The organism is Mycobacterium sp. pUA109 (assembly GCF_041287095.1).
Classification (GTDB): domain Bacteria; phylum Actinomycetota; class Actinomycetes; order Mycobacteriales; family Mycobacteriaceae; genus Mycobacterium.
The window spans coordinates 55,551-246,289 of sequence record NZ_JBGGKS010000007.1 but is presented as its reverse complement, the minus strand read 5'-3'; the positions used below and the strand labels follow the sequence as shown (position 1 = coordinate 246,289).

Below are 190,739 nucleotides of genomic sequence, written 5' to 3'. Positions count from 1 at the left end.
CGTGGCAGGCGCAGTGGAACCAGGCGATGGAGGAGTTGGTGCGTGCGTATGCGGCGATGGCCGGTACGCATGAGTCCAACACGTTGGCCATGCTGGCTCGCGATAACGCCGAAGCCGCCAAATGGGGCTAATGCCGTGACCTGTAGTTCATCGAGATCGACGCTGGCGCGAGGAAAGTCGACAGACCCTCGCGCTGGCGTCGATCTCGGCGCCGCAGCCGGGGAGCGTCCCGATGGGTCGTGAACCTAACGCTGCGGAACTGACCGTCGAGCAAGCCTGGTTCATCGCGGAAACCATTGGGGCCGGGATGTTTCCGTGGGTGCTGGCGATCACCATGCCCTACACCGACACCGCGCAGCGCGCCGCGTTCGTCGAAGAGCAGACCGCCGAGCTGACCCGGATGGGGGTGATGTCGCCGGACGGCGTCGTCAACCCGGCCGTGGCCGACTGGATTCGGGTGGTGTGCTTCCCGGAGCGCTGGCTGGACCTGCGCTACGTGGGACCCGGCGCGTCCGGGGAGTCCAGCGACCTGCTGCGCGGCATCGTGGCGCGGCGCGGCCGCAGCACCGTGGTGGCGCTGCGCAACGCCCAACTGGTCACGTTCACCGCGATGGAGATCGACGACCCGCGCGCGCTGGTCCCGGTGCTCGCCGCGGGCCTGGCCCACCGGGCGCCCGCCCACTTCAGCGAGTTCACCTTGCCGGCCCGGGTTGGAGTCCGGGCCGACGAACGGCTACGCGCGGGTGCCCCGCTAGCCGAAGTTCTGGAATACCTGGGCATCCCATCCTCGGCGCGGGCAGTGGTGGAATCGGTGTTCACCGGCCCGCGCAGCTACGTCGAGGTTGTCGCGGGCTGCGACCACGACGGTCAGCACACCACCACCGAAGTCGGGATGAGCATCGTCGACACCACGGCGGGCCGGATCCTGGTCAGCCCGTCGCGGGCCTTCGACGGCGAGTGGATCTCCACCTTCAGCCCCGGCACCGAGTTCGCGATCGCCACCGCGATCGACCAGTTGACCGCCGACCTGCCGGGCGGCCACTGGTTCCCCGGCCAACGGCTGGCCCGAGATTTCACCACCCAGCGGTCCTAGCACAGAAACAAGAAGAGAGCACTCATGTCTGAAGCCCCGGTGATGTCCGGCGCCGTCATGCCCATCGTCCGCGTCGCCATACTCGCGGAAAGCCGGCTGAGCGAAATCGCGCTGCCCGCGGAGCTGCCGCTCCGCGAAATCCTGCCCGCGGTGCAGCGTTTGGTCGCGCCCGACACCGACGAGGCCGAGCCCGGCAGCGACCCGGTCGGCGCCGCCCGGTTGAGCCTCGGACCGATCGGCGGTGCCCCGTTCAGCCTGGACGCCAGCCTGGACACCGTCGGCGTCGTCGACGGCGACCTGCTGGCGCTGCGGCCGGTCCCGGTCGGCCCGGCCGCTCCCGGCATCGTCGAAGACATCGCCGACGCCGCCGTCATCTTCTCGGCGTCCCGGCTCAAGCCGTGGGGCGCCGCCCACATCCAGCGCGGCGCGCTGGCCGCGGTGATCGGCTGCCTGCTGGCCGGCACCGGGCTGGCGGTCACCCACCGGGCGGTCAGCGGCGGCCCGGTCGGTCTGGTCGCGGTCGCCGCGATCGCCGTGCTGGCCGTGCTGGCCAGCCTGGTCAGTCGCGCCCGCTCCCCGCGGACCGCGGTGGCGCTGTCGATCGCGGCGCTGGCTCCGGTCGCCGCCGCGCTGGCCCTGGTGGTGCCCGGCAATTTCGGGCCCGCCAACGTGATGCTCGGCGCCGCCGGGGTGACCGCGTGGTCGCTGGTCAGCATGATCCTGCCGGACCGCGAGGACAACCGCGCCGTCGCATTCTTCACCGCCACCATGGTGGTCGGGGGCGGGGTGCTGCTGGCCGCCGGGGCGGCCACCCTGTGGCACCTGTCGTACCTCAGCCTGGGTTGCGGGCTGCTGGCCGCGGCACTGCTGATCACCATCTCCGCCGCGCAACTGTCGGCGCTGTGGGCCCGGTTCCCGTTGCCGGTGATCCCGGCCCCCGGCGACCCGACCCCGTCGGCCCCGTCGGTGCGGGTGCTGGAGGATCTGCCGCGCCGGGTCCGGCTGTCCGACGCCCACCAAAACGGCTTCATCGCCGGCGGGGTGCTGCTGAGCGTGCTGGGCACGGTGGCGGTCGCGGCGCGGCCCGAGACGGTCGCCGTCGTCGGCTGGTATCTGGTCGGCGCCGTCGGTCTGGCGTCCATTCTGCGTGCCCGGGTGTGGGATTCGGCCGCCTGCAAGGCGTGGCTGTTGGCCCAACCGTTCCTGGCCGCGGCGGTGCTGCTGGTCTGCTACGCCGCGACCGGACGGTACCTCGCTGCCGGCGCCGCGCTGCTGGTGCTGGCGGTGCTGGTGCTGGTGTGGGCGGTGGCCGCGCTGAACCCCACGATCGCCTCACCGGACAGCTACTCGCTGCCGATGCGCCGGCTGGTGGGTTTCCTGGCGTCCACCCTGGACGCCTCGCTGATCCCGGTGATGGCCTACCTGGTTGGCCTGTTCAGCTTGGTGCTCAATCGATGAAACGTGCCGTATTAGCTTGGCTGGCAGTCGGTGTGACCGCACTGCTGGCCAGCGCGCCGGCGCTGGCGATCAGCCCGCCGCAGGTCGACCAGGCGGTGCCACCGCCGGACGGCGCCCCGGGGCCGGTGGCGCCGATGGATCAACGCGGCGACTGCGTCGCCTCCGCGGTGCTGCCCGGCACCCAACCCGGGACGGCCACCGCCGCCCAGCAACTGATGAATCTTCCTGCGGCGTTTCAGTTCTCCCGCGGCGAAGGCCAGACCGTGGCGATCCTGGACACCGGGGTGCGGCCGGGCCCCCGGCTGCCGGCCGTCGACGCCGGCGGTGACTACCTGGCCACGACCGACGGGCTCACCGACTGCGACGGGCACGGCACCCTGATCGCCGGGATCGTCGCCGGGCAGCCCGGCGACGACGGGTTCAGCGGAGTGGCGCCGGCGGCGCGACTGCTGTCGATGCGGGTGACCTCGGCGACACTGTCGCCGAAGGGCGGCGGCGGGGAGGACCCGGCGCTGGCCCGGGCGGCCGTCGACCTGGACGCTTTGAGCCGGGCGATTGTGCACGCCGCCGACATGGGTGCCCGGGTGATCACCATTCCGACCGTGACCTGCCTGCCCACCGACCGCCCCGTCGACCAGACCGCGCTGGGCGCCGCGCTGCGCTATGCGGCGGTGGACAAGGACGCGGTGATCGTGGCCGCGGCCGGTGACGTGGGCCGCGCCGGGGCGGCCGGTGCTGGCACCGCCTGCGACTCCAACCCCCCGGCCGACCTGAGCCGTCCGGACGACCCGCACAACTGGGCCGGAGTCACCTCGGTGTCGGTGCCGTCCTGGTGGCAGCCCTACGTGCTGTCGGTGGCGTCGCTGGGGGCCGCGGGCCATCCGTCGCCGTTCACCATGGCCGGGCCCTGGGTCGGTATCGCCGCGCCCGGCGAGAACGTCGTCTCGGTGAGCAACCGCGACGACGGCGGGCTGGCCAACGCGCTGCCAGGCGACAAGCGAAAGCTGGTACCGCTCAGCGGAACCGGTTACGCGACCGGCTATGTGGCCGGGGTCGCGACGCTGGTGCGCAGTAAGTACCCGGGGCTGAGCGCGACCCAGGTGGTGGACCGCCTGACCCGCACCGCGCACAACGCGGCGCACCGGCCCTCCACCCTGGTCGGAGCCGGCACCGTCGACCCGGTCGCCGCGCTGACCTGGGAGCTGCCCGCCGCCACCCACGACACCGCGCCGGCACGGCAGCTGGACCCGCCGCCGCCCCCGCCCGTGCAGGACCCCACGCCGCGGATCGTGGCCTATGCCGGCACCGCGGCGCTGGCACTGGCCGTAGGGGCCGCGGCCGTGATCGCCGCGCGCCGACGAAAGGAACCCACCTCGTGAGCCGACCCAACATTGCCTGGCCGGGTCCCGCCCGGATCACCCTGGTCGCCTTGGCCGTGGTGCCCGCGGCGATGGCCTACCCGTGGCAGTCGACCCGAGACCGCTGGGTGCTCGGCGTCGGCATCGGCGTGGCGCTGCTGCTGCTGGCCTGGTGGCGCGGGCTGCACCTGACCAGCATCGTGCGCCGCCGGGCGGCGATGCTGATGGGCCGCCGCGGTGCCCGGTCCGAACCGTCGACCGGCACCGATGTGCGGGCCACCGCGGTGCTGCGGGTCACCCCGCCGCTCGATGACGTCGACGTGCTGCCGCTGCCGCTGATCGCGCGATACCTGAACCGGTACGGGATCCGGGCCGACGCGGTCCGGGTCACCAGCCGCGACACCGCGTCTGGCGGCAGTGCGCCGCAGCGGGAGACCTGGGTTGGGCTGACCCTGTCGGCGGCGGGGAACCTGGCGGCGCTGCAAGCCCGCTCGTCGCGGATCCCGTTGTATGAGACCGCCGAGGTGGCGGTGCGCCGGCTCGGCGACCATTTGCGGGAAAGTGGCTGGGAGGTCACCGGCGCCGACGCCGAGGACGTTCCGGAGCTGTTCGCCCCGAGCGCCCGGGAAACCTGGCACGCCGTGTGGGAAGGCACCACCGGCTACGTGGCGGCCTACCGGCTCAGCCCGGACGCCGGCCTGCCGGACACCTTGGCGGCGATCTGGGCGCATCCGGCGCGGGAGACCTGGACCGCGGTCGAAATCGCGGAGACCGCGGCCGGTCCCACGGTGGCCGCGGCGTGCGCGTTCCACACCGAGGCGGAGCCCGGCGGTGCGCCGCCGCTGGCCGGTCTGACCCCGCAGCGCGGTAATCAGCGCGCGGCGCTGCGGGCGCTGCACCCGCTGTCGGTGCGCCGGCTCGACGGCCACGCCCCGATGCCGGCCGGCCTGCTGTCGCAGCTGCAGTGGCGCAGTGCGGTGATGCGGGTGCCGACGCGGGCCCGCCACGCCGCGGTGTAAGGCTTCAGGCTTCTGCCCCACCTCGCCGTTGATTTTGCGTGTAGGGTCGTGGATTTCACGGATCCACGACCCTACACGCAAAATCAACACCGGTCTGGCCAGGAATTGCCCATTTCCGGCGAGCGTGCGCAGTTGTACGCCAAAACCCGCTCGGGACTGGCATTCTGCGCACGCTCGCGGTCACTCGACGCCCATGAACGGGCGCAGGAAGCGGAGGGTGCGGCGCAGATACTCCGGCTGGCTGACGTGCAGAATATGGTTGCCCGGAAACCAGTGCAACGCGCAGCGGTCCCAATGCTCCCACAGCATTTCGGCCTGCTCGGGCGGCGCCAACCGGTCACCCAGGCCGGTGATGATCAGCCGGCGCTCCTTGGCGATCACCGGCGCGTAGTTCAGTGGGGAGTGATACGCCGAGGCGGCCGCAAACTCCTCGCGGCTGATCCGGCCGAGCCAATGCCCCAGGGCGAACAGTTTATTGGCGGGGAACCAGTCGTCGACCTCTGATTCCACCGACACCACCGGCACGTTGGGGATCACCGCCTCCAGGCGGTCCTCCATGGCCGCCAGCAGCGCCGCGGTGTAGCCGCCCAGCGACATCCCGGTCAACGCGATCCGCTCGACACCGGTATAGCGCAGATAGTCGACCACCGACCGGAAGTCGTGCACGGCCTGCGCCATCGCCTCGGCAAACCCGGACATGCCCAGCGAGAAGTATCCGTAACCGCTGAACGGCGAACACTTTTCCGCGCGGCGGCCGTGAAACGGCAAGGTGTAGAGCAACACGTCGTACCCGGACCGGTAAAACGCGGGCAGCGAGAAAAACAGGCCGTTGAACAGGTACGGCGAGCCCAGGAAGCCGTGGATGACGCACAACGTCGGCCGCGGCCCGTCGTCGTGCCGCCAATGCTGGGCGCGCACGATGTTGTTGCGCGACAACGTGCGCCACCTCTCGCGCATCGCCGGGTTGACCGCCTCGAAGCTGCTGGTGAACGCGATATTGCTGACGTTGCCGTGAGCGATCCACTCGGCCACCGGATTGGCCGGCCGCGACGACACCCGCGGCGGCGCGGTCGGTGCCGGAAACGACTGCGTCGCATCCTGGTCGGCGGCCAACTCGGCGTAGAAGCCCAGACTTGCCCGCTCCGCGCGGGACTCGTCGCGGCGCACCGCGGCGGCCAGCACCGGGGGCACCATCGCCACCCCGACCAGCGAGGCGATCGCGGTGCGCAACCCCAGGTCGGCGACGGCCGACGCATCGACGATCACGCGTTGACCGGCCGACAACGCCGATCGCGGGGGCAGGCCCTCGGCGCCCGCCTCGGCGCCGGGAACGTCGGGGACCGGAATCGGTGGTTCGACTACGGAGGCGTCGGACGGCATTGTCGCGGCCTTTCTCGGTAGAGGTGAACCCACCGTAACCGGGGTCACGCCGGCGGCGCGGCGCTTCGCGGTGCACGGCGATCCACCGGGCTCCATCACCACGCTATTTACTGCGACCGCCGGTCCCGGTAAATTGCGGACCCAAGGCGCCGACCGACCGGTTGGTGCAAGTTCGGCCAAATGGCAGCAGAAAGGCCCGTAAATGCCCGATTCAGCATGGATGGACGACGACCTGGCGGCCCTGCGCGACCTTGCCCGCGCCTTCATCGACAAGGAACTGGCCCCCAACATCGACAAGTTCATCGAGCAACACCACGTCGACCGCGACCTGTGGACCAAGGCCGGCGAGCTGGGCCTGTTGTGCCTGTCGATCCCCGAGGAATACGGCGGCGGTGGCGGCACCTTTGCACACGAGGCGGTGCTCATCGAGGAACAGGCCCGCTGCGGCGATACGTCGTGGGGGGTCACGCTGCACAACGGCATCGTGGCGCACTATCTGCTGACCTACGGCAGCGAAGAGCAAAAACGGCAGTGGCTGCCGAAGATGGCCAGTGGTGAAGTGGTGGGCGCCATCGCGATGACCGAACCCGGCACCGGATCCGACCTGCAGAACGTGAAGACCAAGGCCGTCCGCGAGGGCGACGAGTACGTCGTCAACGGCTCGAAAACCTTCATCACCAACGGGCAGCAGGCCGACCTGATCATTGTGGTGGCCAAGACCGACGCCTCCGCGGGCGCCGGCGGGATCTCGCTGGTGCTGGTGGAGGCCGACCGCGCGGGTTTCCGGCGCGGCCGGGTGCTGGAGAAGGTGGGCCAGAAGGGCCAAGACACCTCCGAGCTGTTCTTCGAAGACGTCCGCATCCCGGTGTCGAACCTGCTCGGTGACAGCGAAGGGCAGGGTTTCATCCAACTCATGCAGCAGCTGCCGCAGGAGCGGTTGATCATTGCGCTGGCATCGGTGGCGGGCATGGAGGTCGCCCTGGAACACACCCTGCGCTACACCAAGGAACGCCAGGCCTTCGGCAAGCCGATCTTCGCGTTCCAGAACACCAAGTTCAAACTCGCCGAGATCGCCACCGAGGCCAAGATCGGTCGGGTCTTCATCGACGACTGCATCGCCCGGCATATCCGCGGCGAACTCGACATCCCGACGGTCGCGATGGCGAAGTGGTGGACCACCGAGCGGGCGATGGTCGCCGCCGACGAGTGTCTGCAGCTGTTCGGGGGCTACGGCTACATGGTCGAATACCCGATCGCGCGGATGTGGACCGACCAGCGGGTGCAGAAGATCTACGCCGGCACCAACGAGATCATGAAGGAAATCATCGCCCGCACCCTGTAACCGCCGGGTGCTATTTACTGGGACGCATGGTCCCGGTAAATTGAGGCCCATGACGTCAGCAACCAGTCGGAAGACGCCGGGGTCGGTTAGCAGCGGGGAACTCGGCGCGGACTACGACGATCTGTTGGCCGTGCTGTCGGAGGGGTCAGTGCGGCGGCGGTTCGATCCCTATCTGGACATCGCCTGGGATGCCCCGGAGATGGCGCTTGACCCCGACGATCCGCGCTGGGTGCTGTCCCCGGAGGTCGATCCGCTGGGCGCCACTTGGTGGTACCAGCACCAGCCGCTGGACCGGCAGATCGAGATCGGTAAATGGCGGACGTTGAACACGGTCAAGGTGGGGGCGGCGTTCGAGAGCATCCTGATCCGTGGGCTGATGGCGTTCATCATGAAGTTGCCCAACAACTCCCCGGAGTTCCGGTACGCGCTGCACGAGATGACCGAAGAGTGCAACCACATCCAGATGTTCCAGGAGTTGGTGAACCGGTCGGGGGCCGACGTTCCGGGGATGCGGCCGTTGTTCCGTCGGCTCTCCCCGTATATCGGCCTGGTCGGCCAGTACTCGCCGACCGCGTTTATGGCCGGGATCCTGGCCGGGGAGGAGCCGATCGACCACTTCCAGAAGGCGCTGATCCGCGAAGGGGCCAACATCCCGCCGGCGGTGTTGCGGACGATGCAGATCCACATCGCCGAAGAGGCGCGGCACATCTCGTGGGCCAACGAATTCCTCAGGGTCCACATGCCGCGGCGGTCGTGGCGGATGCGGGCGTTTGGCAGCGTGGCGTTTCCGCTGGCGCTGCGGTGGCTGGCGCACGAAATCATGGCACCGCCGAAATCGTTCGCCGCGCGGTTCGACATCCCCGACGCGGTGATCAAGGAGGCGTTCTGGCGCGGCCCGCAGTCGCGCAAGATCCTGTCCGGCTACTTCGGTGAGATGCGCGCGCTGACCGAGGAACTCGGGTTGATGAACCGGGTGGGCCGCTGGGTGTGGAAGCGGTGCGGCATCGCTGGCGAGCCGGCGCGTTACCGCAGCGCCCCGGATCGATCCGCGCGCGTGATCTGCTGATGCCGCACGTCATCACGCAGTCCTGCTGCGGCGACGCGTCTTGCGTCTACGCCTGCCCGGTCAACTGCATTCACCCCACCCCCGACGAGCCGGACTTCGGTACCGCGGAGATGCTCTACGTCGACCCGGCCGCGTGCGTCGACTGCGGTGCATGTGTGTCGGCGTGCCCGGTCGACGCCATCAAGCACGACAGCAAGCTCGCCGCGCACGAGAACGTGTTCGTCGCCCTCAACGCCGACTTCTACGCGACCCCGCGGCCGCGGCCCATTCTCGCGCCCGTCGTGCCGCCGCTGGCGGTGCGCGACGACGGCGAGTTGCGGGTCGCGATCGTGGGATCGGGGCCCGCCGCGATGTACGCCGCCGACGAGCTGCTCACCATTCCCGGTGCGCGGGTATGGATTTATGAACGGCTGAGCCGGCCGTACGGATTGGCGCGCTTCGGGGTGGCGCCCGATCACCGCCGCACCCGGGGCGTGGTCGACCACTTCGACCGCATCCGCGCCGACCCGCGGGTGGAGCTGGTGCTCGGCGCCGAGGTCGGCACCCAGATCGGCCACGACGAGCTGCGCGCGGAGCACCACGCCGTCATCTACGCGGTCGGGGCGGCCGCGGACCGTCGGCTCGACATTCCGGGCATCCAGCTGCCCGGCGTCGCCTCGGCGACGGAGTTCGTCGCCTGGTACAACGGGCATCCGGACTTCGCCGCGCGGTCCTTCGACCTGTCGCATCCCCGCGCGGTGATCATCGGCAACGGCAACGTCGCCTTGGACGTCGCGAGGATCCTGACCATGGACCCGGCGTTGCTAGCCGACAGCGCTATCGCACCGCACGCGCTGGAAGCGCTGCGCCGCAGCAATATTGAGGAGGTCGTGGTCGTCGGCCGGCGCGGGCCGGCGCAGTCGGCGTTCACCGTCCCCGAGCTGGCCGGGCTGTGCGCGACGCCGGGCGTGGCCGTCGTCGCCGACCACGATCTCCCGGACACCGATCCCCGCGCGGCACTGTTGCGCGGCAGCTCCATCGGTGACCGGCGCATCGTGCTCGACTACCGGCTGTCGCCCACCGAGGTGGTGGGCGACGACGCCGTGCGCGGGGTGCGGTTCGTCCGCAACGAGGTCAGCGACGGGTCGACCCGGGTGACTGCCACGGCGGAGCACCGCCTTATCGAGGCGGGTCTGGTGCTCACATCGATCGGCTACCGGGGCCAACCGGTGCCCGGGCTGCCCTTCGATGACGCCACCGCCACGGTGCCCCACGACGCCGGCCGGGTGCACGCGGGGGTGTACGTCACCGGCTGGATCAAACGGGGCCCGACCGGGTTTATCGGGACCAACAAATCCTGCGCCCAGGAAACCGTCCGCAGCCTGGTCGCCGACTACAACGCCGGACTATTGCAGCTCAGCGGTTTGTCAGTGCGGTGATCACCGCCATCAGCGGGTCGTCCCGGCTGACCTCGAGCCCGGCCGAGCGGGCCGCCCCGTCCAACACGTACCAGGCGAAGTCGGCCAGGTGCGCGATCATTTCCTCCCGGGACCGGGTGGGTGCGGCCCCGCGCCGCCAGGCCGACAAGGTGGCCTCGACCATGGTCACCACCGCGAACGGCACCGAGGTGAACGCGGCGTCGTCGACGCCGATCGTCGCCGCAATCTCGGCGATGATGTCCTCGGCCTGCCGTGTCATCCGCAGCTTCAGCTCGCCCACCGCGTCCAACGAGCCGTCCCCCTCGAAAGTCGGGCCGCGGCGGGCGAATTCGTCGAGTCGGGGATGGTCGATCATCCAGTCGGCGACCGCCTCGACGGTGCGGGTCAAAATCTCGCGCAACGAACCGTTGGTCACATCGAGTTTGGTGTCCAGCACCGCGGCGAACTCGTCGAACACGTAGGAGCGCACCCGGCACTCCAGCTCTTCCTTGCTGCTGAACTGCCGGTACACCACCGATTTCGCGACGCCAGCGCGTTTGGCGATGCTCAACACCGACACGGCGCCACCGGCCGGGCTCTCTTCGATGAGCTCCACCGCGGCCCGCAGAATCTGCGCACGCCGCTCGACGTTGTGCTGTTCCCAGCGCGCCTCGTAGCCACTTGCCGCAACGGGGCCCGCAGCAAACGCCATGGTGCCCACCCTACCGGCGCGCAAAGCTCGGCCCCGCGAAACCAGCCATTGACCATTTACGTTACGACATGTAATGGTTTAGCGCATGGCTGGCGACGCTGCGGCGAACGAGTCGGTGTCCCCGGACCCGAGCGAGTCGGTCCGGGGACGCCCGCGGGATCCGCGCACCGACCGGGCCATCGTGGCGGCGGCCCGTCGACTGCTGGTCCGGGACGGCTACGACCAGGTGTCGATCGAGGCGGTCGCGCGGGAGGCAAACGTGAGCCGCCCCACCGTGTATCGGCGCTGGCCGTCGAAAACCCACCTGGTGTTCGACGCGGTCTTCGACGCCGCCGACGTCGGCGACGTGCTGGACAGCTCGGGGAAATTCGACACCGACCTGCGCCGGTTTGTGCGCGGGGTCTTCGAATTCTGGCGCCAACCGGTGGTGGCCGCCGCGACGCTGGGCATCCTGGCCGACCGGCACCGTGACCCGCAGCTGTATATCCGCACCCAGCAGCTGCTCGATCAACAGACCCGCACCGCGTTCGGGACGTTGATTCGCGATGGCATTGCCCAAGGTGCGGTGCACCCGGAACTCGACATCGAGATGACCTACGACATGTTGGTGGGCACCACCTTCTACATCGCCCACGTCCTGGAACACGACGGCATCGACGATGCGGTCGACCGGCTCTGCTGGCTGCTGCTGCGGGGAGCCTCGGTAAGAAAGAAGGAACCGCGATGACCGACACCCCAACGGATTCCGACCTGTCGCGCGCCTTCGGCGACTTGCTCGACGAGGTTCGTGCGGTCGAGCAGCGGCTGCTGGGCGCCGACCCTCCGCTCGATGAGGCCGACCTGCTCGACGGCTACCGGCTGGCGTTTAGCCTGCTGCGGGTGGCCGTCGACGCCTACGTGTGGGGCGAGGCCGACAAACCGATCCTGGTCGACGTGATCGGCCCCTACCTGAAGTGGGGCGGGGACAACTCCGACGCCTTCTACCAACTGGCTCCCATCGACCCGCAGCGCAGCTATCAGGTCACCGGTAACCGCGGTGACGCCGTCTATTTGTCGATGACCGTCTACGGCGGACCCGACGACGGGCGCTACAGCGACCGGATCATCGCGACGATCAACGACCGCGACCTCGAGTTCGACGACGACGGCAACTTCGCGTTCACCATCAGCGCCAGCCCCCAGCCGGGCGGGTGGCTCAAGCTGGAACCCGACGCCGTGTTCATCCTCACCCGCGACTACCTGACCTCCCCCGAGTCGGATCGACGCACCCAGTGGACGATCGAAGCGCTCGACCCGCCGACCCGGCGCCAGGACAGCCGCGCGGATCTGTCCCGGCGCCTGCGGGCGGCGCGGACCTGGGTGCGGGAACAGTGCGCGATGGTGCCGATCCGCCTCGAGCCGCCCAACGAAATCCAGGAACCCTACCCGGTGCCCGAGCGCACCGTCGGGTGGGCGGCCGGCGACGCGGCCTATGCGATGGGCTCCTATCGGCTGGAACCGCAGCAGGCGCTGATCATCGAGGGCAGCTCGCCGCCGTGCGTGTTCTGGAACCTGTGTCTGTGGAACCCGTTCCTGCACACCTACGACTACACCCGGGAACGGGTCACGATCAACGGCGCGCAGGTCAGCTACGAACCGGACGGCTCGTGGCAGATCGTGGTCAGCGACACCGATCCCGGCCACCCCAACTGGGTGTCGACGGCGGGCCGGTCCACCGGGCTGGTCTGGCTGCGCTGGTTTTTGCCCGAGGCCACCCCGCAACGCCCCCGCTGCCGCGTGGTGGACGTGGCGGAGCTGGCCCGGTGAGCAGCACCACTGCCCGTCCGGCACCGGTCCGGCTCGATGACCTTGCCGCACCGGTGTTTCCGGCCGCCGCGGCGCCGATGCGCGAGGCGTTGGCCGGCTACGGCGCCACCCTGGAGCTGACCCCGGCGGCGTTGCTGGCCGCCGCGGTCGAACGCACCGGCCTGGACCGCTGGGGCGACGACGCGTTCCGGGAACGGCTCGACGTGCTGTGCGCCGCGCTGCGCGCCGAGGCCGGTCTGTCCGATGCCGGCACCGCGATCGTGTTCGAGCAGCTGGTGGCAAACCTGGTCAATCGGCTTCGGTTGGAGGAGTTGATCACCCGGAATCCGGAGATCGAAGACGTTGCGGTGCAGCGGCCCATCATCATCTGCGGGCTGCCTCGCACCGGGACCACCCATCTGCACAACCTCATCGCCGCGGACCCAGCGATTCGGTACCTGCCGTACTGGGAGAGCCTGGAGCCGATCGCCACCCCGGGGGAGCCCGATCCGCAGGCCCGGCGGGACCGGTGCGCCACCGGTCTGGAGCTGGTTCATACCTCGATGCCGGAGTTCAAGCGCATGCACGACATGACCGTCGACCATGCGCACGAAGAGATCCAGCTGCTGGCCAACGATATCTCCGGCATGCTGTTCGAAACCACCTACTACCTACCGACGTTCGCCGCCCACTACAAGGCGCACGATCAGGCCGCGTCCTACGCCTACCTGAAACGGACCCTACAGGCGTTGCAATGGTTGCGCGGCGGCACCCGCTGGGTGCTCAAGTCGCCGCAGCATCTCGAACAGTTCCCCACCCTGCTGGCCACCTTCCCGGACGCCACCTTTGTTGTCACCCACCGGGATCCGGTCGAGGTGACCCAGTCGATGGCCACCATGATCAGCTACGCGGCCCGGATGGCTCGCGCCCGGCCGGACCCGGTCACGATCTCGCAGTATTGGCTGGACCGCGCCGACGACCTGCTCACCGGCTGCCTGCGGGACCGCGACGTGCTGCCCGCCGACCAGTCCATCGACGTACGGTTCGACGACTTCATGGCCGATGAGGAAGCCACCGTCGCGCGCATCTACGAGCTGGCCGGCCAACCTTTCGATACCCGTGCCCGCCAGGCGATGACCGCCTTCCGCACCGAGCATCCCCGGGGCCGCCACGGCGGTGTGCTGTACCAGCCGGCCGATCTGGGACTGGACCCCGACACGGTCGCGACCCGGCTGCGCGGCTACCGCACCCGATTCGTCGCCGATGCCCCGGAGGACGCATGAACCCGCCGAACACCGTGCAGGCCTGGGCGGCCACCGGCGCGCCGAGCTAGTCCAGCCCGAACAGCCGCGCGGCGTTGTCGTGGAACACGCCGCGCAACCAGTCGTCGTCGATACCGGGCAACTCGGTGATCGCGGTCAGCGCATGGCGGTACCCGTAGGGGATGTTGGGAAAGTCGCTGCCGAACAGGATGCGGTCACCGAGATCCCGCAACCGGCGGTGCTGGTCGGGCGGAAACGGCATGGTCTCCTCGGAGAACGCCGTGAAGGCCATGGTGGTGTCCAGCCGCACCTGGGCGGCGGACGCGCAGATGTCGAGGAACTCGGTGTATTCCGGCATGCCCATGTGCGCGACGATCAACGGCAGCCGGGGAAATCGGTGCAGCAGCTGACGGACCGGTTCGGGTCCGGTGTGCTCGCCGGGCACCGGGCCGGAGCCGCAATGGATGACGACCGGCACGCCGGCGTCCTCGATGACGCCCCACACCGGGTCCAGCAGCGGATCGTTCGGGTCGAAGCGGCCCACCTGCAGGTGCGCCTTGAACACCCGGGTGCCGCCGTCGATGGCCGCCGCGACGTAGGATCCGGCGTCCGGCTCGGGGTAAAACGTCGCGGTGGCCAGGCAATCCGGGGTGGTGCGGGCGAACTCGGCGGCCCACTGGTTCAGCCACGCCGCCATCTGCGGCTTGTGCGGGTACACCAGCGAGGTGAACCCCCGCACCCCGAACGCGCGCAGCGTCTCGATGCGCGCGATCTCGTCGGTCCGGTAGGCGATCGGCCAGGACCGCCCGATCAGCGGACCGTTGGAGTCGAAATAGTTCCACACCTTGTCCATCACCGACTTCGGCATGAAATGGGTGTGTACGTCGACGATTCCGGGCAGGCCCAGCTGCGACCAGATCCGCCGGACCCCGTCGGCCTCGGCGGCGGTCATCCCGCTCTCCGTCCGCGACTGTGCGGATCGATACGCCGTGTGCGGGGTGTCGCGTATGAAACCGCACAATCACCGGGTGCTGTCATACCGGCAGCCCGTGCTGTTCGGCCTCGGCGCGGTAACGGTCCACCCACTCGTCGGAGCGCCGATTAGCCTGGCGTTCCAGCACCGGCTCGGGAGCCAATCCGGGATCGAGGCCCAGCGCTTCGAGCACCTGGGCCACGAACGAGGTCAGGTTGCGCCACAGCACCGGGTAGGCGATGTCGATCGGGGTGATGTTCTCCGCGGCGAACCAGTTGCGCCAGCCCAGCTCCTGATCGCGCAGATTCTGCACGATGTGGGCGATGGCGTCGGCGTGGTACTGGGCCTGCGAATCCCGTTCGGGGTCCGGGCGTCCCCGCCACACCTGGGTTTGCACGGCCCGCCAAAACGACACCGCCTGGGACACCACGTCGGGCCGGTAGACGTGCACGTACACCGGTTCGCTGCCGATCACGTCGCGGATCGCCGCACGCAGCCCGTCACCGGTGCGGTCCGGCAGCCCCGCCGCCCGCTGTTGCAGCAGCTCGGTCTGGTTCCACATCAGCTTTCCGCCCCAGATGCCGTTGGGGGTGCGGCCGGAACTGCGGATGTGTTCGCGCCAGGCGACCGGGGTGGCGGTGTCGGGCACCCCGGGCTCCAGCGGGTCGAGCAGCCGCAGAATCGACTCGTCGGTCACCCCGGCGAACCATTCCCGCGGTTGCGGCGCCATCCCGGTGGTGGGCAGATACTGAAAGAACTCCTGCGGCTCGCCCGCACTTCCGGTGGCGCGCAACGATTCCACCAGCAGGGTGCTGCCGCTGCGCTGGGTGGCCAACACCAGATACGACGACGGGGTAGCGGACATCACGGAAACCTACTGTTGGACTTCGTCTTCGATGCCGCGGTCGGCGGCGATAGCCGAGCGGCTGGTCGGTGTCTTGTGATGGATCTGCAGATACGTCTCGGTGTAGCGTTCCGAGATCCGGGTGCCGGCGAACTCCGACGGGATGACGTCGCCGGTGCGCTGGCGCCACTCGTTGAGCTGCACCGCCAGATCGTCGGCGACGGCGGCGGCGTGGTCGACGTCGGCCGTGTCGCCGTCGAGCAGGTTTTTGGACTCGGTGGGGTCGGTGCGCAGGTCGTAGAGTTCACGCTGCGGCCGCGGTGACGCCACCGACGGCGCCACCACCTGCCCCGACGGGCTTTCCTCGATATCCCACGGCAGGTCCAGCAACGGGCGCCGCGCGTAGTTCTCGATATAGCTGTAGTCCTTGGTGCGGATCGCGCGAATCGGGTCGAACGAGTCGTGATACGTCTTGGCGGTGTACACGTGATCGCGCACCGGCGCGGTGCCCGGCTCGGGTGCCAGCAGGTCGCCCGCATGCGAGAGGCCCTCGATCTCGGCGGGTTTGGCGACGCCGAGGAAATCCAGCAGCGTCGGCAACAGATCGACCCCGCTGAACAGGTCGTCATACACCCGGGGTGCGATCGCGTGCCGGGTGGGTGGCCGGATGATCAGCGCGACGCCGGTACCGGCGTCGTACAGCGTGGATTTCGCCCGCGGGAACGCCGGCCCGTGGTCGGTGACGAACACCACCCAGGTGGTGGCGTCCAAACCGGTTTCGGCCAACGTGTCCAGCAGCTCGCCCACCGCCGCGTCGGCGGTGGTGATCGACCCGTAGAACTCGGCGAGGTCTTGGCGCACCTCGTCGGTGTCGGGCAGGTAGTCGGGCACATCCACGGCGGCCGAATCGGCGGGGCGATAACGGTCGGCGGGATAGGGCCGGTGTGTTTCAAAAAAGCCCGCGGTCAACAGGAATGGTCGCCCCGTGTCGGCGTGCGCGCGCAGCCAGTTTTGGGTGTGCTCCACCACGTATTCGCAGTAGGAGTTGGACACGTCGAATTCGTCGAAGCCCAGCCGCGCCGGAAACGACGTCTCGTGTTGCATGCCGAACAGCGCCGAATGCCAGCCGGATTGGGCCAAAATGTGCGGCAGCGTGCGCACCCCGGGCCGGTACTCCCAGCCGTGGTGGGCCAGGCCGACCAGCCCGTTGCTGTGCGGGTAGCGGCCGGTGAACAACGACCCGCGGGCCGGTGAGCACAGCGGCGCGGTGGCGTGGGCGCGGGTGAACAGGATGCCCTCGGCGGCCAGCGCATCCAGCCGCGGGCTGCGCACGTCCGGGTGCCCGTAGACGCCGAGGTAGCGGCCCAGGTCGTGCCAGTGCACCAGCAGCACATTGTCTCGGTCTTGGTTGGGGTGGTTGTTCTCGCTGATCGCGGTCACCTTCTCAGCTTGTGTTGTTGCGCTCCGCCGGTTGAGAGTATCGGTAGTGATGATTTTTTCTCCACGCTCGACCTCGCCGGCCGGCGGCACGACCCCGATGTGGGGCACGTCTGCGCAGGTCAGCGTGGTATTGCCGCGCTGAAGGCGCCGCCGCCGCCGGGCCACCGCCGCTGGGCCGCCGTCCCCAGCCATCGAGCGGAACTGTGGCCCGCCTCATAGCCTGATCCCCAGTCCACAGGGAGGAGTTCGGTCGGTGTCCTGGTTCTCCATCCGCATGGCCAGCGGAGATTCGATCATTGTCGACGGCGAGTTCACCATCGCCGATAACGGTGTGCTCACCGTGGTCCGCACGCAGCACCCGCCGCAGCCCGCCAACACCACCCATTTCTCGCCGGCGGCGTGGGTGTCGGTGGAGGTCCTGGTGCAGCGGCCGCTCGGCATCCCGGTCGGCACCGCCCAACTGGTGGGGAGCGCCTCCGGGTCTTAGTCGGGCGGCTCGGGTGCCAACTCCCAGCCGTTTTCGGAGACGAACTCGGCCAGGGGCCGCGCGAAGGCCCAGTTGTCCAACTCCAGCGCGGGCCGGTCCGGGAACTCCGGAACCGGTCCCAGGCACAGGATCGCCACCGGTTCGGCGTCGGCGGGCATCGTCAGCAGCTGCGCCAGGCGATGCGGATCGAACAGCGACACCCAGCCCATGCCAAGGCCCTCGGCGCGCGCGGCGAGCCATAGATTTTGGATCGCGCAGGACACCGACGCCAGATCCATCTGGGGCAGGGTGCGTCGCCCGAACACGTGCGCCTGCCGGCCGTCGCGCAGCGCGACGACCAGCAGTTCGGCGCATTCCCGGATGCCCTCGACCTTCAACGCCAGAAATTCCTGGTCGCGGGGGCCGAGTGCTTGCGCGGTGAGGTGGCGTTCCTCGTCGACCAGGGCGTGGATGCGACGACGCAGCGCCGCATCGGTGATCCGGATGAACCGCCACGGCTGCATCAACCCGACGCTGGGGGCGGCGTGCGCGGCCTGCAGCACCCGGGCCAACACCTCGTCGTCGACGGTGCTGTCCGGCACGAAGCGGCGCATGTCGCGACGTTCGGCGATCACCCGATACACCGCTCGGCGCTCCGACAGACTGAACGCGTGATCGGTCACCTGGCCATCGTGCCCGGTGCGCCGAGATCGACGGCAACGAGGCCCGCACTCGAGGTTTTGCGCGCTAGCGTCGACCTCGGCGACGAAGGGAGCCGATCGTGAAGATTCCCGAGGTGCTCGACCACCTGCCCGCCGCGGATGCGGCCCGGCGCGCCTACGGCGAGCCGTACCAGACGCCCGATGGGGCCACCGTCATCACCGTCACCCGGGTGCGCGATGGTGGCGCCCTCGGGGTGTACGTCATCCGCGGCGGCGACGTGTCCTGGGTACCAGCCATCGATCACAACCGGATCGCGCTGATCGGTGTGATCACCGGCCTGCTGGCGGCGGTCTTCGGCACCCTGGCCATGCTGCGCCGGCCGCCCTGGCCGGATCTGCACGGGTGGATCGAGCTGCCGCGGCGCACGGCTCAGGGGTTGTAGGCCACACCCACCGCGCGGTAGACGTACTCCGGGGGCACGTCGAATGCCAGTGACCGCAGCGGCAGCTGGGTGAGCACATCACCGGGAATCGGCTGCTTGTAGTGCAACGACAGTTCCCCGCTGAACCGGGGATCCACGGCGGCGAGGTTTATCTCGACCTGCAGGCCGCTCGCCGAGATTTCCACCCCGGCGGCGCCGGTTTGCGCTGCGTCCCAACGCACGTCGACGGTGCGCCCGGCCAGTTTCGGCAGCGATGACAGGGTGGCCAGCACCCGCTGGGAGGTCAGCACCAGCGACCCGACGTAGCTGGCGAGGCTGTGCGGTGACCGCAGGCCCGGCACCGCGCCGCTGAACCGTCGGGTCACCGCAACGTAGTCGGCCAGGTAGAGCACACCTTCGGCATCGACCTCGGCCCGCAGGTCGGCGGGCAGCTTGCCGATGCCGAATAGCCGGCGGATAAAGACGGCCACCAGCCCAGTATGCCTACGCCCGAGGTGGTGTGGCGGTGCCCGTTGCGGCGCCTCGTGATAGGGGTCTTTTGGGTTGGTCACCGGTGCACGACGGATGCTGGTGAGCCTCGTTCATATCGGGCGGTGGGCCCCGGCCGCCCGGATTGGAGGGCCAGGGGTAGATGGTGATGGGCCCGGCCCCGAGAACGGACGGATGTTCCATCGCTGCCTTGACGAATGATAAAATTTGCTGGCATTCTTTGCTGAGGACAGTGTGATCGGGGGTGGTTGAATGTCGAGGCGTTTGCTGGTTGAGTTGCCGGTGTTGAGTGGGTCGGCGCAGGATTTTTCGGGGGCGGCTGAGCGGTTGCGGTCGGGGTTTGTTGCACTGGATGAGTCTGTGCGTGGCCTGGTTGGCGGGTCGTGGTCGGGGGATGCGTCGGCCGAGTACCACAAGGTGTGGCAGCAGTGGCATGAGGGCGCTGATGCGGTGGTGTCGGGCTTTGCACGGTTCGCCGAAGCGATGGGCAAGACGGCCAAGGCATTTCAGGAGGCCGAGGGGGCCGGTGACCGGTCGAGGGATATGTGATGAGCAAGTTCGCGGTGGATCCGGAAAAGTTGGCGGCTGCGGTGACGCAGATGGGCGATTTCCACAAGGTGGTGGCGGCTTCGGTGGCTGATGCGCAGTCGCTGATGGCCCGGTTGTCGCACTCGTGGGAGGGTGAGGCGGCTGCGGCGGGCCAAGACGCGCATCGGCGGTTGCATGCCGGTGCCGAGCAGATGGGCGAGGCGTTGGGGCAGTTGCAGCGTTTTTTGGATAACGCCCATGACGGTTATAAGCGGGCGATTACCGGGAATTCGCAGATGTGGGGTGTGGGGTAGGGCACCTGTGCGCCCACACAACGCGGTAAGGGCGCCGGGGGTGAGCGATGGCGCCCATTGAGGTTGACCCGGTGCCGTTGGCCGCCGCGGGTGTGGCGCTGGCTGGCGATGGTGAGGCGCTGGCTGCGGCGTTGACGACGTTTTCGGGGTCGCTGAAGGGGTTTAACGCCGGGGAAGACACCGCGGGAACGGTGTTCGCGAATACGTATCGGACAAATGCTGACGAGGTGGTCAAGGCCGCGTTGTCGGCGTTGAAAGCGTGCGGGCAGGTCGGGTTCGGGGTTCAGATGTCGGCGGCCAATTACGCTGCGGCCGAGGCGGGCGCGACGGTGGGCTGCCCGGCGCCGTCGGTGCCGGTGCCGGCCCAGCCCGCGGCGCCCCAGGTGACGGTGACGATTCCCAGCCCGTTCGGCGGCGGGATCGCCAAACCGATGCTGTGGGCGGTGGTGGAGTTTTTTGTGGGCGACGTGTGGCCCAACGGTGATCCCGGCGCGATGCGCGAGGCCGCGGGGACGTGGAAAACCCTCGGACAGGCACTGAGCCGGATCGGGGCCCAGGTGCCGACCGTCAAACCGTCGATCACCGCCCAGACCATCCCCGAACAGCAGACCATGGGCGCCGCCGTCGATGACATCGCCGACTCGCTGACCAAGCTGGCCGGCATGTGCAGCACCATCGCAACCGAGCTCGAAGGGTTCGCCGGTGAGGTGGAGAAGGCGCAAAACGCGATCCGTGATCTGCTGAAACGGCTTTCCCCGTCCGGGCTGCTGGACAGCATCGGCCATCTGTTTTCCGGTGAGAATCCGCTGGAGGAGATTAAGGCTGTGGCCCGCGACATCATGGCGGTGCTGCGCAACTTGGGGCGTGAGGGTAAAGCAAGGGTCGATGCCATCAAAGGGCTCGCGTCGGCGCTGGAGAGTCTGGCCGATACGGTGGAGAGCTGGATCAGCAAAGAATTTCCGGCGATCGCACCGATAGCCAATGCGCTGATCGATCTCGACGTGGGGGCGTGGACGAACGTTATCGGTGTGCTGGGGTCGGTGGCTGCGCTGAACCCGTCCCGGTTTTTCTACGACCCGAAGGAAGCCCTGCAAACCTGGAAGGGCACCGCCGAGGGATTGTTGATGCTGACCAATCCCGCCGCCTTATTCACCAAGATCGTCACCGACCCGCATGGCGCGCTGGAGATGGGCAAAGCCCTCATCGACTGGGATGACCTGAGCGGGGAGCACCCGATGCGCGGGGTGGGATCGGATATGGTCACCCTCGCCTCGTTCTTCCTACCCGGGGCCGAAGCAGCCAAACCCGCTACCGCCGCCGCAGAAGCGGGCGCGCGCGCCGCCGAAACCGCCACCGCGGTCGAAACCAGGGCCGGGTCGGCGCTGACCCGCGACGCCGCGGCCGCCGCGCGCCTGCCGGTCGCCGATATCGCCCCCCAAGCCGCGAAAATCACCGAAAAACTCGACAGCCTGCCCCAGGTCAGAAACACCGAACTACCCAAACCGGGCCCCCTCGACCAGCCCCGACCCGGCGCCACGGTCACCGACCAACCCCGCCCCACCAACACCGGCCAACCCGCCGCCGAACCCAAACCCGAAGCCGTAACACCGACCGCCGAACCCAAATCCACACCCGTCGAGGCACCGGCCGGTCATGCGCCAGCGGCACCGGTCGAAGCGCCGCCTGGACACGCACCCTCGCCGGCAGGCGAACCGGCCGGCCCGACACCGGCGCCCCAGGCGCCTGCGCCGCCTGGTGACGCGCCTCCAGCACCTATAGGCACACCGGTCGCTGAGAAACCGCCAGCATCCGTGCCCGCGCCTGCCGACCACACACCACCTGCGCCGGCAGGCGCGCCAGCCGGTGAGGCACCATCGGCTCCGCGAGGTGCGCCGATCGGTGAGACGCCTCCGGGACACGTAGAGCCGCCCGCGACTCCCGGCGAGACACCACCGACGCCTCACCAACCGCCGAGCGGGGACGGCCACGGAACCACCGGCGACGGCACAGAACCCACGAACACCGGTACTCCTGGCAACTCAGATGACGCGGGCGCCGGACCGCAAGAACCCGCCCCTCAACCGCACTCGCTACCAGACACATTCGACCCGAATGCAGGAAGTAACTACCCGTCAGGAGACCCGTACCTTCCCGGACGGTGGCCACCCGACACACCGCCGGAAACCTGGATTCCAGGGCAGAGCGAGTCGGGCTGGAAGTACTACAATCGCGGCACCGACGACTGGGTGGACTATCAGCTACAGACAGGCGGCATCGAGCGAGCCGCGGACGGCAGGGTCCCTGAGTTCTTGCAGGTCGATCCCGCCACAGGGAAGCCGGTTGCTTTCGATAGTCACCTGTACCGTGGGGACCAAGAGGTCTTCATAGACGGGAAGATGGGACGCCGGGGATTGTTCTGGCAGCCTGAGAACGGATACTGGGTCAAACGGGCCTTTGGTGATCTTGAGACCGCTGAGCGGCAACTGAGCGCACTTCCACCGGGAGCCAAGCTCGAATGGCATGTCTCTGATCCCTATGGCGCAGCTGCACTTCGTCAGATGCTCGAAGACAACGACATCTACGACATCGACGTGATCTATACGCCGAAGCAGTGACCTAGATGAAAGGTGAATCCAAGGTGACATTGCAGACACGTCCCGCGTGGGCGGCCGACGCATTTGTGCGGGCAATCTGGGTCGCGACGGGAGAGTCTCCTGAATGGATCGCGGCGCGCACCAACTCGCTCATACAGCAGTTGCGACACCTCTTCGACATCGAGCACTGGCGAACCCTTGACGACGAGCCTTGGGAAGGGTCGGAGGGCGAGCTGGTGCGGATAGTGCGAAGCTACGTCAGCGTCAACGATGCCTACGAGCCTCCTCAGCCCGAACCGGAGAGCGGTTATCGGATATGGCTATCCGGCGAGGGCCCGCGAGTCCGTATCCGCGTCGAAATCAACGCCGGTGCAATCTCGCCGGGCGGGCGAATACCGTTACATCATCTGACGGTCCGCATCCACGAGCAAACGCCTGGAGACATCACCAGCGAGGCCGCGGACGCGGTGTGCGCAGCCGTTGCCTCCACATGGAACCCCGCCTACGCCAAATTAACTGACTCCGCGACGAACAGCCTTGCCCGACGTGGTGGTTGGAAGATCGGCGTTGGATACCGGACATGGATCAGCTCCGACGTCGGCACAGTCAGTCATCTCGGGGACCAACTGTCCTCCACCGAACTAGCTGGGGGAACCCTCATCTCGGCTCCCGATGATTGGCCGGCCGCGCGGGTCGTGGAGGCGATGACGGCTACTCTGCGGGAGAATGGCATGGACGAGGTACCCCACTAGGATTCACTTCCTTTCGTGGAGTACCAATCCCGTGGAGAAGGTACGGCTATGGGTTTCGAGGAGTTAGCTGACGATGACCTGGTCCGTTGGCTCGGTAGCTGGATTGCGAATGTAGCCGGGACCGTCGACGTTACGGCGGCAGGAGGCACCGAGAGCGCGGGGAAGATCACCGTGTCGATTCAGGGCGATCTAGTGCGCCTTGAACTCACTCAGGTTGCGAAGGGTATGCAGCCTGATCGGTTGAGCCAGGCGATTGAGCAGGGATATGTGCAGGCGTACCGGGAGGCGCTGCACCAGGTTGGCCTGGTATTTGACCGGATTGAGCAGGATGTCGCGGATAACCCTGTCGTGTTGGGCCGGATCCGTCGAATACGCGAAGAATACGGGGACCGCAGCGGGCTGCGCAGGATGCTCAAACGGCAGGCACAACGGCAAGAACCGTCCTGGGATCCAGCCGAGGATCCGCTACGCCGCCGTATCTAGCCACGCGGGCGATGATTCATCGCCGCCGTTCGGCTACTTCACCCGTATCGCGGTGAGGTATGCACTGCCAGCTGGTTCACGAGGTTGCGGCATGGGTCGTGGGCCGCAGGTAGTACGCGAGCGGATCAACATCTCCAGCGGCCCGGCTTGCACCGCCCTGGGCTCCGGTGCCTCGCAGGCGAGGTTGGTTTGGTAGTCGTTTAGGCATGGTGTCGTATACGGCCTGGCGGAAGGATGTGGTCCCGCCTCACGCGTCGATCGTCGCCGCGGCCGCCGCGCTCGTCTACGCGCTGATGTGGGTGGGCTGGCGGCAGGACTGGGGGTGGCTGGCGGCCGTCGATACCGCGGCACTGACCGCGGCCCACGACATCGGAGTGAAGCACCACGGGTGGGTGCAGTTCTGGCAGCTGCTGTGCACGGTGTTCAGCCCGGCCGCCTTCCGGGTGGTGGGCATGCTGGCGGTGGTGGCCGCTCTGGTGCGCCGCCGGCTGCGGGCGGCGTTGTTCTTGCTGGTTGCGGTGGAACTGTCGGAAGTCGTCACGCACGTGGCCAAGACGCTGGCCGAACGCCCACGGCCGGTGACCGCGCTGGTGGTCGAACCTTCGTGGTCGTTTCCGTCGGGGCACGCGCTGGGGGTGATCGTCGCGGTGCTGGCCCTGCTGACCGTGCTGCTGCCGTTGTTGGGTCCGGCGGCGCGGCCGGCCGCGATGGCGGTGGGGGCGCTGATCGTGGTGGCGGTCGGGGTGGGCCGAGTGGCGCTCAACGTGCACCACCCCTCCGACGTGTTGGCCGGGTGGGCGCTGGGCTACCTGTACTTCCTGCTGTGCCGGCGAGTGCTGCGGCCGCAGGTTGGTTAGGCTTCCGGGTCACCCTGCCTGTGGCCGGCCGCCTTGATGCGGTAGGAGGCCGCAAGCTTGGGCTTCAGGTGTTTGGGGGAGCGGTGCGGATCGCCCGGTGCTCCGCCCGAGACGTAAGTGGTTCTCGAGACGAGCCGGCACGCACCTAGGAGAATGTGGGGCACAATGGCGCATCCGGACGAGGCTCGCCCCAACAGGGGCGACACGGCACAAGACCGGCTCCGCAAGGAGCTGCTCACCAGTGGGCTCTACGACCTGGTGCCGCTGGCCCAGGTCGAATCAGTGATCACCCGAGACGATCTCGCGGAAACCACTGCAGAACAACAAAGCCTGGCGTTGTCCACCATTCGGTCGCTCGTCGCCGATGGACTCATGCAATTTGATGAGTGGGACGACATTCCCCTGGATGAAGCAATGTCCCGCGTGCGCGACCTTTTCGTCAACCACTACGAAGATCCGGCAGCGTGGGCATTCGCGGTTTGGCTCAAGCTCACCGAAGCCGGTACGCGTATCGCGACGGAACTGACTCAGCGGTGACGGTTAGGCCTCCGGACCACCCTGCCTGTCGTCGCCCTTCGGATCGGCCACCAGGATGCGGCGGGTGGCCACCGGCTTGCCCTTGATGTGTTTGGTCACCGGCGGCGCCGGGGGCGGCGTGGTGATTCGGCCCTGCACCGGTGCGCCGTTGCGCACCGACGGCGCGAGGACGCGTTTGGTGGCGGCCTTTGGCTCCTCACCCAGCCCGCCGCCCTGCATGGCGCCCGGCGGCACGAACGGCATCGCACCCATCGGGGCGCGCGGTGTGGCCGACGGTGCCGCGGAACCCGAGGACGGCGGCGGCCCGCTGGGCGCCGAGGCCGGATAGGTGGCGGCCGACGGAATCGGTGGCGGCCCCAGCGGTGAGGCCGGGGCGGTGTCGCCGCCGGCGCCCCCCGCGAAGTCGCCGGCACCGACGCCGGAATCGCCTGCGGTGCCGCCGAAGTCCTCGGGCAACTCGTCGAGAACGTCGTCGCTGAGGTCCGCGTCGGGGTCACCGGCCTGCTCGAGCCCGCCCAGACCGGCCTGCAGCCCTTGCTGGGCGGCCTGGGCGCCCTGCTGGGCAAGCTGACCAAACGGCTGCAGCGCGGCGCCCAACGCGCCGCCGAAGGCGCCGGCTGCCGCCGACAGGGCCTGCGGAAGGGCCTGCATCAGCTGCGCGGACTGTTGCTCGTTGGCGGGGAAATTCGCCTGCGCGTCGGTGACCCCGGCTTCGCGTTCGGCCTGCCCGGTCTGCGCGTCGAGGTTGTCGCCGGGGATGCCGGTGTTGCTGGCGACCCCCAGGGCCGCCAACAGCTGGTCGATCGCCGAGTGCACCATGGCGACCTGCGCGGGGGTGATCGGTGGTGCCGGCCCGTTTTGGGCGCCCGCCGACGCCCACGACGACGCGTCGAACTGCAGGTCACCACCGTCGGTGGTCATGGCAGGGCTCCTCCCGCGGCGGTCCGGCTCAACGCCTGGAACCAGGCGAAGTGATAGTTCGCGACGGCGGTGCTGCCGTTCACCAGCGCCGCGATCGTGGCCAGCAGCTGCCAGTTTTCGATCGCCGCGCCGTCCAGGTCGTCGGGGTAGGCGCGCAGGACCCGCTCGGCGACGGTGGCCAGATGCTCACGCAGCGCCTGGTATTCGGCGGGCGCCACGCCGGTGTCCCGGGTCGCGGCCCTGGCCAGGGTATGGGCGAGACGGGGCAGCCCGTCGCGCCATTTGGTGGCCTGGCCGAGTTCCCACCCGAGTTCGTCGACGACGAGTCCGTGGCGGGCCCGCGGGGAGGTCAGCACCGGGTCGATGTCTTCGGCCTGCGGGAGGTGCTGGCCGGGGATGTAGCTGGCGGTGACGGTGACCTCGCCGAGCAGCGCCTCGACGTCGCCGCGGCGGCGTGCCGGTCCCAGCAGCCGCATGCCGACGGGGATGTCGACATGCGGTGGGATCCAGCCGCAGGCCAGGTCGGTGACCAGGACGGTGGTGTGGTCGGGCCGCTCGCCGGCGGCCCAGTGCAGCCGGGGTTCTTGGCGGGCGACGGTGTCGACCAGGTTCTGCAGCCGGGTGCGGGCGGTGGTTTGTGCCGAGGTGGCTCCCGCGATCGCGCCGCCGGCGGTCACACCCACGGCCTGCTCGGAGACGACCGCCGGCGTCGGGGGTGGCGTGGCCGGGCTGGCGGATTGGCGCACCACCGCGGGCTGACCGACGCTGCTGCTCGGGCTGGCTGGCGCCGACGCGGGCGCCGCCGGGGGAGGGCTGGCCGGTGCGGTTGGGGCCGCCGGGGTGGCGGGCCGGATGTCGGCGCCGTAGGACGGGAGCGGGCCCACGGGTGCGGCCGCGCCGGTGATCGGGGGCGGCGCGGCCGTCGGGCCGGCTAGATAGGCGCCGCCGGCAGCGCTGGGCGGCACGTAGCTGGGTGGCGGCATCTCGGCGGCCGGCGGGTGCGGCGGCACCTCGAACGCCGGGGTGTGCCCACTGGACGGGAACGTTTGCGCCACATGCGGTGTCGGCGCGGGAGGCGGGTCGGACAGCGGTGGCGCCACCGGGCCCGCCGATGCCAGCGCGCTGGCCCCGATCGGGGTGCCCGCCTGCAGTCCCTGGCCGAAGCTCTGCATCAGATTCGTCGGAGCCGGGGCAGGTGTCGCGGTGGGCGATGGGAGGCTAGCCGCCGGTAAGCCAGCGGAGGACACGGGCGGCGCGGAGGCCGGTAAACCAGGCGCTGACACTGGCGCTGGACCGGCGTTGGGAGCTGAGGGGGCTGACGAGCCAGCAGACGGGGGCACGGGGGGTCCGCTCGATGCTGTTTGGGTGTTGTTTTGTCCGAAGTTTTGTGGTGCCGGATTTCCTACTGGTGGTGATGCGGGTGCTGGTCCGATAGATGGTGGCTGGGTGTTGTTCTGTCCGAAGTTTTGTGGCGCTGGATTTCCTGCTAGTGGTGATGGGGGTGTGGGTCCGCTAGCCGGTGCCTGTGTGTTGGCCAGGCCGAAATTGTTTGGTGCAACATTAGTGAGTGGCGGGGCAGGCGAGTCCGGTAGCGGTGTACGAAACCCCAATGCTTCAGTAGTGGTAGATGAGCTGAACTTGTTGAGTGTTGTCTCCACCTGTTGGTGTATCGTGTCAATGCTCGGTGATCCAAACATACGGGTGGTGTCGATGCCCAGTTCTTTAGCGAATTGTTGGGCAGAGAGCTGAACCCCGTGCTTGTTAAGAATGTTCTGGATGTCAGTCAGTACATCTCCTGCGCAAGCCGCCGCTTTGGTGTTGGCCTGAGTCTGAGACTCGACCACGATATCGGTAATCTTGCCGACTTTGATCGGGAAGGGGTCCTTGGAACCTTGGATCTGCTTAATTTTGGAGTTGCCGGTGTCTGCGATCGTTAGAAGCTCGGAACGAAGTTCACTGGCAGAATTATGCGCAGAACGGTTGTATTCTTGTATGCCCTCGTACTTCTCCGCGATCTCACCCGCATGTCGCTGGCCATGCTCGAAGGCATTTCGTCCGCTGTTGGCTGTTGAGCCTTCCTGCTCGGAGAGTGCTGCAAGCCCTTGCCGCAGTCGGTGCTCCACATGGCGAAACCTGGCGGCGACGTTTCCGAAATGACTCGACGCACTACTTACGGCATCCAGGTTTGCATCGGTTGGCAAAACATGGCCGACAAGCAATTCCGTCCAATCTCCGGTGAGCGGGCTAGTCATTGGCACAACCGATCAACTATTGCGATGTCGGTGTCTATAGTGTGACGGAATGGCTCTAGATCTGCATCAGTATCATCGTTGATTGCATGTATCCCCGCTTCTAGGTATGAAGTTGCAAGTGACCGGATCGGTTTTTCCAGGTCGGCAGGGGTTGCGGGTTCTGAAGTCAACCGGTATAGAAGGTAATCCCCGGCAGCGTAAACTGCAAGCCGCGCATTCGCAGCTATTGCGAGAATGGCAGTCTCTTCACTTTCTGCAGGCCGGGGTCGGTGGGTGTTCAGCGCCACCTCACTCTTCACTATCTGAAAAGCGGCGCAGACGTTCGCTTTGGCGTCGCTGATCTGCTGATCGCTATACATCGGCGCGGACGGCGGCGGGGGACTGTTCTCCGGCATCGGCCGCAGCCACGCGGCGACGGCGACACCGACCGCGACCAGTGCGACGACGAGGGAGGCCAGCGCGGTAAAAGTGGGTACCCGCGAGGTCCGCGGTGAAGCCATTCGCGGTGCTGAGGCGTGCGGCACAGGTGGTCCCGGCGGACTCGGTGCGGGCGGCAGTCCGGTCGAGCCCGCCGCGGGCGGCGGTCCTGGCGGCCTTGCTGGAGGAAGCCCCGAAGGGGGCGTATCCGGCATTCGTCGATCGTATCGCTGATCCCAAATTCCGGTATTCAGCTTGGCTTTCTAGCGGCCGCTGCTCAAGGCGACGGCCAGCATGCCGCGTGACGTCTGTGGCGGTTGATCCTGTTGTGCTGGTGGCGGGTTGGTACACCGGATCATCCACGGACCACCGCGTAGACTCGACCCACAATGGCCGATCTATCCGCGACGCCCGATCCCGTCGGGGAGTTCACCTGTTCAAGCAAAGGCTGTCGCACGCAAGCGACGTGGGGCCTGCTGTGGAACAACCCCAAGATCCACACCCCCGAACGCCGCAAGGTCTGGCTCGCCTGCGATGACCACCGCGATCACCTCGACGAGTACCTCTCGCTGCGGGGTTTCCTCAAGAAGGTGGTGCCAGTGACCGAACTAGAACGCGCCGGCGACGGGTAACACCGTCGAGCGGGCCACCGCGGCGTTGAGACTGCGGTGAGGGTCGCGATTTCGGCGGAAGCACAGCCCTGGCCGCAATCTCAGCGAATAGGGCGGGCCACCAGAGCGCCCGCGTGACCCAACCGTAGCTAAACCTTTACTTGACCCTCAGGTCGGATGGCCTTGATCATGAAACGGTGCGTCGTCTGCTGGCTTTGCTATGCGCAGCGGTGTGTGCTGCCGGCGTGACGCTGGAGCTCGCACCGCGCAGCGCGGCCGTCGTCAACCCCTGGTTCGCGGGCTCGGTCGGCGGTGCCAGCCAGGTGGTTTCGGTTGTCGGCGTTGGTGGTTCGGATGCGAAGATGGACGTCTATCAGCGCAACGCGGCGGGCTGGCAGCCGGTCGCTGCCGGTATTCCCACCCACGTCGGGTCCGCCGGCATGGCCGCGAAAGCCAAGAGCGGGTATCCGGCCACCCCGATGGGGGTCTTCACGTTGCCGTTTGCGTTCGGCACCGCACCCAACCCCGGCGGCGGGCTGAAGTACGTCCAGGTGGGACCCAACCACTGGTGGAACGGCGATGACCACAGCCCGACGTTTAACACCATGCAGGTCTGCCAGCAGGCGCAGTGCCCGTTTGACACCTCGGCCAGTGAGAACCTGGAGATCCCGCAGTACAAGCACGCGGTGGTGATGGGCGTCAACAGCGCGCGGACCCCGGGTGACGGGGCGGCGTTCTTCTTCCACACCACCGACGGCGGGCCGACCGCGGGCTGCGTGGCCATCGACGACGCCACCCTGGTCAAGATCATCCAGTGGTTGAAGCCGGGTGCGCTGATCGCGATCGCGAAGTAGACGGACCCAGCGCGGTTAGCAGGACTGGACGCGGCAGGCCGTGTCAAACGCGATCAGCACCGGGTAGATCGCCATCCCGGTCATGAAGAACAGCAGGGCCAATTTCAGTGCCGCGGGGGACTTGCGGGCAAGCAACCCCGACAGGACGGCTACCAGAAGCCAGATTCCGAGCGCCCGGAACGGGGCATGGGCGATCCCGCCGTACGCGTCCACTCCGAGGGCCGCCAGCGCCGCGGGCAACCACAGATACAGGCAGGTCCCGACGAGTGCCCCGGCGGTCAACCCCGCGGCCGCGAGCAAGAATCGCTTCATCGGCGCATCGCCTCCAACCGGTCGGCGACGCGGACCGGTCGAGTTCAGATCCTAAACCCGGGTGATGGGGCAGACCGTGCCAAACGCGGTCAGGCCAGGGCGCGGCCCGGCGTGAGCTTGAAGTCCAGGCCGGCCAACGACATGGTCGCCTCGTAGGTGCGGTCGTAGCCGGTGGCGCTGATCTTCCAGCCGTCGGCGGTGCGCCGGTAGCGGTCGCGGTAGAACGCCGCGCCGATCAGCATGAAGTTCATCTCGGCGACGATGACCCGATCCTGCAGATACCAGGTGGCCGACGCCTCGTCGCCGGTCACACTGATCTCCGGGTGGGTCACCCGGTGCTCGGTGATGATGGCGGGCCCCAGCGACGATCGCATGTACTCCACCAGGTCGGTGCGGTTGCTGAAACGCAACTCCTCGCCGAGCGACGATCCGTAGTCGCCGGCGATGTCCTCGGTCAGGGTGTCGGCGAAGTCATCCCAGTGCTTGGTGTCCAACGCGCGCAGGTAGCGGTACTTGACCTGTTGGATCGCGTCGATGTCGGCGGTGACGTCTCGGGGGCTCATCTGGTCATTGCAGCACACAGGGTGGCTAGTGGCCCGGGTAGCGCGTCTGTACGCGGTGTGAACGCAGTCGATGTCGGTCAACAACGTACACAAATGCTTGCGTTGGCCCAATGTGAGCGCTACAGTTCCCTGCATGAGTTCCGAAGACAACGAGGTAATCACCGGCGCCGCAATCGCGCGCTGGGCCGGCGTTGGTCGGGCGGCGGTATCAAATTGGCGTCGTCGTTACCCGGACTTCCCTCAACCTGCCGGCGGCACTTCGAGGAACCCGAAATTTTCCCGAGCCGAGGTCGAGGCGTGGCTGACCGCGACCGGCAAAGGCGACCAGCTAGCGACTGCCGGACGCACCGACACCGGGACACATCGGCTCGATGACGCAACATCGGTCGAGGTGAGAAACGAGGATTCAGCTCCAGAGACAGCCCTGTCTATGTGGACGACGGGTGAGCTGTTGGCCCGGGTCATGGTGTCCCTGCTGCCTGACTCCGCGATGTTCTGGGATCTGGAAGATGCCGAACTTCCGGTCGTCATGGACCCGGCCTGCGCAAGCGGTACTGTGCTCATGGCGGTCGCCGACCGATTCGGCGAACAGGTCGCCGTCGCCGGGCAGGACATCGACGAATCGTTGGCCGCCGCAGCGTCGCTGAACCTGCGCACTCGAGCTGACAACGTGACATACGAAATCAACCCGGGTGATTCATTGCTGGACAACAGGTTCAGCAAACACATCGGCAACGCTGTCGCGGTACTGTGCGAGCCGCCAGTCGATCAACGCTGGCCAAGAGACGAGCTGGTCACCGATCCGCGGTGGAAGTTCGGTATCCCGGAGGTGCGCGATGCCGAATTGGCTTGGGTGCAACACTGCTACGCCCATCTGCGTCCCGGCGGGATGGCCGTCGTGGCCGTGTCACCGCGCACCTGCATACAGTCGTCAGGGCAGTCGATTCGCGCCGCGCTCGTGCGTTCCGGAGTGCTTCGTGACGTGATTGCGCTGCCCACGGGCATGGGCAGCGACCCGAACACCGATAGGTATCTGTGGGTGTTGGAGCGTCCATCGAGCGCGCAAACCCAATCGCTGATAAGGATGACTGACCTGTCCGGCCTGGGCGAACCTGCTGACGTGCCGCACGAATTCGCCCTCTGGAGACGATTCTTCGCAGACGCCGATCCGGTGGTATGCCGGCTTGTTGATCGAGTCGAGCTGCTTGACGGGAATATCAGCCTTCTCCCGTCTCGCTTTCTCACCGCTCGCATCGACGTCAATGCGACCGACCTGGCCCGCGTTACCGACCGACTCGCGCGCCTCTACGAGCGGATTGGGCAAGGTCTGCCCCGCTTTGTGGCGCCCGAGCGGTCGACGCGGCCGTCTAGTGTGACGATCGGCGAACTCGAACGCGCCAGCGCGTTGACAGTTCGGTCCCGCGATACCGTCCCCCGCGCAGGCGACGTGTTGATACGGACTCTGGGCCGTCCTCCGATCGTCGCCACCGGCACCGACTCCGACGAGAGCGGGCTAGCGCAGGTAATCGAACTCGATTTGACTCTCCTGGATCCGCACTTCGTAGCGACATTCCTTCAGAGGGACGCGAACGCAGTGCCCGTGAGCAATACACTCGGCGCGCTAGGCCGGGACGATCTGCGGCGCTGCCGCATCCCCCGACTCCCGCTGTCCCAGCAACGCTGCTACGGCGACGCGTTTCGATACCTGCATGACCTACACAGCGCGGTCACCGCTCTCACGAATACGACCTCGAACGTCATTGATCAGACCATCCACGCCCTAACAGTCGGCACTGTGTCACCCGGCCCGGACCCGCCGATGCCGGCAGCTCGTTCAGCCAGCCATCACCCTCCGACATTGAGAAGTGAGCACCGTGACCACAGCCCCGACCCACGAAAAGATGGCCAGTGACATCTGGTCGATCGCAGACTTGCTGCGCGGCGACTACAAACGCCATGAGTACGGCCAGGTGATCCTGCCTCTTACGTTGTTGCGCCGGCTCGACTCGGTGATGGCGCCCACCCGGGATGCTGTCCGCAAGCGAGATGCGCAGTTGGATATTCAGAACAAACAACGGTTGCTGGAGAGCGCTGCCAAGCTGCCCTTCTACAACACGTCAGCACAGGACTTCACATCGATTTCCGCCGACCCGAACAGCGTCGCGAAGAATCTTCGCGACTATGTCAACGGGTTCTCCCCGAACGTGCAGGAGATCCTCGGGCGGTTCGATCTGGACAACCAGATCACCCGCCTCGCAAGCGCAAAGCTCCTGTACCAGGTGGTAGGCAAGTTCGCCGGGATGAAGGACCTCGACAAACTGTCCAATCACGACATGGGCTACGTATTCGAGCACCTGATCCGCAAATTCGCGGAAGACTCCAACGAGACCGCCGGTGAGCACTTCACCCCGCGGGAGGTCATCAAGCTGATGGTCAACTTGCTCATCGGGCCCGACGCGGACACCGTCGCGGGCGAGGGGCAGGTCATCAACATCCTCGATCCAGCGTGTGGCACCGGCGGCATGCTCACCGCCGCTGAAGATCACATCAAGTCGATCAACCCCAATGCCGAGGTGTACCTCTTCGGGCAAGAGGTCAACGGCGAGTCGTGGGCCATCTGCCAATCGGACATGCTGATGCGAAACCAGCGTGGCCACATCGAATTTGGCAACACATTCTCCAACCCTGGGCATGGAGACAAGAAGTTCGACTACATGTTGGCCAACCCGCCGTTTGGTGTTGAATGGAGGAAGGTTAAGGACGAAGTGGAGGCGGAGGCCGACCACGGACACGGCGGTCGTTTCGGCGCCGGCACGCCTCGCATTAATGACGGTTCGTTTCTCTTTCTCCAGCACATGATCTCTAAAATGGAGCCGGTCGAGGGCAAAGGCTCGCGGTTGGCGATCGTCTTTAATGGCTCCCCATTGTTTACCGGGGCAGCCGGTTCGGGTGAGTCGGAGATCCGCCGCTGGATCCTCGAGAACGACTGGCTTGAGGGTATCGTCGCACTGCCGGACCAGCTGTTCTACAACACCGGCATCTCCACTTACTTCTGGATCCTGTCCAATCGGAAGCCAGATAAACTGCGAGGCAAGGTGATTCTCCTAGATGCCCGCGACCAGTGGGAAAAGATGCGAAAATCACTGGGCGACAAACGTAAGCTGGTCTCAGATACGCAGATCAAGCACATCACCGAGCTATATGGCGATGCGTTGGCGGTAACTGATAACCCCGATCGCCCTGACCACGACAAGGTTAAGATCTTCGGAACCCGCGACTTCGGATATCGCCGCATCACGGTCGAGCGCCCGCTCAAGCTACGATTCGAGGTCAGCGCGGACACGCTCGCGGCGATTGAAGAAAGTAAGGGCCTCCGTTTCTGGAGCGACCGGCAGACCGCGGTCGCTGCGTTGCAGAAAGTGTTAGGAACCACTTGGTGGACGAAAAAGGAAGCCGCGAAGGCGCTGCGCAAGGTCGTCAATGACGTGGGCGCTCAGTGGCCGAACAAGACACCGTCAATGCTGAAGGCATTTTGGCGAACAGTTTCGGTTAGTGATCCGAAAGGTGAAGTCCAGAAGGACAAGGACGGGAACGTCCTGCCAGACCCGGAATTGCGGGACTACGAGAATGTCCCGCTGGATGAGGACATCGATAAGTACTTCGCGCGCGAGGTCAAACCACATGTCCCCGATGCGTGGATCGACCACAGCAAGACCAAGATCGGATACGAGATCCCACTGACCCGGCACTTCTACGTCTACACGCCACCGCGGCCACTTGCGGAAATCGACGCGGAGCTAGACGAGCTTGAGGCTCAGATCCAGCAACTGCTTGGGGAGGTAACCCGGTGAGTTCACGGCTCGACATCTCGCTGCCAGAGTCCTGGTACTGGAGTCCTCTTAAGCATATGACTACGTTCCTCAACCGCGGCACAGCTCCGGACTATGTGGACGACGGGCCAGTTCGCGTGATCGGTCAGGCTGCAAACCAAGCGGGCGGACTCGATTGGGGCCGTACCCGGTTTCATGCTCACTCGGGCGATACTCGGACGCTCAAGGGACACCTGCACCCGCATGATGTTCTTATCAACTCGACAGGTACCGGAACGCTCGGTCGAGTTGGGTACTTCGAGGCAGGTCCGGATGATCGACCCAGCATGGTTGATGCGCACATCACGATCGCGCGGGCCGATCCCGAGTCTGTCGAACCACGTTTTATGTACTACTGGTTGAACTCAACACCGTTCCAGGACTACCTTTACGCGGCACTGGTCGTCGGTGCCACGAATCAGATTGAACTGAATCGTGATCGTTTCGCTGGTGCGCCGATTGCAGTCCCGCCCATCGACGAGCAACGCCGAATCGGTGAGTTCCTCGATGCCGAAACGGCGCGGACTGACCACCTGGCAAGCGAGTCGACGCGTCAAAAAAAACTGATCGAGGCGAGACTCCTCGAGTCGATGCGGGTGGCAACAACAGGAGAAAGCGACGATGTCATCTCGACATCGATACCATGGATGCCACTAATGAGCAGACGTTGGAAGCTAAGCAAAGTCAGCCGCGTGTTTCTCACATCAAGTGGAACCACTCCGCGAGCCGATGATAATCGGTACTTCGATGGCCCTATTCCGTGGGTGAACAGTTCAGATCTGACAGATGGGGCGATTTCTGGTATCAGCCGTAGTGTGACGCTGCAAGCGCTTGCCGATTATTCGGCCCTCAAAATCCAGCCCGCGGGCGCACTGATCGTTGCAATGTACGGCCAAGGCGATACAAAAGGACGAGTGGGCATATTACGGTCGCCTGCATGCCTCAACCAAGCTTGCTGCGCACTAATTTCGACCGGCCAGGTGCTTCCCGACTATGCAGCCTACTGGTTCCGAGCGCACAAGTACGGCATTGTGTCGCTCGCGGCTGGAGCCGGTCAGCCGAATCTGAGTCAAGAATTGATTCGTCAGCTCAAGATCCCCACGCCGAAAGTGGAGGAGCAGAAGTGCATCATCGAGCTCATCAAGGAGGAAGAAACAGACTGCGGGCAGCAACAGTCTCTTCTTGATCTCCGATCCAGGCTGCTGGGCGAACGCCGCCAAGCCCTCATCACAGCCGCTGTCACTGGCCAGTTCGACGTGACGACTGCCCGCACCATATCGACAAGCGAAGCTGTACCCGCATGAACCGCAACGCATATGCTGAGTACGCGTTCGAATCCCGCGTTGAAGCAGAGCTTCTCGACCGAGGTTGGCAGCGCGCGCAGGGAACCTTCAATTCCGAGCTTTGCCTCGACACCGGTGAGATGTACCGATTTATCGGTGCAACCCAGGTGCAGAAGTGGAACAAATTGGTCGAGCTGTACGGCGGCGACCCGAACGCTGCGCAGCGCCAATTCGCGCAGCGTGTCGCCGCCGAGGTCGACGCGCGTGGTGTACTCGATATACTACGGCAGGGCGTGCGCGACCGCGGAGTGCTCATCGAGCTCGCCTACTTCCGGCCCGGACACACCCTAGCCGCCGATGCGCTCGCCGAATACAACGCAAATGTGCTCACCGTTGCTCGTCAGCTAAAGTACAGCGTCAATCATCCAGGCCGTTCGCTCGACATGGCGTTGTTCGTCAACGGATTGCCGACCGCCACAGTTGAGTTAAAGAACCCTAATACCGGGCAGAACGCGGACGACGCCATTGCTCAATACCGGCGTGATCGTGACCCACGTGAGGTATTCCTCGCTAAGCGCGCTGTCGTTCACTTCGCTGTCGACCCAGACCGCGCCTTCATCACCACACGCCTGAGCGGCGCCAACACCCGCTTCCTGCCGTTCAACGTCGGGTCCAACGGTGCCGGCGTATCCGGTGCTGCGGGCAACCCGCCGGCCGCCCCCGGATCGTATGCTGTGGCCTACCTATGGGAGCAGATCTGGCAGCGTGACAACTGGCTCGAGATCTTGCATCGATTCGTACACATCGAAACTCCCGACAAGAAGGGCGTCAAGACCAATCCGCACACCGCGCCGCGGGTCTTCCCTCGGTACCATCAGTGGGACGCGGTGCAGAAGATGGTTGGGCACGCACGGGAATATGGGGCCGGACGTAACTACCTGATCGAGCACTCTGCGGGCTCGGGCAAGTCCAACACTATCGCGTGGCTAGCGCATCGGCTGTCGAATCTGTTCGGCGCGGACAACCAACCGGTGTTCCACAAGACGATCGTTGTCACCGACCGGGTCGTTCTCGATCGTCAACTGCAGAAGACGGTCTTCCAATTCGACCACACCCCCGGCGTCATCAAGACTATCGACGAAGGATCGGCACAGCTCGCTGACGCCCTTGGTGATGCTACCTCCAAGATCATCGTCAGCACGATGCAGAAGTATCCGTACGTGCTGGAGAAGATCGCGGGGCAAGAGTTCGGCGGAAAGCGTTACGCGGTCATCGTCGACGAGGCGCACTCCTCCCAGAGCGGTGACTCCGCCGCGCGCATCAAACAAGCTCTCGGGGTCAACGCTGTGCGATTGGACGATGAGGACGACGTCGAATACATGACCCGAGTACGCGGACGTCAGCCGAACCTGTCGTACTTTGCGTTCACGGCGACCCCAAAATCGCCAACGCTGAAGCTGTTCGGCACGTTCGACCCGTCCCGCACTAACCCGCACACGGGCGAGCTGGGAATGTATGTGCCCTTCCATGTTTATTCAATGCGCCAAGCAATCGACGAGGGTTACATCCTCGACGTACTCGCAAACTACATCACCTACGACACTAAGTGGCGCTTGCGCGATGCGGCGGCCGACCAAGCTGAATCGGATATCACAAACCCCGAGGTCGACTCAGCGAAGGCCAAGGCCAAGTTCATCCGGTACGCCGAGCTGCACCCGAATTCCATCGAGCAGAAGGCAAAACTCATCGTCGACGACTTCCGGGAGAACATATCGGAGCGTCTGGGCGGCCGCGCCAAGGCGATGGTGGTCACCGACGGTCGTGAACATGCCCTCCGGGTATATCAGGCGATTCGTAGCTACGTCGGAATGCGCGGCTATACCGACTGCGGGACCCTCGTCGCGTTCTCGGGTGACCTCAAGGTTGACGACCTTGAATATACGGAGAAACAGCTCAATGGGTTCCCCGAGAGTCAACTTCCCGAGAAGTTCGGCTATACCAAGGCGGACGACCCGCATGCGGCTGCCCGTAACCAGGACGAGTACCGGATTTTGGTCGTCGCGGACAAATACCAGACGGGCTTCGACCAACCGCTGCTGTGCGGAATGTACGTCGACAGGACGTTGACTGGCGTGACCGCGGTGCAGACCCTCTCACGACTCAACCGCATCCACCCTCTCAAGACGCAAGATGATGTGCGCGTCCTTGACTTCGTCAATAAGGCCACTGACATTCAAGAAGCCTTCAAGCCCTGGTTCGAGACCACGCTTACCCAGCCCGGCGACCCCAATCTGCTCTACAACAAGCAGCGCGAGGTAATGGATTACGAGATCCTCGTCGCTTCCGAGATGGAGTCGTTTGTTCGAGTGATGGCAGCGGCTGCCCCGCAGCGGATGACCGACACCGCCGAACGCAAGCTGCACGCTGAACTGCACGAATACCTCAAGCCGGCAATCGATCGCTTCGTAGCGCTGGATACCGATGACGAGCGGGAGGGCTTCCGAGGCGCGCTTCGCAGCTATGTGGGGGCGTACAGTCTCATTGCGCAGATCGTCGACTGGGGCGATCGCGATCTCGAACGGTTGTACCAGTACGGACGGATCCTGTTGCTACGCCTGCCCGGTCGACCGGCTACATCGGTTGACATTGGCGATGCTGATCTCAGTCACTTCAGGCTCGAATTCACCGGCCGGCATAATGTGTCCCTGTCAGCGGTCGGAGACCATGACGTCCGCGGGCATGCAGCTGACGGCACCAGTTACCGCGAGCCGGATATGCAGCCGCTCTCGGAAGTCATTGCGGAACTCAATGATCGGTTCGGACTTGATCTGGGAACGCAGGATGAAATCCTTGTCTACCAGCAAGTACTCGGACTGGTGGAGGACACTAAGATGCAGCAGATCGCGCTCATGAACGACGAGGCCCGGTTCGGTCAGGTAGTGGACGGTCGGCTCGACGACATCGTTGCCGAGAACGCCGAGCGCAATACCGACTTTGTGAAGCTGTACTTCGACAACAACGAATTCCAGAAGGCGATCAAGGAGGCTGCCCGGCGGCGCGCGTACCGAATTATCACCGAACCGGCGCGCGAAGAGGCGCTCGCACGGTTGCGTGCCGAGATGCTGCGAGAAACTGTCGGTCAGACGCTGGAAGGTTAGTCGTGGATACGGCCGTATCGTGGCATCCTCGTAGCCGATGCCGCAACGGGTTCAAGAGAAAGTGACAGACCAGTCCCCACCGCAGGCGGAGAAGCGGGTGCTAGTCGGACGGTACCGAATTGACGGTTCGCTTGGCCGTGGTGGCATGAGCGAGGTATTCGTCGGCTACGACGAGCGCCTCGACCGGCGAGTAGCGATCAAGCTGTTGCGTCCACCGTCCGTGGGTGCCGATCAGTACGAGCCCAACAGTCCCGAGGCGGTCGCGGTTCTGGATTCGCGCGAACGCGACCGCAAGCGGTTTCTTCGCGAGATCCGAACCACAGCGCGGCTGGAACATCCAGGTGCGCCGGCGGTATACGACAGCGGTGTCGAAGTCGAATCCGATGGCACCTCGACACTTTGGCTGGTCATGCAGCTGCTTCGCGGGTCCACGCTGGAATCGGTGCTCGACGCTGCTGACTTCGAGGTAGCGCCCCCGAGTTTCGGTTGGGCTGCCGCGATAGCTGCTCAAGTGGCCGCGGTCCTAGCGGATGTCCACCGCGTCGACATCGTGCACCGGGACATCAAACCGGCCAATGTGATGATCGTGGACGGCGGCTTGGTGAAGGTCCTTGACTTCGGGATAGCTATCCTGCGCGGTGCCGCGGCGCTGCCGAGGTTGACGCAAGTCGACCGAACGGTCGGCACCCCGGCCTATATGTCGCCGGAGCAGTGTCTTGGGCAGGTAGTCACCGCCACGTCGGACATCTACTCACTGGGCTGCTTGCTGTGCGAACTGCTCACGGGTGACGTGCCGTTTCACGCCACGTACGACACGTCCCTGCGCGCTCACCACTTGCAAACCGCTGCTCCGTCGATGCGGCCCCGCCGCAGTGACATCCCGCTTGCGCTCGATCGCCTGGTCACGTCGATGTTGAACAAGAATCCGCGGTTGCGCCCCTCAGCGGTTGAGGTCTACGAAACGTTATTGCCGTTTGTCTCGGAAAGTGCGTCGAGCGTCGATGACCGGGACCCGACCCGCCCGTTCCGAAAGCCACTGTTGATCACAGCTCCCCGTCGCGACGCCGCCAGTGGTCGTTCGGCTCTCACTTCTGGCGAGTTCGAACAGCTCAAGGCGAATGTGGGCGTGCTGCTGGATAACGACCGGCCCGCGGAGGCGATCAGGCTTCTCGAAGGTGCTATTGAGCGGACCGGGGATGACGCTGTCATGGGGCTCCGATTGCGACATTTCCTTGGGGCAGCGTTGTTCTACGCGGGCGAATACACTCGTGCGGCCTCATTGTTGGACGCGGCCGGTCGCGACTACCGTCGCCACCTTCTGCCGAACGACGCGTACGTGCTCGACTGCGCCTACCACGCCGGACATGCGTACGCGGCAACCGGGAAACCAGAGTCGGCGCTGCCCCACCTCCGGTTCTACGTGCAGAACGCTGACCCGAACTCGAACGTGGACGAGGCACAGAAGATCCTCGAATCTCGATTTGTTATCGCTCAAATGCTCGTAGCAGTGGGCGACCCGGATGATGCTGGTGCAGAACTGAGGGAACTTCGTCCGCTGTTCGTAACAATGTTCGGTACCGAATCAATTCATGTTCGTAACATTGATAAGGAGATTCGGCGACTCGGGCAAGATGGAAGTAGCACCTGAGCGCCGAAGGGTTGTTGCCGCGACGCTTCCGCAGCAACGAAGTTGGGAGGACCAGGATGACGAAGCTGTCGGTGATCTACTACTCGGCGACCGGCCACAACACCACGATGGCGCAACGGGTCGCGACGACGGCCGAAGCCGCCGGCGCCGACGTGCGGTTGCGCCACGTCGCCGAAACCCGGGATCCGGCCTCATTCGCCAAGAACCCGGCGTGGACGGCGAATTACGAAGCCACCAAAGATCTTCCGGCGGCGACCGGCGACGACATCGTGTGGGCGGATGCGGTGATCTTCGGTTCGCCGACCCGGTTCGGCTCGCCGTCGTCGCAGCTGCGCACCTTCATCGATTCCCTGGGCGGGCTGTGGGCGCAGGGCAAACTCGCCGACAAGGTGTACGCCGGGTTCACCTCGTCGCAGACTGCGCACGGCGGGCAAGAGTCCACCCTGCTCAGCCTCTACATCACGCTGATGCACTTCGGCGGCATCCTGGTGCCGCCCGGCTACACCGACCCGATCAAGTTCAACGACGGCAACCCGTACGGGGTCAGCCACGTCACCGGTTCGGACAACAAAACCGCACCGGGTGAGGACACCCTGGCCGCACTCGATCACCTGGCCCGGCGCGTCGTCGCGGTGACCGACCGGCTCACCGCCGCAGGTAATGGGTGACCATCTCGATGAGCGCGCGCCGCTCCAGGGCCCAGTCGATGGCGGTGCCCATGATCATCTGCGCCAGCACCACACCGCGCAGGGCCGCCCAAATCACCTCGGCGACACCGGCATCGGCGGGGTCGTCGGAGATCAGCCGGCCCAGCTCCCCGATGGCGTCGTTCATCTCCAGCAGGTGCCGGTGCGAGCGTTCACCCAGGCTGCCTCGGGTGGCGCGCAGGATCTCGAACGCCGCCAGCGAGGTGGGGCTGGAATAGCAGGACCAGGCGGTGTCGACGACGGCCTCGATGCGCTGCGGCAGCGCCACCTCACCAACGTCGATGGCGGACAAGCTGGACAGCAGCTTGGCCACCCCGTCGTCGACGACGGCCATCAGCAGGCCGTTGCGATCCCCGAAGTGGTACTGGATGACGCCCCAGGTCACGCCGGCGCGTTCGGCGACGTGCTTGGCGGTCGCGGCGGCAAAGCCTTCCTCCACCACGCAGCGGACCGTTTCGTCGATGATCTTGGCGCGGGTGTCGTCCCCGCGTTTGCGCGGCGCGCTGGTCTGCCGGGTGGGAATCGCCGCCCGGCTAGGCGTCTGGCCTGCGCTAATAGACATTGTTGACTTTATAACATAGCCAGCTCTATTTTTGGCGGGTGAGCGAATCCAGGTATGCGTCGCTGTCGCGCGACGAGCTGTCGGTGTTGGTGCCCGAGCTGCTGCTGATCGGGCACATGATCGACCGCTCCGGCATGGCCTGGTGCATCCAGTCCTTCGGCCGCGAAGAGATGCTGCAGATCGCCATCGAGGAGTGGGCCGGCGCCAGCCCGATCTACACCAAGCGGATGCAGCGGGCGCTGAACTTCGAGGGCGACGACGTGCCCACCATCTTCAAGGGGCTGCAGCTCGACATCGGCGCCCCGCCGCAGTTCATGGACTTCCGCTACACCATCCACGACCGCTGGCACGGCGAGTTCCAGCTCGACCACTGCGGCGCGCTGCTCGACGTGGAACCGATGGGCGACGACTACGTGTTCGGCATGTGCCACACCATCGAGGACCCCACCTTCGACGCCACCGCGGTGGCCACCAATCCACGCGCCCAGATGCGGCCCATCCACCGGCCGCCGCGCCAGCCCGCCGACCGGCAGCCGCATTGCGCGTGGACGGTGATCATCGACGAGTCCTACCCGCCGGTGGAGGGGATCCCGGCGCTGGATCAGGTGCGCCAAACCCGCGCCGCCGGCTGGGAACTCGCCGCCATCGACCGCACCGACGAGGGACTGGCCGACTACGCGGGTCCGCTGCTGTCGGACTTCGACTTCGCCGCGTACTCGCATTCGGCGCTGGTGCGGATGGCCGACGAGGTCTGCCTGCAGATGCACCTGCTGTACCTGTCGTTTGCGCTCGCGGTGCGGGCCCGCGCCGGCGACGATGCCGCGCTGGCCCGCGACGTCGGCACCCGCCAGCTGACCGGCCTGGCCGGGCTGGGCGCCGAACGCATCCACCGTGCGCTCAAGCTGCCCGCGGGCATCGCGGGCGCGCTGCGCACCTTCGAGCTGCACCCGCTGCTCAACCCGGCCGGTTATGTGCGGGCCGACGTCGACGGTGCCCGGCTGCAGGTGCACCGCTCCCCGGCCCACGACGACGACGCCTGGCTTGCGCTGTGCACACCGGGCTCCGTGGCGCCGCTGCAGGCGATCGCCGCCGCGGTGGACCCGCACCTCGAGGTGCAGGTCGCCGGCACCGACACCGACTGGACCGTTGAGCTGGTCGAATCCGGCACCGCTGCAAAAGAATTGCCCGAGGTGTCGGTGGCCAAGGTCAGCGCCGGGTCGACGTTCGCCTTCCAGCCGCGCAAGTCGTTGCCGCTCACCGTGGTGTGACCTCGCGGGCGAGACCTCGCTCGTGGCACCCTCGGGCAATGGCCGACAACTGGAAACCGACCGACCCCGCCGAGCATCTGCGGCTGACCCGGGACGCCTACGACCGGCTCGCCCCGGTGTGGAGCGCGACCACCGATACCGGTCCCTTCAACGGGCTATTGGAGCGGCCAGCGCTACGGGCGCTCATCCCGCGCCCGCTAGCCGGGAAGAACATTCTGGACGCCGGCTGCGGATCCGGTGCGCAATGCGAGTGGCTGCTCGACGAAGGTGCCCAGGTGACCGGGATCGACCTGAGTCCCGCGATGGTGGAGCAGGCCGCCCAGCGGTGCAACGGGCGGGGCACCTTCGCGGTGGCGGACTTCTCGCGGCCGCTGCCGCTACCAGCCGGCACATTCGACGGCATCACCTGCTCGCTGGCCCTGCACTACCTGCGTGACTGGGCTGTGCCGCTGCGGTCCTTCGCCGCGCTGCTGCGGCCCCACGGGTGGGTGGTGCTGTCCGTCGACCACCCGTTCGCCCCGCCGCTGCCGACCCAGCACGGGGGCTACTTCACGACCGAACTGGTCAGCGACACCTGGCGCAAAGCCGATGTCGAAGTCACCCAGCATTTCTGGCGGCGGCCACTGGCGGCCGTCGTCGACGCATTCGCCGACGCCGGCTTGGTGGTGGAGCGCGTTGCCGAACCGCAACCGGCCCCGGCGGCGGTCGAGCGGTTCCCCGAGTTGTCGGCGGTGGTCGGGACGCCGAGCTTCATCGTGTACCGCCTACTCTTGCACCCTCAGCACTGACAACGCGCCGAGCGTGCAGCCACGGCGGAAAATCCGCGAAAATTCCGCCACCAGCGCACGTTCGGCGAGAGCGCTCGCTTTGCGTCCAAACGATAACGACCCGGTTTCAACATGGCACGCCCAATGTTGGCGCACCGCCATTCCCGCTATCGTTGACCGCGCCCCAGCCATTGTCGACCCAAGGTGTGCGATATATGTATGACCCGTTGGGGTTGTCGATTGGGAACACCAACCTCGTCGCGGTGCGCGTCGGAGAGTCACCGGTCACGCGCCGATCGATGTTGACTCTGTATCCCCATCGCGCCCCCGAAATCGGTGCACCCGAACAGAATCCGGTCCTGACCGAATCGGGACCGGTGGTCACTGGTTTCGTCGAACGGGTCGGTGACCCAATTCCGTTGGCCGCCTCGGACGGATCCATCCACGATCCCAGCGTGCTGTTGGTGGAGGCCATCGACGCGATGGTCAACGCCACCGGCGCCGACGCCACCTCCGCGCAACTGGCGCTCGCCGTGCCCTCGCATTGGGGACCGGCGGCCCGCGCCAGGCTGCAGGATGCGTTGGCCACCCATGCCGGGCTGTCGACGCTAGGGGGTCCCGCGCAATTGGTGTCGGACGCCACCGCGGCGTTGACCGCGTTGCGCGCTGACTGCGGCCTGCCGGCCCGCGGGGTGATCGCGCTGCTGGACTTCGGGGGCAGCGGCACCAGCATCACGCTGGCCGACGCCGGCGCCGGATTCCAGCCGATCGACGAAACGCGCCGCTACGCCGAGTTTTCCGGTGACCGTATCGACGACGCACTGCTGGCCCACGTGATGAGCAGCATCGGTGACGCCGGTGGGGTCGACCCGAGCGCCACCGCGGCGGTCGGGCAACTCGCCGAACTCCGAGAGGAGTGCACCAAAGCCAAGGAACGGCTGTCGGCGCAGCAGGCCACCGACCTGGTCGCCGACCTGCCCGGCGCCCAGCTCAGCGTTCGGGTGACCCGCAACGAGCTGCAGAAACTGATCGAGGATCCGCTCAGCGGCCTCATCTGCGCGCTGGAAGACCTGCTGGAACGCAACACGATTCGCTGGAGCAAGCTTGCCGCGGTCGCCGCTGTCGGCGGCGGCGCCAGCATTCCGGTGATCGCCCAGCGACTGTCGTCGCGGCGTCGGATGCCGGTGCTGACCTCCCAGCACCCGGCACTCGACATCGCGGTCGGTGCCGCGGTGATGGCCGCGCGCGGGGCCGACGAAGAGGGAACGACGCGGGTTGTGATGGCTGCCGCGGATACCCAGACCCAGACCGCGCTGGCCGCCCCGGCGGGGACCAGCACCGGCCTGGGGGGCCTGCCGCCGGTCGGCGGTCTCGACGAGTTCGCCGAGACGGCGCCGCGCAAGGTGGAGCTGGCCTGGTCGCAGGAGGACGACGCCGACGAACCGGTGCCGTATGTCGGTGAGCCCTACACCGTCGACGTCGACGCCCGGCCGGCGGCTCCCTACGAGGTGCCGTCGCGGCTGCCGGAAGTTCGGCGCGGCTCCGGCCTGCCCCGACTGGTCTTCGCGGTGGGCGCCCTGGCGGCCGCGGCCGCGATCGGCGGGGTGGCCTACACGCTGGCCAACTCCAGCCACACCGAGGCTCCGACCACCCCCACCAACACCACCGTGCCGGCTCCGCCCAGCACCCAGCCGCCGCCACCGAGCACGATCGCGCCACCACCGCCCAGCGAAATGCCGGCCACCAGCGAGGAACCCCCGCCGCCGCCCCCGCCGCCCCCGCCTCCGCCGCCGGCGCCGGTGACGACGACGGCTCGACCGGCGCCGACCACCACGACGACCCAACCGCCCACTACGACAACCACCACGACCACCACACCGCCAACGACGACCACCACGACCACACCGCCGACGACGTCCACCACCACCACGACCACTGGTGTGCCGATGACGACGGACTATCTGACGCTGCCTTTCGTGCCGGTGCCGATCCCGGTACAGGTGCCGCAGAATCAGGCGCCGCAGCAGCAGAATCCGTTCATTAACCCCCCTGGAGGGGGCTCGTACGGCGGATATCCGTGACCACGCGGCCCCGGCACGGTGGGCGCGTAGGGTTGTGGACACCGGGTCAGCGGGGATTCGCGCCGCCTGGTCGGAACGTGATCAACATCAGCACATCTCCTAGGCGGTAACCGGCAGCGGACTCCCCGGCTGTGGGCTCGCCACGCGTGGGAGGTGTTGTGGACATCGTTCTTGGGGTGTCGCTGGCGCCGCCGACCGTCCGGCTGGTGCTGGTGGAGGGCGAGAACGCCAACGGTGTGACCGTCGACCAGGACGACTTCACCGTCGAGGACGCCGCGGCGGCCACCGACCGGGTGGTCTCGGCGGTGCTGGGCACCCGGGAAAGCGCCCGCGCGGGCGGGTATCGGCTGACCTCGGCCGGGGTGACGGTCACCGACCAGGCGCAGGCCACGGCGCTGCGCGATGCGCTAGCCGCGCACAAAGTCGAGAACGTGATGCTGGTGTCGGCGTTTTTGGCCGCCGCCGCGCTGGCCCAAACGGTGGGCGGGGCACTCGGCCAGGAGCGCACCGCGTTGCTGTTCGTCGAACCCAGCGCCGCGACGGTGGCGGTGGTCGATTCCTCGGATGGTTCGATCCTCGAGGCGCATCATCGGGTGCTGCCCGGCGACGACGACGATGCCCTGACCGAGCTCAGCGGGCTGGTCGCCGGCATCGACCGGCTGGATTCGGACCCCGACGGCGTCTTCGTGGTGGGCTCCGGGGTGAACGTCGCGATGATCAAGCCGACCCTGGAGGCGGCGACCTCGCTGGCGGTCAGTGCCCCCGAAGAGCCCGAAATGGCGTTGGCGCGGGGTGCGGCGCTGGCCAGCGCGCAGGCGCCGCTGTTTGCATCGTCGACGCGGGCGGTCGCGTGGGCTCGGGATCCGGGCACCGGCGAAGTCGACAAGAACCTGGCCAACCTCCAGTACGCGTACGTCCCGGCCGGCCGGGACGACTACGACGACGCGCTGGCCTACAGCGCCGTCGGCGACGAGGACGAGGCGCAGACCACCGCCTTCGATGTGGACGAGCAGCGGCGGATACCGCTGCTGCTGGCCGGCAGCGCACTGGTGACGCTGGTCGTGATCGGGGTGGTCGCGTTGGTGGTCGCGCTCGCTTCCGAGATGCGCCCGTCGGCGAACCTGCGGCCCAACGCCGGCGGCAACGTCATCGCCCCGACCCAGCGGGCACCGGCGCCGCAGCCCGCCCCGCCCCCGTCGGCGTCGCCGCCGCCCCCGCCGTCGGCTCCGGCCTATACGCCGCCGCCGGCACCCGCCTATACGCCGCCTCCGACGCCCGCGTATACGCCGCCGCCCGCCGCGGTCCCCAGGACCATCCCGCCGCAACCGGTGCACCGCGCCCCGGCCTATACGCCGCCCCCGGCCGCGGCGCCCAGCCCCGCGCCGGAGCCGGCCGCCCCGCCGGCGCCCCCACCCGAGCCGGCCGCCCCGCCACCGCCCCCGGCGCCGCAACTGCCGCAGATGCCGCCGATGACCATGTGGCTGCATCTGCCGTTCGTGTCGGTGCCCATCCCGCTCAACCCGCCGCCCCCGCCGGCACCGTGACCGGATCGACAGCGGCGCGCACACTGGTGTCACCGGTGACTACCTGCCAGGAGGGCTGCGATGAGTGACGAGCATGGGTTCGGATTCGATCCCGAGGACTTCGATCGGGTGATCCGCGAGGCCAGCGACGGCCTGCGCGACGCCGTGGGGCGCCTCGGACGCTTCTTCACGGTGCCCGGCGACCGGGCGGGCTGGAGTGCGGTGTTCGAGGATTGGGCCCGCAAATCCCGCGGCGGGCCCGCGACGGCCGGCGAGGCCGGCGACGGCGTGTGGGCGATCTACACCGTCGACGACGGCGGCGGCGCCCACGTCGAAGAGGTGTACGCCACCGAACTCGACGCGTTGCGGGCCAACCAGCGCAACACCGACCCCACACGGCGGGTGCGGTTCTTGCCGTACGGGATCGCGGCCAGCGTGCTCGACGATTCCGACGACACCGGGGGCGCTGCCGAGGCCTAGATCCCCATCGCGACCAGGACGTGGTTGATCAGGCGTTGCCAATCGGCGCCCGAGCGCTGCAGCACCTGTTCGACGTCGAACCACTGGTTGGTGGTCGGTGACTCCTTCTTCAACACGTCCAGCTGACTGGTGGTCTTGCTGATGATGGTCCAAAAGTCGGTGGCGCCCCGGCCCTTGGCCTTCTGGTGGCTTTTCTCGGCTTCCCCGGCCCGGTTGTGCACATTGGAGACGTCGGTGCCGCCCTTGATCTCGATGGCGACCTTGAGGAACTCCTGATCGTTGACGGTTTCGGTGATCACCACGTCGGGGTCGGCGGCCAGCGCCAGCGTGACGGTGCGCCCGGCCTTGTTCTGCAGGCTCAGCGACGGCCCGATGTCGCCGTACTGCACGCCATGGCTTTTGATCACCGACTTGAGCACCTCGTAGACGCCCTTGGTGGCCTTCTCGCCGATCTGGGTGCGCCACGACCCGTCGGCCTGCGCACCCAGCATCATCAGCGGCAGTTGCTCGACGTCGGCGGCGGTCAAACCCGGGCTCAGGCCGGTGATCAGCGCGGAGATCTCGATGTTGAGTTCGCGGCACAGGTCGGCGATCAGCGGCGCGGCGCGCGGGCCGACGATCCCGCGTTCTTCCATGCTCTTGAAGACGTTGAGTCCGGTGGCGGTCTTGTAGAACAGTTTCTGGCTGACGCCGAGCAGCAGCCGGTAGTAGCCCAGCGCGGCCGGCGCGGCGGTGAGCACCGACGGGACGGCGAACACCAGCTCGTCGCGGATGTTGCTGCCCTGCAGCAGTTGCAGCCCGGGATGCGGGGCGTAGGTCATCATCTCGGTGCTCAGCGCGGCCGGCGGAATCGTCTTGGCGGCCGCGCGCACGGTGTCGTGCAGCACCGAATGGCGCGCCTTGACCAGGATTTCGTGGACATAGATCTGCCGTTCGGGCGGCGGAAAGGTGAACATGGCCAGGATGGGGCGCCGGCTAGGTTTCGATCTCGAAGCCGTGCGCGGTGAGCCGGTTGCGGGCCATCTCCAGGTAGTCCGGGTTCAACTCGACCCCGGCGAAACGGCGTTTCAGCGTCCCGGCCACCAGGGCCGACGTGCCCGACCCCATGAACGGGTCCAACACCAGGTCGCCTTCGTCGCTGCTGAGCGTCACGCACGGTTCGATCAGCGCGGGCGGGAAGGTGGCGAAGTGCCCGCTGGCCGCCCGGTACGCCTGGGTCTTGACGTCCCACACGCTGCGCAGCCGCCGACCGTTGGGCCCTTCGACCGCTTTGACGTTGTACTTGTACCGCTCGGACTTGGAGAACAAGAACACGTATTCATGGCTGCGGGTGGGCCGATCGGTCACCGATTCCGGTTGGGCGTTCGGCTTGTTCCAGATGATGTCCGACCGCAGATACCAGCCGCGTTCTTGCAGGTTGAGTGCCAACCGCCACGGCACCCCGATCAGGTCCTTGGCCTTGAGGCCGTCCGGTGTCGGGGGCCGCACGCTCATCGCCCGCGCCACGTTCTTCTTGTCCGGGGCGCGCCAGGTCCGGCCGCCGCTGGTGTAGGAGTCGCCGATGTTGAGCCACATCGTCCCGTCATCGCGCAACACCCGCCACACTTCCTCGAACAGTTCGGCGAGCGCGTCGATGAAGGCGTAAACCGAGTCCTCCAACCCGATTTGGCCGTCGATCCCGTAGTCGCGCAGCGACCAATACGGCGGCGAGGTGACGACGGTTTGCACGCAGCCCTCCGGCATCGCGGACAGCACCTGATGCGCGTCGCCGAGGATGAGCGCCGAGCTTTTCAGCAGCGCCGCATAGTCTTGGCCGCGGTCGTGTTTGACGACGGAAAAGCTCGGCGGCGTCTGCGCACTCAAGCTCATGCGCCGCATCGTATCGGGCGCCGCCGACAACCGCGCTCAGGCGCGCCACCAGCGCAAACGGATTTCCGGTGGGGCCTGATGGTCCGCTACCTGGCCTCCGGCGGGCAGCGCAGTTCCCGGCCGTTGTGTTCGTCGATCACGGCGGCCAGGTCGGCGACGCTGTCGAGGATGTGGGTGTGCGGGGCGTGCACGAATTCCGCGTCGCCGTGGCTGCCGGTGCGGACTGCGGCGACGATTGAGGCGCCGGCCTGGCTGGCCGCCCACAGGTCGTTGATGGTGTCGCCGGCGGCGGCGATCTGGGCGACGGACGCGGTCCCGGTGCGCAGCAGCGCGGTGAGCAGCATGTCGGGGTAGGGCCGCCCCCGCCCGGCGTCCTCCGGTGACAGCGTCAGGTCAACCAGGTCGCGCCAGCCCAGAATGTCGATGATGTGGTCGCGGATGTGCGGGGAGGACCCGGTGGTCAGTGCGACCGCGCACCCGGACCCGCGCAATTTCACGATGGTCTCGGCGGCCCTCGGAATCGGTGCCAGACCGTCGGTGGCGAGGTGCAGGTAGGCGGATTCGAAGGCGGCGTTGGCCGTCTGGGCGCGCGTCTCGTCGCCGGGGAAGACCGCCCGGAACACCTCGATCTTGGACTGACCCATGGCGTCTCGGGCGTAGGCGGCGGCGTTGGTGAAGGCCGACGAGCCGGTTCGCAGGCCCGCCGCGGTCAATGCTCGGTCGACGGCGCGCGTCACCACGCCGGCGTCGTGCACGGTCGTCCCCGCCATGTCCAGGCAGACCAGGCGGATCACGCGTTCTCCTCGGATCGGGTGAGCGGCCTCGGATGAGGGCAGCGGCTCCCAGGGGGAGGCTAGGCCGGCTAGTTCAACGGCGCCTAAGAGATGGGATCGGAGCATCGGCTTCTTAGCTGGGCGTCCCCGTGCCCGCAAACCGCACCTGACCAGCCGGGATAGCTGGATGGCGGCCGATCACCCCCACCGAGCACCCACCGCCGCCGCTCTGAGGGTTCGTTATGAGATTGTGATTATTCGCGGGGTTGCCCGTATGGTGGTTCCCCGTGGGGAGGCACGAATTAGCCAGGAAGCGACGAAAGTCACCCGCCCTCACGGCTGCAGCCCTCGCCTCGGGGGCCGTTTTCTTTGCCGTCGGCGGCAGCGCGCATGCACACCCGGTCAAGAAGGCCGCCGAGCCGATTGCTCAGGACGTGGCGCCGTGCTGCATACAGCTGGTCTCCGCGGCGCCGCGGGGGATGGTGGCGACGCAATTCGGCGGGCAGCCCGGCATGGGACCCGATCCCGACCAGGCCATGCCGGCCTCGCGGTGGCGGGTGGTCACCCATGAGGCTCCGCGGCTGCTGCCGGTGGGGGTGGCCTCCGAGCGCGGCCTGCAGGTCAAGACGATTCTGGCTGCCCGCAGCATCAGTGCGGCGTTCCCGGAGATCCATCAGATCGGCGGCGTGCGGCCCGACGCGCTCAAATGGCATCCCAACGGGTTGGCGATCGACGTGATGATCCCCAACCCGAGCAGCGCCGAGGGCATCGAGTTGGGCAACGAGATCGTCGCGTTCGCGCTGAAGAACACCGAGCGCTTCGACCTGCAGGACGCCATCTGGCGGGGCACCTACTACACGCCCAACGGCCCGCAAGGATCCGGCTACGGCCACTACGACCACGTCCACATCACCACCCACGGCGGCGGATACCCCACCGGTGGAGAGGTCTATGTCCGCTGAGCGGGGACGACGGGCGCGGCGGCGCCGGATGCGCGCCACCTCCGTCGCATGGTTTCATTCGGTCTGTGCCTGAGATGGATCGACGCAGCCTGATGTTGATGGCGGGATTCGGCGCGCTGGCCGCCGCGATCCCCCTCCCGGAGGCACGCGCGCACCCGTCGGCGCCTGCCGCGCCGCCCGGGAACGGCGGCTCGGTGAACTATCTGTTCCACGACGAATTCGACGGCCCGGCCGGCTCGGCCCCCGATGGGGCGAAGTGGGCGGTGGCCCGGGCGCGGGAAACCATGAAGGACCCGACGTACTGGGAGCTACCCGAGAACGTCGGGCAATACCGCGACGACCGGCGCAACGTGTTCCTCGACGGCAAGTCCAACCTGGTCATCCACGCCGCCAAGGACGGCCCCACCTTCTACAGCGGCAAGCTCCAAAGCCGGTGGCGGGGCGGCATCGGGCACACCTGGGAAGCGCGGATCAAGCTGGACTGCCTGACCCCCGGCTGCTGGCCGGCCTGGTGGCTGGGTAACGACGACCGCGGCGAAATCGACGTGGTCGAGTGGTACGGCAACGGCAGCTGGCCGTCGGCGACCACCGTGCACACCATGCCCAACGGCTCGGAGTGGGCGACCCACAACATCGCGCTGGACAGCGCCTGGCACACCTGGCGCTGCCAATGGGATGACGCCGGGATGCGCTTCTGGCAGGACTACACCGACGGCGCGCAGCCGTACTTCACCGTGCCGGCGAATTCGATCGGGGACTGGCCGTTCAACAACCCCGGCTACACCGTGTACCCGGTGCTCAACCTCGCGGTGGCCGGGTCCGGCGGCGGGGACCCATCCGGTGGCAGCTACCCGGCGCAGATGCTGGTCGACTGGATCCGGGTCTGGTAGTGGCTGGGCCCGCCTTCTAACCTCGCCAGCCTCTGTGGTCTCATCGGCCCCTGCAGTCCCTGGCTGGGGGACTGGTGCCTTCTCGAAACGGATATCGCATGCGACATCACCGGCGGGGAGCGAATGCGGGTGCTGCCCGCGGCGCGGTGCCTGGACGGGCCGATGAGGTCGTTTCGCCCGCAAGGTTCGGGCCCGGCGGCGACAATATAGCGATGGACACGCTCCGGACCAGCATCGTCGTCGGTGTCGCCGCCCTCGGCCTGGCCGTCGGCGACCTGTTCACCGGCGCTGGCGCCGCGCACGCCGATGACTACAACTACCTGGGGGGCCTGCGCGCGGCGGGCATCTGGATCCACAAGGACGCCGAACCGTACGTGGTGCGCGATGGCCACCGGATGTGCGGCGAACTGCGCCGAGGCGTGCCGCCCGAGGACGTCGCCGCGGAGTTCCCGCAACTGGACCCCGGGGTGTTCCTGTCGATTCTGCGGGACAACCTGTGCCCGGACGCGCCGGGCTAAGCCTGCTGACCCGTGGCGGGAATCGTGGTCAGCGGTGGTCGGCGGTAGCGCCGTCGGCCAGCAGTCCGTACGCCATGTGTTTGAGCCCCATCCGGAACTGTTGCAGGTCGATGCGGCGCGAGGATTCGAAGTACAGCAGCGTGGTGGCGATTGCCGAGTTGATGAAGAGCCAGGCGATGTTCTCCGGCTCGAGATCGGGCCGATACTGATCGCGGTACTGCCGCACGTGCATGGTGACCATCGTCTGCATGAGCATCGGCATATCCGAGTCGGGCTCGACCTCGCGCGAAAACTCCGGGTATTTCGCCAGATATCGGATGGTGGCGGCGTTGTCGGTGCTGAACGCGATCAGGATGTCGATCGCAGCGTCGATCATTTCCCGTGGGGGCTCAAGCGCAATTTCGGTCAGCATGGCGCGCACGGTCGGCGTCTGGCGTTCGGCGGTGTCCCGGATGGCCGCGACGATGATGTCTTCCTTGGTTCGGAAGTACTGGTAGATCGAGCCTTTGCTGATACCGGTGATCTCCGCAACCCGGTTGGTGGTGACAGCTTCGGGGCCCTCGGCCCGCAGCAGATCGCTCGTCGCCGCGACAATTTTTGCGACCATTTCGCGGGAACGGTGTTGCTGCGGCACCTTACGCAGCGTTGACCTGGGACTTCCCTTCGTCACACGGTCCTCCCAACAAGACTTATATGCGACCTAAAGGTCAGGTTAGCCTGCCTGGCGACGGTGCAGGACGTTCCTGTCGTGACACAGGAGGCTCTTCGTGACAGCTGTGGCAGACCCGCCGGTATCTCAGCGCAAACCCGGCGATCCGGAATCTCGCGGCTGGACACAGCCGGTGCCGGAGCTCATGGATCCCCTCGGAATCACCTGCACGCTGGGCGGGCAGTGGCTGTATCTGCCGGCGGTGGGTGCCGCATTCATCATGCAGGGAATGCATCCGGTGATCGGTGACGTGACCGACCGCTACTCGGTGGCCGACCGTGACCCCAGCGGAAGGGCCATCCGGTCATTTGATGCCGTCCAGCAGTGGATGTTTGGCGGCAAGGCCGCGATCGAGCAGGGCTACTGGTTGCGCAAGATGCATCAGCCGCTGCAGATGACCGGCGAGACGGGCGACCGGCACGGCAAGCACGTCAGTGCACTCGATCCGCAGGCGTACGCCTGGGTGATCGCCACGGCGTACGCAACGACGATACGTGTCGCGCCGCTGTTCCTCGGGCGGGACATCACCGACGAAGAAGACGAGCAGTTCTTCCAGGACAATGTGTTGCTGGCGCGCATCACCCAGGTTCCCGAACGCGGCTACCCGAGGACCCGCCGCGAGTTCTGGGAGTACTACGACCGGATGGTCGACGAGGTTCTCATCAATCACCCCGCGATCGCGGAGAACCTCGGCAAGCTGACCGACCCGGCCGCGGCCCTCGATGAGCTCGATGTGGCGCAACGACTCCCGTCGTGGGTGCCCTCGGGTGTGGTGGTGGCCTTCTTGAAGCGGCTGATGGCGCCGATGTCGAGGCTGATGTTTGCGCTGACCTTCGGCGCCATGGACCAACGGGTGCGCGACATCCTGGGCGTCGACTGGTCGAAGCGCGACGACCGTTATCTGCGGCGGCTTTTCGCAGTGTACCGGCTCGCCATCCGGATTCTCCCGGAGCGCATCACGTACTCACCGCTTGCCTACTACGCGCGCAAACACCAGCGGGTCATCAACGCCATGCGCGGTCGCGAACTGACCGATTTCGCGGCGCATGACAAGGGGGAGCCGTCGGCCGTCCGCCGAAGCCAGGGGGCCGACTGTGGCTAGGGGTGCCGCGATGTCCAGTTCGGACATAGGAGTTGGAGGGAAGATGTCAGTCGATGCTGTGCGGAACAACCCGTCTGCCCAGCAGGCCGACCGCCTCATCGACGACGGCCCGTTGCTGTTGCGGGGGCCGGGCCTTCGGCCGGAGGTGATGAGAGACTTTCGCATGCATATCGGAAGTCCGTTTGCGGCACTGTTTCCCGGCGCTGCCTTCGATGAGGTCGCCTTGGTGCCGGTCGCGGCGGCCGTCGATGCGACGGGACGGTTCGCCGAAAACTTCACCGATCGGGGGATCCGAAGCGGTCTCAGCGGCGTGGGGGTCATTCTCGGCAATCCCGCGCAGCGCGCCGACGCGGCGAATTGGTTGAAGCACATGCACCGGGAGGTGCACGGAGAAGGCGTCGGCGACTACCAAGGGGTCCGCTACAGCGCTTTGACGCCGGAGTTGTGGATCTGGATCGCGATGAGCGGCGTTCGCCTCGTGATGTCCACCTTCCCGTTGTGCACCGGGCATCGTCCGACGCCGGCCGAGAACGAGGCGATGTATCAATACCTCCGGCACCTGAACAGCAACCTGGAATTGCCCAGCGCGGCCGGGAAACTGCCGGCGAACTGGGCCGAGTTTGAACGGCGCTACGACGACTTCGCGCGAAGCAAGCTGCGGCCTAACCGGTTCATGCGGGAGAATTACGCGAACCTCAGTAAGCTGCCGCTGCCGACGTTGCTGCTGCCCCGGGCGGTGCGGGTGTTGATCACCCCGCTGTGGTTGTTGATCCGTGGCATCTCCGGGCATTTCACCAAGGTGTGCTCGACGAGCGCGATGCACCCCGCGGTCGCCGACGCCTCGGGATACCGGCTGACCTGGCGGCACCACCTCGAGTTCAGGGCCATCACTGGTGTGCTGGGCATTCTGTGGCGGGTGCTGCCCGCGCGGCTGCGCACGGATCCGTTCACCTACGAGCGCCTGCAGCTCGAGGAGATGGAGCTGCAGGATCGCATGGGGCCGGAGTACTGGCGCCGACGGGACCGCCTGGAGAAGAGGGTGGAATCGGTGATCAAATTCGGTGCGCGCTACCAGCTGGAGTCGTTTGCGGTGCCGGCGTCACGCCGTGGCGGGTGCCCGGTAGCGAAGTAGTGGTCTGCGCCTCCGACGGTGGTCAGGGCAAAACGCCCTGACTTCGGGAAACGGTGGAGCCGATGACGGGAATCGAACCCGCGTATTCAGCTTGGGAAGCTGATGTTCTGCCATTGAACTACATCGGCCTAGCGTTCCGAAGGGTAGCACCCGCGGGCCGCGGCGGTGTGCACCCCGCCAGCAGACGCAAAGGCCCCCGACACGCCGTCCCCGCGGGTGCGTTTGCGTCTGCTCGGCGGAGAAGAACAACCCGAGCGGATACGCTCGTCGGGTGCTGCTCTCCGATCGCGACCTTCGAGCGGAAATTGCCGCCGGACGGTTGAGCATCGACCCGTTCGACGACGCGTTGGTGCAGCCGTCCAGCGTGGACGTGCGCCTCGACAGCCTGTTTCGGGTGTTCAACAACACCCGCTACACCCACATCGACCCGGCCAAACAGCAAGATGAGCTGACGTCCCTGGTGGAACCCGCCGACGGCGAACCGTTCGTCTTACATCCGGGCGAGTTCGTGCTGGGCTCCACGCTGGAGCTGTGCACGCTGCCCGACAACCTGGCCGGCCGGCTGGAAGGCAAGTCGTCGCTGGGCCGGCTGGGCTTGTTGACCCATTCGACCGCCGGATTTATCGACCCGGGGTTCAGCGGGCACATCACCTTAGAGCTGTCCAATGTGGCCAACCTGCCGATCACGCTGTGGCCGGGCATGAAGATCGGCCAGCTGTGCATTTTGCGATTAACTAGCCCGGCCGAGCACCCCTACGGCAGCAGCCGGGTAGGGTCGAAATATCAGGGCCAGCGGGGGCCCACGCCTTCGCGCTCGTACCAGAACTTCATCAAGTCCAGCTGAGTACGTAGATGTAACGGTCAGACGGCCGTCCGGCGATGAGATCTGCGGCTAGCTAGTGAATTGCCTGGAGGTGTTGTGGACATCGTTCTTGGGGTGTCGATGGCGCCCTCGACGGTCCGCATGGTGTTGGTCGAGGGTGAAAACGCAGACGGAGTCACCGTCGACCACGATGATTTCGATATTGCCGCGGGCCGTGACCAGCCCCCACCCATCACCACCGCATCGGATCAGGTGATCTCGGCGATCCTCGGCACCCAGGAGAGTGCCCAAGAGGGCGGTTACCACCTGGCCTCGACCGGTGTGACGTGGAACACGCCCGCCGAGGCGGCGGTGCTGCAGGACGCGCTGGCGCACCACAAGATCGAGAACGTGATGCTGGTGTCGGCGTTTCTGGCGGCCGCGGCGCTGGCCCAGGAGGTGGGCAACGCCACCCGTTACGCCAAAACCGGCTTGTTGTTCGTCGAACCCGATAGCGCGACGCTGGCGGTGGTCGACTCCGCCGACGGTTCGGTGACCGAGGTGCAGCGCCGCGAACTGCCCCGCGACGACGACGCTGCGGTGGCGGAGTTGGCCCGGTTGGCGGGCGGGGCGGACCGGCTGCAGTCACGCCCGGACGGGCTGTTTGTGGTGGGCTCCGGGGTGAACGTCGGGATGATCAAGCCGGCGCTGGAGGCCGCCACCACGCTACCGGTCAGCGCACCGGAGGAACCGGATATGGCGTTGGCGCGGGGCGCGGCGCTAGCCAGCGCGAACGCCCCGCTGTTCGCCTCCTCCACCCAGGCCGTGGCCTGGGCGCAAGATCCCGGCACCGGTCAGGTGGACCGCAGCGCCGCCGAGCTTGGCTATGCCTACGTCGCCGCGGCCTCGCCGGACTACGACGCCACCCAGGGCGACGGCCTGGCCTACAGCGCCGTCACGGACGACCCCAGCAGCGGCTACCTGCCCATCTCGGAAGGTATGCCCGTCGTCGACGACCCCGAGCTCGTCGACTCCCGCCTGCTGGACTTCAGCACCGCCGAGCACGAGCTCGAGCGCAAACCGTTCCTGGTGGCCGGCAGTGTGGCGGCCCTGTTCCTTGTCGGGGTGGTCGCCCTGGCGATCACGCTGGCGGTCACCATGCGGCCGACGGCCACCGAGCGACCCAATGCGGGGGGCAACGTGGTCGTTCCGGCCCACCAAGCGCCGCGGAAGGCTCCGGCGCCGGCCCCGCCACCGGTGCAGAAACCGGCTCCGGCGCCCGAGCAGGCCTCGGTACCAGCTCCTGAGGCCCCGGCGCCCGTCCCGCAGGCACCCGCCCCGGCCCCGATCCAGGTGCCGGTCCCCGCGCCGCCGCCGGCGGCGCCGCCCCCGCCGCCGCCGGCCATGCCGCCGATCATTCCGCAGATCCAGATCCCCGGCCTGCCGGGTGGACCGCCGGTTGGCGGGCCGCCGCCTGGTCGCGGTGGCGGTGGCTGGGAGCGCGGTGGTGGCGGCTGGGGTCCCGGTGGCGGTCACGGTCACGGCGGTGGTCATGGTGGCGGCCACGGTGGTGGGCCGCCGGGGATCCCGATTCCCATCCCAATCCCAGGAATCCACTTCTAAAATGTAGATAACTAAGCTAAACTAAGTGTTTGTCTGGAGTTAACCTACCGTTCGGGGAGGTGTGGTGGACATCGTTCTCGGGGTGTCGATGGCACCCTCGACGGTCCGCATGGTGTTGGTCGAAGGCGAAAACGCCGATGGGGTCACCGTCGACCAGGACGATTTCGATGTCACCAGTCGTGATGTCACCGCCTCAACTACCGCGGCACCCGATCAGGTGGTGGCCGCGATCTTGGGCACCAGGGAAGGTGCCCAGGAGGGCGGTTACCACCTCGCGTCGACCGGGGTGACGTTCAGCGACCAGGCCCAGGCGGCTGTGCTCCGCGACGCGCTGGCGCATCACAAGATCGAGAACGTGATGCTGGTGTCCGCGTTTTTGGCCGCCGCGGCGCTGGCCCAGGAGGTGGGCAACGCCACCCGTTACGCCAGGACCGGGTTGTTGTTCGTCGAGCCGGACACCGCGACGCTGGCGGTGGTCGACTCCGCCGACGGCTCGATCACCGAGGTGTACCGGCGTGAACTGCCCGGCGACGACGACACCGCGGTGGCCGAGATGGCCAGGCTGGTCGCTAGCGCGGACCGGCTCGAATCGCATCCGGACGGGCTGTTTGTGGTGGGCTCCGGGGTCAACGTCGCGATGATCAAGCCGGCGCTGGAGGCGGCGACGACGCTGCCGGTCAGTGCCCCGGAAGAACCGGATATGGCGTTGGCCCGTGGTGCGGCGTTGGCCAGCGCGAACGCGCCGTTGTTCGCCTCGTCCACCCAGGCCCTGGCCTGGGCGCAAGACCCCGGCACCGGCGCGGTGCCGGCGGACATGATCAGCCTGGCGTACGCCTACGCGCCCGCGCCCGTCGACTACGAGGCCACCCAAGGCGGTTCCGCCCTGGCCTACAGCGCCGTGCAGGACGCCACCGGCAGCGTCTATCTGCCCCTGCCCGACGAGGACATCCCGGCCTACACCGACGACTCGGAACTGGTCGACTCTCGGCTGCTGAACTTCGGTCCCGAGGAGACCCACTCCGGGCGCAAACCGTTCCTTTTGGCCGGGAGCGCGCTGGGCACCTTATTTATTGTCGGCGTGGCCGCCCTGGTGATCACCTTGGCGATCAGCATCCGCCCGACGGCCAATCAGCGGCCCCAACCCGGACAAAACATCGTCGTCCCGACCCAGCAGGCGCCCGCGCCCGCTCCGACGGCGGCCCCGCCCCCGCCGCCACCGGCAGCGCCGCCGGCGCCACCGGTGGAGACCATTCCGCAGCCCGCACCGGCCGCCCATGAGGTGCCGCCCGCGGCACCCGCGCCACCGCCCGCCGCCGCGCCCGCGCCGGCGCCGGAGGCACCCGCGCCGGCCCCGCCCCCGGTAGCGGTCGCGCCGCCGGCCCCCGAAGCTCCCGCGCCGGCACCACCGCCGGTGGTCGCACCGGTGCCGGTCCCCGTGCCGGTGCAGGTGCCCGCCCCGCGGCCGGCACCGCCGCCCCCGGTCGTGGTCCCGATCCCGGGTATCCAGATCCCCGGTCTGCCGGACGTTGATCCTCCCCAGGTGGGGACGCCACCGCGCGGACACCCCGGCGGCGGCCACGGCGGCGGCGACACCGGCATCCCCGGCGGCGGCGGCAACGACGGCATCCCCGGTCTGCCCGGTGGTGGTGGTGGTCATGACGGTGGTATCCCCGGCTTGCCCGGTGGTGGTGGTGGTCATGACGGTGGTATCCCCGGTCTGCCCGGTGGTGGTGGTCATGACGGTGGTATCCCCGGCTTGCCCGGTGGCGGCGGTGGCGGCGGGGGCATCCCCGGTCTGCCCGGCGGTGGCGGCGGCCACGGCGGCGGGTTCCCCGGCTTCGGTGGCGGTGGCGGCCACGGCGGTGGCTTCCCCGGCCTGGGCGGCGGCGGTCACGGCGGCGGGTTCCCCGGCTTCGGTGGCGGTGGCGGCGGTCACGGCGGCGGGTTCGGCGGCTTCGGGGGCGGTGGCCACGGCGGCGGCTTCCATTTCTGAGTTCGCAACTGTCACCTGCCGTTAGCCTGACGCTCAGCACCACGACGCGATTAGCTCATCGCGGCCCCCTACACAGGAGGCATGCGATGCACCGTCTTCGGCACGGGCTACCTCGGAGCGACCCACGCGGTCGGGATGGCGCAACTCGGACACGACGTCATCGGCGTCGACATCGATCCCGGTAAGGTCGCCAAACTGGCCGGCGGTGATATCCCGTTCTACGAGCCGGGCCTGCGGAAGATGTTGACCGACAACCTCGCTGCCGGCCGACTGCGGTTCACTACCGACTACGAAATGGCCGCCGAGTTTGCCGATGTGCACTTCCTCGGCGTGGGCACCCCGCAAAAGAAAGGCGAATACGGCGCCGACCTGCGCCACGTGCACGCCGTCATCGACGAACTGGTGCCCCGGCTGACCCGCTCGGCGGTCATCGTGGGCAAGTCGACCGTGCCGGTCGGCACTGCCGCAGAGTTGGCCGACCGGGCCCGGGCGCTCGCGCTCGGGGGAGTCGATGTCGAAGTGGCCTGGAACCCGGAATTTTTGCGCGAAGGATTCGCGGTGCACGACACCTTGCACCCGGACCGCATCGTCGTTGGGATACAGCCGGATTCGACCTGCGCGGAAGCGGCCCTGCGCGAGCTTTATGCGCCGATGCTCGATGAGGGTGTGCCGCTGCTGGTCACCGATCTGCAGACCGCGGAGCTGGTCAAGGTGTCCGCGAACGCCTTTCTGGCGACCAAGATTTCATTCATTAACGCGATCTCCGAGGTGTGCGAGGCGGCCGGCGCCGATGTCACCGTGCTGGCCGACGCGCTGGGCTACGACCCGCGCATCGGCCGCAAGTTCCTCAACGCCGGGCTCGGCTTCGGCGGCGGCTGCCTGCCCAAAGACATCCGCGCCTTCATGGCCCGCGCCGGCGAACTCGGCGCCGACCAGGCGCTGACCTTCCTGCGCGAGGTGGACAGCATCAACATGCGGCGGCGCACCCGGATGGTGGAACTGGCCACCACCGCCTGCGGCGGCTCACTGCTGGGCGCCAACATCGCCGTGCTGGGCGCGGCGTTCAAACCCGAATCCGACGATGTGCGGGATTCGCCGGCGCTCAACGTCGCCGGCCAGTTGCAGCTCAACGGTGCCACCGTCAACGTCTTCGACCCGAAGGCGTTGGACAACGCGCACCGGCTGTATCCCACCCTGAGCTACGCGGTCTCGGTGGCCGAGGCCTGCGACCGTGCGGACGCGGTGCTGGTGCTCACCGAGTGGCCCGAGTTCGTCGACCTCGACCCCGACGAACTCGCCGAGCGGGTACGCGCCCGCGTCATCGTCGACGGCCGCAACTGCCTGGATGTGCAGCGCTGGCAACGCGCCGGTTGGCGGGTGCACTGCCTGGGCCGGCGCGTAACCTGACCCCCGTGGACTTTGCGGCGGCATTGCTCGGGGAGAACAAGGCATTCGGCGAACTGATCCGGGGCGCTGACCCGTCGACGCCGGTGCCGACCTGCCCGGACTGGACCCTCAAACAACTGTTCCGCCACGTCGGCCGCGGCGAACGCTGGGCGGCGCAGATCGTCGCCGAACGGCGCGATGTCGATCCCCGGACCGTCGAGGGGGGCAAACCGCCGGAGGACCCCGACGCGGCGATCGCCTGGCTGTCTGAGGGGTCGCGGCAACTGGTCGACGCCGTCGAGAAGACCGGCGCCGACACCCCGGTCTGGACGTTTCTGGGACCGCGCCCGGCCGCCTGGTGGTTACGGCGCCGCTGCCACGAGATTTTGCTGCACCGGGCCGATGCCGCCCTGGCGCTGGGGCAGCCCTTCACCGCCGCACCCGAACTGGCCGCCGACGGCCTCAGCGAGCTGCTGGATCTGACCACAGCGCTGGCCGTAGCACGCGGGCAGGCGCCGTCCCTGGCCGAGGATCAGACCGTGCACCTGCACGCCACCGACCCCGGGCTGGGGGAGCAGGGTGAATGGACGATCAGCGCCGCCGACGGCCGCCTCGGCTGGGGCCACTCGCACGGTAAGGGCAGTGTGGCGGTCCGCGGCGGCGCCACCGACCTCCTGCTGGCGGTGTCGCGCCGGGTCCCGGTCACCGACACCGAGGCCGAGGTATTCGGTGACCTCGCCGTGTGGCAGAGCTGGCTCGGCCATACGGCGTTCTGATCGGCACACGGTAGTTTCACACCATGACCACATCGGAGATCGCCACCGTCCTGGCCTGGCACGACGCGCTGACCACCGCCGACCTGGACACGCTGCTGAAGCTGTCCAGCGAGGACATCGAAGTTGGCGACGCGCACGGCGCCGGGCAGGGCCACCGGGCGCTGCGCGAGTGGGCCGACGCCGCGAAGATCACCGCCGAACTGGGCCGGATGTACGTGCACAACGGCGTCGTGGTGGTCGAACTGCTCCCCGAGGGCCCCGAAGGCACCCCCGCGGCAGCCGCATTCCGGGTGGTGCACGACCACGTCACCTCGATCTTCCGCCACGACGACTTGGCCTCGGCGCTGACCGCCACCGATCTCACCGAGGCCGACCTCGTCGAGTAGCACCCTTTAGGCTCAACGCATGCGCGGGATCATCTTGGCCGGGGGCTCGGGAACCCGGCTTTATCCGATCACCCTGGGCATCAGCAAACAGCTGCTGCCGGTCTACGACAAGCCGATGATCTACTATCCGCTGTCCACGCTGATGATGGCCGGCATTCGGGACATCCAGGTGATCACCACCGCCCACGACGCCCCCTACTTTCACCGGTTGCTCGGCGACGGCGCCGCGTTCGGGATCAACCTGAGCTACGCGGTCCAGGACCGACCCGAGGGCTTGGCGCAGGCGTTCGTCATCGGCGCCGATCACATCGGCACCGACTCGGTGGCACTGGTGTTGGGGGACAACATCTTCTACGGCCCCGGTCTGGGCACTAGCCTGAGCCGCTTCCAAAGCGTCAGCGGCGGTGCGATCTTCGCCTACTGGGTGGCCAACCCGGCCGCCTACGGGGTGGTCGAATTCGGCGCCGACGGGATCGCGGTGTCGGTGGAGGAGAAACCGGCCACCCCCAAATCCCACTACGCGGTGCCCGGCCTGTATTTCTACGACAACGACGTCATCGAAATCGCTCGCGGGTTACGGCCTTCTGCGCGCGGCGAATACGAGATCACCGAGATCAACCAGACCTACCTCAACCAGGGCCGGCTCACGGTGGAGGTGCTGGCCCGCGGCACCGCCTGGCTGGACACCGGGACATTCGATTCGTTGCTGGACGCCAGCGACTACGTGCGCACCATCGAGCGCCGGCAGGGCCTGAAGATCGGCACCCCCGAGGAAGTGGCCTGGCGGATGGGTTTCATCGACGACGAGCAGCTGGCCGAGCGTGCGCGCACCCTGCTGAAATCCGGGTACGGCGACTATCTGCTGGAGTTGTTGGAGCGTCGCTGAGCGCCGTCACCTCGCCGAGCGTGAACGTCACGACGCGACACGCCGCCGACGTGTCGTGGTATTCACGCTGGGCGGTGATTAGCCCACGCCGGCGATCGCCGCGGCGGCGCGCTGCAGCGAACGTTCGGCGTCCTCACGCCGGTCGCCCATCCCGACGAACATGTCGATGATCATCGGTCCGAGGATGTGGGTGAGGGCGCGGCCGTCGTGCCCGAAGGTGCCGCGAAGCTCCAACAGCACCACGCCGTGAATCACGCTCCACACCCGCCCGGCCAGGTCCACGGCGTCGTCCGCGCGGATCCTGCCGGTGGCCAGGATCCGCTCCAGCGCCGTGACGAGTTGACCGAATGTGGCCGCCGCCACGGGCATCTCCGTGGTGGGGGCGCGCAACAGCTGCGGTGACGCCAGACCGAACATCAGCCGGTACCGCTGCGGATCGGCTAACGCGAACTCTCGGTAGGCGTACCCCTGCAACAGGAAGTCGGCCAATGGGTCGTCGGTCGCCGGCACCGAACCCAGCGCGGCGCCGAACCGCTCGAATGACGCCGCGACGATCGCCTCCAGCAGGCCGTTCATCCCGCCGAAGTGGGTGTAGACGGCCATCGTCGAGGCGCCGATCTCGGCGGCGACCTTGCGGGCCTGCAGCGCCTCGGGGCCGTCGGTTTCCAACAGCCGCATCCCGGCCTCGATCAGGCGCTCACGCGGACTCAAATTCACCCTTGCCATCCTGCCATAACAGTGTTATACATGTCGAATAACATCGTTATGGCCAGGAGGTGCCCAGATGACCAATCCCTACCTGGAAGGCGGGTACGCGCCGATCGCCCAGGAGCACACCCTCACCGATCTGGACGTGACCGGGACGATCCCGGACTACTTGGACGGGCGCTACCTGCGTAACGGGCCCAACCCGGTCGGCGAAATCGACCCGGCCGTCTACCACTGGTTCATCGGGGACGGCATGGTGCACGGGGTGCGGCTCCGCGACGGCAACGCCGAGTGGTACCGCAACCGCTACGTGCGCGGGCCGCTGACCGCCGCCGCCCTCGGTGAACAACCGCCGGCCGGCCGGCACGTCGGGGCGTCGGGAATCGGCGCCAACACCAACGTGATCGGGCACGCCGGACGCACCTTCGCGCTGGTCGAAGGGGGCATCTCCTGCTACGAGCTGACCGAGGAACTCGACACCGTCGGCGCCTGCGATTTCGACGGCACGCTGCCCGGCGGCTACACCGCGCACCCCAAACGCGACCCCGACACCGGTGAACTGCACGCCGTGTCGTACGCGTTCAACCGCGGCAACACCGTGCAGTACTCGGTCATCGGCGCCGACGGTCGGGCCCGCCGCACCGTCGACGTCGAGGTGACCGGTTCGCCGATGATGCACGATTTCTCGCTGACCGAAAACCACGTCGTGTTCTACGACCTGCCGGTGACGTTCGACGCGCGTCAGGTCGCCGAGGGCACCGCGCCGCGCGGATTGCGGCTGCCGGTGCGGCTGATCCTGAACGCCCTGATTGGGCGGGTCCGCATCCCCGACCCGATCACCGCCCGGCTGCCGATGCCGAAAAGCAGCATCCGCACCATGCCGTATCGGTGGAACCCGAAATACCCGGCCCGGGTGGGGGTGATGCCCCGCGACGGTGGCAATGGCGACGTCCGGTGGTTCGACATCGAACCCTGCTACGTGTTCCACCCCATGAACGCCTACGACGACGGCGACACCATCGTGCTCGACGTGGTGCGGCACCCGAAGATGTTCGACACCGAGCTGCGCGGTCCGGCCGAAGGCCCGCCCACCCTGGACCGCTGGACGGTGGATCTGGCCGACGGCAAGGTGCGGGAGTCCCGCTTCGACGACCGGAGCCAGGAGTTCCCGCGGGTCGATGAGCGCCGGGTCGGCAAGCGGCACCGGTTCGGGTATTCGGTCGGCTTCGGTGACGACGCGTCGTCGCTGCTCAAACACGACCTGGTCGGTGGGTCGACGGCGGCGCGCTCGTTCGGTGACGGAAAACAGCTAGGCGAGTTCGTGTTCCATCCCTCTGCGTCGGACTCCGCCGAGGATGACGGCGTGCTGATGGGCTTCGTCTACGACAGCGCGACCGATCGCAGCGACCTGGCCATCCTGGACGCGGCGACGATGGAGACCGTCGCCAGCATCCACCTCCCGCACCGCGTCCCCGCGGGTTTCCACGGCAACTGGGTGCCCAGCGGGCAATAGAAGCTGCCGTGACCGCGAGTGGCACTCTCACGACGCGACACGCCGGTGACCGGTCGTGGGAATGCCGCTCGAAGCGGCAGATCGAGTATCAACTGTCAACGGAGTCGAAATGTCCACGAGTTCAGTAATGTCATCGGTACCGCGCCTACGCTCGACGGCCGATGCCGCCCTGCGGGTCGGCGATCCGGAGCGGGAACGCACCGCCGCCATTCTCGGGCAGGCGATGAGTCAGGGATACCTCTCGATGGCGGAATACGAGACGCGAGTGAGCCGGGCGTTTGAGGCTCAGACCACCGGTGGGCTCAATGAGCTACTCGCGGATGTGCCCATCGCGCGGATCAGCCGGCGGGATCCGAACCGCCGCGCCGCGCGGCACGCGGCCGCCCGGCGCGGCGTGCAGATTCACCTGCTCGCCTACCTGGCGGTGTCCCTGCTGATGATTGGCATCTGGCTGGCAACCGCGGTAACCGTCGGTGCGTGGTACTTCTGGCCCGTCTGGCCGATCCTCGGCTGGGGTATCGGCGTGGTCTCCCACGCGATTCCCGTCCACGCGTGCGCGGGTGGCAGTCTCCGCGGCGAGTGGCACTCTCACGACGGGACACGCCGCTGAAGCGTCGTCAGAGTGCCGCTCGGCGAGCGACGAGGCCCAGGGGTCCAGGCTCGGCGTAAAAGCGGGCTACTGGCGGTAGCTGGCCAGGAAGTTGCCCAGCCGCTCGATGGCCTGGGACAGGTCCCGCGACCACGGCAGCGTCACGATGCGCAGGTGATCCGGGGCGGGCCAATTGAATCCGGTGCCCTGGGTGACCAGGATCTTCTCCTGCAGCAGCAGGTCGAGCACCAGCTGTTCGTCGTCGGCGATGTCGTGGACCTCGGGGTCTAGCCGCGGGAACGCGTAGAGGGCGCCCGCCGGTTTCACGCACGACACCCCGGGGATCTCGTTGAGTTTGGCCCAGGCGACGTCGCGCTGCTCCAGCAGCCGACCGCCCGGCAGTACCAGGTCCTCGATGCTCTGGTGCCCGCCCAGCGCCACCTGGATCGCGTGCTGGGCCGGAACATTCGGGCACAACCGCATATTCGCCAACAAGTTGATGCCCTCCAGGAAGCTGCTGGCGTGCTCCTTAGGGCCGGTGATCGCCAGCCAGCCGGCCCGGTAGCCGGCGACCCGGTAGGCCTTGGACAGGCCATTGAAGGTCAGGCACAACACGTCCGGGGCCAGCGAGGCGAGGCTGATGTGCTGCGCGTCGTCGTAGAGGATCTTGTCGTAGATCTCGTCGGCGAGCAGCAGCAGCTGATGCTTGCGGGCCAGATCGGCGATCTGGGACAGGATTTCGCGGCCGTACACCGCCCCGGTCGGGTTGTTGGGGTTGATCACCACCAACGCCTTGGTGCGCTCGGTGATCTTGGACTCCAGGTCGGCGATATCGGGCTGCCAGCCCTGGGTTTCGTCGCACAGGTAATGCACTGGGGTGCCGCCGGCCAGCGAGGTCGACGCCGTCCACAGCGGGTAGTCCGGGGCCGGGATCAGCACCTGATCACCGTTGTCCAGCAGCGCCTGCAGCGTCATGGTGATCAGCTCGGAGACCCCGTTGCCCAGGTAGACGTCGTCGACGTCCAAGCGGGGGAAGCCGTCGACGAGTTCGTAGCGGGTGACCACCGCGCGCCGGGCTGGCAGGATGCCCTGCGAGTCGGAGTAGCCCTGGGCGTACGGCAGCGCCTGGATCATGTCGCGCATGATCACGTCGGGCGCGTCGAAGCCGAACGGCGCCGGGTTGCCGATGTTGAGTTTGAGGATGCGGTGACCCTCGGCCTCCATCCGCGAGGCCTGCGCGTGGACCGGGCCGCGGATCTCGTAGAGGACGTCCTGCAGCTTGCTGGACTGCGCGAACGTGCGCTGCCGCTGCTGATGCCCGGTGGTATGCCACGGCAGCTGGTGAGTAGTCACGACCACCATGGTGCCATGGCTGTCCACTGAAAATTTGCCGAACTACAAGTCAGGGCCGCGCTGGCGTGCCACGCGCGGCCCTGACTTGCTGTTTCAGCGTTTGCCCGGCGGGCGGGCTCCCTTGGCGATCCCCAGGCCCTTGGCCGGCGTCTCGGGCTTGGGTGCGGCCGCCTCACCATCGCCCTCGGCGGGTGCCTTGGCCTCCTCAGCCGGTTCGGCGGCCGGCTTCGACGGTGCCGGGGCGGCCTTCTTGGCGCCGGGGCGTTTGGCGCCGGCGGCCAGACCCAGCCCCTTGACCGGGGCCTGCGCCTTGGGCTCGGCCGCGGTGCTGGCCGGCTCGCTGGCGGTGCTGGCCGGTTCAGTCGCGGTGCTGGCCGGTTCGGCGGCAGCGGGTTTCGCGGCCGTCTTCTTGGCGCCGGGTCGCTTGGCGCCGGAGGCCAGGCCCAACCCCTTGGCGGGCGCCGGTGCCTTGGCCTCCTCGGCCGGCTTCTCGGCCGGCTGGGCCGCCGCCGGGGCCGCCTTCTTGGCGCCGGGGCGTTTGGCGCCACCGGCCATACCCAGGCCCTTGACCGGGGCCGCGGCCTTGGCCGGCGCTTCGGGAGCCGCCGCCTTCGCCTCCTCCTTGGCGGGCTCCTCCTTGGCGGGGGCTTCGGTGGGAGCCGGCGCGGCCGCGGCCTTGGCGGCCGCCTCTTCGGCCGCGGCGCCCTTGGCCGGCAGCGTCACCGTGCTGCGGTCCAGGGACTCCAACAGCAGCTGCGCCACGTCGCGGATCTCCACGTTGTCGCGGCCGGCGGCCTCGGCGCGGTCGTCGACCCCGTCGGTGATCATCACCCGGCAGAACGGGCAGGCGGTGGCGATGGTGGTGGCGCTGGTGGCCAGCGCCTCGTCGACCCGCTCGTGGTTGACCCGCTTGCCGATGTGCTCTTCCATCCACATCCGGGCACCGCCGGCACCGCAGCACAGGCCGCGGTCGGCGTGCCGCGGCATCTCCACCAGGTTGGCGCCGGAGGCGTTCACCAGCTCACGCGGCGCCGCGTACTCCTTGTTGTGCCGGCCCAGGTAGCACGGGTCGTGGTAGGTGATGTCCTGAGAAACAGGGGTGACGGGAATCAGCTTCTTGTCCCGGACCAGCCGGTTGAGCAGCTGGGTGTGGTGCAGCACCGTGTAGTTGCCGCCCAGCTGCGGGTATTCCCGGCCGATGGTGTTGAAGCAGTGCGGGCAGCTGGTGATGACCTTGCGCTCGGCTTGTTCGCGGCCCTCGAACAGCTCGTCGAGGGTCTCGACGTTCTGGGCGGCGAGCTGCTGGAACAGGAACTCGTTGCCGGAGCGGCGCGCCGAGTCACCGTTACAGGTTTCCCCGGTCCCCAGCACCAGGAACTTCACCCCGGCCACGGCCAGCAACTCGGCGACCGCCTTGGTGGTCTTCTTCGCCCGGTCCTCGTACGCCCCGGCGCAGCCCACCCAGAACAGGTACTCGTAGCCGTCGAAGCTTTCGACGTCTTGGCCGTAGACCGGGACGTCGAAGTCCACCTCGTCGATCCAGTTGGTGCGGTCCTTGGCGTTTTGACCCCACGGGTTGCCCTTGGTCTCCAGGTTCTTGAACAGCACCGACAGCTCGGTGGGGAACTCCGACTCCACCAGCACCTGGTAGCGGCGCATGTCGAGGATGTGGTCGATGTGCTCGATGTCCACCGGGCACTGCTCGACGCACGCCCCACACGTGGTGCACGACCACAGCACGTCGGGGTCGATGACCCCGCCCTGCTCGGCGGTGCCGACCAGCGGCCGGGCGGCCTGCTCGGGACCCGAGCCGCCGATGCGCTCGAAACCCTTCTCCGGCACGTGGTGACCGGCCAGCGGCTTGGCGTCGGTCAAGTCGATGTCCATGGCCGGCGCGTCCTTGTTACCAAGCAGGTACGGGGCCTTGGCCATCCAGTGGTCGCGCAGGTCCATGATCAGCAACTTCGGCGACAGCGGCTTGCCGGTGTTCCAGGCCGGACACTGCGACTGGCACCGCCCGCACTCGGTGCAGGTGGCGAAGTCGAGCATGCCCTTCCAGGTGAAGTCGTCGATCTTGCCGCGGCCGAACACCGCGTCCTCCGGCGGGTCCTCGAAGTCGATGGGCTTGCCCTCGTACTCCATCGGCAGCAGCGGGCCCAACCCATTGGGCAGCCGCTTGAACGCGACGTTGATCGGCGCCAGGAAGATGTGCAGGTGCTTGGAGTGCAGCACGATGATCAGGAACGCCAGCATGATCCCGATGTGCAGCAACAGGCCGATGGTCTCGATCCACTCGTTGACCGTCGGGCTGAAACCCGAGAACCATCTGCCGAACATCTCCGAGGCGAACGCGCCACTGTGGTAAGGCAGCGTGCCGTTGTTGACCGCGGAACCCCGCACCAGCACATAGCTCCACACGACGTTGAAGATCATGAACAGGATCAGCCAGGCACCGCCGTTGTGCGAGCCGTAGAACCGCGACGCGCGGCCCAGTTCCTTCGGGTTGCGGATGACCCGGATGACCGCGAAGGTCGCGATACCGATCGTCACCGCGACGATGAAGAAGTCCTGCAGGAAACCCAGCACCGGCCAGGTCCCGATGATCGGGATGTGGAAGTGGTCATCGAACAGGAACCCGTAGGCCTCGATGTAGACGGTCAGCAGCACGAAGAACGCCCACATGGTGAAGAAGTGCGCGAGGCCGGGGATGGTCCACTTGAGCAGCTTGCGCTGCCCGGCGACCTCGGTGACCTCCGTCTGCAGGCGCACACCGACCTCGTCGGTGCGTCCGCTCACCGGCTGCCCGGACAGGACCAGCTTGGCCAGCCACAGGATCCGCCGGCCGGACAGCGCCAGTATGACGGCCGTCATGCCCAGGCCGACAACCAGTCTGATCAGCATCTGTGTGGTCACGGAGCGTCTCTCCAATCCCGAAGTTACTCAACGGTAACTAATCACATGTTACTGGCCGGTAACTTAATCAGTTCCCTGCTCAGCCTGCCCATAGTGACATCTTCCGGTGCTAGCCCGCGACAAAGGTTGCCCTAACTTGCCCGACGGGCGTGCCCTGTCGCTGAGTGTGCCGGGTGTCGACCCGATGAGCCGGGGTTATCGCGAAAAAGCCGCGGTCCTACTCGCCGGTGGCGCCGGCGGTGGTTTGCGGCGCTGTGGCGGTGGTCTGCGGCGGCTGAGTCGTGGTCGGCGCCTGGGTGGTGGTGGGCGCCTGGGTGGTGGTGGTCGGCTGCTGCGTCGTGGTGGTGGGCTGCGTGGTGGTGGTGGTCGGCTGGGTGGTGGTCGTGGTGGTCGACTCGGTCGTCGTGGTGGACGGGGTCGTCGACTCGTCGCTGCTCGGTGGTGGCGGCGGCGGAACCGTGGACAGCGAGGTGTCGCCGTTGGGTTGGGTCACGGTCACGACGGTGGGTGGCGGGGCTTCGGACGGCGTGCCGCCGTCGGTGGGCTCACCGGGGACGCTGGTGTGGGTCTCCGACGGGCTGCTGCTGCCGGACAGGGTGTAGGCCAGCCCGCCGGAGGCGGCCAGCAGCAGGGCGGCGGCCAGACCGAAGATCACGACCGGCCGCTTGTACCAGGCCAACGGTTCCGGTTCGGGGTAGTCGGTGTCCGCGGCGCCCCCGAACCGTTCGGCGGTGTCCGGCGCGGTGAAGGTGTAGTCCTCACCGGAATACGGCACCGGTTCGCCGCCGGCCGAGTCGTCCTGGGACCAGGCCAGCTCCGGAACCGCCGCGGATTTGCGTGCGTCGGGCATGGCCTCGGTCGGGGGCGCCCCGGCGGCCCAGGCCGCCGGCGCCAGGCTGGTCGGGTTCATGCTGGTCGGGGTGTCCGCGACGGGGCTCAGCCCGGTGGGGGCGCTGGCCTCGGCGGCGGTGGCCAGGCCGGCCGGCGGGCCCTGTTCGGCGAGGATGCCGGCGCCGACGGCGGCGCTGAACGCGGGCTGCGGGGTGGTGACCACCGGCACCCGCAGCCGCTCGGTCAGCCGCGCGCCGATCAGTGGCATGCTGGCGCCGCCCCCGACGGTCGCCACCGCCGTCAGCTCACCCGGCCGGATTCTGCTGCGCCCCAACGCGTCGCTGACGGCGTTGAGGAACCCGTCGAGCGGCCCGGCGATCAAGGCGTCCAACTCGCGGCGGGTCAACTGCACCTCGCCGGCGTATCCCGGCAACTCGACGGGGACCGTGGCCGCGGGTTCCGCGGACAGCCGTTCCTTGGCCCGTCGGCACTGACCGCGCAGCCGGGTCAGCGATCCGACGGCTGCGGTGCTGGCCGGGTCGGTGTCGCTGCGGATACCGGCCAGCACGTGGTTGACGATGGCCTCATCGACCCGATCACCGGAAAACTCTGCGTAGCGCACGGTTTCGGCGATGGGGGCGAAGTTGGCGGCGGCGTCGACGAGTGTGACGCTGCTGCCGGTGCCGCCGAAATCGCACAGCGCCACCACACCCCGGGTGGGCAGCCCCGGTTCGGCGTACAGCGCCGCGACGGCGGCCGCCGCGTCGGAGATCAGCGGCGGGGCGTCCTGGGCCCTGAGCCCGAGCTTGCCGGGCAGCGCGGCGCGCAGCGCGGCGACCGGGCGCGGCCCCCAGTGCGCGGGGACCGCGACCGCCACCGGCGTGGGGGAGCCCGCGGTGCGGGCCAGCGCGTCGAGGGCTTCGGCCAGCAACTGCTCACCGCGGTGGCTGGACCCGTCGGCGGCGACCAACGGCACCGGGTCGCCGACCCGCTCGACGAATCCGCGCAGCACCAGTCCGGGTTCGGTGAGGTTCGGGTTGTCTTCGGGCACGCCGACTTCGGGTGCTCGGCGGTCGAACAACGTCAACACCGCGCGCCGCGATACCGGCGGGCGGCCCGCCCGCGCCGCCACCAGGTTGGTGGTGCCGATCGACAGGCCGAGCGAGTCGGTCATTGCGCACTCCCGTGGTTGGCTGGCGGTCGGGGCGACCGGTTTCCCACCTTAACGACGGGATGCGCCGCGGTCATCAACGGTGTTGAGCGGGCGTGTGTGCACCACACGCCGGCGGTCGCGTCGCTTTAGTTCCCCGGCGAATTGATGACGGTCGGTACCGGCGGCAACGTGATCTGCGAGGGCATATGCGGGAGCTGAAAGGCGCCCGGTGCGCTGGTGCTGGTGGTGGTCGGCGCGGTGGTGGTGTCCGACGTGCTGGTGGTGGTGTCCGAGGTTGTGGTGGTGTCCGTCGTCGTAGTCGGTTCCGTGGTGGTGGTCGTTGTCGTCGTGGTCGTCGGCGCCGGAGCCGCCGGTGCGGTGGTGCTGGTGGGTGCGGTGCTGCTGGTCGTCGTGGTGGTGGTCGAGGAGGTGGTGGTGGACGTGGAGCCGCCGGTGTCGCGGCTCATCAACTGCACGATCCCCCAAACCACGGCCCCGAGTAACAGGGTGACCAGCACACCCCAGCCCATCAATACCGCGGGCTTGAGGTACCACGGCGTGCGTGGCACTTCGGCGGGCGGTTCTGCGCGGGGCGCGCGGTAGTCGTCGGCCGGCGTGCCGTAGCCGTACTGCTCCTCCGGCCCGATCCCGTAGTTGGCGTACCTGGTCGGCTCGTTACTCGGGTCGTCGGGAGGTCCGTAGCGCTCCACGGATCGATGGTAGGGCCGCCCGTCGCGCAAACCCCGACGCGACACGGACGCCGAGCTGGCGCCGCCGCGTCAGTGATGCGGCGGCAGCGTGATCACCGTCGGCACCTCGGGTGCGTGCGGGATCGGCGGAATCGTGACAACCGACGGAATGTGCGGAAGGTGGTGTCCCGGCTCGCTCGGCGGGGCCTGCGGCGGTGGTGGGGGCGCCCCGCCCTGGTCGGGCGGACTCGGCGGCGGGGCCTCTTCGCTGCTCTCCTCCGACGTGGTCGTCGTCGTGGTGGTGGCGCTGCTCGTGGTGGTCGACGTGGTCGTGGTCGTCGACGTCGTGCTGCTGGTCGGCGTGCTGGGGGCGGGCCCGCCGGCCGTCAGCTGAATGATGCCGTAGACCACCACCGCGAGCAGGATCACGACCAGCACCAGCCAGCCGATTAGCGCCGCGGGCTTGCGGTACCACGGGGTCTGCGGGGGCTGGCCGGAGTCGCCGGCGGCCAGCGGGTCGGTGGTCTCCGGCTGGCCGGGAGCTTGCGAGTAATCCGGGGGGCCGGGCGGCTGCTGGCCGTAGCCGGAGGGCGGTTGCTGCTGGCCGCCGCTGTAATTGCCCCACTGGGTCGGCTGGTTGCCGAGGCTGCCGGGGGGACCCGGCGGGCTCGGCGGGGGACCCGTGCGGGGTCCGGGCGGAACCGGCGGCGGACCGGGGTGGGGCGGCCTTCCACCGCCGTACCCAGCCGACTCGGTCGGCTCGTTGCCAGGGTTATCGGTAGGGCCGTAGCGCGCCACCCGACCGATGCTAGCGGCTGCGGCGGGCGGGGGCGCGCAACAGGGCCTGGAACCGCCCTGTCAACCGAGTTGGCGCAGCACCTCGGCGGCGAACAATTCCAGGTGATCGAGATCGGCCAGGTCGAGCACCTGCAGGTACACGCGCTGCACGCCGGCCTGGGTGAACGGGCCCAGCCGGTCGACGATCTCTCCCGGCGTCCCCACCAGCGGGGAGTTCCGCCGCAGCTCGTCGAGGTCGCGGCCGATGGCTGCGGCGCGCCGGGTGATCTCGGCGGTGTCCCGTCCGGCGCACACCACGAACGAGGCCGAGTAGACCACCGCGTCGGGGGACCGGCCGGCGGACGCGACGGCGGTCTGCACCCGCTCAAACTGGGTGCGCACCGCGTCCAGCGGCGCGAACGGCACATTGAACTCGGCGGCGAACTTCGCGGCTAGTGCCGGGGTCCGGGTCGCGCCCAGGCCGCCGATGACGATGGGCGGGTGCGGGCGCTGCACCGGTTTCGGCAGCGCCGGGGACTCGGTCAGCGTGTAGTGGTCGCCGGCGTAGTCGAAGGTTCGGCCGGCCGGCGTGGTCCACAGCCCGGTGATGATGTCGAGTTGCTCGGCCAGCCGGTCAAAACGCCGACCCAACGGCGGGAACGGGATGCCGTAGGCCCGATGCTCGCGCTCGAACCACCCCGCGCCCAAGCCGAATTCCACTCGGCCGTCGCTCATCTCGTCGACCTGGGCGACCGAAATGGCCAGCGGCCCGGGCCCGCGGAATGTCGCCGAGCTGACCAACGTGCCCAGCCGAATCGAGGAGGTTTCGCGGGCGATCCCGCCCAGCGTCACCCAGGAGTCGGTGGGGCCGGGCAGCCCGTCGCCGCTCATCGCCACGTAGTGATCGGATCGGAAAAAAGCGGAGAACCCGGTTTTTTCTGCGGTTTGGGCGACCCGGAGTTGGTCGGCGTAGCTGGCGCCCTGCTGCGGTTCAACGAATACCCGAAAGTCCACGAGGGTTAGGTTAGAACGTCTCGACGTTGTCGATGCTGACGAACATCCCGTGGCCGGTGCGGTTGTTGGTGAACCGGGTGCCGTCGACGTTCGCGGCGATCGTCCAGCCCTGCGCATCGTAGGTGCGGTAGTCGATGGTGACGGTGGGGATGGCGCCGAGATTGCCCAGTACCCATTGGACCTCGCCGTCGGCGCTGACGTTGACCCCGTTGGCGTGTGCGCCGTCTTGGATCGGCGAGTTGGTGAACTGCGCCTCGCAGCCGACGTTGTCGCTGGCGATCTGGCAGCGGGTCTTCCCGGATTTGGTCTCGATGAACACGTAGCCGTTGGCGGTCGGCGGCAGCGGGATGGCGCCGCCCGGTGCGGTCGGGGACGGCGACGGCGGCGCGGGCCGCGACGTGCCGGGCCGGGGAGTGGGAAAGGTCGGTTCGGTGGCCGTGCCCGCGCCGGGGGAGGCGACCGGTTGACCGTCCACGGTCGAGCTGCATCCGGCCAGCAGCGACGCGCCGGCCAGCAGCGACGCGCCGACCACGGCCAGCCCTGCCCCATCCGATACCCGCACCCGCCGCTCCCTGACACCGATCCGTACCGGCCTTCCAGGGTACGCAAAAAGTGATGGAAGTGACTAAGGTGACGCGCGTGGCGAGGGGTTTACCCGGCCAGTGCGGTGAAACCGGCGGACAGGGCGCGCAGCTGGGTGGCGCCGTCACCGGTGAACGACGAGCCGTGCATCAGCGCCAGCGTGGTCGGCTGCATCTGGGCCAGCCGCTCCAGGGTGGGCGCCAGGCTGGTGGTCAGCCCGGTGGCGTGGAACAGCGCCTCGGCTTCCAACGCCGGTGCCACGCAATCTTTTTCGGTCAGCGCCGGGACACGTCCGGCGTGCTCGAGCAGGTCGCCGGCCAGCAGGGTGGCGGTGGTCTCGTCAAACCACAGGCCGCTTTCCCAGTTGTGCGGCACGTGCGGGGTGGCGATAAACCGCAGCCGGTGGCCTCCGATGTCGTGGGCGGCGTCCGGTGCGGCCACCGGCGGCCGATCGCACAGGTCGGTCAGCGACAACGCGTTGGCCAGCGCGCTGTGGATGACCTCGGCGTGCGGCGCCGCGTCCAGCAGCAGGTTCACCGCCCCGCACTCGTCGGCCTCGACGTGGGCAAACGAGATCCAGCGCAGCGTGTTCAGCGGAATGACTTTCGCGATGGCCCCCGACACCTGCGCGAACAGCCAGCGGTGTCCGCAGTGGAACAGGAACGGCTGCTCGCCGGTCAGCAGGAACTGGTTGAACGTGAAGCCGTGTTCGGTGATCCCGGGAACCCAGGTGGAGAAGCGGTAGATACCGTCGGCGATTTCGTCGACGTCGGTCTCCACATCAACGCCCATGTGGACATCGTGCAGCAACCGTGGCGAGCAGACGCGGAATCGCCCGAATTGCCCACGGAAGGGGCCCGACGGTCACCCGGCGAACGGGGGACGGGCCATCACCGTCGGACGGAACCCGTAGCGCGGGCCGGAACCCGCTGCGCCGCCGGCGCCCGCACCCGCTAACGGCATGCCGCCCAACAGGTTTCCGGCCGCTCCGGTCTCCGGGGTCGCGGTGATGCGGCTGATCGGCAGCGGCGAGGCCCCCGGGGTCATCGCCGGGCCGGTCGCCGCGGACCAGGCGGGCGGCACGGAGAGACCGCCGACCGGGGCGGCGGTACCGAGCCCCGCCGATACCGCGCCGCCCCCGCCCAAACCGCCCCGGACCCCGCCGAGTCCGGGTACGCCCGCGGCGGCCTTGGCCCCGTCGCTGGCGGCCTTCGCGGCCGCCGGTGCCACAGCTTTCGACAGGGACAGAAAGTGGGTCGACATGCCGGTGGCGCGGTACAGCATCGCCAGGGTGTTCTGGGCGGGGCTGGCGTATTCGGCCCACAGGCTGAACAACGGATTCTGTTCGAGCACATCGGTGATCGGCGGGAGCTCGGTGGCCGACGAGCCCGGCGACGCGAGGTCCTGCAGTGCGCGGGGCACCGACGACAGCAGCTGCGACCGGGCCGAGTCCGCGCTTGTGCCGGCCGAGGTGCCCGCGGCCTTGGTGACCGCTGCGGCCTGCATGGCCTGGCCGGCCGGGTTGGTGGTCTGCACCGGCTCGGTGAACGGCGTCACCCTGGCGGCCGGGGCGGTCTGGGCGGCGTAGCCGTACATCGCGCCGGCGTCTTGGGCCCACATCTCGCCGTAGTGCGCCTCGAGTTGGGTGATCATCGGCGTGTTTTGACTGAGGACATTGGTCGCGACCGCCTGGGCCAGTTGGGTGCGGTTGGCCTCGATCAGGGGCGGCGGCACCGTGGCGGTGAACGCGGTCTCGTAAGCGGCTGCCGCGGCCCGAGCCTGGGTGGCGGCCTGTTCGGCTTGCGCGGCGGTGGTGCGCATCCAGGCCACGTAGGGGCGGGCGGCCTCGGCCATCTGCGTGGACGCCGGCCCCAGCCACTCTTCGCTGGTGAGTTGCGTGATGACGGTGTCGTAGTCGGTGGCGGCCGAATCCAACTCGGCGGCCAGCAGATTCCACACCGACGCCGCGGCCATCATCGACGCCGACCCGCTGCCGGCGTACATGCGCGACGAATGGATCTCCGGGGGTAAGGCTCCGAAATCCAGCACCTCATCCCCTCCTCAGCGGGACGCCGCGGCGTTGATGGCTTCGGTGGTCGCATACGAGCCGGCGCCGAAGCCCAGCATGTTGACGAACATCTCGTGGACCGCCGTGGCCTGGGCCGTGACCGCCTGATACATCTGCGCGTGGGTGGCGAACTGGGCCGCGATCAGCGCCGACACCTCATCGGCGGCCGGCGGAACCACTCCCGTCGTGGGCGCCGCCGCGGCCGCGTTCTGGGCGGCCAGCGCGGTGCCGACGGCCGCCAAGTTGCGGGCCGCGGCCGATAACGCTTCGGGCTGGGTGGTCACGAACGACACGTTGGCTTCTCCTCAATGGTCCCGGTGTCCGCGGCCCCTCACGGGCCGCTCGCCAGTGACGTTAGGCGCCGCGCGGACCAAAGTGCATAGCTGACGACAACTGTTCACCTGAATGTTCTAAATGTTTGTTTGAGTGAACTAAGAGGGAAAAAAATCTACTCAAGTCTTCTTAAGTGGACTGATGTCTGCTGGTGGTGAATAGTCGTGGGCGACGCTGAGGCGTCGCGTTCGCGACTGCGCAGCCGCCGATAGCGGGCGGCGTGGGTCCGGATAGCGAGGCCGTCGACCACGCGAGGAGACAACTAGTGGATTACGGGGCGCTGCCACCGGAAGTCAACTCTGGACGCATGTACCTGGGCCCGGGGTCGGCCCCGATGCTGGCGGCCGCGGTGGCCTGGGACGGGCTGGCCGCCGACCTGTACACCACCGCAGCCTCCTCCGGCGCGCTGATTGCCGAACTCGCCGGGCAGTGGTCGGGTCCGGCGTCGATGTCGATGACCGCGGCGGCCGCACCCTATGTGGCGTGGCTGAGCGCCACCGCCGCGCAGGCCGAGCAGACGGCGGTGCAGGCCAAGGCCGCCGCCGGCGCCTACGAAGCGGCGTTCGCGATGACGGTGCCGCCGCCGGTGATCGCGGCGAACCGTGCCCAGCTGATGATGTTGATCGCGACCAACTTCTTTGGGCAGAACTTGCCGGCGATCGCGGCCACCGAGGCGCACTACGCCGAAATGTGGGCCCAGGATGCCGCGGCGATGTACGGCTACGCCGAGACGTCGGCGGGGGCCTCAACGTTGATGAGCTTCGACCCGCCGCCGTCGACCACCAACCCGGCGGGTCAGGCCGGTCAAGCCGCCGCGGTCGCGCACGCCGCCGACACCAGTGCCCAGTCCAGCGCGTCGAGCTCCGCGCTGGCCAACCTCAAAACCCTGTGGAGCGGACTGCTGGATGGGTCGTCCGGGTCATCCCCATCGGAGACCTGGAAAAAGTTGGTTTCCATCTACGGCAGCGACCTCGGCATCGTTTATAACCACATGGGCGACTGGGAACACATGATGAAGATCTGGGAAGGCGTGATGCCGGCCGCCGCCAGTGCCAGCAACGGCGCCGAGGCCATGGCGGGTGTCCCCGGCGTGGGTGGAGCCCTAGGCGCCGGCCCGAGGTGGGCCGCTGCGCCGGTCGGGGTATCGGCGCAGGCCGGCACCGCCGGCACCGTCGGCACCTTGTCGGTGCCGCGCAGTTGGGCCGCGGCAACCCCGGCGAGCAGCCCTGTCCTCCCGGCCGCACCCGTCGGCGGGGCATCGCCGGGGGCTCCGGCGCAAGGCCTGCTGCGGGGCATCCCGCTCACAGCTTCCGGGGGCCGACGGTCCGGCGGCGTCATCGGCCACCAGTACGGGTTTCGTCACGGCGTGGTGGCGCGCCCGCTAGCGGGCGGATAACTCGCTAATACGGCGGGCTCGCTGGCGAGCGAGGCCCATTGCCGGGCGCGAACCAGGCAAGCTTGCTCTGCCAGGAGCGAGCCGACCCGTAGGCGAACCCGGTCGCGCCCAGGCAGGCGCAGACCCAGACCGGCAGCGTGACATCGACGCCCATCCAGGACGTGCCGATCTGGATCACGTGCGCCGCGACCCCGAACCCCGCCGAGATCAGGTAGAGGTCGACGGTCTCCGTTGAGCGGGGGTCCGCCCGGGCGATCAGCAGCACCCGCGCGGCGTAGGAGAGCAGGTAGATCAGCAGCCCGCCCAGCACCAGCCAGTAGGCGCCCAGCCAGAAGTCGTTGACGGGGGCGGAGAACAGGTCGAGGTGATGGCTCTCGTCGGCGATGATGAACACCGCCAGCAGCAGCGGAATGCCCAGCCACAGCGGGCGCGCGACGTGCTTGCGCAGCAGCCCGCGCAGATGGGTTTGGTTGACCAGGCGGGTCAGCGCGTGCTGGATGATCGCGGTCACCGCGAAGATCCAGCAGATGTGGCCGAGCAGGTGTTGCACGTTCCACAGCCCGAAGATGCGGTGCAGCGGAGGCCCGAGGGCGGCCGCCGCCCAGTGGGACATCAGCAAGACCGCGCAACCCTGCAGTGCGATGTTGAGGGTCGCGCCCGCCTCCCACCGGGAGCGCCAGGTGTCGCGGCGGATCCACAGGCTGCACAGGATCGCTACCAAGGTGGCGGTGACGAGTGCGGTCTTGATCATGGACAGGGTGTTTCCCGGCTCTCCTATGTAGATGGGGGGTTTAGATCGGTGGGCTGGTGGGATCGGGGCGAAGGTCGCGCAGTTTGGGCAGGTTGGGGTCGGATTCCACGTACTCGGTGACCGCTTTGGCGTCGATCAAGCCGAACCGAACCTGCAGGTCGACGGGGTTCAACCCGAAATACCGGGCGACTTTGATCAGGTTGTCGGCGGTGATCAGCCGATGCTCGCGCGCGGCCTTGTAATAGGCGGACTTGCGGTAGCCGAATGCCTCGTAGACCTCGGTAGCGGCCAGCGGTCTGCCCACCAGGTAGGGCAGCACCACCGCCGGGTCCTTGGCACTGTCGTCCATATTCGTGGACGATAGCCCCGTCTGGTGGACCTGGCAAAGCGGCGCGGTGACGCCACCCCCAACGCGCGGTTACGGCGAAATGTCAGGCCGCGGCGGTATAGCGGTTGCCGGTGAACCGTTCGCGCAGCGTCGACTCCGCGTACGACGTGCCGAACAGACCACGGGACCGCAAAATCGGAACGACCTCGTCGACGAAGACCTCCAGGCCGTCGGGGAAGACGTCGGGCATCAGGTTGAAACCGTCGGCGGCCCCGGCCAAAAACCACCGCTCGACGGTATCGGCCACGTCGGTCGGCGAGCCCACGACCACCCGGTGACCCGCTCCGCTGAACTCGCGGAGGGTTTCCCGTAGCGTCAACCCGCGGCTCTCGATGAGACGGACCACTGACTCCCGGAAACCCAGCGAGCCGATGAATGTCGACGCGGCCGGCACGGGGCCGAGCAGCCGCGCTGGGATGGGCTCATCGAGCGGAAGCCCGGACAGATCCTCGCCGAGGGTCTGCGACAACCGGGCCACATCGTGCCCGGCGGGCAGCAGGGCGTTCTGCTCCTCGTAGCGCCGGTGGGCTTCGGCGCGGCTGCTGCCGATGGTGGTGATCAGCCCGGGCAAGATGCGCACCGCGGCGCGGCCGCGTGCGGCCGCGACCTGCTGGACGTACCGGTAGTGTTCGATACCGGCGCCCAAGTCGAGTTCCGCGCTGAACACCGCGTCCGCGACACGACCGGCCAACTCGCGTCCCTGCGGCGACCCGCCGGCCTGCACCAGTAGCGGATGCCCCTGCGGCGACGGCCCCTGCGGCAATGACCCAGCGACGGTGAAGAATTCGCCGCGGTGCTCGATGCCCCGGGCGTGTGCGCCGGCCGCGGCGTCGCGCCACAGTGCCAGCACGACGTCAACGAACTCCGCGGCACGCCGGTAGCGGCTTTCTCGGTCCGGAAGATCGGGCAGGCCGAAGTTCCCGCCCGCCGCCTCCGAATAGGTGGTGACGACGTTCCAGGCGAACCGGCCGCCGGAGAGGTGGTCGAGGGTCAGTAACCGGTGGGCCAGTTCCACCGGATCGTTGAACGTCGACGACAACGTACCGATCAGCCCCAGATGCTCGGTTTCGGCTGCGACGGACGCCAGGATCACGCTGGGCTCAAGGGCTTGTGATGGGCGCAGCGCCGGGTGGTCGCGCAGCGCTGGACCGTCGGCCAGAAACAGCGCGTCCAGGGTGCCCCGTTCGGCGATCTTAGCGATCCGCACGTAGTAGCTGGGATCGGTGAACGCGGCGGGCGCCTCGCTGGACCGCCGCCAGGACGCGGTGTGGATGCCGAGGTTCAAGACGTTGACATTGAGAATGAGGCGACGCCCGCGCGGGTTCATAGCCGAGTTCCCGGGTTGGGCGCACCGGCGAAGGCGTGTCGGTGCGTGGACAGGTCGGGGTCGGCCGGTACCGGTAGCCGAAGTCGTTGTCGCAGTGTGTCGGCCGCGGGAGCGACGATGAAGTCCTGGTGTTGCGCCGACGGCAGCACGTCGTCCAGGGCGGCGGCAAGCGTGTCCGGCGTCAGCCGGATCAGCACGCCGACCGCGCCCGGGGTGTGGGCCACCCGGCGCAGCGCCGCGCGGTCCACGGTGCGCAACCGGATCACCACGGCGGCGCCGGCGGGGACCGGGTCGCCGTCCTCGATGACCACCACGTCCGCATCACGGGCTGCCGGGCCGGCCTGCTGCCATACCGGCAGGTCGCCTTGCAGCGACCCCGGGACATTCAGTGGCCCGGTGATGGAGTAGGTGCCGTGAATGTCGGCGTGCCGAATCTGGGCGGTATCGGCGAAAACGCCGGTCTCCCGGTCGCCCACCAGCGACGTCAACGGCCAAGTGCGCCATAGGGTTCGCACCGCAGCGACCGCTGCCGCGGTGTGGTCGGGGCCCAGGTCGGCCCCGGTCCAGGTGTCGACGGCGGCGTTCAGGCCGATGTGGCGGTCGGCGTCGAGGGCGAACCAGCCGACTCGTCCGCGGGCCGCATGGTCGACCGACAGCAACCGGCGGGCCAAGTTGTAGGGATGGTCGCGGTGGGCGGCCGCGGCGATCACCAGGCCCAGCTCGGTGCTGTGCCGTGCCGCGACGGTCGCCACCAACGACGGGTCGAGGCTGGGGGTCGCGCCGCCGGGCGGTTCGCCGCGGTCGGCGCCCAGCACCCAGTAGTGCACACCGGCGGATTCCAGCCGGCGCGCCAGACCGGCGATACCTCGAGCATCCGAACGGTTGCCGATTCCGTCGCCAGTGATCTCGACCCCGACAGAGAGCGCAACAGGCATGGGCCCACACGCTACGTCGGGCTGACGGCAACGCAACGGTTGCGATCACCGCAAATCGAAATATCTACCGGCGAATAGTCAAGCAACGCCGCACCTTACGGCCGAAAAACTCGCACGGAGGAAATCCCTTGCCGCTGCGCATCGGTGCGCCTACCTTTCGGGCGGAGGTGTCGCAGGGCCCCGCGACGCGAACCCACCCGGGAAAGGTTTCACACAGACATGCCTGTTGCTTCCCCCGAGCAGGAGAAACCAGCGGACCCGGCGGCAATCGACCAGGTGCTCGCCGAAATCGCTGCGGATTACCGGCTGCGCCTGGCCGACGGCGCAACCGAGCCGCCGCTGCGGGGGCTCAAACTCGTCCGGGACCACCGGTTGGGCGCGGTGCGGTTGGCGCGCGACCTCGGCGGTGCGGGTTACACGGTGCCGGAATTCTTCGACCACCTCATCGCGCTCGCCGCGGCCGACCCCGACCTGGCGCACATCCTGCGGATCCATTATTCGCTGGTCGAAGAGCTGCAGATCAACCCGAAGCGCGCGGGCAGCGACCGCTGGATTGCGGTGGTCGCCGAGGGCGGGCTGATCGGCGGCGCCAACGCCGAACAGAGCCTTACCGCGGTCGGCGGCCAAAACCGGGACACCCGGCTGGTGTCCAGCGAAGACGGGCTGCGGCTGCGTGGAAAAAAGTTCTACAGCACCGGCGCTCAGTTCTCCGACTATCTGCGGGTCACCGCGCAGGACGATGACGGCGCGCCCACCGCCGTGGTGATTCCGGCGGACCGCGCCGGGGTGGCGCACATCGACGATTGGGACGGCATCGGCCAGCGCCAAACAGGCAGCGGCACCACGGTCTTTCATGACGTGGCGGTGACAGCCGACGAAGTCTTTCCGCTGGGGGCCAACCTCGGTGTCGACCGTGCCCGGGGTGCGCTGGTGCAGCTGTATCTGCATGCGGTCGCCGCCGGGATCCTGCGAACCTTGGTGGCCGACACCGCGACACTGGTGCGCGGGCGGCGACGGACGTACACCTTTGCCAGCGTGGACACGCCGACCGCTGACCCGCAGTTGCTGCAGATCGTCGGCGAGATCGACGCGGTGGCGTACACCGCACACGCCTTGGTGCGTACCGCGGCCGCCGAACTCGCCCCCGCGCTGGAGGCCGCGCAGCGCACCGGGATCGATCCCGAGCTGGAAGAGACGGCGTCGATCGCGGCCGCGCGGGTCAAGGTCGCCCTCGAAGGGCCCGCGCTGGCCGCGGCGTCCCGCATCTTCGATGCCGGTGGCGCTTCCGCGGTACAGGCCTCGGCGCTGTTGGACCGGCATTGGCGCAACCTGCGGACGCTGTTCTCGCACAACCCGAGGATCTACAAGGCGCGGGTGCTCGGCGACGTCGCGGTCAACGGCGCCGCCCTGCCCGACAGCAGCTTTTTTTAAACCGTGTCCGATCGCGTGGTGACGTTGATGATGCGTGCGGCGGCGCTGGCCGCGGTGGCGCTGCTGGCGGGCTGCTCCGGCCACCCCCGGGCGCCCGGGACCGGACCCGCCGGCGCGCCCGTAGCCGGTGGCAGCCTGACCTACTCCGACGTGCAGTTCGTCACCGACACCATGGCCGCCAACTACAGCGCCAACAATCTGATGTTCCAGCTGCTCGACCGAGTGGTCTACGTCGATTCCAGGACCGACCGGGTCTACGGGTGGCTGGCGGAGAAATTCTCCCGCAACGGCGACGCCACCCGGTACACCTTCACCATCCGCGACGGGGTGACCTTCAGTGACCGGACACCGCTGACCGCCGAGGTGGTCAAGGCGAACTTCGACCAACTCGGCAAGGGCGATCCGAGCAAAAAGATGCCCGCCTTCGCCGACTTTGTGGGCTACGACCACAGCGAGGTCAACGGAAACGCCGTTACCGTGTTCCTCAACCAGCCCAACGCCAACTTCTACAAGGTGTTGTCCTACAGCCGTTCGGGGATCCGTGCCCCGGCGACCCTGGCGCTCGACTACCAGCACCAGTCGAAGGTGGAAAACGTTGTTGGATCCGGCCCTTTCGTCTACGCATCACAGATTCCAGACCAGCAGGTGGTGCTCAAGAAGCGCCCGGATTACGCGTGGGCGCCCGAGCCGTGGCCGAACAGGGGCGCGGCCTATCTCGACAAGGTCGTGTTTCGGGTGATCGGCGAGCCGGGCCTGCGCGCGGGTGCTGTTCAATCCCGTCAGGTGGATGTGGCGCGCGGAATCCAGCCCACCGACGAGCCCGCACTCAAACAGGCGGGCTTTCAGGTGATCCCGGTCGCCGCCCCCGCCGAAACCGCGAATCTGGTCGGTTTCCGGGTCAACAACCAGGTGGTGGCCGATGTTCGGGTGCGTCGGGCGCTGCAATTGGGCATCGACCGGCAGGCCGTCGTAAACACCGTGCTGTCCGATAGTTATCGGGCAAGTGATTCCGTTCTGGGCCACGACGATCCGCTGTTTGCCGATGTGAGCGCCGACATCGGGTATCGGCCGCAGGAGGCGGCCCGCCTGCTGGATGAGGCGGGATGGACGCGGGGCAGTGACGGGGTGCGGGAAAAGGACGGCAAGAAGCTCAACCTGACCCTGGCGGCGTCCAACCAGAGTGTGGTGTTTCGCCCGGCTTTCGAACTCATCGAATCGGAATGGCGCCAGCTGGGGGTGGTGCTGCAGAACCGGGCCGGGGACACCACGTTTTTCAACGCCTCGAGCACCGATGCTGCGACGCCGCTGTTCGGCACCCGAATCCAGTACAACATCGGTTTGGGCCTGCTGTTCGGTCGTGCGAAAGGCAACCTGAACTTCGCCCAAAACGACGATCTGATCGCGCTGTCCCACCAAGAGCTGCAGGAGACCGACCCGGCCCGCCTCAAAGACATCGTTGCTCGCGAACAACGCAAGATCATCGACGATCAGCTGGCGCTGGTGCTCTGGGACGAAGTGCAGGTGCACGCCGCGGCCCCCAACGTCCACCTGGACTTCACCCGCTACACCGAGCCGCTGTTGCAGAGCGCCTGGAAGAAGTGAGCGATGCTGCGCTACGTCCTTACCCGGATCGGCCAGTCGCTGGTTGTGCTGCTGCTGGCCTTCACGGTGGTCTTCTGGGGTGTCAGCATGCTGCCCACCGACCCGGCATCGATCTTCGTGGCCAAGGGCGACGGCTATTTCAACCCGGACATCGTCACCCAGGTCAAGGCCTTCTACGGCTACGACCGGCCGCTGTGGGTGCAGTACTTCTCGCAGCTGAATCAGGTGCTGCACGGGCATTTCGGTTTTTCGTTGTCCAGCGGTCAGTCCGTCACCGACCGGATCGGCGGAGTGATCGGGGAGACGGTGAAGCTGGCGACCACGGCAACAGTGTTCGCGCTGCTGTTTGCCGCGGCCATCATGGCGGCGGCCAGCATGCTCGGACCGGTGAAAGCGTTCGTCGCCGGCATTCCGCCGCTCTTCGGCGCCGTACCCACCTTCTGGCTCGGATTGGTGGTGCTGCAAATCTTCTCGGTGCAGCTGGGGCTGATCGCCTTGTTTCCCGACGGGTCGGCGGCCTCCCTGCTGGTGCCGGCGCTGGTGCTCGCGGTGCCGATCTCGGCACCGATCGCGCAGGTGCTGCTGAAAAATGTCCAAGCGACACTGGCCCTGCCGCATGTCACCACCGCCCGCGCCAAGGGCGGCACACCGGGTTGGGTGATCCGCAAGCACGTGCTGAAAAATGCGGCGGGACCGGCGTTGACGGTGATCGCGACGACGGTGGGTGCGCTGCTGGGCGGATCGGTGGTCACCGAAACGGTGTTCTCCCGCTCCGGGCTGGGCACCGTTCTGCTGGAGGCGGTGTCCAATCAGGACATCTCGCTGATTCAGGGCCTGGTGTTGCTGACCGCGGTCGCGATCGTGGCGGCAAACCTGCTGGTGGACATGATCTATCCGATCCTCGACCCGCGCGTCACCAAGTTGCAGCGCCAGGGGTTCATCACCCGGCTGGGCAGGTTCAGGTGAGCACGGACCTGGTGACCCGAGCGCCGGCACTGGCGCGGGCGTGGCGGTCGGCGCCGTGGTCGGTGCGGCTGTCCGCGGCGTTGCTGGTCCTCATCGCGGCGTGGGCGGTCGCACCGGGGCTGTTCACCGGCCGTGATCCGTTGCAGGGCAACCCCGTCGATAAGTTCCAGCCGCCCAGTCCGACGCACTGGTTCGGCACCGACCATCTCGGCCGCGACGTGCTGACCCGAGTGATCTACGGCACCTCGCACACCATCTTGACCGCGGGGCTGGCGGTGGCCGTCGGCCTGCTGATCGGCAGCATCCTCGGCATCCTGGCCGGGGTGTCGGGTCGCGGCGTCGACGCCGTGGGGATGCGACTGGCCGACGTGCTGCTGGCGCTGCCCGGGTTTTTGGTATCGGTGTGGATCGTCACCGCCTATGGTCCCGGGCCGCTGTCCGTCGGCGTCGGGGTGGGCATCGGATCGATTGCGATCTTCGCCCGGGTGTTCCGCGCCGAAGTGCTGCGGGTGCGGGCGCTGGACTACGTCGAAGCCGCGTTCTTGTCGGGGGAGACCCGGTGGTCGGTGATCCGCCGCCATATCGTCCCCAACGCGTGCGGGGCGGTGATCGCGCTGGCTGTCATCGACCTCAGCAGCGCGATTCTGTTGATCTCGGCACTGGGGTACCTCGGCTACAGCGCCCCGCCGCCGACACCGGAATGGGGCCTGCTGGTGGCCGAGGGCCGCCGCTACCTGGCCACCGCATGGTGGCTCACCACCCTGCCCGGCGCTGTGATCCTGCTGGTGATCCTGGCCCTGGGCGCGGTGAGCCGGCGAGCGCTGACGTCCAGCCGGATCTGAGGGGAAGAAGCCACCATGACCGAACCATTGCTGGATGTGTCCGACCTCACGGTGACGTACCCGGGTCCGGTGCCCAAGGTGGCCCTGGACCACGTCAACCTGACGGTGTCGGCCGGTGAATTCGTCGCCGTGGTCGGCGAATCCGGTTCGGGTAAAACCACGCTGGCGAATTCGGTGGCGGGGCTGCTGCCACCGCAGGCGATCATCACCGCGACCTCGTTGGCGATTGGCCGCCACAACACGCTCGGGCTGAGCGAACGGCAGTGGTGCCGGCTGCGCGGAAGCACCGTCGGGCTGGTTCCCCAGGATCCGGGTGCATCGCTGAACCCGGTGCGCAGCATCGGCTCCCAGGTCGCCGAAATCTTCACGCTGCACAAGCCGAAGCTCGGCCGGCGCGAGATCCGGCGGCGCTGCATCGACCTGCTGGATCGGGTCGAAATCGACCGCGCCGAACAGCGGCTGAAACAGTACCCGGGCGAGCTGTCCGGCGGTATGCGGCAGCGTGTGCTCATCGCGATCGCGTTCGGGCTCAACCCCGACCTGTTGATCGCGGACGAGCCGACATCCGCGCTCGACGTGACCGTGCAGAGCCACGTCCTTGCCGTGTTCGACCGGCTGGTCGCCGAGCACGACACCACGGTCGTCTTTATCACCCATGACATCGGGGTGGCCACCGACCACGCCTCCCGCATCGTGGTGATGCGCAACGGCGCCGTCGTGGAAGACGCCGCGACGGAGGCGATCATCGACGCGCCGCAGACCGACTACGCCGCCCAGCTGCTGCGTCGCATCGGGGAGCCCGCGTCGGCCGGGCAGCGTCCAGAAACCGACGATGTCATCCAGGTTTCCAACGCTGCCAAGGAGTTTCGCGCCGGGCGTCGAACCACCCAGGTCGCGGTCGAGGGGGTGTCCGTCAGTGTGCGCCGCGGAGAAACACTGGCATTGGTGGGGGAGTCCGGGTCGGGGAAGTCGACGACCGCCAAAATGATCGTCGGGTTGCTCAAGCCCACCCGCGGAACGGTTCTGGTGCTCGGCCGTGATGTCACGGCGCTGTCGCAGCGCGCCCGGCGCGAACACTGGCAAGACATCCAGTTCGTCTACCAAAACCCCGATTCGGCGCTCGACCCGCGTTGGTCGGTGCGCCAGATCCTGGACAGCCCGCTGCGTTGCTACCGGCTGGGCGGCGAGAGTGAACGTGCGCGGCGGGTGTCGGAGACGCTGGCCAGTGTCAACCTGACGCCGGATAAACTCGACCGCCGAGCGGCCGAACTGTCCGGCGGTGAGCGGCAACGCGTCGCGATTGCCCGCGCGCTGGTGCTGCGACCGCAGATCGTGGTGCTCGACGAACCGCTGTCGGCGTTGGACGTGGTAACTCAAGAACAGATCATCGGCCTACTGGAGCAGTTGCAGGCCCAACTCGGGCTGACCTATCTGTTTATTTCACATGATCTGTCAGTGGTGCAGCGGATTTCGCACCGGGTGGCGGTGTTGCAGGCCGGCAGGGTGGTGGAGAGCGGGGACACCGCCGCGGTGTTCGCGGCACCGTCGTCGGACTACACCCGCGCGCTCATCGACGCGATACCGGGCCGGCGGCTGACCTGGTTGGCGACCGTCTCGTGACGCCCGTCAAGAGAAGTCGCGGAAGGCCAGGATGAACCCGGCCACCGCGATGATGGCCGCGACCCCGTAGCCGATCACTGACCACCAGCTGGCGTGCAGGTAGGCGGTGACCGCCACCATCGCGATGGCCAGGAAGACCAGCGCCATCCCGTACAGCGGCGGCTTGTCGGCGTAGCGGTTCCGCTTCATCGGCCCTCCGATCCCGCCGGCTCGTCGATGGGGGGGAGGTCACCGTCCGGCGGCGGGGCTGGTGCGGCGGAGGCCGCCACCCGGTGGCGGACCAGATACCAGCCGCCGACCAGAGCGGGCAGCGCGAGGATCAAGGTGCCGGCGATCCAGGGACCGCGCTCCTCGTCGGACAGCATCAGCACCAGCACACCGGCCAGAAACACCAGGGTGGCGTACCCGCTGTAGGGCGCCAGCGGCATCCGGAACGCCGGGCGCGACATCAGACCGGCGTTCGCCAGCCGGTGAAACTTCAGCTGGCAGGCCACGATCGTCGCCCACGCCGCCATCACACCCAGGGCGGCGATATTGAGCACGATCTCGAAGGCCTCCTCCGGCACCACCGCGTTGAGCACCACCCCGAACAGGCCGATCGCGGCGGTCAGCAGGATGCCGCCGTAGGGCACCCCGTTCTTCGACAGCGGTGCGGTGAATTTCGGGCCGCTGCCGCTCATCGCCATCGAGCGCAGGATCCGGCCGGTGGAATACAGCCCGGCATTGAGGCTGGAGAACGCCGCGGTGAGCACCACCACGTTCATCAGGGTGCCGGCGCCGGTGAAACCGATCTTGGAGAAGAAGGTGACGAACGGGCTTTCGCCTTGGTGGTAGGCGGAGTAGGGCAGCAGCAGCGCCAGCAGCACCACCGAGCCGACATAGAAGATCGCGATCCGGGCCACCACCGAGTTGATCGCGCGCGGCATGATCTTCTCCGGCTCCGCGGTCTCCCCGGCGGCGGTGCCGACCAGTTCGACCGCGGCGTAGGAGAACACCACCCCCGAGGTGACCAGCACCAGCGGCAGCAGACCGTTGGGGAGGAAACCGCCGTTGTCGGTCCACAGACCCAGGCCGGTGTCATGACCCTCGACGGGGAAACGGCCGGCCAAAAACACGGTGCCGACCACCAGGAACGTCAACAGCGCCACCACCTTGATCAGCGCCGCCCAGAACTCCAGCTCGCCGAACAGCTTCACCGAGATCAGGTTCATCGTCACCACGATCACCAGGGCGATCAGCGCCAGGATCCACTGCGGGATCACCTGGAACGACCGCCAATAGTGGAAGTAGTGCGCGATCGCGGTGGTGTCCACGATGCCGGTCATCGACCAGTTCAGGAAGTACAACCAGCCCGCCACGAACGCCGTCTTCTCGCCGAAGAACTCGCGGGCGTAGGACACGAACGACCCCGACGACGCGCGGTGCAGCACCAGCTCGCCGAGGGCCCGCAGGATGAGGAACACGAACGCCCCGCAGATGCCGTAGACGAGGAACAGACCGGGGCCGGCCGAGGCCAGCCGCCCGCCGGCGCCGAGAAACAGACCCGTGCCGATGGCGCCGCCGAGCGCGATCATCTGCAGCTGCCGGGGGTGCAGATCCTTGTGGTAGCCCTCGTCCTCACGGGTGAGCAGGTCGGCTGCGGCCGAGCCGGGTGCGCTGGGAGCCATCGAGTTCCTGTCGTTGTGGATGCGGGAAAGGCTAGCCGACGGCGAACGATTTCCGGCGCGCGGAGGCGGGGCTCGCTGCTAGATTCGCCCGCACCGGACCTGCGTCGAGGAGAGGGCACGCCATGGCGAGTTCCAGCGGGCTGTTGTTCAACCCGAACGGCTACGACCCGCGGCACTTCGACGCGGAAACGCGCCGCCAACTTCGGGCCGTGATCGACTGGTTCGAGGCCCGCGGCAAGGCCAAGCTGCTGGCCGACGACCTCGACGCGGTGTGGGTGTCGGACTTCTTGGACTTCATCAAGCGGGAACGGATCTTCGCGACCTTCCTCACCCCGTCGGAATTCGGCGGCGCCGACCCGAACAAGCGCTGGGACACCGCGCGCAACGCGGCGCTGAGTGAAATCTTGGGTTTCTACGGGCTGTCGTACTGGTACGCCGAGCAGGTCACCATCCTCGGGCTGGGGCCGATCTGGCAAAGCGACAACGTCAAGGCCAAAGAACGCGCCGCCGCCCAACTCGAAGCCGGCGGGGTGATGGCCTTCGGGCTCTCCGAGCGCGAGCACGGCGCCGACATCTACAACACCGACATGCTGGTGACATCCACCGATGACGAAGGGCTGGTCTTTCGGGCGTCCGGCGAGAAGTACTACATCGGCAACGGCAACGTGGCCGGCATGGTGTCGGTGTTCGGCCGGCGCACCGACGTCGACGGGGCCGACGGGTACGTGTGGTTCGTCGCCGACAGCGCGCACCAGAACTACCAGCTGATCGGCAACGTCGTGCACGGTCAGATGTATGTGAGCAACTTTCGGCTCAACGACTACCCGGTGCGCGAGGAGGACATCCTGTGCACCGGGCCCGACGCGTTCTCGGCCGCGCTGAACACCGTCAACGTCGGCAAGTTCAACCTGTGCAGCGCCTCGATCGGGATGTGCGAGCACGCCTTCTACGAGGCGATCAGCCACGCCAACAACCGCATCCTGTACGGCAACCCGGTCACCGACTTCGGCCACGTGCGGGCCAGCTTCGTCGACGCGTACGCGCGGCTGGTCGCGATGAAGCTGTTCAGCGACCGCGCGATCGACTACTTCCGCAGCGCCAGCCGCGACGACCGCCGCTACCTGCTGTTCAACCCGGTCACCAAGTCCAAGGTCACCTCCGAGGGGGAAACGGTGGTGACCTTGCTGTGGGATGTGCTGGCCGCCAAGGGCTTCGAAAAGAACACCTACTTCAGCCAGGTCGCCCGGCTGATCGGGGCACTGCCCCGGTTGGAGGGCACGGTGCACGTCAACGTCGCGCAGATCCTGAAGTTTCTGCCGAACTACCTGTTCAACCCCGGCGAGTATCCGGCGATCGGCACCCGTCATGACCCGGCCGACGACGTGTTCTTCTGGGCGCAGGGTCCGGCGCGTGGCGCCTCCAAGGTGCAGTTCGCCGACTGGACGCCGGTGTACGAAGACGCCCGGGACGTCCCCAACGTGGCGCGGTTTTATGAGCAGGCCAAGGCGCTGCAGATGTTGCTGGCCACCGCCGCACCCGACGCCGACCAGCAGCGCGACCTGAACTTCGTTCTCGTCGTCGGGCACCTGTTCACGCTGGTCGTCTACGGCCAGCTGATCCTCGAACAGGCCGGCCTGGTCGGACTGGACCGCGACCTGGTGGATCAGATCTTCGACGTGCAGATCCGCGACTTCTCCGCGCACGCCATCGCGCTGCATGGCAAGGCCAGTTCCACACCGGCGCAACAGGAGTGGGCGCTAGCGGCGGTGCGCAAACCGGTCACCGACACCGGCCGCTTCGACCGGGTGTGGGCGCAGGTGAAGGCCTACGACGGCGCGTACACGATGCGCCCGTAGCTTTTGGGGATCGCGAACTGTCGGAAGTCGGTTTGGCCGATCCGCGGGTTTGCTGCGGTGCGCTCGATGGCGTGTTGAAGTTCGCGCAGGTACTCCTCGGCCTGGTCGACACCCCAACGGTCGTTGGTGTAGTCCCAGATCTGCCCCAGATCTGTTTGTGCGGCAGGCGAGAGAAGGCAGCGTTTGCTCACCGGTCGCGCGAGGACTCGGTGCGCTTCCGGTCGAGGAAGGCATCGAAGTCGAATGGTGTCGAGGCGCCACTGCGCTCGCCGGCCTCGAGAGCCTCGCGCAGTGCCCGCAGTTGAATTTCGCGATCCTCGAGTAGCCGCAACGCGGAGCGGACGACATCGCTGGCCGACCGGTAGCGGTCGGCGGCTTCTATGCCTACGACTTACTGCAACGGCTGGCGAAGTCCGCCTCGGCTAGGTTGACCTCGGCTGCTGGGAACACTCCCGGGAACAAAACCGTCACCCCGCGCCGTTGTCCCCATCGATAAGTTGAGTGAGCCAGACTCAAGGATGAGTTGACAGCGACCCCATCGCGGGGGCAGTCTTGAGTGCGGTCCGCTCAGACCCCACATACGTCTATCAGGGAGGAAACATCATGGCTCGTGCGGTCGGTATCGACCTCGGGACCACCAACTCGGTCGTCTCGGTTCTGGAGGGCGGCGACCCCGTAGTCGTGGCCAACTCCGAGGGTTCGCGCACCACCCCGTCGGTCGTCGCGTTTGCCCGCAACGGGGAGGTCTTGGTCGGTCAGCCGGCCAAGAACCAGGCGGTGACCAACGTCGACCGCACCATCCGCTCGGTCAAGCGCCACATGGGCACCGACTGGTCGGTGGAAATCGACGACAAGAAGTACACCGCGCAGGAGATCAGCGCGCGGGTGCTGATGAAGCTCAAGCGGGACGCCGAGGCCTACCTGGGTGAGGACATCACCGACGCGGTCATCACCGTGCCCGCCTACTTCAACGACGCCCAGCGCCAGGCCACCAAGGAAGCCGGCCAGATCGCCGGCCTGAACGTGCTGCGCATCGTCAACGAGCCGACCGCCGCGGCACTGGCCTACGGGCTGGACAAGGGCGAAAAGGAACAGACCATTCTGGTGTTCGACCTCGGTGGCGGCACCTTCGACGTGTCGCTGCTGGAGATCGGCGAAGGCGTGGTCGAGGTCCGTGCCACCTCCGGGGACAACCACCTCGGCGGTGATGACTGGGACCAGCGCATCGTCGACTGGCTGGTGGACAAGTTCAAGAGCACCAGCGGCATCGACCTGACCAAGGACAAGATGGCGATGCAGCGGCTGCGGGAAGCGGCCGAGAAGGCGAAAATCGAGCTGAGCTCGAGCCAGTCGACCTCGATCAACCTGCCCTACATCACCGTCGACTCCGACAAGAACCCGCTGTTCCTCGACGAGCAGCTGACCCGGGCGGAGTTCCAGAAGATCACCCAGGATCTGCTGGACCGCACCCGCAAGCCGTTCCAGTCGGTGATCGCCGACGCCGGCATCTCGGTGTCGGCTATCGACCACGTGGTGCTGGTGGGTGGGTCCACCCGGATGCCCGCGGTGACCGAGCTGGTCAAGGAGCTCACCGGCGGCAAGGAGCCCAACAAGGGCGTCAACCCCGACGAGGTCGTCGCGGTGGGTGCCGCGCTGCAGGCCGGTGTGCTCAAGGGTGAGGTGAAAGACGTTCTGCTGCTGGACGTCACCCCGCTGTCCCTGGGTATCGAGACCAAGGGCGGGGTGATGACCAAGCTCATCGAGCGCAACACCACCATCCCGACCAAGCGGTCCGAGACCTTCACCACCGCCGACGACAACCAGCCGTCGGTGCAGATCCAGGTCTATCAGGGTGAACGCGAGATCGCCGCGCACAACAAGTTGCTCGGCAGCTTCGAGCTGACCGGTATCCCGCCGGCCCCGCGCGGTGTCCCGCAGATCGAGGTCACCTTCGACATCGACGCCAACGGCATCGTGCACGTCACCGCCAAGGACAAGGGCACCGGCAAGGAGAACACGATCAAGATCCAGGAGGGCTCCGGCCTGTCCAAGGAGGAGATCGACCGGATGATCAAGGACGCCGAGGCGCACGCCGAGGAGGACCGCAAGCGTCGGGAAGAGGCCGACGTCCGCAACCAGGCCGAGTCGCTGGTCTATCAGACCGAGAAGTTCGTCAAGGACCAGCGGGAGGCCGAGGGCGGCTCGAAGGTCCCCGAGGACACGCTGAGCAAGGTCGAGGGCGCGATCGCCGAGGCGAAGACCGCGCTGGGCGGCACCGACATCTCTGCGATCAAGTCGGCGATGGAGAAGCTGGGCCAGGAGTCCCAGGCGCTGGGCCAGGCGATCTACGAGGCCACCCAGGCCGAGCAGGCCGCCAGCGGTGCCAGCGGTGACGGGTCCGGCGGCGGCGCCGACGACGTCGTGGACGCCGAGGTGGTCGACGAGGACCAGGAGACCAAGTGACAGAACAAAACCCGCACGAACCAGTAACGGTGACCGATAAGCGTCGCATCGATCCCGAGACCGGCGCCGTGCGCGAGGCGCCTTCCGGGCCGGCCCCCAACGGGCCGGCGCCGGAGGCGCCGGCCGCCGAGGAGTCCGCGGAGTCCTCGGCGGCCCAGGTCGACCGGGCCGCCGAGCTGACCGCCGATCTGCAGCGGGTGCAGGCGGACTTCGCCAACTACCGCAAGCGGGCGCTGCGCGATCAGCAGGCGGCCGCCGAACGCGCCAAGGCGTCGGTGGTGACTCAACTGTTGGGGGTCGTCGACGACCTGGAGCGGGCCCGCAGCCACGGTGATCTGGAATCTGGCCCGCTGAAGTCGTTCGCGGACAACCTGACCGCGGTGCTGACCGGGCTGGGCCTGGTGTCGTTCGGTGCCGAGGGCGAGGAGTTCGACCCGCTGCTGCACGAGGCCGTGCAGCACGAGGGCGACGGCAGCCACCCGGTGATCGGCACGGTGATGCGGCAAGGCTACAAACTCGGCGACCAGGTGCTGCGGCACGCGATGGTCGGGGTGGTCGACACCGTCCCCGACGAGGACCCGGCCGCGGCCGCCGACGCCGACACACCCGGTAACGCCGCGGGATCGGCCCAACAAGACGCAGAATCAGAATCGCCGGACAGTTAGCGGCTGGCCGGTGGTGCACGAACAACGACTGGAGAACGGTAAGGGGGTGACGCGCGATGGCCCAACGCGAATGGGTCGAGAAGGACTTCTACAAGGAGCTGGGCGTCGCCCCTGACGCCAGCGCCGACGACATCAAGCGGGCCTACCGCAAGCTGGCGGCCGAACTGCACCCGGACCGCAACCCGAACAACCCGTCGGCCGAGGAGCGGTTCAAGGCCGTCTCCGAGGCCAACAACGTGCTGTCGGACCCGGCCAAGCGCAAGGAATACGACGAGACCCGTCGGCTGTTCGCCGGCGGCGGCTTCCGGCGCCGGTTCAACGGCGGTGCCGGCGGCGGCAACTTCGGCGGCTTCGGGATGGGCGGCGACGGTGCCGAGTTCAACCTCAACGATTTGTTCGACGCCGCCGGCCAGACCGGCGGCGCCAATATCGGTGACCTGTTCGGTGACCTGTTCGGCCGCGGCGGCACCGGTCAGCGTCGCAGCCGGCCGCGCCGGGGCAACGACCTGGAGACCGAGACCGAACTGAACTTCCTGGAGGCCACCAAGGGGGTGGCCATGCCGTTGCGGCTGACCAGCCCGGCGCCGTGCACCAACTGCCACGGCAGCGGCGCGCGGCCGGGCACCAGCCCGAAAGTGTGCGCCACCTGTAATGGCTCCGGGGTGGTCAATCGCAACCAGGGTGCGTTCGGCTTCTCCGAACCCTGCACCGATTGCCGGGGCAGCGGCTCGATCATCGAGCACCCCTGCGGCGAATGCCAGGGCACCGGTGTGGCGACCCGCACCCGCACCATCAACGTCCGGATCCCGCCGGGTGTTGAAGACGGGCAACGGATTCGGCTGGCCGGCCAGGGCGAGGCCGGGTTGCGGGGCGCCCCGTCCGGGGACCTGTACGTGACCGTGCATGTGCGGCCGGACAAGGTCTTCGGCCGCGATGGCGATGACCTGACCGTGACCGTCCCGGTGAGTTTCACCGAACTGGCCTTGGGCACCACTCTTTCGGTGCCGACGCTGGATGGCAAGGTCGGGGTGCGGGTGCCCAAGGGCACCGCCGACGGCCGGATCTTGCGGGTGCGCGGGCGCGGGGTGCCCAAGCGCGGTGGCGGCGGTAACGGAGACCTGCTGGTCACCGTGAAGGTCGCCGTCCCACCGGATCTGGAAGGCCCAGCCAAAGAGGCGTTGGAGGCCTACGCGGCCGCCGAACGGTCCAGCGGCTTTGACCCCAGGGCCGGATGGGCGGGGAACCGGCTATGAGTAAGAAGGAAGACTCCCGCACGTTCTTGATTTCGGTGGCCGCCGAGCTGGCTGGGATGCACGCGCAGACGCTGCGCACCTATGACCGGCTCGGCCTGGTCAGCCCACGCCGCAGTTCCGGTGGCGGGCGGCGGTATTCACAACACGACGTCGACCTGTTGCGCGAGGTGCAGCGGCTGTCCCAGGACGAGGGTGTCAACCTGGCCGGTATCAAACGGATCATCGAGTTGACCAATCAGGTCGAAGCGCTGCGCGCGCGGGTCAAGGAGATGTCCGAGGAGCTGGAGATATTGCGGGCCAACCAGCGCCGCGACCTGGCGGTGGTGCCCAAGAGCACCGCGGTGGTGGTCTGGCAGCCCCGCCGTTAACCGCGTTCACTCTGCGCTGACGGCGCACTCTACTCGACTTTTTGCGCCGCGGACGCAGAGTCAGCGGAGCCGAATCGAGAACGTCGCTGTCGCCGGCTCACCCGGCTGGGCGAGCCGGTAGCCGCCGCGGCGCAGCGCGTCGGTGGGCGCGGCCATCGGTTCGAAGCACACCACCTGCTCACCGGCCGGCGCGAAGATCTGTGCCGCCGGATAGCCCTGCTCGAAATGCACCTCGATGCGCCGGTCACCGCCGGAGACGGCGAACACCGCATGCTCGGCCACCTGATCGAAGCCGTCGTCAAACACCGTGTCGCCCAGCAGCTCCGAGGTCCGCGGCCATTCCGACGTCGCCCCGGTCGGCAGCCCCCGTCCGTCGAGGGCCAGGTGCCGCATCGCCGGGGTGTCGATCCGCCACTGCGCCCGCGGCGTCTCCGGCAGCTGCAGATACGGGTGGAATCCGAAGCACAGCGGCACCGCCTCATCGGTGGTGGCGGTCACGGTGGTGCGCACCCGCAGCGTCCGCTCGGCAAGCGTCACCGCAACGCTGAGCAGATGCGGGAACGGGAAGCTGGCCAGCAGCACCGGGTCGGCGCCGAAATCCAGCTCCGCGCGCAGCTCGGTCGCCGATTGCGTGCTCACCCGCCACCCCGGATAGCCGGCCAGCAGGCCGTGGATCGGCAATCCGTTGGGGTCGGCCCGCACTCCGCCGCTGCCGGGCGTCACCGTGACCGATCGCCCATCGACGGTATAGCCGGTGTCGCCCAACCGATTCGCCCACGGATACAGGATGGGGATGCCCATCGTCTTGCCGTCGCTGAGGTAGGCGCGCCAGCCGCGCCGCTGCCCGAGTAGCTCCACGCCGGCGTCGGTCAGCGAAATCCCGATCATGCCGGCGCCCGGAACGAACTGCGTCGCCACGGCTGACGTCGGGTCGCGCAGGGTGACGATTTGCACGCCGTCCAGCCTAGCCGCCGTGAGCGTGCGCGTTCGGCGGCCGGGAGCGAAACCGCTCAGCTCGACAGCGGGTCGTGTTGGATGTGTTCCGGCGGAGCGCCTTTGGCGACCAGCGCGGCCTTGGTGGCGCGCACCATATTGGGTCCGCCGCAGATCAGGATCTGCCGATCGCCCCAGCCGCCGTATCGGGTCACCACCTCGGGCAGCTGCCCGGTCTGCCGCACGTGCAGGCCGCGCGGCGGCGTCACATCCGGGTAGTCGGCGGCCCACGGCGGGTCCCCGGTGTACTCCGACACCGGGGTCACCGACAGCCACGGGTTCTGCGAGGCGATCTCCCACAGGGTGGGCAGGTCGTAGAGCTCGCAGGGGTAGCGGGCGCCGAAGAACAGGTGCACCCGCGGGTTCACCGCCCAGCGGCATAGGTCCATGATGATCGTCCGCAGCGGCGTCAGCCCGGTGCTGCCGGCCACCATCAGCACGTCGCCGGCGTCGCGGTCGACGTGCAGGCTGCCATGCGGGCTGGACAGCCGCCACCGGTCGCCGGGCCGGGTCTCGCCGACGATCGCGGTGCTGACCATGCCGCCCAGCACCGCGCGGACATGGAACTCGATGGCCCCGCTCTTTTCCGACGGGATGGCCGGGGTCAGATAGCGCCACCGTCGCGGGCACTGTGGGATCTCGGCCTTGACGTACTGGCCGGGGTGATACGGCATCGGCCGGTCCAGTTGCAGCCGGACCACCGCTAGATCCCGGGAGACCCGGTGGTGTTCGATGACCGTGCCCTCCCACCAGGCCGGCCCGGCCTCGGCGTCGGCCGCCCCGCTCATCACCCCGGTGATCAGGTTCAGCGATTGTTGGGCGGCCTGTTCGACGGTGTCGGTCCAGACGTGGGCCAGCTGGCTGCGCAAGGTCGCGTGCAGCGCCTGGCGCAGCGTGTCGTAATGCGCCGGGGTGACACCGTATTTGCGGTGGTCGCGACCGAGCTGGGCCAAAAACGCGACCGGCTCCTGGGCGCGCTGCGCGACGAGTTCGCCGTACACCCACTCCATCGCGTGCCCGAACGCGGCCCGCTGACCGTCCAGGTCGGCCGGGAACAGGTCGCGGATCGAGGGGTCGATGGCAAACCAGCGGTCATAGAAGCGGCGGATCAGATCCGTGCCGTCGTGCGGCCCCGCTCCGGTGAAGGCGGCGTGCAGTACGCGCAGCGCATCCTGGTTGTCGAGGCTCACGACCGAGGAGTTTATGCCCGGTTGCGCGTCCCGGCGATAACGATGAGCAATGCGCCGGCGACCGCCCAGCCGGTGAGCACCAGGATCGCGGTGCCAGAACCCGCGCCGGCGAAGTACGCCGTCGAGCGCAGCAGCGTGGCGTTGGCGCCCTGCGGCAGCAGTTGTCCCAGCGCGCCCCAGCCGCGGGGCAGCATCTCCGGGGCGCTCATCAGCCCGGACAGCGGATTGCCCAGCAGCACGGCGATCACCGCGCCGACGCCCAGGCCGACCCGGCCAAACAACGAGCCCAACCCCAGTAGCGACAGGCTCATCGCCAGCGCCCCCAGCGTCAGCCCGGCCGTCACACCGGCGAAGTTGTGGTCGATGGACCCGAACACGTGGCGCAGCAGGGTCGCGATGGTCAGCCCGGCCAGCACCGAAAAGGCCAAGGTGGCAGCGAATCTCAGCCAGACGTCACGTGGGAAGACCAGAATCAGCACGATGGCCGGCAGCAGCCCGGCCAGGGTGAGCGGCAGGGCGGCGGCGGCCAGCCCGGTGCCGCGGGGGTCATGGGCGGGCAGCGGGACGAGGTCTTCGGTGTGCAGCGGCGTTCCGCGGTGTTGGGCGAGGCCGGCGCCGACCTGGGTCAGCAGTTGGGCGACCGCGGGGCTGGCTCCGGAGGCGGTGAGCAGCGTGATGCCCTGCGGACCGGTCGTCAGGCCGCCGTAGATGTTGCGGTGGCGGATCGCGCTTCGCAGGGCGTCCTGGTCGGGGTAGCTGATCACCGCGAAACCGCTCGGGGTGATCTGGTCGAGCTGGGACTGCAGCTGTCCGGCGCTCAGCGGTGCGGCCGCCCCGATCGGCAGATCGTGCGGCCGGGACCGTGCCGCCGGCCAGGCAAACGCCAGGCAGATGATCGCCAGCGCGATGACCAGCCCGACGACGACGCCGCCGGCGCGGACCGGGGCCGGCGTCACGTGCACGGCGGCGGGCTGCTGGCCGTGCTCAGGGAGCGATTGGGTGCTCACGTCACCAAACCTTTTCATCGAGCGGTGAATTTCTTGCCTGTGAGGGTAACCCTATCCGCAGACCCGGCAGGTGTCGGAATCCGGCGCCGACGTGGCCGACCCCGCGCGGGCCCGTCGACCGGTTAGCGAGGGGGGATTCCGTTGTACCCCAAGGAGATACCCTCGCCCTCTGATTGCGGTGCCGGAGGGCCGGGCGCGGAGTAGGTTTGCCAGGTGGGCTACCAGTGCATCGAAGTCGCCCGCCGCGGGGACTTCACGACGATCACCATGAACAGGCCGCAGCGACGCAACGCGCTCTCGCTTGCGCACATGGAGGAGCTCCTCACGGCGTTTCGGGCGGCGGGGGACAGCGATGCGCTGGGCGTGGTGCTGGCCGGCAACGGTCCGGTGTTCAGCGCGGGGCATGACTTCGCCGACGTGGCGGGCAAGGACTACGCCGCGGTGCGACAGCTGCTCGTCACCTGCACCGAGCTGATGACCACCATGCAACAGATCCCGCAGCCGGTGGTGGCCCGCGTGCATGGGCTGGCCACCGCGGCGGGCTGCCAACTGGTGGCCAGCGCCGACCTCGCGGTCGCCGCGGACACCGCGGGCTTCGCCGCGCCCGGTGGCAAGGGCGGTTGGTTTTGCCACACCCCGATGGTCGCCATCGCGCGCAACATCGGCCGCAAACGGGCGGCCGAGCTGGCGCTGTCCGGCGACGTGATCGATGCGGCGACCGCGCTGGATTGGGGTTTGGTCAACCAGGTAGTGCCGATCGAGCTGCTCGACGGCGCCGTCGCGGCGTTGCTGGAGCGGGTCACCCGCGGCAGCGCGCAGAGCAAGGGTCTGGGCAAGCAGGCGTTGTACGCCCAGATCGACCTCGACCAGCCCAAGGCCTACGCCTACGCGGTCGAGGTGATGGCCGCGGCCAGCCAACTGGCCGACGCCCAGGAAGGGGCGAACGCCTTTTTGGCGAAGCGCGAGCCGCGGTGGCGGCGCGGCCGATAAGACGCACTTGACACGTAGGGAAAATCCTACCTATTGTCGGGGTGTGTCGCCGCGGGTCAAATCGAGCCGGACCGACAGCGTCTTTGGGGCGCTGGCGAACCCGACTCGCCGTGACATCCTTGACCTGCTGCTCGACGGGCCACGCACCGTCGTCGCGCTCGCCGAACGCTTCGACATGGCCCGGCCCAGCGTGTCCGAACACCTCAAGGTGCTACGGGAATGCGGACTGGTCGCCGAACGCAAGCGCGGCAGGTTCCGCTATTACCACGTCAATCCGGAGCCGCTGCAACAGCTTTCGACATGGCTGAGTCCCTATGAACGCGTCTGGCGCGAGCGGCTGAGCGCGCTGGGTGGCGTGCTCGACGAGATGGAGGATCAATGAGCGAGATCGCCGCCGACGCCGCGGTCATCGAGGTCGACCAGTTCTATCCGCATCCGCCGGAGCGGGTGTGGCGAGCGCTTACCACGCCCGAGTTGATGGCGCGTTGGCTGATGAAACCCACCGGCTTTCGGCCGGTGGTCGGCACCCGGTTCACCTTCGCCGGCCAGCCGATGCCGTCGGTGGCCTTCTCCGGCGAGATCGCCTGCGAAGTGCTCGCCGTGGTCGACGGCGAAGAGTTGGCGATCTCGTGGGCCGACGCCCACGCCGACACACCGTCCTCCTGGGTGGTCACCTGGACGCTGCGGCCCGAGGGGCGCGGCACCCGGGTCATCCTGCGGCACAGCGGGTTCGACCCCGATGACGAGCAGCAGCAGCGCTCGCGGGCCATCATGGGCCACGGGTGGGTCCGGATCGCCGCCAGGCTCGGTGAAGTTCTGGACGGTTAGCCGGCGCCGGAATCAATCCTTGTCGATGGCTCGAATCAGGGTGGCAGCCGAGTCGCTGGACAGCATCCACCCCGTGCCCTGGTTGACGAAGGTCAGAACCGGGGCGACCGCTACCGGCAGCTTGGGGCCCGAGATGGTGGTCTCCGCCGCGGCGGTGTCCCGGCCCACCGACCAGGGCTGACCAACGGCGAACGCGAGCGGGAGTTCGCCGTGATCGGCCGCCTTGTCCAGCCGGCGTCGGCTGAACGCGCGGCGTTCCGCCGAGTTGACGCCGCCCTGGACCAGGCCGTCCTTCGCCTGGTCGGCGATGCCTGGATCGGTCAGCTGGGTCAGGATGCGGGTGATCTGCTCAGTCGTCGGCAGCTCCTGCGCAGGTGACGAGTTCGGCGCGGGGTCGCGTGGCGCCGGGACGGTGAACACCGCGGGTTGCGCATGAGCTGCCGTCGGGGCGCCCATCGCCACCCCGGCGAACGCGCCGCCGATTGCGGCTACGGCGGCGACGCCGACGGCGAGCGGCTTCATCGTCAGATCCTCGTCCTTCGCTTCGGCGGCCCCGCGACTCGCACGCGCGGATGGGGTCTACCGAGGCTAGCTAATGAAGTCCGAGGTGCTCCCGTTCGGACGACGCATTGTGCTGAAGCCCACGTCGACGCCGGGACCGACGCGTCGACTGTGCAGGCTGATACGCCCGCTGCGGCGTGTCGCGGATAACACCGCACGGTCGGCGGCGATCACGTTAGACTTGAGCGGAACAGACTCAACCTTGACGGCGTTGAACAACCCGACAAGCATTTTTGGCATACCCCGAATGGAGGTGTCGTGGACTCTTTTAATCCGACCACCAAGGCTCAAGCGGCGCTGACGTCGGCTTTGCAGGCGGCGACCGCGGCCGGCAACCCCGAGATCCGGCCCGCCCACCTGTTGATGGCCTTACTGACCCAGAACGACGGGATCGCCGCGCCGCTGCTGGAGGCGGTCGGTGTCGACCCGGCGACCATCCGCACCGAGGCGCAGCGCCTGCTCGACCGGTTGCCCCAGGCCACCGGCGCCAGCGCACAACCGCAGCTGTCCCGCGAATCGCTGGCCGCGATCACCGTCGCGCAGCATCTGGCCACCGAAATGGACGACGAGTACGTCTCCACCGAGCACCTGATGGTGGGGCTGGCCACCGGCGACTCCGACGTCGCCAAGCTGCTGACCGGCCACGGCGCCTCCCCGCAAGCGTTGCGGGAGGCGTTCGTCAAGGTGCGCGGTAGCGCCCGGGTCACCAGCCCCGACCCGGAGGCCAGCTACCAGGCGCTGGAGAAGTACTCCACCGACCTGACCGCCCGAGCGCGGGAAGGCAAGCTCGACCCGGTGATCGGTCGGGACACCGAGATCCGCCGGGTGGTGCAGGTGTTGAGCCGGCGCACCAAGAACAACCCGGTGCTCATCGGTGAGCCCGGCGTCGGCAAGACCGCCATCGTCGAGGGCCTCGCGCAGCGCATCGTGGCCGGCGACGTGCCGGAAAGCCTGCGCGACAAGACCGTCATCTCCCTGGATCTGGGATCGATGGTGGCCGGCGCCAAGTACCGCGGCGAATTCGAGGAACGGCTCAAGGCCGTGCTCGACGACATCAAGAACTCCGCCGGGCAGATCATCACGTTCATCGACGAGCTGCACACCATCGTCGGCGCCGGCGCCACCGGTGAAGGCGCGATGGACGCCGGCAACATGATCAAGCCGATGCTGGCCCGCGGCGAGCTGCGGCTGGTCGGCGCCACCACGCTCGACGAATACCGCAAGCACATCGAGAAGGACGCCGCGTTGGAGCGGCGCTTCCAGCAGGTGTACGTCGGCGAGCCGTCGGCCGAGGACACCATCGGCATCCTGCGCGGGCTGAAGGACCGCTACGAGGTGCACCACGGGGTGCGCATCACCGACTCGGCGCTGGTCGCGGCGGCCACCCTGAGCGACCGCTACATCACCGCCCGGTTCCTGCCGGACAAGGCCATCGACCTGGTCGATGAGGCCGCGTCCCGGCTGCGGATGGAGATCGACTCCCGCCCGGTGGAGATCGACGAGGTCGAACGGCTGGTGCGCCGGCTGGAGATCGAGGAGATGGCGCTGGCCAAGGAGGACGACGCCGCGTCGGCGGAGCGGCTGGAGAAGCTGCGCTCCGAGCTGGCCGACCAGAAAGAGAAGCTGGCCGAGCTGACCGCGCGCTGGCAAAACGAGAAGAACGCCATCGACATCGTCCGCGAGCTCAAAGAACAGCTCGAGGCGTTGCGCGGCGAATCCGACCGCGCCGAACGTGACGGGGACCTGGCCAAGGCCGCCGAGCTGCGCTACGGGCGCATCCCCGAGGTCGAAAAGAAGCTCGACGCGGCGCTGCCCGGCGCGCAAGCCCGCGAAGACGTAATGCTCAAGGAGGAGGTCGGCCCCGACGACATCGCCGATGTGGTGAGCGCGTGGACCGGCATCCCGGCCGGGCGGCTGCTGGAAGGCGAAACCGCCAAGCTGCTGCGGATGGAAGAGGAGCTGGGTAAACGCGTTGTCGGGCAGCGCAAGCCGGTGCAGGCGGTGTCGGACGCGGTGCGCCGCAGCCGGGCCGGCGTCGCCGACCCCAACCGGCCGACCGGGGCGTTCTTGTTCCTGGGCCCCACCGGGGTCGGGAAGACCGAGCTGGCCAAGGCGTTGGCCGACTTCCTGTTCGACGACGAACGGGCCATGGTCCGCATCGACATGAGCGAATACGGCGAAAAGCATTCGGTGGCCCGGCTGGTCGGGGCGCCCCCCGGCTACATCGGGTATGACCAGGGCGGTCAGCTGACCGAGGCGGTGCGTCGCCGTCCGTACACGGTGGTGCTGTTCGACGAGGTCGAAAAGGCTCACCCGGACGTGTTCGACGTGCTGCTGCAGGTGCTCGACGAGGGACGACTCACCGACGGGCAGGGCCGCACCGTCGACTTCCGCAACACCATCCTGATCCTGACGTCCAACCTGGGCGCCGGGGGCAGCGAGGAGCAGGTGATGGCCGCGGTGCGCGCCACGTTCAAGCCGGAGTTCATCAACCGGCTCGATGACGTGCTGATCTTCGAGGGGCTCAACCCCGAAGAGCTGGTGCACATCGTCGACATCCAGCTCGAGCAGTTGGGTAAGCGGTTGGCGCAGCGGCGGCTGACCCTGGAGGTGTCGCTGCCGGCCAAGCGTTGGCTATCGCAGCGCGGCTTCGACCCGGTCTACGGTGCCCGGCCGCTGCGGCGGCTGGTGCAGCAGGCCATCGGCGACCAGCTGGCCAAGATGCTGCTGGCCGGCGACGTGCACGACGGTGACACCGTGCCGGTCAACGTCAGCGCCGACGGCGACTCGCTGGTGCTGGGCTAATTTTTGCCCGCGAGCAGACGCGAAAGCCCCCGTTTCTCAATGAAATCGGGGGCTTTTGTGTCTGCTCGGCCAGGCTTGTCCACCGGAGCCGTGTTGACATTGCGTCTAGGGTCGCGATTTTTCGAAATCCACGACCGTAGACGCAATTTCAACACGACCGCTCGATCCCCCCGAGCTGCACCACTCGTCCTGGGAAAACTGGGAGGCCCGGATCGCCGATGACACCGCGGAGTCGAAGCCGCCGAGTCCGCTGGGCGAGTAGCGTGTGGCAGGTTGGCCGCCCGACGCGGCGACCGGAAACCAGGCGGGGATCGTGCGGGTGCCGGGAGTTCGCTCGCGTGATCGTCGGTCCCACCGATAGGCCACCAGCGCGCCGAGACCCGTCAGCACCACCACCGCGGTGGTGATCAATGGCCAGCGGCCGAAGATCCGGTCGAACCGAATCGTCCACCGCAGGGTGACCCGGTTGGTGTCCGCCTCGGCGATGCTGCACGGGTGCGGCCCGGCGGTGCACTGCACCGATAGCGGACCATCCGCGCGCTGGGATCGGTGGGGTCGGCCACCGGAAAGAACCGGAAGATGCCGTGCTGATCAGCTTTCATGTCCACGATCAGCGTCTCGGTTGCCGTCAGTTCGAGTGCCAGATTGCAGGCTGATGCGGGGTTGTGACCTGCTGGCGTTCGTGCATCCCCGCCGGAAGCGGATAGGCTACCCCTAATGGTCCCGCTCTGGTTCACGCTGTCCGCGCTGTGTTTCGTCAGCGCGGCGGTGCTGCTGTACGTCGACATCGATCGGCGCCGCGGCCATCGCAGGCGCCGGAGGTCCTGGGCCCGGTCGCACGGATTCGACTACGAGCCGGAGTCCACCGACATCCTCAAACGCTGGAAGCGCGGGGTGATCTCGACCGTCGGCGACGTCCCGGCCCGCAATGTGGTGCTGGGCCAGATCCGTGGCGAGGCGGTGTACATCTTTGACCTCGAGGAAGTCGCCACGGTGATCGCGCTGCACCGCAAGGTCGGCACCAACGTCACCGTCGACCTGCGGCTCAAGGGACTCAAGGAACCGCGCGAAAACGATATTTGGCTGCTCGGCGCGATCGGGCCGCGGATGGTGTACTCCACCAACCTGGACGCGGCCCGGCGGGCCTGCGACCGGCGGATGGTCACCTTCGCCCACACCGCACCGGACTGCGCCGAGATCATGTGGAACGAGCAGAACTGGACCCTGGTGTCGATGCCGGTGTCGTCCACCCGCGCCCAATGGGACGAGGGGCTGCGCACCGTGCGGCAGTTCAACGACCTGCTGCGAGTGCTGCCGCCCGTCCCCCAGCAGGCCGCGCTGCCGGAGGCGTCGAGCCGCCGCAACGCGGGGCCCAGCCGTCCGCTGGCCCCGGCCAGCCAGCCCGAACTGTCCGCCAGCCGCGGCGCGGGCCAGGCCCGACGCGAAAACGGGCGCTCGGAATCGGTGCGGCGCCCGCCGCCGAGCCGCAACGGCCGCCAGGCCACCCACTACCAGCGCTGACGGCGCCCGATCCGTCCTCAGTACACTGACGCCGTGCCTCGCCCCGTCGCGCTGATCACCGGCCCCACCTCCGGGATCGGCGCCGGCTATGCCCGCCGGTACGCCGCCGACGGCCACGACCTGGTGCTGGTCGCCCGCGACGCTAACCGACTCGAACAGCTGGCCGCCGAGCTGCGCGATGAGGGCGGCCGCGCCGTCGAAGTGCTGCGCGCCGACCTGGCCGACGCCGACGGCCGCGCCCGGGTGGCCGACCGGCTGGCCGCCGGGGTGCAGGTGCTGGTCAACAACGCCGGCTTTGGCACCTCCGGCGAGTTCTGGACCGCCGACCCGACGCTGCTGCAGGCGCAGCTGGACGTCAACGTGACCGCGGTGATGCAGCTGACCCGGGCCGCGCTGCCGGCGATGCTGGACGCCGGCGCCGGCACGGTGATCAACGTGGCCAGCGTCGCCGGGCTGGTGCCCGGCCGCGGGTCGACGTACTCGGCGTCCAAATCCTGGGTGATCGCGTTCACCGAGGGACTGGCCAACGGGCTCAAGGGCACCGGGGTCGGCGTGCACGCCGTGTGCCCGGGGTTCGTGCGCACCGAATTCCACCAGCGCGCCGGGATCGACATGGCCTCGATGCCGTCGTTTCTGTGGCTCGAAGTCGACGACGTGGTGCGGGAAAGCCTGGCCGACATCGGCCGCGGCAAGGTGATCAGCATCCCGGGCGTGCAGTACAAGGCGATCACCACCGCCGGGCGGATGGTGCCGCGCACCCTGGTGCGCGCGGTCAACAACGTGATCGGGCGGGGCCGTGGCCGCACCTGAACTGATCAGCGCCGAGCGCGATGAGCTGGCCGAGCTGGTGCGCCAGCTGTCGGTGGTGCACGGGCGGGTCACGCTGTCCTCCGGCAAAGAGGCCGACTACTACGTCGACCTGCGGCGCGCCACGTTGCACCATCGGGCCAGTGCGCTGATCGGTCGGCTGATCCGGCAGCTCACCGACGACTGGGACTACGTCGCGGTCGGTGGCCTGACGTTGGGCGCGGACCCGGTGGCCACCGCCGTGATGCACGCCCCGGGCCGCCCGATCGACGCGTTCGTCGTCCGCAAATCGGTGAAAACCCATGGCATGCAACGCCTTATCGAAGGGGCCGAGGTCTCGGGCCGTCGGGTGCTGGTGGTGGAGGACACCAGCACCACCGGCGGTTCGGTGCTGACGGCGGTGCGCGCGGTGCGCGACGCCGGCGGGGACGTGGTGGGCGTGGCCACCGTGGTGGACCGCGCCACCGGCGCCGCCGAAGCCGTCCAAGCCGAGGGCCTGCCGTATCGCAGCGTGCTGGGGTTGGCCGATCTGGGGCTGCACTGACCAGCCGTGCGGGCGTTCATGGCGGTGCTGACAGCGACCCTGCTCGCGCTGGTTGCGGCGTGTTCGGACCCCGAGCACGCCGGCCCGTACGGAGCGCAGACCGCCCGGCTCGGTGAATCGCTGGCGGTGCTGGGCTGGAACATCGCGGTGTCCAACCTGCGCTGGGAGGCCGACCAGGTGCGCGTCGACGTCGACGCCGCCGCCGCCGACCCCGCCGCCCCGCACGCCAAGCCCGGCGACATCCGGTTCGGGCTGTACGGCGCGCTCGGCCATCCGCTGGAGGCCGCCGGCATCGGCAGCTGCGCCGATATCGCCGGGCCCGGCATCGACGCCGGGCAGCCGCTGGCGGCGCCGTCGCCGGACCGGCTCACCGGCACGGTGTGTCTGGGGCCGATGAAGAACCGCAGCGCGGTGCGCGGCGTCTACGTCTACTCCCCGGCCGACCGGATCGCGGGCAGCACGGTGGCCTACGGGGCGGCCTTCCCGGTGGGGGTGGCCCCGACCGACGGCACCGACACCGGGCTGGCGTTGTCGACCAGCGGGGTGACGGCCTGGCGGGCCGACGGCACCCCGCTGACCCCGGCGGCGCTGGGTGATCCGACCGCGTTCACCGGCAACGGCTACCTGCTGTTGAACCTGACCGCCGACGCCCCGGCCGGCCGCTACCGCGACGACGCGGTGGCCCGCGGCGGACCGCTGATGCTGGTCGTGGCGCCGTCGCAGCCGGTGCCCGGGCTGGACCCGGCCTGCGCGGCCGCCGGATCGTCGGCGCTGGTGTTGCCGGAGGCGTCGTTGAAGGCCGTGCACGTCAACGCGTCGCTGTGCAGCCACGGCGAAATCAACGCCGCGGTGCTCTACGCGACGGTGTCGGTGATCGGCACCCACGCCGCGGTCTGGACCGTCGATGCCTGAGCAGCCTGAGCCCGGGCCCACCGAGTGGGGCGCCCCGGTCAGCGGGGTCGGCCCGTGGGAAGGGGATCCGCCCACCGACCCGCGCTATGACCCGGTGCTGCTGCGCGACGGCGACACCCGCAACGTGGTGGACGCCTACCGGTACTGGACCCGCGAAGCGATCGTCGCCGACATCGATCGGCGGCGGCACGCGCTGCACATCGCCATCGAGAACTTCGGTCACGACGCCAACATCGGCTCGGTGGTGCGCACCGCCAACGCGTTCGCGGTGCACACCGTGCACATCGTCGGCCGGCGCCGGTGGAACCGCCGCGGCGCCATGGTCACCGACCGCTACCAGCGGCTGTGCCACCACGACAGCACCGCCGAACTGCTGGATTTCGCCGTCCACGCCGACCTGACCGTCGTCGCGGTCGACAACGTGCCCGGCGCCGAGCGGCTGGAGCAGACCACGCTGCCGCGCAACTGCTTGCTGATCTTCGGCCAGGAAGGTCCTGGCATCAGCGCCGACGCCCGGGCCGGCGCGCAGCGCACCGTGTCGATCGCGCAGTTCGGTTCGACCCGCAGCATCAACGTCGGCGTCGCCGCCGGGATCGTGATGCACGCCTGGATTACCCAGCACGGCGCCCTGGACCGCGCCTGGTAAGGCAGGATCAAGGCATGGATCGGGTATGGGCGAACCGGGCGGCCAGTGCCGAGGCCGCCGTGCGGCAACGACACCTGAAACGGCTGTGGTACCTGCCGGGCACCCAACTGGGGGTGGTGGGCTGGCCGCCGACCCGGCGGGATCGTTGGTTCGGCAGCTGGCATTACTGGTGGCAGGCGCATCTGCTGGATTGCCTGGTCGACGCGCAACTGCGCGACCCGCAGACCGACCGCGGGGCCGAGATCAAACGGCAGATCCGCGCACATCGACTGCGCAACAACTTGTCCTGGGTGAACAACTACTACGACGACATGGCCTGGCTGGGGCTGGCGATCGAGCGGGCCAGCCGGGTCGTCGGCGTCGACCGACACCGGGTGCTGGACAAATTGACCGACCAGTTCGTCAAGGCGTGGGTGCCCGAGGACGGCGGCGGGATTCCGTGGCGCAAACAGGACCAGTTCTTCAATGCCCCGGCCAACGGGCCGGCGGGAATCTTCTTGGCCCGCTACGGTGATCGGCTCAAGCGGGCCCAGCAGATGGCCGACTGGATCGACAAAACCCTGATCGACCCGGAGACCCACCTGGTGTTCGACGGCATCAAGGCCGGTTCGCTGGTCCGCGCCCAGTACACCTACTGCCAGGGCGTGGTGCTCGGCTTGGAAACCGAGCTGGCGGTGCGCACCGGAGACGGGCGGCACTCCGCCCGTGTCCACCGGTTGGTGGCCGCGGTCAAAAAAGAGATGGCCCCGGCCGGGGTGCTCAAGGGCGCCGGCGGCGGCGACGGCGGCCTGTTCGGCGGGATCACCGCCCGCTACCTGGCGTTGGTGGCCACCAGCCTGCCCGGGGACTCCGCCGCGGACGCCGCCGCCCGCGACACCGCGCGTGAGCTGGTGTTGTCTTCGGCGCAGTCGGCGTGGGACTACCGCCAGCCGGTCAACGGGCTCCCGTTGTTCGGGCCGTTTTGGGACCGCGCCGCGGAACTGCCCAAGGACGCCGAGGACGGCGCCGAGTTCGTCAACGGCGCGGTCGACGCGTCCGCGGTGCCCGAACGCGACCTGTCGGTGCAGCTGTCCGGCTGGATGCTGATGGAGGCCGCGCACGCCGTCGCCGAGCTGGACGCTCAGGACTGAGCCGGGGGCGCTATCTCGACGGATTAACCGTCTGCCCCGGGTTGGGGACACCGGGATTGGTGACGGCCGGGGTTTGCGGCTCTGGCGCCTCCATCGGCCCGGTCGGGTCCGCGACGGGCGGCCCGTAATCCTCTCCCGGCGGCTGCGCCCCCAGCGGGAACGGGGGCAGCGGTTCGGGCGACGGCACATACGGCTTGGGCACCAGGTAGTTGCGCCACGCCCCCGGCGGGTTGGGCGCCTGGCCAATCGAGTTGTCGGGGTTGCGCCACGTGCAGGAACCCCCCACCCCGGCCAGCGAACTCAGCCCGGCGTTGACCGGGCCGACGCCGATCCCGGCGTTAGCGCCGCCGCCCAGGCTCCACCCGCCGTACTCGCAGTGCCAATGGGTGGAGTTCTCTTCGACCGGGAAATCGCAGAAGTACCAATAGGTTCCGAGGACCAATCCGCTTTGCCCGATGCCGGGGTAGTCGCAGAGATCCGGACCGGGCACCCCGCCGCCGGGGCCGGCGTGGGCGGCGGGGGCGGCGCCGAACATCAGGCATACCGCGGCGCCAAGCGTGATCAAAACCGTGTGAATACGGGTCAGTCCGCGCACGAGAAAGGGATCCTTTCGTCACATCACTGTCTGACGACTGCGATCCCAGCGTCGCACGGGTGTTATCGATCTGTGATGTAAACGGAAGTTAGGGCGTGTCTTACCGAGCAAGCGACAGTACCCACACCAGTAGGTGCCAGCGGGAAACGGGTCGGCTCATCGGCCGAGCCGGCTAGACCGCCTTTTCCGGGGCGGGCACCTGCTCGGAGTGGGTCCGGGCGTGGCGGCGGCGGGACAGGTACGCCTTGCCCGCCGAGAACAGCGCCGGCAGCAGCGACACGAACAGGATGCCGAGGATGATCGTCTCGAGATGGTTGGCGACACCGGGCACCCTGGTGCCCAGGAAGTAGCCGGTCAGCGTCATCCCGGCGCCCCAGGCCACGCCGCCGACGATGTCGAACCCCAGGTACAGCGGGTAACGCATGTAGGACACCCCGGCGATCACCGGCACGAAGGTCCGGGCGAACGGCACGAACCGGGCCAAGATGATCGCCCACGGCCCGTACTTTTCGAAGAACGCGTGCGACTCGGTCACATAATGCTTCTTGAAGAAGCGGGAGTCTTCCTTCTTGAACAGCGCCGGCCCGATCCGGCGGCCGATGAAATACCCGCTCTGGTCGCCCAGCACCGCCACAACCGCCACCGCCGGGGCCAGGAGCCGGATGTCGAGGGTGCCGCCGGCGGCCAGCAGGCCCCCGGTGAACAGCAGCGACTCGCCGGGCAGCAGCGGGAACAGCAGCCCGGTCTCCACGAAGACGATCACCAAGATGGCGGGCAGCACCGCGGACGCGAACAGCCCGTGGGGGCCGATCCAGAACCACGGGCTGATCAGGTCGGGTAGTTGGAGGGCCACCAGGCTGGTGCTCATGACGCCCTAACATACCGGTGTTGGCTGGGTGGGCTGTTTAGCGCAACCCGGAGCTTGGAATACTGAGGGCACACGTGGCCATCATCACCGTCGTTGAACTCGCCAGGAGGAAGTCCCATGCCCATCGCAACGCCTGAGGTTTACGCCGAGATGCTGGGACGGGCCAAGGACAATGCCTACGCCTTCCCGGCAATCAACTGCACCTCTTCGGAGACCATTAACGCCGCGATCAAGGGTTTCGCCGACGCCGGCAGCGACGGCATCATCCAGTTCTCGACCGGCGGCGCCGAGTTCGGTTCCGGGCTGGGGGTCAAGGACATGGTGACCGGCGCGGTGGCGTTGGCCGAGTTCGCGCACGTCATCGCCGACAAGTACCCGATCAACGTGGCGCTGCACACCGACCACTGCCCCAAGGACAAACTGGACGGGTTTGTCCGGCCGCTGCTGGCGATCTCCGCGGAAAGGGTGAGCGCCGGCCGCAACCCGTTGTTCCAGTCGCACATGTGGGACGGCTCGGCGGTGCCGATCGACGAGAACCTCGACATCGCCCGGGAGCTGCTCAAGCAGGCCGCCGCCGCCAAGATCATCCTGGAGATCGAGATCGGCGTGGTCGGCGGTGAGGAAGACGGCGTCGCCAACGAGATCAACGACAAGCTGTACACCACCCCGGACGACTTCGAGAAGACCATCGACGCCCTGGGCGCCGGCGAGCACGGCATCTACCTGCTGGCCGCCACCTTCGGCAACGTGCACGGCGTCTACAAGCCCGGCAACGTCAAGCTGCGTCCGGACATCCTGGGCCAGGGCCAGCAGGTGGCCGCCGCCAAGCTGGGGCTGCCGGAGGGCTCCAAGCCGTTCGACTTCGTCTTCCACGGCGGCTCGGGCTCGCTGAAGTCCGAGATCGAGGAGGCGCTGCAGCACGGCGTGGTGAAGATGAACGTCGACACCGACACCCAGTACGCGTTCACCCGGCCGATCGCCGCGCACATGTTCAGCAACTACGACGGGGTGCTCAAGGTCGACGGCGAGGTCGGCAACAAGAAGACCTACGATCCGCGCAGCTACCTGAAGAAGGCCGAAGCCAACATGACCGAGCGCGTCATCGAGGCTTGCAACGACCTGCACTGCGCCGGGAAGAGCCTGTCGGCCTAACCCGGCGCGCGGCCTAACCCCGCGAGCAGACGTGAAAGCCCCCGTTTTCCAGCGGAATCGGGGGCTTTTACGTCTGCTCGCCGTTACCCGGTCGGGGACTGGCAGATCTTCCACTGGTCGTCGCGGAACTGCAGGTCGAAGCTGCGGGTGGACCGGACCTGCGGCGCGTACGCCATGAACGCGGTGACGTTGGCCTCGGCGTGGTCGCCGTGCACGGCGACCTGGTCGATGCTGGCGACCACCGGATAGCGTTTGGCCGCCGCCACCCGCCGGTAGGTGTCGTTCCACGCCTGGTCGTTGTAGTTGACGTAGCCGTCGCGGGCGGTGCCGCAGGTGATGGTGCGCAGCGTGGTCAGATCGCCGTTTTGCACCGCGATGTCGAAATTGTGGATGGTGTCGCGGACCTGGTCTTCCTGCGATGCCTTCGAGCTGTGCCCGCGGGTCAGCCACACCGTGCCCAGCACCGCGATCGCCGCCAACGCCAGGATGATCAGGATCAGCGCCAGCACCCAACCCCAGCTATGGGCGGTGCTCGCCGGCAGCTTGCGCGCCAGCCGCGGTGGAATCAGCTGGGGCGCCGCCTTTCTCGGCGGCGGTGGTGGCGGCGCCGCCGAGGTCTGGAACACCTCGGTGGTCGGCTCCGGTACGGAGTGGATGACCTCGGTGGCGCCGGCGTCGAACCCCGGCGCGGTGAAGCGGCGCTCCGGGGTCGGCTGGTGCTGCGGCTGGACCCCGGCGCCGGTGGCGAACGCCTCGGTGGCCGCGCCGGCGCCGGTGTCGAGGACCTCGGTGGCGGCCTCGTTCTCCGGGTCGGCCCCGGCGCTGTCCTCGGCGTCGGTCGACGCCGCCGGATAACTCTCGGTGACCTGCTCGTCCGGCTCGACGGGCTGCGTCTCCTCCGCGGCGGCGTCGGTGGCTTCGGGGGCCGGGTCGGTGTTCGGGGCGTCGTCGCGGTCGGGCCCAGATGGGTTCGGCATGGGTTCCTGCTGTCCTCCCGCTGTGGAATGTGGTGGCGCTAGTTTGGAGCTTACTGAGCGACGTGGCCACCCGATGGAGCGGATGACTCTCCGCGGCACGGCACAATGAGCGTCGGCAACGACGAGAGGAGTAGCGATGAGGTGGGGGTACCTGCCGCGTGCGGGGCAGGAGCGGCGCCGATGACGCCGATGGGTGACCTGCTGCAACCGGACCCGGTCTTGCTACCCGCGGACCGGGACGCCGAAGCCGAGTTGCAGGCCAACGAGAACCCGGCCATCGTCGCCGCCGCCCACCCGGCCGCGTCGGTGGCCTGGGCGGCGCTGGCCGAGGGCGCATTGGCCGAGGACAACGCCATCACCGCCTACGCGTACGCCCGCACCGGCTACCACCGCGGCCTGGATCTGCTGCGCCGCAACGGCTGGAAGGGTTTCGGTCCGGTGCCCTACGCGCATGAACCCAACCGCGGTTTCCTGCGCTGCGTGGCCGCGCTGGCGCGCGCCGCGGACGCGATCGGGGAGACCGACGAACAGACCCGCTGCCTGGACCTGCTCGACGACTGCGATCCGGCCGCAAGGTCGGCGCTGGGCCTGAGCTAAAAACCCGGGCAGTGGCCGACCCCGTCCGGCGGCTCGATCTGCACGGTGGCGTGCTGCAGCCCGTGGGCGGTCAGCACCGCCCGGGCGTCGTTGAGCACCCGCGCCGAATCGGCGCCGCTGGTCAGGTGCGCGGTGACCATGTCCTTACCCGGCGCCAGCGTCCACACGTGCAGGTCATGCACGTCGGTGACGCCGTCGACGGCGCGCAGCGCCGACCGCAGCTGGTCTACGTCGATGTGGCCGGGTGAGGATTCGGACAGGATCCGCAGCGCCGACCTGGCCAGCGCGAGCGCCCGCGGCAGCACCCACAACGCGACCAGCACCGCCACCACCACGTCGGCGTAGGGCCAGTGGGTGGTCACGGTGACCACCCCGGCGATCAGCACGCCGATGCTGCCGACGATGTCGGCCACCACCTCCAGGTAGGCGCCCTTGACGGCCAGGCTGTGTTCGGCGTGCGAGCGCAGCAGCAGCATCACGATCGCGTTGGCGACCAGCCCGGCGCAGGCCACCACGATCATCGGCACCCCGGGGACCTGCGGGGCGTCACCGAGGCGCTGGATGGCCTCGTCGAGGATGATGGCGGCCACCCCGATCAGCAGCGCGGCGTTGACGACGGCGGTGAACACCTCGGCCCGGTGCCACCCGTAGGTGCGGGCCGGTGACGAGCTGCCGCGCCGCGCCATCAGCACCGCGATCAACCCCATGAACAGCGCCGCCAGATCGGTCAAGATGTGCCCGGCGTCGGCGAGCAGCGTGATCGAGTTGATCAGCAGGGCGGTGGTGATTTCCACGATGAGGAACACGCCCAGCACCGCGGTGGCGGCGACCATCCGGGACACGCGGGCGTCGGCGTGGCTGTGCTGGTGGCCGGCGCCCATAGCCCCTCAATGTAAGCCATGCAAGGCCGACCTTCTTGCGTTAGCTTCTTGCACCGAGATCGACGTTTTCGGGGCGTCCACTTGAACTTCTGCCCGGAAACGTCGATCTCGGCGCAACGGCGCAAGAAGGGCGATCAGAACCAGGCGCTCCAGAACCGGGTCAGGTTCATGCCCCAGCCCGCCAGGAAGCCGGGCACCCCGGACAGGTCGAAGAACCAGAAGACCAGCGCGAAAAACAGATGGTTGAGCTGCGGGGAGATCAACAGCACCAGCAGCGCCAACAGCCCCCACTGCTTGACCGGCTCCATGCTGTGCTGGGTCTGCGGGCTCAGGTGTGGTTCCAGCGCGCCGTAGCCGTCCAGGCCCGGCACCGGCAGCAGGTTCAACAGCAGCGCGGTGACCTGCAGGAACCCGAGGAACGCCACCCCGGACCAGAACACCACGTGCGCGGGGTGGAAAAACAGTCGGGTCGCCGCCAGCAGCAGCACGGCCAGCAGCAGGTTGGCCGACGGGCCAGCCAGGGCCACGATGCTGCGTCGCGTCGGGGTCATGAAGGAGGTCCGCACGTACACCGCCCCGCCGGGCAGCCCGATGCCGCCCAGCGCGATGAACAGCATCGGCAACCCCAGCGACAGCAGCGGATGGCTGTAGCGCAGCGGGTTCAGGGTGAGGTAGCCGCGCACCGCGACGTCGTGGTCACCGAACCGCCACGCGGTGACGGCGTGGCCGAACTCGTGCAGGCACAGCGACACCACCCAGCCGGCGATGACGAAGATGAACACCCCGACGTAGGCCAACACCTCGCCGAACGCGGCCCGCCAGGCCAGCGCGCCACCGGCCGCGGTGACCGCGAGGATCGCCAAGAAGATCGGGCTGGGACGCACCGACTCGTGTACCTGCCGGATGTCCACCTCACGAAACTACCGGACGGCACCCGACGGGCCGGTCCCGCCGCAGGGCGTCACCGCACCACCAGCCAGCCCTCGGTGTGCCGATAAAACGTCGACCGCTTCACCGCACGCCGGCCCGGTACCCCGTCGCGGACCACGTCGGCGCCGGTGCTGCCCAACTGGGCGGCCCGCCCCGACACCCAGCGCCGCAACCCGCCGGACTGCACCCGAGCCCGCAGCCCCGGCAGCGCGGCCGTCGGCTCGATGAACACCCCGGGCGCGTCGCCGTCGAACAACACCGTGTCGTCGACGATCGCCTCGCCGCGCAGCGACCGGTCGTCGCCGGCCGGCAGCCAGCGGGCGACGCCGACCAGCACCGTGCCGGTGTCGTCGCGGATCAGCGGCACCCGGTGCGCCGCACCGCGGCCGGCCCGGCGCGCCGCGCGGCGCCCGGCCGGCAGCCGGTAGGCCCGGGTGGCCGGGGTGGCTCGCCGCGGCACGTAGCCGACCTCGACGTCGAACGCCTCGGTCCGCAGCAGTCGGGTCAACACCGCCGCCAGGTCGGCGTCGGCGCCGACCACCACCAGCCGCCGATGGCCCTGCAGGGCGGTATCGATGCCGGCAGCGTCGTCGATGCGCTGCGCGGCCAGGTCGGCCAACGCGGTGGGCGCCTCCCGGTCGCCGAACAGCAGCACGGCGGTGTGTGCGGTGTCCACAATGGTGTTTTACCGGGTCGTCGCAAACCGCTGAGATAGGGTGGGTCACCGGCTGACCACAATAAGCGGGCTCAATACCCGCAGGAACGTAAGCGGGAGACATGCCGGCAATCGTCCTGATCGGCGCCCAGTGGGGCGACGAGGGCAAAGGTAAGGCCACTGACCTGCTCGGTGAGCGGGTGCAGTGGGTGGTGCGCTACCAGGGCGGCAACAACGCCGGACACACCGTGGTCCTGCCCACCGGGGAAAACTTCGCGCTGCACCTGATCCCGTCCGGGGTGTTGACCCCGGGCGTCACCAACGTCATCGGCAACGGCGTGGTGGTCGATCCCGGGGTGCTGCTCGACGAGCTGAAGGGCCTCGAGGACCGCGGTGTGGACACCTCCCGGCTGCTGATCTCCGCCGACGCCCACCTGCTGATGCCGTATCACGTGGCCATCGACAAAGTGACCGAGCGCTACCTGGGCAGCAAAAAGATCGGCACCACCGGCCGCGGCATCGGGCCGTGCTACCAGGACAAGATCGCCCGCATCGGGATCCGGGTCGCCGACGTGCTGGACCCCGACCTGCTGGCCCACAAGATCGAGGCCGCGCTGGAATTCAAAAACCAGGTGCTGGTCAAGATCTACAACCGCAAGGCGCTGGAGCCCGAGCAGGTGGTCGAGGACCTGCTGGCGCAGGCCGACGGCTTCCGGCACCGCATCGCCGACACCCGCCTGCTGCTGGGTGAGGCGCTGGACCGCGGCGAAACCGTGCTGCTGGAAGGCTCGCAGGGCACCCTGCTCGACGTCGACCACGGCACCTACCCGTATGTGACGTCGAGCAACCCGACCGCGGGCGGCGCGGCCGTCGGCTCGGGCATCGGCCCGACCCGGATCACCACCGTGTTGGGGATCCTCAAGGCCTACACCACCCGGGTCGGCTCCGGCCCGTTCCCCACCGAATTGTTCGACGAGCACGGCGCGTACCTGGCCAAGACCGGCGGGGAAGTCGGGGTGACCACCGGCCGGGCGCGGCGGTGCGGCTGGTTCGACGCCGTCATCGCCCGCTACGCCACCCGAGTCAACGGGATCACCGATTACTTCTTGACCAAACTCGACGTGCTGTCATCCCTGGAAACCGTGCCGGTGTGCGTCGGCTACACCATCGACGGCAAACGCACCGCCGAAATGCCGATGACCCAAAGCGACCTGGCCCGCGCCGAACCGGTCTACGAGGAACTGCCCGGCTGGTGGGAAGACATCTCCGGTGCCCGGGATTTCGACGACCTGCCGGCCAAGGCCCGCGACTACGTGTCCCGGCTGGAAGAGCTTGCCGGAGCCCCGGTCTCCTGCATCGGCGTCGGCCCCGGCCGCGACCAGACCATCGTGCGCCGCGACATTGTGCGGGGGCGGCGATGACCCTCGATCAGCCGGAGAACCTGGACCCCGACTACGGCAAGCACGGCGGTTTCCCCCGCTACGAGCCCGCCAAACCGGGCCCGGGGTTTGGCCGGTTCGTGGCGGCCATGCGCCGACTGCAGGACCTGGCGGTGTCCACCGACCCCGACGACGACACCTGGGACGACGCCGCCGGCCGGGTCGAAGAGCTGGTCAAACTGCTCGACCCGTTCCAGGCCCCGGAGGGCATCGCCCCGGCCGGGCGGGTGCCGGCGCTGCCCGGCATGGGCAGCCTGCTGCTGCCGCCGTGGCAGATCACCAAATTCGATCCCCACGGGGTGGAGATGCGCGGCCAGTTCAGCCGCTACTACGTGGGCGGCAACATGGCCGTGCACGGCGGGGTGCTGCCGCTGCTGTTCGACCATCTGTGCGGGATGGTGGTGCACGCCGCCCAACGCCCGATCAGCCGCACCGCGTTCCTCAAGGTCGACTACCGCAAGGTCACCCCGATCGACACCCCGCTGGTGGTGCGGGCCCGGGTGGACTCGGCCGAGGGCCGCAAGGCGTTCATCTCCGGTGAACTGGTCGACGGCGACGACAACCTGCTGGCCGAGGTGCACGCCCTGATGGTGCGCCTGCTGCCCGGTCAGCCGTAACGCACCCTCGGCTTAGCCCAGGTTGAGGGTCGCCTCTTCGAGGTCCAGGCCGTGCAGCGCCGCCCGCAGCACCTGGTCGTCGATGTGTCCGCGGTCGCGTTCGGCGATGAACCACCGGAATCAGCCCCACCGCGAGCCCGGCGACCACCAGCACCAACGGCGCGGACACGTTGTGTCGCCGGGCCAGCGCGGCCACCAGCACCGCCGCCACCAGCGGGGCCAACAGGGTGGGGTTCACGCCCTCCGACCTCCGTTCGTCACCACCGGGCCGATCGCACTTATCCTTGAGCAGCATGCAGCATCGCCTGCGCACGGGCGTAACGCGATGAACGAAGGTGAGGGTGAGCCAGTGGTGGAGGGCCGGACCGACCAGCCGGAGTCGCACGGACGGCACGAGCAGGCGGTGCGCGGCGACACCCCGGCCGCCGCGCCGACGCCACCCGCCGAGCCGGCCCCGGTCACCGAGGCCATCCCTGCCGCCGGTCAGCCCCCGGTGACCGACCCGATTCCGGCCGCTGAGCAGCCGTCGGTCACCGATGCGATTCCTGCGCCCGAACCGGCCCCGGTGACCGAGGCCATTCCGGCCGCCAAGGCGCCGCCGCGCGCCGACGATCCGCCGACCGATCCCGAACGCGCCCGTCGCACCCGGGTGATGCTGCTCGGTTCCGGGGATCTGGGCCGCGAGTTGGTGCTGGCCTTCCAGCGACTGGGTGTCGAGGTGGTCGCCGCCGACCGATTCGCCAACGCGCCGCTGCACGGCATCGCCGACCAGTCGGTGGTGGTCAAGCTGACCGACACCGACGAATTGGCCGCCACCATCGGCTGGCTGCAACCGCGGTTCGTGGTGACCGCCACCGACCTGGTGGCCACCGACGCGTTGACCGCCGCCAGCGAAACCGGGTTCACCCAGGTGGTGCCCAGCGTCCGCGGCGCCCGGCTCAGCACCGACCGGGAAGGGATGCGACGGTTGGCCGCCGACGAACTCGGCCTGCCCACCGCGCCGTTCTGGTTCGCCGGCTCGCTGGAGGAGCTGCGGGCGGTGGCCGAGCACGCCGGCTTCCCGATGGTGGTCAAACCCGTGGCGGCGTCGCACGGCGAGGGCGAGTCGGTGATGGTGCGCGCCGAGGATGTCGAGCCGGCCTGGCAGCGGGCGGTGTCCGCCGGTGACCGGGTCGCCCACAGCCGGGTGATGGCCGAAACGGTGGTGGAAGTCGACTACGAGGTCACCCTGCTCGCCGTGCGCAGCGAGGGCCCCGACGGGCCGACGCTGGACTTCTGTGCGCCGATCGGGCACCGGCGCATCGACGGCGCCGACGGTGAGCTGGTGGTGGAATCGTGGCAGCCGCAGCCGATGAGCACCGCCGCCCTAGACGCCGCCAAGTCGATTGCCGCCCGGATCGTTAAGGCGCTCGGCGGCCACGGCGTGTTCGGGGTGGAGCTGCTGGTCCACGGCGACGAGGTGTACTTCTCCGACGTCGCCGTGCGCCCCTATGACACCGCGCTGCTGACCCAGCGCACCCAGCGGCTCTCCGCGTTCGAGCTGCAGGCGCGGGCGATCCTCGGCCTGACGACCGACACGATCATGATTTCGCCGGGCGCCGCCCGGGTGATCTACTCCGGCCGCGAGGCGCTGGACGCCGCAGCCGACACCAAGCTGGTCACCGGTGCGCTGGCCGAGGCGCTGGCGGTTCCCGAAGCCGATGTCGTGGTGTTCGGGCACCACGAGGGGTATCCGCGGCGCCGACTCGGTGTGGCCGTCACCACCGCCTCCGACGTGCTGATCGCGCGGGAGCGGGCCGGTCACGCGGCGGACGCGCTGCGCAAGCTGTGGCCGTCGTGACCGGCGCTTAGCGTCGACGTGCGTTAATCCGCTGGGCAGCGCCGACGCCACCCGTGCCCGCGGCTTTCCGCGCCGGATGCCGCGGCTACGGTGTAGATGTTCAGTGCCCCTTGTTCCGATAGCGCGAGGTTCCAGTTGTCCGTTCCTGATAGCCCGGCGGTCGGGCCTTCCTACGCAGGAGATATCACGCCGCAGCAGGCCTGGGAGTTGCTCAGCGACAACCCGGAGGCGGTGCTGGTCGACGTGCGCACCGAGGCCGAGTGGCGCTTCGTCGGGGTGCCCGATCTGTCCGGGCTGGGCCGCGAGGTGATCTACATCGAGTGGAACCGCACCGACGGGCGGCGCAACGAGGACTTCGTCGCCGATTTGCTGGCCGCCGGGGTCACGCCGGGGGAGCGGCCGGTGGTCTTTTTGTGCCGGTCCGGGAACCGCTCGATCGGCGCCGCGGTGGCCGCGACCGCCGCGGGCATCGCCCCGTCCTACAACGTGCTCGACGGGTTTGAAGGCAACCTCGACGAACACGGCCACCGCGGCGGCACCGGCTGGCGCGCGGTCGGGCTGCCCTGGACGCAGTCATGAGCGAGCAGCCTTCGGTCCGCCGGCCGGACCCGCTGCCCGACGGGGTCAGCCAGGCCACCATCGGGGTGCGCGGCGGGGTGCTGCGCTCGCAGTTCGCCGAGACCTCCGAGGCGATGTTTTTGACCTCGGGCTACGTGTATGAGTCCGCCGAGGCCGCCGAGCAGGCGTTCACCGGCGAGGTGGACCGCTTCGTGTACTCGCGCTACGGCAACCCGACGATCACCATGTTCGAGGAGCGGCTGCGGCTGATCGAGGGCGCGCCGGCGGCGTTCGCCACCGCCAGCGGGATGGCGGCGGTGTTCACCGCGCTGGGTGCGCTGCTGGGTGCCGGTGACCGGCTGGTCGCCGCGCGCAGCCTGTTCGGGTCGTGCTTTGTGGTGTGCAACGAGATCCTGCCGCGCTGGGGGGTCGAGACCGTCTTCGTCGACGGCGACGATCTGTCCCAATGGGAGCAGGCGCTGTCGGTGCCCACCCAGGCGGTGTTCTTCGAAACCCCGTCCAACCCCATGCAATCGCTGGTCGACATCGCCGCCGTCACCGAGCTGGCACATGCGGCCGGAGCAAAAGTGGTGTTGGACAACGTTTTTGCGACACCATTGTTGCAGCAGGGTTTTCCGCTCGGGGTCGACGTGGTGGTGTACTCCGGCACTAAACACCTTGACGGGCAGGGCCGGGTGCTGGGCGGGGCGATCCTGGGCGACCAGGAGTACATCGACGGGCCGGTGCAGAAGTTGATGCGCCACACCGGCCCGGCGATGAGCGCGTTCAACGCCTGGCTGTTGCTCAAAGGCCTTGAGACCTTGTCGATTCGGGTGCAACACAGCAACTCCGCGGCGCTGCGGATCGCCGAGTTCTTGGAGCGCCACCCCGACGTGCGGTGGGTGCGTTACCCGTTCTTGGCGTCGCATCCGCAGTACGATCTGGCTCAGCGGCAGATGTCCGGTGGCGGCACCGTGATCACCTTCGAACTCGACGCACCCGAACACGCCGCCAAGCAGCGGGCGTTCGAGTTGCTGAACAAGCTGCAGTTGATCAACATCTCCAACAACCTCGGCGACGCGAAGTCGTTGATCACCCATCCCGCGACCACCACCCACCGGGCCATGGGTCCGGAGGGGCGCGCCGCGATTGGGCTGGGCGATGGTGTGGTCCGCATCTCGGTGGGGTTGGAAAGCACCGACGACCTGATCGCCGACCTGGATCAAGCGCTGGGCTAACGCCGGCGAGCAGACGCAAAAGTACCCGAAAACACCGGTTTTCGGGTACTTTTGCGTCTGCTCAGCGTCGGGGACTCAGGGGATCGGCGGGAGGCCGGGTGCGACCGGCGCGGGAGCGGGCTCCGGCTGACCATTGGAGTCCGCGTATTGAATGCCCTGATTGACTTGATCAATCGCCTGCTGCACCAGGTTGATCGCCTGCTCTCGATGCCCACCCTTGTCGGGTTCGGCCTGCTGCAGCTCGGACAGGCCTTGATTCAGGTGGTCTCGGGCGCTGACCATGTGCTCCTGGATCGCATACGCCGTACCGGCGCCGATCAAGCTGAAACTGGTTGCTGTGAGGGTCCCGGCAACCGCTAACCGAAACTTGGAGATCTGCATAACCGGTCCTTTCCTGTGGTTTCGACGGCGTCGTGGCCGGCTGACGGCGGAGTTTATCGGGCTGCGCCGGGCGCTGGGGGCCAATACGCAAAACAAATGTCGACGCGATGAGCATGCCCAGAACCGAAAATATTTGCGGCGCCGTGAATTCGGTTGCCGGTATCGCACCCTGGCGGTTGCATCCTGAAATCGACCGAGCAACGTGTTGAGATTGCGGCTGTGGTCGCGATTTTCCAAAAATCGCGACCACAGCCGCAATCTCAACGCCACCCCCCTGCTTGGGCGTCTGCCCGGCGGGAGAACTAGCCGGCTTCTTGCTCGGCGTGTTCGGCTTGTTCGGCGGCGGCCAGCGCCCCGCGTTGTTGTTCGGCGACGCGGTTCATCGCCAGTCGGGCATAGACCATTTGGCTGGTGATCGCCATCTGCCCGCGCCCGCGGCCCAAGAAGGTGATGAACCAGGCGATGATCGTGGTGATCCGGTTTTTGTGCCCGATCAGGTAATACAGGTGCAGCACCAGCCAGGCGAACCAGGCGAAGATACCGCCGAACTCCAGCTTGCCGATCTGCGCGACGGCGTCGAACCGGGAGATCGTCGACATGCTGCCCTTGTTGAAGTACTGAAACGGGGCGCGCTGGGCGGGATCGTCGTGGCCTTTGAGGGAGCGCTTGATCAGCTTGGTGGCGTAGTGTGCGCCTTGGATGGCGCCTTGGGCCATCCCGGGCACCCCGTGCACGTTCATCAGGTCGCCGATGACGAACACGTACGGATGGCCCTTGACGGTCAGATCGGGCTCAACCAAAACCCGTCCCGCGCGGTCGGTTTCGGTGCCATCGGCCTGCTCGGCGATCATCTTGCCCAACGGGCTGGCCTGCACACCGGCCGCCCACACCTTGCACGCGCAGGGGATGCGATGCTCGCCGCCGTCTTTTTCCTTGATGGTGATGCCCTGGTAGTCGACGGCGGTCACCATCGCATTGAGCCGGACCTCCACCCCGAGCTTCTCCAGTCGGCGCTGCGCCTTGCGGCCCAGCTTCTCACCCATCGGCGGCAACACCGCCGGGGCGGCATCGAGCAGGATCACCCGGCAGTCCCGCGGCTCGATGGTGCGAAACGCGCCGGCCAGGGTGCGCTCGGCGAGTTCGGCGATCTGCCCGGCCACCTCCACCCCGGTCGGGCCGGCGCCGACCACCACAAACGTCAGCCGGCGCTGCCGCTCGGCGTGGTCGGTGGCGACCTCGGCCGCCTCGAACGCGCCCAGGATCCGGCCGCGCAACTCCAGCGCGTCGTCGATGGTCTTCATGCCCGGCGCGTAGGTGGCGAACTGGTCGTTGCCGAAGTAGGACTGCTGGGCCCCGGCGGCCACGATCAGGCTGTCGAACGGCGTGACGGTGCGCATGTCGATCAGCTTCGAGGTCACCGTGCCCGCGGTCAGGTCGATGTTTTCCACGTCGCCGAGCAGTACCCGGGTGTTCTTCTGTTTGCGCAGGATCAGCCGGGTGGCCGGGGCGATCTCGCCTTCGGACAAGATCCCGGTGGCCACCTGATACAGCAACGGCTGAAACAGGTGGCTGGTGGTCTTGGAGATGACGGTGACCTCAGCGTCGGCCCGTTTGAGCGCTTTGGCCGCGGTCAGACCGCCGAACCCGGACCCAATGATGACGACACGATGACGTTGCGGCACAACCGAAGGCGTGCTCATAGTGCTCCTTCACTGTCGGCGGTACTGCTCCAGGCGGCCGGCGGGCCGAGGACTGCTGCCCCCGATCTAAGCAGAATCACGACCTCATTGGCCAGGCCCGATGGCCTGCGCGGTCCCGGACCCGGAGCCGTTGCCCACGGTGCGCGCACGCGGGGGCCGGGACCGGCGCGGGATGTCCGACTTCGGTTGGGCGACAACATGTTCACCGAGCCGACTCCAGGGCCGGGCATGGGCCTCGGTCATCTCCAGCGCCTTTGTGGTGTACACGCGGTAGCCGAGATGCGGCTTATACCCGTGGATTTCGGGGGTATCCAGGCTGGCGATGAACGACAGGATCTGCTGGCTGAAGACCTGCCCGGGCACCAGCACCGGGAAGCCCGGCGGATAGGGGGTGACGAACGTGGCCGACACCACCTGCTGGCCGGACTCGATCCGGTCGGTGACCTCCTCGGAACTCAGGTATTCGCACAGGCTGTCGTCGTAGCCGAGGTAGAAGGCGCGGCGCACATCGCCGTCGGGGGTGGCGCTGCCATCACCGTTGCGCTCTAAGAAGGCGGGGTGGAAGCCGCTGAAGTCGGGCAGCGGCGCCGACGGGTTGGTCAGCCGCTGCACCGCCCGCTCGTGGCGGGCGCGTTCGTTGAGCCCCATGTCGGTGATCCGGTCGTCGAGCTCGTGGGCGAACTTGACCAGCACCTCCACCAGGTAGGCCACCGAACTGCGGGTGGTGCCGATGTTGGTCATAAACAGCACGGTGTTGCGGGAGGTTTTGTTGATCTGCACGCCGTAGCGGTCCATCAGCTCGGCGCGTTTGAAGGTGTCGCCGTCGATCCCGGTGGGCCCCACGTACAGCGTGATGCGGCTGGGGTCCATCACGAACTCGTCGTGCTCCCACGCGGTGGCCATATTGCGCAGCCCGCTGCGCAGCGGCTGGTCAATCGCCGACGGGCGGAAGGTATCCGGGATCATCTCCGCCGTCGACAGGCAGTGCATGTAGCGGCTCAGCAGCGGGTGGTTGTCGATCGCGTCGCGCAGCTGCATGGCGTTCTCGACCTGCTTTTGCACTAGCTCGACGCCCTCCAGGTCGGCTTGGCGGCGCCCGACGTCCAGCGAGGCCAACACCTGATAGTTGGGCGAGGTGGAGGTGTGCGCCATGTAGGCCTCGTGGAAGGTCTCCTGCACCTTCTGGTCGAAATCCTGGTCGAAGACGTGGATCATCGACCCCTGCCGCAGCGAGGTCAACGTCTTGTGGGTGGATTGGGTGGCGTAGACCCGCACCCGGGCCCGCGCCGGGTCGGGCATCAGCCGGGTCGCCAGCAGCGTCGCAGCGTCGGCGCCGGCCATCGTCGCGGCGTGGGCCTCGTAGCCCTGCCGGTACTCGGGGCTGCGCAGCCGTTCCCGCAGCGCCCGCGCCGAATACATGGCGGTGCGCGTGCGGTAGATGTGGTGGAACCGGGCGAAGGCGAACCACGCCTCGTCCCACAGGAACGCCAGATCGGGCTTGATCGCCAGGCATTCCTCCATCACCCGCTGCACGTCGTAGACGATGCCGTCGAAGGTGCAGTTGGTCAGCATCACCAGCTTGACCCTCTCCAGCTTGCCGGCGTCGCGCAGCGCCAGCAGCCGGGACTTGATCTCGTGCAGCGGCACCCCGCCGTACATCGAATACTGGTTGAGCGGGTACGCATCCAGGTAGGTGACCTGGGCGCCGGCCATCATCAGCCCGTAGTGGTGGGATTGGTGGCAGTTGCGGTCCACCAGCACGATGTCGCCGGGCGCAATCAGCGCCTGCGCGACGATCTTGTTGGCGGTGGAGGTGCCGTTGGTGACGAAGTAGGTCTGCCGGGACCCGAAGGTGCGCGACGCCAGCGCCTGCGCGTCGCGCAGCGGCCCGGTGGGCTCCAGCAGCGAGTCCAGTCCGCCGCAGGTGGCCGAGGTTTCGGCCAGGAACACCTCCAGCCCGTAGAACCGGACCATGTCGTTGATCCAGTGCGAGTTGACGATCGACTTGCCCTGCGAGATCGGCAGCGCGTGGAACACCCCGGTCGGGCGGTGACTGTATTCGCGCAGCGCGGAGAAGAACGGCGTCCGGTACCGGGCGGCGACCCCGTCGAGCAGGCACAGGTGTAGGTCCAGTGAGCCCTCCCCGGCGTGGAAGACCCGGCGGAAGTGTTGGCCGAGCCGGCCGGCGACGTCCTCCACCTCGATCTCGGTCATCAGGTACAGATCCAGCTCGGGCCGGGTGTCGGCCAGCGACCGAGCCAGGATCTGGGCGCGTTCCTCGGGGGAGTGGTCGGCCAGGTCCTCGGCGACGTGCGCGTCGACGAACTCGGCCAGCGCCGACAGGTCCCGCCGGGAGCGGTGCGAGAACCGCCGGCGGATCACGCAGGCCTGCAGGTTAACGTTCAGCCGGGCCGCGATCACCGCCTCGTCGCCGCTGCCGACCACGACAAGTTCGTAGATGAACTGGTCGTCGGCCCGCCGCCAGCTGCGCACCTCCTCGCGCAGCTCCCGTTCCTGCACCTCGGTCATCGTCTCGACGACCAGCACCTCGAAATACGGGCGCGCGGAGCGCTCCGGGCGCAACACCACGCTGGCCTCGGCCTCCTCCTCGGTGTCGATGAGGGAGGCCAGGCTGCCGCTGCGGTAGGACTCGGTGACCAACGCCCGGTTGATCCGAGCCACCGTGCGGGCGAACTTGCCGTAGCTGCCGGTGGCGAACAGCCGTTGGGTCTGGCCGAACACCGCGGTGCCGGGAAACGCCCAGTAGCGCTCGTAGGGGCGCAGCTGCGCCACCAGGCCGTCGACGGTGTCGATCAGCGGTTGGATATCGCGGCCATGCCCGGCGGCGTTGGCCAGCCGCTCGCTGGCCTCCTCCAGCCGGCACCAGGCGTCGGCCCGGAACTGCCAAACACTGTTGTACGCCCGCGGATTCACCTCAGCCATGACAGCCTCCCCTGACTCGGCTATGGGCCCAGGCTAGGCCGATATCCCAGTTCAGGAATGGTTTTGGCCAAGCCCACCGGATGCCCGCCGGGTTGACGGAGACGTTGATTTAGGTGGTGGCGCGGACCAGCGGCAGGACTCAGTCCTGGTGCTCGATGACGCCCTGCGCGTGCTGGGCGCGCTCCTCGTAGGCCTGACGGGCGGTGTTGTCGAAGTCCAGGAAGATCCGGTCCAGGCCGAGCCGCTTGTTCATCCAGCGCCGCCCGCGCGGCCCCAGCATCGAGGCCAGCGCGGCGGTGAAGCGAATCGGGGTCGGCACCGACACGTGCGTCTTGGGTTTGTCCAGGGCCTTGACGATGGCCGCGGCGATCTCTTCGGGTTCCACCGGTTTGCTGGCCGCGGTGGTTTTGGTGCCGGAGATCAGCTCGGTGTTGGTGAACGGCGGCATCACCACGGTGACGTCGACGCCGTGCGGGGCGAACTCGTCGGCTAGCGCGGTGGACAGCCCGACGACCGCGAATTTGGCGCCCACGTAGACCACCTGGCCCGGGACCGGGATCATCCCGGACATCGAGGCGATGTTGATGATGTGTCCGCTGCGGCGCTTGACCATGTCGGGCAGCACCAGCTGGCAGCCGTTGAGCACGCCGTAGAAGTTCACCTCGATCGCCGAGCGGATCGACTGCTGGCTCTGCTGCAGGAACGGCCCGATCGGCATCACCCCGGCGTTGTTGATCAACACGTCGATGTGGCCGCCGCCGTCGGCGCGGGCCTTGTCGAGGAAGGCCGCGAACGACTCGCGGTCGGTGACGTCCAGCGGGTGCCCCGACACCGGGCCCAGGCCGCTGATGTCGGTGATGGTCTTCTCCAGCACATCGAGATCGCGGTCGCCGATGACCACCCGGGCGCCGCGGCCCAGCAGCGCTTTGGCGGTGGCCAACCCGATCCCGCGCGCGGCGCCGGTGATGGCGATGGTCTTACCCCTGATGTTGTCCATGCGGCCGAACTTTACACGTGTCAAATCCGGCCGGGCAGGGGTGCCGGGTCACGCGATCGCGCCCTGGTGTCAGGGGCGCGCCACCGGCAGCGCATCGGTGTCCTCGGACAGCGACTCGCGCCGCAGCGCGTTGTCGCCGCGCGGATGCACCACCCGCGGCCACCAGAACCAGCGTCCCAGCAGGGCCGCGATCGACGGCATGAACAGCGAGCGCACCACCAGGGTGTCGAGCAGCAGCCCGATCGCGACGGTGGAGCCGAACTGGCCAAGCACCCGCAGGTCACTGCCCAGCATGGCGGCCATGGTGGCGGCGAACACCAACCCCGCGGCGGTCACCACCCCGCCGGAGCCGCCGATCGCGCGGATATACCCGGTTTTGAGCCCGGCGTGGATCTCTTCCTTGAACCGGGACACCAGCAGCAGGTTGTAGTCCGATCCCACCGCCAACAGGATGATCACCGACAGCACCGCGACCACCCAGTGGATGTTCATCCCGAACAGGTCCTGCCAGATGAGCACCGAAAGCCCGACGGACGCGGCGATCGAGCTGGACGCGGTGCCGACGATCACCGCCGCGGCCACCACGCTGCGGGTGATCAGCAGCATGATCAAAAAGATCAGGGTCAGCGACGACATCACCGCGATCATCAGGTCGTATTTGGCGCCGTCGCGCATGTCCTTGAAGGTGGCGGCCTGGCCACCCAGAAACACCTTGGCGTTCGACAGCGACGACATCTTCAGGGCTTGCTGGGCCGCAGTCCGTTCCGCCGGGACATGCGAGATGCCCTCCGCGCTGGCCGGGTCGCCTTCGTGGGTGATGAAGAAGCGGGCCGATTTGCCGTCCGGCGACAAGAACTGCCGCAGCCCGGTCTGAAAGTCTGGGTTATCGAACGCCTCCGGCGGCAGATAGAACAAGTCGTCGTTCTTCGAGTCGTCGAAGCTTTGCCCCATGACGATCGCCGTATTGCTCATGTTTTCCATCTGGTCGATCATCGCCTGAAACGTGCTGTGCATCGTCAGCGTCAAGCCCTTGGTGGTCTTCATGCTGGCGATCGCCGGCGGCAGAATTCGCACCATTTCCTGCTGCAGCGCATCCATGCTGTGGATGTCCATCGACATGTGCCCAAACGTTTCATCGAGCTTGTCGATGCCGTCCAGCGCGTCGAAGATGCTGCGCAGCGACCAGCACATGGGGATGTCGAAGCAGTGCGGCTCCCAGTAGAAGTAGTTGCGCATCGGGCGCCACTGGTCATCGAAATCCGCGATGTGGTCCCGCATCCCGTCAGTGACGGCGACCATTTCGTCGGTGGTGCCGGCCATGTCGTGGGTGGTGTCGGACAGTCGCTGGGTGATGTCCAGCATCTGGGTCAAGTAGTTGATGGTGACCTGCTGCTCATCGGCCATCTTGAGCATGTCGGCCATGCGTTCCTTGAGGAAATCCATGTTCTGCATGAGCAGCTGGCTTTGCATGCTGTTCTGGAACGGTATGGAACTGTGCTGAATCGGAATCCCCAGTGGCCGGGTGATGTTCTGGATCATCGCGATCCCGTTGACCCGCATGATGTTTTTGGCCACCCGGTCCAACACCAGCATGTCGGCGGTATTCCGCATATCGTGATCGGCCTCGACCATCAGCATGTCCGGGTTCATCCGGGCTTCGGTGAAATGCCGGTTCGCTGCGGCATACCCGATATTGACCGAGGCGTCCTTGGGCAGGTAGTAGCGGTCGTTGTAGCCGGGCACCATGCCCGGCAGGGCGACCATGCCGATCATGACCACGAGACCGCTGGCCGCCAGCACCGGTGCCGGCCACCGGACGACGGTGGTGCCCACCTTCCGCCACAGCCGACCCTTCGCGGCGCGCTTGGTCTCCAACAGGCCGAACCGGCTGCACACCGTCAGCACCGCGGGGCCCAGCGTGAGCGCGGCGGCCACCACGACCAGCATGCCGATGGAGACCGGGATGCCCATGGTCTTGAAATAGGGCAGTCGGGTGAAGCTCAGGCAGTACGAGGCGCCGGCGATGGTCAGCCCGGACCCCAAGACCACCGGGGTGACGCTGTGCACGGTGGTGTAGTACGCCGAGACCCGGTCCTCACCGGCTTGCCGCGCCTCCCGATAGCGGCCGATGAGGAAGATCCCGTAGTCGGTGCCGGCGGCGATCGCCAACATGGTGAGGATGTTGGTGGCGAAGGTGGTCAGCCGCATGACATCGTGCCACCCGAGCACCGCGATCACGCCGCGGGACACCGCTAGGTCCAGCAACGTGACGAACAGCTGCACCAGCGTGGTGACGATCGACCGGTACACCAGCAGCAACATCAGGGTGATCGCGCCCAGGGTGAACAGCGTGATCTTCGCCAGGCTGGCGTTGCCGATGACGTGCATATCGTCGGTGAGCGCGGCCGCGCCGGCGACGTACGCCTTGACTCCGGGCGGTGGCGACGACTCGGCGATGACTTTGCGGACGGCTTCCACGGACTCGTTGGCCAACGTGGTGCCCTGCTGACCGGCGAGGTTCAGCTGGACGTAGGCGGCCTTGGCGTCGGAGCTTTGCACACCCGCCGCGGTGAGCCGATCACTCCAGAAGTCCTGCATGTGCTGGACGTGTTCGGGATCTTTTTTAAGTTGTGCGATCAGGTCGCTGTAGTACTTGTGCGCGGCGTCGCCGAGTTCCTGCTGGCCCTCGATGACGATCATGATCGTGCTGTTGGAGTCGAATTCCTTGAAGTTCTTACCCAGCCGCGCCATCGCGATCATGGACGGCGCGTCTTCGGGGGCCATCGGCGCCGAATGCAGCTCGCCGACCTCCTCCAACTGGGGGACGGCGACGTTGACGATGACGGTGAGCACCACCCAGCCGATGATGATCGGCACCGCGAACCAGCGCAGGATGTGCGCCAACAGCGGCCGCTTGGTGCGCGGGTTAGTGCTGGTTGCGTCGGCCGTCATGCGCGCCGCTCCTCCTCCTCGCTCGGTGCCAGATCCACGCCAGGATGGGTCATCCGGATTTCACCAGGCAGTAGGTCTGCGCGTTGCGGCCGTCGGCGTGGCGTTCGTCGCGGACCTCGTTGTCGATGGTGATCCGGCACCCGATTTGATCGCTGTCGCCCTGCACCATGATGTTGGCGGCGACCGACGGCAGGGTGGTGCTGATCGTGTAGGACCAGGGCAACGCCGCGTTGTTGACCTGGTGGACGTTGGCCTCGGCGTCCCAGTAGTTCAGGCTGGCGGTGCTGCCGGCCGGGCCGAACACGTCGTAGGTGACGACCTTGGGGTTGAACTGCACGATCTCGATCCCGGCGCCGGCGTTGGCGTTGAGGTCTTCGGAACCGAAGATCCGGTGCAGCCGGGACACGATCAGGCCGGACACGGCGAGCACCACCACGAAGACCAGCGGGATCCACACTTTCTTGAGCACCCTGGCCACTGGACGCACCCTCTTCGTCAGAAGCTTCGTTTAGCTAAGCATCGGGAACGTTACCGCACGGCTGCGTTCCCTGTGAAGCGACTTACCCGAGCAGGTGTGGGTAGTCGCGGTGCCGCCGCGGCGGCAGCAGCGAGGTCAGTAGGTAGCGGGTTTGCCGGCCGATGTAGTTCTCAAGGCGGTAGACCGCGCCGAAATGCCAGTGCTTGAGCGCCCACCCGTGGGCCAGCAGCATGATGTCGAAGACCATCAGGTCGACGTCGACGGCGGTGAAAGTGCCGTCGGCGACCCCGGTTTCGATCGCGGCGCGCAGCGGTGCAGCGGTGGCGATCTCCAGCTCCTTGATCTGGGCGCGCCCGGCCGGGCTCAGGGTGCGGCTTTCCCGGTACGTCAGCACCACCGCATCGAGGTTTTCGTCGACGATCTGGATGTAGCGACGGATCCCGGCCGCCAACTGCTCGACGACGTCGTCGCCGGCGGCGTCCATCACCGGCGCCAGCTGGTCGGAGAACGCATCCAGGATCCGCACGATGGTGGCCAGCAGCAGGTCTTCCTTGCCGCCGAAATATTTGTAGATCAGGCCGACGCTGACGTTGGCCTCGGTGGCCAGATCTTGCATGGACATCTGGTGAAAGCCGGTCTTGCTCATCACCGTCACCGCGGCGTCGAGCAGTTGGCGGCGCCGGGAACTGGTGCGGGCCGCGCGGACCGCGTCCTCGACCGGCAAGTCGGCGTACTCGGTGGCCATCTACAGGCCCAGGTCCTTGGCGATGATGGTTTTCATGATCTCGTTGGTGCCGCCGTAGATGGTCTGGATGCGGGCGTCGACGAACGCCCGCGACACCGGGTACTCGCGCATGTAGCCGTAGCCGCCGTACAGCTGGAGGCAGCGGTCGGCGGTGCGCAGCTGCAGGTCGGTGGTCCACCATTTCAGCTTCGCCGCCCGCGCCGCGGTCAGCTTGCCGTCCAGGTGCGCGGCGATGCAGTCGTCGAGATAGGTGCGGGCGATGTCGAGTTCGGTAGCCACCTCGGCGAGCACGAACTGGGTGTTTTGGAAGCTGGCGATCGGTGTCCCGAACGCCTGCCGCTGCTGGACATAGTCGAGGGTTTCGGCCAGCACCCCCTCGGCGGCGGCCACCGCGCCCACCCCCAGCGACAGCCGTTCCTGCGGCAGGTTGCGCACCAACTGGTAAAAGCCCTCACCCTCCTCGCCGAGCAGGTTCTCTACCGGCACCCGCAGGTCGGTGAAGGTCAGCTCGCTGGTGTCCTGGGCGTGCAGCCCGATCTTTTCCAGGTTGCGGCCGCGGGCAAAGCCGGGCGTGGTGGGGTCGACGACCAGCAGCGACAGCCCCCGGTGCCGGTCGGGTCCGGTGCGCACCGCGATGACGAACAAGTCGCCGGTCTGTCCGTTGGAGATGAACGTCTTGGCGCCGTTGACCACGTAGTGGTCGCCGTCGCGGCGCGCGGTGGTGCGGATCCCGGCCAGGTCGCTGCCGGTGCCGGGTTCGGTCATCGCGATGCCCAGCACGGTGTCGCCGGTGACCACGCCCGGCAGCCAGCGTTGCTTCTGTTCGGGGGTGGTCAGGTCGGTCAGATACGGCAGGACGACGTCGTTTTGCAGCGAGAACGCGATGGCTTCGGCCGCCGCCCCGACCCGCTGCAGTTCGTCGACGACGATGGCGTGGTAGCGGTAATCGTTGACACCCGGGCCGCCGTACTGCTCGGGCACCGGGAAGCCCAGCAGGCCAAGCTTTCCGGCCTCGGTGAACAGGGCGCGGTCCCAGCAGCCGCCGTGCTCGGCGTTCTCGTGCGCGGGAACCACGGTGCGCTGCACGAAATCGGAGACCACCTGACGGAATTGGCGGTGCTCGGCGGTGTAAGACAAGGCCATCGGTTGCTCCTGTCAGCGGAAGGCGCCCAAACCGGTGAACGCCTGACCTAAAACCAGCTGGTGCATCTCCGGGGTGCCTTCGTAGGTCAGCACCGACTCCAGGTTGACCATATGTCGGATCACCGGATACTCCAGCGATATCCCGTTGCCGCCCAGGATGGTTCGCGCGGTGCGGCAGATCTCCAGCGCTTCGCGGGTGTTGTTGAGTTTGCCGAAGCTGACCTGCTCGGGGCGTAGCCCGACGCTGTCTTTGAGCCGACCCAGATGCAGCGACAGCAGCTGCCCCTTGTGCAGTTCGACGGCCATGTCGACGAGTTTGGCCTGGGTCAGCTGGAAGCCGGCGATCGGTCGGCCGAACTGGGTGCGCTCGGCGGCGTAGTCCCGGGCGGCCTGCCAGGCCGACCTCGCGGCGCCCATCGAGCCCCAGATGATGCCGTAGCGCGCCTCGGACAGGCTGGCCAGCGCCCCCTTGACACCGCGGGCCTCCGGCAGCAGTGCCTCGGCGGGCAGCCGCACGTCGTCGAGGACCAGCTCGGACGTGATCGAGGCCCGCAGCGACAGCTTGTGATGAATGGTGTGCGCGGCGAACCCGGGGGTGTCGGTGGGCACGATGAAGCCGCGGATCCCGTCGTCGGTGGCCGCCCACACCACCGCGACGTCGGCGATCGTGCCGTTGGTGATCCACATCTTGCGGCCGTTAAGAATCCAATCGGATCCGTCGCGTTTCGCCCGGGTTTGCATGGCGGCCGGGTCGGAGCCGACGTCGGGTTCGGTCAGCCCGAAACAGCCGATCAGTTCGCCGGTGGCCATGCCCGGCAGCCACCGCTGTTTTTGCTCCTCGGAGCCGTTGTTGTAGATCGAGAACATCGCCAGCGAGCCCTGCACCGACACCAGCGACCGGATGCCGGAGTCGGCGGCCTCCAGTTCCAGGCAGGCCAGCCCGTAGTGCACCGCCGAGGCGCCGCCGCAGCCGTAGCCGTGCAGGTGCATGCCGAGCAGTCCGAGTTCCCCGAACTGTTTGGCCAGCTCGCGGGCCCCCGGCAGGTCACCGGCTTCGAACCAGTCGGCGACATAGGGGGTGACGTGCTCGGCGCAGAACTTGCGCACCGTGTCGCGCACCGCGATCTCGTCGTCCGACAGCAGGGTGTCCAGGCTCAGCGGGTCTGACGGGTCGAAGGCCGGGGGAGTGCTGGTGCTCATCTGCCTAGCCTGCCATGGTCAGGCCGCCGCTGACGCTGATCACCTGGCCGGTGATGAACGACGCGGCGTCGGAGGCGAAGAACAACACCGGGGCGGCCACCTCCTCGGGACGGGCCAGCCGCCGAAACGGGATCGCTTTGACCAGCGCCTCTTTCAGCTTCTCCGGCTGGGCCGCGAACAGCGGGGTGTCGGTGGGGCCGGGGCACACGCAGTTCACGGTGATCTGGTGCCGCGCCATCTCCCGGGCCAGCGATTTGGTCAGCGCGATGACGCCGCCCTTGGCGCCGGCGTAAATCGTTTCGCCGGCGCTGCCGACCCGTCCGGCGTCGCTGGCCAGGTTGACCACCCGGCCGCCGCCGCCGGTCTCGATCATGGCGGGCAGGAACGCGCTGCACATGTGCACCGGCCCCAGGTAGTTGATCGCCACCACCTTCTCGGCGAATTCCGTTGTGGCGTTGAGGAATTGGTCGGTACGATCCCACCCGGCGGCGTTCACCAGCACGGTGGGCGTCCCGACCTCGGCGCGGGTGCGGTCGCGCAGCGCGTCGACTTGGGCGCGGTCGGCGACGTCGACCGGCAGCGCGGTGATCAGATCGGGGACCTCGTTGGCGGTGGCCTGCGCGGCCGCCTCGTCGAGGTCGGCGGCGACCACCCGGTCGCCTTGGGCGGCGAACCCCAGCGCGATCGCCTTGCCGATCCCCGATCCGGCGCCGGTCACGACGGCGAGTGTGCTGCTCATGCGCGGCTCCTAGGCCTTGACGTAGCGGGCGAAGTCGGCGGGGCGCTTTTCGGCGAATGCCCGCGCGCCCTCCTTACCCTCGTCGGTGTCGACGAAGATTTCCAGCGCCGACATCGCCAGATTGCTCAGGCCGGCCTGGTGGTCGGTGTCGGCGTTGAACGACTGCTTGAGGAACCGCAGCGCGGTCGGGCTCTTCTCGGCGATCTCGGCGGCCAGCGCCTTGGCCTCGTCGAGCAGCCGCTCGGCGGGCACCACGTAGTTGACCAGGCCCCAGCGTTCGGCGGTGGCGGCGTCGTAGCGGCGGCACAGGTACCACATTTCGCGGGCCCGTTTCTCGCCGACCACCCGGGCCAGATAGGCCGACCCGAACCCGGCGTCAAACGACCCCACCCGCGGGCCGGCCTGGCCGAACGTGGCGGTGTCGGCGGCGATGCTCAGATCGCACAGCACGTGCAGCACGTGCCCGCCACCGACCGCGACCCCGTTGACCGCCGCGATCACCGGCTTGGGCACGTCGCGGATCAGCTTGTGCAGGTAGCCGATCTCGAACATGCCGCTCTCGGTGGGGCCGTAGTCGCCGGTCTCGGCCCGCTGTTTGACGTCGCCGCCGGTGCAAAACGCCTTGTCGCCGGCGCCGGTCAGGATGATCACCGCCACCGCGGTGTCGGCCCAGGCGGCGCGGAACGCCCTGATCAGTTCCTCGACGGTTTTTCCGGTGAACGCGTTGTAGCGCTGCGGTCGGTTGATCGTGATGACCGCGGTCTGGCCGTCGATCTCGTAGCGGATGTCGTCGTAGTCGGCCATGGCACTCCTTCGTGGTGAATGATGATTCACTAGCAGTGAACGTACATTCAATACGGTGCGACGGTCAAGACCCCGGTGGCGGTGTGGAGGCCGTCCGGAGAGACTCAGTTGTAGCCGTCGACGTAGGTGCCGGTGTCGTCGGTGCGGGCGACCAGGGTCACACCCGGCGCGCTAACCAGGGTGGCGGTCCGCGCGGGCGTCGGTAACGTCGCGATTAGTGCGCAGGTGTTGCGATCGAACGTCTTCAGAGTGAAGTTTTGGCTATGATCGCCGCTGTCCTGCCATAGGGCAAAGACGACCTCGTCGGCCAGGATCAGTCCCAGCCACTCGTTGCCGATACCGACACCGGGTTCCGAGGTGACGTCGACATTTTGTGGGCGGTAGTCCAACACGCAGCGCAGTTGTCCATCCGGGCTGCGCAGGCCGGACTTGCCCGTGATGAAATCCGGGGAAGCGTCGAGAGTTCGGTCTGCGACGTCGTTGTTCCCGCCGAGGTCGTGGACGATCCCCGTACCGGGGTTGACGTAGAAAGCGGTGCCCGTGGGCGCCCGCGGGGCCCACGAGGTGATGTAGCTCACCACATATCCGTCGCGGCCGGCGCGAGAAGTATGGGGTTCGAACAAGTCAGCGTGGCGGTCGGCGTCGGTGTAGGGGAGGTCGCGCGCCAGCGTCGTGTGCCATTGTTGCTGGCCCGTCTGTGGATCGAGGGCAACGAATCTGATGTCCGCGCGCTTATTTGCCGAGCACAGAAAAGCCGCTACCAGAAGTTGCCAACTGGCGCTCCAGGAGTTGCATGCGGCAGCCGGCGACGGGATGGTCCACAGAGGGGTGCCGGTGCGGGTGTCGAAACGGGTCCAGGTAGTGGACTGGTGATCCTCACCGCCCGCGGACACCAGAAACGGCGCTTCCGCCGAACGCCGGTGGTCGTAGGCGTCGAGCAGCGCGGCATCGTTCGACATCCACAGTTGTTGGCCGGTCATCGCATCCAGCCCGATCAGAACGGAGTGGTAGCCGAGCCGGACGACCACCGTCTGCCCGGCGTCGAACACGTGTAGTGACTCCACGCGCACGTTACCGGGTCCGGTTCTGCGGTAGTGCCAGCGTTGCGTGCCGTCGGCAGCGTACGCGGTGACTTGCTCGCGGCTGTAGGTAACGAAACCTGGTCCGGCGGCCTGGATCCGCCACTTATCGCCGTATGGCCCACCGGTCGAGTCGGAAACCCGCAGCGTGAACTTGCGCTCTCCCAGGGCAGCCGGTGGTGGCGGGATCGGCGCCGCGGTGGCCGTGGTCGTCTCCACGTAGCGCCGGTCGTTCCCGGCGTGCATCGCGACGGTGGTGGCGACCAGGCCGGAGATCAACCCGATGATCACTCCACCTCCGGTGAACCACCAGCGGCGGCCCGCTAATCGCCCGATTGCCGGAATGGCGGGCAGTACAGCCACGGCTCCCGCAGCGGCAAGCAACCACGCCGCCACCGCAGTCGGCAGCCGTGCGGTGACGGGATAGTCCATGACCCAGTGGTAGGAGGACCACAGGCCGTCGCTTCTGTGGTTCAGGTACCCCCATATCCCCCACACGACCAGTACCAGCACAGCCGCCAGACTCGGGGCGCGACGTCGGCGCTGCATCGCCCACTGCAGCGTCATCGCCGCCATCAGTATCGCCGCGACAACGCAAACGCTCACCGCAACACCTTTGGGGGTGAGCTGATCCCATGATCTGACCTGGTACTGGTCCATTCCGGTATCGGAGACAGCCACCGACGGCTCGGCGGCTAACCAACTCCACAACGACAGCCCGACCGCCCACGTCAACAGGCTGATCGCGATGCCCACGCAGATCGTCGACACGGCCGCCAGCACTAAGCGGACCATGCGACCGGCGCTCTTCGCGGCACTGCGCCATGACACTTTGGTGGAGGTTTGGTCGTCCAGCGGGTCGGCCGCCGGAGTAGCCACCTGGTTTGGTCCCGGCACTGGCTGTGGTGCATGCGGCTTCGACACAGGCGCTCCTTTGCTGGCCTCGGTAGCAGACTTTACTGGCTAACGGCGCCCTGCCCGGACACCAAAAACTGCCAACGCCACACTTGTGCAAGTCCGGTGCGTCTGCTCGCGGGGCTAAGTGAGCTGTTCGCGCAGTTGGTATTTGACGACCTTGCCCGACTGGGTGCGCGGCAGCGCGTCGACGAACTCCAGGCGCAGCGGGATCTTGTAGCCGGCGAGTTTGCCGCGGGCGAAGTCGCGCAACTCCTCCAGGGTCAGCGCCGCGCCCGGCCGCAGCGCCACCACCGCGGTGACCGCCTCACCCCACCGCTCATCCGGGGTGCCCAGCACCGCCACCTCGGCGATGGCGGGATGCCCATAGAGCACGTCCTCGACCTCGGCGGGGTAGACGTTCTCGCCGCCGGAGATCACCATGTCCTTCACCCGGTCGATCACCCACACGTAGCCGTCCTCGTCGGCTTGCCCGATGTCACCGGTGTGAAACCAGCCCTCCGCGTCCAGCACCGCGGCGGTGGCCTCCGGGTTGCGCCAGTAGCCGACCATCACCTGCGGCCCGCGCACGCAGATCTCGCCGCGTTGCCCGGGCGGGACCGGGTGGTTGTCCAGGTCGACCAGCCGCACCTCCGACAGCGGCAGCACCTGGTGGCCGGCCGCGCCGACCTTCACCGCCACCTCGTCGGTGCGCAGCACCAGCGCCAGCGGGGCGGTTTCGGTGAGCCCGTAGCCCTGCGCAAACGGGATGCCCCGCTCGCCGTAGCGCAGGATCAGCGCCTCGGGCACCGGCGCGCCACCGCAGACGAAGAACCGCACACTGGACAGATCCGTCGTCGCGAACTCACGGGCCTGGCTCATGAATAAAAACATCGCCGGCACCCCGAACATGGTGGTGACCCGGTGCTCGGCGATCAGCTGCAGGGCTTGGTCGGGATCGAAGGTCGGCATCAGCACAATGCGCCCGCCCTTTTGCAATGTCACCAGCGTGGTGACGTTGAGGCCGCCGATGTGGAACAGCGGCGCGCAGACCAGCGATACGTCGTGTTGGCTGGTGTCGAACGCCAGCAACGCATTGATGTTGTTCCAGAACAGGTTTCCGTGGGTGAGCATCGCTCCCTTGGGGCGGCCGGTGGTGCCCGAGGTGTACATGATTACCGCGACCTCGTCGGGCCCGGGATACACCGGATCCGCCAGCGGTGCGCGCCCGGCCAGCAGATCCCCCAGCGTTTCCCAGCCCGGTGCTTCGGTCACCGCGATGCAGCGCGACAAGCTCAGCTCGGCGCGCGTCGGGTCGATCACCGCGGCCCGCTCGGCGTCGGCCAGCAGCGTGTGCACCCCGGCGTCGCGCAGGATGTAGCCCAGTTCGGCGGCGGTCAGTCGCCAGTTCAGCGGCACGAACGCCGCGCCGACGCGGGCGGCGGCGAACAGCGTGACCAAAAAGTCGGGATGGTTCAGCCCCAGGTAGCCGACCCGGTCCCCGCGCTGAACACCGCCGGCGGCCAGTTCGGCGGCGAGCCGGTCGATGCGATCGGCGAACGCCCGATAGGTCCAGGTGCGTCCGTCGAAGGTGAGCGCCGGCAGCTGCGGGGTGGCCGCGGCGCGGCGGGCGATCCAGGAGCCCAGATCCATCGGCGGCTGCACGGTCATGGCTCGAAGTTAACTGCTCGCGGTAGCGACCGGGCCCGCGGCACCATCAGCAGCGGGCCGTCCGGGCCGCCGGTGAAAGTCAGCTCACGGCGCAACCGTTGACCGGGAACCAGATCCAGCTCGAACCGCTGGGCCAGGGTGGCGATCACCAGGATCGCCTCGAACGTCGCGAACCCCGAGGCGATGCACATCCGTTTGCCGGCACCGAACGGGATGTGGGCGCGACGCAACTGCGGGTCGAAGCTTTCCTTCAAGAACCGCGCCGGGTCAAAGCTGTTGGCGTCGGCCCAGCAGCGTTGGTTGTGGTGCACGCCGTGGATGAGGATGGCGACGTTGGTGCCGGCCTTGATCGGGTAGTCGCCGAGTACATCGTCGGATTTGGCCACCCGCCCCACCCCCATGATCGGCGGGTAGCGGCGCATCGCCTCGGCGACCACCGCCTGGGTCCACGGCAGCTGGTCCACGTCCTCGGCGCCGGGGTCGCGGCCGGCGAGGACCTGGTCGAGTTCGTCACCGAGCCGCCCACGCGCCTCGTGGTTTTCGCTGAGCAGATACCACGTCCAGGCCAGGGCGGCGGCGGTGGTTTCAAACCCGGCCCCCAGGAACGTCATCAGCTCGTCGCGGATCTCCATATCGCTGTAGCGGTACCCGGTTTCCGGGTCTTGGGCGGCCATCAGCAGCGCCAGCAGGTTGTCGGTGCGGTCGATCTTGCCGCTGCGGTAGTCGGCGATCAGCCCATCCAGGAAGCGTTCGATGCGACGCAGCCCGCGCATGGTGCGCGGCGCGACAACCGTTGCGTCCCGGCGCAAGGCGTTGATCGCCAGCCGGGGCGAGCGGCGCCGGTTCGACCACCAGCGCAGCGGCCGCGACCCGGCGCCGATGAACCCGTAGCCGAACAGGGTGAGCAGCCGGGCGAAGTCGACCCGCAGCTGTTCGGCAAGCTCATAGCAGAGGTCGATGCCGAACATGGTGCGGGCGATGATATCCAGCGTGATGTAGTTCATTTCGGCGGCGATATCCAACGGGTGACCGGCCGCGGCGTGGTCCTCCCAGCGCTGCGCGGCGGCGACGGCCGCGGCCGTCATCTGCGGGCCGAACGCGTCGACCTGGCGCTTGGCGAAGATCGGCTGCACCAGCCGCCGGTTGCGTTGCCACAGCTCGTCGTCCAAATCGGTGACCAGCCCGCGGCCGAAAGCGACAGCCAGCAAGTCGTATTCGGCGCATTTGGCGTAGTTGTCTTGGTTGGCCACCAGAATGTGGCGGGCGATGTCGGGATTGCGGACGACGACGAACTTGGCCAGCGGTGCGCGGGCCACCATGATGTCGTCCTGGCCGGGTAACCCGGTGGCGTAGTCGAAAATCGTGTGCCGGTACCCGGCCCACAGCCCGCGCAGCGCCAGCCGCCACGAACCGATCCAGCCGATCCGGGTGTGCTGCCAGCGCACGAACGTCGGCGCCCAGCGCGGCGGGTGCAGCGGCGGACGAACAGCCATCGGTATACGGTACCGCTGGTACTGCATAAGTGCTAGGCCCGGTTTGTGGGCCTAGCTGCCCCGCAGCGCGGTCAGCGCCCGCCTTTCGGCGGTGTGGGCGGCCTCCCGCAGGGCGGCGTCCTCGGTGAGCGGGTCGGCGCGCAGGAAGCTGCCGCGGCCGGGGGAGCCGGCCGAGCCGAGCTTGTTCATCCGCTTGGGCACCGCCGCACCCTGGTACTCCAGCGGCAGCGGGCCCAGCGGCTGGTGCAGCTCGACGTAGGCGCCGTGCGGCAGCCGCTTGATGATGCCGGTTTCGATGCCGTGCTCGAGCACCGCGCGGTCGCTGCGCTGCAACCCGATGCACCACCGATAGGTGACGAAGTAGACCAGCGGCGGCAGCACCACCATCCCGATCCGGCCGATCCAGGTCGTCGCGTTCAGCGAGATGTCGAACTTGACCGCGATGATGTCGTTCATGCAGGCCAGCGTGAGCACCAGGTAGAACGCGATCGCCATCGCCCCGATCGCGGTGCGTACCGGGGCGTCCCGCGGCCGCTGCAACAGGTTGTGGTGGGCGTCGTCGCCGGTGAACTTCTTCTCCAGGAAGGGGTAGACGATCAGCAGGATGAACACCACAGCCATGATCAGTGCAATCCACACGGCTTGTGGCACAACATGGTTACCCAGGTAGAGTTCCCACGGCGGGAAGACGCGGAGCAGACCGTCGGGCCACATCAGATAAAAATCACCCTGGCTGCCGGCCGAGATTTGCGACGGCTTGTAGGGGCCCAGGTTCCAGATCGGGTTGATCTGCAGCAGCCCACCCATCAGGCCCAGCACCCCGACGATCATCGCGAAGAAGGCACCGGATTTGACCGCGAACACCGGCATCACCCGCACCCCGACCACGTTGTGCTCGGTGCGGCCCGGGCCGGGGAACTGGGTGTGCTTTTGGAACCACACCAACGCCAAATGCACCCCGATCAGTGCCAAGAGGATGCCCGGGATCAGCAGAATGTGCAGCGCGTACAGCCGCGGGAGCAACATGGTGCCGGGGAAGTCGCCGCCGAATAGGGCCCAGTGCAGCCAGGTGCCGATCACCGGCAGCCCCAACGTGATCGACGACAGCGTGGCCCTAATACCGGTGCCCGAGAGCAGATCGTCGGGTAGCGAGTAGCCGAATAACCCTTCGAACATGGCCAGGATCAACAGCAGTGACCCGATCACCCAGTTGGCTTCGCGGGGCCGGCGGAACGCGCCGGTGAAGAAGATGCGCGCCAGGTGCACCATGATCGCCGCGGCGAACATCAGCGCGGCCCAGTGGTGGATCTGGCGCATGAACAACCCGCCGCGCACCTCAAAGGAGATGTCCAGCGCCGACTCATAGGCCCGCGACATCTGCACCCCGCGCAGCGGCTGATACACCCCGTTGTAGGTGACCTCGGTCATCGACGGGTCGAAGAACAGCGTCAAATACACCCCGGACAGCAGCAGCACGATGAAGGAATACAGCGCGATCTCACCGAGCAAAAACGACCAGTGGGTGGGGAACACCTTGTTCAACTGCCGGCGCACCGCCGCCGACGGGTGATAGCGCGAATCGATCGCGTCGCCTTGGGATCTCGCACGTCCGCTCACGGGCACCACGTCCCTTGTCTCACCGACGGGTAGTAGTACGACCTACCGTAGTACTACGCGGTGTCTGATGTACAGGGTTCGCCGCCAATTTGGTGCCGGCTTAGATGAGCGGGTCTGCGGCTGGACGGCGGGCCGCCGATGGCAGGCTGGCGTGATGCCGGGATCGATCTGCGACGTGCTGCCGGCCGCGGCCGCGCTGCTGGGTGTGCCGGACGCCGTCGACACGTTGGGGCTGAACCTTGGCGCGGTGCGTCGGGTGGCGGTGGTGCTGGTCGACGGGATGGGTTATCACCTGCTGCCCGAGTTGGCGCCCAGCGCACCGCTGCTGGCCTCGGTGCTGGCCGGTGCTGCCGGCCGGCTGGACCAGCTGGAGTGCACCTTCCCGTCGACGACGCCGACCAGCCTGGTGTCGCTGGGCACCGGGGTGGCACCGGGCGAGCATGGCGTGCTGGGGTTCACGCTCAACATTCCGGGCACCGACCGGGTGCTCATCCACATCGCCTGGGTCGACGACCCGCCGCCAACACACTGGCAGCCGGTGCCCACCTGGTTTCAGCGGCTGCGGGCCACCGGGATCAGTGCCCGGGCGGTGCTGCCGGCCCCGTTTGTCGGCAGCGGCCTGACTCAGGCCGCCTACCGCGGCGCGGAGTTTCGCGCGACCGGCACCGATGACGACTACGCCGTGCGGCTCGCCGCGGAGCTGGCCGCCGCGCCCGGTCTGGTTTACGGCTACACCGCGGCGCTGGATGCCGCCGCGCACGCCTTCGGCGTCGGGTCGCCGCAGTGGCACGCGGCGGCGGCGCAGGTCGACGCGCTGCTGACCCGGCTGGTGGAGACGCTGCCCGCCGATGCGGCGCTGCTGGTCACCGCCGACCACGGCGGCCTGAATGTGCCCGCCGACGCCCGCATCGATGTGGCCGCCGACCCGCGGCTGGCCGCCGGGGTGCGGGTGGTGGCCGGCGAGCCGCGGGTGCGCTATCTGCACACCGAACCGGGTGCGGCCACCGATGTGCTGGCCACCTGGTCGGAGCTGTTGGCCGGGCGGGCCGAGGTCGCCATGCGCGACGATGCGGTGGCCGCCGGGCTGTTCGGGCCGGTGGCCCCGCAGCACCTGCTCCGCATCGGCGACGTCGTGGTGACCTGCACCGGCGACACCGCGATCCTGGCCAGCGGCCACGAGCCACCCCAGGTCGCGGAGCTGGTCGGGATGCACGGCGGGGCCACGCCCGTGGAGACGGCGATCCCGTTGATTATTTTCTGTTGACACTGCGTCCACCACGCGTGCTACTCGCACTTTGCCGTGGTACCCGCGGAGTCAACAACCGGGCTCAGTCTGGTTCGCCGTATTCGTCGAACCAGTAGGCGAGTTTGCCGCGGCGGCTGACCGCGCGCAGCCGGCGTTCGGTGGCGACCCGGGTCTTGCTGGTGGTGACGATCAGCAGCTCGTCACCGACGGCGATGCGGGTCTCGGGCTGCGGCACGAAGGTGTGGCCGTCGCGGATGATCAGGGTGATGACGCTGGGGTCGGGCAGTCGCAGTTCCAGCACCGAGACGTTGTTCATCCGGGACGCCGGCAGCACCGTCATCGTCAACAGCTCGGCTTCCAGCACATCCAGCGGCGCCGACTCGACGTGGATCTCCCGGGTGGTGTCCCGCGGGATCAGCCGCATCACGTGCGCGATCAATCCCAGGCTGGGGCCCTGCACCAGGGTGAACACCACAACCAGGATGAACACGATATTGAGCAGCCGGAAGCTGTCCGGGACGCCGGACACGATGGGGAAGGTGGCCAACACGATCGGCACCGCGCCACGCAGCCCGGCCCATGACAAGAACACCTGCTCCCGCCACGGCACCCGGAAACCGGCCAACGAGATCAGCACCGACAGCGGCCGACCGAGCAGCAACAGCACCCCGCCCGCGACGACCGCCGGGACCAGCTCAGCGGACAGGTCGCCGGGGCTGACCAACAGACCCAGCAGCACGAACAGGCCGATCTGAGCCAGCCACCCCAGCCCCTCGGCGAACGACCGGGTGGCCGAGCGATGCGGCAACCCGGAGTTGGCCAGCACCACCGCGGCCAGGTAGGCGGCGATGAACCCGCTGGCGTGCACGGTGCCCGCCGCGGCGAAGGCCACCATGCCCAGCCCGAACGTCGCCAACGGATACAGGCCGGACGCGGGTAGGGCGGCGCGGCGCAACGCCAACGCGCCCAGCACCCCGCACGCCACCCCGATCGCCGCACCGACCGCCAGCTCGTAGAGCAGATCCAGCAGCGCGGTGCCGGGCGCCACGGTCAACGGCGTGGTGCTGAACATCAGCACCAAAATCGCGGCCGGGGCGTCGTTGAACCCGGACTCGGCCTCCAGCAGCCCGGCCACCCGGCGGGGCAGCGGCAGCACCCGCAGCACGGAGAACACCGCGGCGGCGTCGGTGGGTGAGACGATCGCGCCCAGCAGGATCGCCAGCTGCCAGTTCATCCCGAGCAGCAGATGCGCGCCCAGCGCGGTGACCGCCATGCTGACCACGACGCCGAGGGTGGCCAGCACCCCGGCCGGGGCCAGCAGTTTGCGGATGTCGGCGAATCGGGTGGTCAAACCACCTTCGACCAGAATGACGGCCAGCGCGGCGGTACCGAGATCGCTGGCCAGTTCGACGTCGCTGAACTCCAGCCCCAACCCGTCGTTGCCGATCGCGACCCCGACCGCCAAAAACAGCAGCAGGGCGGGCAGCCCCACCTTGGCGGCCGCCCGGGTGGCGACGATGCTGGCCAGCAGCACCAGTCCACCGATCAGCAGCGCCAGGTACAGCTGCTGCAGGGTCATGGTCGTTTTCCGTCCGGGCGTGGCTACGTCGGTGCAGCCCGCGGGGGTGCCACTTCGGGGCGCGGGCCAGGGGTGGGTTAGGTGCCAGTAAATCAGTACCACCACCCGTGCGGTGGTCGACCCTGAGCGCTGCAGGTATAAGGAGAGGCATGCGCATCGGGATCGCGGGCGCCGGCGCGGTCGGCCGGTCGGTCGCGCAGGAGTTGGTGGACGGCGGGCACAAGGTGTTGCTGATCGAACGCAACCCCGGCCATTACGAGCCGCACACCGTGCCGGCCGCCGACTGGTTGTTGGCCGACGCCTGCGAGCTGGCCCAGCTCGAGGAGTGCGGCCTAGAGACCTGTGACGTGGTCATCACCGCGACCGGCGACGACAAGGTGAACCTGGCGGCCTCCCTGCTGGCCAAATCCGAGTTCGGGGTGCCACGGGTGGTGGCCCGGGTCAATGACATGCGCAACGAGTGGCTGTTCACCGAAGCCTGGGGGGTCGATGTGGCGGTCTCCACCCCGCGCGCCATGGTGGCCGGGGTGGAGGGGGCTATCGACGTCGGGAACCTGGTGCAGGTGATGGGGTTGCGCCGCGGCCAGGCCAGCATCGTGAAACTGACGCTGCCCGACGACAACCCGCTGCTGGGTCAGCGGGTGAACGAGCTGGCGTTACCGGACAACGCCGCCTTGGTCACCCTGGTGCGTGGTGACAGGGTCATCCTGCCGCAGGCCGACGACGCGCTGGCGGCCGGCGACGAGATGTGGTTCGTCGCCGACGGTGTTGCCGAGAACCAGCTGCGCGCCATGGTGCACGGCATCCCGCCGCGGCGGGTCGCGCGTTGAGCAACCAGCTGGCCGCCGGATTCGGGGCCACCGCGATGATGGTGGCCGCCGCGCGGGTCAACGCCACCGCCAGCGGCCTGGTCAACGACCCGTTCGCCGAGCCGCTGTTCCGGGCGGCCGGCGGTGCCAGCGACGCGGGGCCGGCCGACTCCGGGTCCGACCCGACCACCGACCTGTTCGCGGTCGGCACCAAGTTCTTCGACGATTTCCTCGGCGACGCCGGACGGTCCGGGATCCGGCAGGTGGTGATTTTGGCGTCGGGCCTGGACACCCGCGCCTACCGGTTGTGGTGGCCCGGCGGGACCACGGTGTACGAACTCGACAAACCGCGGGCCATCGAGTTCAAAACCCAGACCATGCGCGGGCTGGGCGCGACGCCCACCGCGCATCGCCGCGCGGTGGGCGTCGATCTTGGCCATGACTGGCCGGCGGCGTTGCGGCAGGCCGGGTTTGACGCCGCCGAGCCCACGGTGTGGATCGCCGAAGGACTGCTGGGCACCCTGACCCCGCAGGTGCAGGACCGGCTGCTCGCCGGGGTGACCGCGCTGAGCGCCCCGGTGAGCCGGTTCGGCGCGGACTGCGAGGGCCGCGACGTCGAGCGTTACCTGCAGGCCCACGGTTGGGCGACGGTGACCGCCGAGGCCGACGACCTGTTCGCCGCCGGCGGGTATCCCGCGGCCGGCGACGGCGCGCGGGTCACCGCGCCGATCCGCTACCTGCACGCGACCCGCAAGCGTCTCAATGGGCGTTGGCGATCGAGCGGCGGGTCAGCTCCTCGGTCACGGGGCACGGGTCGGGGAACGGTTTGACGTCGAAACTGACCGACCATTCGATGAAGTCGTCGAAGAATTGGATTGCGATCTCGCAGATGTAATCGCCGAGCGTCGCGTTGTTCTCGACGCCGCGGAACCCGCTGCGGCCCTCCAGGGTCAGGTCCTCGACCCGGGTGCGGGAGAGCTGCTCGATCTTGCGTTCCCGACCGATCGGGCTACCCCGATACCAGGCGAAGGTGACCCGCGGCCAGACCACACCGCCGCGCAGCCACTGGCAGCCCGTCGGGTTTTGGCCGGTGTTGACCAACCCGCTCGCCCCGGTCAGCTCGGCCACCGTCTGGTCGCTGATGCCGCCGCACAGCGGGAAGAACGGCCCGTGGTGGGCGTCGCGCAGCGCCGTCGTCGACGGCGGCGCCGCGGCCGGCGGCGTGGGTGAGCAGGCGGCCACCACCGCAGCCACGGCTGCGACCAGCACCTGCCGCGGTGCGGCCCCCCGCTGCCTGCTCACCCGATGCACGGTAGCGCGCGCCGGGCGAACGCGGCCGCTACATCGCCGGTTCAGCCCGCCATGAAGGCGTCGTACGCCGACGCCAGCTCCGGCGGCAGCACCGTGGTGTTGCACTGGCGCTGGGCATCACCGATCGGTGCCAGGATGCCGCGCAACTCGTAATACTCCTGCGGGTGCGCGGTGAAGTAGCTCCGGACATTGCTGGCCGCCTCCGGGCGTGGCTGGCTGATGGCCTGCGTCACCACCGCGTCGGCGCCGGGGTGGCCGGCCAGATACTGGCGCGCCGAACCGGTGGTCGTGTTGACCGTGTTGGACAGCCCGGCCGGGCTGCAGTCGGGTTCCGCCGCGGCCGTCGGCGCGGCGATGATGCCGGCCGCCGCCGCACCTAGCAGGCAGCCGCCAGCGATACCAAGGTTTTTCAGCATTGTTTTCCTCATCATGAATCTATTGCACTCCCGACCCCGAAGCCCAAGGTACGCACGCCGCCATGGCCACCGCTGGGTGACGTGGACGTCAAAAGGCGGCCCGCGGCAAGCCGTTTCGGCGTCTGCCGCTCCATAATGCGGATTTCGCCGAAGTTGCGGTAAGCGATCGATGAGAACGACGCCGGATTCTTAAACTGCGAGGCAAGCCCTTAACGAACGGTGACGGTCAGCTGTGATCGGATTGTGACCCGCGGCCGGTGCAGTGTGAGCCCGAATACTTGACCCGTGCGCTCGGAATGCGGCCGGCGGCTCGCCGTTAGACAGTTACATGATGCTGCTCTCCGGCCAGCCCGGCCCACCGGGCCCGCTGCATGTCGGTGTCGCGCTCGACGGATACGGGTGGCACCCGCAGGCTTGGCGCACCGCCGCCGCCGGGTCAGTGCTGGACGGCCGGTACTGGACCGAGCTGGCCCGCATCGCCGAGCGTGGGCTGCTCGACTTCCTCACCATCGAGGACACCTTCACCCCGCAACCCGGGCGTCGCGCCACGATCGATCCGCGACGGCTGGCCGGTCGCGCCGACGCGGTGCTGCTCGCCGCCCGCATCGCCCCGGCGACCCGACACATCGGGCTGATCCCGGTGGCCACAGTTACCCACACCGAGCCATTCCACGTGTCCAAGGCCATCGCCACCTTGGACTACGTGTCGGGTGGGCGGGCCGGCTGGCAGCCCCGGGTCAGCGCGACCGCGCACGAAGCCGCGCTGTTCGGGCGCCGAGACGGTGCGGCGGACGCCGACGGATTGTTCGACGAGGCCGCTGACTTCGTCGAGGTGGTTCGCCGGCTCTGGGACAGCTGGGAGGACGACGCGGTGATCCGTGATGTGGCCACCGGTCGCTACGTTGACCGCGACAAGCTGCACTACGTCGACTTCACCGGAAAGCACTTCGCGGTGAAGGGGCCGTCGATCACGCCGCGGCCGCCCCAGGGCCAGCCGGTGGTGGCGGCACTGGCGCACACCCGCAGGGTCTACGAATTCGCCACCAGCAGCACCGATCTGGTTTTCATCACGCCCACCGGCGACGACTCGGCGCGCGCCATAGTGGCCGAGCTGCACGCCGCCGGCGGCGCGGGCCTGCACGTCTACGCCGATGTCGCGGTGTCGTTCCACGGCGAAACCTTCGAATCGGATGCGCTGGTATGCACCGGCGGTGCCACCGATCTGGTCGATCTGCTGCTGGGCTGGCAGCGGCTGGGTATTCACGGCGCCCGGCTGCGGCCAGCGGTCAATGCCACCGACCTGCCGGTGATCGTCGAGCAGGTGGTGCCGCTGTTGCAGCGCGCCGGCCGGTTCCGCACCGGTTACCGCGACGGCGAAACATTGCGGGCTCGGCTCGGACTACCGGTGACACCCAACCGGTACGCGGTGGGGCTCCGATGACCGGGGTCCCGCTGTCGGTGCTGGATCTGGCGCCGATCAGCGCCGGCGGTGACGCGGCGACCGCGCTACGCAACACCATCGACTTGGCTCGGGCCGCCGAGCGGTGGGGCTACCGCCGGTTCTGGGTCGCCGAACACCACTTCGTCGGTGTGGCCAGCTCCGCCCCGGCGGTGCTGATCGGGCAGATCGCGGCGGCCACCGCCACGATTCGGGTCGGGGCGGGCGCGGTCCAGCTGGGTTACACCACCGCCGCGGCGGTGGTCGAAAGCTTCGGCACGCTGGCCGCATTTCATCCGGGCCGCATCGATTTAGGCGCGGGCCGCTCCGCGCGACGACGCTCGGGTGCCGAGACACCGCGCCCGGACGGCGGGCCGCGGCAATGGCGTGAGATCGGCGGGGTGGTCATCCCGCCGCCGTTCGACCTGGGTCCGGTGCTCGACGCCGATCGCACCCGGGCGACCGGATCGGTTCTGCAGCAGCCCGACGCGGTGACCCCCGACTTCGCCGAGCAGGTCGACGACATCCTCGCCATGCTGGACGGCAACTACCGGATCGACGGTTTCGACGTGCACGCCGTACCGGGCGAGCGGTCCGGCCTGACCCCGTGGATCTTCGGTAGCAGCCAGGGAACCAGCGCGCGGGTGGCCGGGCAGCGCGGGCTGCCGTTCGTCGCCAGCTACCACATCACCCCGGGTACCGCGCTGGACGCCGTGGACGCCTACCGGGCCGCGTTTGTTCCCTCCCCTGCACTGTCCCGGCCCTACGTGGTGGTGTCGGCCGACGTGCTGGTCGCCGACGACACCGCCACCGCTCGGCACCTGGCGTCCAGCTACGGGCACTGGGTGTATTCCATCCGGGCTGGCGGCGGCGCCATCCCGTACCCGGACCCCGACCACTGCCCGCCGCTCACCGATGAGCAACGGGCGGTGGTCAGCGACCGGGTGGCCACCCAATTCGTCGGTGACCCCGATGAGGTCGCCGAGAAGCTGGCGGCGCTGCAGCGCGTCACCGGCGCCGACGAGCTCGTCGTCACCTCGATCGCCTACCGGCATCGGGATCGGCTGCGCTCGCACGAACTGCTGGCCAAACGCTGGGGGCTGGATCAATGAATAAGCGTCGCAAGCAGGTTCATCTGGCCGCCCACTTCCCGGGCGTCAACAACACCACCGTGTGGGCCGACCCGGAGGCTGGCAGCCAGATCGAGTTCGACTCGTTTGTGCACCTGGCTCGCACCGCCGAGCGCGGACTGTTCGATTTCTTCTTTCTGGCCGAGGGGCTGCGGTTGCGTGAGCACCGGGGCCGCATCTATGACCTCGATGTGGTGGGCCGCCCGGACACCTTCACCGTTCTGGCCGCGCTGGCCGGGGTCACCGAGCGGATCGGGCTGACCGGCACCATCAACACCACCTTCAACGAACCGTTCGAGGTGGCGCGGCAATTCGCCAGCCTGGATCACCTGTCCGACGGGCGGGCCGGCTGGAACATTGTCACGTCGTCGGATGCGTTCACCGGCGCCAACTTCCGTCGCGGCGGCTTTTTGGACCACGCCGACCGGTACCGGCGCGCCGAGGAGTTCCTCACCGTGGCGCGCGCCTTCTGGGATAGCTGGGCGTCCGACGCCGTGGTCGCCGACCTGGCCGCGGGAACCTACGTCGACCCCGCCCGCATCCGCACGGTCGAACACCGCGGCCATCAATTCGACGTGCACGGCTTGGCGACGCTGCCGGCCGGGCCGCAGGGCCATCCGGTGCTGTTGCAGGCCGGTGACTCCGACGAGGGCCGGTCGTTCGGCGCCCGGCACGCCGACGCCCTGTTCACCCTGCACGGCTCGTTGCAGGACGGCCAGCGCTACTACGCCGACGTCAAGGGCCGCGCGGCAGCGCAGGGGCGAAACCCCGAGGAGCTCAAGGTGTTTCCGGCTGCGACGTTCGTGTTGGGCGACACCGCCGCCGAGGCCGCCGAGAAGGCGCGGCACATCCGGTACCAGCAGGTCAGCGGGGCGACGGCGATCGCCATGTTGGAGCAGGTGTGGGGCCGCGACTTATCCGGATACGACCCGGACGGCCCGTTGCCCGACATCGACCCCACCGGCGACACCAGCATCACCCAGGGCCGAGTGCGGCACGGCGACCCGCTCGCGGTGGCGCGCGGCTACCGGGAACGGGCCGCGGCCGAAAACCTCTCCATCCGCGAACTTGTCATCGCCGTCACCAGCCGTCAGCAGTTCGTCGGCACCGCCGCGCATATCGCCGCCGAGATCGACCGCTACGTGCAGGCCGACGCGTGCGACGGGTTCATCCTGGTGCCCCACCTGACCCCGCACGGGCTCGACGACTTCGTTGATCAGGTGGTGCCGCTGCTGCAGGAGCGCGGCGTCTACCGCACCGAATACGCCGGGCACACCCTGCGCGAGCACCTGGGCCTTGCCGGTTGACTCAGCGCGGCGTGGCCCGCGCGGCGGCTTGGTCGGTGGCCTCGCGGATCGGGCCGCGCCACAGGTCGCCGTGGCCGGGCGCCAACACCTCGGTCTCCAGCAGCGCCAGCGCGGCCAGGCTGCGCACACAGTCCAGCTGGCTGTGGCTGAACAGCGCCGGCAGCAGCTGCGGCCCGCGGTGCGTCAACAGCGGATGCCCGGTGATCAGCGCATCCCCGCTGGCCAGCACGCCGTCGACCAGATACGAGCAGTGCCCACCGGTGTGGCCGGGGGTCGGGATGGCCATCGGCTGACCGGGCAGCGTGGCAGCCACCTCGGCGGTCAGCGGCTGCGCGGTCGGGATGCCCTCCCGGCTCAAGCCGCCGTTGCGCACCACGTGTAGCGACCAGCGGGCCCACCGTGGCTGCCACACCCGGGTCGCGACGGCCAGCGGGGAGGCCTGCTCCAGGTACTCCCGTTTGGCGTGGCCCACCTCGTCGGGGTGGCAATACACCGGTGTGCCATGGTTTTTCGCCAACCAGATGGCGGTACCGAGATGGTCGATGTGGGCGTGGGTCAACAGCACCGCGCGCACATCGGCGGTGTCGTACCCGAGCGTGCGCAGCGAGGCCAGCACGTCGTCGCGGTCGCCGGGATAGCCGGCATCGATCAACAGCACACCGGTGTCGTCGGTGACCAGCAGCCAGTTGACCGCCGCACCCTGCGCCAGGTGCACCCGCTCGGTGACCGGGGTCAGCGTCGGTGCCATACCCGCGAGTCTAAGAACCGGACGGGGGAGTAGAAACGATCAGGTGGCTGAATTGAAACTGGGATACAAGGCGTCGGCTGAGCAGTTCGGGCCGCGCGAACTCGTCGAGCTGGGTGTGGCCGCCGAAGCGCACGGCATGGACAGTGCGACGGTCAGCGATCATTTCCAGCCGTGGCGGCATGAGGGCGGGCACGCGCCGTTCTCGCTGGCCTGGATGACCGCGGTCGGGGAGCGCACCAAGCGGATCACGCTGGGCACCTCGGTGCTGACCCCCACCTTCCGGTACAACCCGGCGGTGATCGCCCAGGCGTTCGCCACCATGAGCTGCCTGTATCCCGAGCGCATCTTCTTGGGGGTGGGCACCGGGGAGGCGCTCAACGAGATCGCCACCGGCTACGCCGGACAGTGGCCGGAGTTCAAGGAGCGGTTCGCTCGGCTGCGTGAATCGGTGCGGCTGATGCGCGCGTTGTGGGGCGGCGATCGGGTCGACTTCGACGGCGACTACTACCGGCTCAAGGGTGCCTCGATTTACGACGTGCCCGAGACCGGGGTGCCGGTCTACATCGCCGCCGGCGGGCCGGCGGTGGCCAAGTACGCCGGACGGGCCGGCGACGGGTTCATCTGCACCTCGGGCAAGGGTGAGGAGCTCTACACCGAGAAGCTGTTGCCCGCGGTCCGGGACGGCGCGGCCGCGGCCGAGCGCAATGTCGACGATGTCGACAAGATGATCGAGATCAAGATCTCCTATGACCCGGATCCCGAACTGGCGCTGAACAACACCCGGTTTTGGGCGCCGCTGTCGCTGACCGCCGAGCAAAAGCACAGCATCGACGACCCGATCGAGATGGAGAAGGCCGCCGACGCGCTGCCGATCGAGCAGGTCGCCAAACGCTGGATCGTGGCCTCGGACCCCGACGAGGCGGTGGAAAAGGTCGGCCAGTACGTGAGCTGGGGTCTGAACCACCTGGTGTTCCACGCACCCGGTCACGACCAGCGGCGGTTTTTGCAGCTGTTCGAAACCGACCTGGCGCCGCGGCTGCGCCGGCTGGGTTAAAACGCCAGTAGCCCGGCCAACAGGTTGGGGATCTCGCCGGCCAGGCCGCCGAGGTCGCCGCCCAGGACGCTGAACATGTCGGCGCTGGACGGGGTGATCGCGTCGGCAATGGCTTGGGTCAAGGCGATCAGCGAACCGATCGGGCCGACCCCGTAGCCGGGCAGATCGATGCCGACGGTGCCGCCGAGAACGCTGACGTCAAAGCCCAGGGCGTTGAACAGCGACCCGGCCGGGCTCAGCAGCCCACCCAGTTGCAGATCGACGTTGTTGATGTCGACCAGTGCCTCCACCGCGGGCGGCAGCTCCACCAGCGACAGCAATGGGGTGAGGTCCAGCGACTCGCCGCCGTTGAGGAACGCGCCGGTCAGGTGCGCCGGGATATTGATCAGCTCGTTCAGCGCCGCCAGCGGGTCGGTCTCGGGACCGGACAGGTCGCCGACGATGGCCTGAATGCTGTCGCCGAGCGCCAGCACCGGGCTGAGCACCGGGCCGACCGCGCCGATCAGCACGCCGCTGAGCGGGGACGCGGTGAACCCGAGCAGCGCGTGCAGCAACGCATCGTCGGCGGTGGCGCCGTAGGCGAAGTCAAAGACATTGAGGTGGTTGACCGGTCCGCCCAGCAGTAGTGCCGCCGCGGCTTGCCCGGAACGGATTGCGAGCTGGCCAGCCAGGCCGGGCAGGGTGCTGGACCAGGTCGCCTCGACGGTGCTCAGCAGATTGGCGTCGGGGACGAATGGCGCGGTAAACCCGGCCTGCAGATTGTGGGCGATCTGGCTGAAGGCGGCCCCGAAGTCGCCGCGGAAGATGTCCTCGAGGTAGCCGATCTGGTTGGTGGCGATCTGCCGGATTATCGGGAACGGATCACTGCTCCACGCCGTGACCAGGTCCGACACATTGGTGCTGGCCTGTTGGATGACGTCCACCCAGGGCGTAATGGGGTCCAACCCAGCGGTGAACTCGATGTCGGGGAGCGCGACATCGGGCCGCGGCGGCGCGGTGACCGGGGTGACGGCGATCAGGCTGGCTCCGGCGAGTGCGACCCCGGCGGTGATCCACGGACGGGTGGCGAGCTGCTGCATGGTGACCGCCCTTCCACTCTGTGTTGTGAGATACATCACAGCTTGGAGGAATGCTAACTGATAGGCGCCTAAGAAGCATCCAAAAACGCTGGGAGATTCTCAGCATCGATCCTCGAGCGCTCATAGCTCGTTTCTGGTCCTATCAGGTTTTTCTTAGCTACAGTGTGATCCACCTCGCCGCCGGTTGCGGTGGTGGGTTCGGTGCCAGCAAAGGACATGACCATGCAGGAAGCGCTCCGTGTGTATCTGACCGCCGGGATCGCCGTCGTCGGCGCCGGCGTGATCGCGGTAACCCCGGTCGCGGCGCCACCGACGCTGTCCGACGTTCCGATGCCCGCGGTGCAGCTGACGGCCGGCATCGACATCGGTCAACTCGCCGATCTGGGCAGCCCCACCGACCCCATTGGGGTCTACTCCGCGTTGGCGACCAATTCCTTCAACGACCTGTCCGCCATCGTCGGCGAACGGTTCGCCGACCCGGCACCTGTCCTGGGCGCGATCCTGCACAACCAGATGGGCTACTTCACCGACATCCTGGCGAACCCGGCGTCGATCATCGACGTGCCCGGCGAGATGTTCAACAACGCGGCCAACGTGTTTCAAACGCTGACGAGCTTCGCCCCCGAGATCAGCCTGCACAGCGACCTGCTGACCGATGTGCAGGGACTCTTGGCGGCCATTGCGGGTTTGAACATCGGCAACATCCTCAACCTGATTCCGACCCTGACCACCATCATCAATGAGGCTGGACAGCTCATCGGCGACCTGACGTCCGGCAACCCGCTGCTGATTCTTTCCGTGCTGTTGCCGGCGCCGATTGTGCTGGGGCTGGCTGCCATTGGGCCGCTGGTCAACGGTGTGGAAGCATTCGACACCAGCTTGGGCGCGGTCCAGGGGGCGATCGGATCCGGCGACTACCTGAACGCGTTGGCCGCCCTGGTCGCGGGTCCGGGCTATGTCACCGACGCCGTCCTCAACGGCCAGTGGGGGGTCGGCATCGACCTCGGACCGCTGGGCGGCGCCGGCATCCCGCTGTTCAACGGGCTGCTGCAACCCATGCAGGACGCCGACATCAGCTTGCTCGACAACCTGCTCAAGATCGACATCGGGCTGTTCACCGGGCTGCTCGACGGCTTCGTCAACTACCTGCCGCGCGAGATCGCCGGGGCGCTGCTGACCGGCGGCATGGTCGATCCGGTGGGCAACACCGTGGGGGCCCTCCCGCTGGATCTGGGCTCGCTGGAGTTCACCAAGCTGCTCGGCGACGTGGTGGATCCGTCCGCATTGCTGGCTGGCCTGGGTGGCCTACTGCCCGCGGCGGCGAGCGAGCTTCCCGGCACCATCGTCACCGAGCTGTTCGACCCGTCCTGGTTGTTGAACCTGTTCTGAGTCGGCGCGGTTTAGCCAAGAAAACCCAGAGCTTTGCGACCGGTGCCGACCGACGGGGTGGGATCGGTCGCCAGCGTGCGGGCCAGCAGTTCGTAGTAGATGTCGCGGAAATCGGTGGTGGGCTTCAAGTCCCCGTCGTCGAGGTCGGTCAGGCTGGGCTCGTCGCCGTAAAACCCGCCCCTCACCGGGGCGCCGGCGACGAATACCGGTCCGGCGGTGCCGTGGTCGGTACCTTGGGACGCATTGGCTTTCACGCGGCGCCCGAACTCCGAATACACCAGCATGACGACGTTCTTGCCGTACCGGTCGTCGGCCATCTGCCGCAAGAACGGCGTCACCGCCGCATCGACGGTTTGCAGCAGCCGCTGCTGGGTTTCGCGTTCGTCGGCGTGGGTGTCGAACCCGCCCAGCTGCACCGCGTACACCCGGGTCGGCACCCCGGCTTGCACCGCCTGGGCGACCAGCTGCAGTTGGGCGGCCAGCCTGTTGTGTTCGGTGCCGGCCGCGCGGATCGGCGCGAACGTGGCGTCGGTGCTGCGGGCGGCGCGATAGGCGGCGCACACCGCCGCCATCGCGGCGGTGTCGTCCGGATCATCGGCCCCGAGCGTGGCCATGGTGGCGGTGAACCGCTCCGCCGATCCCGGGGACGCGGCCGGGGTCAGCGCGGCGGCCGTGCATGTGGCGCCGACCGCCAACGGCGGCAGCACTGAGCCGATGTTGACCGCCCGCAGCGGGTCGTCGCCGGTGGCGTCCAGCCAGCGGCCGATCCAGCCGGTCGAGACGGGTTCGGTCGGCGACGCGGTCTGCCAGATGTCCATGGACCGGAAATGGCTGTGGTCGGGTTGCGGATAGCTGACCCCACGCACCACGGCCAGCTGGCGCCGGCTCCACAGCCCCGCCAGCCCGCTCAGCGCCGGATTGAGTCCCAGCCGGTCATCCAGCTGCAACACCTCGCCCGGGGCGTAGGCGAGTTCGGGGCGGGCGTCGTGATACGCGTTGTCGGCGTAGGGGATCAGCGTGTTGATACCGTCGTTGCCGCCGTAGAGCGTCACGATCACCAGCACCCCGCTGCCGTCGGGCAGCGGCCGGTCCTGGGCGGCCCGTAGCAGGTCGGGCCAGCTCACCGCCCCGTAAGACAGCAGCCCGGCGGCGCCGACGCCGACACTGGCGACCAGAAACTTGCGGCGATTGATCTCAGCCATCGGCAACCCCGTTACGACGTCAGGTATTCGGGTGTGTTGACGGCGGCGGCCACCAGCCGGACCGGCTGGCGCCGCAGCGGTTTGAGCGCGGCGACGGTGCGGTCCGACCACGCCCCGACCCCGATCAGATAGCCGGCGGCGTCGATCCGGTCGCCGGCGGCGGTGTCCTCGATGCTGGACAGGTCCCCGGCGCGGGCCAGGCTGCCGGCGGCGCGCAACCGCTCCCCGGCACTGGCGGTGGACAGCCACACCTGCCCGCGCGGCCAGCCGCCGACGTTGGGCGGATAAAACGGGCGCTGGCCCAGCGCGGTCAGCGTGGCATCGACCATCTCGATCCGTTTGGGGCCGTCGAGGGGCACTTGCAGCGTCCGGATCACGCCGACCAGCCACTCCACCGGGGTGTCGACGACCGCGCCTCGGCCGCCGAGGAATTCGGCGGCGGTGAGGATCGCCGCGGTGAGCGCCCGCAGGTCACGTCCCGGACCGTAGGCGGTGAGCACGCGGTTTAATGCGGCGGGCGGGGGCGGGTCGTCGGAGGCCAACTGCTGCCACAGCCGCCCCGCGATGTACCCCGGCGACTTGGGTTGGGCCAGCACCGCGTCGCAGAACCCGGCCGCATCGAAATCGCCGGTGCGGCCCAGCAGGGTCTTGGCGGTGGTGTCGCGGCGTTTGGGAACCAGCGCGGTGCGGCCGTCGGCCTTGATCACCCAGCCGGTCAGCGCCCGGGCGCCCGCGCGCACATCGGCCTCGGTGTAGCCGTTCCCGTGGCCCAGCGCGAACAACTCCATGAATTCGCGGGCCAGGTTCTCGTTGGCCGCCTTGGCGGTGTTGGACTGGCCGTCGAGCCAGCGCAGCATCGCCGCGTCGGTGAGCATGGCGTAGGCCAGGCTGCGGAAATCGCTGAGCGCGAGGGTCCGCAGCTTCTGGTTCTGCGCCGCCATGAAGTCCGCGACCCGGACTTTGGTCGCCGACGTGGCGAAGTGGTTGTGCCACAACAGCGTCAGCTTCTCGTGGATGGGTTGCTCGACGGCGGCCATGCGGCGCAGCCACCAGGCGGACAGCGCGGCCATCTGCTCGGACAGCTGCCGGTTGTACAGCTTGCGCTGTTCGGTGCTCGAGCCTTTACCGGGGGCGTGCGGTGCGGGCAGGGTGGGCATCGGGGTGGCCTGGGCGCCGGGATCGGCGTCGGGGTCCACGTCCAGCGCGGCATTGATGTAGGCCGACCAGTCTTGGGCGGCCACCACGTCGACCTGCGGGCCGGTCACGCCGAACCCGGCCCGGCGCAGCGCGCGGGCGGTGGCGATCCACCGGTCGGACTGGGTGGCCATAGGGGCAGTGTGACCCGCCCAGCTGAAGAACGGCTGTCAGGCTACGCCGGGGTGCATTTTTTCATCGGCACCGTGTCGGTCGACTCGTCCGCCCATCCCACCCGATGCTGCTTGTTCGTCAACGGCGCCGCGGCGGCTCCGGGTGGCGGTGCGCCGCCTGCGAGCAGGACCGTCAGGTTGTCAATCGTGCCGGTCGCGGCCGTCATTGCCGCGGTGATGCGCCGTTGCAGGTCCCCGCGCACTGGCGCTCCGGCCTCTGACCCAGTTGGTGGGCCGGGTCGGGCCGCCAGCCCAGCGCAGTCAGAGACGAGCTTGCGCAGATCCGCGGCTGCCTCGGCGATTTGGGCGCACGATTCTGCGATCTCGGCGGTGGTCGGGTCAGTGGGTTGGACCATCGCAGCACCCCCCTTGTAGCTGTCGATACGCGATCCGCCCCGCCGGATCCCCGTGTATCACGGTTCGGATCCACCCACTGGGTCACGATCCGATAACGACCACCGAATCTTTGGACACGCCACCGCCGTTTGTCAAGGGTCGGTTGCGCGGAGGGCTACTTCTCGGCGTGGTCGACGATGTGAATGGTGACGGCGGCGGCGAGGAGGCGGGAGCCATGGGGGTCGCTGGGATCGATGCCGGTGATTTCATGGATACGCCGTAGCCGGTAGGTCAGCGTGTTCGGATGTATGAATAGTTCGGCCGCCGCAGCCTTTCGGTCCGCCCCGTGGCGAAGATGCGCTTCAAGCGCGTCCAGCAGGGCGGGGTGCTGCTGTAGTGGTGCGATGCGCTGGGCCAGGAAGTCCCTGGCGGGTCCAGGCCTGGTGGCCTGGTATTCGAAGAGCAGGTCGTCGAGGTGGTGGAGGCCCGGGTGTCCGCCGAGTTGGCGCGCGAGCCGGGCGATCTCGGTGGTTTCGGCGACCGCAGCGGGGATGCCCAAGAGTTCCGTTGCGCGACACTCCGCGGCGTAGATATCGACGCCAAAGCGTGTCGTGAGCGCGTCGACGAGTGCCTCGAGGGCTCCCTCGCCGACCAACGGCGTCGGTAATAGGACCGTGCCGGTGTAGCCGTCGAAGGTGTTGAGGATATCGGTTGATCCGAACTCGTACAGGACGTGTTGGGCGTAGCGCATCCTGCGTTGCGCGAGCAGCACCTCGTGAGCCGTCTGCGGTGCCGGCGCGGCGGCGACCTCGATGGCAAGGATGTCGTAGCGGTCACTGAGTTCGACGCTGGCGTCCTGAGCAAGCATCGCCGCGGTGGGGTCGCCGGCAACCAACGCCTTGCACAGTGTCTGCAGCTGGTCACGTTTGCTGGCGCGCAGCACGAAGTCCGAGTCTTGGTAGACCTCCGCTATTACCACGCTGCACGTTCCGGTCAGCTCGGACAGGTGCACGCCCACCGCGGCCAGCGTGGCCGCGTCGACATCGGGTACCAGATCCACCACGATCTCCCAGCACCGCCGCAGACCTCCGTGCAGCGCGGCGAACAGGGCCGGCAGCGGGATGCCGTCCTCGGCGTGGCGTTCCACGATGGGCACCGCAAACGACGACACTTCGTCTGTGCTGAGCTGACGCCCCTCCGCCATGGCGGCGGCCACGACGGGAAAGGCGGCGGCCAACAGCGGTCCGATTTCGACCTGGAAGGGCTCACTGGGCATGGTGGTCGGCCATCGAACAGCCTTGACCGCAGCGTCCAGCAGGTCGTCGGTCATCTCAGGAATTCGCGATTCAATCGCCTGTCGAAGGGGCGAGTCTTCGGGAATACGCGGCAAGGCAGTTGTCACGGACCCGATTGTGACCGACAACAGTCCGATTGAGAGCGGAATGTGCATATCAGCGTGAGCGACTGCCTTGTCACCTGTCACACCGGTTGCTGGCAGGGCGAGCTGTCAGCGCAACTCAACGACGGTTCGCGCCCATGCTGCCGACGGCGTTGCGGGAGTTTGGCCCCGCCACGCTTTGTGCTGCGCCACAATTTACGTTCCTGTTATTGGACGTGGTGCCCGCCTGCCGGTACGGCCCGGATTGCCGGCGTTGGGCCCCGGTGAACTGGGCAGTTGTCGTCGGAACCAACGGGACACGTAAATCTTCTTCGATGCGTGCAGTGAATCCCGGTGTCCGGTAGCGACATACTGATCCCCGGAATCTACCCAGGGCAGATGTTGCGGTCGCTGGGTCGAAACGCTGAGTGAGGGGTGGCAATGCCGGGGGGAGGGCCCAGCGTCGAGCGCATCGACTTCCCTGGGGGCAGCGTGCAGTCGCAGGTGCTCGGATGCACGCTGAGGGCGACCGTGAAGGTGGGGTTGCGCGCGTGGGTGCGAACGCGATGGCTGCCCTGGCCGTACTGCCTCATCGATCATGCTGGTCGCGCGCTTCGGCCGATCCCAGGTGTGACGTACCAGCCGCAGACGTTGACCCATTGCGAGGCAGAAATCGTCACCCCTGGCGAGCCGACGTCGGGCCGGTTCATTCTGTACCTGCACGGCGGCGCTTTCTACATCGGTGGCCGGTACCTGCACCGCCAAATGGTCGGTCGGTTCGCCACGATGTTGGCGGCGTCCGCGCTCCATGTGGATTACCGAAAACTGCCGCGGCATTCCATCAACGACGCGGTCGCTGACGGCATCGACGCGTACCGCCACATGCTCGACATGGGGATCGATCCCGAGCGGATCGTGGTGATGGGCGACTCCGCAGGCGGCTACCTCACCTTCACCACCGCGCTGGGCATCCGGGATGCAGGTCTACCAATGCCGGCCGCGCTCGTCGCGATTTCGCCGCTCACGACGTGCGAGATTTCCGGCAAGCTCGCTGCTCCGTCGGCCAAGGCGTGCGCGCTGTTCTCTGAGTCGGTAATTACCAGGGTGTATGACGATCGCGTCAGGCTGAACCGGGGCGAGGTTCTGCTGTCTCCGGCGGACTGCAACCTCAGCGGGCTGCCGCCCACCCTCATCCAGGCGAGCAGTAGCGAGATGCTGTACCCCGATGCGGTCCTGATGGCCGACCGGCTCGCCGACGCAGGTGTGCCATGCACGCTGCAAACGTGGCCCGGCCAGGTACACGTCTTTCAGGCGGCGGCGGCGCTGGTGCCGGAATCGGCCCAGGCGGTCGCCGAAGTCGTCGATTTCATCGACCACGTTGTGCCCGCGATCGCTGAGTTGTCGGCATGACAGTCGGCCCGGTGTCGCGGCGGGCTTTCAGGGGGTAAACACCGCGATCCCGCGCCGGTCGCGGACGACTTCCGTCTACAGGTGGTTACCGAGTTGTTCGGTCCCGTCACCGCGAAGATCGGCCAGGGCGGCACGCCGACCGGTGAGCGCCAACATGATCGCTTCTGCGGGACCTCGGACCGCCGGGCCGTCGCCGTGGGACCAGCCCAGGTCCGTGGCTTCCCACCGCACCTTGGTGGTGTTGCGCCGAAAAGCTCTCTTCGCCGCTGGCGAAGTGAGGAAGTCGAGGATGGCCAACTGCTGTGCGGGAGTGAAGGTTCGGCTGAGACCCAGTGGTCGGCGGATGTCCTGGCCGTGGATGGTGACCTCGGTCAACGGTGCCATCGGGCCGATCAACGGTGGCTGGAAGCGGTTGTTGGCGTGTTGGCGTAACAGCGCCGGAAGGTTATCGCCGTGGCGGCGGGCAACGCTTGCCGTCATGGCGATGATCGCTTTATCGAGGTCACCCCGTGCCTTCGCAACCGCGACCACAGCTTTACGCATCGGCGTGATCAGTGGGGTGACCAGATGCGCAGCAACGTCGCGCACCGTCCATGCCTCGCACAACGACGCCGCGGCCCACTGCGCTTCCGAGAAGGTGTCGAGCAGGTCCGCAAGGCCGCGGCGTTCCTCGGCAACAGCGGCGAAAATCTCTCCCTTTTCCACGGCCGAACTATAAGCGACCAATTGATTGTTCGGCCACGGAATTGACGTCCCTGCCAGTAAATATTCAGCGCTGATGGTGGCAAATTCGGTCGATGGTTCGGTACCCTGCGGCTGGGCTGGGGGACAGCGCACAGGGGGCTGGTTGTGGATCGAATTCCGCGGGGGCGACTCTCGCGTGGCAGTAAGTTAGGCCGGCTGGCGGCCAAACGTGCGGTCAGTGGTGCGGGGGTGCGCCTGGCGATGATCGGCCGCTCCGAGGACGCGAAAGCGATACTCGCAGAACGTGCGACCATTGCTGCCGCCGACAATCTCTTAGCGGTTCTGGGAAATATGAAGGGCGCGGCGATGAAGCTGGGCCAAGTGCTCTCGCTTTTCGATGTCGATCTCGTGCCGGAATCGCATCGCGAACGTTTCCGGCAAAAGCTTGCGGCGTTGCGCGACCAGGCCCCAAAGGAACCCTTCAGCGCCATGCGCGCGGTGATTGAGGCTGATCTCGGACCCTTGTCGGGGGTGTTCAGTGACTTCGACGAGTCCCCGATTGCTGCGGCGTCGATCGGCCAGGTGTATCGGGCGCGGCTTCGCGACGGCCGGGACGTCGCGGTCAAGGTCCAGTATCCCGGGGTCCAGCAGGCGGTGAAAGCAGACATGCGCAACCTGGCGCTGCTGATGAAACTGTGGAGATCCGCGTGGCCGGCTGCCAATACAGCGATGCTCGACGAATTCAGCCGCAATATCGAAAATGAGTTGGACTATCTGACCGAGGCACGTACCCAGCGCCACGTGGCGCGGCAATTTCGCGGCCATCCAATGATCCGGGTTCCGGACAGCGTCGTGGAGTTAAGCACCCCGCGGGTGCTGGTGACCGAGTTTGCCCAGGGCGTCGGCTTCGACCAGATGCGTAGCCTGCCGGCCGATGACCGTAACCGCATCGGCGAAGTAATTCACCGCTTCTACATCGGTTCGCTGTTCTGCCACAACGAGTTCTGCGGCGACCCCCACCCGGGCAATGTTCTGCTCGGCGCGGATGGCAAGGTGGAGTTCGTCGACTTCGGCCTGTATCACCGGATGGATCCGGTCAACGTCGAGTTCGAGCGGCAATACCTTCGCATCGCCGCCGAGGGAAAGGCCGAGGAGCTGTATCGGCTCATGGTCGACCGCGGAATCGTGGACGCGAGTTCGGCTGTCACCGCGCAGGAATGCATGGACTACGTGTTGGCGGTGGGAGGCTGGCACATGGTCGACGAGGAGATCGCGATCACGCCGGAGATGGCAACGGCCGCCATCGTGATGGCGATCGACCCGCGCAGTGTGGAATTCACCGACATGCGACGGCAGATGCTGCCGCCCGAGCACCTATTCTCCCGGCGCGCTGAGTTTTTGACGTTCGGGATACTCGGGCACCTGGAGGTGACCAACAACTGGTATCGCATCGCTCGCGAATGGCTCTACGGTGACCCGCCGCATACCGATCTCGGTCGCGAGATCGCTGACTGGGAGGCCTCGAGCGGCGGATAACGGCGCCGACGGTCAGTGCGTTCAATCGGCTCGTCGCGATGTCTAGATGTCAACGCGCCCAGCGCAATACGGCGGATCGGTGAGCTGAATTGCAGGTGCGCCCCGGTGGGTGGCTCCGCGGCGGCTAGTGCTCGCGCGCGAATTCGCGCTCGTAACCGTGCCGTGCTGCGCACGCGAACCGTAACCCAAGTTTTGTGACCGGCACCAACCAGGCACCGAAATTTTCTCTCCCACGTGTAGTGAATCCTGGCGACGGATGCCGACATACTTGGCCCCGGAATCCGCCCAGGCCAGCTGTGGTCGCTGGGTCGGACGCTGAACTGGGGGTTGCACTGCAAGCTGGAGGGGGTAAGGCGGCGGGGTCCGCGCCGGTTTTTGGCACCGCCCTGGACGAGGGGTGGGCGGTGTCGGCGTCCAATCGCGAACGTCTGATAGATCAGCTCAGCGCCTGGCCGGGTCGAGGCGCGACCAGCAGCCAGCCGCGTTGCGCCGCCACGGCCCCAGCATGAGCCAACTTATGGAACGCTCGCGGCCGCGGCTGGCTCCGCGTCACACGATGAGAAGCCTTGGTACTAGGGGTAAATGGGGACGGTGCTAGCGGTTGTGACGCCGTCCAGATCCGCCGTCGGGGCCCTTACCCAGATGAGAGTTCCTCCGTCACAGGGCCATCCTGTGAGAAACCTGATAGCGCCGAGGAGATCCGGGAGATTGGACAAAGTCGCATGCGTCGCCTCGGAGCTAGACGTATCAATCCGATTTGTCGAAACCGCACACCCTCGTGGTCGGCTGGGCTACTGTGGCGCAGACCTGACTGTCCCGGAGGGGAAATGACCGTTAGCACAGTCTTATTGACGTCTGTGTTTGCTGATGCCCCGGGCCACCCTCAACCGCGAGGGAGTGCGCCTTGACAGACACCGCAGACGCCCCGTCTCACCCCGTCGAACGATCCGGCATCGGGGAGATCGTCGGCTGGTTTCGCCGCTATCTGCAGAACCACCCGTTCCTCTCGCTGAACACCTTCGGCGGCCAGGTGAAGCTCGGGATCCGGGCCATCGGGTATCTGTTCTATGACTTGTTCACCCGGACCTTCCAGACCGGCGAGTTCATCGAGCAGATGGCCTTCATGGCATCAACGGCGTTCACCCCCACGATTTTGGTGACTATCCCGATCAGCGTCACCCTGTCCGTCCAGTTCGGCCTGCTGGCCGGGCAAGTCGGTGCCTCGTCGATGTCGGGGGCGGCGACCGGGTTGGTGGTGATCCGGCAGGGGGCCCCGCTGGTGGCGGCGCTGCTGCTCGCCGCGGCGGTCGGTTCGGCGGTCTGCGCTGACTTGGGCGCCCGGACCATGCGCGAAGAGATCGCGGCGATGGAGGTGATGGGGGTTTCGCCGCTGCGTCGCATGGTGGTGCCCCGGCTCGCCGCGTTGATCCTGGTCGGGCTCGGACTAACCGGAGTGACCGCGTTCGTCGGGTACATCGGGAGTTACCTGTTCAACGTGTACATCCAGAACGGCACCCCCGGTTCGTTCATCGCGACGTTCTCGTCCTTCGCCACCGTCGGCGACATGACCCTGGCGATGGCCAAAGCGATGGTGTTCTCGGCGATTGTGGCCGTCATCTGCTGCCACAAGGGTTTGAACACCCACGGTGGTCCCGCCGGCGTGGCGAACTCGGTGAACGCCGCAGTGGTCGAATCCGTGCTGCTGCTGATGATGGTCAATGTGCTGATGAGCCAGCTTTACGTCATCGTCTTCCCGCGGACCACTCTGTAAGCCATGGCCACGCCCACCCGATTTCAGGCCTTTGGGGTTCGCCCGGTCCTTGCCGGTGCTGACGTTGTCGGCGGCGCGTTCGGCAGGGCGGGGCACCTCGTTTATTTCTTCGGCAAGATCCTGGCCTCGATCCCGGCCATGCTGTTGTATTTCCGGCGCGAAATGCTGCGGATATTGGCGGACGTCTCGTGGGGGAACGGGTCGATCGTCGTCGGCGGCGGCACCGTCAACGTCGCGGTGGTGCTGGGACTGACCGCGGGCGCACTGGTGGCCGTCGAGGCGATCAACGCGCTGAATTTGTTGGGTTTGGGCCCGGCGATGGGGCTGATCTCGTCGTTCGCCACCACCCGCGAATTGGCGCCGGTCATGATCGCGATGGCGTTCATCGCCCAGGCGGGATGCCGTTTCACCGCGCAGTTGGGTGCGATGCGGATCAACGACGAAATCGACGCGATGGACGTGCTGGGCATCAACTCCGTCTCCTACCTGGTGGTCACCCGAGTGACGGCGGGCGTCATCGCGGCGGTCCCGTTGTTCCTGATCGCGCTGGCGACCACCTACGCCTCCGCCCAGGGCGCCAGCATGATCGCCGGCCAGTCCGCCGGCTCCTACCTGCACTATTTCTCGTTGTTCGTCAACCCTGGCGATGTTCTGAAGGCGACGATGAAGGCGGTGGTCTTCGTCTTCATCTCCTCGACGATGCAGTGTTATTACGGGTATTTCGCCAGCGGCGGTCCGGCCGGTGTGGGAGTGGCCGCCGGACGTGCGATGCGGAACAGTCTGACCACCGTCATGATCGTCAACATGCTGCTCACCATGGCGTTTTGGGGAGTTGCGTCCGGCGCCAGGTTCGGTGGGTAACGATGCCGAACTCCTACGATTTCGATCCGCGCAGCCCGAACAACCGGACCCTGATCGGCGTGGGTGTGGTCTTCGCCGTGGTAGCGGCCGCCTTTTCGGTGTTGATGGTTCAGAAATCCGAAGGCAAACTGGACGAGCTCGTCAAGGTCGACCTCGCGATGTTCAACATCGGGGACGGGTTGCCGGCACACACCGATGTGAAGTTTCGCGGGGTGCTGGTGGGGTCGGTGTCCGGGATCACCCCCTCCCACGAGGACCAGCCCAACCTGGTGCACGTCGACCTCACCCCGTCCTACGCCGCCGGTATCCCCAGCACCGTGACGGCCCGGGTGGTGCCGAGCAACGCCTTCGCGGTGTCGGCGGTGCAACTGGTGGACAACGGTAAGGGCCCGGGACCGTTGCGGACCGGCTCGGTCGTGCACGAGGACACCACCTTGCCGACCGTGCTGTTCCAGAACGTGGTGGCCAAGCTGCGCCAACTGCTCGCCGCGACGGGGCGCAAACCCGATCCCGACAGTATCGGGGTGATCGCGGCCCTCGGTGAGGCGACCCAGGGCCGCGGCCAGCAACTGACCGACGCCGGGCATGAACTGAATGAGATTATGGCGCAGCTCAATACGGTGGTTTCCCCGGATGCCAGCGGCCCGTCGACGCTGGCGGCGTTGAGCGCCGCCGCGGGCGGATTGCGAGCGACCACCCCGGAACTGTTCGACGCGCTGCAAGACTCGATCCAGCCGATGCGGACCATCGCCGAAAAGCGCGTGCAGCTGACCGATCTCCTATCGTCGGGGCTGGGCACCACCGGGATGCTGGGTGACGCGTTCGATCACCAGACCGACCGGCTGGTTGCCATCACGACGCAACTGGCACCGACGCTGGGCGTGCTCGCCGACCACGCCGGCGAGTTCCACGGTGTGTCGACGCGGCTGCAAACGCTGGCGAACAAGTTCTACGACGAGGCGTTCAACCCCGACAACAATCTCATCACCGTCAAGGTGATCGCCTCATTCACCCCGAGCCGCAGCTACGTGCGTGCCGACTGCCCCCGCTACGGCGCCCTGGAAGGACCCAGCTGCCAGACCGCCCCGGAAGTCCCGACAGCGCCGGATCTGTTCCCCGCGTTGGGTTCGATGGGCATCCCGCCGCCACCCGGTGCGGCGGAGAACCGGCCCAATGTGACCCCGCCGCGGCACTCGATGCCCGACGACCCGCAGGGACCGCCGGCGCCTCCGCCGCCACCGTGGCAGGACCACTCACCGCCGTCCGCTGAGCCACCACCGCCGCCCGGTGAACCGGCACCACCGCTGCCCGCCGAAGCGCCGCCGCCCGCCGGGGTGTACTCGCAGCGGAGTATCGGCGGCAACATCGGGCCGATCGGCAGCAGCGAGGAAAGGGAGCAAATGGGCCGGATCGTCGGCGGGGAGGCCACGACGGCCACCGTGTTGCTGTTGGGTCCGGTGGTGCGCGGATCGCTGGTGCAGGTCACACCGGGAGACGCCCCATGAACCGGTATCGCAAACCGTTGATCGGTTCCGTGATCTTCCTGGTGTTTTCGGTCGCGGTGACCTGGATGGTGTTCGGCACCTTGGTGCGCGGGGTGTCGGGGCCGACGCGCACGTACTCGGCCATCTTCACCGATGTGTCCGGGCTGGCGGACGGCGACGACGTCCGGGTTGCCGGGGTGCGGGTCGGCCGGGTGGACAAGATCGAACTGGCCGATAACCTGGCCAAGGTCACGTTCCGGGTGCAACGGACGCAGACCCTGTACACCAACACCATCGCGTCGGTGACCTACCAGAACATCATCGGGCAGCGCTACCTCGGGTTGGCGCAGCCGGCGGGCAAGCGCACCCGCACCGGCGACCCGGTGGTGAACAAGGGGCAGCCACTGGGCGACCACGGCCAGATACCGCTGGAGCACACCAGCCCGTCGTTTGATATCTCCCACGCGCTCAACGGGTTCGAGCCGCTGTTGGAACAGCTGGAGCCCGAACAGGTGGACAACCTGACCAACGCCATCGTCCGCGCGTTCGGCGGGGACACGACCTCGGTGCTGGCGGTGACCACCCAGGCGTCGGCGTTGGCGGAAACGTTCGCCGGTCCCGACCAGGTGCTCGGCGACCTGATCGGCAACCTCAACGAGTTGATGGCCAGCCTGGCGTCACAAGACACCAACCTGCAGACGATGATCCGCGAAACCCGGAGTGTGATGGCAAGTTTGGCGGACCGCCGGCAGGAACTGGTCGACTCGACCGGATCGATCAACTCGACGGTTTCTCGGTTGGCCGCGATCGTCAACAACGTCACGCCCGACGCCCAACAGCTCGTCGGTCGGCAACCCGGCATGCTCGATTACGCCCTGCACGACGGTCGCCCGCGGTTGGGCTACGCGGTGTCGAATGTGCCGGGCCTGATGAAGGGGATCGCCCGGGTCACCCAAGACGGCAGTTACCTCAACGGATACGCCTGTGACGTCGACTTCGGTTTGTGGAACGACCTGTACTGGTGGTTCCGCGGGATCGTGGCCGCCGCCACCCGGGGCAACGGTCACGAGGTCTGGCACACCCCGGGATGTCGGTGAGCCCCATGCGTAACAAGCTCACCCGGTTGATCCGTCCCCTCGACGCCTACAACGCCACCTGGCTCGGGGCGGTGGCTTTGGTGGTGCTCGGCGTCCTGCTGCTCGGGGTGGTCGGCTACGGCCAACTCAACATCGGCAAAACCACCTACCACGGCGAGTTCGTTCAGGCCGCGCAGATCAAGAAGGGCGACGGGGTCACCATCGCCGGAATTCAGGTCGGTGCCGTCGACGGCGTCAAACTCGCCGGCGACCATGTGGTGGTCAAGTTCAGTGTCCGCAACGGCGTGCGCCTGGGCGCCGACACCCGGGCCGGCATCAAACTGACCACGATCCTGGGATCCCGATATCTGGAACTGTCGCCGGCCGGCGCGGGCAGCCTTCCCCAGCGCACCATCCCGCTGCGCTGGCCCAACGGTGATCTGCGCACCGAGGTTCCCTACGATCTGACCGCCACCCTGGCCGGTGCGACGAAGACCTTCGGACCGCTGGACGCCGATCGCGTCGTCGAATCGGTGAATGTGCTCGATGCGAACCTGCAAGGGTTGCCCGAGGCCCTGCCGCCGGCGTTGCAGAATCTGCAGTCGCTGGCCGACGTGATCGGGGATCGGCGTGATCAACTCGGCGCCCTGCTGAACAACGCCGACACGCTGACCACCATGCTGGCCAACCAGCGGGCCGATCTGGGGGTCCTGATCGTGCAGGGCCGAGACCTGCTGCGGGAGATCGCGACCCGGCGCGCGGCGGTGCAGCGGCTGTTCGCCAGCGCCACCACGCTCGTTCAGCAGGCCAAGACGATCATGGCCGACGAACCCGCCCTGGATAAGCTGCTGGGCGACGCGCAAGAGTTCACCAAGATGGTCAACGACCACGACGCGTTGGTGCGCAGTCTTTTGCAGTCGTCGCCGGTCGCCGTTCGCAACCTCGCCAACGCCACCGGCAGCGGCAACGCCCTCGACGTCAACGCCCCGATGGGGATTCTGATCGACTCGTGGGCGTGCGCGATCAGCAGCCGAGCCCCCCAGTTCAACCTCGTCGAGTACTTCAAGGACTGCGAATGAGCCGCCACGTCAAGGTGATCGGTGCCCTGATCGCCGCCGCCGTCGTCGCAGTTGCCGCGGCGGTGGTGGTCGTTCCGCGGCTGATGCACCGGCCGATGACGATCACCGCGCTGTTCGAGGACACCGTGGGCCTGTACGCGGGCAACGCGGTCTCGGTGCTGGGAATGGGGGTGGGCACGGTCACCAGTGTGGTGCCCAAAGACAGCTACGTGGAGGTCAAACTCGCCATCGACCACGGCATCGACATTCCGGCCGATGTGCAGGCGGTGACCGTGTCCAACTCCATCCTCACCGACCGGGTGGTCGAGCTGACCCCGCCCTACCGCGGCGGCGAGAAGCTCAAGGACGGTGCGGTGTTGGGCCCGCCGGGGGTGCGCACCCACACCCCGGTCGAGTTCGACAAAACCCTGCGGATGGTCGACAAACTGGGCAAGGCGTTGCACGGTGACGATCAGGGACACGGGCCGCTGGGGAACCTGATCAACCTCAGTGCCGACATCACGTCGGCCAACGGGCCGCAGATCCGGGCCACCCTGGACAAACTGTCCCAGGCGCTGCGGGTGGGTTCCGACAAAGGTGCCCACAGCAAGAAGAACATCCAGGCGATCATCAGCAGCGTGTCCGAACTGACCCAGGCCGCCGCCGACAACGATGCCACTATCCGGGAATTCGGATCCAACCTGCGGCAGCTCAGCGACATCCTGGCCGCCGAGGATCTCGGCTCGGGTAGCACCGGCGCGAAGGCCAACCAGCTTCTCGCCGAGGCGGCCCGGCTCCTGGAGGGGCACCGCGAGGGGTTGCAGGGCACGCTGGCCAACACGCAGGGCCTCATGACGACGCTCACCGACAATCAGCGTGAAATCGCGGAACTGCTCGATGTAGCGCCAATGACGATCGACAACATGTACAACATGATCGACCCGGTGGGCGGGAGTTTCCGCGGCCACTTGCTGCTCAACAAGATCGTGATGAACAGTATGTTCACCAAGGAAGTCTGCAACCTGATGGGGCTCAAACAATTGGGGTGCGCCACCGGAACGTTACGCGACTACGCACCGGATTTCGGCCTGGGCACCATCCTGAACCTGATGGACGACGGGATCAGTGGTACCCCGTGAACGGGCTCAACGGGGTTATCGGCCGCGCCGCGCGGGGTGTGGTGGCCGCGGGCCTGGCCGGGCTGTTGGCCGGTTGCGCAGCCGGCCTGGACGCGCTGCCGCTGCCGTCCCCGGGGGCCAGCGGCAAAACCTATGCGTTGACCGCCGTTTTCTCCGATGCGCTGAACCTGCCGGAGCAGGCGAAGGTCAAGCTGTTGGGCGCCGATATCGGTGAAGTCCACGCCATCCGGGCGCATGATTTCACCGCGCAGGTGGACATGCGGATCCGCTCGGACGTCCCGCTGCGGGTCGGTGCCACCGCCGAACTGAGGTCGGCCACCCTGATCGGGGACGTCTTCGTGTCGATCAAACCCAGTGCGTCCCCCGATGCGCCGCTGCTGCACAACGGCGACACCATCCCGCTGAAATCCACCGCCGCCGCACCGACCGTGGAAGACGTGCTCAACTCGATGGCGATGCTGGTCAACGGCGGCACGATCCGCTACCTGGTGAACTCGATCAACGGCGCCGGCGTGGCGTTGGGCGGCCGCGGCGAGAAGGTCGGCCTGCTGCTGGACCAGACGAGTGGATTGCTGTCGAAGATGAACGGCCGGTCAGAACAGTTGGATGCCGCGTTGCGGCGTACCTCCGACCTCTCGGCGGTGATGGCGGGACGTTCGAAGACGCTCAGCGATTCCCTGGAAGCCGGGGGGCCGGCGATGGCCGTCATCGCGGAAAACTCCACCCGGATCGCCGATCTGGTAGCCACCACCGCACGCATCACACGTCAGCTGTCCCGGTTCCCGTCCATCGCGGGCACCGACTCGCGCAGCACGGTCGCCGACCTCAACCGGCTGGCCGGCACGTTCAACGACATCGCTGTCGACCCCAATCTATCGCTGTTCTCGCTGAACCGGCTGATCGGGATCTTGATGAAGGCGTTCGCTTCCACCTCGGTGCACGTCGAGGTCACCCTGGATCAGCTGGCGCTGGGGCCGTGGCCCGACATCAACTATCCCGGCGATCCCGGATTCCACTGGTCGGATGGCACCGACTGGCATCAGCTGGTCGAAAGCCTGCGCTACGAATGGAACCTGTTGCTAGCCAAGATCTATGGGGAGCAGCGATGACGGCGAACCCGGTGGAGCTCTCGGCCCGAATGATCGTCGACGTGATCCGTGCGGTGGCCCAACGCCGAATCCTGATCTCGTGCATCGGGCTGGCGCTCGCGCTAGTGGCGGTCGCCGCCTACGTCGCGATCACCGACCTGCGAATCAACCCGCTGCGCCGGACGATCGCGGTGCGGGTGCTGCTGCCCGAATCGGGCGGGCTGCTGGTCAACCAGGACGTCACCCTGCGCGGCATACCGATCGGCCGCATCACCGCGATCAACCTCACCGACGACCCGAACGGCGGCGTGGAGGCGGTCGCCACCATCAACCGCGATGTGCGGATCCCGCGGGACAGCCCGGTGCGGGTGTCGGGACTGTCGGCGGCCGGGGAACAATATATGGATTTCCGGCCCGAACACGGCGGTGGGCCATATCTGACCAACGGCACCGTGATCGGCGCCGACCAGGCCACCATCCCGATGTCGCTGGGACAGATCATCGACGACAGCCGCGGTGCGCTGTCCCAACTGGACCCGGAGAAGGTGACCGCGCTGCTCGACGAGTTACGCGTCGGACGCGACGGCCCGAAGAAGCTGGCCGGGCTGCTCGACGGCGGGATCTTCTTGGCCTCCACGCTCGACGGTGTGCTGCCGCAGACCGTCAGCATGCTGCGCAACACCCAGGTGGTGTTCAGCACCTTCGCCGACGTTAACGAGGGTGTGGGACGCACCGCCGTCGACCTCAAAAACGTCCTGGGCGGGGTGAACAAGATGGACGGGGGGTTCCGGACGCTCGTCGACAACGGCAGCGGGCAGTTGGCCGACGTCGATAACCTGCTCAACGACAACCGCGAGAACGTCGTCGCGCTGCTGGGGAATCTGACCACCGTCTCACAGCTGCTGTATATGCGGATACCCGCGCTGCAGGACCTGTGGCGGCCCGACCACGGATCGTTCCTCGACAATTTCGGCACGATCTTCCGCGCGAACGCGCTGTGGGGGATCGGTGACCTGTACCCGAAGTACCGGTGCGATTACCAGGTGTCGCGGCTGGCACCCACCCAGGCGGATTCCCCGGAACCGTATCTCAATACCTACTGCAACAACCCCGACCCGGCGGTGCTGATTCGCGGCGCCCGCAACGCGCCCCGGCCACCGGGGGACGACACCGCGGGCCCGCCAGCCGGACTCGACCCGCTGGCGACCACCGATCCCACCCCGAACTATCCGCCGTACACGCTGCCCACCCCATTCGGTGGGCCCAAGTTGCCGGCGTGGGTACCGAACTAGCCCGGGAGGTCACCGTGTTCAAGCAAGCCCCCACCGTAGACGTCTTCGACCAGCTCGCCGGCCAGGACGATCCGGATGCCGTGAACGCCGCTGCCGCCGAAGTCGGAGGTGAGGACACCGACGAGAGTGTCGATCCGGCAGGCGAATCGGGCGATGACGGCGGTGGCGACCTCGCAGCGGCGCCCGGGACGTTACGGCGTCGCGTGGTCCGGATACTGGTCGGCGTCGCCGTGGTCGCCGGGCTGGGGTTCTCGGCTTTTCTGGGGTGGCGGCTGATCCAAGTCGATCAGACGGCCGCGGCCGGCCAGGCGGCGCTGGCGGCCGCGAAGAAGTACGCCGTCACCTTGACCACCCTCGACGCCGCGGATATCGACAAGCAGTACTCGGAGGCGATGGCCGGTGCGACCGGGCAGTTCAGGGACGAATACGGTCAGGGGTCCTCGCAGTTGCGGCAGATTCTGATCGACAACAAGGCATCGGGCAAGGGCGTGGTCCTCGACGCGGCGGTGAAATCGGCGACCAAGACCCGGGTCGAGGTGTTGCTGTTCGTTGACCAGTCGGTGCAGAACGCGGTCCTATCCACCCCACGGGTCGACCGCAACAGGGTGCAGATGACGATGGAGCTGGTCGATGGTCGTTGGCTGGCAAGCAATGTCGAGATCATCTAGGGGTACCGGGATGGGTATGGAAGCTGCGGTGGACGTGGTCGGCGACGAATCGGGCGACGAGCCCGGGGTCACCGAGGCGTCTGTCGGGCAGGCCGGCACCGATGACGAGCCGAGCGACCCGAAAAGCGCAGTGCCAAGGACGCGTTGGTGGCGGCGGTCGGTGAACGCGACATCGCGGGGGCCGCGCCGGTGGACCAGGCCCGCGATCCGCGGGACCGCCGTGGTGGTGGTTCTGGCCCTGCTGGCCGGGGCGGCCTACGAGGGCTGGCTGCTGTTCGAGCAGCACCAGCGGCAGGTAACCGCTCGTCAAGCACTCGCGGCGGCACAGACATTCGCCGAAAACTTCACCAACGCCGACCCCAGCACGATCGACCGGGCGATCGACGCCATCAGCGACGGCTCGACCGGGGAGTTCAAGCAGAGGTACGTCAGAAGCATCTCGCAGTTGCGGGCGATGCTGATCGAGAACAAGGTGACCACGCGTGGCACCGTCGTCCGCTCCGCGATCGAATCGGTGACCAGCAATCAGGTCGAGGTGCTGATGTTTGTCAAGCAATCGTTCACCAGCGCCGCCGTGCCTCAGGCGCCGCCGGCGCCGGGCTCCGAGGCGCCGGCCGGTCCGCCCACCGAGGTGGTTGGCATGGAGATCACCATGGAGAAAGTCAACGGCCGATGGCTTGCCAGCAAAGTCGTTCCCGGAGACAAACTATGAGGGCCAGCGCGCCGGCGGCGGCGCTGGGATTTTTGTTCGCCGCGGTGGTCGCCGCGCCGGTGGCGAGCGCGTCGCCCGAACAATTCTGCGGCGAACTGGGCGCGACGTGGGACGGGGCCCGGTGCACCACCCTGGTTGTGTCGCAGCGCAAGGCGGAGCGGTTCATCTCCTTCGACCTGCCCGCCTCGATGATCGACGATCCGACCTCCGGGCCGGTGGTGCGCAACTTTTACCACATGCTGATGAACGGGTGGCGTGCCAGCGGCGCCGAGACCCCGCGGGACAGCAGCGCCACCGCCGACTACCAGCTGTTCTCCGGCCCCGGTTCGGTGCAGTCGCTGATCGTGCACGAGGACTTCGAGCCGTTCGGGATCCAGCCCAACAACGCCTATCGGTCGTTCGTGTTCGACATGGCACAGGGACGCAGGCTGATGCTCGCCGACCTGTTCAAGGCGGGCGTCGACCCGCTGGCGGCGATACCGCCGGCCGCCGCGCCGATCCTGCCGGCGGCGCTGGACGCGGCCGCCCCGCCGCACGCGCCGGGCAGCTACCCGTTCACGGTTGAGCACTGGCAGCCCGGCCCCGACGGCCCCGGCTACAGCGGGAACTATCAGGCATTCGCGTTGACCCCGGACAACCTGATCCTGTACATGCCCAACGTGCCGATGCAGCGGGAAAACTCGGCGCCGCACACCTCTCGGCCCGGGGACCCGTTGGTGTGGTCGATGGACGGCGGGGCCGTCACCCTCGAGGTGCCGCTATCCGCACTGGCCGGATCGCTGCGCCCGGAATACGGCGGCGCATAACAAGGTTGAGCCCGGTGCCGACTGTGCGGTCTCATACGCTTTTCGCGCTCAAACCGGATGAAATCGCACAATCACGGTTGCCTGGCTAGCGCCCAGCGGCGTTACCCGAAGTGGTCGCCCCACAGGCAGTAGCGGCGCGCCGCTAAGAGATGGCTGCGCGCGGCACCCAGATCGGCCGACAGCCACAGCTGGTCGGGGCCTTGCTGCGCGTAGCGATTGTCGTGGTTGAGTTTGGCGGCCAAGACGTCCGACCAGTTCCTCAGATCCACCGCGGTCTGACCGGACAACTCGTACAGCGGGCGCTCATCCTGAACGATCTGATTCCCCACACCGGGTGGCGTCACCCCCTCCGGCTCAACTTGGTCGAAGGAAGCCTCCAGTTGATCACCCACCGGCATCATGGTGTCGCATTCCGGGTCGTGTGCGGCGGCCAGCGGTGCGGTGACCAGAGATATCAGCGGGGCGGTGGCCACGACCGCCAGCCCTACAACGATCCGCCTAGCTTTGCCGATCACGGCGGCCATTGTATGTGGCCAGCGGCGAGCCCGTCGGACAATTGCCGCATCTGGGGGTACGGAAGCGCGCCGCCTATCGGCGCTTCGACTCCAGTCGAGTGTCGAGAGCAGAGAGAGCGCCTCGGCGCCGACATTGTTATCGGCACCAAGACGGAGGCAAAAACTTCTCCTGTGCGTGCAGTGAATCTTGGTGGCTGGTGTCGACATACTTAGCCCCTGAACCTGCCGGGGTCAGATGGTGCAGCGCGGCCCAAGACTGCGCGTCAGGTATCCAAATCTGATCGTGATCACCGGCGAGTGGTCAGGTCGGGGTTTCCTTCAGCTCGATGACTACCGGGATCCCGGTGTCAAACCAATAACGGTGCAGTTCCTGGATTTTCGTTCGGGTCGGCACCCCGCGAAGATGCAGCGCGCACTCGGCGTAGTCGGTCGCGTGCACGGCGTCGCAGATCGCTGCCCGAGCACTGGCCAGCTCGGCGGCGTCGGTGATCTCGTACGCGACGCCGTCGAACATGCCGCCCGGGATCCGCAGCCGCACCCTCGGGTCGGCGCGGATGTTCCACACCCATGCGTGCACCGCGTCCGGCCACGTCACCGCCACGTGCGGCGGCCGCAACGCCACCAGATACGCTCGCTGGCCTTTCCGGATCACCCGGACGCACTTGCTGCGCGGCTTGCCGGTTTTGCGCCCGGTCGTAGTCAGGACACCGAATCCGGCAGGCGGCGACCACCGCAGCAGCGGCAGCATTACCGCGCTGAGCACTCGGGCGTCCCGGGGCGTGCGCAGCAGACGGCGGTGCCGTCCGATTTCCGCGGCGGCGGCATCGCGTACTCGGTTGGAGTCCATGAACCACCCGTCCGGCGTAAACCCTCAGAACGTCGACATTGGCCGCACCGCGTTGGCCATGTCCACCAACGCGTAGCGGTGCGCCTGGGTGGGTGCCACCCGGGCCAGCCCCCGCAACGCCGCCTCCACACCGAGGCGCAGCCCGTGGTCGGTGAACGGGAAGCCCAGGATGTGGTTGGTGCTGGCCTCGTGATCGGCCAGCCAGTCCATCGCCGCGCCCAGCACCAGCGCGCGGATCTGCAGCACCCGCGGCTCGGTGTCGGGCAGCGCCTCCACCCGCCGGGCGGCGTTGCGGATGTCGTCCTCGGTGATCTCCCGGGTGGAGCGCCCGGACAACAGCGTCATCGCGCTGGTCAGCCGCGCGGTGGTGAAATGCCGTGAGGTGGGCGGGACTTTGTCCAGGGTTCGCACCGCCGCGGCCCGGTCGCCTTCCACCGACAGCGCCCGGGCCAGCCCGAAGGCCGCCGAGATTACGCCGTCGTCGGTGCTCCACACGCTTTGGTAGAACTTGCGCTCGTCGGCGGTGCCGGCCAGCTCGGCGGTGGCCGCCAACGCCATCTTGGGGGCCAACTCCCCGGGGAACATGTCCAGCACCTCGGTGAAATGCTTACTGGCCGAATCGTAGTCACCGGTCAGCAGTTCGGCGACGCCGCGGAACCACACCAGCCGCCACTGCCAGCCGACCCGCTCGGCCAAATCCTCGAGTTTCTGGGTGGCCTTGGTGACGTCGCCGAGGTCCAGCAGCGCGCGGACCTCCATCAACGGCAGCTCGACGGATTCGGATAAGTCGATGCCCTCGGAGTCCAGCGCGCCGTGGCGCACCGCGCGCAGCGAATCCAGGGTCTGCACCGGCTCGGAGAGCACCGTCGCCGACAGCACCGGCGCGGCGACGTCGGCCTTGTTGACCAGCGGCACCTGCAATGCGGTGACGATCTCGCGGGCGGTCAGCTTCTCCGAGTGCACCTGCCCGTCCAGGTACACGTCGGTGTGCGCCACCAGCAGGTCCACCCCGAACGTGGACCGCGACCGGGTGAAGATCGACGACAGTCCCGGCCGCGGCACCCCGCTGTCTTGGGCGACCACCTCGCGCAGCACCCCCATCAGCTGCCCGGACATCTCCTCGGCGGAGCTGAACCGCCGGCGCGGGTCGGGGTCGATGGCGCGGCGCAGCAACCGGCCGAACGAGTCGTAGGTCCGCAACACCGGGTCGTCGTCGGGCAACCCGTCGACGTAGCGGCCGTCGCGGGTGCGCAGGTTCAGCGTCAACGCGGCCAGCGTGCGGCCCACCGTGTAGATGTCGGTGGCCACCGTCGGCCCGGTGCGCACGATCTCGGGTGCCTGATAGCCCGGGGTGCCATACAGGTAGCCGAACGAGTTGATCCGCGACACCGCGCCCAGGTCGATCAGCTTGAGCTGTTCCTCGGTGAGCATGATGTTCTCCGGCTTGAGGTCGTTGTAGACCAGGCCGAGGGAATGCAGATAGCCCAGCGCGGGCAGGATTTCGAGCATGTAGGCGATCGCCTGCGCGACCGGCAGCTTTTTGCCCTTGGCCGGTTTGAGGGACTGCCCGCCGACGTACTCCATCACGATGTAGCCGACCGGGTCGCCGTGCCGGTCCGGGTGTTGGACGAAGTTGAAGATCTTCACGATCGCCGGATGCGTCACCTCGGCGAGGAACTGCCGCTCGGCCATCGCGATCGCCTGTGCCTCGGCGTCCCCGGAATGCACCAGGCCTTTGAGCACCACCGGGCGGTCGTTGACGTTGCGGTCGAACGCCAGGTACACCCAGCCCAGACCACCGTGCGCCACGCAGCCCTTGATCTCGTACTGGCCGGCCACCATATCGCCCGGCTTCAGCTGCGGCAAAAACGAATACGGGCTGCCGCAGTACGGGCACCAGCCCTCCGATGCCGCCTTACTCTCCGCGCCGGACCGGCCCACCGGCTTCCCGCAGTTCCAGCAGAACCGCTTGGACTCGGCCACCACCGGGTTGGTCATCACCGCGGCGAACGGGTCGATCTCGGGTACCCGCGGCATCTCCACCAGCCCGCCGCCCAGCCGGCGGACCGGCGCCACCGGGCGCAGCACCGGATGGGGTCGTTGCTGCGGCTGGGTGCCGACGTCCTCGTCCGACCCGCCGTCGGAGTCCGGATCGAACCGGGGGCGGAAGATCGCCTGGGTGGCCATCGGACGCTGGGTTGCGGCGGAGTCGGCCAGCACGTCGGCCGGTTCGGTGCTGGGCCCGACGTCGTGCTCGGGTTCGGGGGCCCGAGCCCGGTCCGCGGGCTCGCTCACCGGACGCGGCTCATCCGCGTCGGGTTGCGCATCGTCGTCGGCTGGGATGCTGCGCCGCTCCTCAGCATCGCTGCGCGCTGCATCGTCGTCGTCGCGGGGGCTCATCAGTCCACGTACTTCGGGGTCGGGGGTGGCGGTGCCGGACCCAGCACCGTTAACCACTTGCGGTACAGCGTGTTCCAGGTTCCGTCCCGGCGGATGCGGTCCAGTGTGCCGTTGACGAACCGGACCAGGCCGGTGTTGTCTAGGTTAATCCCGATGCCGTAGGGCTCCTGACCCATATTGGGTCCGACGATGTGCAGGTAGGGGTCTTGGGACACCAGCCCGGCCAGGATCGAGTCGTCGGTGCTGACCGCATCCACCTCGCGCTGCTGCAGCGCCACCAGGCAGTCCGCCCAGGTCACCACCGACACGATGATCGGGGCCGGGGAAATCTCGCGGATCCGGTGCAGCGAGGTGGTGCCCTTGGCGACGCACACCCGCTTGCCGGACAGGTCGGAGGCCTGCGCGATCGGCGAATCCCGCGGGGTCAGAATGCGCTGGTTGGCGGTCAGGTACACGGTGGAGAAGTTCACCAGTTTGCGCCGCTCGCAGGTGATGCTCATGGTCTTGACGACGATGTCGACCTGGGATTTCTGCAGCGCGGTGATGCGTTCGGCCGATGACAGGATCCGGTACTCGACCTGCGACACGGTGCCGAAGATGTCCCGGGCCACCTCACCGGCGATGTCGACGTCGAACCCGGTGATCTGCCCGGTGATCGGGTCGCGGAAGCTGAACAGGTTGCTGCCGATGTCCAGCCCCACGATTAGCCGGCCGCGGGCCCGGATGTTGGCCACCGCGCCGTCGGCCTCGGCCGGGGTGGCGAACGGGTGCAGGCTGGCGGTGCGGTCACAGTCGGGGGCGGGCTGCGGCGGCCGCGGCGCCTCCGGCGGCAGCTCCTGCATCCCGGCCGGGGTGGGTGGCGGCAGCGTCGCTGCCGACGACGTCGTCACGTAGTCGGAGTGCCCGCACCCGGCCAGGACCAGCACCACCGCCAGCACGGCGCACAGCGGGCCGGCTAGCCGCCTCATCGGTACTCGCTTAGCCGGGGCCACAGACCCAACGCGACCGCGATGGCGGCGCCCAGGCTGAGCGCCGCCCCGCCCACCGGGGCCACCGACAGCACCCGGCGCGCGTTGAGGATGTCGTTGCGCAGCTGGTTGCGGCTCTGCTGCATCGCCTTGTCCAGCGCGGCCTCAAGCTGGTTGAAGGCCGGGGTGGAGTCGTCTTGGCCGGTACCCAACGCCACCTGGGTGGCGGCCTGGTAGTTGCCGACGGTGATGTAGGAGTTGATCCGGTCATTGGCCTGCCGCCACCGGGTCAGCAGCTGCTCGGCGTCGTCCAGGTCGGCCTTGGCGACCGCGTCGTTGCGGGACATGTAGCCGGTGAGCTGCTGGTGCATGGTGTCGATGCGCTGGTAGAAGGTCTGTTTGCGGGCGTCCTCGTCGCCGCGGCGGATCAGTGACAGGGTCTCGTCGGCGCGGGCCTGCTGCGCGGTGATCGCCAGGTTGGTGATGGTTTTCAGTGACTCGGCGGCGGTGTCCTTGGCGGTGCGGCTACCCGCGGTGGAGATGACCAACACGGTACCCACCCAGATCACCATGATCAGGATCGCCAGCGCGCCCGCGATCAGGCCGGGGTTGATGCGTCGCCGGGTGGTCCGGGCCAGCCAGCGGTGCGCGAACGCCCCGAAGATCACCGTGGTGGCGACGATGATGATGACCGGGGCGGGCACCCGGGTCGACGCGGTGGTTTCGGTGTCCACCCGCGCCGAGGTGGCCTCGTACAGCTTCTGCGCGTCGGGCAGGATGGTGCCCTGCATCAGCGCGGACGCCTCCGACAGGTACGACGACCCGACCGGGTTACCGGCCCGGTTGTTGGTGCGGGCGATCTCGATCAGGCCGGTGTAGGTGGCCAGCTCGGCGTTGATCCGGCCCAACAGCTGCACCAGCGGCTCATCGGTCAGCCCGCTGGACGCCCGGGTCACCGCGACCGCGGCGTCGATGACGGCCTGCTCGTAGCGTTGCCGCACGCTGCGGGGCTCGGCTTGGGCGATGAACGCGGTGGCCGCGGCGGCGTCGGCCACCGACAGCGTGGTGTAGAGCCGGCCGGCGGCATACGCCAGCGGCTCGGTGTGGTTGAGCACGGTGGTCAGCGCGGTCTGGCGGTGATCGATCGTCGTGGAGGTGGCGAACGCGCTCAGGCCGCCCAGCGTGGCCAGGATGAGCCCGATGGTCAGGATGCGTCCGGGGGTGGTGGTGATGAACCACCAGCGCGGGTGGGTGGACCCAGTCGGCGACGGCGACGCTTGCGGCTCGGTCGACGGATGCGCCAACTCCACGGTCACGGCGGTTCGGACCTCATCTTTCGGCTGGTCGTCGGACTGCGCTGCTCGTCCACCAACGGTATAAGCAAATTCTAAGAGCATGGGTGACGCGGGGCGCACAGGTTGTGGACGAGTGTTGCCGGCCGGGGCGGCTGACCCCGGCCTGCTTATTCTGAACCCGTGCACGGCGACGGCGACGGGTGGTCGATCTCCGATACCGGCGCCCGGTACTGGGGCCGGCACGGCGCGGCGGGTCTGCTGCTGCGGGCGCCCCGGCCCGACGGCACCCCGGCGGTGCTGCTGCAACACCGCGCCTGGTGGAGCCATCAGGGCGGCACCTGGGGATTGCCGGGCGGCGCCCGCGACAGCCACGAGACCGCCGAGCAGACCGCGGTGCGCGAAGCCCACGAGGAAGCCGGCCTGCCCGCCGAGCGGATCGCGGTGCGCGGCCAGCTGGTCACCGCCACCGCCAGCGGCACCGCCTGGACCTACACCACCGTCGTCGCCGACGCCGGCGAGCTGCTCACGGTGGTTCCCAACCGGGAAAGCGCCGAGCTGCGCTGGGTGGCCGAGGCGGAGGTGTCCGGCCTGCCGTTACATCCCGGCTTCGCCGACAGCTGGGACCGGCTGCGCGCCGGGGCGGCCACCATTCCGCTGCACGACGGCGACCAGCGGCGCCGCGAGCTGCCCCGCACCGTGGAGATCGAAACCGGGGTTTTCGTGTGGTGCACGGCCGGGGCGGCCGATCACCCGCCGTCGCAGCTGAGCGCCCAGCTCAGCTCGCTGCTGTCAGCGCCGCGCTGAGCTGTTCGGCCGCCGCCCGCGGATCGTCGGCGGCGGTGATCGCGCGCACCACCACCACCCGCCGGGCACCGGCGTCGAGCACCTCCGGCAGCCGCCGCCCATCGATGCCGCCGATCGCAAACCACGGCTTGTTCCCGGGCAGCGTGGCGGCGGTGCGCACCAGGCCCAGGCCGGGCGCGGGCCGGCCCGGCTTGGTGGGGGTGGGCCAGCACGGCCCGACGCAGAAGTAGTCGACCGGCTCGGCGACGGCGTTGGCGACCTGGTCGGCATCGTGGGCGGAGCGGCCGATCAGCGCGTCCGGGCCGACGATGTCGCGGGCCACCGGCAGCGGCAGGTCCCGCTGCCCCAGGTGCAGCACGTCGGCGCCGGCGGCGCGGGCGATGTCCGCGCGGTCGTTGACCGCCAGCAGGGCGCCGTGCCGGCGGGCGGCGTCGGCCAGGATTTCCAGGGCAGCCAGCTCGTCGAGGGCCTCCAGCGGGCCGAACCGTTGTTCCCCGGCGGAGCCCTTATCCCGCAGCTGGATGATGTCCACCCCGCCGGCCAGCGCCGCGTCGGCGAAGTCGGCCAGGTCGCCGCGTTCCCGCCGGGCGTCGGTGCACAGGTACAGCCGGGCGGCCCGGAGCCGGTCTACGCGTTGATGCACACCGCGACGCTAGCGGCTAGCGTGGAGGGCTGACACGGGAGTCCCGGGAGCGGGGCTGAGAGTGGGCCCACCAGACCGGCCCTTACCGTCACACCTGATCCGGGTCATGCCGGCGAAGGGAGCGAAGGATGTCACAGACCACACTCGGGTCGCTGGCTGTCATCGGCGGCGGCGTCATCGGGCTGTCGGTAGCGCGCCGCGCCGCGCAGGCCGGCTGGTCGGTGCGGGTGCACCGCGGCGGTGAGCCCGGCGCCTCCTGGGTCGCCGGCGGCATGCTGGCCCCGCACAGCGAGGGCTGGCCCGGTGAGGAGCGGCTGCTGCAGCTGGGGTTGGCGTCGCTGCGGCTGTGGCACGAGTCGTTTCTGGACGGGCTGCCGGAGCCGGTGGTGACCGCCCGGGAGTCGCTGGTGGTGGCGGTGGACTCCGCCGACGTCGCCGACCTGCGCACCGTCGCTGACTGGCTGTCCACACAGGGCCACCCGGTGGTCTGGGAGTCCGCCGCCCGCGACGTGGAACCGCTGCTGGCCCAGGGCATTCGGCACGGGTTCCGGGCGGTGACCGAGCTGGCGGTGGACAACCGGGCGGTGGTCGTCGCGCTGGCGGAGGCCTGCGAGCGGCTCGGGGTGGCCTGGGCCGGCCCGGTGTCGGAGCTGGCCGACGTGGGCGACGCCGACGCGGTGGTGATCGCGTGCGGCATCGACGCCCCGGCGCTGTGGCCCGACCTGCCGATCCGGCCGGTCAAGGGTGAGGTGCTGCGGCTGCGCTGGCGTCGGGGCTGTCTGCCGGTGCCGCAGCGGGTGATTCGGGCACGGGTGCACGGACGGCAGGTGTATCTGGTGCCGCGCGGCGACGGCGTCGTGGTGGGCGCCACCCAATACGAGCACGGCCGCGACACCGCGCCCACCGTGTCGGGGGTGCGGGACCTGCTCGACGACGCGTGCGCGGTGGCGCCCGGACTCGGCGAATACGAGTTGGCCGAATACACCGCCGGGCTGCGTCCGATGACCCCGGATAACCTGCCGCTGGTGCAGCGCCTGGATGACCGCACCCTGGTGGCCGCCGGGCATGGCCGCAACGGATTCCTGCTGGCCCCGTGGACCGCCGAACAGATGGTGTCCGAACTCCTTCCGGTTGGAGCGCACTCATGCTGATCCGTGGCGGCGACGATGCACAGCGAAGCGATGAGGAGGAGCGCCGCATGAATGTCATCGTCAACGATGAACCGGTCCAGGTTGAGGAGGCGACCACCGTTGCCGCCCTGCTGACCGCGTTGGGCTACCCCGACCGCGGTATCGCGGTGGCGTTGGATCAGACGGTGCTGCCGCGATCCGGCTGGCTCACAGCACTTTCCGACGGCGCGTGTCTCGAGGTGGTGACGGCGGTGCAAGGTGGCTGAGGAGAAACTGACCATCGCCGGCCGCGAATTCGGCTCCCGGCTCATCATGGGCACCGGCGGAGCGCACAGCCTGGCGGTGCTGCAGGAGGCGCTGGTGGCGTCGGGCACCGAGCTGACCACCGTCGCGATGCGCCGGGTCGACGCCGAGGGCGGCACCGGCATGCTCGACCTGCTGGGCCGGCTGGGCATCACGCCGCTGCCCAACACCGCCGGCTGCCGCAGCGCCGCCGAGGCGGTGCTGACCGCGCAGCTGGCCCGCGAAGCATTGGGCACCGAATGGGTCAAGCTCGAGGTGATCGCCGACGAACGCACCCTGCTGCCCGACGCCGTCGAACTCGTCAGGGCCGCCGAACAATTGGTGGACGACGGGTTCGTGGTGCTGCCCTACACCAACGACGACCCGGTGTTGGCCCGTCGGCTCGAAGACACCGGCTGCGCGGCGGTGATGCCGTTGGGTTCGCCGATCGGCACCGGGCTGGGCATCGCCAACCCGCACAACATCGAGATGATCGTGGAGGCCGCCGGTGTCCCGGTGATCCTGGACGCCGGGATCGGCACCGCCAGCGACGCCGCGCTGGCGATGGAGCTGGGCTGCGACGCGGTGCTGCTGGCCAGCGCGGTGACCCGGGCCGCCAACCCGCCGGCGATGGCCGCCGCGATGGCCGCCGCGGTCACCGCCGGGTATCTGGCGCGCCGGGCCGGCCGCATCCCGAAACGGTTCTGGGCGCAGGCCTCCAGCCCCGCGCGATGACGGTTCCTGCGCCGCCCTGCTTTGCGCCGAGCGTGCATCTGTGGCGGAAAAATCGCCGAAATCCCGCCATGGACGCACACTCGGCGAACCTGGAGGCGCGATGAGTCGCTATGTGGCGTTGGGCAGCTCGATGGCGGCCGGTCCGGGGATCCGGCCCGGCGCGGCGGGGGCGCCGTTCGGGTCGGGCCGCTCGGCGCGCAACTACCCGCACCTGGTCGCCGACCAACTCGGCCTCGACCTGGTCGACGTCACGTTTTCCGGCGCCACCACCGCGCATCTACTCACCGACCGCCAGGGCGGCGCGGCGCCGCAGCTCGACGCGCTCAACGGGTCCGAGCGCCTGGTCACGATCACCATCGGCGGTAACGACGTCGGCTACGTGCCGCTGCTGATGGCCGCCTGCCTGCCGCGACCGGTCCGGCTACTGCCGAGGATCGCGGCGCTGCTGGACCGCGACGCGCGGGATAAAGCGCTGGCCGGGGTCGGCGACTCGCTGCGCGCGGTCGGCGCGGCGGTGCGCGACCGGGCACCGCAGGCCCGGGTGCTGTTCGTCGACTATCTGACGCTGCTGCCACCGGACGGCGAGCCGGCGTCGCCGCTGTCGGCGCGCCACACCGAGCTGGGCCGCCACGTGGCCGCCCGGCTCGAGGAGCACACCGCCGCGGCCGCGGCCGCCACCGGCTGCGAGCTCGTGCCGGCCGGTCAGGCCAGCCGCGAGCACCACGCCTGGTCGGCGCGGCCGTGGACGGTCGGCGCGGCGTGGCCGCTGCCGTGGCGCCCGGCCCCGTTTCATCCCAACGCCGCCGGGATGCGCGCGGTCGCCGACCTGGTCGCCGCGCAGCTCAGCGACGCCTGAGCCGGCCGCGACGCTACCCAGCGTCGTCGGCCGACTCGGCATCGTCGGCTCCGCCGACCGTCAGCGCCACCCGCGACCCGTAGGGCACCGCCTGGATCAGCCGCAGCTGCGCGAGCGCCGGGTGCGCGTCGAGCAGCCTGCCGGCGTTGGCCAGCGCCCGCAGCGCCGCGGTCTCCGCCCGGGCGGCCTCCATCTTCGCCGCCCCCCGCGTCTTCGCGGTGATCAGCTCCATTGCGGCCGAACGGATCTCGGCCGGAACGATGACGTCCTTGACGTAGACGTCGAGGACGTCGATCCCGGTCCGGGCGCCGGCCGCGCGGGCGGCGTCGGCGATCGGTGCGGCGTCGAGCCGGTTGCCGCGGCGCAGCACGTCGTCGGCGCTCAACGCGGCGACGACCTCGCGCAGCGCGATCTGCGCGGCCAGGTAGACCGCGGCCACCGGGTCGGCCGCGTTCTCCAGGTAGGCGACCGGATCGCTGACCGCGATCCGCACCGCCACCGTGATCCGCAGCGACACCGCATCGGAGGTCAGCACCTCCTGGGGCGCCAACGCCACCACGCGCTCGCGCACGTCGACGACCTGCACCGACACCGCACCGACCAGCCGGTGCCGACCCGGCGGCAGCACCCGCGACAACGTCCCAGCGCGGTACACCAACGCGCGCTGGCCGGCGTTGACCGTCAGTTGCTTCAGCAGGGACATCGTGCGGTCCTCCTTTCGGGCGTGTCGTGCGTTTAGGGATACCGCCGCCGGGCACGTCCATCGATGGGGCGTCGCGCCTCTGGACAAGCAGGCGCGGGCCGCAAGACCGATGAACCTGGTCCCCCGGGAGCGGTATCGGATATGAGAAGGAGTCGAACCTCCGAAGCCGGCGGTTCTACAAGGACAACACGCAGAAGCCGGACGGTACCCCGCTTGACCTGCTTCCCCTCCTAGATCCGGGGAGCTAGGCTGCCACGCCAGCAACGTCGGCGCAACGGAATTTTCGGGTGGTGACCGGGGCGCGTCGGGCAACGGCTAACGTGGGCGCGGTGGGTAACAAGTCGAAGGTAATACCGGTGCTGCTCGGCCTGGTGGGCGTGACGACGCTGCTGCTCGGCGGCTGCGACCGCGCCTCGGAGCGGGCGGAGCCGGCGGATGCATCCGTGGCCGCCGGGTTCGCCTCCGCGCTGCGCGACAAGGTCACCGCCGACGCCATGATGGCGCACCTGACGAAGCTGCAAGATATTGCCAACGACAACAACGGCACCCGCGCGGTCGGCACGCCCGGGTACGAGGCCAGCGTGGACTACGTGGCGAACGCATTGCGGGACAAAGGCTTCGACGTGCAGACCCCGGAGTTTCAGGCCCGGGTGTTCCACGCCGAGAAGGGCACGGTGAGC

179 protein-coding genes, 1 tRNA gene, 2 pseudogenes and 1 riboswitch (1 of these 183 only partly in view) are annotated in these 190,739 nt (G+C 68.1%); of the genes and pseudogenes, 102 read left to right on the top strand and 80 right to left on the bottom strand.

Going from position 1 to position 190,739, the window contains the following annotated elements; all coding sequences use genetic code 11:
- From ACAG26_RS11060 to eccE, 5 genes and pseudogenes are all read left to right on the top strand, one after another.
- Positions 1-131, top strand: a pseudogene (locus ACAG26_RS11060) (WXG100 family type VII secretion target); the annotation flags it as partial.
- Between the two features lie 101 nt (positions 132-232).
- Complete coding sequence (locus ACAG26_RS11055) at positions 233-1,093, top strand: ESX secretion-associated protein EspG (protein WP_370482074.1); 861 nt, start codon at positions 233-235, stop codon at positions 1,091-1,093.
- A 42-nt stretch (positions 1,094-1,135) separates the two neighbouring features.
- Complete coding sequence (gene eccD, locus ACAG26_RS11050) at positions 1,136-2,551, top strand: type VII secretion integral membrane protein EccD (protein ID WP_370482132.1); 1,416 nt, start codon at positions 1,136-1,138, stop codon at positions 2,549-2,551.
- Positions 2,548-3,930, top strand: coding sequence for a type VII secretion-associated serine protease mycosin (mycP, locus tag ACAG26_RS11045; protein ID WP_370482072.1), 1,383 nt, complete (start codon positions 2,548-2,550; stop codon positions 3,928-3,930). The genes eccD and mycP overlap by 4 nt, the downstream gene beginning before the upstream one ends.
- Positions 3,927-4,928 (top strand): type VII secretion protein EccE, encoded by a 1,002-nt coding sequence (gene eccE / locus ACAG26_RS11040; protein ID WP_370482069.1) that lies wholly within the window; start codon positions 3,927-3,929, stop codon positions 4,926-4,928. The genes mycP and eccE overlap by 4 nt, the downstream gene beginning before the upstream one ends.
- A 180-nt stretch (positions 4,929-5,108) precedes the next feature.
- Here eccE and ACAG26_RS11035 read toward each other — a convergent pair whose 3' ends face one another.
- On the bottom strand, positions 5,109-6,308 hold the full coding sequence (locus ACAG26_RS11035; protein WP_370482067.1) for an alpha/beta hydrolase: 1,200 nt from the start codon (positions 6,306-6,308) through the stop codon (positions 5,109-5,111).
- Positions 6,309-6,510: 202 nt separating this feature from the next.
- Between ACAG26_RS11035 and ACAG26_RS11030 the strand changes: the two genes are divergently transcribed.
- The 3 genes from ACAG26_RS11030 to ACAG26_RS11020 are packed head-to-tail and all read left to right on the top strand — an operon-like array spanning position 6,511 to position 10,134.
- Positions 6,511-7,650 (top strand): acyl-CoA dehydrogenase family protein, encoded by a 1,140-nt coding sequence (locus ACAG26_RS11030; protein WP_370482065.1) that lies wholly within the window; start codon positions 6,511-6,513, stop codon positions 7,648-7,650.
- Between the two features lie 49 nt (positions 7,651-7,699).
- Positions 7,700-8,716: a diiron oxygenase gene (locus ACAG26_RS11025; RefSeq protein ID WP_370482062.1), complete on the top strand. Its 1,017-nt coding sequence runs from the start codon at positions 7,700-7,702 to the stop codon at positions 8,714-8,716.
- The gene (locus ACAG26_RS11020; protein WP_370482060.1) at positions 8,716-10,134 is read left to right on the top strand and encodes an FAD-dependent oxidoreductase; all 1,419 of its coding nucleotides are present in this window, start codon (positions 8,716-8,718) and stop codon (positions 10,132-10,134) included. The genes ACAG26_RS11025 and ACAG26_RS11020 overlap by 1 nt, the downstream gene beginning before the upstream one ends.
- Here the strand turns inward: ACAG26_RS11020 and ACAG26_RS11015 are convergent.
- Positions 10,112-10,825 carry a TetR/AcrR family transcriptional regulator gene (locus ACAG26_RS11015; protein ID WP_370482057.1) on the bottom strand — a complete coding sequence of 238 codons (714 nt, stop codon included), beginning with the start codon at positions 10,823-10,825 and terminating at the stop codon, positions 10,112-10,114. The two genes, ACAG26_RS11020 and ACAG26_RS11015, sit on opposite strands and share 23 nt — an antisense overlap.
- A gap of 85 nt (positions 10,826-10,910) precedes the next feature.
- On the opposite strand from ACAG26_RS11015, the gene ACAG26_RS11010 reads away from it, so the two are divergent.
- From ACAG26_RS11010 to ACAG26_RS11000, 3 genes are read left to right on the top strand one after another with little or no spacing between them, the layout of a single operon-like run.
- On the top strand, positions 10,911-11,552 hold the full coding sequence (locus ACAG26_RS11010; protein ID WP_370482055.1) for a TetR/AcrR family transcriptional regulator: 642 nt from the start codon (positions 10,911-10,913) through the stop codon (positions 11,550-11,552).
- Positions 11,549-12,631 carry a DUF1214 domain-containing protein gene (locus ACAG26_RS11005; RefSeq protein WP_370482053.1) on the top strand — a complete coding sequence of 361 codons (1,083 nt, stop codon included), beginning with the start codon at positions 11,549-11,551 and terminating at the stop codon, positions 12,629-12,631. The genes ACAG26_RS11010 and ACAG26_RS11005 overlap by 4 nt, the downstream gene beginning before the upstream one ends.
- The gene (locus ACAG26_RS11000; RefSeq protein ID WP_370482051.1) at positions 12,628-13,893 is read left to right on the top strand and encodes a sulfotransferase; all 1,266 of its coding nucleotides are present in this window, start codon (positions 12,628-12,630) and stop codon (positions 13,891-13,893) included. The genes ACAG26_RS11005 and ACAG26_RS11000 overlap by 4 nt, the downstream gene beginning before the upstream one ends.
- Positions 13,894-13,939: 46 nt before the next feature.
- Here ACAG26_RS11000 and ACAG26_RS10995 read toward each other — a convergent pair whose 3' ends face one another.
- The 3 genes from ACAG26_RS10995 to ACAG26_RS10985 form a co-directional block, all read right to left on the bottom strand.
- The gene (locus ACAG26_RS10995; protein ID WP_370482049.1) at positions 13,940-14,824 is read right to left on the bottom strand and encodes an amidohydrolase family protein; all 885 of its coding nucleotides are present in this window, start codon (positions 14,822-14,824) and stop codon (positions 13,940-13,942) included.
- An 82-nt stretch (positions 14,825-14,906) separates the two neighbouring features.
- Positions 14,907-15,710 (bottom strand): Stf0 family sulfotransferase, encoded by an 804-nt coding sequence (locus ACAG26_RS10990; protein WP_370482047.1) that lies wholly within the window; start codon positions 15,708-15,710, stop codon positions 14,907-14,909.
- 9 nt (positions 15,711-15,719) lie between these two features.
- Positions 15,720-17,120, bottom strand: coding sequence for a sulfatase (locus ACAG26_RS10985; protein ID WP_370482130.1), 1,401 nt, complete (start codon positions 17,118-17,120; stop codon positions 15,720-15,722).
- A 262-nt stretch (positions 17,121-17,382) separates the two neighbouring features.
- Between ACAG26_RS10985 and ACAG26_RS10980 the strand changes: the two genes are divergently transcribed.
- Positions 17,383-17,616: a hypothetical protein gene (locus tag ACAG26_RS10980; RefSeq protein WP_370482045.1), complete on the top strand. Its 234-nt coding sequence runs from the start codon at positions 17,383-17,385 to the stop codon at positions 17,614-17,616.
- Here the strand turns inward: ACAG26_RS10980 and bluB are convergent.
- Entirely contained in the window at positions 17,613-18,209 is a 597-nt protein-coding gene (gene bluB, locus ACAG26_RS10975) for a 5,6-dimethylbenzimidazole synthase (protein WP_370482128.1), read from the bottom strand. The two genes, ACAG26_RS10980 and bluB, sit on opposite strands and share 4 nt — an antisense overlap.
- Before the next feature lie 167 nt (positions 18,210-18,376).
- On the opposite strand from bluB, the gene ACAG26_RS10970 reads away from it, so the two are divergent.
- Entirely contained in the window at positions 18,377-18,700 is a 324-nt protein-coding gene (locus tag ACAG26_RS10970; protein WP_370482043.1) for a hypothetical protein, read from the top strand.
- Here the strand turns inward: ACAG26_RS10970 and ACAG26_RS10965 are convergent.
- A complete protein-coding gene (locus tag ACAG26_RS10965; RefSeq protein WP_370482041.1) occupies positions 18,688-19,170 on the bottom strand; it encodes a hypothetical protein in 483 nt (160 codons plus the stop codon). The two genes, ACAG26_RS10970 and ACAG26_RS10965, sit on opposite strands and share 13 nt — an antisense overlap.
- A 271-nt stretch (positions 19,171-19,441) precedes the next feature.
- Between ACAG26_RS10965 and ACAG26_RS10960 the strand changes: the two genes are divergently transcribed.
- From ACAG26_RS10960 to ACAG26_RS10930, 7 genes are all read left to right on the top strand, one after another.
- On the top strand, positions 19,442-19,738 hold the full coding sequence (locus ACAG26_RS10960) for a WXG100 family type VII secretion target (RefSeq protein WP_370482039.1): 297 nt from the start codon (positions 19,442-19,444) through the stop codon (positions 19,736-19,738).
- Positions 19,738-20,031 carry a WXG100 family type VII secretion target gene (locus ACAG26_RS10955; protein WP_370482036.1) on the top strand — a complete coding sequence of 98 codons (294 nt, stop codon included), beginning with the start codon at positions 19,738-19,740 and terminating at the stop codon, positions 20,029-20,031. The genes ACAG26_RS10960 and ACAG26_RS10955 overlap by 1 nt, the downstream gene beginning before the upstream one ends.
- Before the next feature lie 47 nt (positions 20,032-20,078).
- Positions 20,079-22,646, top strand: a complete 2,568-nt coding sequence (locus ACAG26_RS10950) for a hypothetical protein (RefSeq protein ID WP_370482034.1) — start codon at positions 20,079-20,081, stop codon at positions 22,644-22,646.
- Between the two features lie 5 nt (positions 22,647-22,651).
- Positions 22,652-23,377 (top strand): hypothetical protein, encoded by a 726-nt coding sequence (locus ACAG26_RS10945; protein ID WP_370482033.1) that lies wholly within the window; start codon positions 22,652-22,654, stop codon positions 23,375-23,377.
- Between the two features lie 48 nt (positions 23,378-23,425).
- Entirely contained in the window at positions 23,426-23,860 is a 435-nt protein-coding gene (locus ACAG26_RS10940) for a hypothetical protein (RefSeq protein ID WP_370482030.1), read from the top strand.
- Positions 23,861-24,066: 206 nt separating this feature from the next.
- Positions 24,067-24,717 (top strand): phosphatase PAP2 family protein, encoded by a 651-nt coding sequence (locus ACAG26_RS10935; RefSeq protein WP_370482028.1) that lies wholly within the window; start codon positions 24,067-24,069, stop codon positions 24,715-24,717.
- Between the two features lie 165 nt (positions 24,718-24,882).
- Positions 24,883-25,254: a hypothetical protein gene (locus ACAG26_RS10930; RefSeq protein WP_370482027.1), complete on the top strand. Its 372-nt coding sequence runs from the start codon at positions 24,883-24,885 to the stop codon at positions 25,252-25,254.
- 3 nt (positions 25,255-25,257) lie between these two features.
- Here the strand turns inward: ACAG26_RS10930 and ACAG26_RS10925 are convergent, their stop codons facing one another.
- The 3 genes from ACAG26_RS10925 to ACAG26_RS10915 all read right to left on the bottom strand — a co-directional run bounded on the left by ACAG26_RS10925 (position 25,258) and on the right by ACAG26_RS10915 (position 28,927).
- Positions 25,258-26,175, bottom strand: a complete 918-nt coding sequence (locus ACAG26_RS10925) for a hypothetical protein (RefSeq protein WP_370482025.1) — start codon at positions 26,173-26,175, stop codon at positions 25,258-25,260.
- Positions 26,172-27,347, bottom strand: a complete 1,176-nt coding sequence (locus ACAG26_RS10920; RefSeq protein WP_370482022.1) for a DUF5632 domain-containing protein — start codon at positions 27,345-27,347, stop codon at positions 26,172-26,174. Before ACAG26_RS10920 ends, ACAG26_RS10925 begins: the two co-directional genes overlap by 4 nt.
- Before the next feature lie 1,076 nt (positions 27,348-28,423).
- Positions 28,424-28,927, bottom strand: a complete 504-nt coding sequence (locus ACAG26_RS10915; protein WP_370482019.1) for a hypothetical protein — start codon at positions 28,925-28,927, stop codon at positions 28,424-28,426.
- Positions 28,928-29,233: 306 nt separating this feature from the next.
- Between ACAG26_RS10915 and ACAG26_RS10910 the strand changes: the two genes are divergently transcribed.
- Together ACAG26_RS10910 and ACAG26_RS10905 are read left to right on the top strand one after the other, a co-directional pair.
- The gene (locus tag ACAG26_RS10910; RefSeq protein WP_370482017.1) at positions 29,234-29,476 is read left to right on the top strand and encodes a hypothetical protein; all 243 of its coding nucleotides are present in this window, start codon (positions 29,234-29,236) and stop codon (positions 29,474-29,476) included.
- A 176-nt stretch (positions 29,477-29,652) separates the two neighbouring features.
- A complete protein-coding gene (locus tag ACAG26_RS10905) occupies positions 29,653-30,309 on the top strand; it encodes a L,D-transpeptidase (RefSeq protein WP_370482015.1) in 657 nt (218 codons plus the stop codon).
- A gap of 15 nt (positions 30,310-30,324) precedes the next feature.
- Here the strand turns inward: ACAG26_RS10905 and ACAG26_RS10900 are convergent, their stop codons facing one another.
- Both ACAG26_RS10900 and ACAG26_RS10895 read right to left on the bottom strand, forming a co-directional pair.
- Positions 30,325-30,621 (bottom strand): hypothetical protein, encoded by a 297-nt coding sequence (locus tag ACAG26_RS10900; RefSeq protein ID WP_370482013.1) that lies wholly within the window; start codon positions 30,619-30,621, stop codon positions 30,325-30,327.
- Positions 30,622-30,710: 89 nt separating this feature from the next.
- Complete coding sequence (locus tag ACAG26_RS10895) at positions 30,711-31,184, bottom strand: nuclear transport factor 2 family protein (protein ID WP_370482010.1); 474 nt, start codon at positions 31,182-31,184, stop codon at positions 30,711-30,713.
- Positions 31,185-31,317: 133 nt separating this feature from the next.
- Here ACAG26_RS10895 and ACAG26_RS10890 point away from each other — a divergent pair, with 133 nt between their 5' ends.
- The 6 genes from ACAG26_RS10890 to wrbA are packed head-to-tail and all read left to right on the top strand — an operon-like array spanning position 31,318 to position 41,810.
- On the top strand, positions 31,318-33,096 hold the full coding sequence (locus tag ACAG26_RS10890) for an N-6 DNA methylase (protein WP_370482008.1): 1,779 nt from the start codon (positions 31,318-31,320) through the stop codon (positions 33,094-33,096).
- The gene (locus ACAG26_RS10885) at positions 33,050-35,035 is read left to right on the top strand and encodes an N-6 DNA methylase (protein ID WP_370482006.1); all 1,986 of its coding nucleotides are present in this window, start codon (positions 33,050-33,052) and stop codon (positions 35,033-35,035) included. Before ACAG26_RS10890 ends, ACAG26_RS10885 begins: the two co-directional genes overlap by 47 nt.
- Complete coding sequence (locus ACAG26_RS10880) at positions 35,032-36,357, top strand: restriction endonuclease subunit S (RefSeq protein ID WP_370482004.1); 1,326 nt, start codon at positions 35,032-35,034, stop codon at positions 36,355-36,357. The genes ACAG26_RS10885 and ACAG26_RS10880 overlap by 4 nt, the downstream gene beginning before the upstream one ends.
- Positions 36,354-39,494 (top strand): type I restriction endonuclease subunit R, encoded by a 3,141-nt coding sequence (locus tag ACAG26_RS10875; RefSeq protein ID WP_370482002.1) that lies wholly within the window; start codon positions 36,354-36,356, stop codon positions 39,492-39,494. The genes ACAG26_RS10880 and ACAG26_RS10875 overlap by 4 nt, the downstream gene beginning before the upstream one ends.
- Positions 39,495-39,531: 37 nt before the next feature.
- A complete protein-coding gene (locus ACAG26_RS10870) occupies positions 39,532-41,142 on the top strand; it encodes a protein kinase (protein WP_370482000.1) in 1,611 nt (536 codons plus the stop codon).
- A gap of 56 nt (positions 41,143-41,198) precedes the next feature.
- Positions 41,199-41,810 carry an NAD(P)H:quinone oxidoreductase gene (gene wrbA, locus ACAG26_RS10865; RefSeq protein WP_370481998.1) on the top strand — a complete coding sequence of 204 codons (612 nt, stop codon included), beginning with the start codon at positions 41,199-41,201 and terminating at the stop codon, positions 41,808-41,810.
- On the opposite strand, the gene ACAG26_RS10860 is transcribed toward wrbA, so the two are convergent.
- Positions 41,788-42,411, bottom strand: coding sequence for a TetR/AcrR family transcriptional regulator (locus ACAG26_RS10860; protein WP_370481996.1), 624 nt, complete (start codon positions 42,409-42,411; stop codon positions 41,788-41,790). The two genes, wrbA and ACAG26_RS10860, sit on opposite strands and share 23 nt — an antisense overlap.
- 38 nt (positions 42,412-42,449) lie before the next feature.
- On the opposite strand from ACAG26_RS10860, the gene ACAG26_RS10855 reads away from it, so the two are divergent.
- The 5 genes from ACAG26_RS10855 (at position 42,450) to ACAG26_RS10835 (ending at position 48,530) form a co-directional block, all read left to right on the top strand.
- Positions 42,450-43,679 (top strand): hypothetical protein, encoded by a 1,230-nt coding sequence (locus ACAG26_RS10855; RefSeq protein ID WP_370481994.1) that lies wholly within the window; start codon positions 42,450-42,452, stop codon positions 43,677-43,679.
- A 116-nt stretch (positions 43,680-43,795) separates the two neighbouring features.
- Complete coding sequence (locus ACAG26_RS10850; RefSeq protein ID WP_370482126.1) at positions 43,796-44,467, top strand: class I SAM-dependent methyltransferase; 672 nt, start codon at positions 43,796-43,798, stop codon at positions 44,465-44,467.
- Positions 44,468-44,661: 194 nt separating this feature from the next.
- Positions 44,662-46,527, top strand: a complete 1,866-nt coding sequence (locus ACAG26_RS10845) for an Hsp70 family protein (RefSeq protein WP_370481992.1) — start codon at positions 44,662-44,664, stop codon at positions 46,525-46,527.
- A gap of 158 nt (positions 46,528-46,685) precedes the next feature.
- A complete protein-coding gene (locus ACAG26_RS10840; protein ID WP_370481989.1) occupies positions 46,686-48,071 on the top strand; it encodes a hypothetical protein in 1,386 nt (461 codons plus the stop codon).
- A gap of 60 nt (positions 48,072-48,131) precedes the next feature.
- Positions 48,132-48,530, top strand: coding sequence for a hypothetical protein (locus ACAG26_RS10835; protein WP_370481987.1), 399 nt, complete (start codon positions 48,132-48,134; stop codon positions 48,528-48,530).
- Here ACAG26_RS10835 and ACAG26_RS10830 read toward each other — a convergent pair.
- From ACAG26_RS10830 to ACAG26_RS10820, 3 genes are all read right to left on the bottom strand, one after another.
- Positions 48,527-49,486, bottom strand: a complete 960-nt coding sequence (locus tag ACAG26_RS10830; protein WP_370481985.1) for an XcyI family restriction endonuclease — start codon at positions 49,484-49,486, stop codon at positions 48,527-48,529. The two genes, ACAG26_RS10835 and ACAG26_RS10830, sit on opposite strands and share 4 nt — an antisense overlap.
- A 19-nt stretch (positions 49,487-49,505) precedes the next feature.
- Complete coding sequence (locus tag ACAG26_RS10825; RefSeq protein ID WP_083341979.1) at positions 49,506-50,399, bottom strand: site-specific DNA-methyltransferase; 894 nt, start codon at positions 50,397-50,399, stop codon at positions 49,506-49,508.
- Between the two features lie 86 nt (positions 50,400-50,485).
- Positions 50,486-51,193, bottom strand: a complete 708-nt coding sequence (locus ACAG26_RS10820; protein ID WP_370481982.1) for an HAD family hydrolase — start codon at positions 51,191-51,193, stop codon at positions 50,486-50,488.
- A gap of 266 nt (positions 51,194-51,459) precedes the next feature.
- On the opposite strand from ACAG26_RS10820, the gene ACAG26_RS10815 reads away from it, so the two are divergent.
- From ACAG26_RS10815 to ACAG26_RS10805, 3 genes are all read left to right on the top strand, one after another.
- The gene (locus ACAG26_RS10815) at positions 51,460-52,134 is read left to right on the top strand and encodes a hypothetical protein (protein WP_370481980.1); all 675 of its coding nucleotides are present in this window, start codon (positions 51,460-51,462) and stop codon (positions 52,132-52,134) included.
- A 65-nt stretch (positions 52,135-52,199) separates the two neighbouring features.
- Positions 52,200-53,024 carry a 1,3-beta-glucanase gene (locus tag ACAG26_RS10810; protein WP_370481978.1) on the top strand — a complete coding sequence of 275 codons (825 nt, stop codon included), beginning with the start codon at positions 52,200-52,202 and terminating at the stop codon, positions 53,022-53,024.
- 212 nt (positions 53,025-53,236) lie between these two features.
- Positions 53,237-53,542: a DUF732 domain-containing protein gene (locus tag ACAG26_RS10805; protein ID WP_370481976.1), complete on the top strand. Its 306-nt coding sequence runs from the start codon at positions 53,237-53,239 to the stop codon at positions 53,540-53,542.
- 28 nt (positions 53,543-53,570) lie between these two features.
- Here ACAG26_RS10805 and ACAG26_RS10800 read toward each other — a convergent pair whose 3' ends face one another.
- Positions 53,571-54,149 carry a TetR/AcrR family transcriptional regulator gene (locus ACAG26_RS10800; RefSeq protein ID WP_370481974.1) on the bottom strand — a complete coding sequence of 193 codons (579 nt, stop codon included), beginning with the start codon at positions 54,147-54,149 and terminating at the stop codon, positions 53,571-53,573.
- A 169-nt stretch (positions 54,150-54,318) separates the two neighbouring features.
- Here ACAG26_RS10800 and ACAG26_RS10795 point away from each other — a divergent pair, with 169 nt between their 5' ends.
- Entirely contained in the window at positions 54,319-55,353 is a 1,035-nt protein-coding gene (locus ACAG26_RS10795) for an oxygenase MpaB family protein (protein ID WP_370481972.1), read from the top strand.
- Between the two features lie 43 nt (positions 55,354-55,396).
- Positions 55,397-56,485, top strand: coding sequence for an oxygenase MpaB family protein (locus tag ACAG26_RS10790; RefSeq protein ID WP_370481970.1), 1,089 nt, complete (start codon positions 55,397-55,399; stop codon positions 56,483-56,485).
- Between the two features lie 54 nt (positions 56,486-56,539).
- Here ACAG26_RS10790 and ACAG26_RS10785 read toward each other — a convergent pair.
- Positions 56,540-56,613 (bottom strand) — tRNA-Gly (locus ACAG26_RS10785).
- 143 nt (positions 56,614-56,756) lie between these two features.
- Here ACAG26_RS10785 and dcd point away from each other — a divergent pair.
- The 7 genes from dcd to rfbA all read left to right on the top strand — a co-directional run bounded on the left by dcd (position 56,757) and on the right by rfbA (position 64,337).
- The gene (gene dcd / locus ACAG26_RS10780; protein ID WP_370481968.1) at positions 56,757-57,329 is read left to right on the top strand and encodes a dCTP deaminase; all 573 of its coding nucleotides are present in this window, start codon (positions 56,757-56,759) and stop codon (positions 57,327-57,329) included.
- 120 nt (positions 57,330-57,449) lie between these two features.
- Complete coding sequence (locus ACAG26_RS10775) at positions 57,450-58,910, top strand: hypothetical protein (protein WP_370482124.1); 1,461 nt, start codon at positions 57,450-57,452, stop codon at positions 58,908-58,910.
- An 82-nt stretch (positions 58,911-58,992) separates the two neighbouring features.
- A complete protein-coding gene (locus tag ACAG26_RS10770) occupies positions 58,993-60,903 on the top strand; it encodes a hypothetical protein (RefSeq protein ID WP_370482122.1) in 1,911 nt (636 codons plus the stop codon).
- 81 nt (positions 60,904-60,984) lie between these two features.
- Positions 60,985-62,310: a UDP-glucose/GDP-mannose dehydrogenase family protein gene (locus ACAG26_RS10765; RefSeq protein ID WP_370481966.1), complete on the top strand. Its 1,326-nt coding sequence runs from the start codon at positions 60,985-60,987 to the stop codon at positions 62,308-62,310.
- Between the two features lie 5 nt (positions 62,311-62,315).
- Entirely contained in the window at positions 62,316-63,065 is a 750-nt protein-coding gene (locus tag ACAG26_RS10760; protein ID WP_370481964.1) for a maleylpyruvate isomerase family mycothiol-dependent enzyme, read from the top strand.
- 23 nt (positions 63,066-63,088) lie between these two features.
- A complete protein-coding gene (locus ACAG26_RS10755) occupies positions 63,089-63,451 on the top strand; it encodes a nuclear transport factor 2 family protein (RefSeq protein WP_370481962.1) in 363 nt (120 codons plus the stop codon).
- Positions 63,452-63,470: 19 nt separating this feature from the next.
- Positions 63,471-64,337, top strand: coding sequence for a glucose-1-phosphate thymidylyltransferase RfbA (gene rfbA / locus ACAG26_RS10750; RefSeq protein ID WP_370481960.1), 867 nt, complete (start codon positions 63,471-63,473; stop codon positions 64,335-64,337).
- Positions 64,338-64,415: 78 nt separating this feature from the next.
- Here rfbA and ACAG26_RS10745 read toward each other — a convergent pair whose 3' ends face one another.
- Complete coding sequence (locus ACAG26_RS10745) at positions 64,416-65,054, bottom strand: TetR/AcrR family transcriptional regulator (RefSeq protein WP_370481959.1); 639 nt, start codon at positions 65,052-65,054, stop codon at positions 64,416-64,418.
- 67 nt (positions 65,055-65,121) lie between these two features.
- Here ACAG26_RS10745 and ACAG26_RS10740 point away from each other — a divergent pair, with 67 nt between their 5' ends.
- Together ACAG26_RS10740 and ACAG26_RS10735 are read left to right on the top strand one after the other, a co-directional pair.
- Complete coding sequence (locus tag ACAG26_RS10740; RefSeq protein WP_370481957.1) at positions 65,122-66,558, top strand: carotenoid oxygenase family protein; 1,437 nt, start codon at positions 65,122-65,124, stop codon at positions 66,556-66,558.
- Positions 66,559-66,667: 109 nt separating this feature from the next.
- Positions 66,668-67,168, top strand: a complete 501-nt coding sequence (locus tag ACAG26_RS10735; RefSeq protein ID WP_370481956.1) for a DUF1707 domain-containing protein — start codon at positions 66,668-66,670, stop codon at positions 67,166-67,168.
- Positions 67,169-67,234: 66 nt separating this feature from the next.
- Here ACAG26_RS10735 and ACAG26_RS10730 read toward each other — a convergent pair whose 3' ends face one another.
- The 10 genes from ACAG26_RS10730 to ACAG26_RS10685 all read right to left on the bottom strand — a co-directional run bounded on the left by ACAG26_RS10730 (position 67,235) and on the right by ACAG26_RS10685 (position 78,820).
- Positions 67,235-68,527, bottom strand: a complete 1,293-nt coding sequence (locus tag ACAG26_RS10730) for a pyridoxal phosphate-dependent aminotransferase (RefSeq protein WP_370481954.1) — start codon at positions 68,525-68,527, stop codon at positions 67,235-67,237.
- 66 nt (positions 68,528-68,593) lie between these two features.
- Entirely contained in the window at positions 68,594-71,413 is a 2,820-nt protein-coding gene (locus ACAG26_RS10725; RefSeq protein WP_370481952.1) for a heterodisulfide reductase-related iron-sulfur binding cluster, read from the bottom strand.
- 217 nt (positions 71,414-71,630) lie between these two features.
- Positions 71,631-73,418, bottom strand: coding sequence for an Hsp70 family protein (locus ACAG26_RS10720; protein WP_370481950.1), 1,788 nt, complete (start codon positions 73,416-73,418; stop codon positions 71,631-71,633).
- A 125-nt stretch (positions 73,419-73,543) separates the two neighbouring features.
- The gene (locus tag ACAG26_RS10715; RefSeq protein WP_370481948.1) at positions 73,544-74,107 is read right to left on the bottom strand and encodes an oligopeptide transporter substrate-binding protein; all 564 of its coding nucleotides are present in this window, start codon (positions 74,105-74,107) and stop codon (positions 73,544-73,546) included.
- A gap of 69 nt (positions 74,108-74,176) precedes the next feature.
- On the bottom strand, positions 74,177-74,884 hold the full coding sequence (locus ACAG26_RS10710) for a hypothetical protein (protein WP_370481946.1): 708 nt from the start codon (positions 74,882-74,884) through the stop codon (positions 74,177-74,179).
- 60 nt (positions 74,885-74,944) lie between these two features.
- Positions 74,945-75,877: an LLM class F420-dependent oxidoreductase gene (locus ACAG26_RS10705; protein ID WP_370481944.1), complete on the bottom strand. Its 933-nt coding sequence runs from the start codon at positions 75,875-75,877 to the stop codon at positions 74,945-74,947.
- Between the two features lie 10 nt (positions 75,878-75,887).
- Positions 75,888-76,415, bottom strand: a complete 528-nt coding sequence (locus tag ACAG26_RS10700) for a hypothetical protein (RefSeq protein ID WP_370482120.1) — start codon at positions 76,413-76,415, stop codon at positions 75,888-75,890.
- Positions 76,416-76,528: 113 nt separating this feature from the next.
- Positions 76,529-77,239, bottom strand: coding sequence for an MBL fold metallo-hydrolase (locus tag ACAG26_RS10695; RefSeq protein WP_370482118.1), 711 nt, complete (start codon positions 77,237-77,239; stop codon positions 76,529-76,531).
- An 84-nt stretch (positions 77,240-77,323) separates the two neighbouring features.
- Positions 77,324-78,505, bottom strand: a complete 1,182-nt coding sequence (locus tag ACAG26_RS10690) for a PPE family protein (protein WP_370482116.1) — start codon at positions 78,503-78,505, stop codon at positions 77,324-77,326.
- Between the two features lie 15 nt (positions 78,506-78,520).
- Entirely contained in the window at positions 78,521-78,820 is a 300-nt protein-coding gene (locus tag ACAG26_RS10685; RefSeq protein WP_370481940.1) for a PE family protein, read from the bottom strand.
- A gap of 305 nt (positions 78,821-79,125) precedes the next feature.
- Between ACAG26_RS10685 and ACAG26_RS10680 the strand changes: the two genes are divergently transcribed.
- On the top strand, positions 79,126-80,256 hold the full coding sequence (locus tag ACAG26_RS10680; RefSeq protein WP_370481936.1) for a PPE family protein: 1,131 nt from the start codon (positions 79,126-79,128) through the stop codon (positions 80,254-80,256).
- A gap of 4 nt (positions 80,257-80,260) precedes the next feature.
- Here the strand turns inward: ACAG26_RS10680 and ACAG26_RS10675 are convergent, their stop codons facing one another.
- From ACAG26_RS10675 to ACAG26_RS10660, 4 genes are all read right to left on the bottom strand, one after another.
- Positions 80,261-81,007, bottom strand: coding sequence for a hypothetical protein (locus ACAG26_RS10675; RefSeq protein WP_370481932.1), 747 nt, complete (start codon positions 81,005-81,007; stop codon positions 80,261-80,263).
- A 40-nt stretch (positions 81,008-81,047) separates the two neighbouring features.
- The gene (locus tag ACAG26_RS10670) at positions 81,048-81,356 is read right to left on the bottom strand and encodes a helix-turn-helix domain-containing protein (protein WP_370481928.1); all 309 of its coding nucleotides are present in this window, start codon (positions 81,354-81,356) and stop codon (positions 81,048-81,050) included.
- A gap of 82 nt (positions 81,357-81,438) precedes the next feature.
- Positions 81,439-82,722, bottom strand: a complete 1,284-nt coding sequence (locus tag ACAG26_RS10665; protein WP_370481925.1) for an NtaA/DmoA family FMN-dependent monooxygenase — start codon at positions 82,720-82,722, stop codon at positions 81,439-81,441.
- On the bottom strand, positions 82,719-83,657 hold the full coding sequence (locus ACAG26_RS10660; protein WP_370481923.1) for a luciferase: 939 nt from the start codon (positions 83,655-83,657) through the stop codon (positions 82,719-82,721). Before ACAG26_RS10660 ends, ACAG26_RS10665 begins: the two co-directional genes overlap by 4 nt.
- Before the next feature lie 219 nt (positions 83,658-83,876).
- Here ACAG26_RS10660 and ACAG26_RS10655 point away from each other — a divergent pair, with 219 nt between their 5' ends.
- The 5 genes from ACAG26_RS10655 to ACAG26_RS10635 are packed head-to-tail and all read left to right on the top strand — an operon-like array spanning position 83,877 to position 90,118.
- A complete protein-coding gene (locus tag ACAG26_RS10655) occupies positions 83,877-85,088 on the top strand; it encodes an acyl-CoA dehydrogenase (RefSeq protein WP_370481918.1) in 1,212 nt (403 codons plus the stop codon).
- A gap of 27 nt (positions 85,089-85,115) precedes the next feature.
- A complete protein-coding gene (locus ACAG26_RS10650; RefSeq protein WP_370482114.1) occupies positions 85,116-86,690 on the top strand; it encodes an ABC transporter substrate-binding protein in 1,575 nt (524 codons plus the stop codon).
- 3 nt (positions 86,691-86,693) lie between these two features.
- On the top strand, positions 86,694-87,656 hold the full coding sequence (locus ACAG26_RS10645; RefSeq protein WP_370481916.1) for an ABC transporter permease: 963 nt from the start codon (positions 86,694-86,696) through the stop codon (positions 87,654-87,656).
- Positions 87,653-88,498: an ABC transporter permease gene (locus ACAG26_RS10640; RefSeq protein WP_370481915.1), complete on the top strand. Its 846-nt coding sequence runs from the start codon at positions 87,653-87,655 to the stop codon at positions 88,496-88,498. The genes ACAG26_RS10645 and ACAG26_RS10640 overlap by 4 nt, the downstream gene beginning before the upstream one ends.
- 15 nt (positions 88,499-88,513) lie before the next feature.
- Positions 88,514-90,118: an ABC transporter ATP-binding protein gene (locus ACAG26_RS10635; protein WP_370481913.1), complete on the top strand. Its 1,605-nt coding sequence runs from the start codon at positions 88,514-88,516 to the stop codon at positions 90,116-90,118.
- 6 nt (positions 90,119-90,124) lie between these two features.
- Here ACAG26_RS10635 and ACAG26_RS10630 read toward each other — a convergent pair whose 3' ends face one another.
- Positions 90,125-90,307 carry a hypothetical protein gene (locus tag ACAG26_RS10630; protein WP_370481912.1) on the bottom strand — a complete coding sequence of 61 codons (183 nt, stop codon included), beginning with the start codon at positions 90,305-90,307 and terminating at the stop codon, positions 90,125-90,127.
- Positions 90,304-91,785: an amino acid permease gene (locus ACAG26_RS10625; protein ID WP_370481910.1), complete on the bottom strand. Its 1,482-nt coding sequence runs from the start codon at positions 91,783-91,785 to the stop codon at positions 90,304-90,306. The genes ACAG26_RS10630 and ACAG26_RS10625 overlap by 4 nt, the downstream gene beginning before the upstream one ends.
- Positions 91,786-91,907: 122 nt before the next feature.
- Here ACAG26_RS10625 and ACAG26_RS10620 point away from each other — a divergent pair, with 122 nt between their 5' ends.
- Positions 91,908-93,641: an acyl-CoA dehydrogenase family protein gene (locus ACAG26_RS10620; RefSeq protein WP_370481908.1), complete on the top strand. Its 1,734-nt coding sequence runs from the start codon at positions 91,908-91,910 to the stop codon at positions 93,639-93,641.
- Here the strand turns inward: ACAG26_RS10620 and ACAG26_RS10615 are convergent.
- Both ACAG26_RS10615 and ACAG26_RS10610 read right to left on the bottom strand, forming a co-directional pair.
- Entirely contained in the window at positions 93,611-93,832 is a 222-nt protein-coding gene (locus ACAG26_RS10615; RefSeq protein WP_370481906.1) for a type II toxin-antitoxin system RelE/ParE family toxin, read from the bottom strand. The two genes, ACAG26_RS10620 and ACAG26_RS10615, sit on opposite strands and share 31 nt — an antisense overlap.
- A pseudogene (locus tag ACAG26_RS10610) lies at positions 93,829-94,017 on the bottom strand (type II toxin-antitoxin system ParD family antitoxin); the annotation flags it as partial. The pseudogene ACAG26_RS10610 and the gene ACAG26_RS10615, both read right to left, overlap by 4 nt.
- 227 nt (positions 94,018-94,244) lie before the next feature.
- On the opposite strand from ACAG26_RS10610, the gene dnaK reads away from it, so the two are divergent.
- The 4 genes from dnaK to ACAG26_RS10590 are packed head-to-tail and all read left to right on the top strand — an operon-like array spanning position 94,245 to position 98,390.
- Positions 94,245-96,104 (top strand): molecular chaperone DnaK, encoded by a 1,860-nt coding sequence (dnaK, locus tag ACAG26_RS10605; RefSeq protein WP_370481905.1) that lies wholly within the window; start codon positions 94,245-94,247, stop codon positions 96,102-96,104.
- On the top strand, positions 96,101-96,769 hold the full coding sequence (gene grpE, locus ACAG26_RS10600) for a nucleotide exchange factor GrpE (RefSeq protein WP_370481903.1): 669 nt from the start codon (positions 96,101-96,103) through the stop codon (positions 96,767-96,769). The genes dnaK and grpE overlap by 4 nt, the downstream gene beginning before the upstream one ends.
- Positions 96,770-96,825: 56 nt before the next feature.
- On the top strand, positions 96,826-98,022 hold the full coding sequence (dnaJ, locus tag ACAG26_RS10595) for a molecular chaperone DnaJ (protein WP_370481902.1): 1,197 nt from the start codon (positions 96,826-96,828) through the stop codon (positions 98,020-98,022).
- Positions 98,019-98,390, top strand: a complete 372-nt coding sequence (locus ACAG26_RS10590) for a heat shock protein transcriptional repressor HspR (protein WP_370481900.1) — start codon at positions 98,019-98,021, stop codon at positions 98,388-98,390. The genes dnaJ and ACAG26_RS10590 overlap by 4 nt, the downstream gene beginning before the upstream one ends.
- A gap of 60 nt (positions 98,391-98,450) precedes the next feature.
- Here the strand turns inward: ACAG26_RS10590 and ACAG26_RS10585 are convergent, their stop codons facing one another.
- From ACAG26_RS10585 to ACAG26_RS10575, 3 genes are read right to left on the bottom strand one after another with little or no spacing between them, the layout of a single operon-like run.
- Positions 98,451-99,344, bottom strand: a complete 894-nt coding sequence (locus ACAG26_RS10585) for an aldose 1-epimerase (RefSeq protein ID WP_370481899.1) — start codon at positions 99,342-99,344, stop codon at positions 98,451-98,453.
- 56 nt (positions 99,345-99,400) lie between these two features.
- A complete protein-coding gene (locus ACAG26_RS10580; protein WP_370481897.1) occupies positions 99,401-100,573 on the bottom strand; it encodes an FAD-binding oxidoreductase in 1,173 nt (390 codons plus the stop codon).
- An 11-nt stretch (positions 100,574-100,584) separates the two neighbouring features.
- Positions 100,585-101,580 carry an ABC transporter permease gene (locus ACAG26_RS10575; protein ID WP_370481896.1) on the bottom strand — a complete coding sequence of 332 codons (996 nt, stop codon included), beginning with the start codon at positions 101,578-101,580 and terminating at the stop codon, positions 100,585-100,587.
- Between the two features lie 213 nt (positions 101,581-101,793).
- Between ACAG26_RS10575 and ACAG26_RS10570 the strand changes: the two genes are divergently transcribed.
- From ACAG26_RS10570 to ACAG26_RS10560, 3 genes are read left to right on the top strand one after another with little or no spacing between them, the layout of a single operon-like run.
- Entirely contained in the window at positions 101,794-102,570 is a 777-nt protein-coding gene (locus ACAG26_RS10570) for an enoyl-CoA hydratase-related protein (protein WP_370481895.1), read from the top strand.
- 43 nt (positions 102,571-102,613) lie between these two features.
- Positions 102,614-102,952 (top strand): ArsR/SmtB family transcription factor, encoded by a 339-nt coding sequence (locus ACAG26_RS10565; protein ID WP_370481893.1) that lies wholly within the window; start codon positions 102,614-102,616, stop codon positions 102,950-102,952.
- Entirely contained in the window at positions 102,949-103,398 is a 450-nt protein-coding gene (locus ACAG26_RS10560) for an SRPBCC domain-containing protein (protein WP_370481892.1), read from the top strand. The genes ACAG26_RS10565 and ACAG26_RS10560 overlap by 4 nt, the downstream gene beginning before the upstream one ends.
- Positions 103,399-103,410: 12 nt before the next feature.
- Here the strand turns inward: ACAG26_RS10560 and ACAG26_RS10555 are convergent, their stop codons facing one another.
- Positions 103,411-103,920 (bottom strand): hypothetical protein, encoded by a 510-nt coding sequence (locus ACAG26_RS10555; protein WP_370481891.1) that lies wholly within the window; start codon positions 103,918-103,920, stop codon positions 103,411-103,413.
- 297 nt (positions 103,921-104,217) lie between these two features.
- Here ACAG26_RS10555 and clpB point away from each other — a divergent pair, with 297 nt between their 5' ends.
- Complete coding sequence (gene clpB, locus ACAG26_RS10550) at positions 104,218-106,764, top strand: ATP-dependent chaperone ClpB (protein ID WP_370481890.1); 2,547 nt, start codon at positions 104,218-104,220, stop codon at positions 106,762-106,764.
- Between the two features lie 105 nt (positions 106,765-106,869).
- Here clpB and ACAG26_RS10545 read toward each other — a convergent pair whose 3' ends face one another.
- Positions 106,870-107,283, bottom strand: coding sequence for a hypothetical protein (locus ACAG26_RS10545; protein ID WP_370481889.1), 414 nt, complete (start codon positions 107,281-107,283; stop codon positions 106,870-106,872).
- A 198-nt stretch (positions 107,284-107,481) separates the two neighbouring features.
- Between ACAG26_RS10545 and ttfA the strand changes: the two genes are divergently transcribed.
- The 6 genes from ttfA to ACAG26_RS10515 are packed head-to-tail and all read left to right on the top strand — an operon-like array spanning position 107,482 to position 112,324.
- Positions 107,482-108,285, top strand: coding sequence for a trehalose monomycolate transport factor TtfA (gene ttfA, locus ACAG26_RS10540; RefSeq protein ID WP_370481887.1), 804 nt, complete (start codon positions 107,482-107,484; stop codon positions 108,283-108,285).
- Between the two features lie 33 nt (positions 108,286-108,318).
- Complete coding sequence (locus tag ACAG26_RS10535; RefSeq protein ID WP_370481886.1) at positions 108,319-109,095, top strand: SDR family NAD(P)-dependent oxidoreductase; 777 nt, start codon at positions 108,319-108,321, stop codon at positions 109,093-109,095.
- A 1-nt stretch (position 109,096) separates the two neighbouring features.
- Complete coding sequence (pyrE, locus tag ACAG26_RS10530) at positions 109,097-109,636, top strand: orotate phosphoribosyltransferase (protein WP_370482112.1); 540 nt, start codon at positions 109,097-109,099, stop codon at positions 109,634-109,636.
- Positions 109,637-109,654: 18 nt separating this feature from the next.
- A complete protein-coding gene (locus ACAG26_RS10525) occupies positions 109,655-110,548 on the top strand; it encodes a hypothetical protein (protein WP_370482110.1) in 894 nt (297 codons plus the stop codon).
- Positions 110,541-111,194, top strand: a complete 654-nt coding sequence (locus ACAG26_RS10520; protein WP_370481884.1) for a TrmH family RNA methyltransferase — start codon at positions 110,541-110,543, stop codon at positions 111,192-111,194. The genes ACAG26_RS10525 and ACAG26_RS10520 overlap by 8 nt, the downstream gene beginning before the upstream one ends.
- 14 nt (positions 111,195-111,208) lie before the next feature.
- Positions 111,209-112,324: a glycoside hydrolase family 76 protein gene (locus ACAG26_RS10515; protein ID WP_370481883.1), complete on the top strand. Its 1,116-nt coding sequence runs from the start codon at positions 111,209-111,211 to the stop codon at positions 112,322-112,324.
- Positions 112,325-112,334: 10 nt separating this feature from the next.
- On the opposite strand, the gene ACAG26_RS10510 is transcribed toward ACAG26_RS10515, so the two are convergent.
- Positions 112,335-112,919, bottom strand: a complete 585-nt coding sequence (locus tag ACAG26_RS10510) for a hypothetical protein (RefSeq protein ID WP_370481881.1) — start codon at positions 112,917-112,919, stop codon at positions 112,335-112,337.
- A 172-nt stretch (positions 112,920-113,091) separates the two neighbouring features.
- On the bottom strand, positions 113,092-113,787 hold the full coding sequence (locus tag ACAG26_RS10505) for a DedA family protein (protein WP_370481880.1): 696 nt from the start codon (positions 113,785-113,787) through the stop codon (positions 113,092-113,094).
- A 117-nt stretch (positions 113,788-113,904) separates the two neighbouring features.
- Between ACAG26_RS10505 and fbaA the strand changes: the two genes are divergently transcribed.
- Positions 113,905-114,939 carry a class II fructose-bisphosphate aldolase gene (fbaA, locus tag ACAG26_RS10500; protein WP_370481878.1) on the top strand — a complete coding sequence of 345 codons (1,035 nt, stop codon included), beginning with the start codon at positions 113,905-113,907 and terminating at the stop codon, positions 114,937-114,939.
- A gap of 83 nt (positions 114,940-115,022) precedes the next feature.
- Here fbaA and ACAG26_RS10495 read toward each other — a convergent pair whose 3' ends face one another.
- Positions 115,023-115,916, bottom strand: a complete 894-nt coding sequence (locus ACAG26_RS10495) for a hypothetical protein (protein WP_370481877.1) — start codon at positions 115,914-115,916, stop codon at positions 115,023-115,025.
- 180 nt (positions 115,917-116,096) lie between these two features.
- Here ACAG26_RS10495 and ACAG26_RS10490 point away from each other — a divergent pair, with 180 nt between their 5' ends.
- Positions 116,097-116,513: a DUF3151 domain-containing protein gene (locus tag ACAG26_RS10490; RefSeq protein ID WP_370481875.1), complete on the top strand. Its 417-nt coding sequence runs from the start codon at positions 116,097-116,099 to the stop codon at positions 116,511-116,513.
- On the opposite strand, the gene ACAG26_RS10485 is transcribed toward ACAG26_RS10490, so the two are convergent.
- From ACAG26_RS10485 to ACAG26_RS10475, 3 genes are all read right to left on the bottom strand, one after another.
- Positions 116,510-117,394: a cation diffusion facilitator family transporter gene (locus ACAG26_RS10485; RefSeq protein ID WP_370481873.1), complete on the bottom strand. Its 885-nt coding sequence runs from the start codon at positions 117,392-117,394 to the stop codon at positions 116,510-116,512. The two genes, ACAG26_RS10490 and ACAG26_RS10485, sit on opposite strands and share 4 nt — an antisense overlap.
- Before the next feature lie 134 nt (positions 117,395-117,528).
- The gene (locus tag ACAG26_RS10480; RefSeq protein ID WP_370481871.1) at positions 117,529-118,305 is read right to left on the bottom strand and encodes a site-2 protease family protein; all 777 of its coding nucleotides are present in this window, start codon (positions 118,303-118,305) and stop codon (positions 117,529-117,531) included.
- A gap of 50 nt (positions 118,306-118,355) precedes the next feature.
- Positions 118,356-118,934 carry a peptidase M50 gene (locus tag ACAG26_RS10475; RefSeq protein ID WP_370482108.1) on the bottom strand — a complete coding sequence of 193 codons (579 nt, stop codon included), beginning with the start codon at positions 118,932-118,934 and terminating at the stop codon, positions 118,356-118,358.
- Positions 118,935-119,101: 167 nt separating this feature from the next.
- Between ACAG26_RS10475 and ACAG26_RS10470 the strand changes: the two genes are divergently transcribed.
- The 5 genes from ACAG26_RS10470 (at position 119,102) to ACAG26_RS10450 (ending at position 124,671) form a co-directional block, all read left to right on the top strand.
- On the top strand, positions 119,102-120,400 hold the full coding sequence (locus ACAG26_RS10470) for an adenylosuccinate synthase (protein ID WP_370481869.1): 1,299 nt from the start codon (positions 119,102-119,104) through the stop codon (positions 120,398-120,400).
- Positions 120,397-121,035, top strand: a complete 639-nt coding sequence (locus ACAG26_RS10465) for a PaaI family thioesterase (protein WP_370481867.1) — start codon at positions 120,397-120,399, stop codon at positions 121,033-121,035. The genes ACAG26_RS10470 and ACAG26_RS10465 overlap by 4 nt, the downstream gene beginning before the upstream one ends.
- A gap of 493 nt (positions 121,036-121,528) precedes the next feature.
- Positions 121,529-122,875, top strand: a complete 1,347-nt coding sequence (gene purT, locus ACAG26_RS10460; protein WP_370482106.1) for a formate-dependent phosphoribosylglycinamide formyltransferase — start codon at positions 121,529-121,531, stop codon at positions 122,873-122,875.
- A 135-nt stretch (positions 122,876-123,010) separates the two neighbouring features.
- Positions 123,011-123,454: a rhodanese-like domain-containing protein gene (locus ACAG26_RS10455; RefSeq protein ID WP_370481865.1), complete on the top strand. Its 444-nt coding sequence runs from the start codon at positions 123,011-123,013 to the stop codon at positions 123,452-123,454.
- On the top strand, positions 123,451-124,671 hold the full coding sequence (locus ACAG26_RS10450) for an O-succinylhomoserine sulfhydrylase (protein ID WP_370481862.1): 1,221 nt from the start codon (positions 123,451-123,453) through the stop codon (positions 124,669-124,671). Before ACAG26_RS10455 ends, ACAG26_RS10450 begins: the two co-directional genes overlap by 4 nt.
- Positions 124,672-124,746: 75 nt before the next feature.
- Here the strand turns inward: ACAG26_RS10450 and ACAG26_RS10445 are convergent, their stop codons facing one another.
- The 15 genes from ACAG26_RS10445 to ACAG26_RS10375 form a co-directional block, all read right to left on the bottom strand.
- Complete coding sequence (locus ACAG26_RS10445; protein ID WP_370481860.1) at positions 124,747-125,052, bottom strand: hypothetical protein; 306 nt, start codon at positions 125,050-125,052, stop codon at positions 124,747-124,749.
- Positions 125,053-125,354: 302 nt separating this feature from the next.
- Positions 125,355-126,752 (bottom strand): NAD(P)/FAD-dependent oxidoreductase, encoded by a 1,398-nt coding sequence (locus tag ACAG26_RS10440; protein WP_370481859.1) that lies wholly within the window; start codon positions 126,750-126,752, stop codon positions 125,355-125,357.
- A gap of 84 nt (positions 126,753-126,836) precedes the next feature.
- The gene (locus ACAG26_RS10435) at positions 126,837-129,695 is read right to left on the bottom strand and encodes an aminotransferase class I/II-fold pyridoxal phosphate-dependent enzyme (protein WP_370481857.1); all 2,859 of its coding nucleotides are present in this window, start codon (positions 129,693-129,695) and stop codon (positions 126,837-126,839) included.
- Positions 129,696-129,834: 139 nt separating this feature from the next.
- Entirely contained in the window at positions 129,835-130,692 is an 858-nt protein-coding gene (locus tag ACAG26_RS10430; protein WP_370481856.1) for an SDR family oxidoreductase, read from the bottom strand.
- A 69-nt stretch (positions 130,693-130,761) separates the two neighbouring features.
- The gene (locus tag ACAG26_RS10425) at positions 130,762-133,644 is read right to left on the bottom strand and encodes an RND family transporter (RefSeq protein WP_370481854.1); all 2,883 of its coding nucleotides are present in this window, start codon (positions 133,642-133,644) and stop codon (positions 130,762-130,764) included.
- 49 nt (positions 133,645-133,693) lie between these two features.
- On the bottom strand, positions 133,694-134,122 hold the full coding sequence (locus ACAG26_RS10420; protein ID WP_370481853.1) for an MmpS family transport accessory protein: 429 nt from the start codon (positions 134,120-134,122) through the stop codon (positions 133,694-133,696).
- 82 nt (positions 134,123-134,204) lie between these two features.
- Positions 134,205-134,867, bottom strand: a complete 663-nt coding sequence (locus tag ACAG26_RS10415; protein WP_370481851.1) for a TetR/AcrR family transcriptional regulator — start codon at positions 134,865-134,867, stop codon at positions 134,205-134,207.
- On the bottom strand, positions 134,868-136,010 hold the full coding sequence (locus ACAG26_RS10410) for an acyl-CoA dehydrogenase family protein (protein WP_370481849.1): 1,143 nt from the start codon (positions 136,008-136,010) through the stop codon (positions 134,868-134,870).
- 12 nt (positions 136,011-136,022) lie between these two features.
- Positions 136,023-137,210, bottom strand: coding sequence for an acyl-CoA dehydrogenase (locus ACAG26_RS10405; RefSeq protein ID WP_370481848.1), 1,188 nt, complete (start codon positions 137,208-137,210; stop codon positions 136,023-136,025).
- A 4-nt stretch (positions 137,211-137,214) separates the two neighbouring features.
- Complete coding sequence (locus ACAG26_RS10400) at positions 137,215-137,949, bottom strand: SDR family NAD(P)-dependent oxidoreductase (RefSeq protein ID WP_370481846.1); 735 nt, start codon at positions 137,947-137,949, stop codon at positions 137,215-137,217.
- A gap of 9 nt (positions 137,950-137,958) precedes the next feature.
- The gene (locus ACAG26_RS10395; RefSeq protein ID WP_370481844.1) at positions 137,959-138,753 is read right to left on the bottom strand and encodes an enoyl-CoA hydratase-related protein; all 795 of its coding nucleotides are present in this window, start codon (positions 138,751-138,753) and stop codon (positions 137,959-137,961) included.
- 104 nt (positions 138,754-138,857) lie between these two features.
- Positions 138,858-140,756 carry a PQQ-binding-like beta-propeller repeat protein gene (locus ACAG26_RS10390; RefSeq protein WP_370481843.1) on the bottom strand — a complete coding sequence of 633 codons (1,899 nt, stop codon included), beginning with the start codon at positions 140,754-140,756 and terminating at the stop codon, positions 138,858-138,860.
- A 114-nt stretch (positions 140,757-140,870) separates the two neighbouring features.
- Complete coding sequence (locus ACAG26_RS10385; protein WP_370481842.1) at positions 140,871-142,397, bottom strand: long-chain fatty acid--CoA ligase; 1,527 nt, start codon at positions 142,395-142,397, stop codon at positions 140,871-140,873.
- Positions 142,394-143,890, bottom strand: a complete 1,497-nt coding sequence (locus ACAG26_RS10380) for a cytochrome P450 (protein WP_370481841.1) — start codon at positions 143,888-143,890, stop codon at positions 142,394-142,396. Before ACAG26_RS10380 ends, ACAG26_RS10385 begins: the two co-directional genes overlap by 4 nt.
- 51 nt (positions 143,891-143,941) lie before the next feature.
- A complete protein-coding gene (locus ACAG26_RS10375; RefSeq protein WP_370481839.1) occupies positions 143,942-145,507 on the bottom strand; it encodes a cytochrome bc complex cytochrome b subunit in 1,566 nt (521 codons plus the stop codon).
- Between the two features lie 154 nt (positions 145,508-145,661).
- On the opposite strand from ACAG26_RS10375, the gene ACAG26_RS10370 reads away from it, so the two are divergent.
- Complete coding sequence (locus ACAG26_RS10370; protein WP_370481837.1) at positions 145,662-146,771, top strand: alkaline phosphatase family protein; 1,110 nt, start codon at positions 145,662-145,664, stop codon at positions 146,769-146,771.
- 64 nt (positions 146,772-146,835) lie between these two features.
- Here the strand turns inward: ACAG26_RS10370 and ACAG26_RS10365 are convergent, their stop codons facing one another.
- Positions 146,836-148,332 carry a potassium/proton antiporter gene (locus tag ACAG26_RS10365; RefSeq protein ID WP_370481835.1) on the bottom strand — a complete coding sequence of 499 codons (1,497 nt, stop codon included), beginning with the start codon at positions 148,330-148,332 and terminating at the stop codon, positions 146,836-146,838.
- Between the two features lie 149 nt (positions 148,333-148,481).
- Between ACAG26_RS10365 and ACAG26_RS10360 the strand changes: the two genes are divergently transcribed.
- A complete protein-coding gene (locus tag ACAG26_RS10360; protein WP_370481834.1) occupies positions 148,482-149,162 on the top strand; it encodes a TrkA family potassium uptake protein in 681 nt (226 codons plus the stop codon).
- 35 nt (positions 149,163-149,197) lie between these two features.
- Positions 149,198-149,971 carry a class I SAM-dependent methyltransferase gene (locus ACAG26_RS10355; protein ID WP_370482104.1) on the top strand — a complete coding sequence of 258 codons (774 nt, stop codon included), beginning with the start codon at positions 149,198-149,200 and terminating at the stop codon, positions 149,969-149,971.
- On the opposite strand, the gene ACAG26_RS10350 is transcribed toward ACAG26_RS10355, so the two are convergent.
- The gene (locus tag ACAG26_RS10350) at positions 149,901-150,443 is read right to left on the bottom strand and encodes a DUF3558 domain-containing protein (protein WP_370481832.1); all 543 of its coding nucleotides are present in this window, start codon (positions 150,441-150,443) and stop codon (positions 149,901-149,903) included. The genes ACAG26_RS10355 and ACAG26_RS10350 overlap by 71 nt on opposite strands.
- A 50-nt stretch (positions 150,444-150,493) precedes the next feature.
- Positions 150,494-150,883: a heme-binding protein gene (locus tag ACAG26_RS10345; protein ID WP_370481831.1), complete on the bottom strand. Its 390-nt coding sequence runs from the start codon at positions 150,881-150,883 to the stop codon at positions 150,494-150,496.
- 316 nt (positions 150,884-151,199) lie between these two features.
- Between ACAG26_RS10345 and ACAG26_RS10340 the strand changes: the two genes are divergently transcribed.
- Genes ACAG26_RS10340 through ACAG26_RS10330 form a run of 3 tightly spaced genes read left to right on the top strand, consistent with a single transcriptional unit; the run spans position 151,200 to position 154,743 of the window.
- Positions 151,200-152,309, top strand: coding sequence for an LLM class flavin-dependent oxidoreductase (locus ACAG26_RS10340; RefSeq protein ID WP_370481830.1), 1,110 nt, complete (start codon positions 151,200-151,202; stop codon positions 152,307-152,309).
- A complete protein-coding gene (locus tag ACAG26_RS10335; RefSeq protein ID WP_370481829.1) occupies positions 152,306-153,418 on the top strand; it encodes an LLM class flavin-dependent oxidoreductase in 1,113 nt (370 codons plus the stop codon). Before ACAG26_RS10340 ends, ACAG26_RS10335 begins: the two co-directional genes overlap by 4 nt.
- On the top strand, positions 153,415-154,743 hold the full coding sequence (locus ACAG26_RS10330) for an NtaA/DmoA family FMN-dependent monooxygenase (protein WP_370481828.1): 1,329 nt from the start codon (positions 153,415-153,417) through the stop codon (positions 154,741-154,743). Before ACAG26_RS10335 ends, ACAG26_RS10330 begins: the two co-directional genes overlap by 4 nt.
- Before the next feature lies 1 nt (position 154,744).
- On the opposite strand, the gene ACAG26_RS10325 is transcribed toward ACAG26_RS10330, so the two are convergent.
- The gene (locus tag ACAG26_RS10325) at positions 154,745-155,491 is read right to left on the bottom strand and encodes an MBL fold metallo-hydrolase (RefSeq protein WP_370481827.1); all 747 of its coding nucleotides are present in this window, start codon (positions 155,489-155,491) and stop codon (positions 154,745-154,747) included.
- Between the two features lie 43 nt (positions 155,492-155,534).
- On the opposite strand from ACAG26_RS10325, the gene fgd reads away from it, so the two are divergent.
- Positions 155,535-156,545: a glucose-6-phosphate dehydrogenase (coenzyme-F420) gene (fgd, locus tag ACAG26_RS10320; RefSeq protein WP_370481826.1), complete on the top strand. Its 1,011-nt coding sequence runs from the start codon at positions 155,535-155,537 to the stop codon at positions 156,543-156,545.
- Here fgd and gjpA read toward each other — a convergent pair.
- Positions 156,542-157,624, bottom strand: coding sequence for an outer membrane porin GjpA (gene gjpA, locus ACAG26_RS10315; RefSeq protein ID WP_370481824.1), 1,083 nt, complete (start codon positions 157,622-157,624; stop codon positions 156,542-156,544). The two genes, fgd and gjpA, sit on opposite strands and share 4 nt — an antisense overlap.
- A 222-nt stretch (positions 157,625-157,846) precedes the next feature.
- Between gjpA and ACAG26_RS10310 the strand changes: the two genes are divergently transcribed.
- Complete coding sequence (locus ACAG26_RS10310; RefSeq protein WP_370481823.1) at positions 157,847-159,013, top strand: hypothetical protein; 1,167 nt, start codon at positions 157,847-157,849, stop codon at positions 159,011-159,013.
- Positions 159,014-159,024: 11 nt separating this feature from the next.
- Here the strand turns inward: ACAG26_RS10310 and ACAG26_RS10305 are convergent, their stop codons facing one another.
- From ACAG26_RS10305 to ACAG26_RS10290, 4 genes are all read right to left on the bottom strand, one after another.
- Positions 159,025-160,215, bottom strand: a complete 1,191-nt coding sequence (locus ACAG26_RS10305) for a DUF1501 domain-containing protein (protein WP_370481821.1) — start codon at positions 160,213-160,215, stop codon at positions 159,025-159,027.
- A gap of 11 nt (positions 160,216-160,226) precedes the next feature.
- The gene (locus ACAG26_RS10300; RefSeq protein WP_370481820.1) at positions 160,227-161,543 is read right to left on the bottom strand and encodes a DUF1800 domain-containing protein; all 1,317 of its coding nucleotides are present in this window, start codon (positions 161,541-161,543) and stop codon (positions 160,227-160,229) included.
- A gap of 41 nt (positions 161,544-161,584) precedes the next feature.
- Complete coding sequence (locus ACAG26_RS10295) at positions 161,585-161,785, bottom strand: hypothetical protein (RefSeq protein WP_370481817.1); 201 nt, start codon at positions 161,783-161,785, stop codon at positions 161,585-161,587.
- 308 nt (positions 161,786-162,093) lie between these two features.
- Positions 162,094-163,401 carry a PucR family transcriptional regulator gene (locus tag ACAG26_RS10290; RefSeq protein WP_370481815.1) on the bottom strand — a complete coding sequence of 436 codons (1,308 nt, stop codon included), beginning with the start codon at positions 163,399-163,401 and terminating at the stop codon, positions 162,094-162,096.
- Between the two features lie 387 nt (positions 163,402-163,788).
- Here ACAG26_RS10290 and ACAG26_RS10285 point away from each other — a divergent pair, with 387 nt between their 5' ends.
- Positions 163,789-164,706 (top strand): alpha/beta hydrolase, encoded by a 918-nt coding sequence (locus ACAG26_RS10285; RefSeq protein WP_370481813.1) that lies wholly within the window; start codon positions 163,789-163,791, stop codon positions 164,704-164,706.
- 75 nt (positions 164,707-164,781) lie between these two features.
- Here the strand turns inward: ACAG26_RS10285 and ACAG26_RS10280 are convergent, their stop codons facing one another.
- Complete coding sequence (locus ACAG26_RS10280; protein ID WP_370481811.1) at positions 164,782-165,543, bottom strand: maleylpyruvate isomerase family mycothiol-dependent enzyme; 762 nt, start codon at positions 165,541-165,543, stop codon at positions 164,782-164,784.
- A 6-nt stretch (positions 165,544-165,549) separates the two neighbouring features.
- On the opposite strand from ACAG26_RS10280, the gene ACAG26_RS10275 reads away from it, so the two are divergent.
- The 12 genes from ACAG26_RS10275 to ACAG26_RS10220 all read left to right on the top strand — a co-directional run bounded on the left by ACAG26_RS10275 (position 165,550) and on the right by ACAG26_RS10220 (position 178,881).
- Positions 165,550-166,926 (top strand): ABC1 kinase family protein, encoded by a 1,377-nt coding sequence (locus tag ACAG26_RS10275; RefSeq protein ID WP_370482102.1) that lies wholly within the window; start codon positions 165,550-165,552, stop codon positions 166,924-166,926.
- Between the two features lie 952 nt (positions 166,927-167,878).
- A complete protein-coding gene (locus ACAG26_RS10270; protein WP_370482100.1) occupies positions 167,879-168,697 on the top strand; it encodes an MlaE family ABC transporter permease in 819 nt (272 codons plus the stop codon).
- 3 nt (positions 168,698-168,700) lie between these two features.
- On the top strand, positions 168,701-169,558 hold the full coding sequence (locus tag ACAG26_RS10265; protein WP_370481809.1) for an ABC transporter permease: 858 nt from the start codon (positions 168,701-168,703) through the stop codon (positions 169,556-169,558).
- Positions 169,559-169,560: 2 nt separating this feature from the next.
- A complete protein-coding gene (locus ACAG26_RS10260) occupies positions 169,561-171,063 on the top strand; it encodes an MlaD family protein (RefSeq protein ID WP_370481807.1) in 1,503 nt (500 codons plus the stop codon).
- A complete protein-coding gene (locus tag ACAG26_RS10255) occupies positions 171,060-172,139 on the top strand; it encodes an MCE family protein (protein ID WP_370481806.1) in 1,080 nt (359 codons plus the stop codon). Before ACAG26_RS10260 ends, ACAG26_RS10255 begins: the two co-directional genes overlap by 4 nt.
- A 5-nt stretch (positions 172,140-172,144) precedes the next feature.
- Positions 172,145-173,197, top strand: coding sequence for an MCE family protein (locus tag ACAG26_RS10250; protein WP_370481805.1), 1,053 nt, complete (start codon positions 172,145-172,147; stop codon positions 173,195-173,197).
- Complete coding sequence (locus ACAG26_RS10245; protein WP_370481803.1) at positions 173,194-174,315, top strand: MCE family protein; 1,122 nt, start codon at positions 173,194-173,196, stop codon at positions 174,313-174,315. The genes ACAG26_RS10250 and ACAG26_RS10245 overlap by 4 nt, the downstream gene beginning before the upstream one ends.
- A complete protein-coding gene (locus ACAG26_RS10240; protein ID WP_370481802.1) occupies positions 174,312-175,424 on the top strand; it encodes an MCE family protein in 1,113 nt (370 codons plus the stop codon). Before ACAG26_RS10245 ends, ACAG26_RS10240 begins: the two co-directional genes overlap by 4 nt.
- Complete coding sequence (locus ACAG26_RS10235; protein WP_370481801.1) at positions 175,421-176,695, top strand: MlaD family protein; 1,275 nt, start codon at positions 175,421-175,423, stop codon at positions 176,693-176,695. Before ACAG26_RS10240 ends, ACAG26_RS10235 begins: the two co-directional genes overlap by 4 nt.
- Positions 176,680-177,363, top strand: coding sequence for an Mce protein (locus ACAG26_RS10230; RefSeq protein WP_370481800.1), 684 nt, complete (start codon positions 176,680-176,682; stop codon positions 177,361-177,363). Before ACAG26_RS10235 ends, ACAG26_RS10230 begins: the two co-directional genes overlap by 16 nt.
- A gap of 28 nt (positions 177,364-177,391) precedes the next feature.
- Complete coding sequence (locus tag ACAG26_RS10225; RefSeq protein WP_370481798.1) at positions 177,392-178,075, top strand: Mce protein; 684 nt, start codon at positions 177,392-177,394, stop codon at positions 178,073-178,075.
- The gene (locus ACAG26_RS10220; protein WP_370481796.1) at positions 178,072-178,881 is read left to right on the top strand and encodes a hypothetical protein; all 810 of its coding nucleotides are present in this window, start codon (positions 178,072-178,074) and stop codon (positions 178,879-178,881) included. The genes ACAG26_RS10225 and ACAG26_RS10220 overlap by 4 nt, the downstream gene beginning before the upstream one ends.
- A 101-nt stretch (positions 178,882-178,982) precedes the next feature.
- Here the strand turns inward: ACAG26_RS10220 and ACAG26_RS10215 are convergent, their stop codons facing one another.
- The 5 genes from ACAG26_RS10215 to glnX all read right to left on the bottom strand — a co-directional run bounded on the left by ACAG26_RS10215 (position 178,983) and on the right by glnX (position 184,927).
- Entirely contained in the window at positions 178,983-179,396 is a 414-nt protein-coding gene (locus ACAG26_RS10215; protein ID WP_370481795.1) for a hypothetical protein, read from the bottom strand.
- Positions 179,397-179,697: 301 nt separating this feature from the next.
- Complete coding sequence (locus tag ACAG26_RS10210; protein WP_370481794.1) at positions 179,698-180,243, bottom strand: nitroreductase family deazaflavin-dependent oxidoreductase; 546 nt, start codon at positions 180,241-180,243, stop codon at positions 179,698-179,700.
- 24 nt (positions 180,244-180,267) lie between these two features.
- Entirely contained in the window at positions 180,268-182,643 is a 2,376-nt protein-coding gene (locus ACAG26_RS10205) for a serine/threonine-protein kinase PknG (protein WP_370481791.1), read from the bottom strand.
- The gene (locus tag ACAG26_RS10200; RefSeq protein ID WP_370481790.1) at positions 182,643-183,611 is read right to left on the bottom strand and encodes a glutamate ABC transporter substrate-binding protein; all 969 of its coding nucleotides are present in this window, start codon (positions 183,609-183,611) and stop codon (positions 182,643-182,645) included. Before ACAG26_RS10200 ends, ACAG26_RS10205 begins: the two co-directional genes overlap by 1 nt.
- Entirely contained in the window at positions 183,608-184,927 is a 1,320-nt protein-coding gene (gene glnX, locus ACAG26_RS10195; protein WP_370481788.1) for a protein kinase G-activating protein GlnX, read from the bottom strand. The genes ACAG26_RS10200 and glnX overlap by 4 nt, the downstream gene beginning before the upstream one ends.
- Before the next feature lie 159 nt (positions 184,928-185,086).
- On the opposite strand from glnX, the gene ACAG26_RS10190 reads away from it, so the two are divergent.
- The gene (locus ACAG26_RS10190) at positions 185,087-185,710 is read left to right on the top strand and encodes an NUDIX domain-containing protein (protein ID WP_370481786.1); all 624 of its coding nucleotides are present in this window, start codon (positions 185,087-185,089) and stop codon (positions 185,708-185,710) included.
- Here the strand turns inward: ACAG26_RS10190 and thiE are convergent.
- A complete protein-coding gene (gene thiE, locus ACAG26_RS10185; protein WP_370481784.1) occupies positions 185,682-186,353 on the bottom strand; it encodes a thiamine phosphate synthase in 672 nt (223 codons plus the stop codon). The genes ACAG26_RS10190 and thiE overlap by 29 nt on opposite strands.
- A 24-nt stretch (positions 186,354-186,377) precedes the next feature.
- Positions 186,378-186,491, top strand: a riboswitch (TPP riboswitch).
- Between thiE and thiO the strand changes: the two genes are divergently transcribed.
- From thiO to ACAG26_RS10165, 4 genes are all read left to right on the top strand, one after another.
- The gene (gene thiO / locus ACAG26_RS10180; RefSeq protein WP_370481781.1) at positions 186,482-187,504 is read left to right on the top strand and encodes a glycine oxidase ThiO; all 1,023 of its coding nucleotides are present in this window, start codon (positions 186,482-186,484) and stop codon (positions 187,502-187,504) included. It overlaps the preceding riboswitch by 10 nt.
- A gap of 47 nt (positions 187,505-187,551) precedes the next feature.
- Positions 187,552-187,749 (top strand): sulfur carrier protein ThiS, encoded by a 198-nt coding sequence (gene thiS, locus ACAG26_RS10175; RefSeq protein ID WP_370482097.1) that lies wholly within the window; start codon positions 187,552-187,554, stop codon positions 187,747-187,749.
- On the top strand, positions 187,742-188,500 hold the full coding sequence (locus ACAG26_RS10170) for a thiazole synthase (RefSeq protein ID WP_370481780.1): 759 nt from the start codon (positions 187,742-187,744) through the stop codon (positions 188,498-188,500). The genes thiS and ACAG26_RS10170 overlap by 8 nt, the downstream gene beginning before the upstream one ends.
- 100 nt (positions 188,501-188,600) lie before the next feature.
- Entirely contained in the window at positions 188,601-189,356 is a 756-nt protein-coding gene (locus ACAG26_RS10165; protein ID WP_370481779.1) for an SGNH/GDSL hydrolase family protein, read from the top strand.
- A gap of 13 nt (positions 189,357-189,369) precedes the next feature.
- On the opposite strand, the gene ACAG26_RS10160 is transcribed toward ACAG26_RS10165, so the two are convergent.
- Positions 189,370-190,059, bottom strand: coding sequence for a slipin family protein (locus ACAG26_RS10160; protein ID WP_370481776.1), 690 nt, complete (start codon positions 190,057-190,059; stop codon positions 189,370-189,372).
- A 329-nt stretch (positions 190,060-190,388) separates the two neighbouring features.
- Between ACAG26_RS10160 and ACAG26_RS10155 the strand changes: the two genes are divergently transcribed.
- Positions 190,389-190,739: the start of a M28 family metallopeptidase gene (locus tag ACAG26_RS10155; protein ID WP_370481775.1), read on the top strand. 1,149 nt of this gene lie beyond the right edge of the window; 351 of the gene's 1,500 nt are visible here — the first part of the coding sequence; it begins with the start codon at positions 190,389-190,391; its stop codon lies beyond the right edge, outside the window.

Bases quoted from the DNA above. Each gene is read 5' to 3' on its own strand.
- ACAG26_RS10485 (WP_370481873.1), bottom strand. From the start codon at position 117,394: ATGGGCGCCGGCCACCAGCACAGCCACGCCGACGCCCGCGTGTCCCGG.
- ACAG26_RS10385 (WP_370481842.1), bottom strand. From the start codon at position 142,397: ATGACCGTGCAGCCGCCGATGGATCTGGGCTCCTGGATCGCCCGCCGC.
- ACAG26_RS10430 (WP_370481856.1), bottom strand. From the start codon at position 130,692: ATGGACAACATCAGGGGTAAGACCATCGCCATCACCGGCGCCGCGCGC.
- ACAG26_RS10940 (WP_370482030.1), top strand. From the start codon at position 23,426: ATGGGTTTCGAGGAGTTAGCTGACGATGACCTGGTCCGTTGGCTCGGT.
- ACAG26_RS10955 (WP_370482036.1), top strand. From the start codon at position 19,738: ATGAGCAAGTTCGCGGTGGATCCGGAAAAGTTGGCGGCTGCGGTGACG.
- ACAG26_RS10920 (WP_370482022.1), bottom strand. From the start codon at position 27,347: ATGCAGAGCTTCGGCCAGGGACTGCAGGCGGGCACCCCGATCGGGGCC.
- thiS (WP_370482097.1), top strand. From the start codon at position 187,552: ATGAATGTCATCGTCAACGATGAACCGGTCCAGGTTGAGGAGGCGACC.
- ACAG26_RS10660 (WP_370481923.1), bottom strand. From the start codon at position 83,657: ATGCCTGTTGCGCTCTCTGTCGGGGTCGAGATCACTGGCGACGGAATC.
- ACAG26_RS10740 (WP_370481957.1), top strand. From the start codon at position 65,122: ATGACCAATCCCTACCTGGAAGGCGGGTACGCGCCGATCGCCCAGGAG.
- ACAG26_RS10635 (WP_370481913.1), top strand. From the start codon at position 88,514: ATGACCGAACCATTGCTGGATGTGTCCGACCTCACGGTGACGTACCCG.
- ACAG26_RS10255 (WP_370481806.1), top strand. From the start codon at position 171,060: ATGAACCGGTATCGCAAACCGTTGATCGGTTCCGTGATCTTCCTGGTG.
- ACAG26_RS10670 (WP_370481928.1), bottom strand. From the start codon at position 81,356: ATGGACGACAGTGCCAAGGACCCGGCGGTGGTGCTGCCCTACCTGGTG.
- thiO (WP_370481781.1), top strand. From the start codon at position 186,482: ATGTCACAGACCACACTCGGGTCGCTGGCTGTCATCGGCGGCGGCGTC.
- ACAG26_RS10470 (WP_370481869.1), top strand. From the start codon at position 119,102: ATGCCGGCAATCGTCCTGATCGGCGCCCAGTGGGGCGACGAGGGCAAA.
- ACAG26_RS10875 (WP_370482002.1), top strand. From the start codon at position 36,354: ATGAACCGCAACGCATATGCTGAGTACGCGTTCGAATCCCGCGTTGAA.
- ACAG26_RS10165 (WP_370481779.1), top strand. From the start codon at position 188,601: ATGAGTCGCTATGTGGCGTTGGGCAGCTCGATGGCGGCCGGTCCGGGG.
- ACAG26_RS10245 (WP_370481803.1), top strand. From the start codon at position 173,194: ATGAGCCGCCACGTCAAGGTGATCGGTGCCCTGATCGCCGCCGCCGTC.
- wrbA (WP_370481998.1), top strand. From the start codon at position 41,199: ATGACGAAGCTGTCGGTGATCTACTACTCGGCGACCGGCCACAACACC.
- ACAG26_RS11035 (WP_370482067.1), bottom strand. From the start codon at position 6,308: ATGCCGTCCGACGCCTCCGTAGTCGAACCACCGATTCCGGTCCCCGAC.
- ACAG26_RS10310 (WP_370481823.1), top strand. From the start codon at position 157,847: ATGCAGGAAGCGCTCCGTGTGTATCTGACCGCCGGGATCGCCGTCGTC.
- ACAG26_RS10645 (WP_370481916.1), top strand. From the start codon at position 86,694: ATGCTGCGCTACGTCCTTACCCGGATCGGCCAGTCGCTGGTTGTGCTG.
- ACAG26_RS11020 (WP_370482060.1), top strand. From the start codon at position 8,716: ATGCCGCACGTCATCACGCAGTCCTGCTGCGGCGACGCGTCTTGCGTC.
- fbaA (WP_370481878.1), top strand. From the start codon at position 113,905: ATGCCCATCGCAACGCCTGAGGTTTACGCCGAGATGCTGGGACGGGCC.
- ACAG26_RS10305 (WP_370481821.1), bottom strand. From the start codon at position 160,215: ATGGCTGAGATCAATCGCCGCAAGTTTCTGGTCGCCAGTGTCGGCGTC.
- ACAG26_RS10400 (WP_370481846.1), bottom strand. From the start codon at position 137,949: ATGAGCAGCACACTCGCCGTCGTGACCGGCGCCGGATCGGGGATCGGC.
- ACAG26_RS10620 (WP_370481908.1), top strand. From the start codon at position 91,908: ATGGCGAGTTCCAGCGGGCTGTTGTTCAACCCGAACGGCTACGACCCG.
- ACAG26_RS10300 (WP_370481820.1), bottom strand. From the start codon at position 161,543: ATGGCCACCCAGTCCGACCGGTGGATCGCCACCGCCCGCGCGCTGCGC.
- ACAG26_RS10260 (WP_370481807.1), top strand. From the start codon at position 169,561: ATGCCGAACTCCTACGATTTCGATCCGCGCAGCCCGAACAACCGGACC.
- ACAG26_RS10520 (WP_370481884.1), top strand. From the start codon at position 110,541: ATGCCTGAGCAGCCTGAGCCCGGGCCCACCGAGTGGGGCGCCCCGGTC.
- ACAG26_RS10200 (WP_370481790.1), bottom strand. From the start codon at position 183,611: ATGAGGCGGCTAGCCGGCCCGCTGTGCGCCGTGCTGGCGGTGGTGCTG.
- ACAG26_RS10650 (WP_370482114.1), top strand. From the start codon at position 85,116: ATGATGCGTGCGGCGGCGCTGGCCGCGGTGGCGCTGCTGGCGGGCTGC.
- ACAG26_RS10440 (WP_370481859.1), bottom strand. From the start codon at position 126,752: ATGAGCACGCCTTCGGTTGTGCCGCAACGTCATCGTGTCGTCATCATT.
- ACAG26_RS10490 (WP_370481875.1), top strand. From the start codon at position 116,097: ATGACGCCGATGGGTGACCTGCTGCAACCGGACCCGGTCTTGCTACCC.
- mycP (WP_370482072.1), top strand. From the start codon at position 2,548: ATGAAACGTGCCGTATTAGCTTGGCTGGCAGTCGGTGTGACCGCACTG.
- ACAG26_RS10465 (WP_370481867.1), top strand. From the start codon at position 120,397: ATGACCCTCGATCAGCCGGAGAACCTGGACCCCGACTACGGCAAGCAC.
- ACAG26_RS10995 (WP_370482049.1), bottom strand. From the start codon at position 14,824: ATGACCGCCGCCGAGGCCGACGGGGTCCGGCGGATCTGGTCGCAGCTG.
- ACAG26_RS10555 (WP_370481891.1), bottom strand. From the start codon at position 103,920: ATGAAGCCGCTCGCCGTCGGCGTCGCCGCCGTAGCCGCAATCGGCGGC.
- rfbA (WP_370481960.1), top strand. From the start codon at position 63,471: ATGCGCGGGATCATCTTGGCCGGGGGCTCGGGAACCCGGCTTTATCCG.
- ACAG26_RS10335 (WP_370481829.1), top strand. From the start codon at position 152,306: ATGACCGGGGTCCCGCTGTCGGTGCTGGATCTGGCGCCGATCAGCGCC.
- ACAG26_RS10395 (WP_370481844.1), bottom strand. From the start codon at position 138,753: ATGGCCGACTACGACGACATCCGCTACGAGATCGACGGCCAGACCGCG.
- ACAG26_RS10425 (WP_370481854.1), bottom strand. From the start codon at position 133,644: ATGACGGCCGACGCAACCAGCACTAACCCGCGCACCAAGCGGCCGCTG.
- ACAG26_RS10890 (WP_370482008.1), top strand. From the start codon at position 31,318: ATGAGTTCCGAAGACAACGAGGTAATCACCGGCGCCGCAATCGCGCGC.
- ACAG26_RS10625 (WP_370481910.1), bottom strand. From the start codon at position 91,785: ATGGCTCCCAGCGCACCCGGCTCGGCCGCAGCCGACCTGCTCACCCGT.
- ACAG26_RS11015 (WP_370482057.1), bottom strand. From the start codon at position 10,825: ATGGCGTTTGCTGCGGGCCCCGTTGCGGCAAGTGGCTACGAGGCGCGC.
- ACAG26_RS10910 (WP_370482017.1), top strand. From the start codon at position 29,234: ATGGCCGATCTATCCGCGACGCCCGATCCCGTCGGGGAGTTCACCTGT.
- ACAG26_RS10925 (WP_370482025.1), bottom strand. From the start codon at position 26,175: ATGACCACCGACGGTGGTGACCTGCAGTTCGACGCGTCGTCGTGGGCG.
- ACAG26_RS10340 (WP_370481830.1), top strand. From the start codon at position 151,200: ATGCTGCTCTCCGGCCAGCCCGGCCCACCGGGCCCGCTGCATGTCGGT.
- ACAG26_RS10720 (WP_370481950.1), bottom strand. From the start codon at position 73,418: ATGACCGACTCGCTCGGCCTGTCGATCGGCACCACCAACCTGGTGGCG.
- ACAG26_RS10445 (WP_370481860.1), bottom strand. From the start codon at position 125,052: ATGCAGATCTCCAAGTTTCGGTTAGCGGTTGCCGGGACCCTCACAGCA.
- ACAG26_RS10370 (WP_370481837.1), top strand. From the start codon at position 145,662: ATGCCGGGATCGATCTGCGACGTGCTGCCGGCCGCGGCCGCGCTGCTG.
- ACAG26_RS10675 (WP_370481932.1), bottom strand. From the start codon at position 81,007: ATGATCAAGACCGCACTCGTCACCGCCACCTTGGTAGCGATCCTGTGC.
- ACAG26_RS10410 (WP_370481849.1), bottom strand. From the start codon at position 136,010: ATGGCCTTGTCTTACACCGCCGAGCACCGCCAATTCCGTCAGGTGGTC.
- ACAG26_RS10250 (WP_370481805.1), top strand. From the start codon at position 172,145: ATGCGTAACAAGCTCACCCGGTTGATCCGTCCCCTCGACGCCTACAAC.
- dnaK (WP_370481905.1), top strand. From the start codon at position 94,245: ATGGCTCGTGCGGTCGGTATCGACCTCGGGACCACCAACTCGGTCGTC.
- ACAG26_RS10990 (WP_370482047.1), bottom strand. From the start codon at position 15,710: ATGTCCGCTACCCCGTCGTCGTATCTGGTGTTGGCCACCCAGCGCAGC.
- ACAG26_RS11025 (WP_370482062.1), top strand. From the start codon at position 7,700: ATGACGTCAGCAACCAGTCGGAAGACGCCGGGGTCGGTTAGCAGCGGG.
- ACAG26_RS10235 (WP_370481801.1), top strand. From the start codon at position 175,421: ATGACGGCGAACCCGGTGGAGCTCTCGGCCCGAATGATCGTCGACGTG.
- ACAG26_RS10950 (WP_370482034.1), top strand. From the start codon at position 20,079: ATGGCGCCCATTGAGGTTGACCCGGTGCCGTTGGCCGCCGCGGGTGTG.
- eccD (WP_370482132.1), top strand. From the start codon at position 1,136: ATGTCCGGCGCCGTCATGCCCATCGTCCGCGTCGCCATACTCGCGGAA.
- ACAG26_RS10220 (WP_370481796.1), top strand. From the start codon at position 178,072: ATGAGGGCCAGCGCGCCGGCGGCGGCGCTGGGATTTTTGTTCGCCGCG.
- ACAG26_RS10845 (WP_370481992.1), top strand. From the start codon at position 44,662: ATGTATGACCCGTTGGGGTTGTCGATTGGGAACACCAACCTCGTCGCG.
- ACAG26_RS10945 (WP_370482033.1), top strand. From the start codon at position 22,652: ATGAAAGGTGAATCCAAGGTGACATTGCAGACACGTCCCGCGTGGGCG.
- ACAG26_RS10505 (WP_370481880.1), bottom strand. From the start codon at position 113,787: ATGAGCACCAGCCTGGTGGCCCTCCAACTACCCGACCTGATCAGCCCG.
- ACAG26_RS10380 (WP_370481841.1), bottom strand. From the start codon at position 143,890: ATGGCTGTTCGTCCGCCGCTGCACCCGCCGCGCTGGGCGCCGACGTTC.
- ACAG26_RS11005 (WP_370482053.1), top strand. From the start codon at position 11,549: ATGACCGACACCCCAACGGATTCCGACCTGTCGCGCGCCTTCGGCGAC.
- ACAG26_RS10450 (WP_370481862.1), top strand. From the start codon at position 123,451: ATGAGCGAGCAGCCTTCGGTCCGCCGGCCGGACCCGCTGCCCGACGGG.
- ACAG26_RS11010 (WP_370482055.1), top strand. From the start codon at position 10,911: ATGGCTGGCGACGCTGCGGCGAACGAGTCGGTGTCCCCGGACCCGAGC.
- ACAG26_RS10900 (WP_370482013.1), bottom strand. From the start codon at position 30,621: ATGAAGCGATTCTTGCTCGCGGCCGCGGGGTTGACCGCCGGGGCACTC.
- ACAG26_RS10825 (WP_083341979.1), bottom strand. From the start codon at position 50,399: ATGAGCTTGAGTGCGCAGACGCCGCCGAGCTTTTCCGTCGTCAAACAC.
- bluB (WP_370482128.1), bottom strand. From the start codon at position 18,209: ATGCGCCGCTTCGTGCCGGACAGCACCGTCGACGACGAGGTGTTGGCC.
- ACAG26_RS10405 (WP_370481848.1), bottom strand. From the start codon at position 137,210: ATGAGCACCAGCACTCCCCCGGCCTTCGACCCGTCAGACCCGCTGAGC.
- ACAG26_RS10160 (WP_370481776.1), bottom strand. From the start codon at position 190,059: ATGTCCCTGCTGAAGCAACTGACGGTCAACGCCGGCCAGCGCGCGTTG.
- ACAG26_RS10930 (WP_370482027.1), top strand. From the start codon at position 24,883: ATGGCGCATCCGGACGAGGCTCGCCCCAACAGGGGCGACACGGCACAA.
- ACAG26_RS10765 (WP_370481966.1), top strand. From the start codon at position 60,985: ATGCGATGCACCGTCTTCGGCACGGGCTACCTCGGAGCGACCCACGCG.
- ACAG26_RS10805 (WP_370481976.1), top strand. From the start codon at position 53,237: ATGGACACGCTCCGGACCAGCATCGTCGTCGGTGTCGCCGCCCTCGGC.
- ACAG26_RS10655 (WP_370481918.1), top strand. From the start codon at position 83,877: ATGCCTGTTGCTTCCCCCGAGCAGGAGAAACCAGCGGACCCGGCGGCA.
- ACAG26_RS10210 (WP_370481794.1), bottom strand. From the start codon at position 180,243: ATGGACTCCAACCGAGTACGCGATGCCGCCGCCGCGGAAATCGGACGG.
- ACAG26_RS11030 (WP_370482065.1), top strand. From the start codon at position 6,511: ATGCCCGATTCAGCATGGATGGACGACGACCTGGCGGCCCTGCGCGAC.
- ACAG26_RS10330 (WP_370481828.1), top strand. From the start codon at position 153,415: ATGAATAAGCGTCGCAAGCAGGTTCATCTGGCCGCCCACTTCCCGGGC.
- ACAG26_RS10325 (WP_370481827.1), bottom strand. From the start codon at position 155,491: ATGGCACCGACGCTGACCCCGGTCACCGAGCGGGTGCACCTGGCGCAG.
- ACAG26_RS10915 (WP_370482019.1), bottom strand. From the start codon at position 28,927: ATGGCTTCACCGCGGACCTCGCGGGTACCCACTTTTACCGCGCTGGCC.
- ACAG26_RS10560 (WP_370481892.1), top strand. From the start codon at position 102,949: ATGAGCGAGATCGCCGCCGACGCCGCGGTCATCGAGGTCGACCAGTTC.
- ACAG26_RS10665 (WP_370481925.1), bottom strand. From the start codon at position 82,722: ATGAACCCGCGCGGGCGTCGCCTCATTCTCAATGTCAACGTCTTGAAC.
- ACAG26_RS10895 (WP_370482010.1), bottom strand. From the start codon at position 31,184: ATGAGCCCCCGAGACGTCACCGCCGACATCGACGCGATCCAACAGGTC.
- ACAG26_RS10860 (WP_370481996.1), bottom strand. From the start codon at position 42,411: ATGTCTATTAGCGCAGGCCAGACGCCTAGCCGGGCGGCGATTCCCACC.
- ACAG26_RS10265 (WP_370481809.1), top strand. From the start codon at position 168,701: ATGGCCACGCCCACCCGATTTCAGGCCTTTGGGGTTCGCCCGGTCCTT.
- ACAG26_RS10630 (WP_370481912.1), bottom strand. From the start codon at position 90,307: ATGAAGCGGAACCGCTACGCCGACAAGCCGCCGCTGTACGGGATGGCG.
- ACAG26_RS10775 (WP_370482124.1), top strand. From the start codon at position 57,450: ATGGTGTTGGTCGAGGGTGAAAACGCAGACGGAGTCACCGTCGACCAC.
- ACAG26_RS10360 (WP_370481834.1), top strand. From the start codon at position 148,482: ATGCGCATCGGGATCGCGGGCGCCGGCGCGGTCGGCCGGTCGGTCGCG.
- ACAG26_RS10365 (WP_370481835.1), bottom strand. From the start codon at position 148,332: ATGACCCTGCAGCAGCTGTACCTGGCGCTGCTGATCGGTGGACTGGTG.
- ACAG26_RS10935 (WP_370482028.1), top strand. From the start codon at position 24,067: ATGGTGTCGTATACGGCCTGGCGGAAGGATGTGGTCCCGCCTCACGCG.
- ACAG26_RS10590 (WP_370481900.1), top strand. From the start codon at position 98,019: ATGAGTAAGAAGGAAGACTCCCGCACGTTCTTGATTTCGGTGGCCGCC.
- ACAG26_RS11055 (WP_370482074.1), top strand. From the start codon at position 233: ATGGGTCGTGAACCTAACGCTGCGGAACTGACCGTCGAGCAAGCCTGG.
- ttfA (WP_370481887.1), top strand. From the start codon at position 107,482: ATGGTCCCGCTCTGGTTCACGCTGTCCGCGCTGTGTTTCGTCAGCGCG.
- ACAG26_RS10495 (WP_370481877.1), bottom strand. From the start codon at position 115,916: ATGCCGAACCCATCTGGGCCCGACCGCGACGACGCCCCGAACACCGAC.
- ACAG26_RS10525 (WP_370482110.1), top strand. From the start codon at position 109,655: ATGGCGGTGCTGACAGCGACCCTGCTCGCGCTGGTTGCGGCGTGTTCG.
- ACAG26_RS10515 (WP_370481883.1), top strand. From the start codon at position 111,209: ATGGATCGGGTATGGGCGAACCGGGCGGCCAGTGCCGAGGCCGCCGTG.
- gjpA (WP_370481824.1), bottom strand. From the start codon at position 157,624: ATGCAGCAGCTCGCCACCCGTCCGTGGATCACCGCCGGGGTCGCACTC.
- ACAG26_RS10830 (WP_370481985.1), bottom strand. From the start codon at position 49,486: ATGTTCACCTTTCCGCCGCCCGAACGGCAGATCTATGTCCACGAAATC.
- ACAG26_RS10355 (WP_370482104.1), top strand. From the start codon at position 149,198: ATGATGGTGGCCGCCGCGCGGGTCAACGCCACCGCCAGCGGCCTGGTC.
- ACAG26_RS10960 (WP_370482039.1), top strand. From the start codon at position 19,442: ATGTCGAGGCGTTTGCTGGTTGAGTTGCCGGTGTTGAGTGGGTCGGCG.
- ACAG26_RS10755 (WP_370481962.1), top strand. From the start codon at position 63,089: ATGACCACATCGGAGATCGCCACCGTCCTGGCCTGGCACGACGCGCTG.
- dnaJ (WP_370481902.1), top strand. From the start codon at position 96,826: ATGGCCCAACGCGAATGGGTCGAGAAGGACTTCTACAAGGAGCTGGGC.
- ACAG26_RS10205 (WP_370481791.1), bottom strand. From the start codon at position 182,643: ATGAGCCCCCGCGACGACGACGATGCAGCGCGCAGCGATGCTGAGGAG.
- ACAG26_RS10870 (WP_370482000.1), top strand. From the start codon at position 39,532: ATGCCGCAACGGGTTCAAGAGAAAGTGACAGACCAGTCCCCACCGCAG.
- ACAG26_RS10435 (WP_370481857.1), bottom strand. From the start codon at position 129,695: ATGGCTGAGGTGAATCCGCGGGCGTACAACAGTGTTTGGCAGTTCCGG.
- ACAG26_RS10735 (WP_370481956.1), top strand. From the start codon at position 66,668: ATGTCCACGAGTTCAGTAATGTCATCGGTACCGCGCCTACGCTCGACG.
- ACAG26_RS10790 (WP_370481970.1), top strand. From the start codon at position 55,397: ATGTCAGTCGATGCTGTGCGGAACAACCCGTCTGCCCAGCAGGCCGAC.
- ACAG26_RS10800 (WP_370481974.1), bottom strand. From the start codon at position 54,149: ATGGTCGCAAAAATTGTCGCGGCGACGAGCGATCTGCTGCGGGCCGAG.
- ACAG26_RS10415 (WP_370481851.1), bottom strand. From the start codon at position 134,867: ATGGCCACCGAGTACGCCGACTTGCCGGTCGAGGACGCGGTCCGCGCG.
- ACAG26_RS10345 (WP_370481831.1), bottom strand. From the start codon at position 150,883: ATGATGAGGAAAACAATGCTGAAAAACCTTGGTATCGCTGGCGGCTGC.
- ACAG26_RS10835 (WP_370481987.1), top strand. From the start codon at position 48,132: ATGAGTGACGAGCATGGGTTCGGATTCGATCCCGAGGACTTCGATCGG.